This window comes from Mycoplasmatota bacterium, assembly GCA_018394295.1.
GTDB lineage: Bacteria > Bacillota_I > Bacilli_A > Haloplasmatales > Haloplasmataceae > JAENYC01.
On sequence record CP074573.1, the window covers coordinates 2,479,868 to 2,710,553 of the forward strand.

Genomic DNA, 230,686 nt, shown 5'->3' on the forward strand with positions numbered 1-230,686 from the left:
ATTAACACCTCTTCTTAAAGCAACATCTATCATCCTTTTTTCTAATATACAAAAACCATTTGGTAAAGCAAGGTAATCACAGACTTGAATCAATTTATCATAATCATCATAAGTCACCTTTTCAATATATGATTTCAAAAATCTTAATTCTTCTTCTGTACAATCAAAATTTCCATTAAAATCAGAAATATCATGATGAACAAATGAATGCGTTAGGCTTATTCTTCCTACTTCTTCATAACCTAAATCTTTTAAATACTTATACCCATAAATCGTATGATGTAAATCATATATCCCTTCTCTTCTACCTATATCATGGAGTAACCCACAAATATAGGCTTTCTCAGAATCTAGATTCGGGTGTTTCTGTGCGATTAATTCAGCAGCTAAAGCAGTATAATAAACATGCTTTACCCATGGACCAGGATTCAATTTTTCTGCCTCTAAAATCATATCCTGTGCTTCTTTTCTAGATGGTAACATAATAATCCCCACTTTCTCCTAAACTCTTAAAAATAACAATAAAACTATTATATCATATAACTTAAATTATTAATATTTTTAAACAATTGACTTTAAACAATCTGATGTTTCATTTCGAGGATTATTTACAATTGGATTCACTTTAAAACAATCCATATTGATAGATTGATAGGGAACTAATAATGACTCTAATATATCAACATCTGATATTAAAGGATTTAGCCATGTTTTTTCAGTTTCTAGTGTTAAAATAACGGGCATTCTATCATGTATGGGTTTCATAATTTCATTAGGTTCAGTCGTAATAACAGTACAAGTATAAATATTTGATCCATCTTCTTTAGTATAAGCACTCCATAGACCAGCTAAAGGCAATATCGATTGATCCGTTACTTTAAAGTGATAAGGAATTTTATTCTTATTTTCTTTTTTCCATTCATAGAAACCATCTGCCAATATGACACATCTTTTATGTTTAAAGGAATCTTTAAACATTGGCTTAGATGAAATTGTTTCTGCCTTAGCATTAATCGAATAAAATTTCTCATCTTTAGCCCAAAAAGGAATAAACCCCCAACGTAATGAACCAACACGATATTTCTTCCCATCACTTATAACTGATAAAACTTTTGTTGATGGCGCAACATTATATCTTGGTAATTCAAAATCTATGTTTTCTTCATCAATATCATATCTTTCTCTAAGTACCTGTATCATATCTTCTGTACTTAAAGCAACACTAATTCGTCCACACATAGGTATTCTCCATTCTTAAATATCTATCTTATTATCTATTTTATTCTATAATACATTCATTAAAATATCAATTGTATATATTATTCATAGTATCATAAACTATTAATGGTGATTAATATGAATAGATCTCATAAATTAGAACTAGAAAGATTAAAATCAAAAAACGAATACACGAATGCAGATTTAGAAATCGCAAAAGAACTATTAAAACAAGAAGACCCGCCTTTTCATGAAGAAGTAGCTTCTGTTGTAGAAAAAATTACAAAAATATTAAATCACGATAAAAAATAACCTTCTCGGGTTATTTTTTTTCATTATCTTATTCATCAAATAAAGATAATTGTTTTATCCTCTTAGTTTTTCTGAGTTTAGATACGATATCTGACATTTTATAAGGTAAGCCAACCTTATTACATTCTTGCTTAAATACATTCCATAAATTACTATGATTCGGTGATAGACATTCATATTGATTACCAAAAACATGTTTGTATCTTTGTTTTAGACCAGGAAAATGTAAATCTAATTTATCATAATAATAATCACGTTGGTTTTGTCTTAAAGTGACACCAAATGAAGGGATAACAAATGAAGCGCCACAATCCGAGGCTTTTTGAACAAGTTTCCTAATGTTATCTTCATTATCGTTTATAAAAGGTAATATTGGCCAAATTAATACCCCTGTAAATATCCCTTCATTTGACAATTCTTTTACTGCTTTAAATCTATCTGATGACAGAGATACATGGGGTTCTATTAATTTACATAAATTATCATCATAAGTTGTAATCGTAAAATTAACCATAGCTTCTGAATGTGTTCTTATCTTTTTTAATAGATCGACATCTCTTAAAACTAAAGTTGACTTCGTTAAAATGCCAACACCATATTGATATTTATTTATTAATTCTAATGCTCCTCTTGTTAACTGATACTCCTTTTCAAAAGGATTATATGGATCACTCATTGCTCCTGTTCCAACAATCCCTTTATTTCGTTTTGATTTTAATTCATTATCTAATATCATTAAACAATTTTCTTTTCCCCTAACTTCTTCAAAATGATCTACTTGATAACATTCACTTCTTGAATCACAATAAATACAACCATGAGAACATCCTTTATATATATTCATATTATAATTACAACCAAACCAATGATTTCCACTCGACCAAGAAGACAAGATTTGTTTCGCTTTAATTAATCGCATATCCTCAACTCCTAACCCTAAAAAATCTTTATATATACTATATTTTATTATAACAAACATTTGTTTGTTATTCAATTGAAATCTATAAGAAAAAGGTCTATTAACTGTTTTAAAACATATTTTTAGAATTTATCATTGCTTATTATTCAATAAAAAAATACTGAAAACTAAAATATACCCTATAGTGTGGACACTTTGAAAAAGAAAGTGTTCCCTCTATAGGGTATTTTTGTATGTTATAATAATTTTAGTGTGTATTAAGGAGAAGAGGATATGAGCATTAATGTATTTAATGAAACAGAAATTGAACTAATAAAAAATAATCCAAATGTTAAGCGTGTGTCAAGTAAATCTATTACTTATACCCTTGAATTCAAGATTGACTTTATGCATGAATATAGAGGCGGAAAATTACCACGTCAAATATTTATTGAACATGGTTTTGATGTTGATATTATAGGGATGAAACGAATAGAACAATGTGCAACTAGATGGAAGAGACTTTATAATGACGGAGGCGTTGTTTCACTTGATGATTCCCGTAAAGATAATCGAGGAAGATATAAGCATGAAATTCAAACCGAAGAACAAGAGATTGAGAAATTAAAGGCTAAAATTGCTTTAATAGAAATGGAAAATGATATGTTAAAAAAGCTCGACGAAAGCGAAAGGAGGAATGGGAAAGAAATAAGAAAAAGTGATAAATTTGAGATGATCAAAAAGTCATCCATAAATCTAGAAGACCAGGAATACAAGATTATTTATGTAGTGTGGCAGAAGTATCAAGAAGTGGTTACTATAACTACCATTCAGAAAAATCAAAGAAGAATAGAATGAAAAAGGAACAAAATGATAAGAAAAGATTTAAACTCATCAAGGAAGTATTTGAGGTTGGAAAGAAAAAGTATGGTGCTAAACAAATTAAGATGCATTTAAAGGAAAACATGAATTTGAAGTCCATTAGAAGAATTATGAGTAAATATGGTCTAGTATGTAAAATACGTAGACAGGATCCTTATAAGCAGATGTTAAAAGCAGATCAAAACCATAGAGTACACAAGAATCATTTAAATAGAAACTTTGATCAGCAGTCTCCATATAAGGTGTTACTGACTGATATTACGTATATAAGGTATAATAATAGATTCGCATATTTATCTACCATATTAGATGGTAGTACGAAAGAATTAGTTGCTTATAAGGTATCAAATAATCTTAAAATTGACTTTGTATTGGATACAGTTAAAGAATTAGACAATATAAACTTACCCGAAAATGCCATTATACATTCGGACCAAGGAAGTCATTATACAAGTCCTAAATTCTCAAAAGAAGTGAGGTCAAGAAACTTACTTCAATCAATGTCTCGTAGAGGTAACTGTTGGGATAATGCACCTATAGAATCGTTCTTTGGCCATATGAAAGACTATATAGACTTTTCAGAATGTAAAACATTAAAAGATGTAGAACTAAAAATAGATGATTATATGTACTATTACAATCACCAAAGATATCAGTGGAAACTAAATAAGCTGACTCCTATTGAATTCAGGAATCAGCTTAAAGCAGCATAATATAATATATTCTTTTTTTCAATATGTCCTTGACATAGGGTACAGTTTAAACAGTTCAGTATTTTTTATTACGAAATGATATATTAAAATCAAAATATTCCTTTATAACTTCTTTCTTATTCACAGTCTAAATCTATCTCATATTGTCTAATCATTTGGTTAACTGTTTTATGAACCAACGAACTTCGGCATAATGAGTATATTGTTTCTTTACCAAATTTTGTATAAATAACATAAATAAAGTCCACCATCCCAATGAGTATGGGTTTACAAGTAATTTTATTTTGACTAGTAGTCAAAATTATTTGATGATTATTACTAACTGTTATATCAGTGATATCATCCCATCTAATTTCTTTCGTACTAAATGGTGTTTTCTTTGTAAGTAAAGTATTATTATAAGAAATCTTATACTTATAATAGTTGATAATAATCATTATACTTAAAATAAAACTAACGACTCCAAGAATAAAACAAATCAATAAATTATTATATTGTATATCCTGAAAATAAATCACCAATGAGTAGATTAACAAACCTAACCCTATTAGACACAAACATAATCCACATATTATGTAATTTTTGGCGTGTTTTAATTCATACTCAAATTTTTCGTTTATTTGTGCCTTCTTTTGACTAACTTTTTCACTCATTGATGTATTGATTTTGTTTCCAATTTTACGAGTAATAATCTTAACTAATTTTTTAATAATTTCTTCTATCATTTATATATCCCTATCCCTTTCATTAAAATTAATTCTATTATATTTGAATAATTAATGAAAGTAAATATATATATAAGATTATTAATGTATTTAATAATAATTTTTGTATATGCTTACCTTAATCGTATTTCAACTTTCGCTTTAAATACAGATTTATTTTCTGTTTCATTAACTCCTTCGATATAAATCATTTGGTGGTTAACTTCAGATACATCTTTATACAATGTCACAAAATCACCTGGTAATGCTTCATGGATAAAATTCACTTCAAGTGACTTCATTTGATACATTTGATGATTTTCAAATGTAAAACAATCGGTGATAAAATCGATATATTTTGAATTATTTAAGTGACCATTAAAATCAATGTCACTATAACCTATCATTTTTTTATAGGCAATTTGTAACTCATTATATGGATTTAATTTACCTAATTTACAATCAATCGCTCTTTTTGTGATTATTTCAGGATAATTTGTATTGATTACACTACTCTTTTTAATTCTTCTCGTTTTAATATCAAATATAATCCAAGTTGAAATCGCTCTAATAATAATATTTCCTTCACTATCATAAACAAGAAAATCTCGTTCAAAATCAAGTGTCTTCGGTTCTTGCGGCCAAGTCTCAATCGTTATTTCTTCATTCCAAACTGGATGACGAATCACTTCAACACGCATACGTATCAGTATCCAAGCAACCCCATAATTCTTCTCTAAATCATTAATTCCTATTCCTAAGTTATCCACAGCATCACTAGCTACATCTTGAAAATGACTGAATAATGTACTCAACTTTAATTGTTTATTGAAATCTACGTCACTTATTTCTATATGATATTTTTTACGATATACTGCTTTTCTTTCCATTTTTCCTACTCCTTTTCTAATACAATATTAATTATCGCACATTAGTATAAATCATGCAACAAAGATTACCCTACTATAACTTTAACTTTGATACTAGTAATCATCATTAAATATTTATGTTTCTATGATTCAATAGCCACTGTTTAAATTCTTCTAAGGTAGACACCTGATCTTCTAATACTGATTGATAGATATCCACACTAAATATTTGACTACCATAGTAGCCTTCCTTAATTAGTAACCTTTTTAACATTAATATCAATTGCTTATTTTTAGGTGTTATCTTCTTTTTCAAATGCTCAATATATGTTAAATGATTTTCTATATATTCATTACTTGTAAACCAAATATCTACATTCCATAGCTTATTATTAATAATTTTAGACTCAAACCCGATGAAATATCCTTTAGGACAACCTGATTCATCTAAAAAAGTATCTTTGGTCTCAAACCAAATAGGTTTATAGGCTTTAAATATTCGACAAGATATATCGTAAATATCAGATTGTTTTATATTTTCAACCTCTAAAAATATATCTAAATCCCTCCATGTCATTAAATCCAACGCATAACTTCCTGTTATGATTACTTTTCCATAAGGATTTAATATTGACTTTAATAACGGGTTATAAAATATATTAGCTTCTTTTTTTAAGTTTTCATTATATTCTTCCATAACTAACTCCATTAACTTTTTTTAATATACCACCATTTGTCTTGACTTATAAAACCACACGTTTTATAAAATTCATCCGTTATGCCGGTTACTCTAATAATATTTGATTTATCAATGGATCTTCTAATTGTTTCATAAACCAATACTTTACCTAATCCTTTTTTTTGATGACTAGGTGATACCTGTATCCAATCTAAATAACTTTTTTTCACAGACGCTTGATAAGTACTAATAGCAAGTGCTGCTTTTTCATTTGAATTTTCCTCTTTAATCCAAAACCATAGGGATGGGTCAAAAGCAATATCATTCATCCATGATTTAATCTCATCTTCTGTATGATGATGGCCAGCATAAACCTCATTAATTAGTTTTGCAGCATCCACAAAATCAGCTCTATTGTTAAAATCAAAATCTTTTATTAAGTAATCCTCATGAAGAGTTATAGATTCTTGATTACCTTTATATATCAAAGGATTCATTTGATCAATTTTATATTGAACTAAATCATCTTTAATCAATTGATAAAAATTATCATGTAAAATTAAAATATCTAAATTTGAAATTTCATTCTTAGTCAAAATAAAATCATCTAATTGATTTGACCAATAGAAAATTAGATTATTATTACTTAATGCATATAAATAGATTTTATCTTGATCAATTACTTCATAAGTATTTGCTTCTTTTAACATCTTCTCAGTTTTCCACAACGCAATACTTGATAAATAACATGGATTTTGAATATATAATTTTTTTATTTTCTCAATAAACAAATCACTCTTTATTTTCATTTAACTTTATCTTTCTTCTATTTTTCATTATACATGTCTCAATATGATCATCAATTACACCAACTGCCTCTAAATATGAATAAATTATGGTAGACCCTAAAAACTTAAATCCACGTTTTTTTAAATCAGAAGCAATTAAATCAGATAATTTTGAGGTAGTAGGAATGTCATCTATCTGTTGATAATGATTAATTATTTGTTTATGGTTAACAAAACGCCATAAATAGGTAGAAAAACTTCCAAACTCTTTTTGTATTTCAATAAACATTTTCGCATTATTAATAGCGGCTTCAATTTTTCGCCTGTATCGTATAATTCCTGGATTATTCAATAACTCAAGTATTTTCGCCTCATCATATTGACTTACTTTTAATACATTAAAATAATCAAACGCCTTCCTAAAATTTTCTCTTTTTCTTAATATAGTAATCCAACTAAGACCTGCCTGCATTGATTCTAAAACCAAAAATTCAAACAATGTTTGATCATCATAAACAGGCCTCCCCCATTCTTCATCATGATACTTAATGTATAATTCATCTCCTAAACACCAATCACACCTCATGAACTTACCACCTCCAAAACTTACAACTTCATCATTAACTTAATAATATTCTATTTATGTCTTTATTTCAATAAATTTCCTTAATAAAGAAAAAACTGACTTAAAAGTCAGTTTTTATATATATTATTTTATTGCTTCTTCATATAGTCTTTCAATTTCATTCCAATTGAAGATATCCCAGATGGCATTAACATAATCAGGTCTTTTATTTTGGTAATTCAAGTAATAAGCATGTTCCCAAACATCTATAGCTAGAATTGGTGTTTTTCCATCACTTAATGGTGAATTTTGATTAGCTGATTTAACAACTTCTAATTCTTTATTTTTATTAACCACGACAAATGCCCAACCAGATCCAAATAATGTGTTGGCTGACTGATTTACTTTTTCCTTAAACTCATCAAATGAACCAAATGTTGATTCAATCGCTTCTAATAAAATACCGGTTGGTTTATTTTTACCATTCGGTGTTAATATAGACCAATATAGATTATGGTTATAGTATCCACCACCAGTATTTATTACTGCTTGACGAATATCTTCAGGTATTTCGTTAACCTCTGATAATAATTCCTCAATTGATTTTCCACTTCCAAATTCTGAGTGTTTTTCTAATGCTGTATTTAATTTATTCTTATATCCTCTATGATGTCTATCGTAATGAATTTCAACAGTTAACGCGTCAATGCTTGGTTCTAATGCATCATATGCATAAGGTAATTTTGGTAATTCAAACTTCATTATATTTCCTCCTTGTAATTTTAACTTACAATTTAATCATACCTTTATCAATTAAAATTTTCAAATAATATGCTTTTTTTAATGATATATATAAAAACCTATTGTTCAAAAACAATAGGTTTAGTTTATTTATGATACAAGTTTTAAAATTAACTGATACATTTTATCAATAAACTCATCTTTTTGATACTCATCTTTATGATTGATAAAATACATAATATTTGTCACAATTAAATTACTAATTGAAATTGCGATAAAAGAATCCCTAATTGGATTAAATTTCCCTTCGTTAACCCCCTTATTAATAATAGACATTAAATACTGAATATAATCTTTCTTTAACTCCATTATTTTAACCATCATCTTTTGTTTTAATTGATGATTAATTAGTCCATAGATTTCTTCTGACATTAAAATAGTATGTATATTTGTATTTTCAATAAGAATCTCAAAGGTTTTATTTATGAATAGAAGTAGCGAATCTTTAAAATTTAATGAGTCATTTGATAAATTTAATACTCTAGAATTATTTTTTTCTAACATGTAAATGATAGTTTCTGCGATTAATTCTTCTTTACTATTAAAATATTCATAGACTGTTCCTTTTCCAACATCAGCTTTTTTAGCGATTTTGGCTATCGTCAAATTCATAAGGAACCCTTCATTTTTTAGATGGTCAATCACTGCTTGAAAAATTCTATCTTTTTTACTGTTCATTAGTTATTTCCTCATTATGTTATCTTTTAGGATTTAACACACGATACATAATTGGCACGATAATTAAGGTTAGTAAAGTTGCATAAATTAGTCCACCAACAGCGGTAATTCCTAATGGTTGTAATAATTCTCCACCTTCACCAAATCCTATCGCTAAAGGTATTAGTGCTAGAGAGGTGGTTAATGCGGTCATTAAGATTGGTCGTAATCGTGTTTTTCCTGCTTCAACAATTGCCTTATCAATTGACTTTCCACTCTCTCTCAATTGATTAATATAATCAATTAAAACAATACCATTATTAACAACGATTCCAGAGAGAATAATCAACCCAACCATGGCAACCATACTAATTGGTAAATTCGTGATGACAAGTGCTAATAAGCCACCGGTAAAAGCAAGTGGTATCGTAAAGAAAACAATAAATGGATATTTGAGTGATTGGAATTTTATCGCCATTACCATATAGACTAGTAAAATCGCAACAACTCCCGCTAATATCATATCATGTTTTGTTTGATTGATATCCGTATTTTCTCCAGTAAATTCTACCGTATATCCATGTTTCCCATAACTATCCTTAAATTCAATTGAATTTAAATAAGCATTCACTTTATCTTCAACTTCTTTTGATACTTGACTAAGAACTTTACCTGTTTCAACCTGTGCTGAGACAGTCATTGTTCGTGATTTTCCATCGCGAGTAATACTACCAAATCCATCTTCTAGTTTAACATTTGTGATACTAGTATCTAGATTACCTTCATAGACACTTCCTTTAATTAAAGAAACTAAGGTTGGATTCGTATCTGTTAATATTTCATCTTGTTGTGGAATATATACTTCATTTTTTATTTCATCATAACGAACGAGTGGATTAATTAAAAGTGCTCTTAACGGTAAATCTTCATTAAATAATGGATTAACAATGGTTCTTTCTGCATCCATAAATGGGATATTGAGGTAATATAATATAAATGTTTCATCATTTTCCGCTAATTTATTTTCTATAGCTTTAGTGACAGAATAATCAAATACACTGATTTGTCTTAAGAAATCTTGATGATTAACATCTATCCCACTAAATCCATTGGTAGGCACACTAATTTTATAATCAATTCCATTCACTTTAATAATTAAACTAGTATCAATAGTTGTCGTCATACTAAATCCAAGTGATTGATAAAAATTATTAATGGCAGTTCTAATATCACTTTCTGTTAATCCTCTTTTAATCGCATTTTCTTTATTCACTTCAATACGAACAACATCATCTGTTTGTACCACACCATTATCCCAATCTTTTGTTCCTTTCACCTCTTGAATGATTGAAACCAATTGATTGGCGATATTTCGCATTTCATATATATCTTCACCTTTGATTTCTAACTGAATTCCAGTCCCACCAAATCCAGCCATAGATGTCGTACTTTGTGAGTTAACAGATATTTTATATACCTCTTTTTCATTGATATTATCTAATTGATCATAGTCTAGCTCATCTCTTATTTCTTCAATTTTCTTCGCTATTTTTTCCGTTGATAAGGTTCTATTATCCTTTAAAAGAACAGTGATTGATGCGGTATCTGTAGCTCCAGTTCCACCAAACATAGAACCAAATCCACCGCCTCCAACCTCAGCACTAACGGTTTTAATATCATCAATTGTCATGATTTCATCCACTATTTTATCCGTTAGTTCCGTCGTTTTATTGAAAGAAGTTCCTTTTATCATTTCAACATTAACGGTAATCGTCCCTTCATCTGTTTTTGGAAGTAACTCAAATCCATTAAGTGAAGCTAAAAAGATCGATAAAACTAGTAATAATGTAACTACAATTAATGAAATGGCTTTTTTACGAAGAACAACTATAATAATTTTTTCATACCACTTTTGTAATTTTTTAGATATTTTATCTTCTTTAATATTACTTTGTTTTAAACTTCGTGCACTAATACTAGGTACCATCGTAAGGGCAATAATTAAACTAGCAACTAGTGAGAAGGTTACGGTCAATGCCATCGCAGTGAATAAATCAGCGGTCATCCCCTCAATAAAGACGATTGGTAAAAATACCGCTATTGTTGTAATTGTTGATGCAGTAATTGCGCCTGCAACTTGAGAAGCCCCAGCTATTGCTGCTTCTTTCGGTGATTTCCCTTGATTTAATAAACGATAGATATTTTCTATAACGACAATCGAGTTATCAACAAGCATTCCTATACCTAAGGCTAATCCACCCATAGAAACAATATTTAAGGTAATATTAAATGCATACATTAAGGAGAAAGCACCGATGACACTAATTGGAATGGCTAATCCAACAATTAATGTTGGTCTAATATCTCTTAAAAACAAGAATAAAATGATGATCGCTAAGATACTTCCTATGATAATATTTGATGTTACTGATCCTACTGACTGCTCAATATACTCTCCTTGATTTAATAATTCAACATATCCTGCATCATATTCATCACTACCAGTAATCTCATTTAATGTTTTTTGAATGGATTGAACAACTTCTGTAATCCCTACTTCTGATTGTTTTTGAAATGAGATTGATATTCCTTGTTGTCCATTAATTTTCATATATTGATTTGTTGCTGCGTTTATAAAATCAATACTAGTAGATAAGTCATTTAAAGTAATAATTTTATTATTTGTTGAATCATAGGTAATTGGTGTTTCTTTTAACCCTTCTAACCCAACAATTTTATTACCGATATACATCATACGAATGGCGTTATTATCTGGAACAATTCCAGCTAACCCGGAAATATTTTGATCTTTTATGATTCTTAATACTTCATCTTGTGTAAGGTTATAATTTTCAAGTAAATCTTTATCTAAATCAACTTGTATTTCAGTATCAGAAGCTCCGCTCAAGTTAACTGAAGCTACCCCTGGAATACGTTCTAACTTATTTAAAACATCCTCTTTAACCCATTCGGTTGTTTTGATAAGTGATTCTTCATCGCTCACATCACCCCAATCCCTAGTAAGTGATACGACCATAACAGGCATCATATCAGGGTCAAACTTAATAATCATCGGGTTACCCGCACCCTCTTTTAAATCTAACATTTGAAAACTTTCACGTATTTCTAAAAACGCAGTGTCCATATTTGTAGATTGTTCAAACTCCGCAATAATAATTGAGAAATGTTCTCTTGAAGTTGATTGTAAAGTTTTCAGATTATTAATTGATAACAAGTTTTGTTCAACTGGAACCGTTACATCTTCTTCAACTTCATAAGGGTTTTTTCCTTCATAAGTTGTAACAACAACCGCAAAAGGTAAATTTATATCTGGGAATAGTTCTAAAGGTAATTTAGTTATAGAAACAATCCCTAATAAAATGACAATTAATATTCCCATTAATACTGAAACAGGTTTATTAACACTATATTTAGCAATGTTTTTCACACATATCCTCCTATATAATTATTAATGACTGACCGGTCGGTCAGTACACAATCATCATTATATCACTTAAAATTTAAATGTCAATTATTCTTTTTCATTCTTTTATATAATGTCTATATTTTATTGGTAAATACATGTAAAATACTGTAACATAAAATATATTTTAAGATTTTTCTTGACATATCTACTTTTTTAATATAATATATACGTAAGATATATACAACAGATACATTAGGAGGTTCATATGTCACAAAAATATGCAATTTTAGGATTGCTTAATATATCACCTATGACAGGATATATGATCAAGAAGAATTTAGAACTATCCATGCAAAAGTTTTGGCCAATTAGTTATGGTGGACTCTATCCAGCACTTCATAAGCTAGCTAAAGAAAAACTCGTTCAAGTTGAAGACCAAGATGGAAGTAGGGGTCAACTTTTATATTACATAACTGATAACGGAAAGAAAACTTTACATGAGTGGTTAATGAAAAAAAGTAGTATTCAGATTAAAGATGAGTATATACTGAAAATTTTTTTATCAAAAGACCTTACATCAAAAGAGAGAATTAAAATACTTAAAGACTACTTGCTTGAAAAACAACAACTGTTAAATGGGTTTAAACAAATTTTGGATAACAATGACAATGAAACCTTGTATATCGATCAAGGAATTAATATTGTCACTAAATTCACTTTACTAACATTAGAAAGTGAAGTTTCGATTCTTCAAAAAATAATAAAGGAGGAAGAAGTAAATGTTTAATATCTTGGAAACAAACTTATTTTTAATTATTATTTTATTACTGATGTCTATTATCATCTATTATACGGTGAGTAAATTAATCGGGAAGTTAATTAAAATCTGTAAAGTGAAACAAACAGGGGTAGAATTATTTATTTCTAAGTTTTTGCTTATTATTTTGAATCTTACTCTTATGGTTTTTGTCAAAATAAAGATTAAGGATTTACTATCAATTAAAGAACTTCGAACTGGTATTATATTCTTAATTATAGGATTTCTTTTTAGTATTTTAATAGCTTTTCTTACCTATCAAGTGGTTAAAAAGAATTCACTTGTCAATAACTATCGTAAAATGGTAAAAGAATCACCATTTTTAATCTTTCTTACCTTAATCCTTTTGGTAGGCCCTGCTGAAGATCTACTCTTTATTGGTATACTACAACATGTTTTAATGCAGAAATTTGATTGGATCGCCATCCCTATTTATCTTATCATATTTACCTTTTATCACTATATTAATGTATTATGTGGTGCTGAATCTAAACAAGAATTTTGGGGGATGCTTCCAATACGTCTGATGATTTCATTTATCCTTTCATTTAGTTTTTATAAAACAAATACTTTAATTTACGGTCTAATTATTCATAACATTTTTGATACACTCTGTTTTTTAGGTATTTCTATTGCGGTAAAAAGTACAAAGGAAAATACAACAATAACTCAATAAGTACCTAAAACATTTTTAATAAAGCATATGTTGCACAGTATTGGAAAAAAGATCTCAAAATATTGAGTTTATACTACTGAAATGCACAGCTAGTCGCTGTGCATTTTGAATTTTAATTAAACAAAAGGTATTTATAATTTGTTAATGAAGCTTTGAGTAAAACAAAACTAATTAAAAACATACTCAACTTATGTGATATAATAAATAATAAACATATTAGGGGGAGTAATTATGATAAGAAAAAATAAACTATTATATTTAATTCCAGGGTTTATCTTTTCAATTATATTATATGGGTACTTTAATTTTGTATATTCAAATGCGATGAAAGCAGATATTCTTAAAGAATTATCTTTTTATTACCAATCAATGGGTGAAAAAAATTTAAGTAACGGATTAATGACTGGGTATTACTTATTTCAATATTCATTACTTTTTGCAGCACTTTTGTTGATTCCAATGTTTAAATTAATAAATAATTCGACAATAAAAAACAACATTTTTTATTTACAATTTGGATTTATTTGGATAATTGGTGAGATTATTTTTAGTTACAAAGAATATTTGATGAATATAAATTCAAAGAATATTTTATTTCTTATTTTATGTGTAATTATTTTGTTTTTCATTATTAAAACTTCTGTCAATGAATTTAGAGGTAAAAAAACACTACATCCATATGAAGAACTAAATCAATTTGAGAAATTATATTATTTACTTATAATTGGTTTATACTTTTTTATAATAAATAAATTTCATAACTTATCCGACTTATTTTGTGTATCAATGTTAATAATATCGTTTATTGTAACATTATATCTCCCTTATTTTTTAAAAGAACGAATAAAAATTAAATCTTTTATATTTTATAAACCATTGATATTCATTATGTTAATTACAGTTACAATACTTTTTATAAATTCTTCTTTTGAATATAATAAATATACTAGTTACTATAATGAGTTACCAAATAATTTTATTTTAAATAAAAATACAACATTTGATGAATCTAAGAGTGTCTTAGGCAAAAATTGTGAATTAAGTAATGATGGTGTGAGATGTTCTATATCACATAACAATAAAATTTTTAATGATTATTATTTTGATACGGCAACGATTAGAATAAATTCTGCTGCTGTTGAACAATTAAACAACTCAGATTATAAATTGAAGTTATATTTTTTCTATTGTCGTAATAAAGATGATTATAATCAAGATGTTATAATAATTGATGATTTTATAACAACAAAATCCGAAGATGGTAATACTTTCACTATTGACCTTAAAAATTATTTAAGTCAATATAAAATTAAGGAATATGATTACATTTCACTAACCCTATACTTTATTGATGAAGATACAGATAAGTCATTATCTATAGATTTATCTGATTATCAAATTACATTGACAAAATATTAAAAATTAATAAGAAGTTAAAAAATGCTTTCTAATAATGTGAAAAGCATTTTTTATTAAAATTTAAGTTTGATGTATAGTGATTAGGATAAAACCATTTTTTTCTAATTGACTAAACGATATAAAAAAGCATATGTCTTTTCTTGGATGTCAGATTAATATATAATTATGGTGACGGTACTTGAATGAATATAGAAATTAATTGAAAGATGGTGAAACAATGCCTAGAAAAGCAAGAATTAAAGATGATTATGGGATATTTTATATCTATCAACATAGTAGTAGTCATCGTAATCTATTTGAATGTGATCATGATAGAGAACAGTTTTTAACAATCTTAGCAAGAACACAAAAAAAGTTTCAATTTAAACTGTATGCCTATTGTCTACTATCACATGATGAATATCACTTGATAATAGATGTTAATGGTGGAGACCTATCAAAAATAATGAAAAGTATTAATATCACTTATGCTATGTATGCAAAATGTAAAGGGAAATTATTTAATGATCGATATAAAAGTAAACTACTTAAATCAAATACAGAAATAGTTGATATTATTAATACCATTCATAATAAAAACCAAACACCCTCTTCATGGAATAATTATTGTGCGTTTAATGGTTTAACACCAATCAATATTGATTTATTTTACCCATCAAATAATCAATTGACTTCTATTCAATCCGGTTGTACAAATTGTATTCATTCAGTGTCTGAAGCAAAAGAGAAGCTTAATGATATTGCTTGTAAAGAAAATAAAGTACTTTCTGAATTATTAAATGATCACAAATTACGTAATCAACTCATTCGGGATTTTCGTAAGCACTCAACTCTTTCACTTAAAGATTTAGGAAAAGTTTTTGGTGATTTATCTGAGTCCTCAATATGTAAAATAATTAATTCATAATGCATGTTTGATACATGCATTCCCTTATTGCTTATAATTCAAGTTTCGTCCCTTGAAAGGAGAAAATTATATGGAACTAAATTTTCAATTTAATTTGGGTAATACTAGTAATAGTCAAAACCCACCTCTATTAACCAATCAAATTTATGATGTTATCGTTATTGGTGGTGGTCCTGCTGGGTTAAATGCTAGTCTTTATGCAAAAAGAAAAGGCCTATTAGTTGGCATCATTGCCACAAATCTTGGTGGACAAGTAATGAACACATCAATAGTCGATAACTACTTAGGACTTAATCATATGAGTGGTGAAGCGCTCATTGAACAATTTACCAATCATGTGAATGATTTAAACATTCCGATATTAGAGGCAGTGACTGTTTCACAAATAAAATCAGCTAATCATTTGCATGAGGTCCACTTATCTGATAAAGAGATATATCGGGCAAAAACGCTTATCATCGCAACAGGAAGTAAACCTAGACGTTTAAATATTCCAGGGGAAACAGAATATTTAGGTAAAGGGATTGCTTATTGTGCTATTTGTGATGCACCTCTTTTTAAAGGAAAAGATGTCGTTATAGCTGGTGGTGGAAATTCAGCAGTTGAAGCAGCGCTTGATTTATCTAAGATTGCTAAATCAATCACCCTTGTTCACAGAAGTCAATTTCGCGCTGATAAAATACTAGTTGAAAAAATACTAAGTGATTCTAATATTAAAGTTCATTTACAAACCCAAATATTAGAAGTTATTGGGGATAATACAATGACAGGAATAAGAGTTAAAGACGAAAACGGTGAACGAGTGATTTCATCTGACGGTTTATTTATTGAAATTGGAACAATACCAAATAGTACTTTCTTACCAAATAACTTAATAAAAAATGAACGTGGTGAAATAATAACTGATGAACATAATCAAACCAATATAGATGGAATCTTTGCTTGTGGCGATATCACGCAAATTCCATATAAACAAATCATTATCGCTGCTTCAGAAGGCGCTAAAGCAGCATTAAGCGTAAACGAATACTTAAATCAAAAATAAATAGGAGGAAAATTACATGAAACTATTAAACGAAGAGATTACTAAACAATTATTAGAGCTATTTAATAATTTAGTAAATGATGTAACTATCGCTTTATTCACTAAAGAAGGAGAATGCCCAACTTGTGAAGAAACAAGAGGATATATGCAAGAGATTGAAGCATTAAGCGATAAAATTCATTTAAAAGAATATGATATCAATAAAGATCAAGAATTAGCAAGATCCTATCATGTAGAAATGGTTCCAAGTATTGTCTTATTAAATGACAAGGAAGAATACTTAGGTATAAAATTTAATGGAATTCCAGCTGGACATGAAATTAATTCATTTATTCCAACCATTTTAGAAGTATCTGGAAATGTAAGTAATTTGCCAGATAAGATCCAAAAAAGAATTGATAATATCACAAAACCAACTAATATAAAAGTTTTCATCACATTAGGATGTCCTCATTGTCCTGGTGCTGTACAAAAGGCACACAAACTAGCTCTATCAAATGAAAATATTGATTCTGAAATGATTGAAGCTGGAACATTCTATGACATATCCAATAAATTTAATGTGTCAAGCGTTCCTAAAATTGTGATTAATGATGAATATGAATTGATTGGAAATCAACCAATTGAAGCTTTTCTAACAGAAATTGAAAAAGCTTAATATATATACAAATGAAGAAAATAAATATTTGGTTTGTAATTATTCATTAAACAACTATTACTAAATATACCCTATAGAGTTGATATACTAAAAGTTGCATTGAATTAAAAAGATGATTTCTGTTTACAGGAATCATCTTTTTTAATTCTAGGGTAAAATAGTTTGTGTAAAATTGTAGAGTTGCTTAAGTCGTCATGATCAACTATATATTTGTACAAACTTTTTGAAAGAATTTGTTCAGTCAACACACCCTACCTTTGTTGTGTTGTCATTGCCAAGTTGATACATCTTTTCGAGTTACATTACCATGTTGCTACTATTGTCATACCCATGTTGATACAATTTAAATGGTATTTTTAATAGTTCAACACACCCAACCATTGTTGCATCGTCATTCTCATCTTACTCATTGATTATTACTACAATTACATATCGCATGAGTTACATATTCAAGTTGCTACATTTTTTGAAAGGATTTATTTGAATCCCCTCACTATCATTGTATTACACATCCTATGTTGGATTCTGTTGCAAAAATATAAAAATTAACTTATAATTCACATTATACATTATTTAACATCGGAGGTAAATACAATGAAAGAAAATCTATTTAAGTGGAAACATTATCAACCTGAAATAATTATATTATGTGTTCGTTGGTATTTAAAATATAGTTTATCGTATAGAGATTTAAAAGAAATGATGGAGGAACGTGGTTTATTCCTTCATCATACAACCATTTACAGATGGGTAGTTCAATATTCTCCTATTTTAAATAGGAGAATACGTAAACATCTAAGAAAGACTAATGATTCATGGCGTATGGATGAAACATACTACGATTAAATGGAAAATGGATGTATTTATATAGAGCTGTTGACTCAAACGGTGATACAATTTACTTTTGGTTATCTAGAAAACGTGATAAGACAGCCGCTAAGAAGTTCTTAAGAAAATCATTACGTTCTCCTCATAATAGTAATCCTAGAGTTATAACAACAGATAAATACGCTGCTACAGAAGCAACAATTATAAATGAAATTAAATTAAAAAGGCTGGATCCAAAGACCCAGCATAGAAAATCTAAATATATGAATAATATTATCGAGCAGGATCATAGACATATCAAGAGGATAACCAATAAGATGCTTGGATTCAAGTATTTTAAATCCGCCTGTCTTGTAATCCAAGGAATTGAAACTATGCATATGATCCATAAAGGACAAGCTAATACATATTGTGTAGCTGATGAAATCAAATTGATTAATCAGCTGTTTTCTGTTAAATAAAATAATTCAATCAAAGACATCTTAATATCTATTTTTGAAATTACATTATTATGTTGTTTTTTTGCAACAAAACCGGGGTGTCGTGAATCTATAAATATTAACGTCTACACAGAAAATATTTTATTTTAATTTAATTGTTTATTTTAATAACATCAATCGGTTTTTTACTTGAAAATCTTTTAATGGGAATATATGTTGATATTAAGGCAACAGAAATACTAATGCCAAACAGTAATCCTGTTTGTCTTAATCCAAATGATGTTAAAGTAATTAAAAGATTATATTTATTACGTAAATAATAATTAAAGTACTTACTAATAGAGAATGAACCAATAAAAGCTAGTATAAAAATTGTTGTGGCAATAATTAAGCTTTCACATAAAAAAATAATAAATACATTTTTGCTTGTAGCTCCTAAAGCACGTAAGATTCCTATTTCTTTTTTTCTATTAGTAATACTTACTGAAATAAAGTTAAATAGTAGTACAGAGGCAAATAAAGCTACCACGATTCCAGCATAAAATGATAACGATGAAATATCGTCTAACCAAGAATCAATATAGTTTATAATCGTAGTAACCTCATTAACTATATTGTACTGTATGTTATTTTCGATTTTGTTATTAAAGTTAATCAACTCTATATCTTCTTTTGCATTTTGAGATAGTTTTGTTAAAACAAACTTATAGTCCCCTTGACTAGATTCTAGAAAATCAATAAATATATTATTTGAAACAATAATTGGATAGGCATTATAATTTGTTTCATAAGGTCCATAAAAGCCCACTACTGTTACGTTTTCTTCATAATTAACTATAAAATCTCTAGCTAAAAACTTTATCGATTCAAATGCTTTGAGATATACTTCATTTAATAATTTGTCCAAGGCAGTTTCTTTAAAATAGTCTCTATCAAATTCCTCATGATATTCGTTTTGAGAATGAGTAATAATATATTTTGCATAGTCATCAGCTGTATAGTTATAGTAACCATAATAATTAAACTCATCTTCAATTTCAGAGAAATGCTGGTTAGCAAATTCGGTAATTAGTTCTTCAGTAGTTGTTGGTAGTAATTCGTCTAATGGTTGAATGGATCCAATAGCTATATCCTTTGGTATCGAATGAATTGGGATTATTATTTCATTTTCAGCTAACTCATTTCTTACAATCCCATCTTTCCATAATATATTACTTGAATCATTTATTATATTTGAGACTAAACCACTCGCACCATATACACCGGCAATAGAATCATCTTCTGGTTTATAAAATTGAAGTTTACCACCCTCTTCAATAATCCCTGTATATTTTGGATTCAAGACATTATTATAATAACCTTCTTTTACATAAATCAAACTATGAAGTCCAGATCTTAAATATACTTCAATTTCTTTTTTTAATGAATCATATAAAAGTTCTGAAGGTTTATTACTAAGTAATACCTGATATCTATCTTCATTAAAATTTGTATCAATTACACCTGTAATCTTAAATTCTTTGCCATTTAAAGAAATTGACTTTCCAATCATATCATCAAGGTTAACAACTTCAACCTTTATATCATTATTATTATATTCGTACTTTTCAAAGTTCATATATGTATATTTAGTTATTAAAATTTCATTGTCTTCTTTAGGTAATCTACCAGATAGAAGTTTAAGGTTATAACGCTCCATTAAATCGTTCGTGATTTCAATGGTACCATTTATTTTTTTATTGAAGTAATAATTCTTTATTCCATCTGCATCATCATAATAAAGATAACTATTAATTGAATCGTTATATTGTTTAAAAACAGATGTAAATATATAATTAGGAAATTTATGCTCAAGTTTTAAAATATCTTCTTCAGAAAGACTAGATTCTATATGTCGTACTTCTTTGTTACCATTTAAAATATACTGTGATTTCATGAATGAAATATAGTCAGCATTTGAGTCATATAATGAATTCAATGTCATTTCCGATTTTTTATACATTGTTGAATCTGTGAACCCAAATAATATAAATGCAAATGCTGCTAATAATATTGTACTAAATAGTCTTATTCTTTTTCTTTTTAAACTTCGCAACCCCATAATTATAGAAATTTTAAAAGATAACTTAGGCTTCACTATCTCAATTTTCGCGGAGTCTATTTTATTAAATAATGTATCTGTATTATTACAATGTTGTTTTTTTATATCATCGATAATTTCTCCATCTGATAATTCAATAATTCTATCACCATACTCCTCAGCTAGATTTCTATCATGGGTTACTACTATTATAAGTTTTTCATTTGATAACATTTTTAATAATTTTATCAAATTCCTTCCTGTCTTAGAATCTAAGGCCCCTGTTGGTTCATCTGCTAAAATAACATCTGGCGATTTAATCAAAGCTCTTGCTATGGCCACTCTTTGCTTCTGGCCAGTAGACAATTCACACGGAGTTCTTTCACCATACCCTTCCAAGTCCACTTGCTTCAAAAGGTTATTAATTGAGATAGAATCAGCTCTAATACCTTTAAGTTCAAGTGCTATTGCGATATTTTTCTCAACGGTAAGTTCATCCAATAGATTATACTCTTGAAAAATAAATCCCATGTATGTATTACGATAAGAATCAAAATCATTTTGATTAAAATCTTTAGTTGATTTACCTCTTACTTTAATTTCACCACTATCATAATTGTCTAAACCACCTAATAAGTTAAGTAATGTTGATTTACCACTTCCAGATTTACCCACTATGAAAATCAATCCAGTACTTTCAAAATTCAGACTTATATCATTTAATGCAATAACTTCAGTGTTTTTTTGAAAGTTGTATATTTTTGTCAAATTCTTAACTTCTATCATTTATAATGTCTTCCTCCCAACTTTTATTATTACCATTCTTAGTTCTTTACTTGAATATACCATAAATTTTAAGATTATTAAAGTTTTATAGTCCAATAACTTGACATCATATCATAACTTATAAGAAATTGATAATATAGATACAATTATGTAAAACTGCTTTAAGCACTAGGCAAAAAGCAGTTTAGATAATAAATTTCTTATGATTTTTTGATTAATTAATACTTTGATACAATATTCATGTTTGAACTTTATAAAATTACCTATTTTTTTGAAAATGTTAGCTTAATATAAACATCATCATTTCTCCAATCGTCATCATTCTGACCATGAGCATCCCACCTAATATAGAAATTTGTGGGATCTACAAATTTGTTTATATCAATCTTCGGAGTTGTATGTATGCGCTCTTTCCAAGTTGTGTTTGCTGAACCATTACCACCATGTTCAAACTCGTCCATATATAACTGATAAGCAAGGTTTTCAGTCGATTTGCTATATAAGAAGACTTGTTGATAACCAGGATGAATCTCTCTACAATCAAACCTTATTTGAACGGTAACATACTTATAACCCAAATTTTTCATAACTGAGAAATTTACATCAAATTTATCAGCTACATTAACAGTATCAACATCATTTTCAAATCCATTAAAACCAGTATCATGTACAGTATCGGCTTTGTCTCTAATTAAAATACCCCAATTATTTTCGAATTCAATTGTATCAACTTTAGGTACAAAGACATCTGGATAAAAACTTTCATCAAATTTGAAATCAGAAGAAATACCCTTATTATAAGTTTTAGCATAATTATTAAATTCGTCTAAAATTTTTCCATGTATATTAGTATATGTTTGTGGAATTAATTTCTTAATCTCAATTAACCCATCTTCACCATATTCGATCAATCCAGCATTCTCTGATGTTATAGAATTATTCCAATTTAAATAGCTAGAGCTAAAATCTGCTTCTGATATATATCCAAATGGATGAGCACCACCTCTTGATCTAGCAGAAAATGCATCTTTATAATCTATACCTGTAAACATTTCTTCAACTTTTGTAGAAACATCTACTGATGCATTTGCATCTCCTAGTCCTAAAATACCAGCATCTACTTTAGCCCGTATACTATCCTCTAGGGATTTTGTAATCACAGTTTCATTTGTACAAAGACTATACATGATATCTAGTTCTGCACCATAAATAGCACTTGCGATAAAATGGGTTCCGTATGTATCAAAGAAATCTTTATATTCGATCTTACCTGCTTCTAATAAATCCAAAGTAGCTGTGAAATTAGGATGTAAATTTGATTGGTATTCGGATAAATTAGAGGAATAATCTGGTAAATCCAACTTATGAGTCTTCGTTCTAAAATTTTTTAAATAGTAAAATTTATTACTATAATTTGAGAATTCATAACTAAAATCAGCTGAAAATCCAGCAGACAGTCTTACAGCAAATATATCATATACAAACGGTAGTTCCAATGATGTATTATATGATGCCGAGACTTGAGTGGATATACCAGTAAAAGAACGTGAAGTGAAAGTAGTGTTAACTGGTGTATCCATAGCTAAGTCAGTACGAATAACTCTTCCTTCATCAAAAAGACTTTGCAAAAAACTTGGTTCAAGAATAGGTGATCCGGTTTTTATTTTTATTGGATCAGCATAATCTGACGTAACAGCGTTAACAGAATAACCTATAGCTCGGTTGACAGTTAGTCCAGATACTATTTCGGATGCTTTTACTTTTGTAATACTAGTTAAAAGAAAGCTAAAAACCATAATAGTAAGAACGAGCAAAAAACGCTTTTTAAATTTTGTCATAATAATTCCCCCTTTTTCTCTTACACTTTACAATAAAGAAATAATAGTATTAAACTGTACTTTCATAAATTATTAAAGTGCATATACAATTTATAACATAATTTGATTTTATTGTAAATAATAAATTTACAAAATTTGGTATTTTTTGTTTTTCTAATAAATAGGTAACCTTTCAAAAATATACTCTGCATTATCTTCATTGGTAACTCCATAAATTCATTAATTACCTCTTCCATTTTAATTTCAGTTTGAGGCAATAAAACTTGATTTCTATTGTTTAAATAAATTTTCTCGATGCCACTTTAAGAAATCTTCATTCGGAAAAAATTCTTTTTTAACCTTTATCTTTACATCTTGATATGGTAATAATAATTCATATAGATTCTGATCTTTATTTGCTGCTTCTGAAATTATAACTTGGCCATTATTTGAAATAGTAATATATCCTTTGTCAAATGCTTTATCAACTAATGTAGATAGGCATATACCATTTTTGGGATTTAATCTATTCTCTTTATCAATAGACCATGGGATTATATGTGAAGCTACTAAAAAATCTTTTGTTTTAATACCAGTTATAGCACATTGAAATCCATAGTTAGTTTTTACTTGGTTTGCGAATATTTTCTGTCCAGCACCACGAATTTTAGTGCTTCCAATTTGATCCTCAACAGCATAGTTTCCTTTTTGTTGTTTGTTATATAATTCTATTTCTAATTTACGAACTTCATCTGATTCAAGTTGGTAACCATTTTGTTGTAACTCCAAAAGGTTTATAAAATCATTTTTAGTTATTCGATTCATCCCATACTGATTAAAAAAATTAGCAAAGTTAGATTCTTTCTTCTTAAACTCCCATTTAAAATCATCTAAGTCACTTTGTAATATGTACTCCCTAAAACTATAAGGCTTTGCAATAATACCATTAACAACATATCCAGAAACAGATTTAATTTTATCTATTTTACCTGCTCCAAAGAAATAGAACTGGCCATTAATTTCAGATGATCTTAAAGGTCTCCTGTATATAAATAAATCATTTTCTTTGACCTTGTTAAACTTATTGCGTTCCCAAAAATAAACTTTAAAATCCTCAGCTACAGTAGTACCTGCACTATGGGTATCTAATATAAAATAATTCGTGTTTTCATTTCTTAATTCCTCATTATATAATTCTCTATTTCAAATGAAGAGGTGATTTTTTGCATCAGCAAAGTAAAATACGACAATGAAACATTTATTAACTCAATTGATAAATTAAAAAACTACGATTCAATATATGAATCCACTTATACAGATTCTAAAACTAAACGAAACATCAAATACAAAGTGATAGAGTTTGGAGATGAGATTAATGGAGATTAGAGAAATAATTGATATTGAGAAATTAACATCATCTAAGAAGAAAAAGAATGTCTGTGCTTATGCTAGAGTATCTACTTCAAAAGATGTGGCTCAGTTAAGTTTTAATACACAAGTTCAAACTTACACCCAGTACATCTTAGATAACCCTAATTGGAACTTTATTGGAGTTTACGCAGATGAAGGTAAGAGTGGGACAAACCTAGAAGCAAGAAGTCAATTTAAACTAATGATTGAAGTTGCGAGAAATCATATGATTGACTTAATTATCACTAAATCAATCTCCCGCTTTGCAAGAAATACAGTTGACTGCCTATCCATCTTACAAGAGTTAAAATCATGGGGAACAGAAGTATGGTTTGAAAATGAAAATATTTCTTCTTTTGATCCAAAGATTGAATTTGTCATTAGTATATTTTCTGGTATGGCTGAAGAGGAAGCTAGAAATGTTAGTGAGAATATAAAATGGAATATTAGAAAACAATTCAAGGAGGGTAAGTTCTATATTGTAACTAAACGTTTTATGGGATATGATCATGATGAAAATGGTAATTTAATAATAAACAAAGAAGAAGCTAACTCAATTAAGCAAATTTTTAATATGTACACATCAGGGTGTTCTATTCCCAAAATCATGGACTGGTTAGAATCACACAATATTAAAACAACCCTTGGAATAGATAAGTGGTATAGAGGAGCGATATTTCAAATATTGAAGAACGAAAAATATACTGGAAATGCCATTCTCCAAAAAACTATAAGACCATCCTTTAAATCAAAAAGGTATATCAAAAATAACAAAATCCTACCTAAATATATAGTTCAAAACTCACATCCAGCTATTATAACTCAAGAACAATTCGATAAAGCACAAGAAATTAGGCTTGCAAGAATCCAAAAATATCTAAAAGATGAGAATAAGTCATTAAAAGAAAAGTTTAATGTGAGGTCCATATACAGTGAACTCTTCTACTGCCCACACTGTGGTAAAAATTATCACTTCAAAGTAAACAATGTAGGAAAACCTTGGGCCAAAAGACAACTTGTTTGTAAATCAAACAAATGTAAACACACTTGTGCAGCAGAAACACTCTTTTGTGACACAGTTGATAAACAAATAGTAAATCAAGTAAATTTGATACTAACAAATAAAGAGTTTTTCCTTACAACCCTTAAAGACACTTTAGAAAACGACCATCCAGTAATTAATGCTAAGGAAGAACTTAAGCGAACACGAAGCGAATTAGAGGCCTTAGAAGCCCGATTTAAAGCAATTGAAAAACTAGATGATGAATTTTCGATAACTGTAATAAATGAACTTAAAAATAAGATTCGAGATAAACAAATTCAAAAGGTTAATCTTGAAAATGATCTTCTAACAAAATATAATGTTAAGTCATTTATACAAAAAACAAAGATTCTACTGAACCCATACAAATCAAAAATCAAAACAGTTGATGAATTTCCTTTCAAAGAACTCTTTTCAAAAGTAATTGTAAAGAGTAGATACAATATCATCTTTGTGATTGGAAAGAATCATGATTTTAAAGATATTAATCTAGATCAACCAGGAATCCTTGCTGGTGAAGTAGACTATCAAATTAGAAAAACTACATTCACTTCCAAGCATAAGATTATATTTTTTTAGTAAGTTCAACACACCCTTTAAGATACCCCCAAAATTTACGACACACCCCAAAGTAACTATAATAAAAAAAAAATAGGTAATCATGATGAGACTGCTGAAAATATAAGTGTTTTTCAAAAGTTATATTAAAATCAAAAAGTTAGGAAATGATTTTATTCATTTTCTAACTTTTTTCTACTCGAATATCAGTAAATACAAATGAAATCAAATATTTCTAGCCTATCAGGTTTATCATTCGTTTCATATTAACTACAAAAAATGTAGTTGCAGTTTGTATTTCCATGCCTAAAAGGTCATGGGAATGTGATTTGTCAAAACCATGACGGTTCTTTAATTCTGCGTTTTTTGCTTCTATCATATATCTGCTTTTCGCAAGTTCCTTGAATTCATCCGTTTCTTGGTAGCGTTGATGTTCCTCGTGAACTTGATCTTTCTTTAACGTGACTGTATAACTCTTACTTGCGGCTCCAAGTTTATAACACCCATCTTTAAATTCACATATCTTACATTTCTCAACATCAAAAAAGTGTGTCTCTCTTAATACTGTTCCATCTTTAGCATGTTTCTTCTTGCCATGTAGTGCTGTTTTTATAGCCATATGACCGGCTGTACAAACAAAACGTTGAGCGTCTTTATTATAATGAAAGATTCCTGATGTACGTTTATTACCTTCAGATACTGTTTTACTTAACTTTGAAACTAAACTAAATTTTTTCTCTTTTGCATACTCAATCATTTCTTTTTCTGAGTACGCACCATCTCCTATAAATACCTTGACATCAATTCCGTTTTCAACCGATTTTTCTACTAACTTTTTTGCTTGTTTCCCATCAGGTTGGTCACCCGTAGTAACTACTGCAGAGGTTATTATACGTTCAGGTACCATCGCAATATGGGTCTTATATCCAAAAAAGGATGTATCAGCACTTTTATGTCCTACTTTCGCATCTTTTTCAACTGTTGACTTTAGTTTTTCAATATCATCATTTATGATTTCTTCTAGTAAATGTGTTTTATGTCTTACATCTTCTTTAATATATAATTTCGCATCTTTTTTTACCAACTCCACTAACTTGTTACAGTATTTAATATGATCATATATATCGTTAGTAGTTGGCTTCTCTGGCATTTTATCTTTATATGTTCCATTTTGTTTGTATACAGTCTTTCGTAATTGTTTTGACTGCTCCGTTAATATTTCAATTGGTGATTTAGGATTGTATATACTACTTGTATGTGTGGAATCAACAATAACCTGATTAGATTTGATAACCCCATGTTCTAGGGCTATTTCAACTGTCTTTTGAATTAATTTATCTAACAACGATGAATCCTTTAGTCGTAATCTTCTAAATTTTGTTAAACTAGTTGGGTGAACGATTTTATCCTCAGGAGCAACATCTAAAAAGTATTTATATGACATATCAAATGTAGCTCGTTCAATTAAGTCACGATCTGACATAGGATACATGACTTTTAGTAACAGTAATTTAAACATCATAATAGGGCACTTAGCAGTAGCGCCAAATGCCTCAGTATACATATCTTTTAATTCATCATATATAAAATTAAAATCAACTAGATCATTAAATTTTCTTAAGAAATGATCCTTCGGTATTAATATGTCATAAAGTTCACTGTATGGACTTAGTACTAGTTCTTTTTTAGGTAGCATATATTCATCAATTTTCTACAATTTTTCTATCTCTATTATACCATTTTTATCATATTAACTGAATAATGAGTATAAAAAAAGGAAGAGTTAATCTTCCTTTTATTAAGACTACATATAGAGACTTTTTCAGCAGTCTCAATCATGATTCCCTTCAAATTCTCTTTTAAGGAAGTCTGATTACCTTTTTTTTATGAAAATATGTACATTTTAACCTAAATATATATAAATAATTGGTGTTTTTATTGCATCATGTTGGTATAATCAATATGTGTCGTCATTACCAAGTTGATACATTTTTTTGGATTACTTTACCATGTTGATACAGTATTTGTTATTTTTAATAATATGTTTCCACAAACAAGATGTGTTAAGACCTCAGTATTACTAGTATTACGCGTAAATGAGATAAATAGGGTGTAGTATAGACTAGTTACTAAATGGACTTTTCTGATAAGTTAAACTCTTTATGTCCATACTTCTATACTCAACAAGAAAAAGTTATCATTTTTTCAAAAGAATTAGTACATGAATACATACCGTAAATGTTTTAATTCATGCATTATATCAAGTAATAGATGTTTTTTCTACATAATCTTGATTGTCTTTAATAATAAATTTTATCTTATCATTAAACAGGTATAATTCATAATTAAATGAATTTAAATATGCTATCAAAATATAAATAACTAAATTTACACTATAAAATACAAAACTAGAATTTATAAAGACAATAGAGATAAATAAAACCGAACATATAATTATAACTATAATATGTTTTATTAATTTCAAATTATTAGTTTTTTTAAGTATATTATATTCATCAATAATTTGTTTTGATTTTATAATAACTCCCTCATAAATATTTTCGCTTTCAAATTTATCCTTGATTCCTAATGATATACATAAAATAGCGATAATGGCTAAATTAATATACTTATCCATTTCCTCAAATACGCTTGTTAAATGAATGTTGTAGTATATGTTACTTAATGTCAAAAGTATAAGAATGAAAATAATAAATATTGTATATATCCTTATTTTAAATGCATTATTTATAAAGTAAAACAATTTTTGGGAAAAAGACAATAAATAACAAATAATTACGTAGAATATAAAAGTATAATACAAATATTTGATATATCTAAGAGAATAAGTTTTCACTTCGACAATTGTTAATATTAGTAAACATGTTACTATTAAATTTCTTATTGCAAAAATCTTTAAATTATTATTTTTACTTATTAAGAAAGTAGCTGCAAGTATAAAACTTATAGGCAATATATAGTAATATAAAAAATTAATCATACTTAACACCTCATTTTATCGGGGGTCCCATCCTAATTTTTGAGCTTGATCATAAGAAACATCTGGAGCTATATAAATACCTGTTTTCTAATTATAAAAAACCTTTTTACCATGTGAAGTATAATATGTTTCTTTATAACCTATTTTATTAGCAGCGCTTTTCGCTTCCTTGTTAGTCATACATTTACTTGTTTCACGTAATACACGATCACCGTCTAAGAAATAATGAACTAACTATGAATAATAATAATTAATTCGATATTTTTCTATCTTTCACAAGAATGATTCGATTTCCATACTGTGCTGCTTCATTAGAATAGGTTACTTGGAAAATTGTTTTATTTTTTTAAATTTATTTCCTTAAATAATTCAAGAATCTCTGTTCCTGTTGTACTACTTAAATTACCTGTAGGCTCATCAGCAAAGATGATTTCTGGGTCATTGATTTACGCTCTTGCGATTGCTACCCTTTGTTGTTGTTCACCTCATAATTCTCTATTTGTAAATTTTTTATTTTCTGACAATCCAACAATATCTAGAATTACTTCCAATCTATTTTTATGTTTTTTACTATTTTCACCATCTAAAAGTAGATGTAACATAGTATTATCTTCAACATTAGAAATACCATTTTTTATTATGATGATCTATTAACTTTTCCTATAAGATTTATAACTCGTTTTTTTTCTTTATCATTTAAATAATTATTTTCAATATCATATTTTATTGAAAAAATTATCTTAGAATATTTTAAATATTGAATTTCTAACTCCTTGTCAGTATAATCAATCAGATCATGTAATGCTCTTGCTCTGGAATCGGACATAGCCATTTTTAATTTATATTTCACATTATCATTATCATAACAAATAATTTTATACCTGTGTATATTTTGCTTTTTATCATATAATTTTGTAACTATACTAACTTCTCCTCTAGAATTAAAAGGACTTTCAAGAGAGATATTTTTAATATTTAATTTTTTCTTAATCTGTTTATTTTTTAAATTATCTATTAATATTATAATACCCAATCTATTTGTCAATATTTCTAATAAAATAAAAACAAAAGGAACAGGATAAAATAATATATTTAAATTAAAATCAGATAATTTTGTAAATACAAATAAAACTACAACTACCAAGAATACTTGAAAAAAATCACGAACTATAACATAAATAAACTCCTTTGTATAGGGTTCAGTGTTTAATTTAATTAATTTATTAAACATTAACATTACCTCATTTAATATACTTTACCAAAGTGGCAAATTATTCATCACTCCAGCTGAAGTTGATATAAGACACTAAATATGGATAATTAAAATTAATCCCATACTTTTCCATCTTTAACATGAATGATACGATTTCCATACTGTGCTGCTTCATTAGAATGGGTTACTTGGACAATTGTTTTATTTTTTATTTGATTTATTTTCTTAAATAATTCAAGAATCTCTGTACCAGTTTTACTATCTAAATTACCTGTTGGTTCATCAGCTAGGATGATTTCTGGATCATTGATTAATGCCCTTGCAATTGCGACCCTTTGTTGTTGTCCACCTGATAATTCTCTAGGTGTAAACTTTTTACGCTCTGACAATCCAACAATATCTAGAATTTCTTCTAATTTATCTTTGTGTTTTTTAATATTTTCACCATCTAATAGTAGAGGTAACATAATATTATCTTCAACATTTAAGTTAGGGATTAAATTATAAAATTGAAAAACAAATCCTATATCTCTTCTTCTTAATATACTTTGTTCTTTATCTTTCATAATCGATAATTGTTTATTATTAATGGTTATTTGTCCTTTTGTCGGATAATCTAATCCACCCATTAAATACAATAATGTACTTTTCCCAGACCCAGAAGGTCCCATGATGGATACAAACTCACCTTTTTTTATCGTTAAATCTATACCTTTAAGCACCTCTATATTCGATTCACCCATTTTAAAACTTTTATATAAATTTTTAATCTCTAAGATATTTTCCATTTTCACACCTCTATTCATATTTGATAGCTTCTATTATATTTAATTTTGATGATTTAATTGAAGGAATTATCGCTGAGAGAATTGATACTAAGATTCCACCTAGAAAAGCAAATACAAGCAATTCTATTGAATAATCCATTTGAATTGGTAACATAAAGACTTCCATAATATAGGATGAAATATAAATATATAATATTCCAGCACATAGTCCAGTTATACCAGCAATCATTCCACTACCTAAAGATTCAATCATCAACATTTTCATAACCTGTTTCTTGCTCATACCAACTGAGCGATAGATTGCTAAACTTCTTTTTCTACTTAGTAAACTTACTATTAGGTTATTAAATACACCAAATATACCGATAATCAAAGTAATAACTGAAAATCCTGACAACAAAACAAAGGTTCTTCTATTTGAATCCTTATTTTCTTGTTCAGCATCATCTAGTAGTGATACACGAATCCGCTCTGATTCAAACTCTTTTTTAATTCGATTTTCTATATCCTTAGGATTTTTTGTTTTAATCATTATATCAGAATAATAATTCAATCCTGCATCTTGCTTTAAATAATTCTCATGTACATAGATAAAATCACCATTATTCAACAATATTTGTGCAAAACCGATAATTTCATATGAAAAAGAACCGTTTTTCAAATTTAAGGTAATCGTATCTCCAACTTGTAAGTTAAATTTTTGTTTTAAAACAAGCGATGGAATAACAAATCTATCTTCACCTAACTGATTTAGTAACTCCTCTTTGTCCTGTATAAATTCAACATCCCAAAACTTAAAATACTCATCCGGATTTATTCCCCACACATAATTAACATAATCATTTTTTTCTGTTAATTTAACATTATAAACCGAGTAGTTTTTACCAACATCATCCGATTCAATCCCTGGAATAGATTCTAAACGATTTATGATAGTTTGATCAGCTTTTGGATGAATCACATGGACTTCAAATTTAGCATCATCAAATACATTAACTATCTCATTTAAAATACTGTGACTTACGGTATTAATCATCAACAAACTAGCTATACCTACGGTAAGTAGCGTAATATTATTGATTATATTTTTGTTTCTTCTTAAGTTTTTACAAGCGATGATCCCTTCATTCTTAAATAAATAATGACTTGTTTTTCCAAATAGAAAAACAAAAAACGCTGAAATAAATGGAACAAGCATAATAATTGATATTGTTATTGAAATAAAACTTAATAAAGCAACACTTTCTGATATTTGATTTGAAACGTTTAATATAACTAAAGGGGTAACTAATAAAATGAATCCAATAATTCCTTTATAGTTTCTTCTTTTAACTACTTTACGAATATTGTTTAAAACAATATTTCTTAATGGCATATTACTCACCTTGGCTATAGGGATTAAAGAACTAACAAATGATAGCACAATTGAGAATATAAATGCGAATAATAACTGATTGAGACTATATATCATCTCTCCTTGTACGGTTACGCCAGTATATGGATTATAGGCCATCGTATTCATCATGAAATTCAATATACCAAATCCTAGTATACAACCAAACAGTCCACCGATTGTTCCATAAATAATACTTTCTCCTAACAAAATTAAATTTGTTGTTTTTTTAGTAGCACCGATGCTTCTAAAAGTACCTACCATCGGTAATCTTTCCATCGTAATAACTTTAAAGGATGTATATATAATAAAGATACTAATTAATATAACTAAAATTAACATAAATGAAAAGGCAGTAGTTAAGCTTCTAACATTTTCATCGATTTCTTCCATTGTTATCGTTGTTTTAACAATAAAATCATCTTTAAAGACTTCATTTAATTTATCAATTACTTCATTGACATTCTCGCTACTTGTTGTTTTTACATATACAGTATTTATCTTTGTAGATGCATCATAAAAAGAAGCAAGAGTATCTCTTGGTAAAATGATCGTTAATTGTTGACCATTATAATTAAATAATCCTTGAGGCTTTGTTATTCCATAGATAGTAAAGTCCTTTACTTCTTTGTTAATCATTAGCTGAATCGTATCTCCAACGTTAACTCCTAGTTCAGTTGCTTCTCCTCTACCAATAATCACTTGATCCCCAGTAAAAGAATTACTCTCTCTTTCTTCAAATGATATCTCAAACATCTTTTCTAAATCTTCTAACTCATAACCAGCAATGTAAATTTGCAATTCATCATCTAAAGGATAAACAGCAGAACCTTTTACACATCCTACCATATACTCAATCTGGTTATCTTCTACTTCTTGCATTTCAAAAAAAGGATTACTTAATGATTGCATGTCTTTTTGTATGATGATTTCTGATGAACCAGTATATTTTCTTAAATCATCAACAATAAAATTCTTTACTGTATCTGAAATAGCTAATGTAGAAAAAACTAGTGCTGTTGATAACGTAATTGAAAATAGAATAAGTAATGTTCGTAATTTTTTTCTAAAAATATTTCGCAATAAAAACTTCAATATAATTCTCATACTCTCACCCGCCTATTTTAATCTTTAACTATTATAGCAAAAAAAGTACTATATTAATAGCACTTTCACAATCTTTTCGACAATATTAGTCAATTATAGTCTCTTTGATAAGCTCATTCAGTTCAAACCCCTCATGTTGAAGAAGCCATTTTTTTGTAGAAATTCTACTACCAGCATAACCAACTAATTTTCCACTCTTACCAATTACACGATGGCAAGGAATAATTAATGGTAGTGGATTACTTTTATTTGCTTGACCAATTGCTCTTACAGCTTTAGGATTTCCAATTATCTCAGCAATTTCTTGATAAGACTTTGTCACACCATAAGGAATATTACTTAGTGCTTGCCAAACTTTCTTTCTAAAATCAGTTCCTTCTATGTCTATAGATACTGTAAATTCTTTTCTTTTTCCTTGGAAATATTCATTGATTTGTTTAATTACTTCTTGACACAAATCGCTTCTTCTATTTAAATGATTTTCATTTAAATAGTCATTCCATTTGTCTTCAAATAACTCTACTTTAGAAACTCCATTTTCAGAAATAACCACAAAAATCTTACCAATTGGTGATTCATAATAATCATATCCAATATTCATTAAATCATTTCCCTTTCTTTAAAATAGGTTAATGTATCTAGAATGATTTCTTTTAAATCATTATATTTTAAAGGTAAATCATTTTTACCTCCAAGCATTTGTAGGGGATTAATTAAATCTCGTAATTTAGCTAAATCATACCAATCTTTTGGTAATTTAACTTTAGCATAACGATTATATTCACATTCAAATAGTTTTATTTGATGATCGTTAAATAATCCTTGATAACGAAAAAACTGTCCAATATCCCCTAAAGAATGTCCAAACCCACAATATTCCCAATCAACAATATATACTCTTTGCTTATTATCAACTAACATATTAGCAGGTCTAAAATCACTATGAATAAAAGACTGATAACTATCAATCTTCTTTAATTGATTTTCAGAATGTTTAACAAGTGTTTTAACGCTATCCACTATTTTATTTCCAAGTCGTTCAATCACATAATGGTTATCAAGAAATAAATTATACCATGTAGAAAATGGTGGATATTCTGCTTCAACAAAGCCACAAAGCCTTTTTTTATCCACTTGATGGATAAGTGCAGCCGTTTTGGCAACTTGTTTTATTAGTTTATCATCCAAAGAACCTTTTTTTAATAAAGACTGCATTGAAATTGATTCTATATATTCATAAATTAGATACTCTTTTCTATTTATTGTTCCTGAATATAATAATTTAGGAACATGTATATAATCATCAAGCGCCCTAGAGATAACTTCTTCATTCTTACTAAGCCCAACACATATTCTTAAGAGAAATTTTCCTTCCGAAGTTAATACCATATAATTACTATTTCTACATCCAATCGATATTGATTTATAATCTAATACTTTACTTTTATTAAACTCATCAAATATTTTACCCAATGATTCCTTTGTCAAAGAATAAATGGGTATTGAACGCTCCCAACAATCATCCATAATTTTCCTCCATAAAATAACTTTCTAAAAATGGTTATTAATAAATTACTGTCATTAATGTTGAAACTTGTTTTAAATAAAACTAAATTTAAATTACACGAAAAACCTCGATTTTACTGGATTTTAAAGACTAGAAACGATATTGCTCATTAATACATATAACATTTAATTAAATTTCGATTACTTATTCTCCGAAATAAATTTCATTTTTTCTAATATATGCTACTAAACTAATTTCAAATGATGGCACTTCTTCTTCAATAAAGGAATAATCAAGATCATCAAAAAAATCTTCATTATATAAATTAATATAACTTTCCTTTGTTCCGTCGCTATACTTATCAATTACTGGTTTATTATCTTGATATATTTTATTGGCTTCTTCCATTAAATCACTTAATTTTTTATTTCCTATAGCATTAAAACCTTCTTGAGCAATTTGTGCAAGTTGTTTTATTTGATTAAAATATAGTAGATTTATACCCCCTTTATTTACTTCATTAACAATATTATAGCATGAATATACATATTGACATGGTTTTGGTAGTGAAGTTATAATACTATACTCATTATGCCAATTATCTATTTTATTGTACATCCAAATCATTACAGCATCAATCACTTCTAAATCAGGTAGTGAAGTCACAGTACTTCTTTCTAATAATTTGTACCTATCAATTCTTTTCTTTAATAATTCATTTATCTTTTCAGCAACTTTTACAGGTTTAGATGTATTTATCATTTTTATTACTTTTTGATCACGAGTTTTAATGTAAATACCTGTATTTTGGTTATTGGCAAATATAGAAAAATCTGATGGGATTCCATAAGCATTAACAATCTTACATAATGGTATCACCTGTTTAGTAGTAGGTAATTTTTTCGATACACCATAGATGATTAGTGATTGGGAATCTTCATCAAAAGTAATTGAATGAATAGGAATAAATAAAGTATATATAAAGGTAGAAATAGTTAATGCTTGTAATCCGTAGAATACATATACAAACGGTTTTTCATTTGAATAACCTGTATATATTAAGACTGATGATAAAATAAACATACTTGGTAAGAAATATTTAAGGGAAAATACAGTTTTGCCTACAACATATTTTTTTTTGCCTTTTTCATAATATTGTTTCTCTCTCTCTTTGTTTATTGTTCAATTTCATTTTACAATGAACCCGAAATACAAAATATCTTAAGAAAAATTAATATAATTATTAATCCGCCTAAAACGATAATTACCAGCCACAAAAAAGCTATATAAAGATAATGGACCAGCTTATTCTTATAAATACCTTGAGATAATTTTGCGGTATTAGCGCCATTTATTATTAGATAATCTGCAATTTTTTTATAACCTTTATAAACTGCGGTTTGAAGCGGTGTTGTGACATTACCGTCGGTGTAATCAATCCCTGCACCATTTTGTATTAGTATTTTAACCACCTTATAATGATTATTAAGAACTGCATTATGTAGCGGTGTTATTCCATTTGTTGATAAACTATCTATAAAAGCACCGTTTTTGATTAATAATTTAACAATCGAAGTATCACCTATATCACATGCATCATGCAACGGAGTTGCACCATTTTTATTAGCTACGGTATTAATATCAGCACCATTATCTATTAATAGTTTTATTAAATCCAAATTTTTTGTATAAATAGAGAGATAAAACGGCGTCAGATGTTGATTAGATTTGATATTCAAATTTGCATGATATTTTATTAATAACTCAATCATAGAAATATTATCCCGGTCTACAGCCATATGTAAAGGGGTGAGACCTTTATCGTTTTGTACATCAGGTAATGCCTGATGAGTTAATAAAAGTTCAGCCATCTCAATTGAATCAACCATCGCCGCAAGATGAAGGGGTGTTAATAAATCCTTGCTTTTGGCATTCACATCTAATCCATTTTCAATAAATACTTTTGCTATCTCATCATTTTTAGAATAGATTGAAATATGAAGAGGTGAAAAGTTATGATTATTAAAGATATTTGTTGGTTTAATACCTAGTTGCATAAAATAAGCAAAAGCTTTAAGAGAATTAAATGAAGCAACCCAAAAATAAACTTTTTCTTGATAATTTTTTAGATTCACGCCATTTTGTAATAAATAATCAATCATTTCCACATTATCTAACATTATCGCAATTGATAAAGGATTTTCATTCTGTTTATTTTTTAGATTAAGCTTTGATTGATGATCGATTAATATTTTAATAATTTCCATTTCTTGCTGATAACAAGCAATATGGATTGGTGTATTCCCGTAATTATCTTGATGATTAAGCTTTGCTCCTAATTCAATAAGTAATTTAGCGGCCATAAATCCCTTCGAATACAAAGCTTTATGTAATGGCGTCAGACCTTCATCACTTTCATCATTAATATCTAAACCATTTTCGATTAAAAATCGTAATATATTAACTGCATTTTCAATAGCAACCAAATGTAAAAGTGATTCATTATAGTAATTTCGCACATCAATATTAAGCTCTCCATTAGTAAAAAACGCTTTTACCATTTGTAGATTGTCATTTCTTATAGCTTCCCAAATTATAGCTTCACTTTGTGTATCTTCATTAGAGGGAAAACGTAATTCCTTAAATAAAGTGATGCCTAAATCAGTAAAATTAATAAAGACATTTTCTAAATTGACTTCATCGATACTTTTATCATCTGCCCTAAGTCGAATTGCCTTTAAGAATTCAGCTAAATAACTATTTTTCATATCGATTGGAAATAGCTTAGATAATTCTAACGCAACATTTCTGTCCAATTCAGCGGTTGTTGCTAGCAATTTATTAAAATATAGACCTTTATCATTGGTAATCTCTCTTAAAAAATCCGTTAACATAATCTCTTCATGATATTTTTCAACAGAAAATACATCTAATTTAGCAATTAGATAGAAAACTGTTATCCAGTTTTCATCCTTCAATTTTTTATTTTCACGTATTAATTCCCTTAAACTCACATTTCCCATAACAAACTCCTACTATTTTAATTATTAATTTTTTTACTTTTTAAATTATTATAATTACTGGTTAAATTATACTCGTAAGTATTTGTGTTTTCGAGGACATTTAGTTATTAAGTACTTTAATATCCCCCCTACCGTTATGTAATACGTTTGGTGGATCCCCTGGCTCCGAACCCGTATCCATTTTTGCCACTTTTAATGGTAAAAAAACATAATTTTGTATAAATTAAAACTCCTGTATTTCTATTATAAACTACAAGTGTTGTCATTTCTATACATATATTTATTTTATTATTCCTATATGGACATGGATATCATGGTGGAGATGGCGGGAATTTCTATGCGTATATTATTTATGTTCTAGTGTCCGAAAAATACTGAAATCACGTTAAATTATACCGTGGTTTCTTTTATTTTATGGGTAATACCAATTTAATCGTGCCAAAATCATGCCACAGAATTATTTTTTAGTACATATTTACTTGTTTTGATAATGTATAAAGAAACTGCAAATAATAATGATAATATTAAATTAAAATCATCAATTGATAACACATATAGTTTCCTAATATAGTAAGGTACACTCGAGCATAACATTATAGTAGTTAACACAAAAAAGACCCCATTAAATACTAATCCAATTTTGGAATTTATATTAGTTCTAATTAAATATTGATCTGAGAAAAATAATAAGCCTGTGTACCATAATAATACCGTAGAGTCATGAAATAAAGTATTTTCTACCTTTAGTAAACCTGGTGGATATAAAAATACAAAGAACAAAACAAAGATAGCAAAAATTATAACTACTAACAATATAACATTTATTATGAAATTTATTCTTTTTAGTGTTTTTTTTGTTTCATCTGAACGTGATCTTATATAATAAATTAAAAATACTATTATAATTGATAAGGATAATGTAGTATACCATTTTGTGCCATTAATTATTGCAATTATGAACACATAAACGATAGATAATAATATAATTACCAATGCCAATAATTCTGTAATTTTCTTCATTTATTTAGCCCCTCCCTCTTGTATTATCATTATATCACTAGAAATTATAAAAATAAAATAAAGTTCTTTCAAAATTCTTTTATTTTATGCCTTCTACCTTTATCTGAATCAAAACGATAAGTTTTTCCTGCACCACACCTTGCCAAGAATGAAAACGTAAAAAGAGTGAGATTATTTTTTCTCACTCTTTATGGTGACTATTAACTAATTATTATACTTTGTTGATTCGGTACCTCTTTTAAGATAGGATACTCATTACGAATTAATGGTGTAAAATCCCAATTTAACTCAACTAATCCTAATTCATTAATAAACCAATCTTTCGTCATGCTTGCAGGTGTAATTATTTTATCATTTGGTATGTCACTAATGGATGGATTTATATAAAAGATATTATCTTCAAAATGATAATTATTAGAAATTATTTTACCAGAAATAAATCCTTTATTGTTTACTTCATCGAAAGATAAAACTCCCACTATCTCTCTACCTATAATATTACCTATAACAAACGATGATGATATACTACCTGAGCTCGTACCAGCAATCCCACCTACCATTTTTTCTCCTTTAACATCTTCAATGGTGTAGCAATTCTCTACTACACCTCCTACGTCATTCGAACCTGCAATTCCGCCAACGATATCCACTCCATTTACTTTCGCTTCAGTATAACTTGTTCTAATATTTACGTGATTTATCCCTGCAATTCCACCAGTGAAATATTTACCCCTAACTATACCTTTAAAAGAGGATTGTTCAATCACTGAATTATTTATTCCAACCAATCCACCAACTTTTTCAATACCCTCTACTTCCCCAATAGCGTGTACATTTATGATAGTGCCCCAATTTTGTAACGCTACAGCTCCTGCAGCAAATCTTCTATCCTCTATCTTTATATTAACATTTCGTAAATTAAGATTTTTAACAATACCACTATTATCCCTAGTATCTTTAACTTTATAAAATAATGGATATCGTAAATTGTTGATTGTCTTATCATTACCATCTAAAGTACCTGTAAATTCTGGTATCACATACCCTTTAGTAGTCGTAAAATCGTTGAAATCTATATCATTTCCTAAATAGTAGTTCCCACCTGGGTTCCATTCTATCTTAAAGAAATCATTCATTGAATTGATTTTATAGACTCTCAAATCTAAATATATATTACTTGCTAATGGTAATAAAGATAGCAATATAAAACAAAAATAGAGTTTATTTCTATATTTTCCAAGAGAATATGATGGGATCTTTTTAGCTAGATTAACTGAAATATATATAAATAAGACACAAATAATTATTAAAGTTATTATTGTAACTATGAAGATTGGATTAAAAATTTTTAATTTATTAATGAAAGCATACAATATACTAAGAGGTATACTTGCAATTAAAACATATATATAATGGGCAATTAATTTACGCATTACTTATCTCCTTTACATAGTTTCCTATAGTAAAATATTATTTAATGATATGAATGTTGTAACTTTCCATTTTCAAATTTATATTGTAAGTAATCATGTGGAATGATACTTGCTTCAAGCAGTAATTTGAATGAAATATTATAATCAAAAGATAACACTGGATATTCAGTAACCACATTCATTTTTAAATGTGATTGTCTCTTTTTTATAAATTCACTTGGTGAAACAGAATCTTTGTTCATTTTCAAGTATTGATTATTTCCTGTAACAAATGCCATTGAATACACATTATTATCTTTCAATCTATTTACATCATTTGTTTCGAAATATTTATCTTGATACTTGAATACATGTGATTGATAAGTATATTCTCCATTTTCTATAGCAGCTTCTACTATTGTCATAGGTATTGATAATAAATAATTTTTTGCATACACAATACCAACATCATATATATTACTCTTAATACCTTCAGATGATGTCTCATCAAAAATAGAGAAATTTTGAATGTATTGTTCTGAATTAAATGTCAGTTTAATATCTGTTAATTTGCCACGAATTTCATGAGCAAACCAATTTATTGATCTTTTGAGCGGGTCGTAAACATATATTTCTGAATGAGTAAATATTACTCCAATATAAGTATTATGTTTACCACCTTCTTGATAAGTTTCTAGCTCCCATTGATAAAAAGCAGTATATATTTTCACGCCATCAATATCATAATAAGAGTATTTATAATAACCTGAACCAGTTTCAGGATCTATAACAAGGTCTTCCCCTATTGTAGTAAATGTATTTAAAACCGTTGAATCTGGATACATATGTACCCATGAATCCTTTGATATATGAAGATCAATATTATTAATATTTATAGTATAATTGCCTGTACTACTGTTGTTATGTGGGTACACTTTTATTATATAAGTTGAAGGATCTGGAATTATATTTAAATTCAATCTAAACCCGAAATCATTAATTCCCATTCCAGATAATGTAGAAATTTTCTCAGAATCTATCCCAGAACTCGGAACATAACTACCATAATGGTTAATTATGGTAAAATTAAAATTGCATAAAATTTTTAAGAAAAAGGAGAAGTTTTTAATGAAATATTTTAAGAAATTGATATTAGACCACGATGTTCTAATCTTTTATTTGTAATCGTAGTTGTTAAGATAAAGCTATGTGCGATTCGCGCATAGCTTTTTCTACTGTTTGCGTATTCCCAAGCCTTTTGACGACTTGCGCCTAGTTTCCTTAGGGATTTAAATCGTTTCCCAATCTTTTTCCATGCTTTCCAAATACACATTCTTACACGAAATCTTATTTGTTCATCTAATTTTATCAATAACCATTTCATATCGGCTACTTTATAATAATTAACCCAACCTGTTATAAGTTGTTTTATTTTGAGTAACCGATAATCTAAACTGATACTCCATCTTCTAGATGTTAATTTCTTAATCTTTTCTTTTATTCTTTTAATTGATTTTGGATGTACTTTGATTCTAACTTGTCTGTGCCTGGGATTGTAGTAAAAGCCAAAGCCTAAAAATTTGATTCCTTTATTATAGTAATCTACTTTGCTTTTACTCTGATTAACTTTGAGTTTTAACTTCTTTTCAATAAAGTTAGTTATACTCTCCATTACTCTTTGTCCTGCACGTATACTTTTTACATATATATTACAGTCATCGGCATATCGTACAAATCTTAATCCTCTTTTAGTTAACTCTTTATCTAGTTCATTAAGCATGATATTTGATAATAATGGACTTAATGGTCCTCCTTGTGGTGTTCCTTCCTCACTATCTATTACGACTCCATTTATCATGATACCACTAACTAGATATTTCCTTATCAAACTCATTAAATCACTATCTTTAATTGTTAAAGATAATATTTGCATGAGTTTATCATGGTTAACCTTATCAAAGAATTTCTCTAAATCCGTATCAACTATAACTTTGTAACCATCATTTAAATACATTAAACTTCTCTCAATTGCCATATGACAACCTCGATTTGGTCTAAATCCAAAACTAGAGTCACTAAATTGTTTCTCAAATATTGGTGATAGCACTTGATTAATGGCTTGTTGAATGATTCTATCTATAACCGTTGGTATTCCTAGTAGTCTTACCCCACCATCAGGTTTTGGTATTTCTACTCTCCTAACGGGGTTAGGTTTATACTTTCTATTTCTTATGGCTCTTTTAATTTCATCACCATGTTTCATAAAATGTAATCCTCCTTGTTCAACATTCATCCCATCAATTCCAGCAGCACCTTTATTCTTCACTACTCTAGCGATGGCTTCATTTAAATTGTAGTTACTTAAGATTAATTCTAGAAGATTTTCCATTAGTAATTGCTCCTTTCATTGTTAAGACCATACTGTTTGTCCTAAAGGCTCCTAGGTTCCTTACGATACCATCGAAGTTAGGCAGGTAATCCTGATTTTCTACTGTTCATATAGTCTTATAATTTACATTTACAATTAAACATACTGTTTCGCCCTTCGGTTTGGACCCTACTATGGCTCTGCTGACTTCTCACGATAAATCTTTTTCAACCACGCTCGTGACGTGTCCATGAGATCTCCCAGGGTAAGTCTATTCACTTTCATTTCATATACTCGCCACATTTACGTGTATTATTGCTTTGATGACTACGGACTTTGTTTTGTTAAGCAAACTCATCCATAATACCCGCCTGATGTGATTCGTGTTCCTCGAGCCAAAATTTTGCCTTCTACTTCCTTCAGACCCTACTTCGCAATAGGCGCCCTTGTACTTGGCTAACACTTTAGTCATCTTCCCGTGTAGTGGACTTTCACCACCTAGTTAATAGACATGCCTGGCACACTTAAAAAATATTGACACAATTTGTGTCAATATTAATTACTTAAATGGGTCGAGTAGACATAGACATCTCTATTTATGCCCCTCTCAGAACCGTGCATGCGCAACTAACGCACACGGCTCTTCACACTGTATTCAAGTTAGTAAAACACACTTACATATAGTTTTGGTGGCATGATTTGTGGTACTATATATTGTTTGTATTTACACCACGTATAACTTCGTTTTTGACTTCTTCGATTAGGTGTTTTATAAAAGCATTTTAAAACTTCATAATAGAATGTTGTTATGCTTTTATAACTATCAGTTACACCATAATAGCGATAGTGTCCATCTAGTCTAAGATTTATCCGTTTAATAAAATCCTTTACATCCATATGCATGTTTTCTTTAATCCACTTTTTAATTATCTTAATTTTAACAACCAGTTTCTTTATATTAGTTTTCAATTTCACCCTAAACTTGCCGTTTATACTTTTACTACAATAGAACGTAAAACCAAGAAAGTTGAATGTCTCCGGTCTTCTCATTCCTTTTGCTTTTCTATTTGTTTCAGCAAATCGACCAAACTCAATGATTTTGGTTTTATCCTCCGCAATTTCAAGGTTAAATTTCTTTAATCGTGGTATCAGGTTAGTGTAGAATCGTTCAGCATCGTCCTTATATTGAAAACAACATACAAAATCATCCGCATAACGGACGATATGCGCTTCACCTCTACTATACTTTTTAACAACTTTCTTAAACCATAGGTCTAATACAAAGTGTAAATATATGTTTCCTAATATTGGCGAAATCAGGCCACCCTGGGGTGTACCTTGTCTCATGTTTACATAATGCACTGGAGATGGGTCGAGCCACTTGTAATCCACTACTTCTGTAACAACAGTCGTTCCTTATAATACGGTTCAAAACAGAAAGACCTCCCTAGCTCACTAATTTTTTTTACTAAGCACAAGCATAGAACCACCAAAACCAATGACACACCATATAGCCAAATTAATATAATGCCCAATAGAGGCAGTGAATATCGTTTGAGCCAAAGATGCCCTCATTGTTTCTCCCATTGAGTATATAGGCAAAACCCTATGAACAGACTGTAACCACTCTGGTAGATTCTGGATAGGAAAGTTAATTGGCGAAAACATAAGTGCACCAAAAACAATAATCTGAGTAATTATCATGGTTATTTCTTCCCTACAGAAAAATGCAATTCCATAGCCTATACCAATACAAGTCAAGGCGGTAAATAACACACCTGGAACTACTGTTAATGAAAAATTGAATCCTGGGTCATACATAAAATGCGCAAATAGAATAGATAGTATAATACCTGGAATAGTAATTAATAACCATATTATTGTGTCTGCTATTAAAATAACAGGGCGTCTTACAGACCAAGTACGTTGGTAATCTATATACCCATCACCTTTTGATATTGCAACCTGCTGAGGTAGCATTACCAATCCACATACAATTAAAATATAGGCAGGCGCTCCTGTTGAAAGGTATAAAATCGCCTCTGGTGTTGCATCTCCTATCAAAAAATTAAAACCAGTAATAATTCCTAACGACATAAAAATAAATAGCAAAGAGAAGGTAGTTAGCATACCTGAACGTCTAAGAAACTGCATTTTCATAACACATTTTAATTCTGTGAATATACTCATACAGCTTCACCCCCATCCTCTCTAGTCAGCTCTACATATATATCCTCTAATGTAGCAGGCGAAATGGAATAGTCGATTATTCCTCCCTCTTGAACCTTTCTTGTCACCCAACTTATTGATTGTTGGACATGTTCAGGTTCTATTTCAATAACTAATTTAGAGTTTTGTAATCTATTTGACAGACTCCATTCTGGTAACTCAATATTTGTAAAACCTCTAACAACATTCATCTCTAGTTTAAGCAAGTTATCCACCTTTTTCTTAATTTCACCTATATTCCCATGGGTTACAAAACTACCTTTATCCATAATGGCAACCCTATCTACCACTTTTTCTGCCTCTAAGACATTATGGGTTACTAAAATGACCGAGGTTCCGTCCTTTGTAATATTTCTGATATAATCCCATAGATACCTTCGCCTAACTGGATCCACGTCGTTTGTTGGCTCATCTAAAATCACCAGTTCCCCAGGAGCAATTGCTGCCATACAGAATGCAGTTAGTCTTTTAACACCACCTGATAATGTTTCACCTGGCTTGTTAATCCATTCAGTTATACCAAGGCTCTCAAACAGCTCATCACTACGCCTTTTAACTGTGTCCTTATCTAACCCCCTCATTTCACCCATGATGGTTACCGCTGCTTTGGGAGTCATTTCATTAAGCGGAATCTGGGACTGTGGTTGAACCGAACAAAGTTGTCTCGCAAATTTTGGTGAACGAACCACAGACTTACCATTTATAAAGATGTCACCTTGTGTTGGCTTTAATAACCCCATAATCTGATTAATTATTGTTGTCTTTCCTGCTCCATTATGCCCTAGTAATCCAAAGACTTCTCCCCTATCCATTTCAAAAGATATATTATCATTAGCTATCACCCTATATCCTTTCCGCTTAAAAACCTTTGTTACCTCTTGAACCTGAATTAGCATACTATTCCTCCTTATTAATAAATAATTCTTGCTCTACCTCAGCAAGTAACTTAGCAAGCTCAATATTAGCAATTTTAAATTGTTTAATTGCAATATGTAGGGTCTTCATTCCATAGTATTCTAAAGGTTCTTGCTCACCAGAGAAATATCCTTTTAATAACTCCTCATACTGTGTATACTCAGTGGTCATTGACTGACATACTCTTGACATCATCTTTAGGCACAGTAACCTATCCTCAATGTCTAACACACCCAAAAAATACATCCTTATAAATACATCACTTTCAATCTTTCTTTCAGGTATTTCTTTGAGCATTGCGCTTCTAAAGTAAGCTTTTCCCTCATCTTTAATCGTATAAAGGTTCCTCATCCGTCCATTGTGTACCTGTTTCTCAACAGTAATTAATCCCTTATCCAGAAGTTTTTTTAGTGCCGGTTGGATACTTCCTAGGCTAGCTGAATAAAAAGGAGATACTTTCTGCTCCAAAGTCTTTTTTATATCATATTGACTTAAAGACATTACCATAAGATATCCTAATATTACAAATTGCATTTTTTCACCCCCCTTTATACCTAATAGTAACATACCTGTTAGGTATATGCAAGATAAATTCGAATTTTTTAATATTTTTTCGTATTCAATATAATAAGTAATATCGTCTACTAAGTGGCAGTTATAAAAAAATCGACGCAAAAAATCCACGACACATTGTCGTGGATTTCAATAGTGGAGATGGCGGTAATTTCTATGCTTATATTATTTATGTTCTAGTGTCCGAAAAATGCTGAAATCACGTTAAATTATACCGTGGTTTCTTTTATTTTATGGGTAATACCAATTTAATCGTGCCAAATTCGTGCCACAGACTTATATTTAAACACATATTCACTTGTTTTTATAATGTATAAAAAAACTGCAGTTTTTCCTGCACCACACGTTGCCAAGAATGAAAACTTAAAAAGAGTGAGTTTACTATTACTCACTCTTTATTTTTTTCTAAGGTATTATTTTTTTCTTTCATTATTTGTATTAGGATTTTTTCTTTTTCGAAATCTCTTTTACAATAAAATTCATATTCTTAAGAAATCGCTATTGGTTATTCAATATTATATCCATTATTGTATTTTTTTTAATAAGACATTATATAGATACAATAATAAAATAACTGGTGGACAAAATGAGATATTAAAGTATGTGATATCTCGATACTTTCCTAGTGTTATAATTTGATTTTTAAAAACTAATAATATACATAGAAATATAGAAAATATAAAAACAAAAAATATATATCGTTTATAGTTTATTTTAACATTTCTATTAAATAATACAATGATATTACAATAAACAAAAGTACAAATTAAAATTAAAATAACATTTGCAAAATTATGATAAGTGAAAACAGTTATTAATAATATTATAAGAAATTGTAAGAATAATTTAATCTTATCCATACATATCCCCCTTCTTATGGTAGCATATCTTCAAATGTATCTAATAAGGAAGGCAAATTATCATTCGTATAAAAGGTTAATTTACCTCCGAATTCTCCTTGATTTGCATAAATAGTAGTATCCTTATATAAATATAATCCATTATTAGTTGGATACCTTTATTAATTATTTATTTTTCTAACTCTTCAGTTAAAGAAATGATTTCATCAATAATATTTCCAATGTGTTCAATCGTATCAAGCAGTGGTTTTTCTGTAGTAATATCAACACCAGCCATTTTTGCAAGTTCTACTGGAGTCTTTGTTCCACCTGCTTTTAATACCTCTTTCCAATCATCAATTGCGTTTTGACCTTCTTCTAAAATTCTTTTACTTACTTGTGTAGAAATCGTAAGTCCAGCACTATAAGTATAAGGGTATAATCCCATATAATAGTGTGGTTGTCTCATCCAGGTAAGTTCAGACCCTTCATTCATTCTAACTGAATCGCCCCAGAATTTTTCTTGTACTTCTTTCATTAATTCATTTAATTTCGCTGCATGAATACTTCCACCTTGGTCTATAATTTTATACACTTCTCTTTGATATGCTGCTTCTAATAGGTGGGTAACAAAATTATGATAATAGGTTCTATTAATCATGGATGATAATACCCATCTTCTAAATCTTTTATCATCATTTGTTTTTATCAAATAATGTGACATTAACATCTCATTCATTGTAGAAGGTGCTTCGATAAAATATAAAGATGGTCTTGTATCAAATACGTTTTGATTCTTTTGTGATAAACTAAAATGACCAGCATGACCTAACTCATGTGCTAAAACAAATACTTCACGCATTTTTTCTGACCAAGAGATTAAAACATATGGATGGACCCCATATGGGCTTGAACAAAATGCACCAGTAGATTTTCCTTTATTTTGTACAAAATCAATCCAACGTTCCTTATAACTTCTTTTAATCATTTCTAAATAATCATCACCTAATACAGATAAGGCTTCTTCAATATATTTTTTCGATTCTTCAACAGTAATATCTGGTTCATAACTTGGGTCTACAACAAGATTCAAATCAGCGAAAGTCATTTCATCTAATTTATGAACCTTTTGAATTAATTTCGCATACTTTCTCATATGAGGTGCTAATTTTTCCATAATAATATCTATTTGTCTATCATACAATGGTCTATCTACTTTTTGACTAAATAATAAACCCTCAAATACAGAATCAAACCCTCGAAGTGATGTAATTATTTTTTCTTGTTGGATATGTGCTTGATAAACTGCCGCAAATGTGTTTTGATACTCTCTTAATTTTTTAGAGAATGCATCAAAAGCAGCTCTTCTAATTTGAGTATTTTCTTCATACTCCCAATCATTTTCAAATAAAACAAAACTAAGTGGATAATCTTTTCCATCTACCTGAAATTTATCAAAGTCCATATCAGCAAGCTTTGCTTGATTATAAATCGTGTAGAAAGAATCAAATGTTGGTGATAATGAAGATAATACCTTTTCTACATCTGGACTAAGTGAATGTTTTTTAGATCTCATAATTTCTTGTAAATAGTTACTATTTTCATGTGATTGCTTAATCGCTTCATTAATCACAAATTCATCTGCTTCTATTATTTCACTATTAACAAAACTCAACTTACTTTCTAAACTTGATAAAATATTCATGAGTTTCATATATCTACTATTACTCTCATTATCCGTTTGATCAGTAGCTACCCATAAACTAGCATAAGTTGAGGCTAAAATCTGTAATTGTACAAACTTTTTCATTTTGTCTAAACAAGAATTAATACTTTCTGGTGAATCCAATCTTCCCTTATAGTTGTCTTCAATTTCATGTGCGATTTTTTCCATTTCTTTTACAGCCTGATGATAATCATCCTCTGTTTTGAATATGGCCGTCAAATCCCATGTCAGTGACTGGTCTACTTCTTTTCTAGATTTTAATACTTTCTCCATTTTAAAACCCTCCTAAATTATTTAATTATATATATATCATCCTTTTTTATTAGGATTAATTATCTTTTGTCACTTCATTATAACAAATTAATTCTATTTTTACAGTACTTTTGTAACTAATCAATTTTTTCACAAATATCTAACTAAAAACTACATCAATTCATAAATTAATATGACATTAAAGTACATATTTCGACTCAACAATCATTATATTATACTAATCGGATTAAATAATCTTGAAAGGGAGTTTATTTATATGAAAAAAATCTTTATATGCATTATGTTTTTTATACTTTGCTTTTTAGTTGGTTGTGATGAAACTGATACTGAAACTAGTTCAAATGATGAAGTAATTACTTATGTAGGATTAGAAGATGCCCATGTTTATTTAGGAGAATCTTTTGATGCCCTTGATGGCGTAACATTTACTTCTTCTACTCAAGGTGATATCACTTCTACCGTACAAACAAACGAAGAAAGTGATGTATTACCATTAGGTGTTCATATCGTTACCTATCAAACACACTATGAAAACAATGAAATCTTCTCTGTTGATAGACGTGTTGTTGTAATGTATCCTGAAGATGAATCTGATAACCTATTAACAAACGGTGACTTTACTGATAATATGGTAGGTTGGAGCCATGCAACTTATGCTGATTATCCATCAGATGTTAGATTTATAATTGACCCAGATTTGAAAAGAATGCAAGTGATTATGACCTCAGCATCAACCATGTTATCTTCACCAAATATATATAAACCTAATTTGGAATTAGATAGTAATCAAACCTATGAAATTTCTTTATTAGTTAGTGGAACTGCTAATACCTTCTTTTCAATCGATATTGTAGAATTAAATCCAACTCTTCAAGTATTAGGAGTCATATTAGATACCCAAACAATAAATGTTGGTATACAAGATGGAGAAATGCAACAGATTTCTTTTACCTTTACCCCACTATTATCATCAACAAACGCTAATCTTAGACTTATGTTTGGTCAAGATAATGGCAATAGCCCTACAGGTGAAATATACATTGATAATGTTAAATTAAATATTGTTAATGACTAAATGATTAAAAAAACGGTTTTATCAATTAAAACCGTTTTTCTTTATTCATAATCCTCTATTATTTAGAAATATTATATTTTAACCCTTTATACATTGATGTAGCTATTTCAATTACATTAATTATAACAACCACCATAATAAAAACACCAATACCATTTTGTGTACTCACCGTGAAATTAACATCTAAATCCATTAGTTCTTTTACTTCTGAAACAAAATTAGCATTCCAGATATCTGGATTAGAAAAGGTAACAATAAATAAAACCATTGATACAATTGTCAATAACGAATAATAAATGGCTAATTGAAGATTCCATTTACCATAGATAAGTTTTAAAATTTCTCGTAATATACCGATAAAGAATATCCCTAAAATCAAATATTTAAAATTTTCCCAATTATCTAAATTAAATAGTGGAATCATAATGGTTTCATTGTTTTCCGGAATATAAGCGCCTATTACATCTGGAATGAAAAATAAAATAAATGTAAATATTGTTATAAAGAATATACTTGCAATTGATTCTACTGGTGAAATAACTGCCTTTTTATTTGGAATAGGAGATAAACTTTTTAGATCCCATGTCTCATCTTTCTTCTCATCAAATACAATTCCTTGATATTCTAATACCGCAAAAATAATTGTAACCCAAGTAAACCCTTGTAGTAATCCCGATATTAACATTGTAAAATATGAAGATATATCTGATACAAAATTATTATCTGTATTTAAAACTGCTTCAACGAATGAAGCGATGGTAACCGCTAATAATACAGAACCGAAAACTACTTTTAACATAAATATATAATTAGCAAAATTTTTAGGTCCAATTAAATATCGTTTTTGATCTAAATACTGCTCAGCAAGTTTTTTAGGATCACCTAATTCTAAAAGTACTTTTTCAACTTTCTTTTCTTCATCAACTTCATCAGCATATTTTTCTTTCATATCATCAATCAGTGTTTTTATTTCTTCAGCAATATCAGCCCTTTGTTTTTCTGGTAATTTACTAACTACCGCATAAACATATTGATCGATTAATTTCATAATTAAATCACTCCTTCTTAAATAAGATTATTCATTGTTTTAACCATATCAAACCAATGATCACATAATCTTTTATATACTTTTTTACCTAACTCACTCAACTCATAATATTTTCTTGGTTTTGTACCCTCTGTATCCCAATGACTGACTAATAATTTTTGCTTTTCTAATCGTCGTAACAAAGGATATAAAGTACTTGGTTCAATTGATAGTCCTTTTTCATCAAGAAGGGTGACAAGTGAATAACCATACTGTGGCTCTTCTAATTGACTTAATACACTAAGGACAATTGTTCCTCTTCTTAGTTCTTGAACTAAACTATCATAAATTTCAGTTTCTTTACTTAATTCCACTACGACACCTCCTGTTAGTATTATACTATTTATCGTACACTATTGTAAATACTATATTATAATAAATTTAATTTTATTTTTATTTTCCTATTATTTTAATCATGATTTCAGCCTATTTTTGAACATATTAACCCCTATAATTTAAAAAGGGACGCTAAAAGCGTCCTAAACCATTAATCTCTAATTATCATTTTCCTTATCAATAAATAATTAAAGTATGAAAATAATGCAAAACCAAGTAATAAACTTAATACGGCCATATATGAATTTGTTGTTTCTCCTGCCATAAAATTAAACACATTACTTGTAATCTTCATTAACTTACCATTAGTTAAATAACTTATTATTGACCATAGAATAATGATCAAAACTGGCATAAGTGATACCACTGTTTTCATTAATTTATTACACACATAATATAACATCGTAATGAAGAAGCCAACACCAAGGGTAAATAAGAACACTGAAAATGTCCATGTTAGGTCCATCACAAAATATTGGTTATGATAGATGGAATTATAAAAACCTTCAAATGTGATTAAACGATTTAGTATTTGATTCGTAACAACATCTATAAATGCCATTAATAAAGAAACACCTGCAAATGTGATGATACTAGATAAGAAAAATCTCTTTCTAGACACATTAAACGCTGACATAAACTTAAAATCTGATTTAAAACTATTCAGTCCTGCGACAAATAAGAAAATCATGGTGATTGATCCAAACCCACTAATTGTGATTGATCCATCAAAAATATATTTTACTAACAATAAACACAATGCAAAAGTATATATAATCGCATAATAGACGATGATTGCTTTTTTAAAATCTTGTAATTGATATTTTGTCACTTTTAAAATATCTTTCATTTATAAAACCTCCTTTAATTCGTTAAACTTATAAATAATTTTTGAAGTGGTGCTTTAGAAACTTCTAAATCAAGTTCATTGATTAATTTCATATCTTTATCTTTTATATCTTCTAACACGGTAGTTGATTTATATTTACCCATTGTTTCAGCACCAACATGCTTTCTGTTTTTTAAATATTCATCGACTCTACTAGCTTCACCTGATATTCTATAAGCACTCATTAATAGTTTTTCAACTGAATTCTGTACAATAATATTTCCTTCTTTTATTATAATGACTTCCTCTAATATATCTGCCACTTCATCAATTAAATGAGTTGAAATTAATATTGTTTTAGGATGTTCAATGAAATTACTGATGATCTCTTTATACAATAAGTCACGATGATTAGCATCAAGTCCTAATACGGGTTCATCAAGAAGTAGAATTTCTGCTTGAGAGGCTAACGCTAAAATATCCTTAAATATTGTTAAATAGCCTGTTGATAATGCTTTTATTTTTAATTTCGTATCTAAACCAAATTTATCACATAATTCTTTCGCGTAATCTAAATCAAATGATGGATAAAACTCTTTTGTCCATTTAAATATTTCTTTAATTTTATATCCTAGTGGGAATAAGTTTTTTTCTACCATATAAAATATTTTATTTAAAACACAATCATTTTCAATAACACTTTCATCATCAATTAAGATTTCACCTGAAGTTGGAAATAACTTATTAGTCATTAGATTTAAAAGTGTACTCTTCCCTGCACCATTTCTTCCTAATAAACCATAAATTTTATTTGGTTCTAATTTTAAATTCACATCATTTAGCGCAACAATATCACCATATTGTTTTGTTAATGAATGAACGACTATTTTACTCATCACAATTTCCCCTTTCTATCATATCAATAATATCTTCTTTCTTTATGTTTAATTTTGATGCTTCATCTAGTAATGATAATATATAGTTATCATAAAAACTTTTTTTTCTTTTAATAAACACTTTTTCTTTCGCTCCTTTTAATACAAACATACCAACACCTCTTTTTTTATACAGTATTCCTTCACTAACAAGTAAATTAACACCTTTCCCAGCGGTCGCTGGATTTATTTTTAAATGAATTGATATCTCTGTTGTGGATATTATCTGTTGCTCTTCTTCATAAATTCCATTTAAAATATCATCTTCTATTGCTTCTGCTAATTGAATGTATATCGGTTTTTCACTCTGAAAGTCAAGTTGCATATCAAATCTCCTTCCTTATTTGGTTAATTACTTATGTAATTAAGTATATTAGTATATAAGATAAATGTCAAGTCTTTTTATTGATTTATTTTAAAATAATAAAATAAGACACTTATTGGATTAACTCCAATAAATGTCTTATTTATCCTAGTTATAAAATTACTCTTTCACTACTATATAATCAATATAACCCCTGGTTATTTTCATATTGTCTCTAAATATATTTTTAATCCGATTTTCCTTTACAAAAATTCTAAAGCCCTCAAAGTAATCTTCTGCTTCATTTTCAGCAAAGTAACTATGAAGAACATCTTCATTACCGTGTTCATCTTGAAGATATTCACCTTCTCCTACTTTCTTTCCATAAGTAGCTCTATCATCATTTGAAGATGCAAAATTGATGAATGCCATTCCACCTGGTTTTAACACACGACGAATTTCTTGAATAGCTTTACGAATATCTTCTTTACTTAAATGAAATATTGAATTATAAGAATAGACACAACCAAAAGATTCATCTTCAAAAGGAATCGATAACATATTTCCTTTTTCAATATTTAATGTCATCTGATGTTTTTCTTCAAATTCTTTTGCACGTTTTATTTGATCATCACTAATATCAATTCCATAAGTTTCAAACCCATGCTCTTTAAAAATAGCGAGTGGTGGTGTTTGTCCCCCTGCACCACAATCTAATATTTTCTTTTCTAATGATTCGTAATGACAAACAAGTAAAAAAGTATATAACTGACTATGTCTAAAAACTGGTTTCATAATCATTCTCCCTCCAATTTTAAAAGTACATTGTTATTATATAACAAGGAAATTATAAAATCTATAATATTTCATAATTAATTTATCAAAAAATATAAGAAGATGACTTATCTATAAGCCATCTTCCTATATTAATAGATATCTTATTCTTAACCGATATTTTTCTCATAAAAATATAGTTTAAGATTAGTTTTCTGGTCTAACATCATTTCATTCACTTTTTGATACCCTAACTTTTCATATAAATAATGATTTCTAACACATACACTTGGTGTATCTAAAGACCATTTTTTTGCCTTTGGGTATAACTCTTCTAATTTTTGAATTATATCTTGACCGATTCCTTTATCTTGATACTGAGGCATAATAAAGATCGCAGATAATTCCATATGAAGTTCATCCTGTTTAGTTAATACTGTCGCTCCAATTATTTTTTCATCATCGCATATTTTATAGTAGATTTGTTCATTTATTCGCTTTTCTTGTTCTTTAATTGAGTCATACCCAGGAGGCCCTCCTGCATCCCTATTAAAAAACCTTCTTGAATCATCATCAAATGTTGTTATTGAAACCTCTGTTAACTCTTTAGCATCTTCAACAGATGCTTTTAATAATTTAATATTCATTTAATCCTCCTTTAATATTAATGGGCAATATAGATCAACTTGGAAATTCTGATTCCATGTTGTATCCTCTAAAATTAAATGTTCTTCAAGCCATCTTTTCCCAACTTGATAATTCTTACTTTGATCGATTAAGTCATACATCTTACGCCAAGATTTTACGATATCAACTATATTAGATGTCATTACCGCATAAAGTCCACCTGGAAAAGTTTTAATCTTGATTTCTTCACTTTCTTTAACCTGTTCATCTACTGTTATCCACACCTCATATCCATAGATACTTGATAAATTGGTTGGATTTGGGTTATTAAATCCAAAATATCTCGTGGTAAATAATTGATCTAATTGGTTCTTTTCAACCCATTTTGTTATTACCTTCCAAGCATCATCTTCAGGTTGCTTACTATGGGCTACATAATAAGCAACTCTCATCGGGTGTAATCTAATGATTCTTATATTCCATTTATTTAATAAATCACTATTATCTAATATATCTCCTGTAACATCTTCTGTTTTCTTATTATCCATTGTTAGTACTTTATTTAAAGTACTAAAATGATTTAAATTTCGATTCATCTGAATTAGCCTTATCATCTTCTCAATATCATTAATGACTGATACATTTTTAATCAGATCTTCTTTAAGCATATTTAATTTATTCATAAATATATTAAGTGTCTCATTGATATTGTTTGTGGTTAAGATACTTTGGATTTCCTTAACAGATAAGGATAATCTTCTCATTAAAAGAATTTGTTCAATACGACTAATCATCTCTTCATCATAACAACGGTAATTACCATCTCCTTTTCGAATACTAGTAATTAATCCAATTTCTTCATAATATCTCAGCGTACGACTGGTGATATTATATGTTTCACATATTGTACTTATCGCTTTAACTTCTGTCATGAAATACCTCCATAAGAAATGAATCTTAACTAATTATATCAGTTGACGTAAGGTAAAAGTAAAGGGGTTTTCCTAATAATTTCAAATAAAAATGAAAAAAACACAATAACTGTGTTTTAATTCTCATATTTTAACTTGTAAGTAATTGTGCCACCAATAAACCCTAGTTTATGATATAAATATTCAGCAGGATTTCCTGGATTAACACTTAAACGAATCGCAGGATATTTATCTTTAGCCCTATGCAAGACTTTCTTTATCATCATTTCTCCTATTCCCTGATTCTGATACATCGGATTTACAACGATATCTAAAATATAGGGAAGTTGTTCCCATTCTTGAACTAAGCAAACTGCGATGATTTCATGTGTTTTTGAATCATGGATTATACTTGAATAATCACAATCGATATCATTAATTTGTTCTTTTAAAAGAGCATCATAATATTCATATTTTTGTCTTGCAACGCTTTGAACATGACTTTTACTATAAACTGAATAATATAAGTTAATCATTTCTTTAAGTTCACTTTCTTTAACCGTATCACAATACACTTTTTCATTCCATGTAATCTCATAAGGTTTAGTAGCACAAATCATTAATTTTTCCATTTGTTCAATTTTTAAGTTCACCTGTTTTTAGTCTTTAAGAAAGGAACCGATTGATGATGAATACCGTAAGCGATTTGGTTTTTTTGGATCAGATATTTTTTAACAAGTTTTAATAGTTGTTTTAATAGTTTATATTCATCCTCAAAAGGTGAAATTACAAAATATAACCCAAACCAATTAGGTTCAATTAACGCGCCACCGATACGTATTCCATTTAAGTTCATCCAATATGGATTTTCAAACCCTGCATAGAGATTCATACAACTTTGCATATTCATAGGAAACCAAACATTACTTGTTCCTAATTTATAAATCGTATGATATTTCCCAAATTCATTTTGACTGGCTTCAATTGCCTCAAATCCATCTTCTAACACATACTTTTTCATATTAATCACCCCTTATATAAAATATTATAGACTAATATTTAGAATTATACAATAAATTAATTTATATAATGATTATTCATTTGTTTTATTCATGTAGATTCTACAAATATAATCAATAAAGATATAAAGGAAAATATAATAATAACAAAATTGGTTTTTAATAGAAAAGTAATAAATACTATCATAAATACATTTTAAAGTTGAATACAAGGAAACTAATGTAATAATAAATAAAGTGAAAGACGTTAATTGACATAATAAATTAATTTTTTGATTAATAGAATAATAATTAAACTTCTTAATAAAAGATATAAAATAATAGATTATTAATACACCTGATAATAATATAGATATAGGGGAACTTTGGTTTATTATCCAAGAATGTGTTATTATATCATATAATATAAATACAACTGCCACAATTATTCTTGAAATTCTTAATATAACATATTTTTTTCTTCGTATAATTTTTACAAAGTCATCAATTATTAATAATACAAGTAACACTAATAAAAAGAACAATTTATCATAATTGAATAAATTATGTTTCACAATTAATAATACAATAATAAAAGAAGGATATATATATTTAAAAACTTTATCTATTGCTTTTGAATTGAAAACGAACATTTTATTGATTTCATACTTATGATAATAATGGTTATCAATTCGAGTCATAATGACTAAGGATAGAAATAAGCTACCAACAATAAAATAAGGGACAACTGAAAGATAATAACCAAGTTTTAAAATACTTTCTGAATAAGCAGAATTGTCAAATATAAGATAAGGAAGTGATAAGCCAAGTGAAAGGATCACTATAGTGAACCAAATCATAATCACTTTTTTTAAATAGACACTAATAGTTAATCTTTTATTTGTCTCTTTCACATTTAATAAATAGGTATTCATATCCTGATAACTTAATACAAAGATAACACCACTACCAATTAAAAATGCTAATTGAACCATAAATCCAAGGATCTCTTTATAGGCTACCCAAGTAATCCCATAAAAGAAAACCGAACCACCAAGTACGAGTGAAAATGCGATAATGATCATTTTTTTCGCTTTATTAATAATTGATTCAGATGAAGTTGAAGGTTCATCACTTTCTTTTAATTCACCCTTTAATATCTCATCAACAGTAATATTATAAAACATAGATAGATTAATTAACATTTGCACATCTGGAATACTTTCTCCTGTTTCCCATCTTGAAATCGCTTGATGGGTAACGTTTAATATATCCGCTAAATTGGTTTGAGTTAATGACTTTTCTTTTCTTAAACTTGCTAATAAACTCCCGATTTTCTTATAATCCATAATATACCTCCCATTTTTACTAACTCTAGTATAATAGTACATCATTATTTTGACAATAAATTAACAGTTGATATATTCAATTAGCAATTGCATTAATAAAATTTGTTAACTATTGTTACAAAATATTAAAATCAACATTTAAGTTAATGTTGATTTTTCATATCTATTATCTTTTTAATAAAGTTTTTTGAATTTTTAATTAAGTTATCCTCATCAACTATTTCAAAAATTATTTTACCTTGAAAATCTTTTAGTATATCAGTAAAAATGAATTGATAATCTAAATCACCATGGCCAATTGGTAAATGTTCATGGATTTTATTAAAATGCTTATCACTAATATGAAGCATTTTGGGCATTTTAATATTAACTAATTTCTTCAGATGTTCATAGCTATCAATATGAGCAATATCTAATAAAAATTCTACTGTTGGATTTATAGAAAATAAAATTTCAACCTCTTCTGCATGATAATTAATCGGGTCTAATCGACTATTATTTTCTATATAAAGCGTAATTCCTTCTTTACTGAAGATTTCATTTGCTTTTTTAACATTTCCAGCTAGTTTATAAATAGTTTCAGAAGTAATTATTTCGATTTCACAAATCGGATGGATGATAACTTCATGATGATTAAAATAAGTTAATATTTCAAATAATTTAGGAACGTGCTCATCAAAATCAGAAATATCAAAAACAGCATGAAAAATAATTGGAAAACGGCATTTTTTAATAAATTCTTTTTTATCTACTTCTATACGATCTACTATTATGTCACCTTTAAAATACCAAACTTGCATAAAATCAAAACCATTTAATTTAGAGAATTTGACTTCATCTTTATAATGATTAAACCAGCGGATACTCCTACCATAAGATATCATAACCAATCTCTCTTATTATTGATTCTTAATTTATCTGCTTTTATAATAATTTCTTTAAGATAAATTGGAGCTTTATCATCTGATAATATTTCATCTTTTGTCTTCCAGTAAACTTTTTCTACCTCATTTGAATCAATCACTCTTGCTTCTAGAGCTTTATATTGACATAAGAAGACGACATCAACAACAGCATTCCCTTCATCAGTTACAAAGGCTTTACTTTCAAGATATTCAATATCATCCTTTATTTCAATCCCTACTTCTTCTAATATTTCTCGTTTAATTGTTTTCTCTAAAACATCAGCTTCAACAGAAGCATTTTCTACTTTTCCACCAACAAGTGACAATAACCCTTTCGCATGTGTCTCTTTCATTCCTCTTTTAATAACTAACCATTTATCACCTTGATAAATTGCTGCCTCAACATTAACAATAAACCAAATATTATCCATGTTAATAACTCCTATCATTTTACGAGTTCATTCAATAGTAATTATCATAGTTAAATGATTAATCTAACAATTTTTCTACCGCTTCAACATCACATACTTTAGCGTGAGATGTATAAAAACGTTTTGCTCCTAATTGAATTAACTTCTTTAAACTTGATTTAAGTTCATTAATATCATCTATAACGTAGAATAATTTTGCTTTTTTCTTATTCCCTGATATTAAATCACCAATAATACAATCCCCATTATCTAATAAAATTGATACTGACCCTGGTGTATGTCCTGGGGTATGAATAATTTTTCCACTTAATCCAAATTCTGATAAATCCATATCACCATCTATTTCTATATGTGGTTCAAAAGTGACGTGTTTTCCATGAAACAATTTAAATATTATTTTAGCTAGAATCTTTACAGGTTTTACAACACTACTAATTCCATTTCTCAAATCTTCCCCATCAAACCTATGAATCAACACTTTGGCATTCGTTAATTTCTGTAATTTCACTAATCCACCAACATGGTCTAAATGATTGTGAGTAATGATTATTAACGAAATATCTTCTGGATTTATTTGATGCTTTTCCATTGCTTTAAGCATCATTTTGTATGAAAAAGCAAACCCTGTATCTACTAACACCCATTTTTCTCCCTTAATTAAATAAACTTTAACATTCCCTAAAGATATTGGAATAATTTCATTTTTCATATACTTATCTCCTATCTTTAAATTATTAATTAAAGATTATCTAGCTTAATCTTCAACTTCCTCCTTAATTTTTATCAACTCAGAAACAAAGTCTTTAGGTTCTTCAAATATCGTTGAATGGCCTGATTCTTCTAACCATACTAAACCTTTCTTAGGTGCTTTAATTGTATTAAAATAGGACTCTTGTAGTTCCCATGCTGTTTGATAATCATATTTCCCTACAATCAAATAAATTGGTATCTTTAATTCTAAAATATTTTTCGCTTCAAATTTATCTATTAAATCAAAATCTAATAACTCATTTGAAAAATTAATCCCTTCAACAATTTTTTCTAATTCTTCACTAGTACAATATTCTTGATATAATTTACTTGTATTTATTTTTCGTTCGCCATATCCTAATCCTACAAACCATTTTCTTTGGACAATTAAATCATTACAATCTTTATATGGTGGTCTACCAATTCTTTCTAGGTCTTGTATTGCTTCTTCATTTTTTAACTTTTTAACTTCACTAAGTAAAAAATCATAACTTATTATTTCAGACTTATTCGTATCGACCATTTGGCCTGTTCCAATATAAGCATATAATTTTTCAGGAATTTGATTGGCTAGTTGAACCCCGATAGCCGATCCCCAAGACATCCCTAAAAGAAATATTTTGTCTTTCTGATATTTCTTTAGTAAATAATCAACTACTTCGGATGCATCACTAATAATTTGTTCAATATTCATTGTTTCTTTTAAGATGTTATCATGATATGAGTTTCCTGCTCCTCTTTGATCCCAATGAGCAACTAAAAAGTTTTCTTCATACTCTTTTGGTAAAGCTTGCATTAAAACACTAAATGGTGCGCCAGGCCCGCCATGTAACATAAGTAACAAAGGATTTTCTTCATTATTACCTGTAACTTGAATAAACTGTTCAACTCCACCAATATTGACCATTTCCTTATTAAAAACCTGCATATATTTCCTCCTTGTATGATAGTATTTGTATTCAATAAATTTCTTTATATTAATCGCTATTATTAGCGAATAAAAACTTTTCTTTCAATAGACTGATGTTACAATATTGAAATATTAAGTATAGCCTTAATTTAACTTTATAAGTTATTTGTTAAACTAATAAAGTTATTATATAGTTAAATATTACCATATATTGTAGTTTATACCAATAGTTTCTAAAAAATAATAAGTAAGAAAATAGATGAAAATTTCATATCCAAATACTTTCACATACTAATTCTAAATTGTATTCTTGGCAGTATTTCTTAATACTATCTTCCTGTGTTATTAATCCAAATCCTTTCTCAACTTGAATTGAAGTACTAACACGGACATAGCCGTAAACCTTCTCCATTTCTTTCCTCCTAATTATTGGTAATTATTTTACGAACAATATTAAATGCCATTAACAACGCTTGTAAAGCATTATTTATAACCTCTTATATTAATTACTCGGAATCGATAGTAGCTCCAATTAAAACAATGATTGCTTCCTTTTTACTATTTAAGTACTTTTTAATCAGTTTAATATATGATTAATTTATCTATACTATAGTAATAGTACTAAGTGTATAAAGTGTTATTATCATTGTTTTATGAAATTTGATCTTTTCATTATCATATATGCATTTTAAGCGCTAATTTTAAAGTAGACTTTCAAAAAATAACTAACAATATCTTCCATATAGATTTCAATTCTACTTAATTAGAATTACTACCCGTATAATTTGATTAAACTGTTTGAAAATGCAGAGAGAAGTAAGTTAATTAGGTTCTCTTGCATATAAAAAAACCATAACACGTAAATGTCATGACTTTAATGACTAATCTTCTTTCCAATTTTCTAATGTCCATCCCGATACTAATCTTTCAATTAATAAAGTATCATTCCAAATCTCATGTGGAGAAAGTTTTTTTTGTGTATCAGAAAGTTTATCTACTCTTTTCCTTACAAGTGTTTCAACATCTACAATATGCCAATGCTTTAACTTTCCATTTTTATCTACTACTGGTGTTCGCATCTCAGTTGGAATATTGTAAGAATTAGGAATATTAAAATTTCCAACTTTTCTTACTATTCCTTTTTTCAATGCGAAACGTAAAGCGAAAAATATTGAAAATTGTTCTGGTTCTTCAACTAATTTATTTACTTCAAGTGATTCTTCAATATGAAACCTTTGTAATATTCTAACAAGATTTGGTTCTTTAGGTTTTTGATCTATATTTTGAATAAATAATTTCCCTTTAGGAGTTATTAACTCAAAAACATCACCTTTAATTACTTTGCTCATTTAATGTCTCCTAACTAAAATAATCTATCATATTCAGAATTTCTGTTCCTCTTTTAATTGCAGAGTGCTGTCCATCCAACTTCAGGAATGTAAAGAATTTTTTGAACCTAATTACAAAATTTGATAAAGTTAGAATTTGTTTGCTACGTATTCCTTTACATAAATATTTTTTCATTATTCTCTCCCTTATAACTTTTGAAAGAGCAAAAAATTGTTTTTAGTATTTAAATATTGTCCCTAATAATAATACTGAATCTAAACTCTCACACCACCTTACTCAATTTATTACCATTAAAAATACCCTCTTTCTATAAATTATTATACATTGTTAATTTATTTTATTCAATTCAATACTTGTAAGAGTATATCATTTAATAACTAGTTTTTATAAAGAAATTTATAAATAATCCCAAAATTAAAGTGTACCTTCTCATTGTTAATATTTATTTATGGAAGTAGCCTATTTTTTAGATGAAAAACGTAAAAAAGAAGCAAAGGTGTTAACCCCTACTTCTAATAGGTCTTAATTATCTGTGTTCAAATAAATCAATGGTACCTAATAAAACATGTGCCAATCCAAATCCGATAACACCTGCAGCAATCACTGGCATTAAATTGTTTGTCATGTTCATATTTTTTTTCATGCTTCTAGCTTTCATTGCGATACCTGTAGCGGTAACACCAGTACCAAGTATAGTTGGAATTAAACCTTCTCTCATGAAATTCCTCCTTGTCTTTGAAGTAATTAAGATAATGACCTAATCTTAGATTTTGTTATCTCAAGAAGAATTATCCATGGTAATAATTGAAATTGATAATTAACTATTTTTCTAAGACAATACACATAGTTTCATGTTGAAGATCATATGGTTTTCCACAAACATCTGAATAAAATTCAATATTTTTAAAATTAATTGATTTGATTTCATTTGTTAGAGTTTCTTTTGTAAAATATGTATCCCATATTCTAAATACATCAATATTATCTTTTTCATCAATAACAACAAACTGATTTAAACGGATATTATTATCATAAATATAATGTGCTTCTAAACATAAATGAGGATTTGGCTTAAAAAAACCACCTTCTTCATTTAATGACCAGTTAGTACTTTCTGTCTTTCCTTTATAATAAATTGGTGTAAAGACATCAAAAATAAACTTCCCACCTTTTTTTAATGCTTTAAAGATTTTATTTAATAATATCATCCGTTCACTTGGTGATAAAACAGCATAATCACAATAAATTAAAATAATTAAATCAAATTCATTTTCATAGTCTATGTCTAAATAATTTTGATAATAATAGGTATTTTGCTTATTATGTTCTTTAGCATATTCAATAGAACGCTTAGAAAAATCAATCCCTGTTACTTGATACCCTAGTTTATTTAATTGATTAGCATATAATCCTGGACCACAACCTAAATCAAGTACCTGTGAAAATTGATCAACAGGTGCAGTTTCAGAAATCCATTTCACTGAATTTTCAATAAAATTAAAATTTCTTGAAGCAGCATCCCATTCTGGATGCAAATGCGCTTTTAGCATCTGTTCTGATATATGCTCATCATCCCAAAATTTACAACTACTTTTAGTATATACTTTTGGTTTCTTTAAATAATCAATTATTTTACTCATATTTTCTCCTAATTATTATAAAGGTCCATAGATATACTAGGGACCTTGATGATTTTTTATGCAATTTTATTATAATCCTCATTCATACGATTTAATGTTTTTTCAATTTCTTCGATAATTATACTTGAGGAATTATTAAATTTAATTCTAAAGTATAAACTTCTTAAAAAGTTCTTAACATTTTCTTCGTAATAATGCTTTTCTGGATAATCCTTTGGTGGATTTGTATTTTCAAAACTATTAACCCAACGAATTAATTCTTGTTCTTCTAATATATCTCTCGATAGAACAATAATAATGGTTGATACTAATCGCTCAGCTTCTCCATTAATATAAACATAATCACTAATACATATCTTTTCTTTTACAACCTCTACTATTTTCATTAAATCATCATGACCTATTTCATTACAAAATGCCATTGATCTAAGCGCATCTCCTGAATGCCCCATCGCATGAGCCCAGCCTTTTTTATCGACATATCCTCTTAAATCTTTTTCTAATCTTGCATATCGAATAAGCGTATCATTAAGATTTATCACTTCTTCCTTACTTAATAAGTCTTCTCCATTTGTAATATGATAATAGATAATTGCACGGATGATTAATACAGTAAATGTTCTATTAAATACTGCATCATTTTCTATTTCTCCCAATTTGTTAAATAAATGTTTGTCACTTAAACAAATTTCAAGTAAATCTCTAACTTGTTCTTTTGTCAACATTTTTTCTGTAATCATTAACCACAATACATTTAAGATTAAATCATCCCTTAATTCAGAATCTGTTGTACCAATATTTTCTAATAATTCTAAGGCAAATGGATAACGATCAATATCATTTGGTATCACCCATTCATTATCCCTAATACTTATCAAACGTTCTTTTAAACTATTCATTTTCCTAAACTCTCCTTTTATATTATTGCTCTTTATAATTTGATTTTTCTTTATACATTTGAAAATCAGAGTAATTAACAATTTCTTCTAGTGAAATATTACTTCCTGGTATGTATTCAAACAAACCATGACTAGCGGTTAATGCATATGGCTTTTCTTTAAATGAATTTAATTCTGATAATACTTTCTGCCAAAATAGTTCAGCTTCATTTTCATGTTTGTTAGGAAAAACAATGAGAAATTCATCTCCACCCATTCTAAATAGTACATCCGATTCATCTAAATTGTCTTGAATGATTGAACAAACTTTAATGATATAATAATCACCTTCTGAGTGACCATATTTATCATTGACTTGTTTTAAACAATTAATATCGATATAACAAACGACAAAAGGTAGCTGGTTTGTTTCTGCTTTTTTTATCATTTCTTGTAAATATTTAATTCCACTTCTTCTATTGAGTGTTCCTGTTAACATATCGGTTGTTGCGTATTTTAATAATTCCTTTTCTAATTTCTTCATTTCTGTTATATCAGTAGCCCCAATCAGTAGACATTTATCCCCATGGTAATCAATTAATTCATAATTGGCTACAACCCATTTATAAACTTTATCCACCTTTATCTCAACAACATGGTTATAAGCATGCCCCTGTTGTTTTAACTTTTCCATTATTTCTTGCTCTTTAGGATAAATAAAGATATCATCAATTTTTAAATCATTCATATTTTCTGGATTTATTTCAAAATAGTTAATTGCGTTTTTATTTGATTCAATTACTAATCCATCAAAATGGCGAACAATAAATAATGGATAGGGATTAATGTCAAATAACTTACGGAAATTCTGTTCACTAACTTGTAACTTAGCGTTATTATTAAACTGATTAATGTTTAATTTATACTGTGATACATTTATTAATATAGCAAATAAAACAAAACCTGATGTATATATTTTATTTGTTACACTTATATATACTGGCTGATTCATCTGTGATAATCCAAATAGAAAAATTAGTTGATAAATTATTAATACAATAATAATATAAAGCGGTTTAATCGTAAAAATAAATGCGGTAATCATCACAAAGATAATATAACTATCAATACTACCTGTTATGCGTTGACTATTTAAACCAAAAGCAGTACCCAATCCTAAAAACAAAATTGGAAATACCCATAAAACAAACGATACTAACCTTTTATTAACATGAACATCATTACGAAAATAATTATTGTATAATAATAGATAAATAATTGAAACAACAACACCGATTGCTTCAATAATAATGTTTGTCCATATAAACCCTTTATCACTAATATCTTCAAACAACTTTAAATTCCCGTACACATAGTAAAAAGAGAAAATAATATTAATTTTCGATAATAATTTAATTCTATTTAAAATAACTAAATTATTTTCATCTTCAAAATTATTTAATGTTGATTGATTAAGGTTACTATGCATATATTTTGCATAGAATCCATGAAATTTTTTAATGATTGCATTCATTTAAACAGACCCTTTATAAGTATTTATTAAATAATTATAACACTTTTATAAGTAATTGTATATACAATGATGATTAAGTTATTCTATAAGTGAGTTATTTATGAGTTGTTTGCGCTAATTTAGTATCAACTGTATAATCTACAACAACTCTTTGTTCATTTACTTGACGTATATAATCCACTACTTTAAGATGAGCAGGATGATTTTGATATATTTTTAAATCTTCTTCTTTGTTAAATACTGTGTATAACACAAGATCATAGGCTTGTTCATCATCCACTTGATTTATCCCTACTTCAATTGTTTTAACTTCATTGATTACCTCTTTTAAACCTTCTAATCTTTTTTTTATTTCTTTTGCAATTTCTAATTTAGATTGACCCTTATAATTATCTTTTAATTTCCACATGACAATATGTTTAACCATTTTAAAATCTCCTCACTTAATTTTTTTTCTGTTCTCCAATATTAATATATATAATCAATATTTTTGAATTAAATTATATAATCGTGATATAATATTTCAAACATTTACCATATATCACTATTTTCATTATATCGTATTTTATTATTTTAACAATAACATTTAACTATAACTTAATTTTTCCTATTGCTTGATTAGTAGAGATATGTATTTTAGTACTTGTTCGTGATATAATATATATCATAAATAGAATAAAAAAGGTGATATGATGAAAAACATTAAATTAACAGAATATAGTCATGGTGCTGGTTGTGGATGTAAAATTTCACCAGCTACCCTTGAAACTATATTAAAAACAACAAGAGACACAATTAATTATCCACAATTACTTGTAGGTAATAGTAGTAATGATGATGCAGCTGCCTATGATTTAGGTAATGGAACTTCAGTTTTAAGTACTACTGATTTTTTTATGCCAATTGTTGATGATCCTTTCACATTTGGTAAAATCGCTGCAACCAATGCGCTTAGTGATATTTATGCCATGGGAGGCAAACCTCTAATGGCTATCTCTATTTTAGGCTGGCCAGTAAAAACATTATCCCCAGAGGTTGCTAGATTAGTTGTTGATGGTGGCCGCTCAGTATGTGATAGTGCTGGAATCCCACTAGCTGGTGGTCATTCAATTGATTCACCAGAACCTATCTTTGGTCTTGCCGTTACAGGACTTGTAGAGAATAAACGCTTAAAACAAAATAATCAAGCAACAACAGACTGCGAGATATTTTTAACGAAACCACTTGGAATTGGGATCTTAACCACTGCACAAAAAAGAAAAAAAATAGAACCTGGACATATCGATGTTGCGATTGAGGCAATGTGCACGTTAAATAAAATAGGGGCTGAGATTTCTCAATTAGAGGGAGTTGTCGCTTTAACAGATGTTACTGGATTTGGCCTTTTAGGACACTTAGGAGAAATTTGTAGTGGTAGTGGTGTATCAGCGACCATTCAATATGATAAAGTTCCACTATTACCAAATACTGTTAAGTACCTTAATATGGACTGTGTATCAGGTGGCACTAGAAATAATATTAAAAGTTATGGACATACCATAGAGGAAATGACTGATGAACAAAAATACATCTTATGTGATGCACAAACATCAGGTGGCTTACTTGTCATCGTTAAAAAAGAAAATGTTTCAGAATTTTTAGATATAACAAAAAATTCAGGATTATCTCTAGAGTCAATTGGGTTCACTCGTAAACTAAGCGATAAATTAATTAAAGTAATATAAATGGATGTGTTTTAAATGGATACAACAGATGACTTTAAAAAAATAGTAGTTGAAGAAAACCCACTAATTGATGTACGTGCCCCAATTGAATTTAGTAAGGGAGCATTTATTAATTCCATTAATCTCCCCCTTATGACTGATGAAGAAAGACACTTAGTGGGTATTTGTTATAAGGAAAAAGGTCAAGAAGAAGCCATAAAATTAGGACATCAACTTGTTTCAAATACAATACGACAGAATAGAATTGATGCTTGGGTAACCCAAATTAATCAATACCCTAACGCCATCCTTTATTGTTTTAGAGGAGGACAACGTTCAAGAATAACTCAATCATGGATAAAAGAAACAATCGGTAAAGATATCCCTTTTATAGAAGGGGGATACAAAGCATTTAGGAATTATTTGATGAATGCCCTTAACCCTGAGGAACAAAAAAGTAAGCCTATCTTACTAGGTGGTAATACGGGTTCTGGTAAAACATCTTTATTAAAGCAATTTGATAACTTCATTGACCTTGAAGGGATTGCTAACCATAGAGGTTCATCATTTGGAAAATATATCACCCCCCAACCGACACAAATCAACTTTGAAAATAACCTAGCATATGCATTAATTCAACATAAACATAAGGGATTTCAATATATGCTTCTTGAAGATGAAGGTGGAAATGTTGGTAGATGTTTTATTCCCAAACTTTTAACTGAATATTTCAAAAAAGGTGATTTAGTTTTATTAGATGTTCCTTATGAAACCAGACTTCAAAATACTCTAAATGAATATGTCATAGAGTCACAAATGCAGTATATTAATTGCTTTGGAGAAGAAAAAGGACTTTCAGAGTGGTCTAATTATATTTTGACAAGCATTAATAAAATTAAGAAAAGACTTGGGGGAGAACGTCATAAATATGTCATGGAAGCATTTGAATCTGCTAATCAACATCAGATGAATACCGATAACCCCAATGTTCACAGTAATTGGTTAGATATTTTACTTAAAGAATATTATGATCCAATGTATGAATATCAAATCAAAACAACAACCAAAGACATTTTGTTTAAAGGAAATACAGAAGAAGTCTATGAATACCTTAAAACGAATTATAATATGTAGTTAATTAAAAACCTCTTTTCTTTGATGAAAAGAGGTTTTTACTATATTAAACAAAATTACCTATTAATATTCATATCACTTGTTTCTTATTAATTATTCAAGGAAGGTTTTTCAATAATATTATTTAAAACAAGATATAAGATATAAAATGAAAATAAATCAAAAATAGGTACCAATACCATAAAAGCAATACTAACAACCTCACCACTTAATGTCATATTTATTACCATTGCAGTCATTGCCGTTAACATTGATACCCCTTTTATGATAATAAGGGGTGCTAAGACATAGCCAAAGGGCTTTTTCTTTAATAATAAAACTCCCGCTAAAATTGATGTTGGTACAACAAAACCAAGATCCATCCCTTGAATAACTAATGTCGTATAGTGCTCTAACTCTTTTGGATAAGTTCCATCAATTAAAGGGTTAATAATCATTCCTAACCACATTAATCCAATAAAGCCCCCAATTACTAGTACGAAACTACTAACAAGTTTAATAGGGAAGGTATCCTTAAAAGAATTTTTTATTTTTGATACATCAATTGTCATAAATGTAAGGGTAAAAGTGAAAAAACAAAGTGACATTAATGTGACATTGAGTAAAAATAATTGATTATACATACTATAGAAAGTATAAGAGGTATAAGTATATAAAAAGTATCCTAACGTTCCTGTTAACAATAGTTTTCCTTTGATTAAGTTCTTTCTAAATAAATAAAGTGAAATGATTAATAAAGGCAAACCAACCACCAATGTAACAAGATCTTGAGCAACTGCTTGTAATGCAAGTGAAACAGAATCATGGTGATAGATACCTTTACCATATAGAGTGATGGTATCACCATACAATGATATAAAATTAAGATTCTCATTACTATAATTTGAAAATACACCAATTGACGATGCGATTCCTGATAATACAATAATTATTATTGAAAGTATCGATATTTCCTTTTTCATTTATCTTCTCCTCCTTAATTAAGACTATATAGTTATAAAATCTTATTAATTATTATACTTTAATTAACAACGTCAGTCAATTATCTAATTATTTCTACAAAAAGAGTAACATCATCTGATATTACTCTTTTTAAATATCTATTTTACATTTATTATAATCTTGCAGCGTGAGCGACTACTTCAAACCCTTCCCTTAAATAGAATTGTAAAGCTTTAGAATTTTCATCAACACAATATAAATATGGGATATTATTACTATCTTCTTTAATTGCATTAAGTGCATGATGTATAATCAGTTTTCCATAACCTTTAGATTGTAGTGAAGAACTAACCGCCACATACTCTATTTCACCATCATGATGAAAATACATCCCAATTAGTTTATCATTTAAGAGAAAACCAGTAAATCTTGATTTATTTAGATTAGAGAATTTATAATGATAATACTCCCGATGATTGATAAATTCATTTTTTTCAGCGATATCAACAAAAGAATCTTCTAACAATTCTAAAACATCATCTAATATCTCTTTCTTGTAAAAAATAGTTTTTAATGGTGTTATATCAATATTTGTTGGTTCCTTAAAATACATTATTTCACGACTCATATAAACATTTTTTCTATGTAAATTAAATTTACTCATCAAAGTTTTCACTAAATTATGATTTTCATTATAAACCCAGATACTTGTTTTCTTTTTTTCTTTATTCATAATATCTTTAATCATGTCATAAATTGTTTGAACGTCTGTTTCATCAAGATCTTTCTCGAATGCAACTTGAAACCGTAAATTATCATTAAAAATCATTGCGGTTAATATTCCTTCATTTGTCTTTGTTTCAAAAATATAAGTAGCAATCCATCTTGAAAGTCCTTCATAATTTTCCCCCATTGAAGCTAATCGATATTCTCCACTATCAATTAATTTTATGAGATTTAAATATTTATCTTCAATTTTATTCACTTTTTTTACTTTCATTTTCTTCTCCTATTAAGAGTTAACCAACCTCTTTATCTTTATTTTCATATTCTATCCCTCCTTTCTAGTCTTTTTTTATAGTAACATAATTTAAATATTCTATCAATAGTTTAAATATTTTATAATATCAATTCTTATTTTATATACAAACTATAAATTATAGCAAATATTATCAAGTAATTATTAATAATATTCGCTACAATAAAATCATCAATTATTAAGGAGTGAAATTTTATGGAAAAAGAAAACTATATGATTTATCCAATTGGGTATATCAGAAGAAAGGAGAATAAAATCTTTTTAGAAATCAACAAAGAATATTTACCTGCTTTAAAAGAATTAGAAAAATTTAGTCATGCACACGTGATATGGTGGTTTAATAAATTAGATGATGTTAAGTACAGAAAAATCACTCAAACAGAACCTCCTTACCAAGCACCTAAACTAGGTGTGTTTGCTTCACGTTCACCTATTAGACCAAATCCAATAGCACTCTCAATAGTAAAAATATTAACTATTGATTTTAATAATGGAATCATTGAAATTCCACAAATTGATGCCCTTGACAATACACCTATTTTAGATATAAAAGCTTATTTTCCTAGTTGTGATCGCCTTCAATCACCAAAATTACCAGATTGGGCCAAAAACTGGCCTAAATGGCTACCAGAAGATGGACTTGGATTAGAATAACTGATAAAATAATAGATATATCGTGTTTATTTAACCGTTTTATGAGGAGGGGATAACAGTGAATAATAGAGCTAATATACTTAAAGCGATTAATTTTATTGAAAATCATATAAAGGATGATATTAATGTATTGAGTATATCTTCAGAAATCGGTTATTCATTATATCACTTCAGTAGATTATTTCAAGCAGTAACTGGGCATTCTCCAAAAGAATATTTGCTTAAGAGGAGATTATCAGAAGGAGCTAAAGATATTATTAATACAAAAATTAGATTAACAGATATTGCATTTGATTATCAATTTAATGATTATGAAACTTTTAGTCGAGCATTTAAACGCGTTTTTGGATTTAATCCCAATAAACTCAGAAAAAATGATTGTCACAAGCGTATATCTTCCTTATCAAAGATAACAATTGATGATATTAATCATATGGATAAAATAAAAGATATTGAACCTGATATTGTAGAACTAGATAAAATATATTTAGTCGGTCTATCAACGTTAGTTAAAGGTTCAACAAATATTATTACTTGTTTGTGGTCAAAACTAGATGATGAATTACCTGACATTAAAGACATTAAAAAACCAGAGAAATTTTATGAATTGCATTATTGGTCAGAAAAATATGAACTAGATGGTTTTTTTGTCATGTGTGGGATTGAAACGAATCATCTTGAATCACTGACTCCTATGTTAAATGGTAAAATCATTCCAAAAGCGAAATATTTAAAGTTTACACACAAAGGTTTATCACGTAATGTAGGTCTAACATATAAATATATTTTTCAAACATGGCTTCCTAAATCTAGTTACAAATTACCATTTTCATTTGAGTTTGAATATTATGGACAAAATTACCTAGGACCGAATAATGAACAGTCAGAAAGTGAGATTTATATTCCTATTGAATTATTATAACAAGAAGGAGGGAGTTATTATGAACGAAACTATTAAGAATATGGGGTTATTAGTGGTTGATGTACAAAAAGGATTATTCTATCAGAAAACACCTGTATACAAAGAAAAAGAACTCCTTTGTTACATTAATCATCTAATTGATATTGCTAGAACCAATCAACTCCCAATTATATTTATTCAACATTCTAATAAAGGTATATTAAAAGAAGGTTGTGATGGATGGAATTTGCATCCAGAGTTAAAACCCTTAGAACATGAACCAATCATTTTAAAATCAAATGCTAGTGCTTTTAATGACACTATTTTAAATAAATTACTTGTTAAAAAGAATATCAATAAGTTATTTGTGGTAGGATTAACAACCCATGGATGTGTAAAAGTAACTTGTACTGATGCCTTGAAATTAGGTTATGATGTAACACTAGTTTCAGATGCTCATAGTAGTTTTAGCGAAAAAGCTGCTCAATTAATCGAGACATGGAATAAAAAATTATTAGATAAAGGAATTAAGTTAATATCAACAAATAAATTAATCAGTGTCTTAAACGGTAATAAATAATTTTCTAAGAAACTTCCATTAATAAAGAAGTTTCTTTTCTTTTTATATCTACTAAATATTGGATTATTCATTTGAAGTATTTTTTAAAATGATACTATATAATAATTTTAATTTATAAATAATATCAAATAAAAATAGCATATAGTTGTTAGTCATGATATAATCATTCTGATATAAATTACAGATTTGTTAAATACTATATTTATACAAGATTGAAAGGACAAAATATTTATAATGAAGAAACTTAAATTTGAAGAATTAAATTTATCAAAAGAAATCAAAAAAGCAGTCGCAAATATGGGGTTTGAAGAAGCATCTCCGATTCAATCCCAAGCCATCCCACATTTACTAAATGGAAAAGATGTTATTGGACAATCTCAAACTGGAACAGGTAAAACTGCTGCGTTTGGAATTCCAATTTTAGAGAAAATTGATATAGAGAGTAAAAAACTACAAGCACTCATTCTATGTCCCACTAGAGAACTTGCCATTCAGGTTGCAGAAGAATTAAAGAGACTATCTAAATATAAAAGAGGAATTGAGATACTTCCAATTTACGGGGGACAACATATTGATAGACAGATTCGTGCACTTAAAAAAGGTGTACAAATAATTATTGGTACTCCAGGAAGAGTTATGGATCACATGAACCGTAAGACCTTAAAAATGGACCAAGTAAAAATGTTTGTTTTAGATGAAGCAGATGAAATGCTTGATATGGGATTCAGAGAAGATATTGAATTTATTATTAATAAAGCACCTAAAGATAGACAAACGGTTCTATTTTCAGCAACCATGTCCAAAGTTATCCTAGATTTGACTCGTAAATACCTTAAGAATCCTGTAACTGTTAAAGTAGTCCACAAAGTATTAACCGTTCCAAATATTGAACAAATTTATTTTGAAATGAAACAAAAGAATAAAACAGAAACCTTATGTCGTTTAATTGATATGTATAATCCAAAATTATCACTAGTTTTCTGTAATACAAAAAGGCAAGTTGACACATTAGTAGACACCCTTCAAACAAGAGGCTATTTGGCAGATGGACTTCATGGAGATTTAAAACAAAATCAGCGTGATCGGGTTATGTCTAAGTTTAGAAAGGGTACCATTGATATTCTTGTTGCTACTGATGTTGCTGCAAGAGGGATAGACGTAGATGATATTGAAGCTGTATTTAACTATGATATTCCACAAGATGAGGAATATTATGTACATCGTATCGGAAGAACAGGACGCGCCGGAAGAACAGGGCGTGCATTTTCCTTTGTAGTTGGTAAAGATATCTATAAACTTCGTGATATTCAGCGATATACGAACACAAAAATAAAATTTCACCATGCACCTACTATTAATGATGTGAAAGAAATCAGGATGACATCATTTTTAGATAAAGTAAAAAAGACATTAGAACAAGGACATCTAACGGAATATCTTCGTTGGGCTGAGAAACTAATTGAAGAGGATTTTAGTTCTTTAGAAGTTGCAGCTGCACTCATTAAAATGGCTACAGAAGGTAATGAAAAAGAAAAAGTAAACTTACAAGATGATTATGGAGACACTGGTGCTGCTCCAGGAATGGTTAGATTGTTTATTAATATTGGACGACATAACCATGTAGGTCCTAGAGACATTGTAGGTAATATCGCTAGTAATACTGGATTAACAGGTAATTTAATCGGAACGATTGATATCTACGATAAATATACCTTTGTTGAAGTACCGAAAGATTATGCTAAAGAAGTTTTAATGATTATGAAAAATAATCTTATAAAAGGTAAAAAAATCAATATTGAACCAGCTAATAAAAGATAAATTTAATATTTATAAACAAAAATGACACTGAAAAAACAGTGTCATTTTCTTTATAATAATTAAAATCAAACTACCTAATTATTTAGTAACCAAATCAGAACTTTTTCTATATATTCATCCCAAAATTTCCAATCATGAATACCACTACTCTCTACATAAGTATGTTCAACATTCTCTTTAATTAAGAAGTCTCTATAATTACGATTATTTTCAATTAAATAGTCTTCTGTACCACAAGCAAGATAAATTCTAGGCATGATTTGATTTTTTTCTTTTATATTCTTAATAAGTGCTTCTAAATCTTTATCACTACCCTTTAACTTAGATAGATCACCAAAGATGGTTTTGTAATAACTTCTCTTTTTAAATATCCATTCATTTTCATCAGTGGATGCTACTACTTGATCCATAATAATGGCTGATGATAAACCAGCTATAGAACCAAATGTCTCTTGATATTTTAGACCATTTCTAATAGCACCATATCCTCCCATTGAAAGACCTGCAATAAATGTATCTTCTCTCTTAGTAGATAATGGAAATAATTTCCTTGTTTCTTCAACTAGTTCTCTTCCTATAAAATCACCATAATTATTAGTTGAATTCTCTTGATCAACATAAAAACTGTTATCTCCAGAAGGCATAATCACTGCCACTCCATGTTGAGCTGCTAATTGACCAACTCTTGTTCTAGTTATCCAATTTGTGTAATCACCCATGACTCCATGCAACAAATATAAAGTTTTAAAAGATTTATTTCCATTTGATTTCATTCCTTCTGTTGGAATTATTGCTTTATACGTCACTTGTCTCATAAGTGAATTAGAATAATAATTTACATCTAATACTGCCATCTTTTGTCCCTCCTTATTTAATAAATTAATTATTCTCTACTAAATGTATTATAAAATACTGAATCAATTACAACTTTTTTTTCTGTTATTCTATCATATATCTTTTTAAACTCGATTTCACTTTGAAGTAAAGTATCAATAATTATTGGGTCAAAATGAGTTCCCTTCCCTTGCTTTATTATTTCAATACTTTTTTCATGAGAATATGCTTCTTTATAAACCCTTTTTGATCTTAAAGCATCATATACATCGATTATTGCCATTACTCTTGCTGACAATGGAATATCTTCTCCAGCTAATCCATGGGTATACCCAGTTCCATCCCATTTCTCATGATGATAACAGGCAATTGAAATTGCAAATTCTAAAATCTTATTATGAGGATATGCTTTTTTAAACTCTAATAATGTATTCGCTCCAATTCTTGTATGAGTTTTTATGACCTCAAACTCCTCTGGGGTAAGTTTTCCTGGTTTAAGTAAAATTCTATCTGGCATATTAATTTTTCCAATATCATGTAAAGGACTTGCTTTATAGATATTTTCAATATACTCATCATCAATATAATCTTTGTATTTAGGTATCTTACGCAACTCACTGGTGAGATATTTACAGAGCACTGCAACTCGTTCAACATGAAGCCCTGTATATTCATCACGAGCCTCAGATAACTTAACTAAAGCAAAAATCGTAGCTCTTTGTACTTCAGCTAATTCTTTTTCTTCTTCAATATTCTTTTCGTACTCCTTTTTATAATGATCAGCTATATACCCCATAACAAACGCTATTATTATATATATAATCAATCTAATAATCCAGTTCATTGGCGCCTGCATAGTATTTGATTTAACATCTAAAGGCATTATAGGTCCTAATATAATTCCACTTATTACTGCATTGATAACAGCATATTTTTTCCCATTGCTTGTAGCAATAATCGCAATAGGTATATACATTAAATTAGTGTAAACCTTAGATGTACCTCCTAAAAAGTAAACTAGAAAGGCTATCATTAACGTTAAAAAATATGAATAAATCATAAGATTTTTTTTAATTAGTTCTCTATTTTTTCTGAAAATTTCCACAATATTATCCCACATAAATACTCCTCTAAAAGATTCTTTTTTAATATAATTTTTTGCTTTAACCAAAAAAGAAATTACTAAAATATATCGTGATTTTTACCCCCACTTATTTTTTTTATTTAATTCTATAACTTGTGTAAACCAACAATAATGAATTCTATGGTATATTATAACATGCTAAGACATTATTGGCTATTATTTCCTTTTTAAATTTTCATGTTAAACTTATTGAAATTATCTTAAAAATAGGAGTTAAATGCTCTAAACATTTAACTCCTATTTATTAATTATCTTCTAATAAATGTTTCACTAAAAATTCCTATCATTTATCCAAGTTTGAATACTTTTAATAATTTCCTTATTATATGTTTCTTTCAAAGTATCTAATTTAGTTATTATATCATCTTTTGTAAATCGAATACTTTTTAATGATTTTTGAATATCTAATATAAGTTTCGAATCCATCGCATCAGAATAAACGACAACTTCTTCTATATAACCATCTTTTAGATTAAGTTTAAGTTCAATATCTCCAAAATTAAACCTGTTATAAAATTCTATTTCAAAATTAGGTGTATCACCATATCTCCATTTCCATGAAGCATACTTGTCATAGATATTTTTTAATTCATTGATATTTTCATCTTTTATTATATAACTACTAATATCTTCATTATAAGTCTCCATGAAACTTTCTACTAAAGCATCACCTAATCTCTCTATAGTTACTTGAGGGTTTATTTCTTGGAGATTAGCTACCCTAGCTTCAACAGATTTAATTCCCTTAGATTTTATTTTTTCTTTACTAACTTTTAGATATTTAGCTAATTTCATCATATCTGCAGCTACTAAAAGTGTCCCATGATGATAACATCTATCTTCATCATAATAAAATGCATTCCCAGAAAACTTTTTACCATTTACTAAAATATCATTTCTTCCAGAAAACTTAGCTTCTATTCCTAGTTTATTCACAGCATCTATTATAATTTGTAGTTGTTTATTAATATCATATAATTTATCTTTCATGATAAAGGTGAAATTTAAGTTCCCTAAATCGTGAAAAACTGCTCCTCCTCCTGAGAGTCTTCTCGCTAATTTTCCACCATCTTTTTCTAAATCATTCAAGCGACATTCTCTCCAAGGATTTTGATTTCTTCCAATCACAACAGTATTTTCGTTTTGCCATAAATAAAGAATGATTTCATTATCTTTTATTTGATTAAACAGTTCTTCTTCAAGAGCTAAATTATACCAGGGGTTATGTGTTATTGATTTAATGACTTTTAAGATTTTTTTATTCTGCAAAATGGAGAGCTCCTCCTTCAACAGATAGAGCACCTTCATGGATTACTTCTGCAGTTGTAGGATGTGCAAATATTGTTTCTGTTAATTGTTCTGTTGTCACACCATTTCTCATTGCCACTGTAAGCGTTGAGATTAAATCAGCAGCGTTAATACCTACAATGCTAGCTCCTATTATCTTCTTAGTTTCTTTATCTTTTATTATTTTAATGAATCCTCTGTCATCACCCATTGCTAGTGCTTTTCCATTTGCTGAAAAAGGAAACTTACCTACCTCAATAGCTAATTTATTTTTAATTGCTTCTTTTTCACTTAAACCAACTGCCGCAATTTCTGGATGAGTAAATATAGCACTTGGTACTGCTAGATAATCCATCTCTTTATCTTCACCCATAATATTTTCAACCGCAATGATTCCTTGATGGGATGCTACATGGGCTAGTTGTATTTTATTCGTTACATCACCAATAGCATAAATATGTTCAATATTTGTCTGCATTCTTGAATTTACTTTAATTCCTCTTTTACGATCATTTAGTTCAATTCCAACTTTTTCTACATCCAAGTTATCAAAATATGGTTTTCTACCAACAGACATCAACACTGTATCTACTGATATATATTTTTGTTTTCCATCTGATGTAAATCTTACAATTGATTTATTATCCTCTGTATCTATTATTTCCTCTACCTTAGATGAAGTATATAGTTTGATTCCTTTTCGTTTCGCTGCAGATGTCATTTCCCGAATAACATCATCATCAAGAACTTGTAGGATATTATCCATATATTCTACTACAGATACATCAACACCAAAGGATGCATATATACAAGCAAATTCCATTCCTATTACACCACCACCAATGATTGCTAATTTCTCAGGTAGTTTTTTCATTTCCAAAATTTCTTTACTTGTTAATATGTTTTTAGAATCAGCACCAGGTATTGGAAGAAGAGCTGGTGCTGAACCAGTCGCAATAATTATATTTTTACTACTTACTTGTATTTTTTTTGTCTTTGTCTCAACTTCAACTGTATTCTTATCGATAAATTTCCCAGCACCACTGATTACTTTTACATTATTTTTTTCCATTAGATAAGCTATTCCACCAACAAGCTTACTAACTACATTATTCTTTCTCTCTAATACTTTAGGCATATCCACACTAATATCTTTAACACTAAGTCCAAAATCAGAAGCCTTTTTAATATCGTTATATACTTCAGCTGAGCGTACCAAAGCTTTAGTTGGGATACATCCCCAGTTCAAACAGGTTCCACCTAAAGATTCTTTTTCAACAAGGACAACTTTAGCACCCATTTTAGCAGCTTTTAAAGCAGCCACATAACCACCAGGTCCACCACCAATGATTGTTATATCACAATCCATTTTTTCTACTTGTTTTACATCTTCATTCTTATTTGTCTCATTTTCTTCATCAGCTACATTAATCTTAACTAGTATATCATTCATTTTTACACTAGCACCTTCTGAAACTTCTATCGATTCAATAATTCCTGAACGACTTGCCTTAATAACCGCATTTCCTTTTTTAGTTTCTATGGATAATAATTCATCACCAGTTTGTACTTCATCACTAACATTTACATTTATTTTACCTACAGTCCCTAGCTTAGTACTCTTTACTTCTACTAGCATTTTAAACCTCCATTAATCTATAATTTTTATCAATTGTTTATTAAAATTTATTTATTAAAGAAAAAACTAGTTACAATTAACTAGTTTTTTCTAATGGAAATATTATTACTTTTCAATTGTTACTTTCGCTTTATCAAATTGAACTCCATTTTCTAAACTATCTCCAACAGGACATGTTTTTTCAATGAATTCAACAAATTCTTGTACTTTTTCTTCTGATGCATCACTCTTGATATGCATATTAAATCTTATCTTTTGGAATCCTTTTCTTACTTGGTCATTTAATCCTAGGAATCCATCAGTATCTAAGTCTCCTTCAAGTTCAACCCAGAACTCTTCTAAATTAATACCAAATTGTCCTGCAAAAGCACCAGCCACAATCGTTTGACAAGCACCTAAGCTACATAATAATGCTTCAACAGGATTCATCCCTGTGTTTGTTCCACCTAAACTCTCTGGCTCATCAAGTATAATTTTAAATCCTCTTGCAGAAGTCTCTACTTGAATCCCTTCTTTTTTCTTTACAACTGCTTTAAATGTCTCCATTGGCATATAAATCACTCCTCAAATATTAATAGTTAGTATTACAATCATTAGTATAGCAAACATTTGCATGCTAATCAACTATTTTAATAATAATTATTGCTAAAAAAAAAAGCCCTTTTGAGCTTATTATCGTTATTATATTTTATCCAATTTCTCCATTTTTACATAATTTATTTAAAACTTTATTAAAAATTTCAAATTCTTCATCACTTATTCCTTGTGAAAATAAAATACTCATTTCTTGAACTACAGGAAGTAAATCTTCAACTCTTTTTTTGCCTTTATCAGTTAGTATAATATATGTAACCCTTCTATCTGTATTTCCTTTTATTCTTTGAATTATTTCATCTTTTTCCATTCTGTCTAAAAGTCTAGCAACAGTAGAAGTTTTTAAGTCCAACTTATCAGCAAGCTCTGTCTGACTTAGTTTTTGGTATTTTTCTAAATTATACATAACTAACCATTGAGCCCTAGTAGACCCAGCCATTATTAATCTTTTATTTAGTGTATCAGCTAATTTTTTAGATACTTTATTGGTGATAAAACATACACAACTGTCAAGATCAAACATTTAAATCCTCTCCTTCTCACATAATTACCACATATTTATATTTCATTGAATCACCCTAAAAACTTAATAAGTTTAATATATTACTTAACTCATTCAACGTCACCAATTAATTTTTATCCATATATACTAGTATAACACAAAAGCACTGATATTTTCAGTGCTTTTTTATATAACTATTATTTTTAGACATTGATTTATAAATTCTCAATTGAAAAATACATACCTGTGAATTGTAAAATTGATTTACTGTATACCATATTTACCAGTAATTGGATCTTTAAAAAGAGGTATCTTCGGTGGATCAAATGTGAAAATAACAAAAGCGAAAATTAAAATTACAATCGCAATCAATGAAATAATGTTCACTTGTTTACTAACATCTTTATCAGAAGTCATTATTTTATATCCAATATACTGACTAATAATAACACTTATTATAAATATTGCGATATCCATAAAAAGACAGTTTTCCCCAATTATTCCTGTATATGTATAAAACAAAGATATTATTAGAAATATACCTAGATAAAATGAAACAGCCTTCGCAGTAATATAGTTATTATAATCTTTATCTAAGAAAATGTATTCAACAATAGAAAATAGTAATGCTGGCCAAAACAATAGCTTAAGATGCTCCCAGGTACTTTCATTTACTGCACCAAAAATACCAACCAAAGGATTATTACCTGACCATTCATACACAAAATGTAGTAAACTACCAAACAAAATAATAAATATTGTCCCTACAATAAACCATTTTTTAACGTTAGTTTTCATTAATCATCACCTCTTTAATAATATGATTAATTAACTTCTAATATGATAATATCTTCAATTCTTATTTTATACAGATTCTATCTCTCAATTCCTAATTTATAATTTAATAAAACTTAGTATATAACTATTACTCACTCTCAAGTAAAACAAAATAAAAATGCACTGTATTAACAGTACCTTTTTGTCATTATTTATACAAAAACAAGTTTTATTAAATTTATTATCATGATAAGACATGGTATAATATAGTAAAATGTATGTAAGAGGTGTTAATATGTATTGCAGTCAATGTGGAAAACAAATACCAGACGATTCTATTTTCTGTCGCTATTGTGGTACAAAAGTAAATGTGATTGAAGAAAGAAAAACAGAAAATCGATATGAAGTGAATGATGATGAAATTTTATTAACTTATAATCCTGAATTTCATGGTGGGTATGTGATTAAAAAATTAATACCACTTTTTATTTTTTTTAGTATCTTTTTCTCATTTTTAATTTCATTTATAAGAGGTTTTTTATTTGTTAGTGGAATTTTTATAGAATCAAAAACAACATCTATGTATGACCAATTACCAGGGTTTACACATAATTCATCTCCAAGTTCACCATTTCAACATTTCTTTCAATTTCAAAATTTTCTAATTGGAATATTCATCTCATTTATGTTAGTTATTGTATTCGGTTATAATATAACTAAAAAACGATATCAACATTCTGTCTATCAGTTTTATAAAGACCGAATGGAATATATTGATGGTTATTTTAATTATAATAAAAAACAAGTATATTATAAAAACATACAAGAATTATCTATGAGTCAAAGTGTATTTCAACGAAAATATTGCATAGGTAGTATCAGAATTACTACAAGTGGAGTGACCTATAGTAATAATCGTGCTTATTCAAATGGAATTACTATTTATGATTTAGGTGATATTGATACCGTTTATTCTGAATTAAAAAGACTAAATAAGTAATAATAATTTATTTAGGATGCTTAGGCATCCTTTTTCATTTATTATTTACTTTTCCTTTAAATATGTCAACACAATAGATAGAATGAGTAATAATATTAATGGTAAAATAAAGACTTAATTCAATAACTTTTCTATATCCATTTCACTTAATTCAGATATGATATAGGAACATCTATTATAGATTTTAGTCCATAATTCGCTTTTAAAGCAGTTCGTAAGAATAATGAGGGTTAAATCATCCTGAAGTGATTTACCAAGTAGTGCTCTATATCCAAAGGCACTACCATCATGAAAAACAATTTTCTTATTATTTCTATGACGAATTAACCAACCCATTCCATAATTAACTGGTGTGGTTTCATTTATCATATTTTTGTGGAAAAGATTTCTTCTATTACTCCTCCAGAAGATAATTTATCGTTATTAAAGACTTGACTCCAAAGCAATAAATCTTCAATATTTGAATAAATTCCCCCATCACCTGTTGTAAGAATGAGATGATCATCACAATAGTTAACATTATCTATTTCCTTATAAGCATATGCCTTATTTGGAATAATTGGTTGAAGTGGTGAATTTACAAAGGTGCTTTTCATATTTAATGGTTTAAATATCTCATGACTCAAAAACTGTGAAAAAGATACACCACTTACCTTTTCTACTAACATAGCAAGAAGTACGTAACCTGTATTAGAATATTGAAATTTAGTCCCTATGTGAAATTCTATCATATTATTTGTTTTGATATAATGATAGACTTTCTCATTGGTAACACCATTAAGAATGTCTTTATCTAAAAATACTTTAAAATAATCTCGTAAACCAGAAGTATGATTTATTAAATTGATTATTTTAATATCCTTATAATAATCTTGTAAATCTGGAAAGTATTCTCTAATACTGTCATTTATATTTACCAAACCTTTATCCCGTAACAACATGATAGCAGAAGCAGTAAATGTCTTTGAAACAGATGCAATGTAAAAATTTGTTTTTGAATTAATTTTCACCTGATTTTCTATATTAGACATACCATATGATTTCTTATATACAACTCCACCTTTATTTATCGCAACAGCTATTCCTGGTGCTAATGCATATTCAGATTTATAATCATTAATTAATTGTTGAATTTCGATTATTATAATCCACCCTCTTTAATATAATTTTCTATTGTTATACTACTTTTCAAGTATATCAAAAAAAGTGCTGTATTAACAGCACCCTGTTTACTTATCTCTCTATTAACTCCACTATCCTAATTACACTCTTTCAAAAACCACTATTCTCTTTTTGATTTAAGCGATTTTGATATTTAATACTTATACATCCCATGGGGTAAAAAAGCCTTCTGATTTAATGTATGGATAGAGATATTTAATATCAATATCACCCTCTTGTAAAGTTCCTAAGATCTTTCTAAATGCACATTCTTTACATAAAAATTCAATCTTAACTTCATTATCTATAACTTTCCAATTCCAAGGATCATTATCAAAAATTTCAGGTGAACACCAACTATATTGCGCTCTATTACCACAAGAACAATATTGATTAGCTTTTGGTAATATTCTTTCTAGATCATTAGCAAGTTCCTCACTAGCAGGTTCTTGTAATAACTCACTAAAATTATAATATACGTAACTATTAAATTTTTTCATGGGATGAATAAGGACAGCTTTATATTTGTTTTCATTTAGAACTTTATAAATTTCATGTTCAACACAATCTTTACAAACATACCTTTTAACACCTAGTTTGTTTCTTCCATCATTTCTTGTATCAATTATTTGAATTTCTTTTTTCAAAATTATTCTATTACATCTACTACATTCTATGTCTCTTTTAAAAATCATGAAAAATTCACCTCTAGATACATTATTATCAGATTCTTTAAAACTCTTACCATTCTTTTTCTTTATCTACATATGAGAATTCACCTATGAATTTTAATTAAACTAAATTTATATTTATTTAAAAGTCCTTAGCAAAATGCTAAGGACTAATAAGTATAAAATAGTCTTATAGACTAAGTATTCATTTGTATACACATAATCAACGCTGTATACTCGTTTTTATATTGTCAAAAAACAATTTATAAGATTTCAAATTTTTTTAAATATAATAATTCTTATTATTCAACAGTAATCGTTTTAGCCCACTTAATATAAAGGTCTTTATTATCATCTAATTTTTTCTCTAAGCACGCAAAGTTCAAAGTATAGTAATGATCTTCACCTTCCATTACAACTATCATATAGCCAAAGGTTTGATCACCTACAGTTGAAGTATAGTAAGCATACTTATAATCTAAATCATCTTTATCATATGTTTCTATAGTTGCAGTCTTATTAGAATTTTTTAACACTGCTTTGATGTAAGATTCTAAAGTTTTAATTCCAAAACGACTTAACTCTGTTTTAGACTCCCTATTAGCCATAAACAAATGGTCTTTCGATTCAAGATAAAATGGTACTTGAATGACTTCCTTTTCAACAAAAGACTTGTTTAATTTGATTGTTACACCTGCGCCTGAGAATGTTTTACTATTTGGTTTACAACCAACTAAAATTAAAGCACAGAAAAAACACTAAGTAATAATAATCTTCTTTTCACTTTAACTCCTTCTAAATATAATATTGTTTTAATGTTAGAAAATATAATTAAGTGTTATAACATTTGATTTTTGATATTTACTTAATTTTTAGATTATTAAACAAGTATCGTCAATATATAATAAATCGTTATCACTTATATTACATATTTAAGTATATCAAAAAAGCACTGTTATTACAGTACTTCTTCTAAATATTTCCAAAAATTTTTTTCCACATCTTAAGTAAAAAAAATAATCATTATAATAATTACATGAAAAACTTTATAATATCTATAATATTTTGATTTTAGTAAAACTCTATTTTTAAATAGTGATGTATTAGAATGATATGAATTATTTTAAAATTAATCGATATAATAGCTCACCATCAATAATTTTTCCTGTATCTTTAAAATCAAAATTTTCATAAAGACGTTTAGCAATTTTATTTTCTGAATCAAAAGATAAATAAATTTCATTACAATCTTTAATATCTTTCATTTCTTTTATAACTTCTCTTAAAGCTTCTTTTCCATATCCTTTGCCTTGATATTTGTGGTCTATCATAATTCTGCATATCTCATAAAAGTTGTTTTCATAGCAATATCCATACATTGTAAATCCAATCATAACATTATCATTATATATTGCTTTAGCAATCCAACCTTTTTGAATTTTTGATTGAGCAATAGATAAAGCATTTGAAGCAACAAATTCTTCACAAACAAAATGTTTATCCTCTTTATTTGTAGTTAAGAAAATGCATTCTATCCAGTTTTCTTTATTAATTTCTTTTAAACATATACTCATTTTCTACAGTCCTTTTTATTAATAGAATTATCTTCGTATTATCCTACAATTATGTATCATCCACATTTCTTAAATAATACCTCTTATCTCATCAAGAGATTTTATATTTTCTTCTAGCATGAAGTTTTCTATTCCATCAATAATATCTAATCCAATCCTTGGATTTATGAAATTTGCTGTTCCTACCTGAATACAAGTAGCTCCTACCATAATAAACTCTAATGCATCTTTATAATTTGTTATGCCTCCCATACCAAATACTGGTATAGAGACATTATGGCACACCTCATGAACCATTCTTAATGCGATTGGTTTGATTGCTGGTCCAGAAAGCCCTGCGTATGTATTTTGAAATATATTGCTTCTCGATTTAATATCAATTGCCATTGCTTTAAAAGTATTGACAAGAGAAATCCCATCAGCCCCCTCTTCTTCACAAGCAACTGCCATTTTGATAATATCTTCCGCATTAGGAGAAAGTTTTACAACAAGTGGGAGTTTAGTCGCTTTTCTCGCTTCTTTAATAACTCTTCTTGCGATTCCATCATTTATCCCAAATGCCATACCACCTTCTTTAACATTTGGACAAGATATATTTAACTCAATCATATCAATTTTTTCTTTGGATAGTATTTCAATTGCCTTTATATAATCCTCTATTGTTGAGCCACCAACATTTGTGATTTTTATTAAATCAAGATTTTCAAAGAAAGAAAGCTCATTTTGAATAAAGCCTTCTACTCCAGGGTTTTCAAGTCCAACACTATTTAACATCCCTGCGGCTGTCTCATGAATCCTATTACCTTTATTCCCCTCTTTTTTATGAAGCGTTAGTCCTTTACAGGATATACCCCCTAATTTTTCTATATCATAGATTTCTTGATATTCTTTCCCAAACCCAAATGTTCCAGATGCCATTATAACTGGATTTTTAAACTTAAGAGAAGAAAATTTCACTTCTAATTTATTACTCATTATAAAACACTTCCTCTCCTAAAAAGACTGGTCCATCCTTACAAGTTTTTTTATTCCCATGTTTTGTTTGACAAGTACATACAAGACATGCCCCAACACCACAAGCCATCCTTTTTTCCATAGAGACATAAACGATTGTATTAGATTCCTTCGCCATCTCAACAATCTTTTTCATCATCTCTTTTGGACCACATGTAAATATATAATCATACTTTGACACATCTAAATCATCTGTCACATTATTTCCAATTGACACATAAACATTATCTACTTGTTTTTTATATTCTTCTACTAAGATAGCCTTATCTCTAAAGCCTAAATAAACATCCACATTTTTAATTGTCTTCGCAGCGAGATATAATGGTGCAATCCCCATTCCGCCACCTACTATAGCAATTTTTCCTTGAATTTTAGGAAACCCATTACCATAGGGACCTTCTAAATTAATCTCATCATCTACTTTTAATTTACTTAATAGGGTTGTTCCTTTACCAACGACTTTATATAAAAAGCTAATGTAGCCTTCTCCCATATCATAAATACTAATGGGTCTTGAAAGAAGAGGATAGTTATCCCAAGCTCTAAGCATATAAAACTGACCCATTTTTCCTTTATAATTTCCACACACTTTAAGAAGGTACATATCACTACCTAAACAATCATTTGAAATTACCTTAGCCATTTTAATATATCCTCCTTCATCTTAAGTACTGCTTCTCGAGGATTTTCTGATTTTATGATTCCTCTTGATGAATTAACAATTCCACATCGATTATCCTTAAATAATATTGATAGATCTTTTCCACTTCCACCTTGTGCTCCATATCCTGGAATTAGAAAAAACATATTGTTGTGATTTTTACTAATTCCAACGATTTCTTTTGGGTGTGTACAGCCAACAACCCCTCCTATTAAACTAAATCCATAGTTCCCAATATATTTTTCTCCCCACTTATCTACTTGTTGTGCTACCTTATTATATAATAGTTCTTCTCCTACTTCTAATTCTTGAAAATCTTTTGAACTATTATTGGATGTTTTCACAAGTACAAATATGCCTTTATTTCCTTTTTCTAAATAAGGAAAATAGGGACTGATTGCATCAATTCCCATGTAAGGATTTACTGTGATAAAATCCGCTTCAAAATCTCCTTCAAAATGGGCTTTCGCATACATCTCACCAGTAGATGAGATATCTCCTCGTTTTATATCTCCGATACTTATAATCCCTTTTTCTTTGATATACTTCAACGTTCTACTATATGCCTTCAATCCCTCTATTCCTAATGCCTCATAACAAGCAATTTGTAGTTTATAACAGGCAACTAAATCAAATGTTTCATCAATTATTCTCTTATTAAACTGAAATATTTTATCTTCAACTGCATCTGAAGAACTTAATAGTTTCTCCGGTATATAATCTATTCTCGTATCTAGCCCTACACATATCGGTCCTTTTTTCATTACTTCTTCATACAATTTATCGATTATCATATAGGATGTCACCCCTTTTTATTGTCAACTTGATTTCTCCTAGTCCCTTATAACCATCAAAAGGATTATTCTTACCTTTTGAACTAAAATCATTAGTATTGATTTTCTTCTCTTTATTTAAATCAACAAGAACTACATTTCCTTCATATCCCGCTTCAATTAATCCTGATTTCAACTTTAATAGTCTCCCTGGATTATAAGACATCATCTCACTTAATTTATTTAAAGAAATATTGTAATCTTTAAATACTTTATTTACCATTGGAAAGGCAACTTCAATCAAAGAAATTCCTGGTGCCCCATTAAGTTTATCTTCCAAACTATGAGGCGCATGATCAGTTCCAATAATATCTATATATCCATTTTTTAACCCTTCAATTAACGTTTCATGATCTTTCTTATTACCAAATGAAGGATTTACTCTATAATCTATTCCATATGAAAATAAGTGATGGGGTGTTATCTCACACGTAAATTTTAATCCTTTAGTTTTATATTCTTTTATTGTCTCTAATGTTTCTTTACGACTAATATGACAGATATGGAGATTACCACCGATTTTCTCAAGTAACTTTAAATCTCTTTTTACAATATCAACTTCAGGTTCACAATGTGTTAGAATATGAAAATCATATTCTTTTGATAAAAGAAGCACATCCTTCATCATCTTTTCACTCAATATCGTTTTTCCATCATCAGAAAAAAGCATGGTGTATTTTCTCATCGATTCAATATTAACTAATTCTATTCCCTCTAAATTCTTTGAAACAGATGAGATTTGAATCACATCACATAAATTTAGGTCTTTACTTTTACCCAATACATATTTAATTATCTCTTTATTATCACAAACAGGGTTTGTGTTAGCCATGGCACAAAGTGTTGTATATCCACCCTTTAATGCTGCTTTTTGTCCTGTTTCTAAATCCTCTTTATAAGTATAACCTGGGTCCCTTAAATGCGTATGCATATCAATAAAGGAAGGAAGAAGGGTGTAACCTTCCCCGTCTATAGTTATACAAACACCCTTTAAATCTTGTCCTACTTTTTCTATCTTTCCATTCTTTATTAATACATCTCCATAGGTTGTTTTCAGTGCATCAACAATATTTACATTTTTAATTAATAAATCCACTATTTATCCTCCATTATCTATAAGTTACAACGAAGTAATAGCATCACAATATTCACATTTATATTCTTTCTTATCTTTATTTACCAATGTAAATTCTATTTCTTCAATCTGTTCAACTGTACTGACACATCTTGGATTCTTACATTTTAATATTCCTTTAACACTTTGTGGTAAACTTAATTTTCTTTTTTCCTTTATCTTTTCATTTTCTATAATATTAATCGTGATATTCGGATCCATAATTCCAAGTACAGTAAAATCAATATCAATTTCATTTTCTATTTTAATGATATCTTTCTTCCCTATTCTATTTGAATTAACATTCTTAAGTAATGCTACTGTATATTCTGCCTTATGAAGACCTAATTCTTTAAATATTTTATAACCACATCCTGCTTTGATATGGTCAATCACAATTCCTTTTTTTATACTATTTACATTAAGCATTGATATCACCACCTAATAATTTCATGATTAAAGCCATTCTTACATACATCCCATATTTCGCTTGTTTGAAATAAACTGCTTTTGGATTATTGTCTACTTCTCTAGCGATTTCATTTACTCTAGGTAGGGGATGCATGATAAGCATATCTTCTTTAGACTTTTTTAATTTATCTTCAGTAAGGATATAACTATCCTTTAATCTTAAGTACTCTTCTTCATTAAAGAATCTTTCTCTCTGTACTCTTGTCATATAAAGAATATCAATAGAATCAATTACTTCTTCTAAATTTTCTGTTTCATAATAAGTATGACCTTTTATTTCATCTTTAATATAATCTGGAATTCTTAGTTCAGTTGGTGAAATGAAGATGAACTTTGTTCCCTCATATCTTGCCATGGCTTTTACTAAGGAGTGTACGGTACGACCAAATTTTAAATCTCCACATAGTGCGATTGTATGATTACTTAAATCACCCTTTAAAGATTTAATGGTAAGTAAATCTGTTAGCGTTTGGGTAGGATGCTGATGGCCCCCATCCCCTGCATTAATGACAGGAATAGTAGAGAATTTAGAAGCTAGTTTTACTGATCCTTCCTTTGGATGTCTCATTACTGCGATATCAGCATAACATCCAACCGTTCTTATAGTATCAGGAATACTTTCACCTTTAGCGGTAGAAGAAGAGTTGGGTTCTGAAAAACCTATGATACTTCCACCTAATCTTAACATGGCAGCTTCAAAACTAAATCTTGTTCTAGTAGATGGTTCATAAAATAATGTCGCTAATAATTTACCTTTACATACCTCTGCATATTTTTCTGGACTTTCAATAATTTCTTGCCCTAATGAAAGAATTGAATCCAATTCTTCTAATGTAAAATCTTTTGGTTCAATTAAGTGTCTTCCTTTTAACATGTTTTCCTCCTTTATAGCCTCTCTGGACTATTTTTAAAGATAGTTTTAAATATCAAAAAAAGCCTTCCTAGTGACTAGGAAGGCTTAAAGCTAAACCAATTCATTAAAAAATATACTTAATCCATATCTAGTATTAAATATACATTTATTCATATAACAACCTTCCTAGCCTCTCTGGACTAGAATTAAAGATCTATTTAATTCTTAATGATAATAACATTAACTATTTCAAATGTCAATAGAAATCGAAAACAGGAATATTTTGTATACTAACATTTTTAACTTTTACTAATAAGAACAACTTAAGTTTAGAATTTATACCCATTAGCATTTCTTATTTCATTAATTAATTCCATTTGTTTACTAATATCTTTATTAGAATGTTTTAAAATATGTTCAATATCATTTGTGATTTTTAGAATCATATGACCATCAATATTTAATTTAATATAAATTAAATTTAAATTCCCCCTACTAATCTTATGTCTTCGTATATATTTAATATTCTTCTTTGCCTTTTTAGATAAATCATATTTGTAATTTTTAATAAAATGATTAATCATCTTCTTTTCTTCTTTATCTAATTTATGATCATCAGCATAACTAATTGCGATTGTAGTTGCTAATAGCCCTGCAATATATGATTCATGGTAAGACGTTTCATCTAGGGAATTTATTTCTATAGTTTTATCAAGAGAATTTGTTCCTCTATTTTTATCACCTATTATTTCAGAAAATACACCCTCTAATATCCCTCCTACTAATTCAATCACTATTTCTAATAAAAAATCCAAAAAGTATCCCTCCATTAATTTAATCATATCCCAAATACTGTATAAAATCATTATAACAGAAAATATCTAAATAATTTAGCTTTATCATATTTAATTTAATAAAAAGAGTTAAATACACTTAGCATCTAACTCTTTAATAGTTTTTAAACACCTCAAATTGAACATACAAAAGAAAAAACTAGTTACATGACTAGTTTTTCTAATATATTATTACTTTTCAATTGTCACTTTTGCTTTTTCAAATTGAACTCCATTTTCTAAACTGTCTCCAACAGGACATGTTTTTTCTATAAATTCAATTAATTCATTTACTTTTTCTTCTGAAGCATCACTCTTAACATGCATATGAAATCTTAACTTTTGATATCCTTTTCTTACTTCATCATTTACTCCAAGGAATCCATCAGTATCTAAATCTCCTTCTAGTTCAACCCAGAAGTCTTCTAAATTAATTCCAAATTTCCCAGAAAATGCACTTGCAACAATTGTTTGACAAGCTCCAAGGCTACATAACAATAATTCAACAGGATTCATCCCTGTATTTGTTCCACCTAAACTCTCTGGTTCATCAATTGTAATTTTAAAATCTCTTGCTGAAACTTCAACCGCTAATCCTTCTTTTTTCTTTGCTGTTGCTTTAAATGTTTCCATTGGCATATAGAATCACTCCTTAAATTATTATAAATATTTAATTAATATTAAACATTATTACAACAACTATATTTTTTGTATATAATTTTTTTTTATTCATTACGCTTATTTAAAACGTTACCTAAGGTAAACACAATATGTATCAATCCATTCTTATTATATCAAGATATATTTTATAACATATTTTATTATATAAAAACTTTTTAGGAGGATTTAATGATAAATCTGTATAATAATAGACAACAGTTAATGGTTCATACACAAAATTGGAAAACATATTGGAATAAACGGATTATCTCATTAGATGAAATTGTTCCTGTAAAACAACGAGATTCTATTCCATCTATTGATAATCCACAATTCGTTAATATTGATACTGCAAAAACTTATCTAAGTGATCAAACACCTGTAATCTCAGTTCAGTTAGCTGATGAAGCTCGTGCCTATCCGCTTGAAATCATGATGTGGCATGAAATTGTTAATGATACAATCAACGGAATTCCAATCACTGTCACATACTGTCCATTATGTAGTTCAGAATTTGTTTATTCAAGTGTTATAAATGGTAAAAATCTTCAGTTTGGAACTTCAGGATTACTAAGGAATTCTAATTTAATCATGTATGACCGTCAAACGGATAGTCTATGGCAACAATTTACTGGTCAAGCACTTATAGGTGATTATGTTAACAGAAGTTTAAACCCTATTCCATCAAATGTCGTTAGTTTTAAAAAATTTTATTCAACTTATCCTAATGGATTAGTCCTTTCTAGAAATACAGGTTTTATTAGAGATTATGGAAATAATCCTTATGTTAATTACGACCAAATTACGAACCAACCATTATTTTTTAAAGGAATAATTGATACAAGATTACCAGCTATGCAAAGAGTACTAGGTATACAAATTGGTAATAACGCATTAGCTTATCCGCTTTATATGTTACAAACCAGTCCAATTATATATAATACTCTAAATAACGTTGAGTATGTTATATTCTACAATAGTGGAATGTCATCAGCATTAGATTCACCTATCATCAGTGAAGGAAAAGATGTTGGAATGACTGGTGTTTTTATTCCCTATTTAAATGGAGAACGATTAAATTTTACAAAAAATTCTTTAAATCAAATAATTGACACTAATACCAATAGTACATGGAGTATTCTCGGAAAGGCTTTATCTGGTCCATTAAAGGGTATCCAACTGACACCCTTGGTTCATGGGGATGTATTTTGGTTTGCATGGTCTTCTTTTTATCCAAATACATCTTTAACTTGATCTAGTTAAAAAAAAACTACTAAATGAAATTCATTTAGTAGTTTAAAGCTAGTTAATATTAGCAACCATACCCACCATGACAGCATGTGCAGCCGATAATAACAAGTAATATAAATAATACTAAAATAAAAGATGAACAATAACCATATCCACCAGACATTATATATTCTCCTTTCAAATTGAATTTATTATATCTTATTCAAGTTATTTTAAATTGCTTGTGATAAAAGCACATTAGTAAAGAAAATGTATAAATACCCAATCAAAACATAATTATTATATATATTATTTAGACTATTACATTTGCCCTTTTTTAAATAATAGGTTAATTCATTGAACTGAATAGACTGATTAATCATAAAATACATTGAAAAACCACAGAAAGAGGTTCAAAAATGGAAAAAAATAATATGTATCAATGTTCTATGCAACCAACTGGGTATTCTATGCAGTGCATGACTCCTAAACAACCTGTTCAACCTATGAACAGTATGCATTCTATGCAGTCTATGGATTATAAACAGCCTGCTCAACCTATGGATTGTATGCAGCCTATACAATGTATGGATTCTAAACAACCTGTTCAATCTATGGATTGCATGCAACCTATGCAATGCATGACTCCTAAACAACCTGTTCAACCTATGAACCCTATGCATTCTATGCAGTGCATGACTCCTAAGCAACCTGTTCAATCTATGGATTACATGCAGCCTATGCAATGCATGACTCCTAAACAACCTGTTCAATCTATGGATTGCATGCAGCCTATGCAATGCATGACTCCTAAACAACCTGTTCAATCTATGGATTGCATGCAGCCTATGCAATGCATGACTCCTAAACAACCTGTTCAATCTATGAACCCTATGCATTCTATGCAGTGCATGGATTATCAATGTCCTATGTATACTATGCCAAAAAAAACCTATTATGATGAAGAATAAATAACTATCATAATTAATTTTAATAAGTTTTAGAGCGTATTTTGTCATACGCTCTTTATTTTTATCTATTTAATTGTTATATTATATTCCTTTGATCAATAAAATTTATATTATAAATATCTTTTAATACCATATAAACCTGTTTTAGATTTTGATATGAACAGGTATTTAATTTAGGACATTTATCACATTGCCAACAATGTAATAAACCAAATTGATTAAAAATTAAATCTGGTTGATTAAATTTTTCAATTACATCATTAATCATATTTTTAGGATAAAAATAAGCTAAAGCATTAATACAATCTTGCTTACTTAAATGATTTATCTTTGTTCCCATATAATCTCTTACACATTTGTAAAAGGTATAGATTTCATGATTAAATTTATTTACAATCATATAACTTAAATAGTTATCTAATATATTATATGCTTTTTTAAAATTACCCACTTTATAATTTAACGCCACTCTAAATAAATCAATTGATTGATAATACCAAGGATAAGTATCTTCAATATTAAAACTTAGAAACTGAAGGATAGAGCCTTCACCATGAATATCATATTTATCCATTAAACCTATTAGTTCAATAATACCATCATCTGATAATTTATCAATATTTCGTATTGATTGTTTAATCTTTATATAGGCTACATATTCATCCAACGTTTTAAAATCATCTATTTTTTCCACTTCACTAAATCCAGGAACAATCATGTGATAACTTGGGAAACCTAAATAAGAAACATCACGTACAAAAACATGGTAGTTTTCTCTTCTTAATAAGTTTAATAAATGGATCATCATATCTTTGTTGGATGATTCTTTTGGCATACTGTAATCATTAAAAGGATAACTATAATTTTTTGAAAAAAATTCACTTTGATAATAACCAGATCCATTAACTAGAATACCCATCAAATTTTTATCTTCATCAACTATTGGTGGATTGTATGAATACTCTTTTATCCCCATCATTTGATTTACATCTTGACCTTGAAGTAATTCAGTTAATGTTCTTTCCATCGCTATTTCCATTTGTGGATGAGATCCAAATTTAACAAAATAATGTTGATTATCTCGATTAATAAATATTGCTCCAACGACTGGATAGTTTTTTCCCAATGAACAATCTTTCATAATAACTTTATAATTACCTTTTTGTTCAATTCGAGAAATCATATCCATAATTCTTGGGCACTGTTTCAAATATTCTCGTGGAATTGTCGGAGGACATATTTTTTCTAACACTATTTTTCTATTTACATACCGTTCAAACACTTCTGAAAGTCCTTGGACTAATGCTTCTTCAATCGTATTTCCTGCACACATGCCATTAGACATATACATTTTAGAAACCATTTTAACAGGAATATTAGAAATATTTTTAGTCATTAAATTTAAATATGGAATTGTTACTAATTCATTAGGGGTATCTTCATAAGATATCATTTTCCATCTATTAAACAATTTTTTAATATCTGTTTTATTATCTAACAATGCCATTTGAATCTGTGTCCATTCCTCGTTGAGTATTAAAAAATCTTTTATACTTGTATATCTCTCATCAGGGGCATAGAAAAAATGAAGATAGTTTAAGGCACCTGGTCCTAAATCAATCGATAATCGATAAAAGGATTGATTCTGTAACCTTTCCATTAACTCTCCATAAGCACTAGCTAATGCATATTCAATAGACGTCCCTTTTCCATTCGTTGCTAACTTTGTCCCCCTAATAGAAACACTAAGAGAATAATATCCATCTACAGAATTTTTCCAATTTGATTCAATAGGTATTAAGTTATAACTATATAATATATTTTTTATTTTATCAACAGTATTAATCGGGGAATCATCTTTATATTTAGTCTCATTAAACATCTTAACTCCTCAATTCACAAATATTTACTTATGTTAATAATATACTATCACTTATAACAATATATTCTATTTAGAACAGTTCAAGTTTTGATGATATATTTATAATTAAACTTATTTATAAATATTAAAAAATGGTCCCTATAGAAACCATTTTTTTATTCTCATTATTTTAATAATTATTATTCCACCAAAAAAGCGCTCTAAATGTAGCGCTTTTTTAGTATATCTCTATATATTTTTACTATTTGTTTGTTTTACCAACTTTATACTCCATGAAAAGCAAATTCAACACATGTGAAATAAAGGTAAATCCAACTATTTAAGTAATCATAATATTAAAAGAAATATATAAAAGAAAAGGATAATTAAAAATAATTCAGTATACATCCAACATTCACTGTGTGAAGGTCATAGAGTTAATAAAGTTTCTTAATTAATCACTATATTAATTTCCACATCATTGAAAATTATAGTTTATCTTTAAGTGAATTTTAGCCATACTTATAAAAATTATATTCAATTATCATTATCCACAAATTATAATACTCTTACGTTAACTGCTTGTGGACCACGTTGACTTTCTTCTACTTCAAATTCAACACTTTGCCCTTCTTCAAGAGACTTGTATCCCTCTACTTGTATTGCTGAGAAATGTACAAATACGTCTTCGCCATTTTCTCTTTCAATGAACCCAAATCCTTTTTCACGATTAAACCATTTTACTGTACCAACCATTGAATCCTACACCTCCTTTTACATTTAATAGATTAAGCATATAAATATTAGTAATGCTTCTAAATATATTATGTAAGTATCAAGAAACTGTTATTCATCCTTCATCATTATTATACCAAAAACTGGACTCGATTTCAGCGTTTTTTTAACAATTATCTTTATAAATTTCAATTTTATGGATTTGATGATAAATATAATCTTATATTATTACATTGTCTATTAAAAAGATGAAATGATATTTGGTATAAAAAAGATTCCCTTTAATAGTTCTATACCTTACATTTTACCCATTTTACTTAGAAAACTCATGGCCATATTCAGTGCATTCGTTAACTCTTTTTCAATTTTTTCTTTATTCTTTTCTTCAGTACCTTCTTTTACAGTTAATCTACAAATATTTTTACCTATTTCTAATTTAATAAAATCATTTTTAAGTATACCCATTGCTTTTTGTTTAATCATCTTTCTATTTTTATCTTCATGCAGGTAACTTTGAAACTGTGGATTAACTGCTACTAATATTCTTTTTACCTCATCAAATTTAACATAGCTAATAAATTGATTTGAAATTGCCATACCAGTTTCATTCCTTTCTATTATAGAAATAAATCACTTTTCCTATTTATTATACTATTTATTTGCTGTGTATTGAAGATTTTTTATTACATCTTTTTCATCTTTTTAAGTTTTTCTGACATTTATCTAAATTAAAAATCTTTATGATTATAGATAAATAGTTTTTTATGAATTATAGGTTGATATCATTTTGTTCTATACAAATTTACTCTTAAGAGCTACTAACAATTTCGTATGGTCTCATCATTTCATGATCCTCATGTTCTAATATATGGCAATGCCAAGGGTATAATCCAGAAAATGGGCCAAATCGCATAATTATTCTTGTCATTTCACCAGGATTTGCTCTTACGGTATCTTTCCATCCCTTTTCATTTAAATCAGGTAATTCTACTGGTCCAGTAGTTAATATTTTTCCTGTTTTCTTATAGTGTTCGACATCAAAAGGCTGTCTACTGATGATTTGAAAATTAACTAAATGAATGTGGATTGGATGAGTGGAATTTGCTAGATTAATTAAATTCCAAACCTCTATACTACCTAATTCTGGTTTTATAGTGATTGGATTATCCCACCTTTTTCTATCAAGAAGAAGTAATGCTCTTCCATATTGATCTGTTTCCCTAACAAGCGTAAGATTCCTTTTTAGTTTTGCGTTTTTCTCTTCCAAAGGAATTATTGTACTTAACCTATTAGGAATCCTACAATAGTCAATACCAGAAAGTGGAAGAGATACTCTAAACTGCATAATCTGACCATCGGTATTTAAATCTACAGATTTTCCGCTTGGATATGGTGAAGGAGCATCATTAACAAATACAATATTACGCCCATCAAATTTAGAAAAATCTATTATAACATCGGCTCGCTCCGCTGGTGCTAACAAAATTTGGTTGGTTATAATTGTCTCTTGAAGAAGACCTCCATCAGTTCCTATTTGATAAATTGGTTGCCCTGAAGAAAGACTTATTCGATAGAATCTTGAATTAGAACCATTGATTATACGAAATCGATATTTTCTTGGTTCAACCTCTAAATAGGGCCAAACCTTTCCGTTAACTAATATATTCTCACCAAAAAAATCAGGTACTACAGATGGAAAAACATTTGCAACAGGTGGATTTGGTTCTGTTGGGTAATAAAGAGAACCATCAGCATTAAAGGTTCTATCTTGGATAAGCAAAAGTGTTTCATAGCTTCCTTTAGGAAGATTAAGACATTTTTCTAAAGGACCCCGAATAATATAGGCTCCCGCTAATCCTGCATAAACGTTAAGACGGGTTATACCAATAGCATGGGCATGATACCAAAGCGTAGACCCACGTTGATTATTAGTATAATCATATATTTTTCTAGTAAAATAAGGTCCTACTTCTTTATATCCTTTTGTAAACCATGCTTCAGGATAACCATCACTATCCGGTCTCACAACTCCACCATGTAGATGAATTACTGTTCTAACTTTAGGTTTATTTGATTCAGCTCCGTGTACTGTCGTATCAACAGGAAGTAAATGTCTATCTTGAAGGTCGTTTATCCACTTCACCTTAATCCACTCATTACGATTCACCTCAAATGTAGGTCCTGGATAATGCCCATTGAATCCCCATACTGTTGTTTCTGGCAAATCTCTATGGAGTTTTTGCTTAAATTGTTGCATTCGCACTTCATAATAAGGTACTCCATCCATTTCACCTGTTGTCTTTAATGTTTTAATGATAGGAAGTTTGTCTACAAACTTGGATAAAATCATTAAATATCTCCTTTAATTTAATTATATAAAATAATATGTTTTGTTTGATTGCTTTATGTGTAAGGAAACTTTGCTACCATTTTTTTATTCCTTTTCACCAACCTAGTTACCCTGATTCCAAAGTCAAAAGATATTTTGGAGTCCATTCTATTAGCTTAATTTCTGATTCCCAAATAAAAATCCACCTCCTTCTTTCTTACAAAAGAAGAATTGCTATCAATATAGATATACTATATAATAAAAATAAATGAATGATGAGAGGTGTTTTTATGAGAGAATATATTTATGTATTAAAATTAATACCTAGACTATATTATGAAAAAAATTGGACAGCTGATGATCAACAAATTGTTACCGAACATTTTTTGAGATTAAAAAGATACTGTGAGGAAGGAAAAGTAATTACTGCTGGTAAAACAGATAGAGAAGATAAAAAAGGTTTTGGAATCGTAATATTTAAAGAAGAAAATGATGAAAAAGCAATTGATTTTATGAAACAAGATCCTACAGTAAAGCATGGTATAATGAATGCTGAGGTTTTTCCATATAGAACGGCCTTACTTCAGAAATAACAAATAAATCTCACAAGTATTAGTTGGTATTTTATATTTAAGTTAGAAAAAGGTGCTTAACTGATATTATACCTATATAGTAGACACGAAATAAAAAAGTGTTGGTTATGTAGGTATTTTATTTTATAATAGAGAAAGTTGAAGACGGGAGTAATAATAATGAGTAAAATAAGTATTAAAGAATATATTAAAGAACATCGTCAAGAATTGGAACAGAATCCTAATGTGCTTAAGGTAGGTAAGATACTTCAATATACCCCTAAATTTAAGATTAAGGCTGTAGAGATGAGAAAACAAGGATATCCAATGAGGGAAATATTCGAACTAAATAAACTACCATTTAATAAAGATAAAAATGATATGTATGTACTAAAGTGGATAAAGCAATATGATGAACAAGGAAAAGAATCCTTCTATAAGAAAAATAGAGGTCGTAATAAAAATGGCAAATCAGGACGACCAAAGAAAGAAATAGAATTATCTAGTGATGAAAAAGTACTGATCCAAGAGAAATTAATAGAAGTCCTAAGAAAAGAAAATGAAGAATTAAAAAAAGAATACAGGCTAGGAAAGGAAGTGAAACAAAGCGGAAATGAGTTTAAAATTAAGCCTACTCAAGATATTTTCCGTTATATACATAAATTAAAAGATCAAGTTAAAATATCCATTGAGTTATTATGTAAATATTATGAAGTATCTCGATCAGGTTATTATAAGTGGGTTAAAACAATACCTAATAGACAAAAAAGAGAAGAACAGGATTACGCTGATTTTGTAGTTATAAAAAAAACATGGTTAAAACATAATAAGAAGCATGGATACTTAAGAATAAATATGGATTTAAAAAACGATGAAGGCATTGTCATGAATCCTAAGAAGATTTATAGACTAATGAAGAAATATGGAATACGAGCTGAAATACGTAAGGTAAACCCTTATTTAGGGATTATGCAGGCAAATAAGGAACACAATTATTTTGAAAACAAATTAGATAGACAGTTTGATGTTAAAGAGCCAGATACTGTATTTGTGACCGACATAACTTATTTAATCTATGGTAACCAAAGATATTATTTATCTGTCGTTAAAGAGCTTTGTACGAGAGAAATAGTGGCTTGGAAGCTATCTAGAGGATTAAGTTTAAATTTATCACTTGAAATAATTGATCAACTTGTTAAAAAATACGGAAAGAAAAAGTTGAAAAACACCATGATTCATTCAGACCAAGGTGTTCATTATACAAATCCGTCATATGTAAATAAATTGAAAGAATTAAATATAATACAATCTATGTCTAGAAGAGGTAATTGCCTGGATAACGCTAAAATGGAAACATTCTTTGGTCATTTCAAAGATGAATGTGATTATCAACAGGCTAAAGACTTTTATGAGTTATATAAAATTGTTGATAACTATATGAGATATTATAACTGTAAGAGATATCAATGGACATTAAATAAGATGGCCCCTACTCAATATAGAAACCATCTTAAAGCAGCTTAATGAAATTTTTACTTTTTTTATTTCTGTCTACTTGACAGGTGTAAGTTCATAACAAGCACCTTTTTAATTATTTTGTAATATTAAGATCCAATTAATTGATTTAAGATACACTGTGCTCTTAGCCAGCTATCTCGTTTAAGTTTAAGATATTTTATACCTGATGGTGTAATGCTATAATACTTTCGTTTCGTATTATTTAATCCATCTTTCCAATAAGAAGAAATATATCCAGCTTTTTCTAAACGTTTAAAAGCTGTATATAACGTAGCTTCTGTCAAACTAAACTCATCGTTAGTAGCCTTTGCGATTGTACTATTAATCTCATATCCATAAGAATCAACATTATCTAGGATTGCTAGTATGATAGTATCTGTATGCCCTCTTAAATAGTCACCAACTAACTCCATACCTATTTATCTCTTTTGATTTCTATATTATTTATCTTAATGGTCCCTCTAATTAAAAGAATAATTGTTAACAAGATACATGCAAATAAGGCATAAAAGAAACTCGACTGATTATAAATTTCTAATTTGTTTGAATAAAAATAATAAGAGAGAAAATACATGAATAGTATACTAGAATACCAAGCATAATATCCAACCACTAAAATCCATTGTTTTTTAATTTTATCTGTAAGAGTTAATACAATAAAAATAATATTCATAATTAGGAAGAAAAGTGGACCTACAGCAATAATCCAATAAGGCTTATGCATAAACTCAATTAAACCACTAAGTAGTATTGTAAAAAACCAATAATTACCAGAATCTTTCCATTCAAATGGTAATGACAGGTGTAGCAAAATTAAGATAATCCCAAGTATAGGCAAAAATCTTTTTGAAAATAGGATGCTATTCTTAGATTTATTTCTACCATATAAGAATTCATAACTTTCTCTAATTTTTCCTTTTAAATTAGTGGTCCCTGTTAAAAAGTAATACTGGTGCATAAGACGTTTATATATTTCTCTAAATACTAGTAAGAATATAAGTAATGCAATAAAGAATAAGATGAAATAAATAAAAAGATATTCACTTATTGAACTAAAAATAACTTTGGTTGGATCAATTAAAACCATTTGGGTAATTAAATTCATTACAAGTGAAGCCATGATTAAAGATAAACTTATCGCCCAAAATATAAAACTTGTCTTCATGTATTTAAAGATTTTTTTCAGCAACATATTATGTTTCTCAATATCCATATATTGTTTTCTTACATACTGAGAATAAGAATAAAGATAATATGCTGACCCACTAAATAAAAGAATACTTAATGCAGTAAATATAATGCCTGCAACTGCACTAAAAAAAGTGATTAATAGACCAAAAATACTTAAAATAGCTCCACTCATTAATAAGATATCAGGAATTGAGGGTTTCACGCTGTATTCGTTAGGAATATCATTCATTTTATTTTCTGAAAAGTCTCCCATTGATTTAATCGCAGCAATATATGCATCTTCAGGATTCTTACCTGAGTGAATATTATCTTGATAACGATCAATTAAATTCGCAATGATTTCTGCTTTAAGTTCCTCAATATCTTCACGCTCATCAAATCTAAACTGGTAATCAACATATTTTTTAATTTTTTCCTCCGTAAAAACCTCCTAAAATATACCTAATCTGTTTATGTGTTAATAATAATATATAATACCTAATCTTTCAAGGTATTACAACAACTTTATTTAATGATATAAAGAAAAAGAGACCTTATTATTCATACATAATAGGCTCTCTTATCTACAATTTCATTTGATTTCTTATATTTTATAACAATCATTAATGTATCAAAATTGTATTTCAAATATACAAATGGTGTATACTATTTCTATCGATGATTTAACTTACATTTGTAGTATGAATTTGTTTTTTTTAAAATCATGTTAAATGATAATGAATAATATATTTATAATCCACACAACTTATCCATTTATTAAAAAACTAATCATCATTAACTTTAATTTACAATTTAGTTTTTAAATTAACTCCTGATTTTCTTCTTATATTAATACTTATTCAAAATATCATGATGACCAATTTCAATAAGAACAATATGTAAATCGTCTTCATAATACCATATTATCCTAATATCCTTGTTTATACTACTCTCATACAAACTCTTATTTCCTTGAAGTTTCCTAGTTCTTAATGATGGATGTAATTCGTTTTCAATAAATAAATCCATTTTTCGAGCAAACAGTTTTTGTTCATTGGTTTCAAGATTTTTAAATTGCTTTTTGAACCTTTTAGTGTAAACCAAATTGTACATACTATTTAATCCTCTTCAGAATCATCATTCAAACTTTTCATTAAATCATTAACATTATCAAATGGACCAATTGTATATTTGGCGATATCTTCTCTTAGAACTTTTATTTCTTCTTCTAACTGTATAATATATTCTTTAGGATAAACTACTACAGGTTGTAGTTTTATAACACCATTTTCAATACATACCTCAAATTTATCTCCCTCAACCAATCCTAAATTACATACAATTTCCTTTGGTAATGTTATTTGAGATTTCTTTCTTAATTCAATGATCATAACACTTTCTCCTTAGTTAGAATTTCCTACTTTCTAACCATTATTATATGCATAATAGTTAGAAAAATCAATGTAATTTATACATCTAAACAAAATAACCAATAAATTTTTTAAAGTATAACTACTATTTAACATCTTATTTTTACATAATGATTTATTCATGATGTTTTATGATAATCATTATCTTAATTTTAAACTATTTAATTTATTTTTAGACAGATTAGATACTATTTTTATTAACTTTTTCTACACTCCTAGAAAATAATATGTATCATCAGTCGATTGAATTTTCTCAAAAGGCATATCAAATATCTTCTTAAGATTCTTCTGATTGATTATTTCTATTGATTTACCATGACTAATGACTTCACCATCTTTTAATAAAATAGTGTAATCACAATACTTCTTAATTAAATTAGGATCATGTAGTGAAATGATAATTGCTTTTTTATATAATTTACTAATTTCTTTAATTTTATCAAGTACATGTCGTTGATTTTTCAAATCAAGATTAGATACTGGTTCATCCATTATAATAAACTCTGTATTTTGAATGAGTGCTCTTGCGATTAACACCATTTGTAGTTCTCCACCACTTAAAGAGGATAAGTTATTTTCTTTTAAATGGGATAACTGCATTTGATTAAGCAACTCTAAAGCTTCTAGTTCATGATTCTTACTAGGTTTTTCAAATAACTTCATAAAGGGATTAAATCCCATTAAAATGAAGTCTAAAACAGTAACATCATAACTAATAGATAAGTTTTGAGGAACATAAGCAATATATTTTGAAATTTCATCGACTTTATAATCTAATTTGTTCTTTTCATTTATTGATACCATTCCTTGGTCTTCTTTTAATAAACCTAAAATTAGTTTTAATAATGTCGTTTTCCCCGAACCATTTAATCCTAACAGTCCATATATTTTTCCTTTTTCAAAATGTAAATTAATATTTCTTAAGACCTTTTTATCCTTGTACGAAAAACATAAATCTTCTATATCTATCCCCATGATTACATCTCCTAGATGGTTTTTTTAACTATAATTAAATATCCCAAAATAGGTGCTCCTATTAGGGATGTAAGTATTCCAATTGGTATTTCTGATGGTGTTAAGCTCCTAGCGACTGTATCTATAAGTACTAGAGAAATTGCACCTATTAGACCAGTATAAATCGTTAATCCTTTATCATTTTTAAAGATGAGTCGTGAAATATGAGGTATGATAAGCGCTACCCAACCAATGACACCGGATATACTTACACAAATAGCTACCATAAATGAGGTTAATATTAAAATACTATTTCTTAATCTAGAAACATTAATCCCCATGGTTTTAGCTAAATCCTCATCCATTGATAATATACTAATTTTATAACTAAGTTTTTGAAAAATATAACCTAATAAAAGCACTAATAATAAACAAAATAAAGTGTTTGACCAATTTGCCTTATAAAGACCTCCCATCGTCCAAAATACGATTGAAGGCAACTGTTGATAAGGGTCAGCTAAATACTTAACTGCTGACAATAGTGAAGAAAAAAAAGCTGATACAATAATTCCTGATAAAACTAAATATAATATATTATCATTTTTAGATATTTTCTTAATCATATAAGCAATCAACACAGCCAATAACCCAAATATAAAACTAAATAATTGAATTGAATGTGGTATATTAAAAGCAAGTATCATTGCTAGTGCAGCTCCAAAACTAGCACCTGAAGAAACACCAAGAATATCAGGTGATGCGATTGGATTTTTAAAAATCTGTTGGAATATTAATCCCGCTATTGAAAGAGCAGCACCTATTGAGATAGCTAAAATAATTCTTGGTAGTCTAATACCAAATATGATTGTAAATGAAGGGGTAGCATATTCACCCGTTTTAAAATAATCTAATAACTGTGGAAAAAAGTAAATAAAGTCATTGATATTTAAACGAAATCTTCCTGATAAAATAGATATGATCAAACTTACTATAAATAATAGACAAAGTATGGCTTTATGATTTAATTTGAGTATTTTCCTCAAAATGTTCCACCTAACTCTTCAAATGTTTGACCATAAAATTTGGTATAAAAATCATTTGTTTCTTTCATTAAATCAATATCAGTAAATTTATCAGGATATAATGTTTTTCCCATCCATAATATTCCTAAAATACTTGATGGTTTAGGCAAATCCCATGAATCAATATTAGATGGAATTTCATATACTTGTCCTTCATTAATTGCTTTAATAGAACTTAATAATTGATTATCTAGTATACTAGTAACATTATCAGGACTATAATTTACGGTTATAATAACATCAGGATTCCAATTAACTAATTGTTCAACAGATATTTCATTCCATCCCCCAACTAAATATTCAGCAAAATCATATCCTCCTGCTAGAGTAATTATTTCATGTTGATAAAAACTACCTGAACAGGTAGATAATACCCCTCTAGCACCAGCTAAATAAATATTCTTTTTATTAATAATATCCTTAACTCTGTTTATAACATCATCTAGTTTGGTATTCATATAGGCAATTAACTCATTTGCTTCTTTCTCTTTTCCGATTGCTTTACCTACCATAAAAATATCATGTTTTAAAAGGTCCATTGTTTCTGGATTAATCTTAACAACCTTTATTCCCTTGTGTTCAAGTTGCTCCATGGTATCATCTGAGTCATTTGTTGGATATAGGATTACAACATCTGGGTTTAGACTAATAATTTGCTCAATATTGATCCCATTTTTCTTACTTCCTATCCCTATTAACTCATGTTTAGGATGTAATTTTTTAAGTAAATCACTTTTAATACTATTATCATCAACCGCAACTAAATTATCCTTACCTGATAATGATAAAACCATATCAGTAGCTGGTGAATAAGTTGTCACTATTCTAATTTCAGATTCTTGATGATTTTTTTCATTGTTAACACAGCCTGTAGTAAAAACTAAAAAAACAATTAAAAAGAAAAAAACAATAATTCTACACCTCATACTTATCCCTCCAAATATGGCGAATTTGATTTTTAATTTTATCCCTATTATCTTTTGTTACTTCAATCACAACAACATCTTTACGTATTTTTATACTTTCTAAGAAAGGATTGTTTTTCTTTTTTAATACCCCTAAAACACACAATTTAGCATCTAAAATTTCAAATACTTTTTCCTTAAATTTATCTGCTTTTAATTCAAAGAAACCTAACTCATCTAATCTGACTAAATCACTATTACTATCAATTGCGTGATTTAAAATCTCTACACCTCGTGTGTTAAAAGCCTCTGTTATGCCTTCATTTTTTCTCCCATTTGGAAAAAGTTTATTAATACCAACTAAAGTAAAATCCTCTTTAGGATATAATTGATCCTCTAAGTAATACCCTAATAAACAATTGTTTTTCATTAATTCTTTTGTTTTAAATCCCGAAATCCTCTTATATATCTCTTTATTTTCTTTTATGTACTCATCAATAATCGTACTTTTGCCCACATTAATATCACCTGTTAAAAATATATTACTTATCAATCTCCACCTCATTAATTAGATTTTTAATATTATCTTTAGTTATTATTATACTTTTTTCTATTCATATTGTAAATAATGTATTTATATTAATACTTATTGCTTTTTTCATAAAAAAAGCTTTCCACAATTTAGGAAAACTTTTTTAACATTATTTAATTCATTATTATGTAAAATGACGAGTAAAGATCTCATTATCTTCTAATAGTTCATCAATTGTATGAATATCTAAACGGTGTAGGAGTTCTATCACATATGGGTTATCAATTGGTGTTTTATATAAGGATTCATCGGCATAATTTCTAACTTTTTCTGTTGCTACTTCTTTATCGATGATTGCTCTTGGTCCACCGACACATCCTCCAACACAACCCATTCCTTCTAAGAAATTGGCCTCTATTTTACCTTCCTTAATATTATTTAATAATGCTTTACACTCTAGAATACCATTGGCTTGTATAGCTTTAACTTGAATTGGTTTTTCTGGATTAATTCTCTTAACAGCTAATCTTACTGCTTCACTAACACCACTTGTTATCGCATAAATTCTACCTGCACTAGAAGAATGTTCTCTTAAATCACTTTTTAAGTTTTCCACATTTACATTAGCAGCTTCGAAGATTGCTTTTACTTCTTGGAAGGTTAGTACAATGTCAACAGCTTCACTGATATCCGGTTCTTTAGCCTCTGCCTTTTTAGCTAGACATGGTCCTACAAAAACAATAACTGCATTGGGAATTATTTTTTTTACCACTCTACCTGTAGCAACCATTGGTGACACAGCTTTTGGTACATGGCTAAGTAAATCAGGATAAATTTTTCTAATCATATTAATCCATATAGGGCAACAACAACTTGTTAATTGAAAATCTTCTTCATCATTTATTTCTTTATCAAACTCTAAAGCTTCCTTTAATGTTAAGATATCGGCAAATAAAGACACCTCAACCATCCCAGCAAAACCTAACTGTTTAAAAGCATTACGTAGTTGTCCATCACTAATCATATCAAATTGACTTAAAAAAGCAGGGGCAATTATCGCATAAACAGGTCTAGATCCTTCATAAATGGCTTCCAACACAGCCATAATGTCCTTTGATGCGAATAATTTATCAATATTTTTTACATCAAAGCATTCCTTACATTTTTGATCCTTGAATTCAAATACATTCTGATTATTTTCATCTTGACTCAAATGTTTAAAGAAACATTCAATAAAAGGCTTTCCTTCTACACAACAGTCATTACTACACTGCCACTTTTTTATTGATAAATCAGGTTCTAAAATACACTCTAGATGATAAGGGTCATATTGTAATTTTTCTAAATCCTCATCTCTTTCTTTTGTTTCAGATGAAGCAACAACCTTTTTATATAATTCTTCAAAAGTAAGCATCTAATCATTCCTTATCTTTTAATATTCTTATTATTTTAATTTTTAATATTTTTATTTACCTGTCTTTTAAATATTTCATTACTTCTAAAACAGCTAAATCTTTTTTCTTCGCTTCTACCATTACATCAACATTCATCTTACCAGATATCTTTTTTATTATTTCACAATCTTCATGAGTTATATAATCATGATGCCTTCTATCTTTATTACAGGTTTTTCCTGAACTAATATGAATTTTAGGCGTTAAACCAGACCATGATTTTTTTATCGTATCAATTTGATTATTGGTGAGGGGTTTATCGACTAAACATCTATGATGGTGTAAATCAAGTACAATTGGGATACCTGTTCTATGATATATATCAATCACATCTGAAATGGTAAAAGACTTATCATCGTTTTCAATTCTTAAATACCTTTTTATTTTTGAATCTAACAATTGATATTGATTAATAAATCGCTCTATGGCTTCAATTTTATTACCTCCTACGCCACCTACATGTAGAATCATATCCTGCCCACTTATTTTTTCTAATATTTCACTATGATACTTCAAATAGTCGATACTAAATTTAACAACTTCAGATCTTTTACTATTTAGTACAGTATATTGGTCTGGATGCATAGAAATTCGTAATTTTTGTTTTTCAACAATTGTTTTAATCTTCTTCAATTTTTCTAATATTTCGCTGTCTTCATACCATCGCCATGTAAAATCCTTCAACAAGTCAGGGTGAGTCACAAGTGGCATTAAATCACTTGATACCCGGTACATGTATATACCATTTTCAACATTCCATTCTAAAATATCATAGGTTAAGTCTAAGTTATTAATTATTACATTTCTTAAATAATCAATACCATAGTTATAAACTGATTTAAGCCGACAACTTTTAAATGTTCTTGGTCTTAAGTTTTCATTAATACAGGCATAGCCAACTTTATTTATCATATTGTACCTTCTATCTATAGTTTAGATACCAAATCTTTTGCTTTTTGTTTTCCTCTTTCAATTGCATCATGTTGTTCTTCATCAGTAAATCCTGTTTTATCCACAAGTATCTCATAATAATTTTTAATACCTGTAAATTTAAATATATCTTTTATATACGTTCCACCATGATTTATTTTTCCTTCTAATAACCAAGGAATCGCTCCACCAGAAGATTGAATATATACCATGGTTCTTATTTTATCATTTAGAAGACCTCCTATTTCTTCAGGACCAATCTTTACTGTAATCTCATTTTGAATAATACAATCTAAATACTCTTTAAGTCTTGCAGGAAACATAAGATTCCACATTGGTGCGACTAACACATAAAAATCTGCTTCTTTGAATTCATTGGCTAGTTCAATAATTTTATCAACATCTTTTTTCTCCTTAGGAGATAAGTTATCATAAGCCTTAGCATCAACTACTGCACTTCTATCATTAAAATACTTATATTGAAGTTTTGGAATACTCATTTCATACAAATCTAATTGCTTCACTACAAAATCATCATCTTTTTCAATCAGTGTCCTTATAAACGATCTTCCAACAGTCTTACTCGCAGATAATTTTTCTGGTTTCGAATTACAAGTAATATACAATAATTTTTTCATATAAACACCTCAATTTTTATTTGTACTATTGATAGTATTTCACTATGAGGTATTAATAAACCCATTTTATTCTTATTAATAATCGTCAAATGATAATTAATATTTCTAAATAGGAAAAAATACTAAAGAGGTGAATATATGAAATTATTTATACCAGATGCTGCTTATATAGATCCTAAAGTTCTAAACATAGAAACCGGAAAGAAAACTCTAAAATACCTAGAAAAATTTAATATTCCAATTATTAAATCTAGAAAAGTTACTATTTTAGGAAAGTCACCTACAGAGAATTATGCAAAAGCGAAAAAGACTATTTATGTGACCACAAATCAACAAAAAAAATTAAGACCTTGTAAACCATCGGCTGATTACCAATTTTCATTATCTAGTTCCTGTCCAGGACATTGTGAGTACTGTTATCTACAAACCACTCAAGGTGAAAAACCTTTTATAAAGTTATTTGTAAATATTGATGAAATACTTAATGTCATCCAAGAACACATTAATAATAACTTACCGAATATAACCACCTTTGAATCAGGTAGTATTACTGACCCTGTTGCACTTGAACATTTAACCGGTAATCTAAAAAAGTGTATTGAATTTTTCGCAGAAAATGATTATGGAAGACTTAGAGTTATCACAAAATATAATAATGTTGACTCCTTTTTATCAATAAATCATAATAACCATACTAAATTTAGATTTAGTATCAACACAGACTATGTTATTAATACATTTGAACATGGTACTTCTAACTTAGAAGAAAGATTAGAAACAGCAAAAAAAATCGCAAATGCAAATTATCCCATTGGTTTTATCATTGCACCTATTATGATTTATGATAACTGGAAATCTGATTATAAAGACTTAATTAATGACCTAAAAACTAAGTTAAATAATTATAATGACAAAATAACGTTCGAACTAATCCAACATAGATTCACAAATACTGCCAAGGAATTAATACTTTCAAGATTTCCAAATACAAAACTTGACTTAAATGAAGAAAATAGAGTCCTAAAATGGGGACCGTATGGTAAATTCAAACATGTATATCCCAAAGAAAAAAGCAATGAAATGAAAACATATATCACTCAACTTATTAAGGATAATTTTGAAAATGCAGATATTGAATATTTTACATAAAAATCTAAACTATTAATATTAACAATTTAAATGAATAGGATTAAAAAATCCTATTCTTTTTTTAAAAAAAAGGTTGCAATAGTTAACAAAATAACATATAATAGATTTAGTACGAACTTCGTACTATTATAAGGAGATGAATTATGGAAAAAATTAAACACTTGAATCAGCTTTATCACCGTATCATTAATTTAAACTTTAATACTCAGCTCCCAACAGATATGCAAGTTTTCCTAAAATTGAATCAACTAGACCAAAACATAATGAATATACTATTTGAAACACCGAGTATGACAATGGATGTCTTGCGTAAAATGTTAAATAAATCTAAAAGTACTATAACAAGTGCACTTAACCGATTAGAAAAACAAGATTTAATTGAACGTAAACAATCTAAAGAAGATAAACGTGTTTTTCATATTATTCTTACAAATGATGGAATGAAGTTACAAAAAGCACATCATATGTTTGAATATGTCTTATTTGATAAAATACTATCTTCTTTAGAAAATGAGAGAGAAAAGGAAACTTTTTTAGATTTATTAGAAAAAATTATAAAGGAGTTTGAAAAATAAAAATGAAAGGGAGGAAAAAAATGAAAATACTATATATCGGTTTAATTATCTTAATCATATGTATTTATGCAATTGCTTTTTCTCATCCGCAAGATTGGTTTAAATGGGATGAATGGAAAGAACATATTAAAACGCATCATCAAAAAAACAAATAGATGAAAATAAATAAAAATTTGATATAGGGAGGTAATGAAATGAACCTTAATTTTAAAGAAATAACTAAAGAAAACTGGGAAAAATGTGTTGACTTAACCGTATCAAAAGAACAAGCTAATTTTGTTGCACCAAACTGGTATTCCATATTACAATCTAAATTTGAAAGTGATTTTTATCCATTATGTATTTATGATGGAGACGTAATGATTGGTTTTTTAATGTATGATATAGACCCAGATACAAAAAGACATGAGATGAGTAGATTGATGATTGATCATAAATTCCAAGGGAAAGGTTATGGAAAAATAGCTATCACAAAACTATTAGAATTAATCAGAAACAAATATGGTAATATTAACTTTTATACAAGCATAGAACCTAACAATATAGGTGCACAGAAATTATATGAAAGTTTAGGATTTAAAAAAACAGGAGAAATCATGTGGGATGAAGTGGTAATGGTTGTTAAGTTATAACAAGTATATAAAATAAGAGATTATCTACAAACAGATAATCTCTTATTTATTATTTTATTTTAATGTAAGGTTTTGGTTCTTCAAAAATTTCTGAAGATTGTATATAGTAATCATCAAAAGGTGCATATTCTATTTCAATCTTCTTTCCAGTTAAAGTATATCCTTCAATTTTACTACGATTTTGATCAAAATAACGTTTACCATATAAGTTATACACATCTACTTTAGTAATAGATTCTTTCTTTGTGATGAGATACCGATATATTTTTTTAGTACCATACGAATAGAGTGAACCATCACAATAGTTAACTTTGTCATTACAAGTTACTTTTAGATGTATCCTATCCGCAAAAATAGACGAAGTTAATACATGATTTTTATACTGATAGTATGTATATGGATTTTCTTTATCACTATTCCTATTTTTATATTCATATGTGTTATCATAACTTCTCCATGCATCTACCTCTTCATCGATATAACTAAATTGACCATTATAGCCATTAAGATTATAAGTAACACCTGCTTTATACACCCAGAATATGTCTGTATAATTTATCATATCTATTTTTTTCACATATTGCATAAGGGTATCTATATATTGTTCAACACTTATCCTTTCATCTAGCTTCTTATACAAATAAGAGGAAGTAAATACAGTCTGAATCAATTCATTTTTTGAATACAACAATTCTGGTTTCATTAAAGATTTCTCAATTTTAATATTATACAAGTAAACAGGTGAAACATCTTCATCACTATGAATTGCACTATAATATCCATGTTGAATTAAAATCACATATCCATTAGCTATATATTTAATTTCACGACTTTGTTTAAAAGAGGTATCTTGGTATTCATAGGTTGTAGTAATGACTTTTTCATCAATTATTAATGGAATATTATTCTCTAACATTATTTTTTCATTATAGATAGTTTCAATTGTCTTTTTGATGTTTCCACTTTCATAACTACGTTCAAAACCATGATTATTAATTTCATATTTTAAATAACTAAGTTGATTATTACCATCATATTCTTTTTCTATTAACTCAAGTTTTTTACATCCTGTTTCAAATGAATAAAGCTTATAATGATAATCATCATAATAGGTACAATAAAGCAAATCAGGTACTACAAAGGTTTTCAAATACTTGATATGCAGTATTCCAGTAACGGTTGCCACAAATATTGATAATACTAACAACATAACTTTAAAGTGCCTTTTTACTAGTTCACTGCTATTTCTATAATCCTTTAACACGACATAAACAATCCATATTAAAGTCGAAGAATAAATAATATAAATTAAATTCGTCATGATAAAAAATGATGTACTTAAGTTACGTACCGGTAATAATATTAGAAGTATTAAAAAAATAAATTCTATAATAATAATTTTTCTTAAACTTTTTAACCTATTTTTTATAAAATATCTTGTGTTTATTTTAACCGCTCCTTTCTCACATTTATTTAAAGGTAAATGTAAGAATCAACAACGCATCACACAAGAACTATTTATTATAGTTGAATTGTTTATTATTGTTTGACTGAATATACATTTCATTTTTACTATTTGTAAACAAATAGGTTTAGGATAATTTCTAAAAAATGACATACTGATAAATACATTCTCTAACTTAGTAATTATCCATAGTAAATAAATAATCAAATACGTCATTCCTAATAGATAGAAAGAAAATAGAAGAATCAGTAATCCTAAATATGAATTAGAAGAAGTGATTAAAGAGGGTTGAATCAATTGATAACTCTTTTTTATAAATAGGTAATAGACACAGGCAATTGAGAAAAAATATAAAATTAGAAACGATATATTTTTCACTTTTGAAATAAATTTTTCATTCATTACACCACTTCCCCTCTTCTTCTATATTAATTAATTAGAACTTTGTCTTGATTGGTTAATCCTTTTAATTGTGGAAAATAGCCTTCATTAACTAAAGACAAATCCCATATGTTTTCATCTAATTCTATAACATTACGATACCAATTAATATCCAATAATTGTGATTTTGTCACTATTCTTTCAGTAAATTTAAATTGATCATTAATTAATTGTTCCTCATATTGATAACTGTTTTTAATAGTAGATTCATCTTCCCTATTAACTAGTCCATACGCTTCTTCTTCCCCACCGTATACATTTCCATAGGAAAAGCAGTTTTCTGTATCTAATCTTCTACTATCACCAGAAATTCCACCCGCCACATTTTTTCCAATCGTATTACCTACTGAGTAAGAATTGTATATATTTCCCCAGCTTTGTCCAGCTATCCCCCCTGCTCCGTAGCCATTAGCCTGTACATCTGTAACTGAGTAGGAATTTAATATAGTTATTTGAGTGAACCCTGCTAGCCCTCCTACTCCTCGTTTACCTGTTACTTTTCCAATTACATAAGTCGTGTCAATAGTACCTAAACCACTATGGCCTATTAAACCACCCACCTCATCTTGACCTGTAATTGTTCCTTTAACATAAGATTTAATTACTTCTGTCGTATTATTACTAGCACCAATCAATCCACCTACTCGAATTAAACCATTTACATCTCCTATAAATGAACTATTTTGAATTGTTCCAAAATCATTGTAACCAACAAATCCACCAGTATTCTCATATCCAGTAACAGTACCTTCAATATGAACATTGTCAATTAAACCTCTATTCATATTCGCGATAACACCCGTATATTCAGCATATCGCGCTTTAATTGATACATTCTTTAATTTTTAATCTTTAATAACCGCATTATTTAATGTACAAAAAAACAGGGTTTGATTTACATTAGTTAATGTTTTATGATTACCATCAAAAACCCCATCAAAGTAGGATTCTTCACACTCCGTATAATATTCTGTTTCTTCTTTTCTTTTTGATAAATCCAAATCATTCATTAGTTTATAATGTCCATTTGGATTGATTTTTATTTTTTCAAAGTCATTTAAAGTATAGATACGTTTTGGTATATACTCGATAGATAACACTAAACAAAATAGGAGTAGAAACATTATTCGATAATACAATTTAAAACGTTTAAACCAATAATCAAAAGGATATAGATGTAAAATATACCCTATAGTGTGGACACTTTGAAAAAGAAAGTGTTCCCTCTATAGGGTATTTTTGTATGTTATAATAATTTTAGTGTGTATTAAGGAGAAGAGGATATGAGCATTAATGTATTTAATGAAACAGAAATTGAACTAATAAAAAATAATCCAAATGTTAAGCGTGTGTCAAGTAAATCTATTACTTATACCCTTGAATTCAAGATTGACTTTATGCATGAATATAGAGGCGGAAAATTACCACGTCAAATATTTATTGAACATGGTTTTGATGTTGATATTATAGGGATGAAACGAATAGAACAATGTGCAACTAGATGGAAGAGACTTTATAATGACGGAGGCGTTGTTTCACTTGATGATTCCCGTAAAGATAATCGAGGAAGATATAAGCATGAAATTCAAACCGAAGAACAAGAGATTGAGAAATTAAAGGCTAAAATTGCTTTAATAGAAATGGAAAATGATATGTTAAAAAAGCTCGACGAAAGCGAAAGGAGGAATGGGAAAGAAATAAGAAAAAGTGATAAATTTGAGATGATCAAAAAGTCATCCATAAATCTAGAAGACCAGGAATACAAGATTATTTATGTAGTGTGGCAGAAGTATCAAGAAGTGGTTACTATAACTACCATTCAGAAAAATCAAAGAAGAATAGAATGAAAAAGGAACAAAATGATAAGAAAAGATTTAAACTCATCAAGGAAGTATTTGAGGTTGGAAAGAAAAAGTATGGTGCTAAACAAATTAAGATGCATTTAAAGGAAAACATGAATTTGAAGTCCATTAGAAGAATTATGAGTAAATATGGTCTAGTATGTAAAATACGTAGACAGGATCCTTATAAGCAGATGTTAAAAGCAGATCAAAACCATAGAGTACACAAGAATCATTTAAATAGAAACTTTGATCAGCAGTCTCCATATAAGGTGTTACTGACTGATATTACGTATATAAGGTATAATAATAGATTCGCATATTTATCTACCATATTAGATGGTAGTACGAAAGAATTAGTTGCTTATAAGGTATCAAATAATCTTAAAATTGACTTTGTATTGGATACAGTTAAAGAATTAGACAATATAAACTTACCCGAAAATGCCATTATACATTCGGACCAAGGAAGTCATTATACAAGTCCTAAATTCTCAAAAGAAGTGAGGTCAAGAAACTTACTTCAATCAATGTCTCGTAGAGGTAACTGTTGGGATAATGCACCTATAGAATCGTTCTTTGGCCATATGAAAGACTATATAGACTTTTCAGAATGTAAAACATTAAAAGATGTAGAACTAAAAATAGATGATTATATGTACTATTACAATCACCAAAGATATCAGTGGAAACTAAATAAGCTGACTCCTATTGAATTCAGGAATCAGCTTAAAGCAGCATAATATAATATATTCTTTTTTTCAATATGTCCTTGACATAGGGTACAGTTTAAGATGTTGTGTTTGTTCTTTTTTTTGTACAAATAAAAGCTTCTGATTTATTTTATCTTGGTAAAGTCTTATCAAAATGAATATAAATACTACACCTATTAAAAATATTGCGATTAAACAGATATTAATGGATGTAATAAAGAACAAGTTTCTAAATATTATTTTGGCTGTAATTAATAATAAGATTGTTAGAATTAGATATCTCTTAATGAACCAAATGATACATTTTCTCATCTTTCTCCCCCTCGATTATATTTACTACTATATATCTAAATACTCTTTGAATATTAAATAGTAAGTTCTAGTGATATCAATTTTAGCATCATCAGTCATCATCAAGATAAATTTACGATTGATTATAGGCTTTATTCTTCGAATTTTTTGAATATTAACCACATATGATTTGTTAACTCGTAAAAAAGAATCAGGAAACTTAGATTCTATCTGATATAACTTTTCTTTTACTAAATATTGATGTTTATTTGTATAAGCATATACACAATCTTTAACAGCTTCAAAATAGAGGATATCATTTATCTGAATTCGATGGTAAGTTTGATTTAAAAACCCTAATATTGTCTTTTGATCTTGTATGTATAGCTCTTTTTTTATAAGAATAAATTCTGCATCATCTTCTGAAACAAAGGTTAACTCCTTAGTAAGCAATTCTTTTATCTCATCTTGCTCATCCTTGCTAGCAATTAATTTTATAGACTTGGCTGATTGGTTATCAAATGATATCAGAGTTATTTTTCAAACTGTACAAGGTCTTTTAATTCATGGCGCATGGTTAAGATTTTATAAAGTAGAAAATGAATTTTCATATACTGTTTGTGTAGAGGATCTTCTAAAGAAAACTCAAAGTATTAATAATCAATCACTTACTATTCCTCGTTCACCAGAAGATAGAATTGTAGTGTCCTGTCGTGAGTTCGCTGTGTTATTTTGTGCTATTTTAAGAGCGAAAAATATACCATCCAGGGTTAGATGTGGTTTTTCGACCTATCTAGCAAAAGAGGGTTATTATGAAGACCACTGGATTTGTGAGTACTGGAAAAATAATAGGTGGATAAAAGTTGATCCACAAATTGATCCATTCCAACAAAGCAGTTTAATTCATTGGGCGTTAAAAGACAATACTACCAGTGATAAATACAAGGACCTTATTAAAAATTTAAACCCACTAGATTTATCTAGTGATCACTTTATAACCGCAGGTAAAGCTTGGCTACAATGTAGAAAAGAAGGCTTAAATTCAAATCGTTTCGGGATATATGGAAATCCAGAAGAATATGGTTTAAAAACCCTTTATGGCTTATGGTTTATAAGAGGCAATTTATTAAGAGATTTTGCATGTTTAAACAAAGTGGAAACAGTACCATTTTTGAATCGATTAGATAATAAACTTAATTGACAAAGTTGGGAACTAGTAGCGAAAAAAAATGAAGAAATTAATGAAGATGATTTAAAACTATTAGACCGAATCGCTTTTATTACCATGAATCCTAATAAATATTATGATGAGATAAAATATATTTATAATACTTACCAAAAAACTCAAGTTCCACAAGAAATTTTAAAATAATACTTAGAAAAATTTATTTATATAAGAGAAAAAAAATTAATCTTCTCTTTTTTTATTCTTTATTTTGGTGTTACTACAAAATATCTCTCCAACTACATATACTGGCTCAAGTGGTTACAACTATTTAACACAGAAAAAGATACTGTATACATTAACATTTTTTGTACAATCCCAAACCTCATACTCTAATACAAGGAGCAATTTACATGTAATTTGTTTAAAACTTGAAATGCTAAGTTAAATTAAATATAATAAAATAGATAAAAAATGATACAACATATTTGTAAGGAGTCACAAGAAGATATAATTTATTAAGACATAATAATATAAATTGGAGGAATCAAGATGAAATTAGGAGCGATAGGTTTCTTTGTAGAAAACTTGGATTTAATGGTTAAATTCTATAGGGACGTAATGAATATGAAACAAAATATTGATATCGATGGTTTTGCTGGATTTATAACAGAAGATGGTTTTTTCTTTAATTTATGTACAAGAGGTGAAAGGGAAAACTTATCATCAATACCAATATCTTATCCCAAAGGACTAAATGGTACTATGGAGTTATCCTTTGGTGTTCCAAAATATGAAGATGTGGACATGGAGTATGAACGATTAATAAAAGCAGGTGCAAAACCTGTTAGTAAACCTGTTACCAAGCCATATGGCTTGCGAGAAGCCTATGTTGCTGACCCTGAAGGTAATCTTATTGAAATTGTTTCGTCTAACGAGTGATTTTTTGTACATAATTTAATTATTTAAGAAAAAAGGAACCTATCAAGATTCCTTTTAAAAACTATTTTATCAACATTATTTTTAAACATAGCCAAATGAAAAAAGATATTCATAATTGTTATATAAGTATATAATAATTTAAATATCTTTTTTAATTTATATATTTATACGGACTGTAAATCTACTATTTTATCAATTCCATATTAGAATCAAAATTACACAACAGGTAGCGTAAAACTGATTTTAGTTCCCTTACCTAGTGAACTTTTAACAAATATTCTTCCACCATGTCTATTTATAATTTCTTTACATATAGCCAGTCCTAATCCAACACCTTCATAGTCAGATTTTTTTGATGCTTGACCTTGATAATAATAATCAAATATATAAGGTAAATCTCTAGCATCAATACCCTCACCATTATCTTCAACAGATATTAACAATTCATGGTCTTGTCTGTATGTTTCTAATATTAAAGTTCCATTCTCTGGAGTATGCTTAATCGCGTTGTTGTAGAAATTTAAAATTACTTGTTCAATTCGAATCACATCGACATTAATCATACACTTTGGTATATTATTCTTTATAATTATTTTTCTTTTGTTCTCTTTATCTATAATTTGTTTTAGTATTTTATCAAAAACTTCATCAGCATATATTTCTTCAAAATTATACTTAAACTGATTCATATCTTCTTGAGCATATTTAAATAAATCCTCTACTTGATTCATCAAGTTTTTCATTTTATCTTGGATAATTATTTGATAATTAAGTCTTGTAGCTTCATCTTTTGCAACCCCGCTAACTAAACCTTCAATATAGGCATTTATTGTAGCTATAGGTGTTTTAAGTTCATGACTAATAGTAGTTAAGAAACTCTTTCTTTGTCCTTCATATGATTGTTTCTTCTTCATTAAATAAGATAATTCTTCTACCATACGATTATAACTAATATATATTGATTGTTCTCTAGACTCTTTAGGTAATTTTAATGGTTTGAAAATACCTTTGGATACATGATTTAATCCCTCAATAAGTTCCTCAAATTCATTAGTTGTCTGTTTCTTATGGTTTATAATGGTCGCAATGATAGATATAACGAATAGTATACTAAATAAACTGATACTAATAATCCATTCAGATGGCATCTTCATTCCATCATTTCTGTTATTTATAGCCACCTCAAATAGGACATACCCTTCAACAGATTCTTGGTTATATATTGGATAAGAAATTAAATGTTTTCCCTCATTCCTCACTTTATAACTATAATCATAATACATGTGCTCTACTAGATCAATTTGAATACCTAGTTCAAATTGACTATTATATTTATATAATACATATCCATTTAAATCAGTAACTGTACAAGCTATATTTTCCTTCTTAAGTTCCTCATCTAATTGTTTTTGTACATCATTTGAAAGCGGCCAATTATCAAGAATTAAAAGATATTCTGGGTTTACTTTAAGTCTAATCTCATTAATAGGGTTTTGATCTTCTTTAATAAGGCTATTCTTCCAACCAATAAGTAAGGTGATGACAATACCAATTGAGCATAAAATTGTAATTACATAACTTATTTTATAAAGTCTATGCCTCATCAAACTTATACCCCACTCCCCATATTGTCTTAATATATTCTGGATTAGATGGATCTACTTCAATTTTTGTTCTTAGTTTTCTTATATGAACGGTAACGGTTCCTATCTCTCCAAACTCATCAATTCCCCATACTTGATCGTATATTTCTTCTTTAGAAAAGACTTTTCCTGGATTAGTGGCTAAAAGACATAAGATTTCAAATTCTTTACTAACTAGTTCTATCTTTTTATCATTTATTCTTACTAAATGCTTTTTGATATCAATCATCATATCTTTAATAAATAATCTCTCATCTGAAGCGTTGTTATTTTTTGACATATACCTTCTTAACTGAGCTTTAACATGGGCAACAGCAACAGCTGGACTAAAGGGTTTGGTTAAATAATCATCTGCCCCTAATCCAAGAGAGAGTATTTTATCAATGTCTGTATCCTTAGCACTAAGCATAATAATAGGAATATCTGATTCATTACGTATACGTCTGCAAATCTCCATCCCATCATCATCTGGGAGCATGATATCTAAAATAACAAGAGAAGGAGAGAAACTTTTAAATTTCTCATAAGCTTCTCTTCCATTATAAGCAGTCATTGCTTTTATCCCTTCATTCTCCATAAAATCACAAAGTATATTAGCAATTTCCTTCTCATCATCTACAACAAGTACACGTTTCTCGTTCATATAAATCACCTCAATTTATTCAGCAATTAAATTCTTTGGTGAAATACTAGCAATTCGTTTTGTCGGTATAAGAGTAGCTATTAATGCGATTAAACAATATAACAATGCAATTAATAACCCTTGATTATGTGAAAATACAACAGGTAATTTGATTGTACTAAATGGTGTTAATGATAACATTCCTACCATTACCTTATCAACTGTTAGAGCACATAAGACATAACCAGAAATTATACCAATTAAAGTTAATATGACAGATTTAGAAATAAGTAAAACTCTTAACTCACTATTACTAAATCCAGTCGCCTTTAGTATTCCGTATGTTTTTACTGAATGAGTAATGTCAATTATCGTCCAGTTGAAGATAATTATTCCACATACAATTATGAATATTCCCAGTATCATATTCGTTACCGTTGGAAATGATTTGACTGTGTTAATTATTTCTTGAGCATCACTTCCAAATTCATCTACAATTGCTGTATCACCTAATACATCAGTAATACTTTCTTCTATATCTTCCATTATAACATTTTCTGTCTCCATGTATACCCAATAAATACCATTTACATGTTTTTGTTCTTCTGGAATATGCTTTTCAACCATCACATACGATAAACTTGAATGATATATGGAATTATATATACCAGATATTAAGTACTTTTTGTCCCCCTCTTCTTTTTTGATTACAATATAATCTCCTATTGTTTTGCCTGCTTTCTGTGCTACTAGTGCACTAACGACAATTTCATTATTGTTAAGAGGTTGACGCCCTTCTGATAAGATAATTAAGTTCTCAAAAGCATCACCATATATAGTTGTGACTAATAAAGGAATATTTTCTGTACCATCTTTAGAAAGAGTACTTTCTGAAAGATTTATTGTAGAAAATAATACTCTCTCTACATTTTCAATACTTTCTAGCTTGTTGATTACTTCTTTTGAAGACATATCAGATGAATAAGTCACTGATACATCTCCTGCAGTTATCCCAATTAGGGATTTTGATAAATGTCTGGCATTTGACATAGACCCGGAGATATTACTAATCGTTAAACTAACGAAAGTGATAATCATAATAGAAACTATGCTTGCTAATGTCTTTCTTTTATTCATCAGAATTTGTTTTATAGCTATAATAAAACATAATGGTACATTCTTAAAATGATCAACTCTAAACTTTGTTCCTTTTAATTTATTCTCAGGCATGCCATATTTTATCGCCTGTATTGGTCTAATTTTATTCGATTTATTTGCAGCGATAGACACAAAAATAATTAATAATCCCAATATTATTATAATAGTGATAACAAAATACCAATCTAAGGTAGTATTATCTCCTACTTGCAAATCGTTTGTTAATATCTGAACTAAGAAACGTCTAACTGGTAATCCGAGAAACACCCCAATAGATGATGCAATTACACCAATAATGATATACATATACAAAAACATTTGTCTAATTTGCTTACTACTATAACCAATCACTTTTCTTACACCTATTGTTTTATATTGTTGTAAAATTTCATTTCTAACGGTAGCACGTATTATAAACACAACAATAATAAACATAAAAATAGACGTAAGTAACAATGCAGCTGCAATAATTTTACCAATTGTATTGTAACTAGCATCAATCTCTGCATACTTTATAAAAGTTGGCTGTATCGAATTAAACATATAGTTATCAAACTCTTTTTTGAGTGCTGTTTCTTTTTCAGGGGTATAAGTTTTATACTTTATACCTAATAAGGATATATCTGAACTAATACCCTTTTTTTGAAAAAAATCTGAAGCAACAAAACATCTTGAAGGTGACATAAATCCATTACTAAATTGGGGATCAACAATAAGCTCTGAAACAACCAATTCGAAAGTATGTTCATCCGCACGAACCTTTACTACATCACCAATTTCCAATTGATTATTATGAGCAAAATAATAAGAGATATAGATTTCTCCATCTTTTGGTGAGGTGGCTTTTTTATTTTCTGTAATATATACTTTATCTTGTTCAATAAATTCCTCAAACTCTGTTAAAAATATAGTAATACTTGTTTTTTCATCATTTTTTAGAAATTCAATATTACTTTTATGAGCAATATATTCACTTACACCTTCTATAGACTCATGGTCTCCTAACCAACTTTTGATATCCTCAGTATCATGTATCTTTGTATTAAGAAACAATAAATTTTCTGATCCATTTGCACGAGTATACATTTTATCAAATGGATTTGTTAGATTCATTAAGGATAAACCAATATATATTAGTAATGCGGTTAACATAATTGTTAATCCAACAAGAATACTTTGAAACTTCTTTCTTCTTAATATAGCAACTGCTGACTTTAATCCAATTATCACACTACCACCCCTTACTCATTATAAAGTCAAAAATTTGTTTCTCTCGTTCCTCTAAACTATCCACAATGAATTGATCTAGGTTTAATTCACCATCAATTTTTCCATCTTTAATGTATAAAATTCTGTTCCCTCTACATGCAGCTTTAATATCATGGGTAACCATTAAGATTGTTTGACCAGCGTCATTAATATTTGATAATAAATCTAACGCATGCTTACTTTGTTTAGCATTTAAAGCCCCGGTTGGTTCATCCGCAAAGACGATGTCTGGGTTATTAATTAAACTTCTTGCAATCGATACACGTTGCTTCTGACCACCTGATAATTGAGAAGGATATTTAGTTCTATGTTCCGTCATATCAACATTTTTCAATAATTCATCTGTTTTAGAATGAACTTTCTTACGATTTTTTGATCCTAAATAGCCTGTGATGATGACATTTTCATAAACTGTAAAATCATCTAATAGATTTGGTTCTTGAAAAACAAAACCAATCTGTTTTCTTCGAATATCCATCATTTTACTCTCTTTTAAATGATCCACACGTTTTTCATTTAAATTAATTTCTCCAGAAGTAAGATCATCAATCCCGCTTAGTAAGTATAGCAAGGTTGATTTACCCGCTCCTGATGTTCCCATAATCACTGTGAAATCACCTTTATAGATTTCAACATCCAAATTCCTAATAACGTTAGTTGATACTTTCCCATTTGTAAATGTCTTGCAAAGACTTTTACCTTCTAATACTATAGATTTCATTATACTTTCTCCCTTTCATTAACCTACTAAGACTCTTAATCCTTAGAATCTAGTGGTAATTTATTTTTTACTTTTAACTTACATACCTATGATATTACATATTAGGTAAAAAAGTCCTTAACTATTTATTAACTATTTATTAAAGATTAGTAATATACATCTTTAAATAGACAGTTTTTTATAAAAACACCCTATAGCTAGACTTTTTTTAGTCTACTCTATAGGGTATATTCAGTAATTAGTGACTATGTCTATGATGTAAATCTGGTGTATGTGGATGTTTATGCTTGATCGTTTCGTGAGTATGAACATGACTATGTTCGCCTATGATTTCTTGTTCATGCGTATGATTATGATGCATATCTTCGTGATTATGCTTATGGTCATGTATAATCTCCTCATGCGTATGCATATGGTTATGCTTTTCTGATACTGCATAATAAGAACCAATAAGCATGATTACTAACGCAACAAAAAATGATATGGTTATTGATTCCTTTAGAAAAATCCATGAAGCTACAACACCTATAAATGGTGCGGTTGCATAGAATACACTTGTCCTTGCAGCTCCTAAATCTCTTTGCGCAATAATGTAAAAATAGATACTAAGTCCAAAAGCTACAAATCCCAATAAAAGAGCCATTAAAATATAGATGAAGTCTTGAGTATATTCCTTTATTGCCAAAGAAATTAAAAGTGACCCAATTCCAGAACCAAATCCTTTTACTACTACAATTTGTAGTGGGTCTTTTAAAGACAACATACGCGTACAATTATTTTCAAATCCCCAACAAATCGTTGCTACAATTACAAAAATTGACCCAATAGAAAGTGAAAACCTACTAAAGTCCTCAACTGATAATATGACACTTGCTATGGTGATTAATAATATCGCAATCCACATTCTCTTTCCAATTACCTCTTTAAAAATGAATAAAGCAATTAATGATGTGGCAACAATTTCAAAATTATTCAATAAAGATACATTTCCTGATGTTGTTAGGCTAAGTCCCATCATCATAAAAATGGGTGCTGCTATATCAAGCAATATCATTCCTACAATATAAGGAAGTTCCCTTTTTGTCATCTTAGCTTCTAAACGCTCATTTTTACCCCATACTTTTATTAAGTTAACCATAAACATCCCAAATCCTGCACCTAAATATAATAAAGCAGCCATTAAAGTTGGTGGAATCTTTAAAAGTAATAATTTAGATACTGGTGAACTGATACCATAAAGAGCAGCAGCAAGAATTGCCATAAAGATTGCTTTGTTGGTCTTACTTTGTATGTCTAATCTTTTCATATTATCCTCCGTCAATTATAAAAATTTTCCTAATGCTGATTTTAATTTTTTTAATGTTTCCTCTTCCTTACCTTCTTTAATATCTTCGATAACACAACCTGAAATATGATCCTCAAGTATAATTAATCCAACTTTATGCATCGCTGATTCAATTGAGGCTATCTGCACTAAAATTTCTTCACATGGTCTTTGATCCTCAACCATCTTTTTAATTCCTCTTACATGACCTTCAATTCTTGATAATCGATTGGATATAGCTTTTACATCTTGACAATGACTCATTATATTCATTCCTTCCAAATAACCCTCATGGGGGGATGGGGCATATAAATATAATACGTTTTATTTTCTTGTTTGTCAATAGAAATTATTACTAGTATTTAACAATTCATATACACACCTACCTGTTTAGATTTTGAAGTTGTGATCTGTACATTAGTGACTTTATAGGTAACTGTATAAAGTTAGTTATACTCTCCATTACTCTTTGTCCTGCACGTATACTTTTTACATATATATTACAGTCATCGGCATATCGTACAAATCTTAATCCTCTTTTAGTTAACTCTTTATCTAGTTCATTAAGCATGATATTTGATAATAATGGACTTAATGGTCCTCCTTGTGGTGTTCCTTCCTCACTATCTATTACGACTCCATTTATCATGATACCACTAACTAGATATTTCCTTATCAAACTCATTAAATCACTATCTTTAATTGTTAAAGATAATATTTGCATGAGTTTATCATGGTTAACCTTATCAAAGAATTTCTCTAAATCCGTATCAACTATAACTTTGTAACCATCATTTAAATACATTAAACTTCTCTCAATTGCCATATGACAACCTCGATTTGGTCTAAATCCAAAACTAGAGTCACTAAATTGTTTCTCAAATATTGGTGATAGCACTTGATTAATGGCTTGTTGAATGATTCTATCTATAACCGTTGGTATTCCTAGTAGTCTTACCCCACCATCAGGTTTTGGTATTTCTACTCTCCTAACGGGGTTAGGTTTATACTTTCTATTTCTTATGGCTCTTTTAATTTCATCACCATGTTTCATAAAATGTAATCCTCCTTGTTCAACATTCATCCCATCAATTCCAGCAGCACCTTTATTCTTCACTACTCTAGCGATGGCTTCATTTAAATTGCAGTTACTTAAGATTAATTCTAGAAGATTTTCCATTAGTAATTGCTCCTTTCATTGTTAAGACCATACTGTTTGTCCTAAAGGCTCCTAGGTTCCTTACGATACCATCGAAGTTAGGCAGGTAATCCTGATTTTCTACTGTTCATATAGTCTTATAATTTACATTTACAATTAAACATACTGTTTCGCCCTTCGGTTTGGACCCTACTATGGCTCTGCTGACTTCTCGTGACAAACCTTTTTCGACTACTGATTAGTATTCACGAGATCTCCCAGGGTAAGTCTATTCACTTTCATTTCATATACTCGCCACATTTACGTGTATTATTGCTTTGATGACTACGCACTTTGTTTTGTCTAGCAAACTCATCCACAATACCCACCTGATTTGATTCGTGTTCCTCGAGTCGAAACTTTGCCTCCTGCTTCCTTCAGATTCCACCTCGCGATGGACACCCTTGCACTTGGCTAACACTTTAGTCATCTTCCCATGTAGTGAACTTTCACCACCAAGTTAATAGACATGCCCGGCACACTAAAAAGAGCAATAGTATTTAAACTATCACTCTTTCAGATTAACATCACTCTCTTGGTTATTATCACTGGATTTTCTTGTTGAATAATCAATATTTTTGATTGAGGTACTATTTTGTCCTATAATATTCCCTTCATCATCAGTAATAAAAGTACCTTTTGTAGCATCTAATATTACATATTGATTACCCCAAGGGTCTTTTATAACAGCACATTTTCCTATTTTTATATCAAAAGGTCCATATATAATTTCTCCACCTGCTCTTTTTATTTCTGGAATTGTATCTATTACTGATTTTACTTTAATGTCAATCTCTTGTGCCTTTCGCTCATTTTGAATAACAATTTCCGTTACTCCTTCGCTCATTCCAAGTCCTATTGCTGAATCGGATTTCCATATAATTCTCAACCCAAGGTTATTGCAATAATATTCTAATCCTTCCTGTAAATTAGGAATATAAAATTGCACACAGTCTATATTTTTAAAGATTGGTTGTTTTGATATCTCCATTTGTATCCCCCTTTTAAATATATTTAACATAATATTAAATAAATTTAGTGTTCATAAAATACCTCGTATATTTGGAGCAAAGTCATTACATTCTAAAAGCAATATTACTCACTCTTTCCATTATTAATAAGTAATTGAATATGTTCTTTTATTTCTTCTACATCGTCTTCTTTTTTCTGGAATCTATTAAGAACACTATTGTATAAGTTATTTTAATTGCAAAAGTAATTAATGCAAATAATGATAAATACAATGCTGGTTGTAAAAATATGGGTTTTTTATTATCGAACACAAACAGTTATTATAGTAATTATAGCACATTAATAATCACAATATAACGTTATTTTTCCATTGTTTCTAATTTGTTCTGTTAGTTGTTCTACTTTATTTTGAATTATCAATGGTAATGTTCTTCATCATCTTTAACTCCTAGCTCAAATGACTCGAAATCTTCAGGTACTTTAGTTTTGTCGAATTCAAAAACAAATGTATCGTTTGCACCTGTAAGATTGCTACTAGAACTCTTGGTAAGCTCTACCTCACTGATATAATTTTCTTCTGTTAATACATCAAGAGAATTAATTTTTTGATTAAAGAAAAAGATATATGGAACAATTTTTTCTCTATCTTTGCAACCTATTGTATTTTGATTATATGCTGTAAAATATTAAGTTATAATTGTTTCTTCTGTGTCACTTACTACAGTTACTTGGTATGTGAACTTAAATATTTCTCTTGCTTCTTTTTTGATTACGATGTGATTTAACTTAACTCCATTAGGATTATCATAATTAAGGCTATATACTATTTCAGAAGTAACATTTGGCATATTTTTGAAAACTTCATTATTACTATTGTCGATCCAAAATGTTGATAACGCTATATCTACTGATTCAAGTTCACCAAAATCCTCAGTATATGTTACTCCTTTTTGAAAGTGTTTTGTTCCAGTATCAACAAGTTGATGTCCAAATATTGTATTATCATTTACATAAATATTAATTAATAAAAATATTATCTATGCAGGTTATCATCGGAAAACATAATAAAGGATATATATAATCTTTTACTCTAAAAAATGAATTAGAAGTATCTTTATGTGTTCGATTTCATTATAATTTTTATACGTGATAATTGATTGCTTTAATCCTATTGCACATATATAGTGAATAAATTAGTTAAAACAAAATACACCATTAACACTTTGAGGTTGCCTATAATATAAATTCTAATGCTTGCTCTACTTTATCACTTAAATCTTCAGGATACCAATGTCCTATCCCTTTATTTATGTAATATTCATAAGGAAAACCAACCTCATTGAAAACACTAACCATTTCTTCTTCGACAGGAACTATGCTCTGTTCACCTTCCATAAATACACCTTTAATCCCTCTTTTACAAGCATTCATAACATTCTCTTTCGTAAACGAATGTGGTTTTTCATCAGGGCATAAAGAAATAAAGCCTCTTACCGGTATCTCATTTGCCATGGTTATATCTATCGCAGCTATGGCTCCACCTGAAAAACCTCCGATAATAACACATTCTTTATCAATCGAATATTGCTGTGATATTATTTTAAAGAAATTTATAATTTCACTTCTAGATTTAATAGGATCTTTACACCATCCATAACCATTATGATAGATCATCTGTGATGATTGAATATACACAACAATGAAGTCTTTTTTTAGAAAATTATCAGGTTTCCAATACATACTATGCTCTTTAATGCTTTCTCCATCTCCATGGAGATTTAAAAATAATGGATACTGTTTATTTTCAGTATAACCTTCTGGAAGATGGACAACATATTCTGGTTTTGATTTTTTTTCTGTGTTATGAAATATTAAATCATTCATTTTTTTAAGTTTTGCAAATCTAATATCTTCCTTTAAAGGTTCAAAACGTTTCCAATCTAATGGACAAGCATACCCTTGTTCAACAAGATTTATTAATATCTCAATACATTCATCATACATCTTACAGTTGGTAGAAAAACGAGCTTTATTAAAGTGAATATCAAAATAGTGTTCTTCATATTCCTTACAAGAAAGAAGCTCTGATGCTCTTCCTAGTAAATTGACTGCTTCTCTATAATTTTCCTGTTCTAAAAGTTCCACAAAATCTTTTTCTAATTGACTATAGCTAATATTTTCCATCGCTATACCTCCTTATTATTTTTTAATCTAAGTTAGTCTTTATCGTCAAAAATACTTATCCACAAGTAACCTATTCTATGCAAGAATATAATCAACTGCTTTTTCTACCTGATTTTCAAGGTCATCAGGATACCAGTGTCCTATTTCCTGATTGATATGATACCTATATTTTAAATTATAGCGTTTAAAAGTTTCTATCATTTCTTCAACTTCAATAACAGGTGTATCTTCTTCACCCTCTAAAAATACTGCTTTCACACCTCTTTGAGCAGCAGATTTTACAGTATCATCAGTCAATATTGTGGGTTTCTGAGCGCATAATGATATAAAACCTTTTATTGGTATTCTATTGGCTAGAGTAAATTCTATAGATGCAGTTGCTCCTCCCGAGAAACCACCGATGATTATCTTCTTTTGATCAATAGAATACCTTTTAATTAATTCTCTATAACAAACTTCTAGATCATTATTAGCCGATTCATAACAAGTTTTAACTAAATAACTGCTTTTTGATAATGGATATATTTTTTCTGAATCTGGCCAATCTTTCTGATTAGTGCTATAAAAAACTCTTTTTAACCATGCATAACCATTATGTCTGGTTAATTGTCTTGATTGAAGGTAAACAACAATGAAATTTTTATTTAATAACTTGTCAGCTTTCCAAAACTCTTTATGATCCTCTATACAATCTCCATCCCCATGTAAATTAATAAATAATGGATACTTTTTTTCTTCAGTATAGTTTTCAGGTAATAGAATTTCCCATTTAAAACTTGTATTTTCTTGCTCTCGCCTTCTATTAAAATCATTTTTCTCTATTAATTTTATATAACTCTTGTTTTTGAAAAATGGATTAGCGAATATTCTCCAATGTAATGGACATACATAACCTCGTTTAACTAAATAAGTTAAATAATTTAGGCAATCATCGTATAAATTTAATAAACTATTAAATTTAGCTTTATCTAATATAAGAATATATTCATTTTTCTCCAACTCCTTTTTTTCAAGTAATGCTTCTCCTTGATGAAGTATACGTAAAGCTTCCTTAATATCTCCATTCTCATAAGGTATAGAATATGTTTCTTTTAATTCATTGAAACCCATCTTTTTCATAATTATTTCTCCTTACCTATATTACAGACAAATCTTCCTAGTCTTATAATCCATTCAATAATTATCACTTTTTTATTATATAAAAAGAACTCTGACATAAACTTGTCAGAGTTTTTAATATTTTTCTAATATATTACTACATAATTGTTTTATTTTATCGATACATTCTACTGGCTCAATGATGGTTGCTTTATCGCAGTTCTTGATAGCGAATGAAACAAAAAAATCTATATTATTTGTATAAATGTCTAATTCAATTTTATCTTTCATATTCTTCGTTTGGGCTCTAAAAAAATAATCATCGTTCTTAACCGTTTCATATAGTTTCTTATCCATTACTATTTTTATTTTAAAATCTTTTTTATCACTTTTTAAATTAATCATATATTCATCTACAATATATTGGTCATAATCCTCATTAGATACCTCTATTTCTTTAATTCTATCCAATCTAAAACACCGTTTTGTTTCCCGAATATGACAATACCCATTTAAATACCACCCACCACTATCATAGGCTAATATATAGGGAGTAACCCTTCTCTTTATATACTCATCATTCTTTGGTGTATAATAGGTAATTATTAAATCCTTATAATCAATAAAACTTTCAATTATTTTATGAAAAAGGTTGTCACAATAACTATCAGGAATAATTCTATTCATTTCTAAAATAATCCGTGATAGTGTTGTACTAAATTTTCTCTTAATATCATCATCTAATATATTAAGAAGTTTGTATTTTAAAGATTCAAAGGAACCTTGCATATTGGGTACTCTTAATACTTCTCCCGATCTTAAACAGATTAGTAAGTAAAGAATCTCATTTTGTTCAAGAGGTAAACTAGGTAAGAAGTAATTCTCATCAATTTTATAGCCCCCTTCAAATCCTTCAAAAGCAACAATTGGTACCTTTAATTGAGATAAAGCATCTATATCTCTATAAATAGTCCTTTCACTCACTTCAAAGGTAGCTGCTAGTTCCTTAGCCGTCATCTTCTTATTTTCTTTTAGTGCATAGATAATACCAGATAAGCGTTCAATTTTCTTCATGACTTACCTTCACCTCAATTTATCGACTTGACTTATATATTCATTAATTAGTGTTTCATATACCTAAATGACTATTGTCTAACTAATCTCTATTCAACAATTTCTCTATTCCTCTTATAATTGGCCAAGCACCATTACCTGTGTTTGATATAACCGTATAAACGATATCTTTTTCTCTAATAATTGCTGACTTAAAAGATACTCCAGCATCACAACCAACAATATACTCTTCTACTGACTTCTCATTATATATCCAAATCCCATATCCATAGTATAAATTTTCTCCTTCAGATTCAGCTTTGATATAAGGTTTAATATATGATTCAACCAAATCTTTTGATAATATTTTATAATTTAAGAAAGCATCCCACAATAAGTATAAATCACTCACTGTTGTGAATGCACCACCATCTCCGCCTCCAACTATAGGCAAGTTATATACATTAGTACGCCAACCATTTTCTTCTTCAACGTATCCTAAAGAAGTATTTTCAGGTAGTTTATTTAAGGCATAGAAACCTGAATGATTCATACCAATTGGTTTAAATATCATTTTTTCTACATAGTCTTTATATTTCATTCCAGATACTTCTTCTATAATAGCTGCTAATAGTATAAATCCACTATTACAATATGAAAACCTTTCTTCTGGTGTAAACTTCATCTCTTCCTGTGGAAAAATCGGAAAATACTCTTTTGGTTCTTTTAATTCATACCATGGGATAGCTACTTTAAAATTATCAAAATCATCTATCTTCTCTTCATCAAAATAATCTGGAATCCCAGATGTATGGGTTAATAATTGTTTAATCGTAATTTCTTTTGAATAGTAGGGAAAAGGATACTTAATAATATCAAAAACCTTTGTGGTAAATGATAACCTTTCTTCTTCAATTAATTTCCCTATAGCTAACGCTGTAAAGAATTTAGTACCTGATGCAATTCCAAACTTTGTTTCCATATTATTTTTAAGTTTATTACTTCTATCTGCATATCCTGCAGCATTTTCATATATTATCTTCCCTTGTTTCCTAATTGAAATAACCCCTGAGAAATTATTCTCTTCTATAGACGACTTAATTTTATTTTCTATTCTTAAATTCTCCATTGTATTTTTTCACCTTCTTTTAATATATACATCAAAAATAACTTACTATAATCCCAACACAAGTATTCTGGGTTAATTATACAAAATCATTTAAACATTAAGCAGTACTCAACATGTGTTGAATAAACAATGTAATATGTGACTATTAATCTATAACTATATAGACACCCATTGTAACTCATCAGTGAATTCAACTTTATAAAGGCGGCTTTTTGATATAAATCCTGCACTTTCCAAAGTATTCTTTGAATTTTCATTATACCAGTTACATCCAGTTAAAGGGTAATATCCCTGTTCATAACATAAATCTTTCAGATACATCATTATACTCCTACCAACCCCCTTTTTACGGTGTTCCTCTATTGTGTAAATACCAAGAGATTTAGTTTTATTCATTATCTCCCCATCTTCAAGCAAACCAAAGCCAAGAATTGTACGATTCTTTTCTAAAATGAATAATTGAAACTTACCTTTTTTCTCTGGTGCCAATAGAAAGTCAAAATAATTTTTAGATAAACGCTGAATCAGTGGAAAATCTTCTTCTTTAGCAGGAACTATATAATTTTTTGGGAATTCTGGGTTACGGACAGCAACTTGACCATCAATGAACATATATGCTTGCATGGTTACTGATTTATGAAAATCCATAGATAATGATAAAAAAACTTCATCAGCTGATGATACAAAAGAACTTATAATTTTATATTCCTCAAGGATTTTCTTAAATATTAATTGAGAATGCATTAATGCTTTCTGATCTAAAACAAATTGGGTTAATACAGTAAAATCTTTAATTTCAAAAACATTTTCACAAAACGCAAAATAACCTTGATATATTCCCCTCACATATATAGAAAAAACCCTTGATTTTAAAATGTGTTCTTCTTGAAAACTGTCAATACCAACCCCTAACATCTCTACATACTGTTTAAAATAATCTTGATTTTGCCTCAATGTACTTTCCTTAAACTCATACAATCGTTATCAACCTCATTTCTTGTAATTATCTTTTATTAGTTGACAAACAAAATAAAAAAAGTCTCCGATAAATCAGAGACCTTTATAGCACAAACAGTAAATCAATAAAAACTGTTGGCAGACAAAGCACAATCTGAACTTATCAGTTTTTTTCTTTTATTGATTGCCATTTTATCCACCCTCACTTTCATTTCAAATTTAAATTAATTATATATTACTAGGTAATTTTTGTCAACACAATTTAATTTTCTAAATTCCCTATATTTATTAAATTAATCTCTGTTGTTCTGTTAATGTTGTTTCAAATAGTAGTTCCTTTATTCAACTTGACATTTTTCACAATAATAAATACTTCCACCCATATAGGATTTCTTTTGTATTGGGCTTCCACAAATTTCGCATGGTTGAGTGACTGTATTTTTACTTAATTTAGTAACATATCCACCTAAGTCACCAAACAAGTCTTTTTCAGTATTTCTTCCACTTTTTAGAACCATTTCATATAGAGTTGATTTAATTGATTCATACAATAATTCAATTGAATCTTCAGATAATGTGTTCATCTTTCTTTTTGGATGAATTTTGGCACGATACAATATATCCTGTAATACACCATTCCCTAATCCTGGTATCCTTTGTTCTGTAGCAAGAACAGGCTTTACTGCTTTATTCTGAAGTTTGTCATTCAATACAATATCCTTAAAATACTTCAAATCAAAATCTTTAGATAATGGAGAAGGCCTCTTTTTAGCGTTAAGGTAATAAGGATTATCAAATTCATTTTCTACACACCACAATCCTCCATACATTTGAACAGTTGCCACTAAAACAGAGTTATCTTCAAATTTAATTAATAGCTGACGCTTTTTAGGTAATTTCTCATCTTCTAACAGATATCTCATTCGTATCCCATCACAAAATATTAGCTTCGCAGAGCTAAACCTGATTTCCACAAATCCCGCTACAGCATTTGAACCAATAACAGTATTACCTATTAACCGATCATTATAATCACTAGGATCGCCATAGAACCATGCGAATTTATGTGGTGATTGATTGGCGATTACATCTTTTACTATTTTTCCCTTAAGTGTTTCATTAATTTGTTCTGATAATACAATTGCTTCTGGTATTTCAATCATTTTATATCTCCCTTCAAACTATCTAAATTTAGTAATAACCTTTATTTAACAATCTCCCAATATATCAATTCGTCATCTCTACTTATTTCTTTCATACCTATTTTCTCTAATATTCTAATTGATCCGAAGTTTTTAACTAAACAATCTGCTTTAACTTTTTTTACATCCTCCTGGGTTAATGCCCACTTAATTAAAGCATTTGTAGCTTCAAATCCAAATCCCTTATTTCTCTCATCAGAAACAATACCATATCCTATTTCAATCTCTCCTCTTTCATTTGGCTCACCCTTAAATCCTATATCTCCTATAATTACCTTATTATCACTTCTTACAATCATCCAAACATCATATCCTGATGGTTCATAAGATTTTTTCATTGTTCTCTCAAGTATCTCTAATATATCGATTGTATCTTTTCTAGGCCATTTACCATTTAACTTAAAACCTAATTTTTCAATTGCTTTACATTCTCCATTCAAAAGTGAAACGACCATATCATATGTTAATGGAACTAATATCAATCTATTTGTATAAATTCTATTATTCAAAATTGATCCCCCTATAAATCCTACTATTTACTGTATTATATCATTTTTTCATAATAATTACTAAATATTTCCATATAAGAATTAAGTTACATGTATTCATATGGATCTATAATAAAAAATAAAGAACTGTTATTACACATTAACAGTTCTTTATTTTTAATTTATATCATTTAGTAGTATCCCGTTCAATTAATTCAACAGGAATTAATTTATGTTTATTTGTAAGTTCTTCCTTTTCGATTAAACAATTTAAAGATTTAATCGCTTCCCTACCAATTTCAAACATTTTTTGAGAAATGGTGGTTAATTTTGGAGTCATTGATTTAGCTAATAGGGTATTATCAAATCCTATGACTTGAATATCATCAGGTACTTTTTTATTTAATCTAACTAATTCAGCGATTACATTAGCAGCTATTATATCACTATCACAAAATATACCATCTATATTGGGATGGCTTTCTAGATATTGTCTAATTAAAATCATTTCAGGATCGATAAAAGCTAAATCTACTGTATCACAAGATAATGTATTTTCTTTTAAACACTTTTGAAAACCTTTACTACGCTCTTGGACCATTAAAAGAATACTTGGACCACGAAAATGAACAAGATGTTTGCATCCGTTACTTATTAACTTCTGGGCAGCCTGATAACCTCCATTAACGTTATCACTTGTAACAGAAGGAACTGAATCATCAATGATTCGATCAATAGTAACAAGTGGAATTTCAAGTTCTTTATACCTTGAAAGTAAATCACTGTTAGAGGCAACAATTATTCCATCAATATTATATTTTACAAACTGTTTTATATACTCATTTTCCCTTTCAGCGTCCTCATGAGTATTACATATCATCACTTTGTACCCATTTTCAAATGCGATTTCTTCTATTCCTTCTAACACATTATAATAAAATGAATTACTTAAATGAGGAAAAATAACACCAATTGTTTTTGACACTTTCTTAAATAATGAACGAGCAAATTCATTTGGTATATAATTCAATTCCTTAATAGCGTCTTCAACTAATTTTCTTGTTTCCTCATTAACATATCCTTTATTATTAATGACCCTAGATACTGTTGCTACTGATACGTTGGCTTTCTTAGCTACATTTTTAATATTTGCCATAAATACCGTTACATATATATATTATTTTGTAACGGGATTCACCTCCTATTAATTATTTCATTAATAAAATAGGTTGTTTTATAAATATATATTTTTACTATGATAACTAATTCATATTAAGCAACAATATATAATTTTTATTATATAAAATATCACTTAAAATTATTATCATATATATTATATATGAATACTTAGGGGTTGTAAAGAAAAGCAAATCTTGATTCAAATTCTTTGTAAAATTGTCTATTATGCATTTAACTAGTTAAATATTCCCACAAAGAATAAAAGGTATATTTTATTCAAATATACCTTTCTAAAAATCCATAATAAGTAAATTACCCTTTATTAGCACCAGCCGTAATACCTTCAATTAAGTAACGTTGTAAAGAAACATATAAAGTACCAATTGGGACTGCGATTAATAATGAACCGGCCGCAAACATTGTGTAGTTTTGAGCATCTTTACTATTTACAAAGTTATAAAGTCCAACAGCTAAAGTGTAATTTTCATCATTAATTAATAAATAACTCGCTAAAATATAATCCATCCATGGAGCCATAAATTGTGTAACAGCTACAAAAGTTAATATAGGAACGGCAAGAGGGAATAAAATTTTGAAGAATATTTGAAAACCATTAGCCCCATCTATTCGAGCTGATTCATCGAGTGATTTAGAAATACCTGAGAAATAACCTTTTATTAACCAAGTATTAAATGGAATCTGTCCTGCTGCATAAATTAATACTAACGCAAGTGGATGGTCGATTAATCCAAATTGCTTATAAAGTGTAAATAATGCGATTAATCCCATAAATGATGGGAACATTTGTAATACAAGTAAAGTAATTAGACCCCACTTTTTACCTTTAAACTTATATCTTGAGAAAATGTATGCTGTTAATGTTGATACAAATACTGATGTTATCATTGTTAAAAAGGCAATTTTAAATGTTGTCCAATACCATTTTATATAGTTTGTATCTTCAAATAATGTTTTAAAATTATCAAATGATATTTTACTAGGGAAAAGGTTTGCTGAAATCCCGTATTTAGGATTAAGTGCTGAACCGACAATATAGATAACTGGTACAAGTACGATGGTTACCATACAAACAATTTCTCCATACAGAAGAAATTTGATAAATATCTCTTTCGGTTTATAGATACTTTTGTAAATCATTTGAGTACTTTTATTTGAATTATTTTTTATACGATTAGATATAATCACGTTATAAATTAATAGTCCTATTAAACCAATAATAAGTAGAGTATAGAATGTATTACTATCAAACGTCTTAACTATCAAAAATAATAAAATAAGTATAACACCTACACCAATCATCGGTAAAAATAAATACTGTAACTTTTTAAGTTTACCAACCATCTTTTCATCAAAAATCTCAAGAGCTGATGATAATGAAACAATAAAAGCGGTTATGATTAGTAGTACTAGAATAATAAATCCAAGATGCGTTATAAACATATTGAATCTTTCATTAAAAGATAATAGCGTTAGGTAGTTGAGAGGAAAGTTCGTCATCATCTTATATCATATCCTCCTCTTTAAATGCTTTGGTTCGTGTAAAGTTCCAAGTTGAAACCGTTCCAATAATTAAGAATATGATTATTGAAAACACAGATGCCATATTATACATACGAATATTAGGATCTACTGTTAATTTATATATCCATGTTATTAATAAATCAGTACTTCCTGCATATGCAGCTCCTGGTGATCCACCAGGACCTCCACCTGTTAAGAAATAGATAACGCCAAAATTATTAAAATTAGTTGCGACTGTCATTATTAATAGAGGAGCAGTCATATATAAAACTAATGGAAATGTAATATGGAAGAATTTCTGTTTACTATTTGCGCCATCAATATCTGCTGCTTCATATAGTTCTTTATTTATACTTGTCATAACCCCAGTTAATAATGCCATAAAGTATGGATACCCCAACCATATATTAATCAGAATTACCGTTCCTCTAGCTAAATTAGGACGCATGATATCTTCTAACCATCTTAAACGTTCAACAATAATTCCTGATTCAAGTAAAAAGTTATTCATAAATCCATATTCATGGAACATCATTTTAAATATTAATAAACTTACCATCCCTGGAATTGCCCATGGAATAATTAATAATGTTCTCCAAAAGACAGTAAATCTTACTCTTTTATTGTTAATGATTAAAGCTTGAATAAATCCACCAAAGAAACAAGTGGCTGAAGATATAATCGTCCAAACAATTGTCCAAGTGAATACCTTTTTAAAGGCTACACTAAAGTTAATTGTTCCACTACCAAATCCAAATATATTGATAAAATTCTTCAACCCAACCCATTGAACAAGTGAATCTGGTGGGAGATTTTGTTTATTATAATTCGTAAAGGCTACAATAAAACCAAATAAAATCGGCATTATTGATATCAGTAAAACTAATATCAAAGATGGTGTTAAAATGATATAAGGGAATCCATTTCTCCATACTTTTTTAAAGTAATCTTTACTTGATAATCTCACACCTGTTTTTTTATAATTATATGAGCTAACAAAAGCATCTTTTACTGACCATATTAAGATAATTAGGAAAAGTAATAACACGATTGTAGAAATTAATCCTTCTAACATTAAAGTGTCTGATACATCACCCTTAACTTCAAGAAAAAAGGGTGGTACAGAAATCTCTTCTAGTCCAGTCACACGTTCTCCTAATGTAGTTAATCCCCACAAGCCGCGCAAGAAGAATCCTGAATCTCTTAAATGTGTCACGCCACCTTTAAAGTATTTACCGGTTAATAACTCTATCATCACTGCGATAAATTGAAATGAAAAGAAAAATAAAGCTTTTCCAAATTCTTTATTTAATAATTGTCCAGAACCCCACACAATTGCTGAAGCTAGACCTTTTAAAGAATCTGTTATATTAGTGAAAATTAATCTAAAAAAATTAACGATTGATTTAATAAACTTCATATTGCTCACCTCTGTCAAAATGGATAAAATCATGGTCATGTATTCGCATGACCATGAAGTAGTTTATTCAGAAAGATTTAATAAATCGTTATATCCTTTTAGTGTTAATTCTGCAACTTTTCTTGCTAATTCATCAGCTGATTTATTTGTATAATCTAAGACTTTACCATCTTCTTCTGTAGTTCCATTCCAAGCATCACTATACATAGGTCCTGCAACTGTCCAGAAGAATCCCATTTGTGTAATAATAGGCATTGGTTCAGAAAATTCTAATTGATCTACGACACCTGTTAAATAAGGATCGTCATCTAATGATACAATTTGCTCTTTTCCGTCTTTTAATACTGGATCTCCATTTTCATCTTTAATCACATATTTAATGTTTTCAGTGTTTTTCAATGTTGGAAGTTTACCAGTTTCTTCATACATAATAGACATTCCTTCATCAGAAATCATAAATTCAGCAAATTTTAAAGCCGCTTTTTGTCTTTCAGCAGGTGCCCCACGATAAACAGCAGCTACTTGTACACCAGAGAATGTATAAGGTTGTTCATCTTTACCATTTACATTAAGTGTAGGGAATTTCATAACACCAAAATTAATGTCACTATCTTTATATCGACTAATACTCCATGGACCATCAATCGTATAAGCTAATTTCCCTGCTTCAAATAATCCTTTAACCCAATCACCATTAAGTGTACCTGAGTCTTTATTAAGATAATTTGTTCTAATTTCTCTTGCTTTTGTTAAAGCAGCAATCATCTCAGGTGAATTAAAGTTTGGTTGAGTTGGATCTAAATGATTATCACCAAATAACTTAAATCCATGTGCTGTAGATAACCAGTGCATATCATAAGCATTACCAACATCAGCACCAAACCATAATTTAGGATTTCCATCTTCATCTACTGTATCGTAGTCATTGTAAGTTGCAGCTTTTTCAAATATCTCTTCAAATGTTGCTGCTGGTACTTCAGAACCAGTATGCTCAAGCAATAAATCTTTATTATAGAATACTGCTAGTGATTCTCCAGAGATAGGGAAAGCAAATGTATATTTATTTGATTCTTCTGCATTACATGCTTCTTGTTCTAATCCTGCTATATCATAACATACAGATACTGTATTAACAGCAGACTCAATTATTCTATTTTGAATATTTTCTTTATATTTACCACCAACTGGTAATAATAATCCTTTTTCTAATGCAGCACCGATATGATCATGAGGCATTACAAATACATCTGCACCTAATCCTGCAGGTCCTGCTAATTCCATTTTTTGTCTTACATCTACTGAACCAACTTTATTAAACTTTACAATAATATCTGGGTTTTGCTCTTCAAAAGCATCAATTAAAGCGTCTGCCCACTCCTCATCATCAGCCCAAAATGTTATCACTGTTTTGTTTTCTAAGGAAAAATCGATTTCAGTACCTAGTAAAGTACATCCATTAAGTGCAATTGCTAAAAACATTAGACAAAATAAACTTGTTATTTTTTTCATATTTTTCCCTCCTCTTCTATTTCTTTTTAACGAAGTAAACACCAGCACCAGCTAATAATGCAACTACAATTAGTGCAAATGGCCAGTAAACTAGAACATTACTTTCAACAACTACTGTAATTGTCGCAGTTGATACATTACCAAAGTCATCTTCTGCATAGTAAGTAACAGTATATTCACCAGGTTTTGCTGTATTAACAATACCTTCTGCTTTTATTGTTTGGATGATTACACCATTATCTAATGCTTTAACTTCAGGTTTATCAATCGTTTTAGCACCTTGTTTTACATGAATCTCTTTATCATTTTCATCTATTTGAATGATAGGCGCTTCAGTATCAGGAATAACAATTCCTTTTGAAACAGTTTCATCTCCTAATTTCCCTTGATGTATATATGAAATGGTATATGTTTTTGTAATATCAATATTCTCTACTAAAAATTTAAATTCAGCAGCACTTGTTGATTTTGAATCATAACCAATTTGATTTATTTTTAATTCATTTCCATCTTCATCTTTAATAGAATATTTTGTTACATCTGGACCTGTTGTTGGGTCATAACTTACATCTTGATTAAACTTAACTGTTAATGAGTTAATTTTTTCAAACGCTGCTTCTTCTATTTCAAATTTGAATGCATTTGCTACAAACAATTCATAATCAGTTAAGAATTCAGCTTCACCTTGTGATATAAATAAGACTTTATGTCCTGAACCTTTGATATCAGAAACATTAATTAATCTATCTCCATTTGTTTTATAGGTATTTCCATTTTCATCTACGTACTCTTCATTAACATCGCTTATCCAAGCATCATCTTTAGCAGACCAATCTGGTTTTCTAATGATAAATCCAATTTCATCAGCTGAAGCAGCATCAATATTAAATACAGCTATCTTGAAGATATTTGGATCTATTCCACCATCTAAACCAAGATTATATGAAAAGGCAACATCATCTTTATCAATATTACTTCCCCATGACCAAATGTCCCATTCAGCATAATCGCCTGCTGGTCTATAGTATACAACAAATAATTTTCCTGAATCATCTACATTTACGTTTTCTTCTTGATAAACTTCATTTGAACCTTGGAAAACATAAACTGTTAAATCAGTTAAAGTTCCATCTTTTATTTTAGTAACATCAATAAATTTATTATCTATTCCATCTGTATTATCAGAATCAATTCCATCTTTATAGTCCCAACCTGCAGCAGGATGTGGAATTAAACCAATTTGATCATCGGCATCACATGGATTCACTTTTATTGTTGCCGTTCCACCAAATGGACCTTCTGTTACTGGAACTCCATCAGTACTTCCATTTGTTCCAGTACCCCAAGTGTGTAATAACATGTCTGTATATTCGTATTCATCATCCCATCTAAGATAATGAACTGTTACATCGACTAGTGTAGCAGAACTAGCATCACATGTTGTGGCTGAATCTTCTGCCTGAACTGTCACATTAATCATTAATAAATATGCAAAAACAAATGACATAATTAAATATGATAGTTTTTTAATTTTCATTTTTGTTCCTCCTCTATTCCTATGATGACTTCATTATATCAATCGAAGAATGCGTTTTCAATCAAATAGACATGTGTAACCAGTTTCAACTTTTTAAAATATTTTTCCGGTACATAACATACATAATTAATGGTGTTAAAAAATTCATTAATAGTGGCGTAAAAGCATAAGATTTGCTTATAAGAGTAAAGAATAACGCTAACATGCTAGGATAAGTTACTGCATACATATACATCGTAATTACTTCTTTGAAATTAGGGAATCGATGTGATCTAAATTTAAATGACATACTAATAAGCGCTAATAAGAATAGATAAATGAAATTCATTAATATAAATACAACATAAAGTCCCAATATCCCAAAAAAGAATAGATTATCTTTTACACTAACAAAAATTGAATCCGCTATTTTTTTCGCTGCATCTGTAGGATTATTCATCTCATTGAGATCTTTGAAACTAAAATCATCAAATCCACTATATGTAAAGGTTAATTTAGTATTATTCACCACAACAAAATGATCCTTAAGAAAAAGGATATATTTATCACTTGTGGGTGTTTCATTTAAAAACAAGATTTCATAACCAGCATATGATAAAGCATCTGTTGGTTCATCACAAAAAAACACTTGGTTTTCAAAATAACATTCAGGTAAATCGTTACTCAACCATTCAGGGGGGGCTGTAACAAAAGTAATTCCATAATTATCGTAATCTAGGGTATCTTTATTTAACCAATTCCAACTTAGTGGGAAATAGATAAGGATAGTAAAGAGACTTAAATGTAGAAAGGCTTTTAATAACCCAGCCTTTCTATTTTTATAGATACCTGATAATGTAAAACTATTTATAAATCCTTTGATTAATCCCATGCGTTAACACCTACTCTTTCACATAATCTTTGATTAGTTTTTTAGGAATTTGATAAATAATTGTTGAACGTGGACTAATTTTTCCTGTATTCTTGTAATCATTTCCGATTTATTGATATAATATCCCTAATTTTTCACTATTTTTAAATGTCAAATCTAATTCTTCATTATTAACATTGTGGACAACTAACACGGCATCTTTTCTTTTTGGATTATCAAACAAGCGCACAAATGATTGAAAATTCCGTTTACCCACACTATAAAAATGCATAGAACCATCATGTAATGCTAGTGAAGAACTTCTTAAATTAATTAATGTTTTATAGTGATTTAATAAAGAATGTGGATCTTGTAATTGCTCATCAACAGGTTTTACTGTTTGATTAAAATTGTTATTTGTATACCATGTAGCATTTAGATTCCCCTCATCTTTTGACCATAACATCGGGGTTCTTAGTGGTTTATCATAATCTGGAGCACCATAACGCTCACCTTCCATCCCAATTTCTTCTCCATAATAAATAAATGGATTTCCTGGTAATGTTAACAGCATTTCTGCAGCTAGTCTCATTCTACTTTCATTACCATCTAAAAGTGAAGCAATTCTTGCTTTAGGTTCTTTATTATTACCATCATGATTGGATAAGAATGGTGCATCTATAAAATCTTTATTATACTCACTAAAACTTTCATGTTGTCTGATGATGGTTTTAGCATAATTTGAATTGTAAGAATATAAGCTATTAATAATTAAATCACTGATATCAAAATTAAAGTTTGAATCTAATCCATAATAGAAAGGGGACATTAGTACATAATCTGTCCAAGCTTCACCTACTAAATAGGCATCAGGATAATTTTCAGTTAAAGAATCTTTAAATTCTTTCCACCACATCATATTTTTAGCAAGTGGTTTAATATTACTTGGATATTCATTAATCCCATATTGATGTAAAACAGCATCTAAACGGAATCCATCAACACCAATACTCAACCAATAATTAGCAATTGATTTTATTTCTTCACGAACTTTAGGATTTTCCATATTTAAATCTGGCATTTCATTTGAAAAATACCCAGCATAATATAAATTATTTGTTAAATTAGCATGCCAAATATTTTGATTCCATGCTCCCAATTTTCCATATCTTTCATCATTTTCATCGATCCATGTATAGTAATTATGGTATTTACTATCAACTTCAATTGATTTTTGAAACCATTCATGATCCTTACTGGTATGATTAAATGGAATATCGAGAATAATTTTAATGTCTCTTTCTTTTGCTTCATCTAATAAATTGAGAAAGTCTAGCAACGTACCATATTCTTCATTAATCTTTAAATAGTTTTTTACATCATAGCCATGATAACTATCTGATTCAAATATTGGCATTAACCAAATTCCCTCAATCCCTAGTTCTTTTAGATAATCTAATTTACTGATAACACCGTTTAAATCACCTATTTTATCCCCATCACTATCAGCAAAAGATCTTACAAACAATTCATAATAAACGCCTGTTTTTGTACCTTGTAAATCTATATCTGATACCCTGTCCTTTTTACAAGAGGTCATCATAAGAACTGATATCATTATCAACATAAAACTAAAAATCTTTTTCATATATACACCTCAATTATTATTTTTTTCATACCTATCATAACATAAACAATTTCATAAATTAATATGTAAGCAATTTCATATTTGAATCCAATAAATATACCGAAAGAATCATAAAATAAAATATGTATCCTTTTACATACCTATTTTTAATTGACAGTAACTTAATCTTAATCTATAATTCGTCTTGAAAGGAGCAAATGATATGACAATTAATCTAGCAGCAATTTATCATGAAGGTAAAAGTAAGTTTGCCTATGCCTATGACAAAGAAACCGTTCATATTCGTTTAAGAACAGCAAAAAATGACCTTGATAATGTTAAAATTATTTATGGAGACCCATTTAATTGGGGACCTAAAAAGGATAAAAATAATAGTGATGACACAAATGCTTATGAATGGAAAAATGAGAATAATAAAGAATTATTAATGAAAAAAGAATATTCTACTCACTTGCATGATTTTTGGTTTATTCCTATTAAGCCTAAATATAGACGTACTAAATACTGCTTTATTCTAGAAAAAGATAATGAAAAATTATTATATGGTGCTAAGTCAATTGAAGATCTAACAATCTATCCAGAAAAAGAAAAGGATCTTTTTAATTACTTTAATTTCCCTTTTATTAATCCTATAGATATATTTAAAGCACCTGCTTGGGCTAAAGAAACCATATGGTATCAAATCTTCCCTGAACGTTTTAATAATGGAAATAAAGATAATGACCCGGCAAATACTTTAGAGTGGGGAAGCATTGAAAAAGTACGTAATGAAATGTTTTTTGGCGGAGATTTAGAGGGTGTAATAGATAAATTAGACTATATTCAAGAATTAGGTGCAACAGGAATCTATTTCACTCCAATATTCAAATCGCCTTCTACGCATAAATATGACACAGAAGATTATTTTCAAATTGATCCTCAATTTGGAAATCTTGATACAATGAAACGATTAGTTAAAGAAGCACACAAACGAGGAATAAAGGTCATGTTAGATGCTGTATTCAATCATTGTGGTTGGAATCATCCTTTTTTCCAAGATGTATTAGAAAATGGTGAGAATTCTCCATATAAAGATTATTTCCACATAAAAAAATTCCCTTTATTCGAAGGAAATCCTAGAGATTTTAAATTTGATGAAGAAAAAAATCCATTAAACTATGATACCTTTGCCTTTACTCCATTAATGCCAAAATGGAATACTGAAAATGAAGCATTAAAAGACTATTTATTACAGGCTGCAACCTACTGGATTAAAGAATGTGATATTGATGCCTGGAGATTAGATGTCTCAAATGAGGTTGATCACTCATTTTGGCGTGACTTTAGAAAAGCATGTGACAATGAAAAGAAAGACTTTTTCATCGTTGGGGAAAATTGGGATGAATCAAATCCTTGGATTCAACCAGATCAAATGCAATCTGTGATGAATTATGATTTTTTATTTTCTGTATGGAACTTCTTTGGTGCGAATAATGGAAGCAGTGAAAATTTCAAAAATGATATCAATCGATTATTAACTACTTATCCTAAACATGTTGGAGCCTACTTATTTAATTTACTAGATAGTCATGATTCAACAAGAATCTTAACTATTTGCCAAGGAAATAAAGAAAAAGTTAAATTAGCTTATGTTTTCCAACAAACATTTGGTGGAACTCCAAGTATTTATTATGGTGGTGAAATTAGTTTAGCTGGTGGACATGACCCAGATAATCGTCGTTGTATGATATGGGGTGAAAACAAACAAGATTTAGATATGTTTAAACACCTCCAAAAATTAATTCAACTCCGAAAAACACATCCTGCCTTACGAGAAGTTGATTTAACCTGGTTAGATGTTAACAGTGATAATAATCAAATCGTTTATAAAAAAGAATCTACAGAAGAAACAATATATGTCATCATTAATAATGAGGACTCAACAACCACGCTAGCAATTGATGAACTTATTGGTAAAAAATGTGTTGACCTATATTCAGATACCACAAAAACGATAAACAATCCGATTAAAGTAGACAATTATGGTTTCTTAATTCTAAAAATTTTAAATCAATAATTTACGATATTAAAAACTCCTCAAATCTTTGAGGAGTTTTTTGACTTCTTATATATTAACACTTAACTTTTCTTTTTAAAATAGATATAGGATACACCTGCACCTGCTAGTAAAATCACACCAATTGATACACCAATCATAATTTTTGATATATCCGTCTTTTCGTCTGTTATGTCAGGTGTTGTTGCATCATCTGTCATATACATAACAATCGATTCGTTAGCGCGAAGTTCAATTCCACTACCAGATATTGTTCTTATCGTTTCTGTTCCCGCTCTTGCTAGGTCAACGACAATATTATAAGTACCCTCTTCAGGTAAATTGACATAACGTTTTCCAGAAGTATTTCCATTGAATAATATAACAATCTTATCCCACACTTCTCCTTTTGCCCCATTAATAGTATATCCAATGACTTGGTCTACACCTGTATCAAAAAATCTTAATTTCTCGTTTATTTCTTCAGCATTACCCATTTTAAAAGCAGGATGATTCTTTCTTAAATTGATTAACCCTTTATAATAGTCATATACTTGATAATTTTCATCTTTATAATCCCATCTAAGTTGGTTTACTTTATCAGGAGCATTATAACTATTATGTTCAAAGGTACCGCCAGATACTTTAGATCTTAAGAAATCTTGACCAGCATGTAAGAATGGAATCCCTTGACTTGTCAAAACAATTGCTGCTGCTTGTTTATCCATATTTATTCGAGCATTTTCAGAGACATCAGGGGCTGATAAAGCCAATTTATTCCATAGAGTGAGATTATCATGTGCTTCAACATAGTTAACAATTTGATTAGGACTTAAAGCCCAATATTTATTCGTATCAGGATGCTCAATACCACCCACTATACCAAACATGACATCCTGAACATGACCGGAACCTTGAATAAATCCCTTATCAGTATCTGACCATACTGACCCCTTAGTTCCATCACGAGTAATATCATTAAATACAGCGATTCCTGGCATTTTTGATACATTTGTTCTTAATGCCTGCTCACTCTCAGGAAGTGGTGTACTACCGCCTGTCCACCCTTCTCCATAAATTAAAATCGTTGGGTCAATTTCATTTAATGCTTCACGAATTAAATTCATCGTTTCGATATCATGTACTGCCATTAAATCAAATCTAAAGCCATCTATATTATATTCTGTAGCCCAATATTTCAAAGAATCAATCATAAATTTACGGAACATCTCACGATCTGATGCTGTTTCATTGCCAACTCCTGAACCATTCGTATAACCACCGTTATTATCATAACGGAAATAATAACCTGGAACAATCTTTTCAAAACTAGATGAAGCGGCATCACCTAAATGGTTATAAACAACATCCATAACCACTCGAATATCATTATCATGTAATCCTTGAACCATTTGTTTAAATTCATTGACTCTTACTTCACCTAATGTTGGGTCAGATGAATAAGAACCTTCTGGTACATTAAAGTTTAATGGATCATATCCCCAGTTAAACTGTGGTGTGTCTAAATTAGTTTCATCAATAGATCGATGATCAAAGCTTGGTAAAAGATGTAAATGGGTTATCCCTAAGTCTTTTAAGTGATCAAGACCTGTTTTAGTAGATTTATACTTGGTACCTGATTCAATGAGTCCTAAGTATTTTCCTTTATTCTGAATATTACTACTACTATGAATAGATAAGTCTCTTATATGTAATTCATAAATAATTGCATCATTATAATTTATAAATTCTGGTTTATCTTCTAACCATCGTTCTGGGTTAGTCCCTTCAAGGTCAACAACCATTCCCCTATGCCCATTGACACCAACTGCTTTGGCATATGGGTCGACGGCTTCTACTGATCTTGTCCCAAAAGTGACTTTATAAGTATAATACACACCATTTAAATCTTCATTAACCTTAAGAGACCAAGTTCCTTTTTCAGAACGATTCATCTCTAAAACATCTTTTAAATCAGTAGGTTCAAATGTATCTGTAATGAGTCCATTACGATAATCACCTGTATCATATAAAACGACTTCTACTTTTGATGCTGTCGGTGCCCATACCTTAAACTTTGTGGCATTTTGTGTATATATTGCACCTAAATCATCACCATCATAAACATATCTATTAGAAAAATCATCACTATCAAATAATTTTGATTTAACAATCAACAAATCTTTAGAAAAATTACATGAACCAATTAGATAATCATTTTCAAAAGAAATCGTATCTTTTAATGTTAAACTTCCACTTTTATTATCTGCGTTTATCTTTACATTGGTAATATCCATTTCTAAACCATTTTCTAATACATAAATTGATTCTTGAAATTGAAGTGAATTTATAACTGCTTCTGTTGTGGTAAAGTTAATGGTAGTAAATGAAGAAAATGAAGCAGAAGAAAATTGTGGAGAAACATCAGCTGAAGCCCGATCTGTATAAACTGTTTCATCATTTGTGATGATGTACACATGAACTTCGTTATTTTCATCAGGATTGGATAAATCGATAAAACGATCTCCACCTGGTTCTCGTCCTGCATCCCATGAGCCTTCACGGATTATAAATCCAACTTTCGTTGATGGATTGAGTGCATCATAGTCTGCTATCTCAGATATACTAATTTCTGCAACCTTTCCAAATTCATCTTCACTTGTGAATTCAAATTCTTTACCATCTTTTGGTGTTGGTTGATTTTGCCATATCCATAAGTCCCAATTTTGATAATTATTATCAAAACGATGGTAGTGAACGATTATTTTCAAGTCATCGGCTGCATTTACTATGATTTTATTTCCAAAAAGTACAGTAAATGTTAGAGTGATCATTAATATAAATAAAGTAACTATTTTTTTCATGCTTACCTCCTTAACGCTATTCTATCAAAAAATAGATTATTTTATATTGGTTTTACTCAAAATTACAATTGTAACCGATATCATTTTACCTTTGAAAAATTGTACGAGCTTATACTCGTACAATTTATGAGAAGAGAGAGCTATTTAAAAATTCATTTTATCTAAGTTCCAAATTTCATCTGCATATTGTGTAATCGTGCGATCACTTGAGAAAAATGATGAGTTTGCGATATTTTTAAGTACCATCTCAAGCCAATCATCTTGATTCTTATAGGTAGTATTCGCTTTTTGTTGTGCTTTGACATAAGCTTTAAAATCTTTTAAAACAAAGAAGTGATCACCTTGGTCTAATAAGTTATCATAAATATCTTTAAATTCATCTATATTTACATCCTTAAAGAAACCATTAACTAATTGATCTAATAGTCGTTTAATCTCTGGATCGTTTTCATAAATATCTCTTGAACGATAGTTCTTATTTTGATAATAACTATTAACTTCTTCAGCAGTTAATCCAAAAATAAATGCATTTTCTATTCCCGCTAAGTCAACAATTTCTATATTAGCACCATCTAAAGTTCCAAGTGTTAGGGCACCATTCATCATGAATTTCATGTTACCTGTTCCTGATGCTTCCTTAGAAGCTGTTGATATTTGTTCAGAAATATTCGCTGCAGGGAATAAGAGTTCAGCATAAGATACATTATAGTTTTCCACAAATACAACTTTTAACTTTTCATTGACGTCTAAATCATTATTTACCATATCTGCGATTGTATTAATTAACTTAATCACTTTTTTCGCTATATGATAACTACCAGCAGCTTTTGCCCCAAATATAAAGGTTTGCGGATAGAATGATTGATAGAATTCTTTATCTTCTTTTAACTTATTGTATAAATACATGATATGTAGGGCATTCATCAGTTGACGTTTATACTCATGTAGTCTCTTCACTTGAATATCAAAAATAGAATTGATGTCTAATTTAATTCCTTCATTTTGTTGAATATAATCAGCTAAAATCTTTTTACGGGCTTGTTTTACTTCAAAGAAAGCTTTTTTAACTTCCACATCATTAACTAATTCATTTAATTGTTTTAAGCGATTTATATCATTAATCCATTCTTTTCCAACATATTTATTTAAAAATTCTGTTAGTTGTGGATTACAATGATACGCCCAACGTCTATGCGTTATCCCATTTGTTTTATTATTAAATTTATTTGGATATACTTCATTAAAGTCTTTCATTTCTACTTCTTTTAGTAATTTAGTATGAAGTGCTGCAACCCCATTCACGCTAAAAGAACCTACGATACAAAGATGAGCCATATAGATTAGTTTATTATTTATAATCGCCAATGAATTTACTTTAGGATGGTCAACACCATATTTATTGATTAAATCTTGATTAAAATTATTATTAATAACAGTAATAATTTCATAAATTCGTGGTAATAAAGGTTGGAATAAACGAATTGGCCATTTTTCTGATGCCTCAGCCATAATCGTATGATTGGTGTAAGCACAAGTATTATTAGTAATCTGCCAAGCTTTTTCCCATGTCATATTTTCTTCATCCATTAATACTCGCATTAACTCAGGGATAAGTAATGTTGGATGCGTATCATTAATATGTAAGGTTACTTTTTCATGGAAATTATCTAATGTATGATACATTTCTTTATGTTTATTGATAATACGGCGTAGTCCTGCACAGACAAAGAAATATTGTTGTTTTAATCTTAAAACTTTTCCTTCATCTGTTGAATCATCAGGGTATAAACACTCTGATATTTTACGAACACTATGCTCATATTCATAAACATCTACACCTTCAGGATACTCATTACCTGGTTCAGCTGACCAAATCGTTAATGAATTTACTGTTTTGGTATTATGACCAACGATTGGCACATCATAAGGAACTGCTTTTACATAAGTTGCTTCATCATGGCTTATTTCATCAGTTTCTGTTCTATTTATAACACCATAGAAAGGAACCATTACCGATTCATTCTCTTTACGAACTTCCCACACAAAATCATCTTCTAACCAATGATCAGGTAATTCTACTTGGTTACCATTTATAAATTTTTGTTGAAAGAAACCAGATTTATATCGTATACAATTACCATGGCCTGGATAGGACAAGGATGCGATTGAATCTAGAAAACAGGCTGCTAATCTTCCTAAACCACCATTTCCTAATCCAATATCACTTTCCTTACTTTCTATATCATTTATGTCTAATCCTAAACTTTTTAACGATTCATCAACAATGGAATACAATCCAAGATTCATTAAATTATTGGTTAATAATCTTCCCATTAAAAATTCCATTGAGAAATAATATACTTGTTTTAGTTGTTGTTTTTTGATGACTTCATTTGTTTCAATCCAATTTTGACTAATATAATCTTTTACCATCATTGCTAACACAACATACTTTTGTTGATCTGTGGTCTCATTAAATCTTTTTCCATATACATACTCTACACGTTTTGTATAGGCTTCAGTAAATGTTTTTTTGTCACTAAAGATATTAACTATCATAATTCACCTCGATAACTATTTTTCGTCCCTAATTATAACATCAAAAATTTTTAATAATAGATTGTTATCGTTTACATGTTTCAGAAACCTTATTAAAAATGTTAAATTTATCCTTTATAACTTAAGTATGATAACTTCACCAGGTTTTAAGATCAAGTTTAGATGATCGTTTTTAAACCCTATAGATTCTTCACTTAGTTCAAATTGTGAAAACAGAACTTCTGGTGTTAAAGCCCTATTACTTAATTTGTCTAATACTACTGTAGCCTCTGTTTCATTCGTTGGATTTGTATTAGCTATTATCATTAAAACATTCTCTTTAACTTGTTTATCAACATAGGAAAAACCAATACAATCGATTGCTTTATCTTCAAAAATGGTTGGTTCATATTGATTGATATCTGTGATTGTAGATAGATATTGTTTTCTAATTTTTGAAATACGTTCTAATTGTTTAGGTATAACCCATCTATTATTATTTAAATAATGAAAAGCGTATTTATCAAATAAGGCTAGTTTTCCATAGTAAGGGTCATTAATTTCCAGTTGATACTGTTCGTTTTCCCGAGCATCTATTCCGGTATTCATTGGTTGTACTTCAAATATTTCTTGTCCAGAATTGATAAAAGGAACAGCATTCGGTACAAACATATTTAAAAGCGTTAACATATTTGATAAGTTTTGTCCGCCTGGTCGCGCTGATAAACGGGGGGTATCGTGGGTTTCACCACAAGCGAAAATTGGGCAAGCAAGTTTATGGGTTTGTTCCATAAATCGATGTAAATGTCGTTCTTTAAAACGAGGTTCATGCCAAAAACCAGAACCAATAATCATGTTATAACCTAATTCTCTCGCTTTACTAGCATTTCCATGATTTAATTCTTCAGCGATAAAACAAAAATGCGGATCAATTTCTCGTGCTTTAGAGATAATTAAATTCAATAAATCACTTGAAAGTGCATGTCCCATATCGATTCTAGCACCATCAATCCCAAAATGATTTTGGTAAAAAGGAATAATCCCTGATAACATCTCCCACAATGCTTTATTTGGTTTATTTCCTTGATAAAGATTATTTTTAATTGTATCAAATAAGATGTAAGGTGGAATTTCTTCCTTATCTTTTAGATATTTATTTAATTCTTTTTGAGATAAAGTTGGGTGGTCTTCATACATTCTAAAAAAGGTAATATCCGACCATGGTGGTTGAGAATCATTAATATGATCTGAAAAAGCTGGGGCAATTTGTATTTCATACTCACGTTTAATTAAGTCTGAAAAACAAATATTAGGATTCTCTTTATATTCATCCAATAACCTTTGATATTTATCAGGGTTAATAGTTTTAGGATCATATGAAAATTTTCTTATATGATTCCAAACCCTTTCTGATTGATAAATCTCACTAATTAATTTTGGCTCAGGAGAGGCAGTATTCTCTATTGAATCAATCTTTGGTGAAGAATAATTATTATATTCACTACTTTTAATCCAATAAAACCATTCAGGATGGTCAATCATTAACTCATTTTCAATAGCGTTTGTTCTTGGGATAATATCAATCATGACTTTCATATCTAATATATGACATGCCTCTACAAAGGCTTGAAATTCATCTATTATTGAGAAGTTGGAACCAGTCATTGGATCTTTTAGATTAGGATCTAATTCATAATAATTAGATACACCATAAGGTGAACCTAACTCGCCTTTTTTATTTTTAGTTGAAGATTTAAAGATGGGTAACATATAAACAACATCAACACCCATTTTTTTTAGTAATGGAAGAAGCGCTAAAGTTTTCACAAAAGTTCCAGTATCCTTTAACCCAAATTTATTTTCACTTTCTAAATCACCACTTCTATCATGATCCCATGCTGTTGAGGTACGAATCATCATTGAATAAACAACACTTTTCTTTATCCAATCTCCTCCTAAATAATCCGTTTTATTTGATAATACCTTATTTTTCATTTGATGAAATGGTTTTGAATAATCATAACTTTCAACCTTTTTTGGTATAATATAAGAATTTATTACTTCATAGTAAAAATTATAAGGATTGACGGTTAATTCACCACTATCAGACCTAACCATTTCTTTACCAGAATAGTTCCATACGTTCCATAAATCAGGAATCGTATAGTCTAATATAGGGGAAGTTCTTTTCTCTTTTAATCGATTCATTAGTTCAATTAATTTATTTGTTGATTGTCCATTTTTTAAATACGTCATCATCTATCTCCTTCGTTAACTCGTATGATATACAATTGCTTCATATGGATTTAAAGTCATATTTCTTCTTAAAGGTTTTTCAATATCATTACTAATCACTATTTTTACTTTTTCGAAACTAATTTCATCCGGAATAACAACCTCAATGGTTTTGTCAAAGAAGTTAGCTAAAATAATGTATTTATCTTCCTTGTAAGAACGGGTGTATAAAAATATATTTTCATCCTCTTCAAGATAGAGTTTAAAGTCACCATATATGAGTGCTTTAGAACTCTGTCTTATTTTAAGTATCTTTTGATAATAATAAAATATTGAATCTTTATCAGATAGGTTATCTAATACATTTATATCTACATAGTTTGGATTAACCTTCATCCATGGTTCATTTTTACTAAATCCAGCATGTTCACTATTATCCCATTGCATAGGGGTTCTTGCATTGTCACGTGAACGCTTATGAATTCTATTTAATATATCTTCTTTTGTAGAGATATGATTTAATAGGGTTTCTTTATATAAAGTGAATATCTCAACATCTCGATAATCATTAATATCTGTGTAATCAACATTTGTCATTCCAATTTCTTCACCTTGATAAATAAAGGGCGTTCCCCCCATAAAATACAATACGGTAGCTAACATTTTCGCAGACTTTTTATGAAATTCTTTTGAATCATTTCCATAATGTGAGAGTACTCGTGGTTGGTCATGATTGCTCCAAAAAATTGTATTCCATGCCTTACCATATAGATTCATTTGATACTTCGCTAATGATTTCTTTAAATCAGGTAAATAAAGTGATTTATAAGTCCATTTACTAGGAAGATAAGTGGCAGAACTTGGATCTACATCAACCCAACAATGATCAAATGAGATGATCATATTAAATTCATTTCTATCATAAGCACAATACTTTAACGTATCATCTGTACTAGCGCCACCAGCTTCTCCAACTGTCATCACATCATAATCTGACAAGACCTCTTCAACCATTTCTTGGATATGTTTATGTACTTTAGGTCGATTGGAAAATTCTTCATAACAAGGGGAATAAAGACGTCCCTCAGGAACGGAATGATTAGGAAATTGGTCATTTTTATCTAAATGAGCAACTGCATCAACTCTGAATCCATCCACACCTTGATCTAACCACCAACGCATCATTTTATACATATCTTTACGCATATCAGGATGATTCCAATTTAAATCAGGCATTTTTTTACTAAAGATATGCATATAATATTCACTTGTCGTTTCATCATATTCCCAGACAGACCCACTAAAGAATGATTCCCAATTGGTCGGTGGACATCCTTTTTTTCCTTTTTGCCAGATATAATAATCACGATAAGGATTATCTTTTGTTTTTCTTGATTCAATAAACCAAGGATGTTCATCAGATGTATGATTTAAAACTAAATCAATAATTAGTTTCATATCTCTTTTGTGTAGTTGTTTAATTAATTTTTCTATGTCCTCTAATGTTCCATAATCTTTGGATATTTTATAAAAATCACTGACATCATAGCCTTGGTCATCCATAGGTGATTCATAAAATGGACAGACCCAGATCGCTGTTACCCCTAATTCTTTTAAATAATCGAGCTTTTCAATTATTCCTTTTATATCGCCTATTCCATCGTTGTTACTATCTTTAAAACTTCTAGGATATATTTGATAAATTATAGCTTCTTGCCACCATTTTCCATACATTTTATCACTTCCAAAATTACAATTTATTACATTTTTCATCTTATTATAATGAAATCGTAAAGTCAAAGAGTTATGATATGTAATCGATTACTGATTTTTATTTAAGTAAAAAAAAAGTCTACACGTAATTAAATGTGTAGACTAATTTAGATTATTTATTATAGTAATCTTTCATAACGCTTTCAGGTACCATGCTCCCACCGGTGGCCCATGATAGGTGAGTACTTTGTTTCATTTTATCTTTTAAATCATTTTTCATTAAATAGTTCTTATATTCTTCTGTATTAAATATTAGTGGAATACCAGCTAGTGCTGAAGGTTCTAATTTAATATCCTCTAAATCCACCATCAGTTTTAATAGATGATATAAAGATTCATCAGAAACAGTATAAACGCCACTAATTAGATTCTCAAGGGTTTTTCCAACAAAACCTGATGGTTTCCCAACCGCTAATCCATCAGCATCGGTTTTATTATCAATTCCGAAATCACCAACAGATATTAAATCATGCATTCCTGTCATTAATCCAAGTAACATACAAGGTGAATGCGTAGGTTCAGCAAAAAAACAATGAACATTGTCTTTAAATATTAATTTCAAACCAAACGTCACACCCCCTGGTCCTCCTCCTACTCCACATGGAAGATAGACAAAAAGTGGATGGTCCTTATCAACTTTAATATTCGACTTATCTAATTGCTTCTTTAATCTTAAAGCAGCGACAGAATATCCTAAAAATAAATCTTTAGAATTCTCATCATCAATAAAATGCATATACGGATTATTTTCTGATAGTTTTCTTCCTGCTTTTACTGCTTCACTATAATCAGCCTCATATTCAATAACTTTAACCCCTAGATTTCTTAATAATTCTTTTTTCCACTCTTTAGCGTCCTTTGACATGTGGACAATTACTTTAAAGCCTAATTGCGAACCAATAATACCAATACTTAATCCTAGATTCCCGGTTGAACCCACCGCAATTGAATATTGACTGAAAAATGATTTAAATTTTGAACTATTCATTATTGAGTAATCATCATGAATTGTTAATAAGTTATTATCAATCGCTAATTGTTCTGCATGTTTTAGTACTTCATAAATTCCACCTCTTGCTTTAATGGACCCTGAGATAGGAAGGTTATGATCACATTTAAGAAATAAGCTTCCTTGAATTTCCTGATGATAATTATCCTTTAAAGTATTTTTCATATTAGGAATGGTTTTAATTTCAGATTCAATTAATCCATTATTATTTTTTGTTTCAGGATAAACACTCATTATATAGGATGAAAATCGGTTAAGTCTTGATTCTGCGTCCAATACATCAAAATAAGTGAGTTCAATCCGTTTGTTTGCTTCATCATATGGTTGATAGTTAGGATTTATCCACAGTATTTCTTTTAAATCACTAATAGATTTTAATAATGGATATTTTTTAGAATAATTCATATCAACCTCCGTTAATCCTAATTGATTTAGGTTTATTACCTAGGTATCCTTCTTAATTTAATATACAAATACAACTTTATTTAATAAATTATTCTTAAATATTATATCATAATTATAATTACTCTTATAATTTTCTTAATTATTATTGAGGAAATTAGTCATAATTTTAATATTGATTTCTAGAAATCTACTTAAATTTATTATAAAAAACAATTTCTTCTATATTTTTTTTAATTAAAGGTTCTTTCTTTTTGATAGGATATCCAAAAACAATTATTTCAGAAGCAATAATAGATTTAGGCAAATTTAATAATGACGAGACTTTATTAACATCAAAATAGGAAACCCATGTTGAAGTTATTCCATGTTCTAATGCAGCAAGGACCATATGTGTCCCGGGAATTTTAGTCTGATGCTCCTCTAAATTTAAACATGAATATATCTCATTATTCATGCTGTCAATTGTTTTAGAAAGCTCTGGAAAACGTGATTTTTGAATATCTCTTCCTCCACACTCAGCTTCAATAATACATGTACAAAGAACTATTAAAAAGCTGGCAGATTCAATCCATTTCTGATGATAAGCTATCTCTGAAATTTTCTTTATTAAATTTTTATCTGTTATCACACCAAATTTCCATGGTTGTTCATTACCACCAGAAGGAGATAATCTTCCTGCTTCAAGAATATAATCAATAATCTCATCTTTTATATCCCCACCTGTAAAGTTTCTTATACTTGTTCTTTTTCTTAATAAATCTAATAACATAATTTACACCCTTTCTCTTTTAATTAATGTAATAACATGATTATAATACAAAATAAAAAAGCCGAAGACTTACTCTACGACTTATACCATAAAAAGGTTAGAAAATTCGCCATGAGAGTAAATATAAAACCATATCCTAATAAATAGCATGCCAAATAAACTGATATTACTTATCAGTCACACTAAATTATTTAAATAATGATTTTAGCTTACATCTCCATACGACTTATACTATGCGATAATATAGTACTAAGTTGTCGGACGACATTCCACCTTTCATAATCATATTATTACACATAGAAATTTTAACAATATTTTTAATAATTGTCAATTATATAATTAAAAATAGGTAATTACTTAAAATAATTCTTTCATATCAATTAATAAAAGGTATAAAAATCATAATAGATTTTTATACCTTTTTAATAAGAAATGTTTTATTTATACTCAAAACTAATATTATTATTTTCATTTACAGCGTCTTCAAATAACTCAATAATAGAATTACCATAGTCACCTAAATTTTTTATTAATTGCTTTTTATTGTATATAATTATATGTAATTTTTCACTATAACTACATAATATGTCCCACAAAGCATCTAAATTATTACCATAATAATCAGGTAATGAGATATTATGTTTTAAATAATCATGAAACTTGTTTTTAGTGGTTAATTCATTTCCATCTAATTCAATAATCATTATTAATCATTCCCATAAAGTAAAGTGAAAGAGTCATAGTGGTCAGCAGTAAAGAAGATTAATCCATCGTTAGAGAACACTATTCTCCTAGCTCCTCTATAGCCACCATTATAATCAATATCACACTCAAAATAATATCTACCACTAGCCTTTGGAAGTAATCCTTCTCTATTATAAAAGCGATCGCCACCAATACTTTTATGATCAGTTACATCCCATAGATTTCCTTTACTAGATACCCAACCTAAATCTTTTGCTTCATCTTTAGTAATAAAATTATTAGGAAGTACTCCATATGTGTATAGGTATAGAGCGACGTCATCTTTAGAAGTAAAGTATCCATCCTCATCAATGACTGGATCATTAGTTGTCGTGGTTGTTTCTATTTCTTCTGTAGTAGTTGTAGTTGTTTCCGTAATTTGTGAATTTTCTGTTGTTGTCTCGTTAATTTGTTCCGTTGTTGTTGTCTTAATTGTTTGAGTCGTACTAGGACAAACATTTTTTGTACACCCAAATAATGTTATTGATAGCAACACAGTTAACAAGTACATTAATTTCTTCATCATTCTTCCGCATCCTTTTTTGTGATAATTTGTGTGCTATTTATTATAGCATATTTTATCAAATTAAATCGCAAATAATCCTTATTTTCTTAAGAAAGTTCATATAATGTCTAATCATATTTTAAAGGGGGCTATATAATGATAGCACCCTAATGATTGATATCTTTACTTATATCATTTTATTATACTAATCCATTAGCAGATAAATTCTTTTGATAAGCTTTCAAATCGATATTCAAATCTTCTATAATAGGATTTCGCTTAGTTTTAATCATCTTATATACTTGATATCCAAACATAGAAACATTCGCAATAAGCGCTAAAACACTTAAAACTAATAAGGCATTAGTGTTATGGGTTGATGTTACACCAAATAATAATTTATCATCAGCATAACTATAAGATAAAGAGAACATCGCCCATAAGGCAAGTGTCATTGCTCTATGTTGTAACCAAGCACCTCTTTTGAATATTTCAGCAACAGTACAAGCAACAAGAATAACAACACCAGCATACATTGCTCTATTTGAGATACAATTATAACAATAAGCAATATTCCATAAATCATAAGCAATAATCCAAAACCATAATTGATCTGCCCAAATCATATCTTTTGATTTTGTTTTGGCAATTCTAATGCCAGCCCAACCTGTTAGTGATAATACAAGGAAAATACCAGCAATTGCATTAATAATATTCCAAGGACCACCTTGTAGAAATATCCCGTTTTGAATCTCACCATGGATTGAAAATACTTCAATATCACGGAAAATAGCTTCAATAATATTTATCGTAAGAATGGCAAAGGGAAAATACAATGCGTATTTATTATTCCCAACTCGTTTTATGTATCTAATTGCCATAAAACCGATAACACCAGCTAACGCTGAGTATGTTTTTACCCATGCGAACCAATATCCGCCTGATGTACCAGCTCCTGCTGATTTAGGCCATAAAAATATAGTTAGTACTATTGGTGCTATAATATAGCAACAAATAGCTGCCCACTTACTTCTTCTTGTTATTTCATTTACAAGTAGAAGTAATAAAATTAATCCAATGATTGTTAAAACTGCTTCCAAAGTATAGTTTTCAAAGAAAAACATATTTACCTCCTAAATGTTATTAAAATTATTATTCCCAATCACTTATTGAATAAGCTTACATAAATGGGTATATCTTATACCACTCATGGCATAATCACGTACTACTAATAAGTTTAATACGGCACTAATTGCATCTAACAGTTCTACATTAAACCTTAATTATTTATTCAATATAATCAATCATTTTATACTTATACTTAACCACTTAACTCTATTGGTCAGCCTTGTTTGTTTTGAGTATCTTGTCTTGAGCAAAAGTCACAACAAATAAACACTTGGTTTGACCAGGTAACTTCGTGAAAATTTTAACATATTATTAAAAGAAATGCAATAAACCAGTATACAAATATTTAATTACTATTAACTTGATTTTTCCTAATTTATTATTATCCATATATATTTAAACTTTTAATAGAATTAACAATGTTATATCTTAAATTATCTGAATATAAAAAAAGTATCTTTTATTTATATATTCACTTGAAATCCAGAATGAAACACTATATAATATTATTGGTATTTGGTTTAACCAAAAACGAAAAGAGGGATATTATGAAATTCAATGAAATTGTTGCACCATCTATGAAAGAGTTATTTATTAAAGCGATAGAAAATACAATATTATCTGGAGAACTAAAAATAGGAGAGAAGCTTCCTACAGAAAGAGAATTGGCAAATCAAATGAAAATTAGTAGAACGATTGTCAATCTTGGTCTTAATGAATTAGAAAAAAAAGGCTTTATTGTTATCGTACCTCGACAAGGTGTATATGTAGCTGATTATATTAGAAATGGAAGATTAGAAATCCTCATGTCTATTATTAATTATAATGGAGGAAAATTTGATAAAAAAACTTTCTATTCCTTGATGGAATTTAGAATGATTAATGAAGGAGAAGGCGCCTATCTAGCTGCATTAAACCGAACAGAACAAGATATCGAATTAATGGAAGCTCTATATGAAAAAATGCTTAATGGAGGATCATATGAAGAAATTTCACAATTAATATTTGATTTTCACCATGCTGTTCTTTGTGCAACAGGTAACTATATCTATCCATTAGTACATAATGCCTTTGAAAATATTAGTGTTGTTTTAACAGCTACAATCTTTAAATATTTTAAAGTTGAAGAAACTACTGACCAAATTAAAGTTATCATTAACATGATTAAAGCAAAAGACCGGGTTAAAGCTAAAGAAGCCATGTATAATTTGATAAGTACTGGAATTAAAAGATTAGAAAAAAATTATTTTGAATAATTCATTGAGTAATAAATATAACAACAAAAATCCCTAAATTTTAGCCACAAAAATTTTAGGGATTTTCTAATTTATTTATTCAATTTACATATGATTTTAAGATTTAATTAGATATTATTCATCTCTACTTGCTAGAATAAATAATATACCAGATAAGAGAAAGGGAAAACTAATTAATACAGAAGCTAAAATCTTATTAGATCCAGCAGTTATATATATAAATACCGCATAAAAAACGGAACAAATCGTTAAAATATACCCACCAATTCTTTCTTTATACCAGGTACATATAATACTAAGTAATAATATAACTGCAAAACTACACACTATTATTCCAACAGGTTCAATAGGCTCAATAGATTCTATACTACATATCATTTCCCCAATAATCATAAATTAATAAAATGTGATTGATATTGAAGTTATTATACGGGCAGTCCATCTTAAAATACCTTTTTTCACGTTAAATCACCTCAATCATAAACTAAGAACTATATGATATTTTATATTTACTACTTATTTAAAAATTGACTTTGAAATCATACGTATTTGATTTAGTTCAAGTTTATCTAATTGTAGTAAAATATTCTTCGATACATCAATTTGTGAAAATTCATGGGAATTATTTTGAATATAATTTACCATTCGCTTAAATATTAGTGTATTTGCTTTTCCGTGAGGTGAAGGACTATTTATGTCTTGTGACATTAAGGCATGTAAAGAATAAAAAGGAACTTTTCCATAATGTAATTCAGTTAATTTTGCTTTATATTCAAGAGCAGATGAAATTCCACCTACATGTTTAACCCAAGCATAGATACCTATTTTTATCATAGATAATATATTCTTCAGATCTATTGTGTGCTGTCCTTCATGAGAAACGATAGATACTTGATAGATACTTTTATAAAATCTACTATAGAAATATTTTATCTGATCTGATTCACAGTCAAATTTGTTTATGGCCTCATCATAAATTTTATTAATAAACTTCAATTTAAAGCGATAATTTAACCCTTCGGAATAAAACACCTTATCAACAGGATACAAATCATATGATAAATCTTTATTTGCAGCTTCCTTCCATATTTTAGATATACCTTTATCAGTAATTGCTTTCCAATTTCTATTAATTGATTTGTATCGATCAGACACATAATATATTGTGTTTTTCATATTTGGACTTACCCAGCCACCAGTTCCACTTTTAAAATATTCCCATGCCCAAGTGGTATAAGTTTGATCTATATCTATACCCAATTCAATACACTGAAGTTTTCCTTTTTTATTCCAATAATTTACACATAAATTTTGTGTATTAACTACAAAAGCTGTATAGGTTCCATATAAATGATTTTTTGCGAAAAAATTATTTATGTGTAAATTAAATTCTTTTAAATAGAATTTGCAAATCTTTTTCCATGATTTTTTATTTAGTTTATCAGGTAATTTATTCAGTTCTTTAAAATGTTGACTTAGTTTAAGTAATATACTATAAAGCATTTGTTGGTGATTTTTTATATTTCTTTTCTCTCCATGTATAATAGAATTGTATATTTTTGTAATAGTAACCTTAAACTCTTCTATAATCTTTAAAAAATCTTGAATAATTATAATTCTATTTTGAACATCAGATTGAGTAGACTCCATTTCTACTATTTTCTGATACACAATAAGCGCATCTTCATATAAAGATGCTTTATAATAACTATCTCCGAGTTGTATTAGTTTTACACAATCTAAATCATTAGCAATAATATCTTTAGTTACTGTTCTTATATTCTTATAATTTTGTTCAATCGTTCCTACAACTTTTTCTTCATCGTCAATTAAATTATCCATTTTCCATAACTCAAAAGCTTTCATGTAATCTCCATTTTTAACACAAATAACTCTTAGTTTTCTAATGGCCTGTATACATAAAGGATCCACTTCAATTGCTTTCTCGTAATAGTTCCTACATTCCTTATTATCATCTAAGTTTAAATAACAATCGCCAATTTTTGCGAGCAATTCTGAATCTAATGAAGTTAGTTGTTCTAAAGCTTTTTTATAACATTCTATAGCTTCATTAAACTTTTTCTCATCATAATAAATATCTCCCTTTATCCCATAACTTTGATACTCATTATTTGAAGTTTCAATTGCTTTATCAATAATCTCATGAGCTCTCGAGTAGTCTTTCTCAAAATAAAATAATAAATGAGATAGATAACGATATGCCTCTGTTAACCCCTTGTCATTATTTATTGCCTCTTCAGTTAACCGAATTGATTCACTTAAATTTAACTGATATAAACTTGATTTGGCTTCTTTTAAATATTTTTCAGCTTTATCATTTTTATTTAACATCATACTATTTCTCCCTCTTTAAAAATGTTAATTTCCTCAATACTAATCAATGATTTTCTTTACTAAATAGTACTATCCCCTTCGAATTATTCCATATTTAACCATATATTTAGATATTATCATGTTTATTATTTCAGGTCAAATACTTACTTGGTTACTCTTTTAAAAACCTGAATATAGAATTTAAATAATAACACATCTAACAATCTAAAATTTAATTTGTTTTTTAAGCTTATCTTTCAGAAGATATCATATATTCTACTTAAGGACCTTCATTTATCTTAAATACCATATAACAAATTGCATTTATTTAATGTTTTTAGTATAATCTTTATACATATCATGCATATTTGTGAATAAATATATTATACTTATTTATAGTTAATATTTTTTTAAGAAAGGGAAATTTTATTTTATAAATTTTTAATGTTAAAGAGGAGGAATTAGATGACAACTTTAGAAATAATTTTAATAATTGTATTAGTAATAGTAGTGCTTTTTGAAATTATCTGCGAATATCTTCTTTCTCAAGTTATAACTAGAAAGTTATACAACGAAAAAAAACTATTAGATTATGAGATTAATAGTGGGTTACTAAATGAAGACTTCTATAATAAATTTGAAAAAGAAGAAATATGGTTTAAAACAGAAGATGGTTTAAATCAAAGAGGAATTTATATCAAAAATGATAGTAATTCCAATAAAACAATAATTATTGTTCACGGGATAACAGTAAGTATAACTACTTCCATTAAATATATGAGAATGTTTTATGATCGGGGATTTAATGTTCTTATGTATGATCAAAGAAGACATGGTATGAGTGAAGGAAAGTATTCAACTTTTGGATTTTATGAGAAACAAGATTTAGATTTATGGGTGAATTGGGTAGTTGATAAAAATGGTGCTGATAGTATTATAGGCCTTCATGGAGAGTCTATGGGAGCTGCTACTGTATTACAATATGCAGGAATAAATAAACATGTTGATTTTATTATCGCTGATTGTGGTTTTTCAAATATGATTGAACTTATGAAGTATCAAATTAAAAAAGCAACTAAACTACCATCTTTCCCAATTCTTAACAGAGTGACATTAAAAGCTAAAGTAAGAGCTAAGTTTAGATTTAAAGATATAAGTCCTATAGATGTAATTAAAGATTCAGATCTTCCAATATTATTTATTCATGGTGATAAAGATACTTTTGTTCCTACTTTTATGAGTGAAGATATGTATAATGCAAAAAAGGGTAAAAAGAAACTATATATTGCTAAAGGTGCTGCACACGCACTTTCACTAGAAACTGATAAAGTACAATATGAAAAAATCGTTAATGAGTTTCTAGATGATGTTTTACAATAAAAACAATTAAATAATTTAATGTATTAAAAATGCATTACCTAAACTTTTTTATTAGGTAATGCATTTATTATACATTGATAATTTGATAAATATTTTATTTTATAACTCTAATTTCAGTTGTGAGGTTGGAACACCACTTAGAAATCCTAATTTATGATTAAAATATTCTACACTATTTCCTGATACTACCGACAAGCAAATCGCAGGATATTGATTTTTACTTGCAATATCCAATACTAGTTAAGTACTCTGTTTTTAAATATTCTATTTAGCTATTTAAAAATATTACGAAATTCTTAGGGTTTTTTTGCGAAGTTATATTTTTACAAAAACATTCTAATAAAAGTTATAAAGTTTTTTATGGAACATCTACATAGACACCAACTAGAAAAACATCGAAATAACTGATATAATTAATACATAGTTAATCAACATAATATTTAAATTATGTTTTAAGGAAGTGTAACGATGATTTATAATCGTAGATTAAGGTCTCATTAACAATTTTAATATAAATAGAAAAGCGAGGTGATTCAGTTGACAGATGAAATTATCATCCGTGCAATGGAAGAATCTGATTTAGAAGAAGCCCTTAAATTATGGATGATATCTTTTAATTCAGGGTTTTCATCAAATTTTGATACTAAAGAAATTCTAATAAAATATCTAAACAGAAATCCTAATTTGAGTTCTGTAGCATGTACACAGGATGGAAAAATAGTTGGTGCATTAATGTGTGGACATGATGGTAGAAGAGGTTCTATTTATCATACAGCAGTTTATAAGGAATACCGAAATAAAGGTATAGGAAGAAGGATGGAGCAGCGTTCTTTAGAAAAATTAAAAAGTATTGGTATAACCACAGGATTCTTGTTTATTAATATTAATAATCCTGGTTCAAAAGAGTTTTGGAATTCCATCGGATGGTCGGTTATCCAAGACATAAAATACTTATACAAGGAGTTTTAGTAAAACTAAAAACGAACCAATAGAGATTAATATTAGACTTTATAAACCAAAACATCTCTAAACTTTTTAAATGAATGAGCAGAAACGGTTGGACAAAACTTAAGAATAAAAATGAAATCCTCGATATATAATACTTGAGAATTTTATTTTTTAGGGTATATATTTGTCATCTTAAGATTGATAAAACTAATGACTATTTCTTGACATCAACTTTTAGTGATTTTAAGTTTCTTTGCTTACTCAATTTAATCTAGTTTAAATGTTGGAGAACACTGAAAAGCAATCTCTTCTATTTTGTTTATTATACTAGTTAAGTTAATGAAGTCATAGTTACTTAATAAGATTACCGAAACACCTTTATCTGGGTAAACTAAATATACTGATTTAAATCCAGGTAGACCTCCATCTTGATAAAAATACTCAATCTTATTATTTTTCTTTAACATAATTTTCCCATAACCATAATAGAAATCTTCATAAACTTGACCATATTCTTTTAACAATTTTTCATTGTAAATTTCAGTTAAAATTTGACCTTTCATCAACGCTCTCAACCATATAGTCAGATCCTCTACAGTAGAATATATGTTACCCGCCCCATTGAATACAGAAAAATCTTTCATTGTACAATTGATCATATTTCCATTTACCATTGAGTAGCCATTAGCCTTATTTTTTAGAATCTTTTCATTTTTAAAACATCCTGTACTCATCATAGAAAGCTTTTTAAAAATAGCTTCTTTAATAAAATCTTCATAAGTCTTATTAGAAACCTTCTCAATTATATAACTTAATAAACTATATCCCATATTAGAGTATTCAAACTTTTCTCCGGGCTCATTAACTAGAGGTTTATATTTAAATTTATTTATATAATCATTTAAGGAATGTTTATCTTTAGTGTAAATAAAATATTCAGGATCTTTATATAATGGTGCTAAACCTGCTGTATGAGTTAATAACTGATGTATTGTAATCTTATTACTATTAGGATAATCTACAACATACTTGTTTATTGTATCATTCAGATCTAGTTTATTATCTTGGGCTAATAGCATGATTGCCATTGCAGTGATTGATTTAGTTATAGAAGCTATACAAAATTTAGTATCTAATTTGTTTGGTATATCAAAATCATGGTTTGCCATCCCATAACTTTCTTTTAAGATAACATGGTCACCTTGACCAACTAGAACTGTTCCACTGAACTCTTTTTTTTCTTCAAGTTCCTTAAAATATTCATTTATTTCTTTATGTTTATCCATTAAATATCTCTCCCTACTTTTTTATTATATAATAGATTATATAAAATAAAGACTGACAACTGTATGTCAGTCTTTACTATTGTTTTTTTAGTATAATCAACCAATTATAATATATATTCTTATACCCTAGTAATTACTCTTTATTACATAGTGGTAGATAGTCTCAGATTTTGGACCCTCTTATGCAGTACCACTTATCTATTTAATAATGTATTTAAAAGGTATAATATCATTACTGATTAGACCTTTATACTACATACAAATAAATCTATCCTAAGAACATTTTTAAATCTTCATCAACCGTACCTATACCTGCTATTCCAAAATTATCGACTAATACTTTGGCTACATTTGGTGATAAGAATGCAGGTAATGTAGGTCCTAGGTGAATATTTTTTACTCCTAAGTAAAGTAACGCTAGAAGTACAATTACTGCTTTTTGCTCATACCACGCAATATTATATACAATAGGAAGTTCATTTACATCATTCAATTCAAATATTTCTTTCAATTTTAACGCGATTACAGCTAGAGAATAAGAGTCATTACATTGTCCTGCATCTAGAACTCTAGGAATTCCACCTATATCACCTAAATCAAGTTTATTATAACGATATTTAGCACATCCTGCCGTTAATATTACCGTATCTTTTGGTAATTTTTCAGCGAACTCTGTATAATAACTTCTTGATTTCATTCTTCCATCGCAGCCTGCCATCACAAAGAATTTTTTAATCGCACCTGATTTAACTGCTTCAACTACTTTATCCGCTAAGGCAAATACTTGTGCATGAGCAAAACCACCAACAATTTTACCATTTTCAATTTCTTTAGGAGAAGGTAACTGCTTAGCATGTTTTATAATATCACTAAAGTCTTTTTGTTTTCCATCTACTCTATCTTTAATATACTTAAATCCTGGATAACCTGTAGCTCCTGTAGTATAAACTCTATTCTTATAGCTTTCTCTTGGTGGTACAATACAGTTTGTTGTAAATAATATTGGTCCATTAAAGGTTTCAAATTCTTCATTTTGTTTCCACCAAGCATTACCATAATTACCAACAAAATTAGAATATTGCTTAAAGAATGGATAATAATGAGCAGGTAACATTTCACCATGTGTATAAACATCTACACCTGTACCCTTTGTCTGTTCTAATAACTCTTCTAAGTCTTTCAAATCATGTCCTGATATTAATATTGCTGGATTATTTCTAACCCCAATATTTACTTCAGTTATTTCAGGGTTTCCATATGTTTTTGTATTAGCTTCATCTAGCAACGCCATCGTATCTACACCATATTTACCTGTTTCTAAAGTAAGTGCCACTAGATCTTCTCCACTTAAAGTATCATCTAATGTAGCAACTAAGGCTTTTACGATAAAATTATAGATTGCTTCACTTTCTTTTCCTAGAGCAACTGCATGTTCAGCATAAGCTGCCATTCCTTTAATTCCATAAGTAATTAATTCTCTTAATGAACGTACATCTTCATTTTCAGTAGCTAATATGCCTACTTCAATAGAATCTGACTTGGCATAAATTTCTGATTCAGTTTCCGCTACAAAGATGGCTGCATCATGTAATTCTCCTAAAGATATTCCTTTCTCTTTTAATTCTTCTTTTATTTCTTCCCTAAGTGATAATACTTCTTTAATTTTTTCGATAATAGCTATTTCATCAAAGTTAGCATTCGTTATCGTCATGAATAATCCATTCAACATAACATGATTCGCTTTAGGAAATCTAATACCATTCTCTAATCCTATTTTTTGAAGAATAGCCATTCCTTTTAATACATAAATCATTAAATCTTGTAAGTTTGAAACGTCTTCTGTTTTTCCACAGACCCCTTTAATAGTACACCCGGTCCCTTTTGCCGTTTCTTGGCATTGATAACATAACATACTCATTTAAATTCCTCCTATATATTTATTTACATTAAGACATATGCTTATATTTAGCAAGCAATTCTTAATTTTTATAAAAATATTTAAATTATAATTTTCAATTAGATAATATATCTTTCTAAATCAAATTTCAGTATCCTATGGTACAAGAAATGATATTTAATAATTATTTCCAGCTGCTTTGACATTATCTGGGTCAAAAGCATGACAAGGTGTTACCCCATAAACCATATTACACTGTGGACACTTATCCTCAAATGTACTCATTTCAAAAGTATTTCCACAGTCTACACATGTAATTGAGAAAGCCATCGGCAGATATTGATTTGAAAACCCCATTGCTCTAACTTTATCTACTATTTGTTTTCCATTCTGAAATTTTCCACTACATCCTTCATGCATATTCATTCACCTCTATTCTTTTATTCACTTTTTAATATTTCGCCTTTTCTTAGTTTTGTTCTCATCGAGTTATACACTTGATCCATTTTCTCTAATTCTAACAATATGCTTTTTTCTTCATCATCGGTTTCTATCACTTTATAGATTCCACCATTTTTTATGACAATCCTTTTATCTGCCATAAGTGCTAAACTCGGATCATGTGTTGCCATTAAGACAATTTTCTCTTCATTTACAAGAAGATTTAATGCTCTTTTTCTATCAATTCCAGCATTTTCAATTTCATCTATTAAAACAATTGGTGATTTACTTAATATGGCCGTATCTGCAATCATTAAAGCTCTTGATTGACCACCACTTAAACCAGTAATAGGTGTATCTAAATTAAACTTTTCACCTGCTAATTCATTGGCTGCTTCGATTATTTTTCTAATCACTTCTTCTTCATTATCAATCATTCTACTTTTAGCATGTAATTCTAGAAATTCCTTCACGGTTAAATCCATCACAAAATTCATGTTTTGCGACAATTGCGCGACCAATTTATTACTTGTTGAAAAGCGAATGCTTTTATCAGGCAAATCTCCGTTAATTAAGATTGTTCTTTCAGTGGGTGTATCTTTATTTGCTGCCCATTCTATATCTGCGAGTAATCTACTTTTTCCAGAACCTGTAGGACCGACTATGGATATAATCTCACTTTTGTTAATGGTTAATTGATCAATATTCTCTTTATTCCCATATTTATCTTTACCAGAAACAATCGTTATTGATTCTACTTTATCTTTATCTAATCCTAAAAACTCAAGCATTTGATTAATATACTCAACTAAATCAGATTTAATCTTTTCTATGTCTATTGCCCACTCTTCCCTATCTTCTTCTGTAAATTTATTTAAGTAATCTAAGAACGTATATTCTTCATAACCATTTACATCTAATTGATTATTTTCAAAAAATGATAATATAAATGGGTATTTCTTCTCTAAATAACTGATTTTTTTTGTTTCTAATTCTTTTATATTAATCATTGTCATCACCGATTTTCATTTTTCTTACATTCCCCATCTGATATTCTTCACCAATTCTTGTCTCTCCTAAACAGTATGAGCATAAAGCTGATGGCATTGGGAATTTTAATTCCCTTCCTTTTACGGTTTCAATACTCGCCTCGATGTCATAAACAAGTGTACTTAGTTCAAAGGCTCCTTGCCCTGTCAGTCCATTTACAAAAATAATTATAGCTTTAGGATTGACTGAATTTACACGAGATGCAAAAACCTCTCTCTCAGCTTGCGATACAATATCCCCTTTTGTGATTACGATTATATCAGCTGTTTTTAACATGGGTCCTATTTTTTTAGGTGTATTTATACCACTTAAGTTATCAATTACACAGATTGCTTTAATCCCTTTCATATAAGGAGAGCATCGATTACATAATCCTGCACTTTCAGTGATCAGTAAATCTAATTTTTCCTTTTTTCCCCATCTTACAACTTCTTCAATATTACTTGCAAAATAGTGGTCTGGACATAATGAACCTGATAATCCTTTTTTTACAGGTACTTTTGCTTTTTCATATAGAATATCATCATCTGTATATAAACAATCAAATTTAACTACCCCTACTGATAATCCTCTCTTTTTAATCGCTTCTATCGTTTTTAATATGACAGAAGTCTTCCCAGATGAAGGAGGACCTGATATCGTTACTAAATTCATCCTAAACATCTCCTTTTACAGCACGATTAAATATAGCTTCACATTCTTTGATTAAACTTGAAGTATCATGTTCTTTTATATAATCCCAACCAATCCACATATATTTATTTTCTTTCGTGATCATATTATTGACTTTAGGATTTACACTTGGAAATTTACCATTATGAGATAATATTTCTCCTATTTCTTTTGAAGCAAAAAACTCAACAATTGGTTTCAATTTATCTTTTTTATCTTTTTTAGTTAACATAAATATCGGACTTATAATAGCCCCATCCTTTGGCCAAACAGCAATCATTGGACCACCTTTTTTAACCATTTTGGTAAAGAAATAAGGCATTATTGTAACGACTGGTTTATCAGTTTTTTTGATATGTGATTTCACCATTTCAGATGGATGCATACTCCTTTGTAAACTTTTTCCTAATCTTTTTACCCCATCTTCTCCATAGGTTTTGTAAATATTCAACAATATTGCATTAAACAAATCAAAATCTCCAATAGGTAAACTAACACTATTTTCAAATTCTTCTTTCAAAATATCTTCCCAACTAGATGGTATTTTTCTCCCCTTTAATTCTTCTTGATTCACTAAGAAAACAGCTGGGACAACACCAATAATAGAATATTGTTTATTTGGGTCCTCTAATTTAATATAATCATTATGAAAATCTTCATTATACTGATTAAAACCAGTTAAATCTTCAAACATATCTTCTGATTTATATTTACCAAACAGTTTTTTATCAAAGAATAAATCAAAACCTGCTGATATAAAGATATCTGGTAAATCATCTTTTGATTGACTTTTTAGAGTATCTTCTAACCAGTCAATCCCCATCGAAGCAGCTTTTAATTCATAATCAATATGAAAATCATAATTTTTATCAGTAAGCCAATCTTCAAAAGCTTCTGTTAAAGGTACTCTAACTGGACACGGCAATATTCCCGCTATTTTCACAGAGTCTTTTTTATTAGATGATTTATTTAACCTAACTTCATTATTTTCTATCCGTTCAACAAGTTGAGCTACAAATGTATCAACATTTATTTTTTTTAACTTTAAAGCATCTTCTAATGTTATTGATTTACCAATAGCTCTTCTCATATTTTCATCTTTTATCTTATCAAACCCAACTGATATTAACAGTTCTAAAGCTTCATCATATTTTTCTGTAATATCATATATTTTATCTTTTATATCAAAATATTTATTTTTCATGTTACTTACATCTCCTTTTATCCTATTGATGTATTATTAGTCTACCACTAAATACATATGATATCGGTATCCTTTGTTACCATTTTTATCGTATTAAATAATAAAAAAACGCATATAAATGCATTAAATACACTATATACGTTATTAATTTATTCTATATCATAAACATGCTTTTAATCTTTTTAAATCTAATATTTTAAAATAATTTCTATAAAAATCTATAATTCCTTCTTCCTGCATCTTGATTAATTCTCTAGAAAGAGAAGGTCTAGACACCAATAAATACTCAGCTAATTCATTTCTTTTTAAAGGGATATCAAAATGAACTTTATTATTCATTCGATATTGTCGAAGTAAATATGTACTAATCTTTTTTCTAATACTTTTTAATGAAAGAATCTCTACTTTTTTATTTAAAATCAAGGCTTTTTTTGCCACAATTTGAAGCATATTTTCAATCATTATTCTATGCCCATGACAAACCTTAGTACATATTCCAACAATTTTCTGAGGTGGCAAAAACAAAATAGTACAATCTGTATTAGCAACTACTGTTGCTAACCATACATCACTTGTAAAAGCAGCTACTTCTCCAAATAAATCTCCACTCTTTAACCTACTCATTATCACTCTATCACCAGCTAATGAGTCTTTCCCAACAATAACCTCTCCTTCTAAAACGATACCTATTCCATTTAATTCCTCTTTTTCAATCGTTATTACATCCTTTTTATTGTAGATTTTTATACTTGGTGTTAAACAATTTAATATACGTCTTAGTTCATCCTTCTCTATACCTTTAAATAACTCAATCTTCATCAATTGATTGATCCATTTTTCATACATCCCCATCAACCTCACTTTATATAAGTTAATTTTAATCATACATATTAAATCTGAATATCTATTATATTATTATATAATAATTAATAATATATTTCTGTAACATATGTTACCGATTTTAAAATATAATTTTTATTATACTTTATTGTTTTTGATTCGTTCTTTGCCTTTTTCAGTAGCAGCAGTTTTTCTTGTCAATTTTTTAATTTTATCAACATGTCTAAACCGCATTGCAGACCAGTCATTATTAATTGATACTTGTGATACTGGCTCAAATTCAAATGGTGCAAAAACATCCCACGCTTTATTTCTTTTTATATCCGATTTATATTTCTTAGAAGTTCCCTTTGGATAACAGAACCATAAGTATCCATCATCTCCTAATGCTTTTATCACTGATTCTGCAATTTGGTAAGCATCTACCAAATTCATAACAAAGATTTGAATGAAATCATACTTCCCATTTATTTCTGTATGAATTTCAGATTCTATATCTTCTATGACTTCATTATATTCTTCTGGCATATTTACTATAAGAATTGGATTTTGTTCTTTTAAACCTAGTTTTTTCAAAATTGGATTCATATTAATCTCCTTGATTCATATAATATGACCTATCTATTTTTATTTTTAATTACATTTTATAAATTATTTTCAGTAATTATTATATTTTTTAATACATTGATTAATTCTATTTCCATTAAAGCTAAACCCTTATAAGGAAATTCATCTATAACTGATAAAGCATCTTGACAATACTGTAATGGTAATTCAACTTTTCTATTTATATAATACTCATAATATGCTTTAATACGTAGTCCATTAATATCATTGTCTTTTTGTAGCTTTTCTTCTATTTGTGTATAATATTTCTTAACTTTTTCAAAGTTATTAGTTATACAACCGATATAGCATATTTCATAGATAATAGTTCGTTGAAGTGGGACAGGTATAATCTTTATATTTTTTTCTAAAAAATCTATATAATACATCATTTTTTCAATATTATTTTCATCTAAAGCTTTATAATATAATAAGATAACATATCTAATATTCGCTCCAAATAAATACTCTATGTTATATGAATGTGAGATTTGAATATCTCTTGGACGAATACCAGATGATAGTTGAGTTATAAAGACACTTATATCACCCTTTATCCTCTGTATTGGTTTATTCAAAATTATATTTATTATACATCTTCCATCATTAGGATTATTCTTAATATATAACGGAATTAGATTAAATAAAGCAAAGAATATTGATAAAAAACCTAACATAAGGATAAACACTTCGATAAATTTAGGTATATCATCAAAAATCATTAATAATAATAAAACTATAATTCCTGTAATAAAATTAATAATAATTCCACCAGCAGTAAATAAAATATCTTTACCTCTTGATGTATGTCCCTTTGGCGGAATCATAACACAATAACAACCATAGCCTTTTGGTTTAACAATTGTAAATCTTATTTTTGAATCTACCATTTTCCATAAAAAGATACTGAATCTATATGTGATAAGTTCAAATCCAAGCATCCTACCAAATAAATAATGACCAAACTCATGTATATTAAGAGTAATAAAATATGAAATAAAAAAGTAAATTAAATATAACATAGGATGCTCTTCATAAAAATTACTAACACTATAAACTTTTAACACATACAACCATCCAATAAATCCAATAATACATAGTGTCCATTGTAACATCCAATTATTTTTGTTTTTCTTCTTTTTACTATGTTCCATATACCCTCCACTTTTCCCTAATAAATCCATATTTATACGTTATATATATTATATTATATCAAAAAGATACTGCGTTTACAGTAACTTTTATTATTTATATTTTATATAAGAAGAGCCTGTCGTCTTTTTAATTTTTTTACAACTCCCCTTCAAAAAGTCAAAAACCACTACTTATGATTTATCATAAATTAGTGGCTATTCTCAGTTTTTAAGTATCAATCTGAAATAATTTTCTTACACCGTTCATGAGTAAAAAGAATAAAAACAATATATATAATCATAAAAATTATAGAAGAAATGACGGTTGAATAAATAAAAGAATGAGCATCTACTGTCATCAAACTGTAGGAAGACATAGCGATTGTTCCAACTATACTATGAGAAATTGCGACGATTAACGGAAGTGAAAAATACATAAATATCTGTTTGAAAATAGAACTGTGAACATCAGCTTTCTTCACACCAAGCTTATTCATAATTTCATAACACCTTTTATTATCCATTGTTTCTGTCATTTGCTGTAAGGACAATATAGAGGCTCCAACAATTAATAGAATACTTCCAATGAACAAACCTGTGAAAACATAAGAAGAGGCTTGCTTTAGGTTGTAATCCCTTTGATCACTTCTCAAAATAACCTGATGACCACCACTATAGCTTGCTATATAATTATATAGACCTTTATCACTGTTGCTTTCAAAGTCACTTTTCAACATATCGGTTCTTAATTCCTTGGTGTTAATAATCAAAGAAATATCATAGTTACCAATCTTTGAATTGATAAAATCTTCGTCTGATACTACTATTGTTACCCCACCACCTATAACACCTCTAGAATCGTTAAGGGGCTCCAAATAGATAAGCTGATTCGGATTGAAAAGTTTTTTACTGCTTATCTTAACCTCTCTACAATTACCAATAGATTGCATAACAGCCTTGTCTGCATGAAGCAAATATTCTCCTTGATTAATCAATACACTTTTATAACCTGAGATTTCTCGTACCTTATTATAATCAGATAGCATAATTAAACGTGTTGATATATCCTCAAAAAACGCATATTCATCACCCAGTTTGTAGGTTTTATGAGGATCTAAGAAGTAACTTAGGGTATAGTCTGTTCGATATAAAGGGAAACTATATTCTTTTTCGATAGTATAACCTTGTTCTTTAATATAATTTGTCACTTTGTCTATTGAAACATCGGGTTGTATTCCGCTAACTGATATGGAATATGGTGCAGTATATTTTAAATTTTCATCAATCCAAATATGTGCTGAAAAACCTAGATTAAGCATAACAAGTGTTAGGCTCATTACAAATGAGATGATACTTAGTAAAATTCCATTTTGTCCTACTTTACTTGTAAGTTGTTTATTTGAAAAGAGATTTATTCCACTATACATTTTCTTTCTATTATGACTAATTAAGAATGACATTACTGATGAGCCAAATAAAAAGATTCCAATGTGACCTAATAGTCCAATTCCAAACGCAATTTCTGTTGAGGTATCGGTGAAATCAATGTTTGGTTTTAACATTAAGATGTAAAAATATATGATTGCCACTATGCTTAAAACAAAACAAATAACAGAATAGTTGATAATTCCCTTTCTTTTTCTCTTTTTCAATATTGCTCTTTTTGATTTAACAATATTTATCAAATTTGCACGAGATATAATAAAATAGTTAAATATCGAAATGAGTACAAAGATAATAAAAAATGTAAACAGTGTATTAATAAATGCAGTTCTTTCAAAAAGAATAGTACTATGTTGTATTTTAAGACCAAGCAATTTTATAATTAGTAAATCAAAGATTCGTGTTCCAAATATCCCTAAAACACAACCAGAAACAAAGGAAATAACACTTATTATAAGAGTTTCTAAGATCATCATAAGGTGAACCTGAGAATATTTTAATCCAAGCATTAAATAAATACCAATCTCACGACTGCGTTTTTTTAAGATAAAATTGTTTGAATAAAGAGCAAGTCCTGTAACAATTAGCGTAATCGAAAGTGAAAGTTGCGTTAATATTCTTGTCAAATCCTCTACTGAATTTTCAGAAAACTCCTTCATAAAGGGTTGAAACTTAAGTAAATTGAATATATAGCTAAAAGAGACAGTAAGGGTTAAGGTAATGAAATAAATAGTATAATCATGGAAATTCTTTTTAACATTTTGGTACGATAGTTTAAATATCATCATTATTACCGCCCTCTAGTACGGATATTGTATCAAGAATTTGTTCAAAAAATTCTCTTCTTGACCTATTCCCTTTTTCTGCACGAGTAAATACCCTTCCATCCCGAATAAAAATAACACTATTGGCATAACTTGCAGCAACTGAGTCATGTGTTACCATTAAAACTGTAGTGTTAAGTTCGGAATTGATATATGATATTGTTTCAAGCAAAGTTTTAGAGGTTTTGGAATCAAGTGCTCCTGTAGGTTCATCTGCCAAAACAAGAGAAGGTTTGTTTATGATTGCTCTAGCTGCTGTTGCTCTTTGCTTTTGACCACCTGAAATCTCATAAGGGAATTTGTTTAATATATCCATTATGTCAAGCTTTTGTGCGATAGAATTCACCTGACTTTTTATTATTTTCTCATTGGCATGATTGATTGCAAGCGAAAATGCAATATTATCATAGATTGTTAAAGTATCAAGAAGATTAAAGTCCTGAAATATAAACCCCAATTCCTCACGTCTAAAATCAGAAGCCTTATTTTTATTTATCTTTGACACATCAATATCATTTATCAAAAGTTTTCCACTTGTAGGCTTATCAAGCGTGGAGAACATATTTAAAAGAGTTGTTTTACCACTTCCAGAAGCACCCATAATAGCGATAAACTCCCCCTCATAAACCCTAAGATCAATGCCATTTACAGCTTTAGTGATAGAGGTTCCTTTACCATAATATTTTTTTATGTTTTCTGCTTTTATTATTTGATTCATACTATTTTCACACCTACTTAAATACGTTTTTATTGATTTAATCTATTATATTTTAGCATTATCAAATTATATTAGAAATCGATTTTCCTTACAAAAAAAGAGGAACCTTTCATTTTTGAAAGATAACTCTCATAACTACGTTAACTGAAGTACAGAAAATATAATTGATACAGTAGTTTTCTGTCTTTCAGAAGTAACAACAACCTTGTGTCCTAATCCATCACAGATTTTTTTAACAAGATAAAGTCCCATACCAGTACTATAACCGATGGCTCTACCATTTTGTCCTGTAAAACCTTTCTCAAATACTCTTTTAATATCTTGTGAAGGTATACCTTTTCCATTATTTGTGATCGATAGAATAATCGAATGATCCCTTTTTTCTATTACGATAAAAACTTCTGGTTCGGTTTCATCACTGTATTTAACCGCATTGTCAAGAATTTGGCTGATAACAAATTCAATCCACTTTGAATCAGTTAGTACTAATTCACTGTTTTGACAAATACTTAAATGTACATTTTTAGCAATAACCTGGCTTCTATGCTTATTAATCGCTTTCTTTACAACTGGAAGTAAAACAATTTCATTGACAAAATAATCTTTTTCAATGTTGTAGCTTCTAGCATAAAACAGTGCTTGCTCTACATATTTTTCGATTATCTCATTTTCTTCTTTAATACTACGACTATCAGGGGTATCCGTTTTATCAGATATTAACTTAATAACAGATATAGGTAGCTTTATCTCATGCACCCATCTTTCGATATACTCACGATATTCATCACGCATTTTTTCTATTTCAGCAATTTTATTATTATAGGAAATACAACTTCCTTCAATAATGTCATGATAAATCTTGGTTTCCTCACTAAGTGATTCATCAATAAACTCACTTACTAAAGTTTTCTCATCAAGGGAATCAAAGCGATATAATAGATCATTATAGTAATTTCGCTTTCTGATAAACCGAATAATGTGATATAGAATATTTAAAGATATCATAAATAGATTGATAATTAATATATCTTGTAAGGACAGATTAATCAACATGAAAAATATAATAAGAAATATAAATGTACTTATTTGTAGAACAACTAACCATTTTTCATCTTTTAAATATGTTCTTAGTTTCATTTTATTATATATCCTTGTCCACGTATAGTAGATATGATGTCATTTAGACCAATATCAGTAAGCTTTGAACGAAGTCTTGTAATATTAACTGACAAGGTATTTTCATCTACAAAATCATCATTATCCCATAGTGTTTCTATCAGTCTACCACGGCTTACAATACTCCCCTTACTTTTTAAGAGAACAGCTAAAAGTCGTTGTTCATTTTTTGTAAGTTCAACTTTTTTATCTTTATATTCAAGAATGTTTGAAGCTGTATAAAGTTTTATACCATCAGTGGAAATCGTTTCACTCATTTGGGTTATTCCATAACTACGCTTAAGTACTGCAGAAATTCTTGAAAGCAATACTTGATTGTCATAGGGTTTGGTGATGTAATCATCGCCACCCATAGTCATCGCCATCACCTCATCAGCAGTATTGTTTCGACTTGTCAGGAATATAATAGGCACATTTGAGATTTCTCTGATTTTTCTACAAAAATGGTATCCGTCAAAAGAAGGGAGGTTAATATCCAGTAATATAATATCTGGACGTTTTAATTTGTATTCTTCAAAAACATAATCAAAATCATCTATTCTATAAACTTCATAACCATACTTTTTAAGCAAGTAGCATAATTCGTTACATAGCTTGAGATTATCTTCAATAACAAGAATTTTATACATTTTATACCTCCTTCGTCTATTGTTTTATTTAATTACAGCATTCTGAAAGATTATTTCTACATATTATACCACAATATTTTTCCCATATAAACAAGTTAATATTCTGCATTCTTCCCCCTAAAACTAACGTACCTAATAGTACAACACAAACAAAGACAAAATCATTTTCAATAAATAAATTATTGTTTCTAAATATATACATAACAATTCCGTGAGATAAGTAAATTTCATAGGATATACTACCTAAGTATTCCCACAGTTTATTATTAGGTGACTTTCGATTAAATACTAGGAGTATCATCACACAACTAAAAATAGTAATCAATTGTAAACAAAGGATAGACAAAGGCTTACCTAATATTTTATCCCCTAATGTTGGTGTTGCTTTTAATTCCGATATAGAGTATCCACTAAAAAAGTAACTAACAACTAATCCTAACAAGCATAAAGTAATACCACTAATTAAATAAAATATAAATCTTTTAGAGTTATTTGAAAAAAATTTTTGAAATTTGTTTTTATATACCGCCCAAAACATACCTATAACAAAAGTAAAACATGAACTATACCACCAATATCCATATCCCAAAATAATACAAATAATCGCATAAACAACCATTCCTAAAAACATACTAACAATAATCATATTGTAGCTTCTTTGAAACAATAACGCTATGATGTAAAATATAATATAGAAAACCAAGGTCGCCAACACATACCAAGAAAAGGCAACAATTGGTTCACCATTAAACAGTGATAATATCACATCAAAAGTAGTGATAACTTCTCCAGTAATATTATAAAAAAATATATAAATTACGATGGTAATAATATATGGAAAAAGCAATTTAGGTATTCTCTTCTTAATAAATGATTCTAAATAATCTTCTTTATTAATGTATTGAGTCATCAAACCATATCCAGAGATAAAGAAAAATACACCTACTGATTCAATTCCCAAAATTGAAAAACAAGAAAATACAAGTCCCATATCTGTAAATAATGACAAATGGTGTAGCACAATTATAACCGAAAAAAAGCCTTTTATTTTTATTGAATTGTTTTGTGATAAGACATCATTAACCTCAGTATATGATTTATTTAGTCTGACTTTTTTAACAAGAAATAAAATAGTTAAAATAAATATAATATCATAAATCATTTTCTCCCTACTTTCAAACAAGTAATACCATACCTGTAATCCAATAATTTTATAATTTATTTTAACAATGCTACTGTATAAGTAAAATCGATTTATCTTACAAAATAAAGGGTTACCTTTCAAAAACGAAAGATAACCCTTTGTTCTAGTTATTATATTTAGATCAACTCTACTAATAAATTATGTATGTTACACCATGCTCTTACTTTTTAGTCTTATTAATATTTATAACATTAGACACAATTGTAATGCCACCAACAATTAAACACCCTATTCCAAATAAATTTCGTTCTAACACTACTCCAATTGAACCGACAACAATAAGCCCAACACCTATACTATTTCCAATAACTGATCCAATGAAAGATACTTTCTTTGAAGGATGAATTAATTTTTCTACCGTGTCCATGGATTTACTCAAAGTATTTTGTGAAATATTTTTTGTTGCTTCAATTAGATTTTTATTGTATTTATTCATATTATCACCTCCATATAGTAGTTGGTAGTGTAAAAGTTTTTCTTAAAACCAATACAAAACCTTATATATATATTATTTTTTATTATATAATGAGTTCCCCCCCTGTGTTTGGGAGGTTGCTCGTTATATTTTTTTAACCCTTTATATACAAAAAGATAGATACACCTGATATAATTTAATCACCACAAAAAAACTATAAGGAGTATCTATCATGGTTAAAATTATATCAGTTCTTTCAGTATTTTTAAAGTATTTAAACAAACTACTTTATAAATTTATTCTTTTTCTAGATTCACACATTATTTCTACACCTAGTTCTAAGTCATCTGGCACTTATTATGAACCTTTTAGGAAGTTCACTGTTGATGGTGAACCTATTATTCAGAAGGTTGAAAAGCTAGATTATCAAGAATTGCTTAATGTGTATTTTTTAAAGTACAATAAGCATCTCAAACCAGTTACTAGACGAATATAAATGTCAAGATAATAATGTACATTTTTGATCATTTAATAATGTACATTTTTAATTTTCTTCGATAAAGTAATTTTTAAGTCGATAAGATTTACCTGTAATGTTAACTACATGAGCATGATGAAGAACTCGATCAAGGATAGCGTTAGCTATTACAGGGTCTTTAAAAATATCATCCCAATTAGAAAAGTTAATGTTGGTTGTAATTATCGTACTTCGTTTTTCATATCGTCTATCTATTAGCTGAAAGAACAATTTAGAATCTTCTTTGTCGATAGGTAAATAGCCTAGTTCATCAATAATCAATAATTTGTACTTGGTAAAATGCTTGAGTCTATCGTTTAAGCGATTTTCTAACTTAGCTTTCTTTAACTGGGCTATCAAATCATGACATTTTATAAAGTAAGTTGATATACGCTTCTTCGCAGCGGATATACCTATTGATGTAGATAAGTGGGTTTTACCAACACCACTCGTTCCCATAAAAACGATGTTCTCGCATTGATGGATGAATCGATGACTCTCAAAATCTAATATTTGTTCTTTGTTTATATTTTCTTGGAAAGAGAAGTCAAAATCCTTCAATTCTTTGTAATGGGGGAATGCCCCTACTTTAACCATAGCTTTGATCATACTAGCCTCTTTATAATCAATTTCATATGTTGTTAATTTAATAAGCCCATCAACGAAAGATAGATTATTTTTATTAATAAAGTTAATAGTATCGTCTAAATGATTTTTCATTTCTTTTAATTTTAAATATTCTAAATTTGCGATTAATTGCTCGTGTGCTGTTGTCATTATTTATAACGTTCTCCTATCTTATTAAGATTTTCTTTTGCGAATTTTTGAATATCTTCATCATCAAAAGATAGAGTCATTCTGGCAATCTGTATATAGTGCTCCTCTAAATAATTCAACTTTTTACTACTTAACGAGTGTATTGTCACCAAATTTGTGTTAGAATATATGTGAATTTGATTATCATATACCTGCAGTTGAAGTGTACGGTTCATATATTTAGGTGGTACTGAATATTGATTACCCTTATAACTAATCATTGATGATGAGTTTACTTTCGCTGTTATGGTTTTAATCAAGTATAGATTTCTTATCGTGTCTCGTGGAGGGGACTGTAAGAAATCTTTTTCATTTTGTAGGCCAAATAGTGGAATCATATCATAAGCTCTATGTAACCTACTGTTTTCTCTGTTGTTTATTTCTTGTACCTTTTTCACTAATTGTTCATAATTTAAATCACCACTATATGCTTTTAATTCATCTAAAATTTTCATAGGGGATTCAACCTTTGCTTTTGTATTTGGTCTGCCTGCGATACAGGGTTTAACTTCAAATCCATAATCATTAGCGAATTGTTGAAATTTATTATTTACTTTTCCTTTTGAATATTCAGTTCTTGGTACATCCATTACTGTTTTCATATTATCAGTTAGTATTTCATGAGGTACACCACCAAATGCTTGAAATGCTTCGTCTATGAAGTTAAACAGTATGTCTTGAGATTTAGTTAATGATAATCTATAAACTCTAAACCTTGAGTAACTCAGTAATAAAACGAATATATTGATTGTGATGACTTCTCCTGTATCAAGCACGAAATTCATTGATTCTTTCCAATCTAGCTGTGCTTGTTGACCTTTATCTGTTTCATAACGTATAACTGAAGGTGCTTTGATAGCACTTTTTTCTTTTGATCAAAGTACTCTTGAAATTCTGGTGTTTTACTTATATATCGCCTAAATGATGATTCAGCACATTTTAGTCCATAATTATCACTAAGATACTGCCAAAGCACTTTTTTATATTCAAAAACTTTTATTTTATCATTGAGTAAATCTTTAATTAAGTAGTAATAATCATCTACTATACTTGATCGTTTTCTATTTTTAGACTTCTCATAACCATTAATGTACTTACTTATCGTTCTTCTATCAACATTTAACTCTCTTGCTAATCGACTTTTATTTACCTTTAAGTTTGTTGTTTCCATTAAATTCTTTAATACCTTCAAATCATTTAATTTCTGTATTTCTATATTAGTATCTATTTCATAGTTTAGTATCATAAGTTGTCCTCCCATTGATTAACTATGAAATTATACTATATTAACTGTACATTTTAAAGTGATCACTTCTGTACATATCTATCTTATCATTTATAGACGAAGGCCATCAAAACTTGATTTCAAAGGAAATTGCCCTATTTGTGGTGCTCCTCATGATTACATCTATGAAAATAATATTAAATCAAAACAGTTACTTTGTAAGGTATGTAGTCATACATTTACCTTGAATAATGATTTTCTTGAAAAGATTATTTTAAAATGTCCTCATTGTTCAAAGAACCTTGAAAGAATTAAAGACCGTAATAGTTATATTATTTATAAATGTAGACATAAGAAATGTTCCTTTTATTTAGATAAATTAAAGAAATTAACACCAGATCAATTAAAACAATTCAAAAAGAAACCAGGTAAATTTAAACTTCATTATATCTATCGTGCTTTCGATATTAACTTTGATTCCCTAGAACGTGACTCTATGTCTAATTTAAATATGAAGGTTGATTTAGCCAATATCAGACATTCTAAGCATACTCTAGGCTTAATCTTAACGTATTACGTTAACTACGGTTTGTCGAGTAGGAAAACTGCAGCTATCATGTATGATATTCACCAAGTTAAGATTTCCCATCAAACCGTGATGAATTATGCAAATAGTGTTTCTACAATGATTCGTCCCTTACTTGAAAATTACCCATATGATTTATCATCTGACCTTTGTGGGGATGAAACATATGTTAGGGTTAAGGGGAAGAAGCATTATATCTTCTTCTTCTCAGATAAAATTAAAAAGATTATTACTTCTTATCAAGTTTTTAGTAAACGTGATACTTTTTCAGCAGTCGTTTCACTATATCAAACATTCAAAAAATACACTGAACTACCTAAGAATTTGAAAGTAGTTGTGGATGGTAATCCTATTTACAACGTTGCATGGTCATACTTTAAAAGCATGAACATAAATTTCGATTTATTTCAAGTTATAGGACTCACTAATAACACGAAAACAGACAAGGATTACCGTCCATTTAAACAAGTAACTGAGCGTTTAAATAGAACTTTCAAAGACGATTATATCCAAATGAACGGATTTGGTAATATCAAGAGCGCTAATGCTTATATGGTCTTGTTTACAACGTTTTTTAACTTTCTAAGACCACATAAATCGTTAGGTTATAACCCACCTGTTAAATTAGAAGAGTTTGAGGATTTACCTCATATGCCAAGCAAATGGCTTTCTCTAATAGATATGAGTTACTCTTATATAAACTAATTTTTAACTAAGGAGTATCTCTATATAAGCGTATTTAAATATGCCTTTTTTATTTGCATATAATGATATAGTAAGATAAAACTGAGTATTGTAATCTAACATACTACAATTCCAGTTTTTTTTATTTTGGGTCATAGAGTTATCATGAGTTTTCATAATTTATTTGACACTACCTAGTAGTTAAATATTAAAATAATTTTTAACCTTCTACCTCAGCTCTATCTTTTCTAACCATTACTAGTATTGTTGAATAAATCACTGACTATTTCATCTTACATACAAACCGTTAGTATGTAAAAATGCAAAAATAAACTTCCTCTTTAGGAAGGTTATTGTATATAATAAATCAATCTATATAGATGTTACATTATGGAAGTCATTAAGTACCTCTATAATATCATCATCAATAACTGGCAATCCTATGCCATCGAGTATTTTTTTTAGAAAATTGACTTTATCAACAAATTGTTTTTTACTTACAACAAATACAGCAGGATTTAACCAAATATTTAATAAAAGCATTAAAACTTCAGACAGTTCTTTTGGATTAGTAATATTGATAGAACCATCTGTCATACCCTCTTCAATTAATTGTTGTAACAAAGGTGCATAATTAGATACTGATTGATTTAGCTGCCTTGATAAAAATTCTGGGTTTTTCATCAGTGTTGGTGATGATTTGTAAAGTTGTTGTTGCTTTTTACTGGATATAGATTCAATAAAAATTTTTTTTATCTTTTGTAATCCATTCAATGGACTATCCTCTTTTATTTTGTTAAATGGATTATGTTCTTGGTACATTCTTACAGTTACAGCATCAATTATTTCTTCTTTTGACTTGAAATGATGATATATAGCTCCTTTACTAAGGTCTCCTAAATTATCTACTATATCTTGAATCGTCGTCTTCTCATAACCTTTTTTTAAAAATAATTCAAGAGAAATATCTAAGATGCGATTTACTGTTACTTCTGGATATTTATTTCTAGACATTTAACCCCTCTTTTCATACATTCGTTCGGTATGTATAATATTAACATTTTATTAAAAACTTGTCAAGAACTCTTTCGGGTATCTATCTATACTGTTTTGAGGGGCATCTTAAACCAACCAGTTATCACAGTTTAATCCCCTACCACACCAGAACATTCATATTTATTATATCTTATTAGAAACCTTCTCAATTATATAACTTAATATACAATATCCCCTATTAGAGTATTCATTTTCTCCTGGATCATTAGCAAGAGGCTTATATTTAAACATATCTATATATTAACCTAATGAATGTTTCTCTTTGATGTAGATTTGATATTCAGGATCATTATATAAAGGAGCTAAAACTGATGTATCGTAATCTTATTACCCTATGGATAATCATCACTTATCTAATGTATCATTCATATCTTGTTTATTTTCTTGGGCTATAGTATGATTGCCAGCACAGTAATTGACTTTGTTATAAACGCTTAATGTCAAGGTAGTTGTCGCATATTTTTAATTTTTTTAAGAAGATTTTGTTTCTTCTTTTTCCAAAATTGATGATTTTTCTGGGTTTAACCAAACAATGTTTTCCACACTCCAATTTCTTATGTTTCTCGACCATCTTTCTGGGTGTTTAAGTTGTGCTTGTTCATAGACTTTAATTCGCTTTTTTAATATTTTATTAGATAAACCGGAATGCCTTTGGTGTGGAGTTAAATATTTTATCCCACTATGAAGATGTTCATAGTTATACCAGTTTATAAACTGTAATGTCCAAGTTCTTGCTTGTTTAATAGTCTCAAAGCCCTTATCTGGGTAACCTGGACAATATTTGAATGTTTTAAATATAGACTCCGCATAAGGGTTATCATTACTTACTCTAGGTCTACTATTTGATGGAGTAATACCTAGTTGATAAAGGGTCTCTAAAAGAGTGGCTCCTTTCATCGGACTTCCATTGTCAGAATGAAGCACTAAAGGTTTTTTATGTAAAAGTATATTTTCTGCTAATACTGCTCTTTTAACTAATTCACTAGCGTGTTGAGCAGATTGTTCAGACCATATTTCCCATCCTACTACTTTTCTACTAAATAAATCTAGGATCAAATATAAATAATAATATATCCCTTTTATTGGTCCTTTTAGATAAGTAATATCCCACATCCATACTTGATTAGGACCTGTGGCATAATGTGTTGATATAGGTCTATTTTGGGGTTTTTTAGTATTTCCTCTATGTTTTAGTTGTTTTTCTTCTCTTAAGATTCTATATATTGTTGATTCAGATGCTAAATATATTCCTTTATCAGCTAGGAGCGGCACAATTTCATTAGGAGATAAGTTTTTATATTCAGGCTGATTTACCACTTTTAAAATTTCTTCTCGTTCTTTTTTAGTTAATCTATTTTTGGGTACTTTTTTTTTACTAATAGGTCTTTGATCTTCATTTGGTGATGAATCACTTCTCCATCGTTGAAGTGTTCGTAAACTAATTCCTATTTCTTCACATGCTTTTTCTTGTCTTGCTCCATTATCTACAGCTTCTCTTATCAGTGATATTGCTTTTTTGCGATCTGTGGCACTGATTAATCTTCCTCGTCTTCCCCCCAAATCGCACTTGCCTTTTTTCTAAGTACAAGAAGGGCTGCTGCTTCTGCAAGTGCTGATTCTTTTCTTTGGAGTTCTTTATTTAATTTCTTAAGTTCTTGATTTTTTTCTCTTAACTGCTTTTGTAGTTCTGTTGCTTGTTTAGCTACACCACCATTAGCCTGCATACATGCATCTCGCCATTCTTTAACTTGATTAACATATAGTCCTTTATTTCTACAATACTTAGATAATTCTACTTCACTTAATGTTGCAGTTTCTAAGACAATATGAAACTTATCTTGTGTACTCCCATTCTTCTGATTTTAAAGGTTGTTCGTTAACAGGGATTCCATTTTCTTTCGCTTTCTTTTTCCAAGTAAAAAGTGTTATTTCTGGTATTCCTGATTCTCTTGATAATTCTTTGACTGATTCATTATGTGGTGGCATCATTCTTTGTATTAATGATAACTTATAATCCTTTGAGTATCTTGCCATAAAGTTGTTCTCCTTACTAAGTTATTAAATTTTATTTCAAGACAACTAGTTGTCTTGAAATAACTTACTATGTCTACTATACTATTTTTAGAGCTCCATGACAACTATTCTAACACAGAGGGTAAACGCTATACTAAATTTTGTATCCAATGTTTCACTATCTATATCACTTACTATATTCTAAAGATCAAATGTTATTATAGTATTTTCATAAGTCATTAAGTGTGTATGATGTGCAATTGGTGCATCATTACTAACAACAGATAATTATAATATATAATGGATTTTATATATTTTACAAATTCAGTTTATTACACCATGCTTTTACTTCTTTATGTCCATTTAAAATAATAACTTGTTTACCTAACTTTTCTGCTTCATTAAATAGTAATTGACGCTCGATTTTCTTCTTTGGATATCCAGATAATACATATTTCACAACTTCCATATTATATTCTTCGTAACATCCCTCGGAAAGTTCCGGACGTGCATCATATTTATGTTTAAAATATCTTCTCAGTCCTCTAAATAAGTATATAAATCGATTTATATTTATATATATTATAGTGTCACAATTTTCGAATCTACCGTCTTTCTTTGATGCACTGAATTTGTTTCCATCAAATATCCATTTATCTTTTTCTGATAACTCCTTAATTATATCAATCTGTTCTTTCTCTGATCGCTCTTGCCAGTTTTCCTTCCAGGTAATACTGTCTCTATGATATACAGAAATATTAAATTTGTTTTCAAGCTTATTTGCTAAGGTAGTTTTCCCAGAACCAGACGAACCAGTTATCCATATCCTTTGCATTACGACCTCCTACAAATATTGACTGTGATTATAATATCAATTATAATTGACATTACTATTTACTTAATTATATCAAAAAGATACTGAGTTAACAGTACCTTTTGTTTATTATAATTATATTTAAACAATAAAATAATTTATTATTAGAGGTTTCTGTTTAATTATGGAATCCTATCTAAAAGTTTATATTTATTCATCTTGCCATAACATATTTGAAATCTTCCAACCACTTCCATCATTTAATAAATGGATTAAGTTTACACCTCTTTTTATAATTTCTTCATGTTCTTTAGACTTTTTCGCTTCATACTTACTATAAACATTAGCTATATTCTTATAAGTTTTAATCTCATAGTTTAATCCATATTCATAAAAATTATGCTCTCTAAGGAAATTTCTAACCTTTAAAATATATTGATTAACATCCATTTGTAATAGTTTACCTATATGGATCCATCGAATTCTGCAAAATAATTAATTCTGTTCCTAAAGAATCTGCTATTTTCTTATTTATCTTTACAAACCATTTACCAAATTCACTTCCAACCATTACCACAGCATATTATATTTTTTATCAGCTGATTTTTTCATATTTTTTCAAGCACTAATATGAGAAAATAAGATCACTTAAATAACTATCATTTGATAGCACTTTAATTTTTTTTATTATCATCTATATATCTAACTTAAAATGTAATTGTCTATATGCTTTTTTTATCATGATATTTAATAATTATTATACTCCAGTCTTCGCAAAAGATAAAATTAATCTATTCCTTTGGCTACTTGGTAATAACAAAAAACTAACTCTGTTTTTATTACTTTCGCTCTTTCTAATATTTTTATAGATAATAGTTTTTGTTCCATTCTTTCAGTTAATAGTCCTATAAACCCAATTGAATAAATTAATAGTTTTACTCCAAGCATCTTCATAAACATTCCCAACAGGTGTAACAATCGTAAATATAATTTTATTCATCCCTTGCTTATATGCAAATTTAACATAATCTTCGTTTAACATATTCTGAGTAAGAAATTATTGCCTATCTTCTAGTTTCAATTAATAATAATTGAAATTATATATTTTTGTATTAACTTTGTTTTGATTTCTTATTTAAAAAATTACTTGATTAAAAAATAGTGTAAATTCGAGATTTTTAATTATATATAATGTATAATTAAACTAATTATAAAAAAGGAGATATTTTATGAAACTAAAAGAATTCAAGTTAGAAGTATTCTTTGGAAAGCATGAGTTTACAGCTCCATATTTACTGACGCAATCTGATTGTGAGGCAATGACAATTAAAGAGCTGCTTACATATGAATCAGATTCGGAAGTAAACTTTCTTAATGAACCACTTGGATATACCGAGGTACAAGGAAATCCTAAACTTCGAAATGCCATATCGAATCTTTATAAAACAATTAACCCTGAAGAAATCCTAGTCCATGTTGGAGCACAAGAACCAATATTTAATTTTATGAATGTTCTTCTACAAAAAGATGATCATGTTATTTGTCAATTTCCTATCTATCAATCATTATTTGAGGTTGCAAATGCAATAGGATGTGAAATATCTAAATGGTCTATTGAACAAGGTGATCATGGTTGGTTATTTGATATTGAAAAATTAGAAGGACTTATAAAACCAAACACAAGACTCTTATGCTTAAATAGTCCCAATAATCCAACTGGATATACGTTGAAAAAAGAAGAAATGTACAAGATTGTAGAAATTGCAAGAAAATATGACATCTTTATTTTTTGTGATGAAGTATATAAAGGGATTGAATTGGATGGAATCAATAGACCATGGTTTGCTGATTGTTATGAAAAAGGGATTTCATTAGGAGGGATGTCAAAAGCTTATGGTTTAGCAGGTCTACGCGTAGGTTGGATTGCTACAAAGGATCATAATTTAATAAAAGAAATGAAAAAGTTCAAACATTATACAAGTATTTGTACTAGTGGACCTTCTGAGTACCTAGCTACAATAGCACTAAAGCATAGTGATAAGATACTTAAAAAAAATAAAAAGATAATTGAAGATAACCTTAAAACTTCAGATATTTTTTTCGAAAAATATTCACACTTATTTGAATACAATCGACCTATGGCTGGACCTGTCGCTTTCCATAAAATCAATATTGATATGCCAATACATGATTTTTGTGAAAGATTAGTTTCTGATCAAGGTGTCCTTTTATTACCCTCTGATATTTACTTATACGATGGTCAATATTTTAGAATGGGATATGGTAGAACTAATTTTAGAGATAGCCTATTAAAGTTTGAAGAATATTTAATTGCTAATAAATATGTTTAAGTTATTTCATCTTGTTTATTAGGTACTACCATACATCTAATTTGCCTTTAAACACATATCCTACTTTTTTGAGTTTGTTACTATTATGTTTACTTATCATTCTACCTCTACTCCTTTTTCCCTTACTAAATATTATTTATAAAAAATACCTATATAGCCAACACTTTTTTGTGTCTACCATATAGGTATAATATCATCTTTCAATCTTTTTTCTATTTTTTATTATATTTCTACATATTCTCTTAGTCAGAATATCATAATTAGTAGACTTATTTGAATAATGTACGTTGAAGATGTTTATAAAATTCGTCTTTTGTTAATGGAGGGCTATAGTAGAAACCCTGAATTAAATTACATCCTATAGATTTAAGATAATTAATTTGTTCTTTACTTTCTGCTCCTTCCATGATTACCTTCAAATTTAACTTATTAGCTATATTTGAAATTACGTGAGCAATCTCTCCATTATCCTTTTCAGGGTAATCCTTTATAAAGCTTCTGTCAATCTTTAGTTTATCTATATGTAGGTTCTTTAAATAACTCAATGATGAAAAACCAGTTCCAAAATCATCTATAGCTACTGTCATACCCAATTCTTTAAATTGGTTTAATTTTTCATTAACAATCCAATGTCATTCATGAAAATACTTTCTGTTATCTCACTTTCAAAGTTTCTAAAATTAATATTATATTTTCTAGCAATTTCATTAAACTTAGGTAATAGCTCCTTATCCTTAAATTGTAAAGGTGAAATATTTATAGATATTCTAAAACCAGAGTTTATTTTCTCTTTTATAGACAAGTAATCTTGAAATATTCTTTCTATTAGCCAATATCCCAATTCAATAATTTGACCTGTTTTTCTGCAAGTGGAATAAATTCACCTGGTGATATAATACCTAACTGTTTATTCCACCTTAATAGTGCCTCAGCACCTACCGTTTTTTCTTTTTCTATCTCTACCTGCGGTTGATAATAAACACTAAGTTCATTATTAGAAATGGCATTTCTTAAAAAGAGATTCATTCTTATGTCTTTTTCAATATTATCTTTTAAAACCGGTTCATAATACTTATATTTTATTTCTTTTACATTTATAACATTTTCTAATGCTATGTATGCATTAATAATAAATTCATATGAGGTAGTTCCATTTTCAGGATACATAGAAATACCTGCTTTTATATCAAAAAATAATTCATTACCTTCTAAATTAATTGGTTTTTTGTTTTGACTAAAAAATTCTTTAAGAAAATGCTCTATTTCTTCTCTATTGGCGTAAGATGCTACTCCTATAACAATATTATTTTTTGTTATTTGAGCTATAAAATCTTCTCCATTAAGCGTAGCTTTTATACGGTCTATAAAATCATCAAGAAAATTCTGATTACTATCTTTCATCTTTATCATAATATTATTATAATTCATAATAGAAAAATAAATAATACTAAATTTTGGGGGATTACTACTAATACTTTTATCTATCAATCCCTTAAGGAGATTTTCATTAGGTAAATTAGTTTCTATATTATAATTCTTTAACTTAGTTGCATTTTTTGTTCTTCTTTAATTTTTGTCAAATCGGTAAATATACCTAAATATTTATCAACTTTACTGTTAGATTTATTTTTCATCACGTATATGAACAGTTTTTTGGGATACAACATACCATCTTTTTTTCTGTCCCACAACTCTCCCTTCCAAATGTAATGCATAAAGTAAACAACTGTTGTTTCTGAACTTAATCCAAATTTTTTTTCATCTAATTGGCTTCCTATAAGCATTTTCAGTAGTGCCTATTCAACAAGTTGTCTTTCTTCAAATTTCATAGCGCAACTCCCTTTAATAGGTTTATTTTATACTCTATAAGATTTCTTTAATAATCAATAAGTATCTTTGTAAAAGTATACTTAATATTGGCTCTTATAATATTTATAAATTCAGTTTATTACACCATGCTCTTACTTCTTTACGTCCATTCAATATAATTACTTCTTTCCCTAACTTTCTAGCTTCATTAAATAGTAATTGTCGCTCATATTTCTTTTTTGGATAGCCAAATAATACATATTTTATTGCTTCCATATTATATTCTTCATAACATCCTTCTGAAAATTCAGGTCTTGTATGATGTCTATGTTTTAAATATCTTCTTACTCCTCTATATAAACATAAAAATCGATTTATATTTATATGTATTATCATGTCACAATTATCAAATCTACCATCATTCTTTGAAGCACTGAATTTATTACCATCAAATATCCATTTATCTTTTTCTGATATCTCTTTTATTATTTCAATCTGTTCTTTCTCTGAACGCTCTTGCCAATTTTCCTTCCAGGTAATTCTGTCTCTATGATATACAGGAATATTTAATTTGTTTCCAAGTTTATTCGCGATAGTAGTTTTCCCTGAACCAGACGAACCTGTTATCCATATCCTATACATTTACGATCTCCTACATATATTATTTTTTTGACTGTGATTTGATACTAATAATAAATGAATTTACTATTTACTTAATTATATCTAAAAAGATACTGAATTAACAGTACCTTTTGTTATTAATATTTCTTTTTAAACAATATAATAATTAGTAATAAAAAGATTAATAATTTCAGTTTAATGGAAACCTCGCTATCTTTACAATATCTAAATAAATTTTTATTCATCTTGCCATAACATATTTGAAATCTTCCAACCACTTCCGTCATTAAATAAATGGATTAAGTTTACACCTCTTTTTATAATTTCTTCATGTTCTTTAGACTTTTTCGCTTCATACATACTATAAACATTAGCTATATTCTTATAAGTTTTAATCTCATAGTTTAATCCATATTCATAAAAATCATGCTCTTTAAGGAAATTGTTAACCTTTAAAATATATTGATTTACATCAATTTGTAATGACAAAACTTCATTTTCTTCATTTATTATTATTGGTTTTATTATTGCGTCTTTTGTAAATAGATTTTTAAAATAAACCCAATCCCGTTTTTCATTAGATTTTCCTGAAATTATCCTGTAAAACTCATTTATAACTTTTGTTATCCTCTGTTTTTCTGACAATTAAATCCCTCCATTTTATAAATTTCACCCTCTGTGTAACCATTTCTGATAATCGTATACTTCAGGTTTCTTATTGTTTTCCCATAAAATTTCTTCTAATATTTATTCATCGAGAAATTCAAGTACATTTTTATTAAATTCATCTGGATTTACTAAATTAGATGGATCCATCGAATTCTGTAAAATAATTAAATCTGTTCCTAAAGAATCTGCTATTTTCTTATTTATCTTTACAAACCATTTACCAAATTCACTTCCAACCATTACCATAGCATTAAATTTATGGTTGTTTAATTCATCTAAAATAGCTATCTGATTAATCGCCTTTCTTGACAAAACCATTTGTTTCAGATCAACCTCTAGGCAGATTTCCTTAAAATATTTTTTAGCTCTATAAGCAAAATCAGCTTTGTAAGTAGACTCCATTCCTTTTGCTAATGCTTTGTTCCCTAAAATTTTAAATAATTTATATCCTATTACCGATGAAAAACCAAGTATTCTTTCAGGGATTGTTTTTAACTCTCCAAAACTATCAGAAATTATTATTTTATCTACTAAATCAGGATAGTTTACAATAAATGATAAAGCTATTACTCCTCCCATACTCACACCGATTATAGATACTTTATGTATATTTAAATGTATTAGTAATTCCTCTATTTGTTTTGTCCAATCAGAGAGTGTTAATTTATTAACCCTTGAAGATTTTCCATGTGCAATCATATCAGGAACAATAATATGATATCCTTTTGAAGCATACAATTCTGTTTGAGGTCTCCACATTTGATTGTCTGCACCTATTCCATGAATTAAAAGTATAGTAGGATCGCATTTTTCCCCATACTCCTCATAATATGTTCTTAAACCCTTTTGATTTTCAAATATCATCTTATTACCTCCAACTTTAGTCTTGCTTTTATCATTAAATTAAGCTTTCGTATGACTTTATTCCTAAAATAAGATTCCATAAATGTAGGGATAATTGATAATATATTATTATCAATTATTATTCACTATTCTATTGCTCAATTCTGATTTCGCCCTTAAAATGAACATTTACTGGGTAGTAATCCTATTTAATAATCATTGGAATATCTACATAAACTAAATCAAGTATTCTGATATTATTTCCCTTTCAATACCCTTTGAGAAACCTTTTTAATTCTAGGCAATGTACCTCCTATAATCTCAGAAAAGTTAAAAAACTACATACTGAATACCAACTTAACTACTTCGCTATAAAATTTAATGTCTGTTACGGACCACACAGTCTAGACCAAGTGGTCTATATAATCTATATTACTACTTCCTTTATTCTTTGTCAACACTTATCTACTTTATGTTTTTGTATATTGTATTTTTTATCAGCTGATTTTGAATAACATCAGCCGCTTTTTTAAAATTTCATATTTTCAAGCAATAATATGAGAAAATAAGCTTACTAAAATAACTATTACCATAATAATAGGTTCATCACCAATAACTTTGTTTATCTCTTTCATATAATTCTGATATAATTTTTCTAAACTTAAATCTTGATTTGAAATTCTTGATAATCTTTCAACTGTATTTATCTTTTTAATTTTTTCATCTAATGCATCAGAGATATTAGATAGTATTGTTGAATGACTCTTAGTGATTCCATAAACCATTTCTATTATAAACTTGGATTCAACCTGCCCTAGACCTACTGAATCTGGTGGTTTTTTATTTCTCTAATTTTTTAACGATATATAAATCATCTATAATATTGATATATATATAAAATTATAACATAATTAAATCGTAATTAAAATTTCTATATGATTAACTCTGAATGTTAATGTGGTGCAGTTAAATGCTTTTTATCTGTATACCGGAATTTTAATTTACCAAATTGGGGGTTCGATTCCCCACAACATCAGGAATGTTGCTATGGTTTAGATCTGACTTTTAATCAGAAATAAAAAAAAAGAATAGAAATTTTAAGTTAATATTTCCATTAATATTTTTATATTAATAAAAAAGTAAATTACCTTGTATAAATTAGGATACCGTAGACATTTTATATTTACCAACACTTATTTATCCTAACGTTTATGTCTATTAATACCAATGGCTAAACCACTTGTGTCCGTAAATATATAATGCTACTTAATAATTTATCCGTTATTTACTTTTGAAATATTCGCTTATTATTTCTATAGGCATTTACCCTCAGGGGATTATCTTATAAAAAGGTAGTGTCAAATAAATTATGAAAACTCATAATAACTCTATGACCCAAAATAAAAAAAACTGGAATTGTAGTATGTTAGATTACAATACTCAGTTTTATCTTACTATATCATTATATGCAAATAAAAAAGGCATATTTAAATACGCTTATATAGAGATACTCCTTAGTTAAAAATTAGTTTATATAAGAGTAACTCATATCTATTAGAGAAAGCCATTTGCTTGGCATATGGGGTAAATCCTCAAACTCTTCTAATTTAACAGGTGGGTTATAACCTAACGATTTATGTGGTCTTAGGAAGTTAAAAAACGTTGTAAATAAGACCATATAAGTGTTAGCACTCTTGATGTTACCAAAGCCGTTCATTTGGATATAATCGTCTTTGAAAGTTCTATTTAACCGCTCAGTTACTTGTTTAAATGGACGATAATCCTTGTCTGTTTCCGTGTTATTAGTGAGTCCTATAACTTGAAATAAATCGAAATTTATGTTCATGCTTTTAAAGTATGATCATGCAGCGTTGTAAATAGGGTTACCATCCACAACTATTTTCAAATTCTTAGGTAGTTCAGTGTATTTTTTGAATGTTTGATATAGTGAAACAACTGCAGAAAAAGTATCACGTTTACTAAAAACTTGATAAGAAGTAATAATCTTTTTAATTTTATCTGAGAAGAAGAAGATATAATGCTTCTTCCCCTTAACCCTAACATATGTTTCATCCCCACAAAGGTCAGATGATAAATCATATGGGTAATTTTCAAGTAAGGGACGAATCATTGTAGAAACACTATTTGCATAATTCATCACGGTTTGATGGGAAATCTTAACTTGGTGAATATCATACATGATAGCTGCAGTTTTCCTACTCGACAAACCGTAGTTAACGTAATACGTTAAGATTAAGCCTAGAGTATGCTTAGAGTGTCTGATATTGGCTAAATCAACCTTCATATTTAAATTAGACATAGAGTCACGTTCTAGTGAATCAAAGTTAATATCGAAAGCACGATAGATATAATGAAGTTTAAATTTACCTGGTTTTTTTTTATATTGTTTTAATTGATCAAATGATAATTTCTTTAATTTATCTAAATAAAAGGAACATTTCTTATGTCTGCATTTATAAATAATATAACTATTACGGTCTTTAATTCTTTCAAGGTTCTTTGAACAATGAGGACATTTTAAAATAATCTTTTCAAGAAAATCATTATTCAAGGTAAATGTATGACTACATACCTTACAAAGTAATTGTTTTGATTTAATATTATTTTCATAGATATATTTATGAGGAGCACCACAAATAGGGCAATTTCCTTTAAAATCAAGTTTTGATGGATTTCTTCTAGAAACAGGTTTTAATTGCTTATTGTGCTTTAAAAAATACTCATTAAGCAATTCTTGATAATCTAGCTTTTCAATCTTTTGAATAATAGGTTCACCATCAACAGTGAACTTCCTAAAAGGTTCATAATAAGTGCCAGATGACTTAGAACTAGGTGTAGAAATAATGTAGGAATCTAGAAAAAGAATAAATTTATAAAGTAGTTTGTTTAAAGACTTTAAAAATACTGAAAGAACTGATATAATTTTAACCATGATAGATACCCCCTGTATGGTTGGTTGTGGTGACTTAATTATATCAGGGGTATCTATCTTTTTGTATATAAAGGGTTAAAAAAATATAACGAGAAACCTCCCAAACACAGGGGGGGAACTCATTATATAATAAAAAATAATATATATATAAGGTTTTGTATAGGGTTTAAGAAAAACTTTTACACTGCCTATAAAAATAAGGGAGTGGGATAATGAAATATATTATCAAAAGTAATGAAGTTGGTTTACTATTTAAGAAACAAGTATTTAAAAAAGTATTAACAGTAGGTGAATATACTTATGTTTTAAAATCCAGAAAAGTTATAATAGTAAATAAGAAAATAGCACTTGAAAATAATGGAATTGAGGTTAAAACATTAGCTAATAATAAAGTGTTACTTAACAAGATTACATCCATTCAAGTTAAAGAAAATGAAGTTGCATTTCACTTCATTGATGGACTTTTCTTTGAATTATTAACGGCAGGTACTTATTCTTTTTTCAACGATACATACGCACACACTTTCACAATTGTTGATACAAAAGATATTTATATTCCGGACTCGATTGATATAAGTGTATTAGAATCACTAATATATCATGATAATTATCGTAAAATAATATGTTCATATGTAGTTGAAGAAGGATTTATTGGAATATTAAAAGTAAACGGTAAGTTTGGAAAATTATTAGGTCCTGGAAAATATTATTTCTTTACGAATATCAATGTTATTAATGTTAAATATATTGATACTAGAAATCAAGTATTACAAATCAGTGGTCAAGAATTACTAACAAAAGATAAAGTAACATTAAGAATGAATTTTGTATTATCATATAAAATTACAGATAGCCTAAAAGCCGCAACCACATTAGATCATTATGAAGAACAACTCTATCTATTTATGCAACTGGCTCTAAGAGAATATGTATCCACAAAGACACTTGATGAATTATTAGCTGAAAAACATGAAATAGGCAAAATTATTTTAGATACAGTTAAACCAAAAGAAAATGACTTTGGAGCTATATTTATGGAAGCTGGTCTTAAAGATATTATTTTACCTGGAGAAATAAAAGATATCCTTAATACAATACTACTCGCTGAAAAGAAAGCTCAAGCCAATGTGATTACTAGACGTGAAGAAACAGCATCAACACGAAGCCTATTAAATACCGCAAAAATTATGGACGAAAATGAAACACTATATAAACTAAAAGAATTAGAATATCTAGAAAGAATATGTGATAAAGTCGGGAATATCTCATTTTCTTCAAGTGGTGGAATTATAGAACAATTAAATGAACTGATTAAAGTTTCTAAAAAATAAAATATTTACTTATGATTAACTAATATTATCAAAAAGGTACTGTATTAACAGTACCTTTTGATATTCATATCTAATTTTCCTAATACATAACATAAATTGAAAAGATGATTAATATCTTGATATCTTTTTTTCTAGATCATTATATATTAGAGTATTCAAACTTTTCTACTGGTTCATTAGTAAGAGGCTTATATTTAAACTTATCTATATATTCACCTAACAAAACATTATTTATTAAATATATTAGAATTAAATGGAAATATTTCAGAAATTTCTTCTTTTGAAAGGTAAATATTAATCATTTCAATATCAAATTTCATATAATTACAACCTATAGTTGTTTTAGAAGCAAGAATATTATCTATAGGTTGTCCGAACATTATCCAGAAATCAGAAATACTTTTGAAAAAATCCTCTGCTTTTTTTTGATTAAATTCTTCACTTAATTCTATTGTGACTTCAATTAAAAAACTGTTATCAAATTTATAATATTTTTCTATCTTTTCATATTTTAATAATTTTATGTAATATTGAATATCAACTATCATATTTTTAAATATGTTTTTTGCTTCATATTCATTCTTTGAATAAGTGAACATCCTAATATACATTATTTCCTCCATTTACCTATGTGTAATATATCCATCTAAAGATACATTTATATGGGATCCATCTCATGATGCTCATCCAAGTTGATTCAAACCAGTTTTAGATAATTGTACATTCCACTCAAGAGGTTGTCCAGGAATTCTGAAAGGTCCTTTTTACCATGCATTACCAAACCTATCAACATAACCGATACCTTGCTTAGTCAATGGTTCATTTTTGTTCTTTCTCTCTTGGGAGGAACATATCTAAATTTTCCTTTAATTGATAAAAATTTTATACATTTGAGAAATATAAAATCTTATAAACTTTATAAACATTTATTCATTAGACAATAAAATCTTATCATTAACTTTTCTATAATAAATAAAGTCCCAAGTCTTAAATGATACAGACTCTACATTACTATCATAGTTAATAAGTGCTAAAAAACCAATTTCAATTTTTCCACTACTGTCTTCAAAAAGTTCTTTCGGTAGATTTATTTTAATAGAGTATTTATAGTTGATTTTATAACTGGAATTATTAATTATCAATTTATCAAATTTGAAAGTGTCATTTTGAAAATCATCTATTTCAGTTAATATTACTTTTTCATTTAAATTTTTATTTTGGGCATATATTTGTATTTTTTCAATTCTAAAAATACTTGTCGAAATTGCAATCTCACTTATTCCAATAAAAAAATTAAGTTCAACTTCATCAATTTGAAATTCATTAACACTACTACTATAACCACAAAAGTTGCTTTGACTTGGTTTATCAGATACATTTTTATAAATAAATCCTGACTCCAATGGTTCATTATTATTTTTATCACAACCTGATAAAATTGATATAATAATAATAATAATTAATATTATTAATGAATTTTTCATCCTTAATAACTCCTCCTATTAACGTAGAAATCTCGCTTTTACCAAAATTTTTCACTTCTTGTATCATTCTTTCAATGATATTTTCAAAGTACACATCCCCCTGTTTTCCACATATTTGTTGTAACATTAGTATCATTACCATTTCTATTAAATAACACAAACACCTTTATAAAGACTCAGCTTTAGTATATATTCTCTTAATTTCTTCTTTAGAAATCATCTTAGAAAGAATATAAGCAATAATAATTATTCCTAGTATATCCACCAATAACCTAGTTACAGCAAATTTTGCTCCTAAAGAGGATAATTCAAATAAAAACATAGGAATCTTTGTTGTCGACCATGCACCTATAAATATAAGTACATTACTAAATTTCACACCTTTTTTCATAAACACTGCGGCTACAGGAAATGCTCCATATAATGGACCAGCAGCAGCTGAACCTATAAGAAATGCTAAAACAATACCTTTAACTCCTGATTCTTCACCCATGTATTTAATCATTGTCTCCCTAGGAATCCATATATCTAAAAGCCCTAGTAAGACAAATACTGGCGGAATTACCAAAGCCATCTCTTTAAATGAGTATCCTGTAACATTTATTGCCTTTAAACCAATCTCTCTATTTATAAAAAATACTAAACCTAAAGCTACTAAAGTTACTATAAAGAATCTATATCTTTTCACTATATTCATAAACATGTCGCCACCATTCCTATAATATATGCTACTATAAACGAAAATAGAAAAGCTAATATATTTCTTGCTATGGTAAGTCGCTTACCGAAATATTTAACTTCAACAGGTGCTGTTACAACTCCTACCATCATCAATGTTGATACAAAAGCACCAATTTGCATGTAACCTGCTCCATTTTCAAGTAACAGTGCTGCTGTAGGAAAAGCCACAAATCCTGGAATAAGTGTTATAGCGCCAACAACTGCAGAAATTAATACACCATACCATCCTGACTCAGAACCTATAATTTTTGAAATAAATTCTGCATCAAATATGGCAAGTAAAATTCCAACAAGCACAATAACTCCTAAAAACTGTGGTAATATATTTTCAAATGCTTTCCAAGCTTTTTTCAAAGCTTTTTTTGTCTTTCTCTTATCTTTATAATAAGACAATCCCAAAAGAAATAGTGTGATAATATAAAAAGTTATATTCAATTCCATCACTTCCTCTAATATGTAGTATTCTAACTCAAAAATAGTGTAAACAAATATCTGACAAAAGCACATATTTCTTAGATCTATCTATAATTAATCTTCTATTACATATACATATCCTATTTTCAAAAAACCTTCTTTTTCACCTACATCAACTACATCGCCAATAGTAAGGCTATTATAATATTCCTCTGAGATATCTAACTCAATTGTCTTACCATTTGAGACAATCACTTTTATTAAATATTTATCTGGTGACTTTGAACTTTCAGAAACTCGCTTATCAATAATTTCAGTTTGTATTATTTTTGATTCAGATGAATCAAAAATATAATTTGTTTGAACTACAACTGAAGGAGAAAAGAACAAAGCAGCAAATATAATTACAAAAATAGCTGATTTTTTATTTTTATATTCATTTGTAAAAATAAAAAAGACTAGTAAAATAATTGAAAAAATCAAAATACTAAAAACTAAAAACGTTTTATAAGACATTAAATCAAAATCAAGAAGTGAACGTAACCCTAAACTAATACAAGGAAACATTAAAACAAAAATAATATTTATCTTATCCTTAGTAAAAGTTTTATGATTACTATCATCCTCTATAGATATAATATCATTGTACATTACATAAAGTACAAAACTTGATATAAATACTAACATGCACAGTATTGATAATATTTTATAACTAAATGGTAAAAATAGAAAAATAGCTGAAACAAGAATAGAAATAAATGTTAAAATTATAAATATTAGCTTTAAATTGCTTATTGATTTTTGATTATGTTTACCCTTTTTAATAACAGGAGTATTAACCTGTTCCTTTGATTTGATATCAATATTAATTCCTTGAAAAAATGCTTTTACACTTTTTTTCGATATGATTTCTAATAATTTAAATTTCTTTTTTTTCTTATAATCATGATATATAATAATTGAACCACTATTGTCATAAGATAAGTTTTTTACTTTATCTACCTTATATTTTATTGAACTAATATCATTCTTTTTTATTATGTAATCTTTTTTATTACTTATATATTTTTTTTCATCTGAGAAATCTGTTTTTAATAAATCAAAATCTATACCTATTAATTCACTACCGACATGGATAAAGTAAAATTCATTATATCCTTTAATACACTGATAGAATTTACCACTTGAACTTTGTAAAAGTAATGATTGATTACTATAATCAATGGAAGATAGAAACTCTTCATTTATATCTTGTAATACTTCATCTAACTCTTCTTGTTCTTTTATAGCCTTAGCAATTTTTTTATTCTTAGGAAATTTTGAGTTCTTTTCTCGGTCATATAAATACTCTTTTACTACTGGAATTCCCATGAAAACTATTGCACATAAAACAATTAAAACTCCACTCCAAAAACGTGGTAATTCCTTCACTAGAACCATAAAAGTTACCATGCCAAAACCTAGCTTAACACCAATAAAAAACGATGGTTTACCACCAAATATATATAATAAACTCCCCAAAAATAATGCCATAGATAATGCTATTATTATATTGTTAATCCATCCAGGTTTTATATCAAACATATTTACATAGAAAACAATGAAACCAATAACTACTAAAATTCCTGTAATACCTATTATAACTTGTTGTGCGAATGATTTTTTCATATCTATTCCTCCCATATCTAATTCATATACATTTCATTATACCAAAAAAGCGCCTTTCTTTCAGCGCTTTATCCACTTTTTACCATTTATTTCGACACTCTATTTTTTTGATTTCTATTACAACTTACTTATAATCACCCTTCCTTTAATTACATAAACATGCTTGTATTAAACAATATATTAGTGAGTATAATCAATAATCTTAATTGATTCTCCTATTTTTTTTTCGATTGCAGCTTTCATTTGATCTGCATGTGGACAGGCAAAGCCAATAGGATTGCCTTTAGTAATACAGGAAGCCAGAACAATAGTATCTGCTCCTCGTTTAACCATCTCAGCAGCTCTCATCACCGCTTTTTTGCTTGGGCAGCCACCACAGGTATTCACTCCAATTACTTCGATATCTTCATCGATACCTTCAAAGGCTAACTTTTTTTTGTTCATCACTTTAAAACAAGAAGTTGTCGGACACATATCCTCTGTCTGCATACATCTGATTAATCCTACCTTCATAAACATTACCTCTCTCTATCATTTATTATTTTATTGATTTTATCATGTCAATTTGCTTTTCTATCTGTTCCACCATAGCCTCTCTCATGATGATGCAGGCTTGAAGAGTTTTAGGATTAGCAAGCGTGTAATACATCTTTCTGCCCTCACGTCTTACCTCGACAACGCCTTTTTCTCGCATCACAGCTAAATGTTGGGAAATATTAGGAATCTTAATCTGCATTTCTGAAGCAATCTCATCTACACACATTTCTTTTTCTCCTAATAGAAAAAGAATTTCTATCCTCTTTGGATTAGCCATGAATTTACAATAATCTGCGTGGAGTTTATAAAGTTCTTTCTGATTTATCATTTTTAAATTTCTCCTTTAATTATTTTCGAAAATATGCAAATAAAGACTATAGAAATAATATCACTCTTCAAATAAACTGTCAAACTTTAATCGTTGTTATTTTTTTCCAAATTATATAAAAATATTATCAATTAGAATCATAAAAAAATAGGTTCTCTTGTCTTGAAATCTGTGACTTTTACTTTGACGAATTTAGAGTTACTATGGATTAGATGGTAAATATTTATTTAATAATATTAACAAAATACTAAAATTCCGCTTCAAATCTCTTAAAGCGGAATTTTTTATCTCCATAATAATTAAATTTTTATATCAGCATTTTTATATTTTATATGTAAACACTATATCATCGTTATTCTTTGCTATTCCTTCCATTGTTTCATATAATGCTACAGCAGGTAAATTAGATTTCTCTGTTATAAGGAATATCCTAAATACATTTCTATTTTTACATATTTCTTTTAAAGAATCCATTAACTTTTTTCCAATTCCTTTTTTTCTGTAATCAGGTAATACTTCAATTTCATGCATGTACATCATATTATTTTTTCCATCAAATCTTTGTAATTCATATCCAAGAACAAAGCCAGCAATTTTATCTTCAACATAGTAGATTATCAAATGATTTTTATCATTTGATAAAAATTGAATAATCTTTTTTTCATCTGACTCAAGGCAATGAAAAATTTTTGATACATCATTAGCAATCTGTATATCATCTTTGTTTAACTTATAAATACCCATTTGTTATCTCCTCCCTAATTATGAACTTAAATCTATATTTTAATAAAAAACTTATCTATATCTTAGCAGATATTATACCCTTATGCAATAATCATAAATATATTTACAAAAATAGTTGATTTTTCATTTTTATATTCATTTGTGAAAAAATCAATACACTATAAACTATTAAAATTTTAATAAAACAAGAAGAGAGCGTAAAATAACTGTAAGACCTATTATTACTTGATTTACGAATGACCTTTTCCTCCCATAACTAATCATATATTTTACAATATACCAAAAAGCGCCTTTCTACCAGCACTTTTTTCATTTTTTACTATTAACTACAATTACATGATTTTTTCACAGCTAGACAATAATTCACATTTTCAAAAGCAAATATTTGCTTATGTTTATTTATGTTATTGTATGTTTCAAAGTAACGTTTATTTATATCTTCTGGAGTCAAATGGTCATATATTAGAAATCCACAATCAGATAAAATATTTTCCATTTCATTATAGCTATAAGCTGCTAACATTTTCTCTCCACTGAAATTAGCCATTGCAACCTGTTTTTGGACTCGTAAACTTGCCTTTTCAGTAAAAGTATTTTCATCTGGATAGTCAAAAACTATGCTACTCCCATCTGGAAATAGGTTGTATAATTTTTTTATAAGTTTTTTAAAATTATCTACAGTTAGGTAATACACCAGACCTAATAAAGTACAGTAAGTAATTTCTGAACCATTGAAGTTGCCACAGTTTGTAAGTGCCTTTTCCCAACTTTCATTGGTTAAGTCTGTTGATATTAAACTAAGATTCTTAGGTAATTCCCAATTTAGGTCTGTAATTCTTTTCATCTTAAAATTTTGTGTATTAGGAAGATCAAGTTCAAATATAGTCAAGTGTTTTACGTAATTAGGTTGCCTGAAAGCAAAAGTGTCCATTCCAGCTCCTAATATAACATATTGACTTGCTCCTATTCTTATCGCATTTTCTAACATCTCTTCTGCAAAGGCTGCTCTTCCTAAAGGGGTAGGAGATAGTTGATTGTTAACAATCCACTCCAAAGCTTCACTATCATTTCCATTAAAGGATGGATTAAAAAAGTTAATGCCTTTTCTCATATTTTCACTAATACTCTCATATTCCTCAGCTTTTAAAAATTCTGTAGCTAAACTATCACTGAAAACTCTATAATCATTATTCTTTGTATGATAGGCCCTACTAAAAGAACTCACCAATGCTGTCATACTATGTTTATTTTCTTTCATTATATCCTCTCCTCTAAAATTGAATTAATTATTTGAATGTATCCATAATTTAAAAATTCTTCTTTTGTGGTATTAGTATCTTTTTCTATAAACTGCCCTTTATTATTTATTAAACTAAGTAATGACGCAATATTTGACCACATAATATATACTGTTTCTTTTGTTTTAATATCAACTCTAAAAACCCCTTGTTTCTTACCAGTTTCTATATATGCTTCAAGTAAATCATTAATTTCCTTGCCAACAGCAAAAATTTTTTTGACAGTTGTTGATACTGTATCAATATCAATGTTTTTGTTTTGCATCTGATCCACCATCTTAAAAGAAAACGGTGAATTTAAATAGTAACTTTCCATAGCCTTACATATTAATTTATACTGTCCAAGATAATTATTACTAGATTCTAGGGCTACGGTAACATTTCTTAACAATTCTTCAAGTCCCTGCAAAACAATATAGTTCAAAATCTCCTCCTTACTATTAAAATATGAGTAAATCGTCCTCCTACTATATTCTGATAGTCTAGAAATATCATTAATTGTTGTATTGATGAAACCTTGTTCTTTAAATAATTCTTCTGCACTACATAATATGTTTTTTCTATGTAATTCCGCAATAATTTTATTCTTATTTTCTCTACCCATAACGACCCTCCTTTTAGTATATCATTAGTATACTAAATATACTATCAGTATACTTATTAGTTGTCAATATATATTTATTAAAAATGATAATGTTTTAATTAAAACAAAAAACCAATTGAAGTAATTAAAACAAATAAATTACTTCAATTGGCTCTCATATTTTTGTATCCTATTCAACCTCCACTTTATTGTCTTAGTTATAGGAAACTTTAATTTAAAATCCTTACTTAACAAATATAAATTGAACTTATTTATCAATTTAAATATTATAATTGTACGACAAAGCCTTTCGTATACCCATCTATATCAGAATCAATAAAGATTTTTCCGCCATGTTTCTCTACTATTTTTTTTGTTATGGCTAATCCCAATCCACTTCCGCCTTTGCTATTTCTTGATTCATCACCACATATAAAGGGATTAAAAATGTCTTCCTTCATCTCATCGCTAATATTTTCTCCATTATCTGCCACTATTATTTTAATCTCGTTATCTTCTTCTAAACGAACTTTCACTTTACTTCCAGATTTATTATGTCGATATGCATTTATAAGTAGATTTGAAATAGCTCTAGAAAACTGCACATGATCAAGATTTCTTTTGATAGTTCTTTCGGGTATTTCTATATTTATCTCGATATTCTTTTCTTCAAATTCATTATAATGAAGGGCTATTACTTCTTTAATAAGCCTTCCAACATCCTGGTCTTTTAGCTTCATTTCATAATCTAGTCCATCAAGTTTAGTATATTGAAACATTAAATCTAATAATTCATTTACCTTTATAGACTTTCCATAAATTGAATTTAATAGTTCCTTTTTTTCTGTTTCATCGGTTACTTCATCATCGTATAATGCCTTCGAAAATCCCATTATAGTTGTAATAGGGGTCTTTAAATCATGAGTAATATTAGCAAACAACATACTTCTTTCTTGGTTATATTTTGTATTTTCTTTTTCGATTTTCTTACTAACTAGGCGAACAAATATAACTACACCAAAAACAAAAATTAAGATACTTGCAATTAAATATAAAATTAAAGCTAGTTCCATTATTCGTTCATCTGTAATATCTACTGTGACAGTATCGAATACACTATCTATTATAGAGTTCAAAAATGCCATAGTAACCGTAATTATAATAAATATTCTAATTAAGTATTTTTTTAATGTCTTCATACTATTTCTCCAATCTATACCCTAAACCTCGAATTGTTTTAATTTCTTCTTCACCAACTTTATTTCTCAACTTACTGATACATACTCGTATGGTATTATCATCAACTACATATTCTTCTCCCCATCCAGAATCAAATATTTGCTCTTTAGTAAATACTCTTCCTGGTGACTCCATAAACAACTTTAACACTTTGTATTCAACAGAAGTCAAGTCTATTTTTTTATCATCTTTATATAATACGCATTGACTTGTATCAAGAATTAAATCCCTAACTTTAATTTCTGTGATATTATCTGTTTTCAACTGATTTAGGTTATAGAAACGTCTTAAATTTGCCTTTACTCTTGCAGCCACTTCCATTGGATCAAAGGGTTTTGTTATATAGTCATCTGCACCGAGCTCTAAACCAAATATTTTATCAGCTGTTTCAACTTTTGCTGAAATAATCATAATAGGAATATTATTTGATACTCTTATTTTTTTTATTAATTCAAATCCATTTAATTTAGGCATCATAATATCTACAATAGCTAAATCAATCTCATTTTCTTCTAGTACACCTATAGCTGCTTCCCCATCATTAGCCTCATATATTTTGATATCATCTTTTTCAAGATATAACCGCAAAAGTTTTATTATATCACTTTCATCATCTGCGATTAGAATTTTGTACATTATGTAACCTCCTTAAAATACTATTACTATTTATAAATCCCACAGGCTACGATTATCACTACATACAATACAGCAATTATATTTGCAAGAATATAACCTATCTTTCTTTTATCTTCCGTTTTTCTTTTTATCGCTGAAATTAAATTCCTGCATAGAGTAAACATTATCAATACTACTGCTATAATATTAACTATAAAATGAATTTTTAAATCATTATAACTAGGATACATTGATGATCTATAGAACAAAATGCCTGTATTCACAATTGAAACAAATCCAACTATATTCAATATTATCATTCTTTTAGCCTTAATGGAAAGATTATTTTTCCTTTTCAATCCATAAATTACTGAAATAATAAATGCAAAGATAAAATATATTAAACTGAAAACAAGAAAAGCCATTACTCCTAAACGACTTATAACTACTAAGTTACTTATAGGCTCATATTCTCCATATTCCTGATACATACTTTTTACTTGTCCGTTTATAACATCCAAATAAATTAACTCACTAGCTCCACCTTTATCTGTATATTGATAGACATACGGTCTTATTTGATAATAAACATCCCCATCAATATCTATTGTGTTTTCATCAACTACTGTAACTTCATTTATAATTAAATTCATCCATTGTGAAAACCCACTGTGAGTTCTTCTCATACTCCAATAGTTTCCTTTTACAATACTTGAATCTGGAAGTTCACCATCAAAATTATCTGTTTTATATGAACCGAATATCTTGTCTTTAAGCCCAAAACATATAGCTCTTTCATGTGCTTGATTGCTCATTATAAGAACTGCCACTCCTTCTTCTGGTGCAAAGGTGATTTGAGCTGAAAATGAATCAGTATTACCACCATGTTCCAATGTACGAACAGAGTAATAATGCTCCCAAAAGCCATGAGAGATACCTGGAAAATCATCGGTTGGTACATAACTTTTTGAAAACAAGAAATCAAGCGTATCTTCCTTTTTGAACAATGGTGATGTTTCCCCATCTTTTGGGATTAATGCACTGACAAATTTACACATATCAGATAATGTTCCAATCGCACCACCAGCAGGGTAAAGTCCTAAATAATAAATTGGTCTTTCTTTAAAACCGTTTGAATAACCCTTGGTTAACTGACGATTTTTTTGAATAAACAAGTTATCCTCTTGTAATGGATGGATGGATGTTTTCTTCATATCAAGAACATCAAAAATATATTGATTTACATATTCATAAAAATCCATACCTGTAATACATTCAACAATATAAGCGGCTAAACCTGCACCATAATTAGAATAAGATACTACCTCACCTGGTTTATAAACCTGTTTTGGCTCAAAGATTTCTAATGTTTCTTTTAACGATTTCACATTTTGTGGATTACTATTAAATAAATCAGTCAGATGTTCTTCCCAACCACCATTATGATTCATAAGATTTAACATAGTAATTGGCTGTTTAAACTGTGATTTTTTAAAAAAGTTTTCTGGTAAATATACTTTGATATCTTCGTTTAAATCTAATTTATCTTCCTCTACTAACTGCATAACGCTAACCCAAACAAATAATTTGGTTACTGATCCCCACTCAAATACTGTATTATCTGTAATAGGAATTTTGTTTTTAATATCGCTGTATCCATAGTTTGATTTAAATATGGTTTCATCATTTTGTAAAACTGCTACAGATGCTCCAGCAGTCGTATTACCTATATATTCATTTACATAGTTATCGATAACATCCTTTAACTCTGAGTAAGCAATACCTGAAGGTGTATAATTTGTTTCCTCTGCAGAAACTTTTAATGAAAGTGATGACATTAACAAAACAAATAACAATAAAGTAAACATGGTTCTAGATATAATTTTATGCATATAAATCTCTCCTTTATTTTTATACACATAGTATAAATGGGTAATATTTCTATAAAGTGAGAGAAACATTAATATAACATTAAATTATAACTAAAGAACAGATACTTTATTTTCTTACATTTTACGATTAATCTAAAATTTATACAGATATGGAAATTTATGATATAATCAAATGAGATTTTGTACATCTTTTCTTTGAATTGTATCTTATATATAGAATTTACGAAGTAATGTCGTTAACTTTTATTGTATTTAGATTATGAAAAAATAAGGGTGCATAGTAATACTTTGTATAAAAGGAGAAGAAAAACAATGAGTTATAAATTTGTTCCTATGAATAAAAAATATGCAAATGAGATTGCATACAATTGGAAATATAATGGGATTTTTTCATTCTATGATATGACAGCTGATGAAGAAGATCTAGATGATTTTCTTAATGAAGAAAATTGGGATGGAATTTATTTTGGAGTGCTAAATGAAGAATGTGAGTTAATTGGATTTTATTCATTTAATTTTGAAGACGACATTATGTGGTTGGGATTTGGTCTTAAACCAGAATTAACAGGAAGAAGTCTTGGATATGAGTTTGTAATTTCAGGTATCAATTTTGCAATAAAAAAGTTTAATTATAGAAAAAATTATGTTATGCTGGCAGTCGCCTTATTTAACAAAAGAGCAATCAGATTATATGAGAAAATTGGATTTCAACCTATAGAGAAATATATGCAAAAAACAAATGGGGGAGAATTTGAATTTATCAAAATGAAGAAATATTTATAAATAATATTATTGGGATACTATTTATCGTAGTTAAAGTATCAAAGTAAATAGATCAAATTTTTAAGAAGGTCATTTACTTTTTTTTAATTTTAACTTATCTTTTATAATTTCCATTTTATTAAAATAATTTGAGCACACAATATAATTTAAGCCATTTATAATATATTTTTTCTATTAATCCTTTTTTTTGAAAGTATAATATGGTACCTGCAAATAACATTAATGGATAACATTCTAACTTAATTTATACTGTTAAATTATATTATCATTCAATTAAGCTTTCAGCAAAAAAGATTCTTGAATCATTGTTTCATTTTTTCTTATCCATTTAAACATTTCAGCTGCATTTTGAGCAAGTTTGTAGTCTTTATTTTTTGTAAAATATGCTAAAAATAATATTTCAATACACTCCATTACGCAACTAGCAGACTTTTTCTCATTGTCTGTTAAAGATATATTTCTCTCATATCCTATAATAAAGTTCTTTAATACTATAAACCATTTATTTATTTTTTCTTTATCATTAATACAATCAATAAGTAAACCAAGTACAAAGTAACATATGTCAAAGATACGTATGTTTTTTTGAGATAGATCAAAGTCTATATAACCTGAGACCTTTCCTTGTTCAAACAATAGATTTCCAAAATGTAAATCTCTATGAATAAGCTGTTTAGGTAATTCTGAATAGACCTCATCAAGTCTTCTAACAGTTACTAAAAACTCTTCTTTACTAACAAGTGAATAACCCTCAGAATCAAAAACATCTTTAATCCAACCGTTCATTTCTGTTAAGAGACTATTTTCCCAACATTCTATTTTGTTTTGACATTCTAAAAAAGCAAGATGGAGCTTAGCTATAATATCCCCAGATTCTTGTGCAATATCAATGTAATTCATATCATATATATTTTTTGTATGTCTTCCACAAATTCGTTTGCTTAGGATAAAATATTTGTCTTCAACAATTACTAAATTATCTCCATGTATTGTTGGAACTATTTCTGCCACTGGTATTCCGATCTCATTAAGACATTTTATGATTGTCAGATTTCTCTTTGCACTCTCTAAATTTTTTCCTGATTTTATTATATAATCAGGACCTATTGACCAAGCACTTGTATATATTTGGTTCACAGAATCACTCTTTATATCCCAATTATGCAAAACATCAACTACCTTTATCATAATTTTCTCCTTTAAATATTAAAGTTTTTAACTAACCTCTTCCTATCTTCTGAACTATGTGTTTCCTATTAACATAATATTCTTGCTCATAAACCCTATTACCATTAAATGTTTTCTTGGTCCCTTGAATTCATTTGAATACCCAATAAATTCAATTCCATAACTAAAACCAACAATATGTTTTCTTTATTTTCGATATTAATGTTGACCACAATTACAAAAAATAAACTCTTTTACCAATGAGCTTTTCTTTTCACTATAGCCACAAATAAAATATACATGTAAAAATCCCTTAATATTTTTGGCTTAATGAAGAATTGATACCACTAAAAGTAAATCTTAATACAGCTTCCCTCTATGTTTTAATAAGTTTCCCTAAAATCACTCAAAAAAAAGGCAACTGAAATTCTTAATGAAGAACAAAAAAAGGATATTTTAAGCTGTGGAAGAAGTTGGACTAGACTTCTTTATTTTAATGTATTAACATCAAATATAACTTATTTTATAAGTTGTAATGATTTAATACTACAACTTAAAATAGCTCATTTGGATAAAAGGCTAAAAAAAATACTTAAATTCTTCGCAAATTATAAAGTTTTAATCATTGATGAAGTTGGATTTTTACCTTTAGACATAGAATCATCAAATTTATTTTTCAGTTAGTAGCAAAACGTTATAATATGACATCAACCATCATTACAACAAATAAACCACTTTCTAAATGGGGATAAATATTTAGTGATAACGTCCTAGTTAATGCGATATTAGATAGACTTCCCCATCATTGCAATATCATCAATATAGAATGTCGATCATACAGAACTAAAGATAAAATAGATAATATAGCACCTAATAATAAATGATTATGATTTATATTTTGTATATCAAGGAATGCCGCATTTTATGCCTACATTTTATTCCTGTTATATATTTATCTTCTTATTTTAATAATTACTCTGATAAGAACCTTTCAACCATAACATTATTACGATTATAAACATATTCATCGTTTCCACAACCTTGTAAAACAATTTGATCATCAGTAAATCTATTAATGGTCCAATAAGTACCTTGGTTGGTTTGAATACATTTACCATTTTCACAAACATTTTTATTAAATTCAACATCTTTTACTTTTTCACCTAAATCACAAATCCACCAACAATAAGCTTCTTTATTATCTTTATAATTTCTAATTCTAAAATATTGTCCTCCTCCAAACAATCCATTATCATAAGGTATATTTATAGATATTCCACAGTAAATATTATCTTTCTCTTTTGATATTGAAAATACATATTGAAGTTTATTTGTTTGCATATAAAAATATAATGATTCACTATTTAAATTAAAACTAATACCTAAAGTCCATATTTTTAAACATCTTGCGATACCTACCTCACTTACCGAAGGAACTTTAGAATGACTATCAATTAAATTAATAGAATCTTTTAATAATAAATCTACGTCTTTTTCATATGTAGACCAATCAAATTCTTCATTTAATATATTTACATATTTGTCAGTATTAGAAATAATTTCATTTTTATTATTTAAAAATGAGTATGATGAAATAACACTATCTTCTAATTTTCTTTCTACAATCGCTAATAATTTCCCTTCCCTATATAATTTGGTCCCATAATAATCTTTTTTTCTATAGTGCAATAATATAAATTGTTCAGTTATTGTTAATTCTAAATCCCTTTTTGCATATACTCCAGTTTTCATAAATTTTTCCTTTCTGATAATTCTTTAAATCAATCGCTTATTATTTATTAAAATACTTTACATTTCCATCCCATATATTATAACAAAAACCATTAGGTCTGTTAACAATCATATCTACAAATGATAATAATCCAATAATAGCAGGGTTATTTCGCAATGAATAAGTATTTCGTATTTCATCATCTAGTTCTATTTCAGTAGTATCTAATAAATTTAAACTTCTTAAGTCTTCAATTATTTCTTTACTTCTTTCTAGTGATAACCCGAATTCTTTCATTAACAGACTTGAAGTAAAGTTTTTATTATCTCTTGTATTTAAAAAAATTAAAACATTATAAAAATCTTCTTTACTTAATAATTCAAAAGCCTTTAGTTGTTTTTGTTTTGTATTAAGTAAGAAATTAAAAGCTGTTTCAGGCTTAGGTGCAATAAAGAAAAAAGAACCATCCTCAGCTAATCTCATCATAGTGACTCCCTCTTTTTGAACTATTTGAGAATGATTTAAATCTTTTCTAGCTATAGTTTCATCTAAAGTACATTTATTGACATCATGGTTACCAAAAAATGATTTTTCCATGTTCCAACACATATTCAATACCTCTTGATATTTATCCTTTTTACTAGGGATAGCAGCAATATATTTTGCTATTAGTTGTTCACAATTATCAAATTCATGTGAAGGCAATCCGAATAAAAAATCTGTTGATACATTAAAATAATTTGCTATAGACGGTAAAAGTTCAATATCAGGTAATCCTCCATTTTCCCATTTACTCACTGCTTGTGTAGAAACACCAACAGCTTTGGCTAATTCCTCTTGAGTTATTCTTTTTTTAGTTCTTAACTCTTTAATCTTCAATCCAATATTCATAATTCATTTCCTCCTAATCAAAATAATTCATATGACAATTATAACACAATTAATACTTGATAAAAATGGAGGTGTATTTGAGGAAATTAAACCATTAGTTGATAAAAATACAATCAAAATTATATATTGTATATCATTAAGTTAAATTATCACCAATTTAATATAGATATTCTAAAATTTAATCAAAAGAATATCAACTACACTTAGAAGTTAAATATATAAACTAGTGAATTCGATATTACATATATTTTTACTCTACACACTAGACAACATTGGCTACAAAAACATTCTTTATTAACTTCTACACGTTTCCCAAAACCATCAAATATTAAATAGAGTTTTCAACTGTGTAAATTCATTTATTTTTTCTTCTTTCTAAAGCATGTTTAGAGAATTCTTGATTTAACAATTTTTCATCATCATATCTTAACATTTTTTTAAATATATTACTTAAAAATATTGAAGCAATTATTTGTAAAATAGCCATTACTATAAATATAATTACATTAGTTAATTCGGTTTTCCCCAAAAAATAAAGTAATGAGAAAGTTCCTATTAGAATAATTGATAACATTAAAGCCAACACTGGAAAAAGTATGGTATTTCTTTTCAATAATTTTCTAATATATAAACAAGAGTCATCTTTTATTTGATTATTATTAACATATTCAATACCATCTAATAGATGTTTATTATTGATAGATTCTTCTAATAAATAATGTCCTTTATCTTCAATAGAGCAACCTATGTTCTTTAAACCCTCACCCCAGTTTTTTCTACGTTCTTTAAATTTGATTTGTGATGTCATAGACTCAAGTAAGATATATGAACAAATTTTTGAACAATTACTATCTAAAAAGGTTAATTTAAATCCTCTATTCCTTGCCGTTGTATAATTAACTTGTATTGTCATTAATTTAGTATTTAATTTATAAATTTTTTCCTTTCTAAAAATTGAATAAATGGAAATATGATCTGAAAATATTTGTAACTCACGATTTTTAAAAGATAAAAGTAGAAAAAACATACTAATAGCAAATACAAAAGGCATTATGGAACTAATAATTTCAACATTATCCTTTTTAATTAATCCTTCTATAATCATTAATATACCTGTAATAATAAGTCCAATAAAAACAAATATAAATACCCAATACCCAACTTTTATAGTTTTATCAGTTTTATATGGATAGTATTCAAAAAGCACATTATCATCCATGTTTTTATCTCCTCCTCTAGTTAGTTTTATTATATCAAAAAAGGCACTGTAAAACAGTACCTTTTATCATTTATATCTTTATTTCCCTTCATAAACCACAGACACTACAACCTCTACATGCCTTGTTTTGGGTGTAGGTACACGCTAGTTGTTACTCGTTTGTTGATCTTTCAATATACTCTAATTCTAAATCTAAATAATAGGCAAAATACACGAACAACTGAGTTGCATTTTGTTTATGCTATCCTAATTCTGAGCTATCTTCAATAATTTTTAAATACTGGTTATTCATTATAACCGTTCTCCTTCTGGTACATTTATAATTGATTAACTACATTAAGAAGCATAAATCGAACACCTTTACTTTTATATGAAAAATCATTAAAGCATCCAATGATATATGTATCTTTTTCCTGGTGATAAAACATAAACGCACCTGTTGCCCCTGCAGCCCCCCAGGAATTGAATTTTTTAGGCATCAACAAAGGCACGGTTGTAAACTTCCAAATTCCGTATCCATAATCAATTCCTAGTCCAAATCTAGCACAATTATTCTTCATTTCTTCAAGGGTATTTTTTGTCACTATTTGATAGTTCACCAAAGCTTTCATGAATTTGAGTAAGTCTTCATAAGTAGCCACTACTCCTCCACCGGTATAGTCAAGACCGGCATACCCTTTAATATCATTTAATCTGGTTTCACGTATAAAAAAATCGGCAGTAGGAAACTGGGATTTTTCCATTGGCTCTGAATAGTGATTCATATATGAGTGCCTCATATCAAGAGGTTCAAAAATATAATTTTTTAATGTAGCATGAAATGGTTCACCGGTGATACTTTCGATTATCAAACCTAGTAATTGATAATTTGTATCTGTATATTTGAATCCTTTACCCGGAGGAAAATGAGGTCTTGTATTATTTTTTACCCAGACAACTGCTTCTCTGGGCGTTATATTTAGATTCTGATCCTTAATAAGTTCATCTAAGAGAGTCCAAAAATTATCAGCTAAACCCGATGTTTGATTTAGCAGATGTTTGATCCTGATTTCATCAGTATAGTCCTTCCCCTTGTATAAATGTAGGTTATTCAATAACTCATGATCTAAGTATTTAGTGATTTTATCATCAAAAGACAACTTTTTCTTTTCTACTAATATGCCGATAATTGCTGAAGTAAACAATTTACCCACACTAGCCATATAGATTGGCTGCTGCGGGTTGGCAGGCATATTACCCGTTGACCCTTCTGCAATATTTATGTGAATGCCTTCTTTTTCCGAATGAACTAATAAATAAGCGTTCTTTATTTTACTATCTTTTTGCACTTGTTTTCTAAACGTGTTTTCTATTGATTTTTGTAAATTGTTTGTTTTCATTCTTTTATCTCCTCTCTACATAGAAAATTCTTGTTTTACTACTAGACATAACTTTATAAGATGCATTATGTCAAAATCTGCTTAACTGAGATTCTAAACCACATTTTTTGCTCTAGGAAAAACCATTCCAAAGCAGGGGGTCACAACTGATCCTAGAGCAACCATAAGAAGTACCAAGGCAAGGAGCCAACCTAACACGGGTACCATGGTCAATACTCCCACAAGTAGCACTCCCAACGCTAAAGCTTTGAAGCCAGGGGGTAGGTGTCCTGGTCGCTGAATCTCTTCTGAAATTCCGGGTAGAGGTACTACCCCTTAAGCAGTTTTTCATACAACACATTAGCATCACATGTTGCAATAAAGTAATCGGCTTCAAAAGATTTACTGTTACTCAAGGTTACTCTCCTCACTGAATCTCCTTCGATTTCCAGCTCCACTGCCTCACAGGAAATCTCAATATTTCCGCCCAGGGCAAGATACTTTTCTTTCATCCGCCTGGCCAGAGCCCTTGAGCCCCCTAAGGGAATAGAAGATTGGCGTCCGGTAAAAGTTCCGAGCGAACAAATTATCGATACAGCACTGTAATCACTTTCAGTCAAGGGCTCCTACAGCATTCCACAATTCCCGGATGGGGGTTCCTTCTTTTGTCCCTACCAGCCAGTGAATGCAACCATCAATATGATATCCCTGACGATCCCAGCCAGTACATTCTCCACCTAAAGAATGGTGCTTCTCCAAAATAATGCTTTCAAAACCATTTTTTTTGACAAACATACCTGCGCTTAATCCAGCGATTCCTCCACCGATAATATCAATTTATCATTACAAATTCTCCTTTCGTTTCATTTGTTGTGCTAGCATTACGTCATCTCCCACTTCCATAAGCAACTGGTCGAACTCTTGATTATCGAGCCACGAAGGCATATGGCCGTTGGCCACCATGACTGAGAGTCCCATCTGAAAGACCCGCAATTTCAGAAACAATCGTTTACGTTCCTTAAGAGTCCAGCCTCGCATAGCTTCATCCTCAGCCATTGCCTCAAACATGGCATTCTCTATTGTTTCATAAGAAGTCATATATGGATTAGGCTGTATTGACAATTCCCGAAACAACACCGGGTACTCCTTAGCAAAAGCCAAGCTGGCTTTCCCAATCTTTTCAAACATACTTTGCCCTTTTTGCTTTGCAAACAATTCCTCCGATATAGCAAATACCTGCTGTACTACAGCCTCTACTAAGTCATCAACAGTAGCAAAATTAACATAGATTGGAGCGACCGAACAGTTAAGCCTATTCGCTACACTTCGAGCAGTGATTCCAGAAAAGCCCTTTTCTTTAGCGACCTCCAAAGCGGCATCCAAAATAGTGTTTTTATCAAATTTTGTTTTTGGTGGCATATTAACATCTCCTTACACCGTGTTATATTACTTAAGTTATATAATATGGTGTAAGGAGATGTTAGTCAAGTGTAATTTGGAATTTAACTTGATATTTTTAAAGGAATATCAGAAGTGGTAAGCATAAATATTATCTAAAACTATAAAGAAATGCTTCCAAACTTCCGATTAGTTATTATTTATATGTAACCAGCAGACGTCTATTAATAATAATTGTTAGACGAAGTCTTACCATACCTCAAATCAAAAAAGATATTATGAAGTAAAATTCATAATATCCCTTGTATTTTACGTTATATCAAAACCGCCTTACTTATGGTACGGTTCACCGTATCATAAATAAATGAGGTTTTTATCAATTTAATTTTTATTACTATCTACTTAGATTCCTATTCTGAATCCGAAAAATATGATTCACTTTTACTATCAAAATAATTCTTTATCAAATTTTAGTCCTTTATGATTTAACACATAGTTAGTTAACAGAAATTGTTACAACAGCTTAATACTCGGGTTGCTAAAGTTTGCCCATGCTATATTATTGTCAATAGATCTAACCATTCTGTAAGCTATTGGCTTAAATCCACACTTAGGCCAAAAGGTTGAAGCAGAAAGGTTGCTTATTTTCCAATCTGCTATTATGCTATTATATCCCTTTTCCTTCATAATCCTGTAGCCTTCATTCATTAACTTTTTACCAACACCTCTTCCACTTTGGGAATAGTAAGTGCCCGCAATATTTAGCTCTACTCCATCATCAGGTGCCATCAAATCTGGAGTAATAGGATCATATATATGAAATCCTAATTCCTTCTTATCCTTTTCCGCAATAAGAATCGTTGAATCATTATCCTCTACTGAACTTTTATACCCAACGTTTATTTTCATTACAAGTTCAGGTATTACAGGTAAAAAAGTAGGTGCTGAATTTAGAGATGAGAAGATTATGCTGGACATATTACCCATTCTTTCACTATCATTTTTGTTAGCAAATCTAATCTCTGCATCAGATAAATTTTCAAAAGGCTTGTAATCCTCCATATTCATTATCCCATATACATGATCAATAGAAAAGCTTAATCGTAGGAAGGCTTCATAGTACACCTGATTTCCAAGAGGTATAAATGTATGATGGCTGAAGCAGCCTTGTTCAAGCCATACAACAGAAACCTTTGCATAAAGCTCCCTTATAAGCTCAGAGGATTGATCCATTCTGATTGCTATTCCCTCATAGGGCACCCATACATGTCTACCTCTACCCCTTAAATTGTCAATTTTTATATCACCAATTATATAACCTACTAGTTCATCATTAGCAAAAGCTCCTATTCCAATCACTTTGCTATTAACAATCAAATTTTCAAGTAAATTAGTGATATATTTTGCATTAAGACAACTGTTCTTCAGGGATGGAAACCCCTTACTTTCAAGGTTTTGCCTGCATATTAACAACTCAGACATTGCAGGTATATCCTCAATAGTAATTGTTCTGAATTCACATTTGTTCATTCCTGTACCTCCTCGATAAATTTATATTACATGTTCTATCATAGAAAATATTATTAAATATTCAAAATAATTTTGCTAGTTGTTATGGTGTAAGATATTCATCAGCACTAAATGTAGTAAGTTTAAGCAATATTCCATCATGCTTTTCCTCCCTCTTTTATTAACCGCTTATATCTTAATCATTTTTTCTTGAAATAACAAAGTTTTATATCTCTAACATCAATTTACCCATTATGCTCCAATCATATATGCCCGTTACTTGAACTGCTTTCTTTCCATTATGAGTTTTAAAAGATAGCTTAATAGGAAATGACATCAATAGAAATTCATGATTACCTAATGGTATTAGTTTTATATTTTTAAAGAAAAAAACCTCACAGTATATATTCTCTTTGGATTCATCTAATTTAATTTTTAGCTCATGCTGCCTATCATCAATTGTAACAGAATATCTTCCACAATATTGTTGCAGAAATTCAGGTACTATCACCTTTTCATAATTATACTCTAACCCCAAATATTCCATTAAATCCTTCATATATTTTTCCCATAATTCATTTGAGGTGTTTATCTTAATTTTATTACCTTGGTAACGCCTGAACATAGTATCGGCAATTTCTTGGTAATTTTCCCACATATTATAAACACTATCATCGCCTTTATATTCATGCTCATTAAAATAGCCTTCTCCTTCTGCATTGAGAATAATATTTTTCCATCTTTCTCCACGAACTTCAAATGCCGTTCTAAAGGAATCTCTTAATTCTGAACGATATAAAAATACTATAGTTGGATTAAGTTTTGAGATTATTTCCATAACTGTATCATAAAACTTAGTTATTTTTTCTATTGAATAATTACAGTTAAAGAAATAACGTATTATATTCTGATATAGACATCCTTCCATTATAAATACATCATCAGATTTCTCTATGTCGTCAGCTAATTTTCCCCATAAACTGTACATATATGAAACATTTTTATCCATATCTTCTTCAGAATCTATACTTGCAATACTAAACTCTTTGTCTCGTATAGGATGAGCTTTAATTTCTTCATGTAACCATCGATGTTTAATCCCATTTTGTTCATATTGATATGCTAACTTCTGTGAAGTAGTAGATTTACCAGCTCCACTTATCCCTGTGACAATAATTAATTTAGAATCTTTCATATCTTCTCCCCCATTAGATTTTTGGTAGTGTAAAAGTTTTTCTTAAAACCAATACAAAACCTTATATATATTTTGTTTTTATTCTATAATGAGAATCCCCCCCTGTATTTTGGAGGAGCTCGTTATATTTTTTTATCATATAAATACAAAAAGATAGATACCCCTGATATAATTAAGTCACCACAACCAACCATACAGGGGGTATCTATCATGGTTAAAATTATATCAGTTCTTTCAGTATTTTTAAAGTATTTAAACAAACTACTTTATAAATTTATTCTTTTTCTAGATTCGCACATTATTTCTACACATAGTTCTAAGTCATCTGGCACTTATTATGAACCTTTTAGGAAGTTCACTGTTGATGGTGAACCTATTATTCAGAAGGTTGAAAAGCTAGATTATCAAGAATTGTTTAATGTGTATTTTTTAAAGTACAATAAGCAATTAAAACCTGTTTCTAGAAGAAATCCATCAAAACTTGATTTCAAAGGAAATTGCCCTATTTGTGGTGCTCCTCATGATTACATATATGAAAATAATATTAAATCAAAACAGTTACTTTGTAAGGTATGTAGTCATACATTTACCTTGAATAATGATTTTCTTGAAAAGATTATTTTAAAATGTCCTCATTGTTCAAAGAACCTTGAAAGAATTAAAGACCGTAATAGTTATATTATTTATAAATGTAGACATAAGAATTGTTCCTTCTATTTAGATAAATTAAAGAAATTAACACCAGATCAATTAAAACAATTCAAAAAGAAACCAGGTAAATTTAAACTTCATTATATTTATCGTGCTTTCGATATTTACTTTGATTCCCTAGAACGTGACTCTATATCAAATTTAAATATGAAGGTTGATTTAGCCAATATCAGACATTCTAAGCATACTCTAGGCTTAATCTTAACGTATTACGTTAACTACGGTTTGTCGAGTAGGAAAACTGCAGCTATCATGTATGATATTCACCAAGTTAAGATTTCCCATCAAACCGTGATGAATTATGCAAAGAGTGTTTCTACAATGATTCGTCCCTTACTTGAAAATTACCCATATGATTTATCATCTGACCTTTGTGGGGATGAAACATATGTTAGGGTTAAGGGGAAGAAGCATTATATCTTCTTCTCAGATAAAATTAAAAAGATTATTACTTCTTATCAAGTTTTTAGTAAACGTGATACTTTTTCTGCAGTTGTTTCACTATATCAAACATTCAAAAAATACACTGAACTACCTAAGAATTTGAAAGTAGTTGTGGATGGTAATCCTATTTACAACGCTGCATGGTCATACTTATTCTCTCAAACTCCTCCTTCTTGTCCAAATATGCTTCATATATAGCCCTCTGTGCTTTTTCTCTAGCCATACAATCTGCACTTTTCTTCATGGTACATAATTCATTTGAAGATATTTCTCTTCCCTCAAGTGAATATTGTAAGGTTTGTACAAGCATCTGATATTCATTTTGTAGCATTTGATCTTGCATCAGAAGCTCCTGTCCTTTATTAGTTCTCAAACTATCTTGAAACTGTCTTTTAATTATAATCCCATATTCTTCTGTCAACTGACTTATAAATTTCGAATTTAAAAATCCACTGCATAAATTTGCTGGTAATATGATAGAATCTGCCACAGCAGTAAACTCCACATACTCTTTTTGATAAAACTCATCAGTTATATCACATAAAAACCTTAATTATACTAATACTGCCTGTGTGCGTACCTTACTTACAATTTCCTCATAAGTTTCATATAAAGCCTTAACTTCCAGATAAGACTTGGCATTTTTTACTTTATCCGAAATCCCTTCTAATCTCTTAGACACCATCTCTATATCAGGCCTCTTATACTGTAATTCCCTATATGTACATTTTTCCTGCATCTATTTATCTTCCTTCCACCATTAAATAAGTTTATACTTAAGTTCCATGTGTATTTTTTATTATCGTCAAACCAGCACTTTCTCCTCTAATAATATTATATACTGCAACTTCAAAATATTCAATATTATACCATTACTTCGCTTATATGTTAGCAAAACAAGTTTTGTTCACATTTTGTTAACATTCTTCTGTGAGTGTTGTGTCCAATATTTCGATAATGATGCCAATCTTTGTCCTTGCTCTAATTCTAATACCAAACGAGCTAAGTTAATAATTGAAAAATATAAAGAAGTTACTCCTAGGAATGGTATATACTCAAAAGAAAAGTTCTATGAAGAGTTTATGAATATGACGTAAAAAACCACGACAAATTGTCGTGGTTTTTATTGGTGGAGGCGAATCGAACTAAGCGAAATCCACCATATTTTTTTTATGATATGGTTCTCTATTTAGCTCAATTGCTGTTTTTTATTATTTTTCATAATTTTTTTTCTTTGATACAGGTGTCATTATATTGAAATCCAAATCTATTTTGTCTTGCACCCATAGAAACAACTGCCACTTGCAAATATCTCCTTCTACTATTATTGCTGAACTATCTGGTCTGTTATTAGTTGTTGCTAGCTCATACAATGTATCTTTTGACATTGTAACTGTTACAGCTGCATCATCAGCAAGTTTATTGTTTAAATATCTAAATATTCCTCGTCTAATTTCAGTCGAGGCTACTTCTTTTTTATCAGGAATAACAAAATTAATTTTATAATCAAAATCTCCAGCTTTCAATCCATCTATTCTTATACTAAACAAATACAATACATTCTCAAGTGGTAGCGTATTTAAAACCTCCTCAGTTATAAGAGAACGGTTAATTAAGATAATTCCTTGGCGTAATTCTTGTGCTCCCATTAAATATTCATTTCTCCATGGACCTGATTCTGCTATATATCCTAATTGCTCTAAAGCATCTGCACAAAGCAGTTTTGCATCTTTATTATTGGGATTAGCGTATATAACTTGTTTAGTAACCTCTGCTACCCATTGATATTCACCCTTTTCAAAGGATTTCTTAGCCTTTTCTAAAACAGAATTCTCTCCACCCATGTATTCTATATATTTTTTTGCCGATTCCTCTGGGAGTAATTTGTTTAAATCTACAGGGTTTCCATTGTACCATCCAATATATTTTTGATAAACAGCTTTTGAGTTATGACTTACAGTTCCATAGAATGAACTATCATACCACTCATCGCTTAAACTTTCAGGAAGTTTAACCATTCTGCCAACTTCATCTATTGTATATCCTTTATTTATCAATCTTAAAGTTTGATCGTTTATATATTGATATAAATCCCTTTGTTTCTCCATGTAATCTATGCAGTATTCATTGCCAAATCTTGGCCAGTTGTGAACTTCAAATATTGATGTTAAATCATTCCCCCATAAGTCTATAGCTTTTTGTATATCCTTAGCCCATGCAACTGGATCTCTAACTTCTGCCCCTCTTAAAGTATATATATTATGAAGTGTTGCAGTACAGTTTTCTGCTATACACAAAGATTTTTCACTTGGAATATATATATCCATTTCTGCAGGAGCCTCAGTATCTTCTGTTAATAG

Annotated in this window: 225 protein-coding genes and 5 pseudogenes (2 of these 230 cut by a window edge); 42 read left to right on the forward strand and 188 right to left on the reverse strand. The window is 28.6% G+C overall.

Going from position 1 to position 230,686, the window contains the following annotated elements:
* Positions 1-483: the 5' portion of an HD domain-containing protein gene (locus tag KHQ81_11530; GenBank protein ID QVK17475.1), read on the reverse strand. 117 nt of this gene lie to the left of the window's left edge; 483 of the gene's 600 nt are visible here — the first part of the coding sequence; the start codon lies at positions 481-483; the stop codon falls past the left edge of the window.
* Between the two features lie 78 nt (positions 484-561).
* Positions 562-1,239, reverse strand: a complete 678-nt coding sequence (locus KHQ81_11535) for an SOS response-associated peptidase (GenBank protein QVK17476.1) — start codon at positions 1,237-1,239, stop codon at positions 562-564.
* 117 nt (positions 1,240-1,356) lie between these two features.
* Here KHQ81_11535 and KHQ81_11540 point away from each other — a divergent pair, with 117 nt between their 5' ends.
* Complete coding sequence (locus KHQ81_11540) at positions 1,357-1,530, forward strand: hypothetical protein (GenBank protein ID QVK17477.1); 174 nt, start codon at positions 1,357-1,359, stop codon at positions 1,528-1,530.
* A gap of 28 nt (positions 1,531-1,558) precedes the next feature.
* Here KHQ81_11540 and KHQ81_11545 read toward each other — a convergent pair whose 3' ends face one another.
* Positions 1,559-2,449 (reverse strand): radical SAM protein, encoded by an 891-nt coding sequence (locus KHQ81_11545; GenBank protein QVK17478.1) that lies wholly within the window; start codon positions 2,447-2,449, stop codon positions 1,559-1,561.
* Positions 2,450-2,722: 273 nt separating this feature from the next.
* Here KHQ81_11545 and KHQ81_11550 point away from each other — a divergent pair, with 273 nt between their 5' ends.
* Together KHQ81_11550 and KHQ81_11555 are read left to right on the forward strand one after the other, a co-directional pair.
* Complete coding sequence (locus KHQ81_11550) at positions 2,723-3,286, forward strand: hypothetical protein (protein QVK17479.1); 564 nt, start codon at positions 2,723-2,725, stop codon at positions 3,284-3,286.
* Positions 3,220-4,023: an IS3 family transposase gene (locus tag KHQ81_11555; protein QVK17480.1), complete on the forward strand. Its 804-nt coding sequence runs from the start codon at positions 3,220-3,222 to the stop codon at positions 4,021-4,023. The genes KHQ81_11550 and KHQ81_11555 overlap by 67 nt, the downstream gene beginning before the upstream one ends.
* A 116-nt stretch (positions 4,024-4,139) precedes the next feature.
* Here the strand turns inward: KHQ81_11555 and KHQ81_11560 are convergent, their stop codons facing one another.
* The 8 genes from KHQ81_11560 to KHQ81_11595 form a co-directional block, all read right to left on the reverse strand.
* Positions 4,140-4,748, reverse strand: coding sequence for a hypothetical protein (locus KHQ81_11560; protein QVK17481.1), 609 nt, complete (start codon positions 4,746-4,748; stop codon positions 4,140-4,142).
* A gap of 113 nt (positions 4,749-4,861) precedes the next feature.
* Entirely contained in the window at positions 4,862-5,617 is a 756-nt protein-coding gene (locus KHQ81_11565; GenBank protein QVK17482.1) for an acyl-ACP thioesterase, read from the reverse strand.
* A gap of 106 nt (positions 5,618-5,723) precedes the next feature.
* Positions 5,724-6,293 carry a hypothetical protein gene (locus KHQ81_11570; protein QVK17483.1) on the reverse strand — a complete coding sequence of 190 codons (570 nt, stop codon included), beginning with the start codon at positions 6,291-6,293 and terminating at the stop codon, positions 5,724-5,726.
* An 11-nt stretch (positions 6,294-6,304) separates the two neighbouring features.
* Positions 6,305-7,084, reverse strand: a complete 780-nt coding sequence (locus KHQ81_11575; protein QVK17484.1) for a GNAT family N-acetyltransferase — start codon at positions 7,082-7,084, stop codon at positions 6,305-6,307.
* Complete coding sequence (locus KHQ81_11580) at positions 7,068-7,649, reverse strand: DNA-3-methyladenine glycosylase I (protein QVK17485.1); 582 nt, start codon at positions 7,647-7,649, stop codon at positions 7,068-7,070. Before KHQ81_11580 ends, KHQ81_11575 begins: the two co-directional genes overlap by 17 nt.
* Before the next feature lie 123 nt (positions 7,650-7,772).
* Positions 7,773-8,390 (reverse strand): superoxide dismutase, encoded by a 618-nt coding sequence (locus tag KHQ81_11585; protein ID QVK17486.1) that lies wholly within the window; start codon positions 8,388-8,390, stop codon positions 7,773-7,775.
* A 129-nt stretch (positions 8,391-8,519) separates the two neighbouring features.
* Positions 8,520-9,107, reverse strand: a complete 588-nt coding sequence (locus tag KHQ81_11590) for a TetR/AcrR family transcriptional regulator (GenBank protein ID QVK17487.1) — start codon at positions 9,105-9,107, stop codon at positions 8,520-8,522.
* Between the two features lie 19 nt (positions 9,108-9,126).
* A complete protein-coding gene (locus tag KHQ81_11595; protein QVK17488.1) occupies positions 9,127-12,534 on the reverse strand; it encodes an efflux RND transporter permease subunit in 3,408 nt (1,135 codons plus the stop codon).
* 244 nt (positions 12,535-12,778) lie between these two features.
* Here KHQ81_11595 and KHQ81_11600 point away from each other — a divergent pair, with 244 nt between their 5' ends.
* The 7 genes and pseudogenes from KHQ81_11600 (at position 12,779) to KHQ81_11630 (ending at position 19,324) form a co-directional block, all read left to right on the forward strand.
* Positions 12,779-13,300: a PadR family transcriptional regulator gene (locus KHQ81_11600; GenBank protein ID QVK17489.1), complete on the forward strand. Its 522-nt coding sequence runs from the start codon at positions 12,779-12,781 to the stop codon at positions 13,298-13,300.
* Complete coding sequence (locus KHQ81_11605) at positions 13,293-14,006, forward strand: CPBP family intramembrane metalloprotease (protein ID QVK17490.1); 714 nt, start codon at positions 13,293-13,295, stop codon at positions 14,004-14,006. Before KHQ81_11600 ends, KHQ81_11605 begins: the two co-directional genes overlap by 8 nt.
* Before the next feature lie 231 nt (positions 14,007-14,237).
* Complete coding sequence (locus KHQ81_11610) at positions 14,238-15,425, forward strand: hypothetical protein (protein QVK17491.1); 1,188 nt, start codon at positions 14,238-14,240, stop codon at positions 15,423-15,425.
* Positions 15,426-15,642: 217 nt separating this feature from the next.
* On the forward strand, positions 15,643-16,332 hold the full coding sequence (locus KHQ81_11615; protein QVK17492.1) for a transposase: 690 nt from the start codon (positions 15,643-15,645) through the stop codon (positions 16,330-16,332).
* A 70-nt stretch (positions 16,333-16,402) separates the two neighbouring features.
* Positions 16,403-17,377, forward strand: coding sequence for an FAD-dependent oxidoreductase (locus KHQ81_11620; GenBank protein QVK17493.1), 975 nt, complete (start codon positions 16,403-16,405; stop codon positions 17,375-17,377).
* 16 nt (positions 17,378-17,393) lie between these two features.
* Complete coding sequence (locus KHQ81_11625) at positions 17,394-18,035, forward strand: thioredoxin family protein (GenBank protein ID QVK17494.1); 642 nt, start codon at positions 17,394-17,396, stop codon at positions 18,033-18,035.
* A gap of 594 nt (positions 18,036-18,629) precedes the next feature.
* A pseudogene (locus KHQ81_11630) lies at positions 18,630-19,324 on the forward strand (IS6 family transposase).
* Positions 19,325-19,454: 130 nt separating this feature from the next.
* Here KHQ81_11630 and KHQ81_11635 read toward each other — a convergent pair.
* The 3 genes from KHQ81_11635 to KHQ81_11645 all read right to left on the reverse strand — a co-directional run bounded on the left by KHQ81_11635 (position 19,455) and on the right by KHQ81_11645 (position 25,138).
* On the reverse strand, positions 19,455-22,169 hold the full coding sequence (locus tag KHQ81_11635; GenBank protein QVK17495.1) for an ABC transporter ATP-binding protein/permease: 2,715 nt from the start codon (positions 22,167-22,169) through the stop codon (positions 19,455-19,457).
* Between the two features lie 263 nt (positions 22,170-22,432).
* Positions 22,433-23,965, reverse strand: coding sequence for a hypothetical protein (locus KHQ81_11640; protein QVK17496.1), 1,533 nt, complete (start codon positions 23,963-23,965; stop codon positions 22,433-22,435).
* Positions 23,966-24,277: 312 nt separating this feature from the next.
* A complete protein-coding gene (locus KHQ81_11645) occupies positions 24,278-25,138 on the reverse strand; it encodes an HNH endonuclease (GenBank protein QVK19627.1) in 861 nt (286 codons plus the stop codon).
* A gap of 223 nt (positions 25,139-25,361) precedes the next feature.
* Here KHQ81_11645 and KHQ81_11650 point away from each other — a divergent pair, with 223 nt between their 5' ends.
* Positions 25,362-27,017 carry a recombinase family protein gene (locus KHQ81_11650; GenBank protein QVK17497.1) on the forward strand — a complete coding sequence of 552 codons (1,656 nt, stop codon included), beginning with the start codon at positions 25,362-25,364 and terminating at the stop codon, positions 27,015-27,017.
* Between the two features lie 214 nt (positions 27,018-27,231).
* Here the strand turns inward: KHQ81_11650 and KHQ81_11655 are convergent, their stop codons facing one another.
* The 19 genes and pseudogenes from KHQ81_11655 to pepF all read right to left on the reverse strand — a co-directional run bounded on the left by KHQ81_11655 (position 27,232) and on the right by pepF (position 50,383).
* A complete protein-coding gene (locus KHQ81_11655; protein ID QVK17498.1) occupies positions 27,232-28,692 on the reverse strand; it encodes an IS1182 family transposase in 1,461 nt (486 codons plus the stop codon).
* A 564-nt stretch (positions 28,693-29,256) separates the two neighbouring features.
* Entirely contained in the window at positions 29,257-29,634 is a 378-nt protein-coding gene (locus tag KHQ81_11660; GenBank protein QVK17499.1) for a hypothetical protein, read from the reverse strand.
* Between the two features lie 1,000 nt (positions 29,635-30,634).
* Positions 30,635-31,228 carry a hypothetical protein gene (locus KHQ81_11665; GenBank protein ID QVK17500.1) on the reverse strand — a complete coding sequence of 198 codons (594 nt, stop codon included), beginning with the start codon at positions 31,226-31,228 and terminating at the stop codon, positions 30,635-30,637.
* 95 nt (positions 31,229-31,323) lie between these two features.
* Positions 31,324-31,998 carry an ABC transporter ATP-binding protein gene (locus KHQ81_11670; protein ID QVK17501.1) on the reverse strand — a complete coding sequence of 225 codons (675 nt, stop codon included), beginning with the start codon at positions 31,996-31,998 and terminating at the stop codon, positions 31,324-31,326.
* 10 nt (positions 31,999-32,008) lie between these two features.
* Positions 32,009-34,498, reverse strand: coding sequence for an ABC transporter permease (locus KHQ81_11675; GenBank protein ID QVK17502.1), 2,490 nt, complete (start codon positions 34,496-34,498; stop codon positions 32,009-32,011).
* Between the two features lie 85 nt (positions 34,499-34,583).
* Positions 34,584-35,099 carry a methylated-DNA--[protein]-cysteine S-methyltransferase gene (locus KHQ81_11680; GenBank protein QVK17503.1) on the reverse strand — a complete coding sequence of 172 codons (516 nt, stop codon included), beginning with the start codon at positions 35,097-35,099 and terminating at the stop codon, positions 34,584-34,586.
* Complete coding sequence (locus KHQ81_11685; GenBank protein ID QVK17504.1) at positions 35,099-36,025, reverse strand: phosphotransferase; 927 nt, start codon at positions 36,023-36,025, stop codon at positions 35,099-35,101. The genes KHQ81_11680 and KHQ81_11685 overlap by 1 nt, the downstream gene beginning before the upstream one ends.
* 184 nt (positions 36,026-36,209) lie before the next feature.
* Positions 36,210-37,088 (reverse strand): DUF4375 domain-containing protein, encoded by an 879-nt coding sequence (locus tag KHQ81_11690; protein QVK17505.1) that lies wholly within the window; start codon positions 37,086-37,088, stop codon positions 36,210-36,212.
* 110 nt (positions 37,089-37,198) lie between these two features.
* Positions 37,199-39,028 (reverse strand): ankyrin repeat domain-containing protein, encoded by a 1,830-nt coding sequence (locus tag KHQ81_11695; GenBank protein QVK17506.1) that lies wholly within the window; start codon positions 39,026-39,028, stop codon positions 37,199-37,201.
* Between the two features lie 444 nt (positions 39,029-39,472).
* Positions 39,473-40,048 (reverse strand): hypothetical protein, encoded by a 576-nt coding sequence (locus KHQ81_11700; protein ID QVK17507.1) that lies wholly within the window; start codon positions 40,046-40,048, stop codon positions 39,473-39,475.
* A gap of 200 nt (positions 40,049-40,248) precedes the next feature.
* A complete protein-coding gene (locus tag KHQ81_11705) occupies positions 40,249-41,481 on the reverse strand; it encodes a hypothetical protein (GenBank protein ID QVK17508.1) in 1,233 nt (410 codons plus the stop codon).
* Positions 41,482-41,522: 41 nt separating this feature from the next.
* Positions 41,523-42,440, reverse strand: coding sequence for a hypothetical protein (locus KHQ81_11710; protein ID QVK17509.1), 918 nt, complete (start codon positions 42,438-42,440; stop codon positions 41,523-41,525).
* Positions 42,441-42,598: 158 nt separating this feature from the next.
* Positions 42,599-43,849 carry a group II intron reverse transcriptase/maturase gene (gene ltrA / locus KHQ81_11715; protein ID QVK17510.1) on the reverse strand — a complete coding sequence of 417 codons (1,251 nt, stop codon included), beginning with the start codon at positions 43,847-43,849 and terminating at the stop codon, positions 42,599-42,601.
* Positions 43,850-44,488: 639 nt separating this feature from the next.
* Positions 44,489-45,160 (reverse strand): annotated as a pseudogene (locus tag KHQ81_11720) (group II intron reverse transcriptase/maturase).
* Between the two features lie 123 nt (positions 45,161-45,283).
* Positions 45,284-46,018: an ABC transporter permease gene (locus KHQ81_11725; GenBank protein QVK17511.1), complete on the reverse strand. Its 735-nt coding sequence runs from the start codon at positions 46,016-46,018 to the stop codon at positions 45,284-45,286.
* Positions 46,015-46,953, reverse strand: a complete 939-nt coding sequence (locus KHQ81_11730; protein ID QVK17512.1) for an ABC transporter ATP-binding protein — start codon at positions 46,951-46,953, stop codon at positions 46,015-46,017. The genes KHQ81_11725 and KHQ81_11730 overlap by 4 nt, the downstream gene beginning before the upstream one ends.
* 1 nt (position 46,954) lies before the next feature.
* Positions 46,955-47,506, reverse strand: a complete 552-nt coding sequence (locus KHQ81_11735) for a PadR family transcriptional regulator (protein ID QVK17513.1) — start codon at positions 47,504-47,506, stop codon at positions 46,955-46,957.
* Between the two features lie 563 nt (positions 47,507-48,069).
* Complete coding sequence (locus KHQ81_11740; protein ID QVK17514.1) at positions 48,070-48,405, reverse strand: hypothetical protein; 336 nt, start codon at positions 48,403-48,405, stop codon at positions 48,070-48,072.
* 169 nt (positions 48,406-48,574) lie between these two features.
* Entirely contained in the window at positions 48,575-50,383 is a 1,809-nt protein-coding gene (pepF, locus tag KHQ81_11745) for an oligoendopeptidase F (protein QVK17515.1), read from the reverse strand.
* A gap of 256 nt (positions 50,384-50,639) precedes the next feature.
* Here pepF and KHQ81_11750 point away from each other — a divergent pair, with 256 nt between their 5' ends.
* Positions 50,640-51,458 carry a hypothetical protein gene (locus KHQ81_11750; protein QVK17516.1) on the forward strand — a complete coding sequence of 273 codons (819 nt, stop codon included), beginning with the start codon at positions 50,640-50,642 and terminating at the stop codon, positions 51,456-51,458.
* Positions 51,459-51,516: 58 nt separating this feature from the next.
* Here the strand turns inward: KHQ81_11750 and KHQ81_11755 are convergent, their stop codons facing one another.
* The 22 genes from KHQ81_11755 to KHQ81_11860 all read right to left on the reverse strand — a co-directional run bounded on the left by KHQ81_11755 (position 51,517) and on the right by KHQ81_11860 (position 68,433).
* Complete coding sequence (locus KHQ81_11755) at positions 51,517-52,506, reverse strand: hypothetical protein (protein QVK17517.1); 990 nt, start codon at positions 52,504-52,506, stop codon at positions 51,517-51,519.
* 17 nt (positions 52,507-52,523) lie between these two features.
* Positions 52,524-52,859 carry a helix-turn-helix transcriptional regulator gene (locus KHQ81_11760; GenBank protein QVK17518.1) on the reverse strand — a complete coding sequence of 112 codons (336 nt, stop codon included), beginning with the start codon at positions 52,857-52,859 and terminating at the stop codon, positions 52,524-52,526.
* A 173-nt stretch (positions 52,860-53,032) separates the two neighbouring features.
* Positions 53,033-53,731 (reverse strand): hypothetical protein, encoded by a 699-nt coding sequence (locus KHQ81_11765; protein QVK17519.1) that lies wholly within the window; start codon positions 53,729-53,731, stop codon positions 53,033-53,035.
* 14 nt (positions 53,732-53,745) lie between these two features.
* Positions 53,746-54,606 (reverse strand): ABC transporter ATP-binding protein, encoded by an 861-nt coding sequence (locus tag KHQ81_11770; protein QVK17520.1) that lies wholly within the window; start codon positions 54,604-54,606, stop codon positions 53,746-53,748.
* Positions 54,599-54,970 carry a GntR family transcriptional regulator gene (locus KHQ81_11775; GenBank protein QVK17521.1) on the reverse strand — a complete coding sequence of 124 codons (372 nt, stop codon included), beginning with the start codon at positions 54,968-54,970 and terminating at the stop codon, positions 54,599-54,601. The genes KHQ81_11770 and KHQ81_11775 overlap by 8 nt, the downstream gene beginning before the upstream one ends.
* 159 nt (positions 54,971-55,129) lie before the next feature.
* Positions 55,130-55,744 carry a class I SAM-dependent methyltransferase gene (locus KHQ81_11780; GenBank protein ID QVK17522.1) on the reverse strand — a complete coding sequence of 205 codons (615 nt, stop codon included), beginning with the start codon at positions 55,742-55,744 and terminating at the stop codon, positions 55,130-55,132.
* A 149-nt stretch (positions 55,745-55,893) separates the two neighbouring features.
* Positions 55,894-56,370: a GNAT family N-acetyltransferase gene (locus KHQ81_11785; GenBank protein QVK17523.1), complete on the reverse strand. Its 477-nt coding sequence runs from the start codon at positions 56,368-56,370 to the stop codon at positions 55,894-55,896.
* On the reverse strand, positions 56,371-57,282 hold the full coding sequence (locus KHQ81_11790; protein QVK17524.1) for an effector binding domain-containing protein: 912 nt from the start codon (positions 57,280-57,282) through the stop codon (positions 56,371-56,373). It lies immediately after the preceding gene.
* A gap of 116 nt (positions 57,283-57,398) precedes the next feature.
* Positions 57,399-57,914, reverse strand: a complete 516-nt coding sequence (locus KHQ81_11795; GenBank protein ID QVK17525.1) for a GNAT family N-acetyltransferase — start codon at positions 57,912-57,914, stop codon at positions 57,399-57,401.
* The gene (locus KHQ81_11800) at positions 57,911-58,282 is read right to left on the reverse strand and encodes a hypothetical protein (protein QVK17526.1); all 372 of its coding nucleotides are present in this window, start codon (positions 58,280-58,282) and stop codon (positions 57,911-57,913) included. Before KHQ81_11800 ends, KHQ81_11795 begins: the two co-directional genes overlap by 4 nt.
* Positions 58,283-58,354: 72 nt before the next feature.
* Positions 58,355-59,608: a helix-turn-helix transcriptional regulator gene (locus tag KHQ81_11805; protein ID QVK17527.1), complete on the reverse strand. Its 1,254-nt coding sequence runs from the start codon at positions 59,606-59,608 to the stop codon at positions 58,355-58,357.
* A gap of 143 nt (positions 59,609-59,751) precedes the next feature.
* Positions 59,752-60,492, reverse strand: coding sequence for a sugar phosphate isomerase/epimerase (locus KHQ81_11810; protein QVK17528.1), 741 nt, complete (start codon positions 60,490-60,492; stop codon positions 59,752-59,754).
* Complete coding sequence (locus tag KHQ81_11815) at positions 60,489-60,944, reverse strand: NUDIX domain-containing protein (GenBank protein QVK17529.1); 456 nt, start codon at positions 60,942-60,944, stop codon at positions 60,489-60,491. The genes KHQ81_11810 and KHQ81_11815 overlap by 4 nt, the downstream gene beginning before the upstream one ends.
* A gap of 58 nt (positions 60,945-61,002) precedes the next feature.
* Entirely contained in the window at positions 61,003-61,653 is a 651-nt protein-coding gene (locus KHQ81_11820; protein ID QVK17530.1) for an MBL fold metallo-hydrolase, read from the reverse strand.
* Positions 61,654-61,698: 45 nt separating this feature from the next.
* Complete coding sequence (locus KHQ81_11825; GenBank protein QVK17531.1) at positions 61,699-62,622, reverse strand: alpha/beta hydrolase; 924 nt, start codon at positions 62,620-62,622, stop codon at positions 61,699-61,701.
* Between the two features lie 250 nt (positions 62,623-62,872).
* Entirely contained in the window at positions 62,873-63,016 is a 144-nt protein-coding gene (locus tag KHQ81_11830) for a recombinase family protein (protein ID QVK17532.1), read from the reverse strand.
* Positions 63,017-63,485: 469 nt separating this feature from the next.
* Positions 63,486-63,953, reverse strand: a complete 468-nt coding sequence (locus KHQ81_11835; protein QVK17533.1) for a hypothetical protein — start codon at positions 63,951-63,953, stop codon at positions 63,486-63,488.
* Between the two features lie 527 nt (positions 63,954-64,480).
* Entirely contained in the window at positions 64,481-64,672 is a 192-nt protein-coding gene (locus KHQ81_11840) for an asparagine synthase (protein QVK17534.1), read from the reverse strand.
* 103 nt (positions 64,673-64,775) lie between these two features.
* The gene (locus tag KHQ81_11845; protein QVK17535.1) at positions 64,776-65,594 is read right to left on the reverse strand and encodes a methyltransferase domain-containing protein; all 819 of its coding nucleotides are present in this window, start codon (positions 65,592-65,594) and stop codon (positions 64,776-64,778) included.
* Positions 65,595-65,650: 56 nt separating this feature from the next.
* Positions 65,651-66,493, reverse strand: a complete 843-nt coding sequence (locus KHQ81_11850) for a DUF2785 domain-containing protein (protein ID QVK17536.1) — start codon at positions 66,491-66,493, stop codon at positions 65,651-65,653.
* A 22-nt stretch (positions 66,494-66,515) separates the two neighbouring features.
* Positions 66,516-68,006, reverse strand: a complete 1,491-nt coding sequence (locus KHQ81_11855; protein ID QVK17537.1) for a diguanylate cyclase — start codon at positions 68,004-68,006, stop codon at positions 66,516-66,518.
* A 94-nt stretch (positions 68,007-68,100) separates the two neighbouring features.
* Positions 68,101-68,433 (reverse strand): Dabb family protein, encoded by a 333-nt coding sequence (locus KHQ81_11860; GenBank protein ID QVK17538.1) that lies wholly within the window; start codon positions 68,431-68,433, stop codon positions 68,101-68,103.
* Between the two features lie 265 nt (positions 68,434-68,698).
* On the opposite strand from KHQ81_11860, the gene selD reads away from it, so the two are divergent.
* A complete protein-coding gene (gene selD, locus KHQ81_11865; GenBank protein QVK17539.1) occupies positions 68,699-69,730 on the forward strand; it encodes a selenide, water dikinase SelD in 1,032 nt (343 codons plus the stop codon).
* 15 nt (positions 69,731-69,745) lie between these two features.
* Positions 69,746-70,843, forward strand: coding sequence for a tRNA 2-selenouridine(34) synthase MnmH (mnmH, locus tag KHQ81_11870; GenBank protein QVK17540.1), 1,098 nt, complete (start codon positions 69,746-69,748; stop codon positions 70,841-70,843).
* A gap of 89 nt (positions 70,844-70,932) precedes the next feature.
* On the opposite strand, the gene KHQ81_11875 is transcribed toward mnmH, so the two are convergent.
* Complete coding sequence (locus tag KHQ81_11875; GenBank protein ID QVK17541.1) at positions 70,933-71,805, reverse strand: hypothetical protein; 873 nt, start codon at positions 71,803-71,805, stop codon at positions 70,933-70,935.
* A 152-nt stretch (positions 71,806-71,957) separates the two neighbouring features.
* Positions 71,958-72,785 carry a GNAT family N-acetyltransferase gene (locus KHQ81_11880; GenBank protein QVK17542.1) on the reverse strand — a complete coding sequence of 276 codons (828 nt, stop codon included), beginning with the start codon at positions 72,783-72,785 and terminating at the stop codon, positions 71,958-71,960.
* Between the two features lie 234 nt (positions 72,786-73,019).
* On the opposite strand from KHQ81_11880, the gene tsaA reads away from it, so the two are divergent.
* From tsaA to KHQ81_11900, 4 genes are all read left to right on the forward strand, one after another.
* A complete protein-coding gene (tsaA, locus tag KHQ81_11885; protein ID QVK17543.1) occupies positions 73,020-73,478 on the forward strand; it encodes a tRNA (N6-threonylcarbamoyladenosine(37)-N6)-methyltransferase TrmO in 459 nt (152 codons plus the stop codon).
* A gap of 58 nt (positions 73,479-73,536) precedes the next feature.
* Positions 73,537-74,400: an AraC family transcriptional regulator gene (locus KHQ81_11890; GenBank protein QVK17544.1), complete on the forward strand. Its 864-nt coding sequence runs from the start codon at positions 73,537-73,539 to the stop codon at positions 74,398-74,400.
* 19 nt (positions 74,401-74,419) lie between these two features.
* A complete protein-coding gene (locus tag KHQ81_11895; protein ID QVK17545.1) occupies positions 74,420-74,959 on the forward strand; it encodes an isochorismatase family protein in 540 nt (179 codons plus the stop codon).
* Positions 74,960-75,193: 234 nt separating this feature from the next.
* Entirely contained in the window at positions 75,194-76,777 is a 1,584-nt protein-coding gene (locus KHQ81_11900) for a DEAD/DEAH box helicase (GenBank protein QVK17546.1), read from the forward strand.
* Between the two features lie 74 nt (positions 76,778-76,851).
* On the opposite strand, the gene KHQ81_11905 is transcribed toward KHQ81_11900, so the two are convergent.
* The 7 genes from KHQ81_11905 to KHQ81_11935 form a co-directional block, all read right to left on the reverse strand.
* Positions 76,852-77,631, reverse strand: a complete 780-nt coding sequence (locus KHQ81_11905) for an acetylesterase (protein ID QVK17547.1) — start codon at positions 77,629-77,631, stop codon at positions 76,852-76,854.
* 29 nt (positions 77,632-77,660) lie between these two features.
* Complete coding sequence (locus KHQ81_11910) at positions 77,661-78,731, reverse strand: HD domain-containing protein (GenBank protein ID QVK17548.1); 1,071 nt, start codon at positions 78,729-78,731, stop codon at positions 77,661-77,663.
* Between the two features lie 294 nt (positions 78,732-79,025).
* Positions 79,026-80,063 carry a lipoate--protein ligase gene (locus tag KHQ81_11915; GenBank protein ID QVK17549.1) on the reverse strand — a complete coding sequence of 346 codons (1,038 nt, stop codon included), beginning with the start codon at positions 80,061-80,063 and terminating at the stop codon, positions 79,026-79,028.
* Positions 80,014-81,681, reverse strand: coding sequence for a dihydrolipoyl dehydrogenase (gene lpdA, locus KHQ81_11920; protein ID QVK17550.1), 1,668 nt, complete (start codon positions 81,679-81,681; stop codon positions 80,014-80,016). The genes KHQ81_11915 and lpdA overlap by 50 nt, the downstream gene beginning before the upstream one ends.
* 105 nt (positions 81,682-81,786) lie before the next feature.
* Positions 81,787-82,233 (reverse strand): OsmC family protein, encoded by a 447-nt coding sequence (locus tag KHQ81_11925; GenBank protein ID QVK17551.1) that lies wholly within the window; start codon positions 82,231-82,233, stop codon positions 81,787-81,789.
* Positions 82,234-82,369: 136 nt separating this feature from the next.
* Positions 82,370-82,798 (reverse strand): MarR family transcriptional regulator, encoded by a 429-nt coding sequence (locus KHQ81_11930; protein ID QVK17552.1) that lies wholly within the window; start codon positions 82,796-82,798, stop codon positions 82,370-82,372.
* A 243-nt stretch (positions 82,799-83,041) separates the two neighbouring features.
* Positions 83,042-83,575, reverse strand: coding sequence for a hypothetical protein (locus KHQ81_11935; GenBank protein ID QVK17553.1), 534 nt, complete (start codon positions 83,573-83,575; stop codon positions 83,042-83,044).
* A gap of 274 nt (positions 83,576-83,849) precedes the next feature.
* On the opposite strand from KHQ81_11935, the gene KHQ81_11940 reads away from it, so the two are divergent.
* Positions 83,850-84,554 carry a zinc-ribbon domain-containing protein gene (locus KHQ81_11940; protein QVK17554.1) on the forward strand — a complete coding sequence of 235 codons (705 nt, stop codon included), beginning with the start codon at positions 83,850-83,852 and terminating at the stop codon, positions 84,552-84,554.
* 114 nt (positions 84,555-84,668) lie between these two features.
* Here the strand turns inward: KHQ81_11940 and KHQ81_11945 are convergent, their stop codons facing one another.
* From KHQ81_11945 to KHQ81_12005, 13 genes are all read right to left on the reverse strand, one after another.
* Complete coding sequence (locus tag KHQ81_11945; protein QVK17555.1) at positions 84,669-84,923, reverse strand: hypothetical protein; 255 nt, start codon at positions 84,921-84,923, stop codon at positions 84,669-84,671.
* Positions 84,920-85,702, reverse strand: a complete 783-nt coding sequence (locus tag KHQ81_11950; protein ID QVK19628.1) for a beta-lactamase family protein — start codon at positions 85,700-85,702, stop codon at positions 84,920-84,922. The genes KHQ81_11945 and KHQ81_11950 overlap by 4 nt, the downstream gene beginning before the upstream one ends.
* A gap of 174 nt (positions 85,703-85,876) precedes the next feature.
* The gene (locus tag KHQ81_11955; GenBank protein QVK17556.1) at positions 85,877-86,410 is read right to left on the reverse strand and encodes a hypothetical protein; all 534 of its coding nucleotides are present in this window, start codon (positions 86,408-86,410) and stop codon (positions 85,877-85,879) included.
* A 278-nt stretch (positions 86,411-86,688) separates the two neighbouring features.
* Positions 86,689-86,994, reverse strand: coding sequence for a hypothetical protein (locus KHQ81_11960; GenBank protein QVK17557.1), 306 nt, complete (start codon positions 86,992-86,994; stop codon positions 86,689-86,691).
* Positions 86,995-87,504: 510 nt separating this feature from the next.
* The gene (locus KHQ81_11965; GenBank protein QVK17558.1) at positions 87,505-87,960 is read right to left on the reverse strand and encodes a GNAT family N-acetyltransferase; all 456 of its coding nucleotides are present in this window, start codon (positions 87,958-87,960) and stop codon (positions 87,505-87,507) included.
* 69 nt (positions 87,961-88,029) lie between these two features.
* Positions 88,030-88,935, reverse strand: a complete 906-nt coding sequence (locus KHQ81_11970; GenBank protein ID QVK17559.1) for a dihydroorotate dehydrogenase — start codon at positions 88,933-88,935, stop codon at positions 88,030-88,032.
* The gene (locus tag KHQ81_11975) at positions 88,928-89,617 is read right to left on the reverse strand and encodes a dihydroorotate dehydrogenase electron transfer subunit (GenBank protein ID QVK17560.1); all 690 of its coding nucleotides are present in this window, start codon (positions 89,615-89,617) and stop codon (positions 88,928-88,930) included. Before KHQ81_11975 ends, KHQ81_11970 begins: the two co-directional genes overlap by 8 nt.
* Complete coding sequence (gene pyrF, locus KHQ81_11980; protein QVK17561.1) at positions 89,605-90,429, reverse strand: orotidine-5'-phosphate decarboxylase; 825 nt, start codon at positions 90,427-90,429, stop codon at positions 89,605-89,607. Before pyrF ends, KHQ81_11975 begins: the two co-directional genes overlap by 13 nt.
* Entirely contained in the window at positions 90,416-91,564 is a 1,149-nt protein-coding gene (locus KHQ81_11985) for a dihydroorotase (GenBank protein QVK17562.1), read from the reverse strand. Before KHQ81_11985 ends, pyrF begins: the two co-directional genes overlap by 14 nt.
* Before the next feature lie 24 nt (positions 91,565-91,588).
* Positions 91,589-92,011 (reverse strand): aspartate carbamoyltransferase regulatory subunit, encoded by a 423-nt coding sequence (locus KHQ81_11990; GenBank protein QVK17563.1) that lies wholly within the window; start codon positions 92,009-92,011, stop codon positions 91,589-91,591.
* Complete coding sequence (gene pyrB / locus KHQ81_11995; GenBank protein QVK17564.1) at positions 92,004-92,927, reverse strand: aspartate carbamoyltransferase; 924 nt, start codon at positions 92,925-92,927, stop codon at positions 92,004-92,006. The genes KHQ81_11990 and pyrB overlap by 8 nt, the downstream gene beginning before the upstream one ends.
* Before the next feature lie 308 nt (positions 92,928-93,235).
* Positions 93,236-93,721, reverse strand: a complete 486-nt coding sequence (locus KHQ81_12000) for a hypothetical protein (protein ID QVK17565.1) — start codon at positions 93,719-93,721, stop codon at positions 93,236-93,238.
* Between the two features lie 210 nt (positions 93,722-93,931).
* Entirely contained in the window at positions 93,932-94,378 is a 447-nt protein-coding gene (locus KHQ81_12005; GenBank protein ID QVK17566.1) for an OsmC family protein, read from the reverse strand.
* Positions 94,379-94,588: 210 nt separating this feature from the next.
* Between KHQ81_12005 and KHQ81_12010 the strand changes: the two genes are divergently transcribed.
* A complete protein-coding gene (locus KHQ81_12010; protein ID QVK17567.1) occupies positions 94,589-95,653 on the forward strand; it encodes a DUF3179 domain-containing protein in 1,065 nt (354 codons plus the stop codon).
* 58 nt (positions 95,654-95,711) lie between these two features.
* Here KHQ81_12010 and KHQ81_12015 read toward each other — a convergent pair whose 3' ends face one another.
* The gene (locus tag KHQ81_12015; protein ID QVK17568.1) at positions 95,712-95,813 is read right to left on the reverse strand and encodes a YjcZ family sporulation protein; all 102 of its coding nucleotides are present in this window, start codon (positions 95,811-95,813) and stop codon (positions 95,712-95,714) included.
* Between the two features lie 235 nt (positions 95,814-96,048).
* Between KHQ81_12015 and KHQ81_12020 the strand changes: the two genes are divergently transcribed.
* Entirely contained in the window at positions 96,049-96,600 is a 552-nt protein-coding gene (locus tag KHQ81_12020) for a hypothetical protein (protein QVK17569.1), read from the forward strand.
* Positions 96,601-96,676: 76 nt separating this feature from the next.
* On the opposite strand, the gene KHQ81_12025 is transcribed toward KHQ81_12020, so the two are convergent.
* The 4 genes from KHQ81_12025 to KHQ81_12040 form a co-directional block, all read right to left on the reverse strand.
* Complete coding sequence (locus KHQ81_12025; protein ID QVK17570.1) at positions 96,677-98,482, reverse strand: YcaO-like family protein; 1,806 nt, start codon at positions 98,480-98,482, stop codon at positions 96,677-96,679.
* Positions 98,483-99,019: 537 nt separating this feature from the next.
* Positions 99,020-99,217: a cold-shock protein gene (locus tag KHQ81_12030; GenBank protein ID QVK17571.1), complete on the reverse strand. Its 198-nt coding sequence runs from the start codon at positions 99,215-99,217 to the stop codon at positions 99,020-99,022.
* Between the two features lie 276 nt (positions 99,218-99,493).
* Positions 99,494-99,793, reverse strand: coding sequence for a hypothetical protein (locus KHQ81_12035; protein QVK17572.1), 300 nt, complete (start codon positions 99,791-99,793; stop codon positions 99,494-99,496).
* A 211-nt stretch (positions 99,794-100,004) separates the two neighbouring features.
* Positions 100,005-101,546, reverse strand: coding sequence for a multicopper oxidase domain-containing protein (locus tag KHQ81_12040; protein ID QVK17573.1), 1,542 nt, complete (start codon positions 101,544-101,546; stop codon positions 100,005-100,007).
* A gap of 269 nt (positions 101,547-101,815) precedes the next feature.
* On the opposite strand from KHQ81_12040, the gene KHQ81_12045 reads away from it, so the two are divergent.
* Positions 101,816-102,118 (forward strand): hypothetical protein, encoded by a 303-nt coding sequence (locus tag KHQ81_12045; protein QVK17574.1) that lies wholly within the window; start codon positions 101,816-101,818, stop codon positions 102,116-102,118.
* A 159-nt stretch (positions 102,119-102,277) separates the two neighbouring features.
* On the forward strand, positions 102,278-103,621 hold the full coding sequence (locus KHQ81_12050) for an IS3 family transposase (protein QVK17575.1): 1,344 nt from the start codon (positions 102,278-102,280) through the stop codon (positions 103,619-103,621).
* Between the two features lie 80 nt (positions 103,622-103,701).
* Here the strand turns inward: KHQ81_12050 and KHQ81_12055 are convergent, their stop codons facing one another.
* From KHQ81_12055 to KHQ81_12105, 11 genes are all read right to left on the reverse strand, one after another.
* Entirely contained in the window at positions 103,702-104,028 is a 327-nt protein-coding gene (locus KHQ81_12055; protein ID QVK17576.1) for a PadR family transcriptional regulator, read from the reverse strand.
* 2 nt (positions 104,029-104,030) lie between these two features.
* Complete coding sequence (locus KHQ81_12060) at positions 104,031-105,059, reverse strand: hypothetical protein (GenBank protein ID QVK17577.1); 1,029 nt, start codon at positions 105,057-105,059, stop codon at positions 104,031-104,033.
* A gap of 575 nt (positions 105,060-105,634) precedes the next feature.
* The gene (locus KHQ81_12065; GenBank protein QVK17578.1) at positions 105,635-105,898 is read right to left on the reverse strand and encodes a type II toxin-antitoxin system mRNA interferase toxin, RelE/StbE family; all 264 of its coding nucleotides are present in this window, start codon (positions 105,896-105,898) and stop codon (positions 105,635-105,637) included.
* Between the two features lie 5 nt (positions 105,899-105,903).
* Positions 105,904-106,176, reverse strand: a complete 273-nt coding sequence (locus tag KHQ81_12070; protein ID QVK17579.1) for an AbrB/MazE/SpoVT family DNA-binding domain-containing protein — start codon at positions 106,174-106,176, stop codon at positions 105,904-105,906.
* Between the two features lie 246 nt (positions 106,177-106,422).
* On the reverse strand, positions 106,423-107,190 hold the full coding sequence (locus KHQ81_12075) for an ABC transporter ATP-binding protein (protein ID QVK17580.1): 768 nt from the start codon (positions 107,188-107,190) through the stop codon (positions 106,423-106,425).
* Between the two features lie 11 nt (positions 107,191-107,201).
* Positions 107,202-108,152, reverse strand: coding sequence for an iron ABC transporter permease (locus tag KHQ81_12080; GenBank protein ID QVK19629.1), 951 nt, complete (start codon positions 108,150-108,152; stop codon positions 107,202-107,204).
* A 56-nt stretch (positions 108,153-108,208) separates the two neighbouring features.
* Complete coding sequence (locus KHQ81_12085) at positions 108,209-109,177, reverse strand: ABC transporter substrate-binding protein (GenBank protein QVK17581.1); 969 nt, start codon at positions 109,175-109,177, stop codon at positions 108,209-108,211.
* Positions 109,167-109,709 (reverse strand): hypothetical protein, encoded by a 543-nt coding sequence (locus tag KHQ81_12090; GenBank protein ID QVK17582.1) that lies wholly within the window; start codon positions 109,707-109,709, stop codon positions 109,167-109,169. Before KHQ81_12090 ends, KHQ81_12085 begins: the two co-directional genes overlap by 11 nt.
* A gap of 163 nt (positions 109,710-109,872) precedes the next feature.
* Positions 109,873-111,102, reverse strand: coding sequence for an iron hydrogenase (locus KHQ81_12095; GenBank protein QVK17583.1), 1,230 nt, complete (start codon positions 111,100-111,102; stop codon positions 109,873-109,875).
* Between the two features lie 55 nt (positions 111,103-111,157).
* Positions 111,158-112,054 (reverse strand): UV DNA damage repair endonuclease UvsE, encoded by an 897-nt coding sequence (gene uvsE / locus KHQ81_12100; protein QVK17584.1) that lies wholly within the window; start codon positions 112,052-112,054, stop codon positions 111,158-111,160.
* A 14-nt stretch (positions 112,055-112,068) separates the two neighbouring features.
* Positions 112,069-112,710: an NAD(P)H-dependent oxidoreductase gene (locus KHQ81_12105; protein QVK17585.1), complete on the reverse strand. Its 642-nt coding sequence runs from the start codon at positions 112,708-112,710 to the stop codon at positions 112,069-112,071.
* 138 nt (positions 112,711-112,848) lie between these two features.
* On the opposite strand from KHQ81_12105, the gene splB reads away from it, so the two are divergent.
* The 3 genes from splB to KHQ81_12120 all read left to right on the forward strand — a co-directional run bounded on the left by splB (position 112,849) and on the right by KHQ81_12120 (position 115,066).
* Complete coding sequence (gene splB, locus KHQ81_12110; GenBank protein QVK17586.1) at positions 112,849-113,859, forward strand: spore photoproduct lyase; 1,011 nt, start codon at positions 112,849-112,851, stop codon at positions 113,857-113,859.
* 143 nt (positions 113,860-114,002) lie between these two features.
* A complete protein-coding gene (locus tag KHQ81_12115) occupies positions 114,003-114,434 on the forward strand; it encodes a MarR family transcriptional regulator (GenBank protein ID QVK17587.1) in 432 nt (143 codons plus the stop codon).
* 194 nt (positions 114,435-114,628) lie between these two features.
* Positions 114,629-115,066 carry a GNAT family N-acetyltransferase gene (locus KHQ81_12120; GenBank protein QVK17588.1) on the forward strand — a complete coding sequence of 146 codons (438 nt, stop codon included), beginning with the start codon at positions 114,629-114,631 and terminating at the stop codon, positions 115,064-115,066.
* Between the two features lie 49 nt (positions 115,067-115,115).
* On the opposite strand, the gene KHQ81_12125 is transcribed toward KHQ81_12120, so the two are convergent.
* From KHQ81_12125 to KHQ81_12135, 3 genes are all read right to left on the reverse strand, one after another.
* On the reverse strand, positions 115,116-116,330 hold the full coding sequence (locus KHQ81_12125) for a hypothetical protein (GenBank protein ID QVK17589.1): 1,215 nt from the start codon (positions 116,328-116,330) through the stop codon (positions 115,116-115,118).
* Between the two features lie 629 nt (positions 116,331-116,959).
* Positions 116,960-117,757, reverse strand: coding sequence for a hypothetical protein (locus tag KHQ81_12130; GenBank protein QVK17590.1), 798 nt, complete (start codon positions 117,755-117,757; stop codon positions 116,960-116,962).
* A gap of 60 nt (positions 117,758-117,817) precedes the next feature.
* The gene (locus tag KHQ81_12135) at positions 117,818-118,111 is read right to left on the reverse strand and encodes a hypothetical protein (GenBank protein ID QVK17591.1); all 294 of its coding nucleotides are present in this window, start codon (positions 118,109-118,111) and stop codon (positions 117,818-117,820) included.
* Positions 118,112-118,255: 144 nt separating this feature from the next.
* Between KHQ81_12135 and KHQ81_12140 the strand changes: the two genes are divergently transcribed.
* Together KHQ81_12140 and KHQ81_12145 are read left to right on the forward strand one after the other, a co-directional pair.
* Positions 118,256-118,819 carry a hypothetical protein gene (locus KHQ81_12140; protein ID QVK17592.1) on the forward strand — a complete coding sequence of 188 codons (564 nt, stop codon included), beginning with the start codon at positions 118,256-118,258 and terminating at the stop codon, positions 118,817-118,819.
* Positions 118,753-119,556: an IS3 family transposase gene (locus KHQ81_12145; GenBank protein QVK17593.1), complete on the forward strand. Its 804-nt coding sequence runs from the start codon at positions 118,753-118,755 to the stop codon at positions 119,554-119,556. Before KHQ81_12140 ends, KHQ81_12145 begins: the two co-directional genes overlap by 67 nt.
* Positions 119,557-119,865: 309 nt before the next feature.
* On the opposite strand, the gene KHQ81_12150 is transcribed toward KHQ81_12145, so the two are convergent.
* Positions 119,866-120,270, reverse strand: a complete 405-nt coding sequence (locus KHQ81_12150) for a LytTR family transcriptional regulator (protein QVK17594.1) — start codon at positions 120,268-120,270, stop codon at positions 119,866-119,868.
* A gap of 25 nt (positions 120,271-120,295) precedes the next feature.
* On the opposite strand from KHQ81_12150, the gene KHQ81_12155 reads away from it, so the two are divergent.
* Positions 120,296-121,018, forward strand: coding sequence for a transglutaminase domain-containing protein (locus tag KHQ81_12155; protein ID QVK17595.1), 723 nt, complete (start codon positions 120,296-120,298; stop codon positions 121,016-121,018).
* Between the two features lie 516 nt (positions 121,019-121,534).
* The gene (locus tag KHQ81_12160; protein QVK17596.1) at positions 121,535-121,924 is read left to right on the forward strand and encodes a VOC family protein; all 390 of its coding nucleotides are present in this window, start codon (positions 121,535-121,537) and stop codon (positions 121,922-121,924) included.
* A gap of 215 nt (positions 121,925-122,139) precedes the next feature.
* On the opposite strand, the gene KHQ81_12165 is transcribed toward KHQ81_12160, so the two are convergent.
* The 23 genes from KHQ81_12165 to KHQ81_12275 all read right to left on the reverse strand — a co-directional run bounded on the left by KHQ81_12165 (position 122,140) and on the right by KHQ81_12275 (position 148,627).
* Positions 122,140-123,528 (reverse strand): HAMP domain-containing histidine kinase, encoded by a 1,389-nt coding sequence (locus KHQ81_12165; protein ID QVK17597.1) that lies wholly within the window; start codon positions 123,526-123,528, stop codon positions 122,140-122,142.
* Positions 123,518-124,210, reverse strand: coding sequence for a response regulator transcription factor (locus KHQ81_12170; GenBank protein ID QVK17598.1), 693 nt, complete (start codon positions 124,208-124,210; stop codon positions 123,518-123,520). The genes KHQ81_12165 and KHQ81_12170 overlap by 11 nt, the downstream gene beginning before the upstream one ends.
* 15 nt (positions 124,211-124,225) lie before the next feature.
* Complete coding sequence (locus KHQ81_12175) at positions 124,226-126,577, reverse strand: FtsX-like permease family protein (protein QVK17599.1); 2,352 nt, start codon at positions 126,575-126,577, stop codon at positions 124,226-124,228.
* Position 126,578: 1 nt separating this feature from the next.
* On the reverse strand, positions 126,579-127,337 hold the full coding sequence (locus KHQ81_12180) for an ABC transporter ATP-binding protein (protein QVK17600.1): 759 nt from the start codon (positions 127,335-127,337) through the stop codon (positions 126,579-126,581).
* A 238-nt stretch (positions 127,338-127,575) separates the two neighbouring features.
* The gene (locus KHQ81_12185) at positions 127,576-128,643 is read right to left on the reverse strand and encodes an EamA family transporter (GenBank protein ID QVK17601.1); all 1,068 of its coding nucleotides are present in this window, start codon (positions 128,641-128,643) and stop codon (positions 127,576-127,578) included.
* 15 nt (positions 128,644-128,658) lie between these two features.
* The gene (locus KHQ81_12190; protein QVK19630.1) at positions 128,659-128,934 is read right to left on the reverse strand and encodes a metal-sensitive transcriptional regulator; all 276 of its coding nucleotides are present in this window, start codon (positions 128,932-128,934) and stop codon (positions 128,659-128,661) included.
* A gap of 109 nt (positions 128,935-129,043) precedes the next feature.
* On the reverse strand, positions 129,044-129,841 hold the full coding sequence (gene ltrA / locus KHQ81_12195; GenBank protein ID QVK17602.1) for a group II intron reverse transcriptase/maturase: 798 nt from the start codon (positions 129,839-129,841) through the stop codon (positions 129,044-129,046).
* 526 nt (positions 129,842-130,367) lie between these two features.
* Positions 130,368-130,850 (reverse strand): VOC family protein, encoded by a 483-nt coding sequence (locus KHQ81_12200; GenBank protein QVK17603.1) that lies wholly within the window; start codon positions 130,848-130,850, stop codon positions 130,368-130,370.
* Positions 130,851-131,517: 667 nt separating this feature from the next.
* Complete coding sequence (locus KHQ81_12205; protein QVK17604.1) at positions 131,518-131,679, reverse strand: hypothetical protein; 162 nt, start codon at positions 131,677-131,679, stop codon at positions 131,518-131,520.
* 385 nt (positions 131,680-132,064) lie between these two features.
* Positions 132,065-133,015, reverse strand: a complete 951-nt coding sequence (locus KHQ81_12210) for a hypothetical protein (protein ID QVK17605.1) — start codon at positions 133,013-133,015, stop codon at positions 132,065-132,067.
* A gap of 75 nt (positions 133,016-133,090) precedes the next feature.
* Positions 133,091-134,134, reverse strand: coding sequence for a hypothetical protein (locus KHQ81_12215; protein ID QVK17606.1), 1,044 nt, complete (start codon positions 134,132-134,134; stop codon positions 133,091-133,093).
* Between the two features lie 114 nt (positions 134,135-134,248).
* A complete protein-coding gene (locus KHQ81_12220) occupies positions 134,249-135,187 on the reverse strand; it encodes a YafY family transcriptional regulator (protein QVK17607.1) in 939 nt (312 codons plus the stop codon).
* Between the two features lie 82 nt (positions 135,188-135,269).
* Positions 135,270-136,295 (reverse strand): serine hydrolase, encoded by a 1,026-nt coding sequence (locus tag KHQ81_12225; GenBank protein QVK17608.1) that lies wholly within the window; start codon positions 136,293-136,295, stop codon positions 135,270-135,272.
* Positions 136,296-136,451: 156 nt separating this feature from the next.
* Complete coding sequence (locus tag KHQ81_12230) at positions 136,452-137,273, reverse strand: GNAT family N-acetyltransferase (GenBank protein QVK17609.1); 822 nt, start codon at positions 137,271-137,273, stop codon at positions 136,452-136,454.
* 317 nt (positions 137,274-137,590) lie between these two features.
* Entirely contained in the window at positions 137,591-138,415 is an 825-nt protein-coding gene (locus KHQ81_12235) for an endonuclease VIII (GenBank protein QVK17610.1), read from the reverse strand.
* Between the two features lie 41 nt (positions 138,416-138,456).
* Positions 138,457-138,966, reverse strand: a complete 510-nt coding sequence (locus KHQ81_12240; GenBank protein QVK19631.1) for a GNAT family N-acetyltransferase — start codon at positions 138,964-138,966, stop codon at positions 138,457-138,459.
* A gap of 163 nt (positions 138,967-139,129) precedes the next feature.
* A complete protein-coding gene (locus KHQ81_12245; GenBank protein QVK17611.1) occupies positions 139,130-140,098 on the reverse strand; it encodes a LacI family DNA-binding transcriptional regulator in 969 nt (322 codons plus the stop codon).
* Positions 140,099-140,433: 335 nt separating this feature from the next.
* On the reverse strand, positions 140,434-141,207 hold the full coding sequence (locus KHQ81_12250; protein QVK19632.1) for a sugar ABC transporter permease: 774 nt from the start codon (positions 141,205-141,207) through the stop codon (positions 140,434-140,436).
* A 436-nt stretch (positions 141,208-141,643) separates the two neighbouring features.
* Complete coding sequence (locus KHQ81_12255) at positions 141,644-143,083, reverse strand: sugar ABC transporter permease (protein QVK17612.1); 1,440 nt, start codon at positions 143,081-143,083, stop codon at positions 141,644-141,646.
* Between the two features lie 63 nt (positions 143,084-143,146).
* Positions 143,147-144,592 (reverse strand): extracellular solute-binding protein, encoded by a 1,446-nt coding sequence (locus KHQ81_12260; protein ID QVK17613.1) that lies wholly within the window; start codon positions 144,590-144,592, stop codon positions 143,147-143,149.
* Positions 144,593-144,608: 16 nt separating this feature from the next.
* Positions 144,609-146,129 carry a DUF5011 domain-containing protein gene (locus tag KHQ81_12265; GenBank protein QVK17614.1) on the reverse strand — a complete coding sequence of 507 codons (1,521 nt, stop codon included), beginning with the start codon at positions 146,127-146,129 and terminating at the stop codon, positions 144,609-144,611.
* 85 nt (positions 146,130-146,214) lie between these two features.
* Complete coding sequence (locus tag KHQ81_12270) at positions 146,215-147,000, reverse strand: DUF1189 family protein (GenBank protein ID QVK17615.1); 786 nt, start codon at positions 146,998-147,000, stop codon at positions 146,215-146,217.
* Between the two features lie 109 nt (positions 147,001-147,109).
* Positions 147,110-148,627, reverse strand: coding sequence for an alpha-amylase (locus KHQ81_12275; protein ID QVK17616.1), 1,518 nt, complete (start codon positions 148,625-148,627; stop codon positions 147,110-147,112).
* A gap of 202 nt (positions 148,628-148,829) precedes the next feature.
* Here KHQ81_12275 and KHQ81_12280 point away from each other — a divergent pair, with 202 nt between their 5' ends.
* Complete coding sequence (locus KHQ81_12280) at positions 148,830-150,683, forward strand: glycoside hydrolase family 13 protein (protein ID QVK17617.1); 1,854 nt, start codon at positions 148,830-148,832, stop codon at positions 150,681-150,683.
* 62 nt (positions 150,684-150,745) lie between these two features.
* On the opposite strand, the gene pulA is transcribed toward KHQ81_12280, so the two are convergent.
* The 9 genes from pulA to KHQ81_12325 all read right to left on the reverse strand — a co-directional run bounded on the left by pulA (position 150,746) and on the right by KHQ81_12325 (position 164,628).
* Positions 150,746-153,526 carry a type I pullulanase gene (gene pulA / locus KHQ81_12285; GenBank protein QVK17618.1) on the reverse strand — a complete coding sequence of 927 codons (2,781 nt, stop codon included), beginning with the start codon at positions 153,524-153,526 and terminating at the stop codon, positions 150,746-150,748.
* Positions 153,527-153,670: 144 nt separating this feature from the next.
* Positions 153,671-156,073, reverse strand: a complete 2,403-nt coding sequence (locus KHQ81_12290; GenBank protein ID QVK19633.1) for a glycogen/starch/alpha-glucan phosphorylase — start codon at positions 156,071-156,073, stop codon at positions 153,671-153,673.
* Between the two features lie 126 nt (positions 156,074-156,199).
* Positions 156,200-158,323, reverse strand: coding sequence for an alpha-amylase (locus tag KHQ81_12295; GenBank protein ID QVK17619.1), 2,124 nt, complete (start codon positions 158,321-158,323; stop codon positions 156,200-156,202).
* A gap of 12 nt (positions 158,324-158,335) precedes the next feature.
* Positions 158,336-160,033, reverse strand: coding sequence for an alpha-glucosidase (locus KHQ81_12300; protein ID QVK17620.1), 1,698 nt, complete (start codon positions 160,031-160,033; stop codon positions 158,336-158,338).
* A 151-nt stretch (positions 160,034-160,184) separates the two neighbouring features.
* Positions 160,185-161,486: a D-serine ammonia-lyase gene (locus KHQ81_12305; GenBank protein QVK17621.1), complete on the reverse strand. Its 1,302-nt coding sequence runs from the start codon at positions 161,484-161,486 to the stop codon at positions 160,185-160,187.
* A gap of 187 nt (positions 161,487-161,673) precedes the next feature.
* A complete protein-coding gene (locus tag KHQ81_12310) occupies positions 161,674-162,255 on the reverse strand; it encodes a nitroreductase family protein (GenBank protein QVK17622.1) in 582 nt (193 codons plus the stop codon).
* Between the two features lie 437 nt (positions 162,256-162,692).
* Complete coding sequence (locus KHQ81_12315; GenBank protein QVK17623.1) at positions 162,693-162,959, reverse strand: barstar family protein; 267 nt, start codon at positions 162,957-162,959, stop codon at positions 162,693-162,695.
* 2 nt (positions 162,960-162,961) lie between these two features.
* Positions 162,962-163,510, reverse strand: a complete 549-nt coding sequence (locus KHQ81_12320) for a ribonuclease (GenBank protein ID QVK19634.1) — start codon at positions 163,508-163,510, stop codon at positions 162,962-162,964.
* Positions 163,511-163,704: 194 nt separating this feature from the next.
* Positions 163,705-164,628 carry a hypothetical protein gene (locus KHQ81_12325; GenBank protein QVK17624.1) on the reverse strand — a complete coding sequence of 308 codons (924 nt, stop codon included), beginning with the start codon at positions 164,626-164,628 and terminating at the stop codon, positions 163,705-163,707.
* Positions 164,629-165,180: 552 nt separating this feature from the next.
* Here KHQ81_12325 and KHQ81_12330 point away from each other — a divergent pair.
* A complete protein-coding gene (locus tag KHQ81_12330; GenBank protein ID QVK17625.1) occupies positions 165,181-165,888 on the forward strand; it encodes a FadR family transcriptional regulator in 708 nt (235 codons plus the stop codon).
* Between the two features lie 114 nt (positions 165,889-166,002).
* Here KHQ81_12330 and KHQ81_12335 read toward each other — a convergent pair whose 3' ends face one another.
* Entirely contained in the window at positions 166,003-166,266 is a 264-nt protein-coding gene (locus KHQ81_12335; protein ID QVK17626.1) for a hypothetical protein, read from the reverse strand.
* 138 nt (positions 166,267-166,404) lie between these two features.
* The gene (locus KHQ81_12340) at positions 166,405-168,243 is read right to left on the reverse strand and encodes a hypothetical protein (protein ID QVK17627.1); all 1,839 of its coding nucleotides are present in this window, start codon (positions 168,241-168,243) and stop codon (positions 166,405-166,407) included.
* 444 nt (positions 168,244-168,687) lie between these two features.
* Here KHQ81_12340 and KHQ81_12345 point away from each other — a divergent pair, with 444 nt between their 5' ends.
* Together KHQ81_12345 and KHQ81_12350 are read left to right on the forward strand one after the other, a co-directional pair.
* On the forward strand, positions 168,688-169,602 hold the full coding sequence (locus KHQ81_12345) for an alpha/beta hydrolase (protein QVK17628.1): 915 nt from the start codon (positions 168,688-168,690) through the stop codon (positions 169,600-169,602).
* A gap of 537 nt (positions 169,603-170,139) precedes the next feature.
* A complete protein-coding gene (locus tag KHQ81_12350) occupies positions 170,140-170,571 on the forward strand; it encodes a GNAT family N-acetyltransferase (protein QVK17629.1) in 432 nt (143 codons plus the stop codon).
* A gap of 245 nt (positions 170,572-170,816) precedes the next feature.
* On the opposite strand, the gene KHQ81_12355 is transcribed toward KHQ81_12350, so the two are convergent.
* The 15 genes from KHQ81_12355 to KHQ81_12425 all read right to left on the reverse strand — a co-directional run bounded on the left by KHQ81_12355 (position 170,817) and on the right by KHQ81_12425 (position 186,109).
* Positions 170,817-171,836 carry a beta-lactamase family protein gene (locus tag KHQ81_12355; GenBank protein QVK17630.1) on the reverse strand — a complete coding sequence of 340 codons (1,020 nt, stop codon included), beginning with the start codon at positions 171,834-171,836 and terminating at the stop codon, positions 170,817-170,819.
* A gap of 268 nt (positions 171,837-172,104) precedes the next feature.
* On the reverse strand, positions 172,105-173,754 hold the full coding sequence (gene hcp, locus KHQ81_12360; protein QVK17631.1) for a hydroxylamine reductase: 1,650 nt from the start codon (positions 173,752-173,754) through the stop codon (positions 172,105-172,107).
* Positions 173,755-173,910: 156 nt separating this feature from the next.
* On the reverse strand, positions 173,911-174,153 hold the full coding sequence (locus KHQ81_12365; protein ID QVK17632.1) for a hypothetical protein: 243 nt from the start codon (positions 174,151-174,153) through the stop codon (positions 173,911-173,913).
* Between the two features lie 20 nt (positions 174,154-174,173).
* Positions 174,174-175,184, reverse strand: coding sequence for an ABC transporter ATP-binding protein (locus KHQ81_12370; protein ID QVK17633.1), 1,011 nt, complete (start codon positions 175,182-175,184; stop codon positions 174,174-174,176).
* Entirely contained in the window at positions 175,177-175,878 is a 702-nt protein-coding gene (locus KHQ81_12375) for a hypothetical protein (protein ID QVK17634.1), read from the reverse strand. Before KHQ81_12375 ends, KHQ81_12370 begins: the two co-directional genes overlap by 8 nt.
* A 1-nt stretch (position 175,879) precedes the next feature.
* Complete coding sequence (locus KHQ81_12380) at positions 175,880-177,100, reverse strand: ABC transporter substrate-binding protein (GenBank protein QVK17635.1); 1,221 nt, start codon at positions 177,098-177,100, stop codon at positions 175,880-175,882.
* Positions 177,101-177,259: 159 nt separating this feature from the next.
* Positions 177,260-177,946: a Crp/Fnr family transcriptional regulator gene (locus KHQ81_12385; protein QVK17636.1), complete on the reverse strand. Its 687-nt coding sequence runs from the start codon at positions 177,944-177,946 to the stop codon at positions 177,260-177,262.
* Positions 177,947-178,078: 132 nt separating this feature from the next.
* Positions 178,079-178,528 (reverse strand): DUF3052 domain-containing protein, encoded by a 450-nt coding sequence (locus tag KHQ81_12390; GenBank protein QVK17637.1) that lies wholly within the window; start codon positions 178,526-178,528, stop codon positions 178,079-178,081.
* Positions 178,529-178,584: 56 nt separating this feature from the next.
* Positions 178,585-179,700, reverse strand: a complete 1,116-nt coding sequence (locus tag KHQ81_12395; GenBank protein QVK17638.1) for a M50 family metallopeptidase — start codon at positions 179,698-179,700, stop codon at positions 178,585-178,587.
* 215 nt (positions 179,701-179,915) lie between these two features.
* Positions 179,916-181,910: an ABC transporter permease gene (locus KHQ81_12400; GenBank protein ID QVK17639.1), complete on the reverse strand. Its 1,995-nt coding sequence runs from the start codon at positions 181,908-181,910 to the stop codon at positions 179,916-179,918.
* A complete protein-coding gene (locus KHQ81_12405; protein ID QVK17640.1) occupies positions 181,897-182,664 on the reverse strand; it encodes an ABC transporter ATP-binding protein in 768 nt (255 codons plus the stop codon). The genes KHQ81_12400 and KHQ81_12405 overlap by 14 nt, the downstream gene beginning before the upstream one ends.
* Before the next feature lie 135 nt (positions 182,665-182,799).
* Positions 182,800-183,801: a sensor histidine kinase gene (locus KHQ81_12410; protein ID QVK17641.1), complete on the reverse strand. Its 1,002-nt coding sequence runs from the start codon at positions 183,799-183,801 to the stop codon at positions 182,800-182,802.
* Positions 183,798-184,469: a response regulator transcription factor gene (locus KHQ81_12415; protein QVK17642.1), complete on the reverse strand. Its 672-nt coding sequence runs from the start codon at positions 184,467-184,469 to the stop codon at positions 183,798-183,800. Before KHQ81_12415 ends, KHQ81_12410 begins: the two co-directional genes overlap by 4 nt.
* A 28-nt stretch (positions 184,470-184,497) precedes the next feature.
* Positions 184,498-185,631, reverse strand: coding sequence for an acyltransferase (locus KHQ81_12420; protein ID QVK17643.1), 1,134 nt, complete (start codon positions 185,629-185,631; stop codon positions 184,498-184,500).
* 202 nt (positions 185,632-185,833) lie between these two features.
* On the reverse strand, positions 185,834-186,109 hold the full coding sequence (locus KHQ81_12425; GenBank protein ID QVK17644.1) for a hypothetical protein: 276 nt from the start codon (positions 186,107-186,109) through the stop codon (positions 185,834-185,836).
* A gap of 211 nt (positions 186,110-186,320) precedes the next feature.
* Between KHQ81_12425 and KHQ81_12430 the strand changes: the two genes are divergently transcribed.
* Positions 186,321-186,584 carry a hypothetical protein gene (locus KHQ81_12430; protein ID QVK17645.1) on the forward strand — a complete coding sequence of 88 codons (264 nt, stop codon included), beginning with the start codon at positions 186,321-186,323 and terminating at the stop codon, positions 186,582-186,584.
* A gap of 48 nt (positions 186,585-186,632) precedes the next feature.
* Here KHQ81_12430 and istB read toward each other — a convergent pair whose 3' ends face one another.
* Both istB and istA read right to left on the reverse strand, forming a co-directional pair.
* The gene (istB, locus tag KHQ81_12435; protein QVK17646.1) at positions 186,633-187,382 is read right to left on the reverse strand and encodes an IS21-like element helper ATPase IstB; all 750 of its coding nucleotides are present in this window, start codon (positions 187,380-187,382) and stop codon (positions 186,633-186,635) included.
* Positions 187,382-188,667 (reverse strand): annotated as a pseudogene (istA, locus tag KHQ81_12440) (IS21 family transposase). Before istA ends, istB begins: the two are co-directional and overlap by 1 nt.
* Before the next feature lie 58 nt (positions 188,668-188,725).
* On the opposite strand from istA, the gene KHQ81_12445 reads away from it, so the two are divergent.
* A complete protein-coding gene (locus KHQ81_12445; GenBank protein ID QVK17647.1) occupies positions 188,726-189,937 on the forward strand; it encodes a DDE-type integrase/transposase/recombinase in 1,212 nt (403 codons plus the stop codon).
* Between the two features lie 351 nt (positions 189,938-190,288).
* Here the strand turns inward: KHQ81_12445 and KHQ81_12450 are convergent, their stop codons facing one another.
* The 7 genes from KHQ81_12450 to KHQ81_12480 form a co-directional block, all read right to left on the reverse strand.
* Positions 190,289-190,930: a TetR/AcrR family transcriptional regulator gene (locus KHQ81_12450; protein QVK17648.1), complete on the reverse strand. Its 642-nt coding sequence runs from the start codon at positions 190,928-190,930 to the stop codon at positions 190,289-190,291.
* Between the two features lie 513 nt (positions 190,931-191,443).
* Entirely contained in the window at positions 191,444-192,532 is a 1,089-nt protein-coding gene (locus KHQ81_12455) for an IS3 family transposase (protein ID QVK17649.1), read from the reverse strand.
* Positions 192,508-192,798, reverse strand: coding sequence for a transposase (locus KHQ81_12460; protein ID QVK19635.1), 291 nt, complete (start codon positions 192,796-192,798; stop codon positions 192,508-192,510). Before KHQ81_12460 ends, KHQ81_12455 begins: the two co-directional genes overlap by 25 nt.
* Before the next feature lie 7 nt (positions 192,799-192,805).
* On the reverse strand, positions 192,806-193,006 hold the full coding sequence (locus KHQ81_12465) for a transposase (GenBank protein ID QVK17650.1): 201 nt from the start codon (positions 193,004-193,006) through the stop codon (positions 192,806-192,808).
* Between the two features lie 295 nt (positions 193,007-193,301).
* Entirely contained in the window at positions 193,302-193,820 is a 519-nt protein-coding gene (locus KHQ81_12470; protein ID QVK17651.1) for an AAA family ATPase, read from the reverse strand.
* A gap of 189 nt (positions 193,821-194,009) precedes the next feature.
* Positions 194,010-194,249 (reverse strand): hypothetical protein, encoded by a 240-nt coding sequence (locus tag KHQ81_12475; GenBank protein ID QVK17652.1) that lies wholly within the window; start codon positions 194,247-194,249, stop codon positions 194,010-194,012.
* A 336-nt stretch (positions 194,250-194,585) separates the two neighbouring features.
* Positions 194,586-194,753, reverse strand: coding sequence for a hypothetical protein (locus tag KHQ81_12480; GenBank protein ID QVK17653.1), 168 nt, complete (start codon positions 194,751-194,753; stop codon positions 194,586-194,588).
* 275 nt (positions 194,754-195,028) lie between these two features.
* Between KHQ81_12480 and KHQ81_12485 the strand changes: the two genes are divergently transcribed.
* Positions 195,029-196,150, forward strand: coding sequence for an aminotransferase class I/II-fold pyridoxal phosphate-dependent enzyme (locus KHQ81_12485; GenBank protein QVK17654.1), 1,122 nt, complete (start codon positions 195,029-195,031; stop codon positions 196,148-196,150).
* A 269-nt stretch (positions 196,151-196,419) separates the two neighbouring features.
* Here the strand turns inward: KHQ81_12485 and KHQ81_12490 are convergent, their stop codons facing one another.
* The 9 genes and pseudogenes from KHQ81_12490 to KHQ81_12530 form a co-directional block, all read right to left on the reverse strand.
* Positions 196,420-196,737, reverse strand: coding sequence for an EAL domain-containing protein (locus KHQ81_12490; GenBank protein ID QVK17655.1), 318 nt, complete (start codon positions 196,735-196,737; stop codon positions 196,420-196,422).
* Positions 196,738-196,757: 20 nt separating this feature from the next.
* On the reverse strand, positions 196,758-196,991 hold the full coding sequence (locus KHQ81_12495) for an EAL domain-containing protein (protein ID QVK17656.1): 234 nt from the start codon (positions 196,989-196,991) through the stop codon (positions 196,758-196,760).
* Positions 196,976-197,638 (reverse strand): EAL domain-containing protein, encoded by a 663-nt coding sequence (locus tag KHQ81_12500; protein QVK17657.1) that lies wholly within the window; start codon positions 197,636-197,638, stop codon positions 196,976-196,978. Before KHQ81_12500 ends, KHQ81_12495 begins: the two co-directional genes overlap by 16 nt.
* Positions 197,639-197,688: 50 nt before the next feature.
* The gene (locus KHQ81_12505) at positions 197,689-197,934 is read right to left on the reverse strand and encodes a hypothetical protein (GenBank protein QVK17658.1); all 246 of its coding nucleotides are present in this window, start codon (positions 197,932-197,934) and stop codon (positions 197,689-197,691) included.
* A 148-nt stretch (positions 197,935-198,082) separates the two neighbouring features.
* Positions 198,083-198,601 carry an AAA family ATPase gene (locus tag KHQ81_12510; GenBank protein ID QVK17659.1) on the reverse strand — a complete coding sequence of 173 codons (519 nt, stop codon included), beginning with the start codon at positions 198,599-198,601 and terminating at the stop codon, positions 198,083-198,085.
* Between the two features lie 216 nt (positions 198,602-198,817).
* The gene (locus KHQ81_12515) at positions 198,818-199,225 is read right to left on the reverse strand and encodes a hypothetical protein (GenBank protein QVK17660.1); all 408 of its coding nucleotides are present in this window, start codon (positions 199,223-199,225) and stop codon (positions 198,818-198,820) included.
* 102 nt (positions 199,226-199,327) lie between these two features.
* On the reverse strand, positions 199,328-200,113 hold the full coding sequence (locus KHQ81_12520; protein ID QVK17661.1) for an alpha/beta hydrolase: 786 nt from the start codon (positions 200,111-200,113) through the stop codon (positions 199,328-199,330).
* 524 nt (positions 200,114-200,637) lie between these two features.
* Entirely contained in the window at positions 200,638-200,877 is a 240-nt protein-coding gene (locus KHQ81_12525; protein ID QVK17662.1) for a hypothetical protein, read from the reverse strand.
* A gap of 740 nt (positions 200,878-201,617) precedes the next feature.
* Positions 201,618-202,292: pseudogene (locus KHQ81_12530) on the reverse strand (DDE-type integrase/transposase/recombinase).
* Between the two features lie 965 nt (positions 202,293-203,257).
* Here KHQ81_12530 and KHQ81_12535 point away from each other — a divergent pair.
* Positions 203,258-204,376, forward strand: a complete 1,119-nt coding sequence (locus tag KHQ81_12535; protein QVK17663.1) for a slipin family protein — start codon at positions 203,258-203,260, stop codon at positions 204,374-204,376.
* Between the two features lie 227 nt (positions 204,377-204,603).
* Here KHQ81_12535 and KHQ81_12540 read toward each other — a convergent pair whose 3' ends face one another.
* From KHQ81_12540 to KHQ81_12600, 13 genes are all read right to left on the reverse strand, one after another.
* A complete protein-coding gene (locus tag KHQ81_12540; protein ID QVK17664.1) occupies positions 204,604-204,987 on the reverse strand; it encodes a hypothetical protein in 384 nt (127 codons plus the stop codon).
* Positions 204,988-205,302: 315 nt separating this feature from the next.
* Complete coding sequence (locus KHQ81_12545; GenBank protein ID QVK17665.1) at positions 205,303-205,860, reverse strand: hypothetical protein; 558 nt, start codon at positions 205,858-205,860, stop codon at positions 205,303-205,305.
* A 166-nt stretch (positions 205,861-206,026) separates the two neighbouring features.
* On the reverse strand, positions 206,027-206,557 hold the full coding sequence (locus tag KHQ81_12550; GenBank protein ID QVK17666.1) for a permease: 531 nt from the start codon (positions 206,555-206,557) through the stop codon (positions 206,027-206,029).
* Positions 206,554-207,042, reverse strand: a complete 489-nt coding sequence (locus KHQ81_12555) for a permease (protein QVK17667.1) — start codon at positions 207,040-207,042, stop codon at positions 206,554-206,556. The genes KHQ81_12550 and KHQ81_12555 overlap by 4 nt, the downstream gene beginning before the upstream one ends.
* A gap of 87 nt (positions 207,043-207,129) precedes the next feature.
* The gene (locus KHQ81_12560) at positions 207,130-208,683 is read right to left on the reverse strand and encodes a hypothetical protein (protein ID QVK17668.1); all 1,554 of its coding nucleotides are present in this window, start codon (positions 208,681-208,683) and stop codon (positions 207,130-207,132) included.
* Between the two features lie 180 nt (positions 208,684-208,863).
* Positions 208,864-209,196 carry a CGGC domain-containing protein gene (locus KHQ81_12565; protein ID QVK17669.1) on the reverse strand — a complete coding sequence of 111 codons (333 nt, stop codon included), beginning with the start codon at positions 209,194-209,196 and terminating at the stop codon, positions 208,864-208,866.
* Positions 209,197-209,221: 25 nt separating this feature from the next.
* Positions 209,222-209,545, reverse strand: coding sequence for a winged helix-turn-helix transcriptional regulator (locus KHQ81_12570; GenBank protein QVK19636.1), 324 nt, complete (start codon positions 209,543-209,545; stop codon positions 209,222-209,224).
* A 324-nt stretch (positions 209,546-209,869) separates the two neighbouring features.
* Entirely contained in the window at positions 209,870-210,292 is a 423-nt protein-coding gene (locus KHQ81_12575) for a GNAT family N-acetyltransferase (protein QVK17670.1), read from the reverse strand.
* Positions 210,293-210,614: 322 nt separating this feature from the next.
* Positions 210,615-211,550 (reverse strand): class I SAM-dependent methyltransferase, encoded by a 936-nt coding sequence (locus KHQ81_12580; GenBank protein ID QVK17671.1) that lies wholly within the window; start codon positions 211,548-211,550, stop codon positions 210,615-210,617.
* Complete coding sequence (locus tag KHQ81_12585; protein ID QVK17672.1) at positions 211,550-212,194, reverse strand: TetR/AcrR family transcriptional regulator; 645 nt, start codon at positions 212,192-212,194, stop codon at positions 211,550-211,552. The genes KHQ81_12580 and KHQ81_12585 overlap by 1 nt, the downstream gene beginning before the upstream one ends.
* 266 nt (positions 212,195-212,460) lie before the next feature.
* The gene (locus KHQ81_12590) at positions 212,461-213,372 is read right to left on the reverse strand and encodes a HAMP domain-containing histidine kinase (GenBank protein QVK17673.1); all 912 of its coding nucleotides are present in this window, start codon (positions 213,370-213,372) and stop codon (positions 212,461-212,463) included.
* Position 213,373: 1 nt separating this feature from the next.
* Positions 213,374-214,051, reverse strand: a complete 678-nt coding sequence (locus KHQ81_12595) for a response regulator transcription factor (GenBank protein QVK19637.1) — start codon at positions 214,049-214,051, stop codon at positions 213,374-213,376.
* Between the two features lie 23 nt (positions 214,052-214,074).
* Entirely contained in the window at positions 214,075-215,919 is a 1,845-nt protein-coding gene (locus KHQ81_12600; GenBank protein QVK17674.1) for a serine hydrolase, read from the reverse strand.
* Positions 215,920-216,231: 312 nt separating this feature from the next.
* Here KHQ81_12600 and KHQ81_12605 point away from each other — a divergent pair, with 312 nt between their 5' ends.
* Positions 216,232-216,702 carry a GNAT family N-acetyltransferase gene (locus KHQ81_12605; GenBank protein ID QVK17675.1) on the forward strand — a complete coding sequence of 157 codons (471 nt, stop codon included), beginning with the start codon at positions 216,232-216,234 and terminating at the stop codon, positions 216,700-216,702.
* 273 nt (positions 216,703-216,975) lie between these two features.
* Here KHQ81_12605 and KHQ81_12610 read toward each other — a convergent pair whose 3' ends face one another.
* Positions 216,976-217,890 (reverse strand): phosphotransferase, encoded by a 915-nt coding sequence (locus KHQ81_12610; GenBank protein QVK17676.1) that lies wholly within the window; start codon positions 217,888-217,890, stop codon positions 216,976-216,978.
* Between the two features lie 405 nt (positions 217,891-218,295).
* Between KHQ81_12610 and KHQ81_12615 the strand changes: the two genes are divergently transcribed.
* The gene (locus KHQ81_12615) at positions 218,296-218,553 is read left to right on the forward strand and encodes an ATP-binding protein (GenBank protein ID QVK19638.1); all 258 of its coding nucleotides are present in this window, start codon (positions 218,296-218,298) and stop codon (positions 218,551-218,553) included.
* Positions 218,508-218,621 (forward strand): ATP-binding protein, encoded by a 114-nt coding sequence (locus KHQ81_12620; GenBank protein ID QVK19639.1) that lies wholly within the window; start codon positions 218,508-218,510, stop codon positions 218,619-218,621. Before KHQ81_12615 ends, KHQ81_12620 begins: the two co-directional genes overlap by 46 nt.
* Positions 218,622-218,841: 220 nt before the next feature.
* Here the strand turns inward: KHQ81_12620 and KHQ81_12625 are convergent, their stop codons facing one another.
* The 8 genes and pseudogenes from KHQ81_12625 to KHQ81_12660 form a co-directional block, all read right to left on the reverse strand.
* Complete coding sequence (locus KHQ81_12625; GenBank protein ID QVK17677.1) at positions 218,842-219,621, reverse strand: hypothetical protein; 780 nt, start codon at positions 219,619-219,621, stop codon at positions 218,842-218,844.
* Between the two features lie 40 nt (positions 219,622-219,661).
* Complete coding sequence (locus KHQ81_12630) at positions 219,662-220,492, reverse strand: helix-turn-helix domain-containing protein (protein QVK17678.1); 831 nt, start codon at positions 220,490-220,492, stop codon at positions 219,662-219,664.
* 355 nt (positions 220,493-220,847) lie between these two features.
* On the reverse strand, positions 220,848-221,711 hold the full coding sequence (locus KHQ81_12635; protein QVK17679.1) for a hypothetical protein: 864 nt from the start codon (positions 221,709-221,711) through the stop codon (positions 220,848-220,850).
* Between the two features lie 317 nt (positions 221,712-222,028).
* Positions 222,029-223,090: a beta-lactamase family protein gene (locus KHQ81_12640; GenBank protein ID QVK17680.1), complete on the reverse strand. Its 1,062-nt coding sequence runs from the start codon at positions 223,088-223,090 to the stop codon at positions 222,029-222,031.
* Positions 223,091-223,329: 239 nt separating this feature from the next.
* Positions 223,330-223,864 (reverse strand): annotated as a pseudogene (locus KHQ81_12645) (FAD-dependent oxidoreductase).
* A gap of 48 nt (positions 223,865-223,912) precedes the next feature.
* Entirely contained in the window at positions 223,913-224,488 is a 576-nt protein-coding gene (locus KHQ81_12650; protein QVK17681.1) for a TetR/AcrR family transcriptional regulator, read from the reverse strand.
* Positions 224,489-224,980: 492 nt separating this feature from the next.
* Positions 224,981-225,997, reverse strand: coding sequence for a GNAT family N-acetyltransferase (locus KHQ81_12655; protein ID QVK17682.1), 1,017 nt, complete (start codon positions 225,995-225,997; stop codon positions 224,981-224,983).
* A gap of 205 nt (positions 225,998-226,202) precedes the next feature.
* Positions 226,203-227,171, reverse strand: a complete 969-nt coding sequence (locus KHQ81_12660) for a hypothetical protein (GenBank protein QVK17683.1) — start codon at positions 227,169-227,171, stop codon at positions 226,203-226,205.
* Positions 227,172-227,381: 210 nt separating this feature from the next.
* Between KHQ81_12660 and KHQ81_12665 the strand changes: the two genes are divergently transcribed.
* Positions 227,382-228,524, forward strand: coding sequence for a DDE-type integrase/transposase/recombinase (locus tag KHQ81_12665; protein ID QVK17684.1), 1,143 nt, complete (start codon positions 227,382-227,384; stop codon positions 228,522-228,524).
* Here the strand turns inward: KHQ81_12665 and KHQ81_12670 are convergent.
* A complete protein-coding gene (locus KHQ81_12670) occupies positions 228,451-228,816 on the reverse strand; it encodes a hypothetical protein (protein QVK17685.1) in 366 nt (121 codons plus the stop codon). The two genes, KHQ81_12665 and KHQ81_12670, sit on opposite strands and share 74 nt — an antisense overlap.
* A gap of 721 nt (positions 228,817-229,537) precedes the next feature.
* Positions 229,538-230,686: the 3' portion of an MBL fold metallo-hydrolase gene (locus tag KHQ81_12675; GenBank protein ID QVK17686.1), read on the reverse strand. It continues 813 nt past the right edge of the window; only the last 1,149 of its 1,962 coding nucleotides appear in the window; the start codon falls outside the window, past its right edge — the gene reads right to left on this strand; its stop codon occupies positions 229,538-229,540.

Excerpts from the sequence above, each read along its gene's own strand:
- KHQ81_11835 (QVK17533.1), bottom strand. The coding sequence starts at position 63,953 with ATGAGCAAAGTAATTAAAGGTGATGTTTTTGAGTTAATAACTCCTAAA.
- KHQ81_11905 (QVK17547.1), bottom strand. The coding sequence starts at position 77,631 with ATGGCAGTATTAGATGTAAATTATTATTCTAATTCACTTATGAGACAA.
- KHQ81_11580 (QVK17485.1), bottom strand. The coding sequence starts at position 7,649 with ATGAGGTGTGATTGGTGTTTAGGAGATGAATTATACATTAAGTATCAT.
- KHQ81_11875 (QVK17541.1), bottom strand. The coding sequence starts at position 71,805 with ATGAAAAAGGAAATATCGATACTTTCAATAATAATTATTGTATTATCA.
- KHQ81_12295 (QVK17619.1), bottom strand. The coding sequence starts at position 158,323 with ATGATGACGTATTTAAAAAATGGACAATCAACAAATAAATTAATTGAA.
- KHQ81_12385 (QVK17636.1), bottom strand. The coding sequence starts at position 177,946 with ATGTATGAAAAATGGATCAATCAATTGATGAAGATTGAGTTATTTAAA.
- KHQ81_12025 (QVK17570.1), bottom strand. The coding sequence starts at position 98,482 with ATGTTTAATGAGACTAAATATAAAGATGATTCCCCGATTAATACTGTT.
- KHQ81_12600 (QVK17674.1), bottom strand. The coding sequence starts at position 215,919 with ATGCATAAAATTATATCTAGAACCATGTTTACTTTATTGTTATTTGTT.
- KHQ81_12130 (QVK17590.1), bottom strand. The coding sequence starts at position 117,757 with ATGAATAGAGGTTTAATTGACAATGTTCATATTGAAGGTACTGTTACT.
- KHQ81_11670 (QVK17501.1), bottom strand. The coding sequence starts at position 31,998 with ATGGAAAATATCTTAGAGATTAAAAATTTATATAAAAGTTTTAAAATG.
- KHQ81_12625 (QVK17677.1), bottom strand. The coding sequence starts at position 219,621 with ATGAAAACTGGAGTATATGCAAAAAGGGATTTAGAATTAACAATAACT.
- KHQ81_12630 (QVK17678.1), bottom strand. The coding sequence starts at position 220,492 with ATGAATATTGGATTGAAGATTAAAGAGTTAAGAACTAAAAAAAGAATA.
- KHQ81_12060 (QVK17577.1), bottom strand. The coding sequence starts at position 105,059 with ATGGGAGACTTTTCAGAAAATAAAATGAATGATATTCCTAACGAATAC.
- KHQ81_12560 (QVK17668.1), bottom strand. The coding sequence starts at position 208,683 with ATGAAAAAATCATTCGCACAACAAGTTATAATAGGTATTACAGGAATT.
- KHQ81_11805 (QVK17527.1), bottom strand. The coding sequence starts at position 59,608 with ATGGATTATAAGAAAATCGGGAGTTTATTAGCAAGTTTAAGAAAAGAA.
- KHQ81_12415 (QVK17642.1), bottom strand. The coding sequence starts at position 184,469 with ATGTATAAAATTCTTGTTATTGAAGATAATCTCAAGCTATGTAACGAA.
- KHQ81_12610 (QVK17676.1), bottom strand. The coding sequence starts at position 217,890 with ATGATAAAGGTAGTTGATGTTTTGCATAATTGGGATATAAAGAGTGAT.
- KHQ81_12470 (QVK17651.1), bottom strand. The coding sequence starts at position 193,820 with ATGCAAAGGATATGGATAACTGGTTCGTCTGGTTCTGGGAAAACTACC.
- KHQ81_12380 (QVK17635.1), bottom strand. The coding sequence starts at position 177,100 with ATGAAAAATAAATATTTTGATATAAAAGATAAAATATATGATATTACA.
- KHQ81_12410 (QVK17641.1), bottom strand. The coding sequence starts at position 183,801 with ATGAAACTAAGAACATATTTAAAAGATGAAAAATGGTTAGTTGTTCTA.
- KHQ81_12210 (QVK17605.1), bottom strand. The coding sequence starts at position 133,015 with ATGGAAAATATTAGCTATAGTCAATTAGAAAAAGATTTTGTGGAACTT.
- KHQ81_12035 (QVK17572.1), bottom strand. The coding sequence starts at position 99,793 with ATGGCAATTTCAAATCAATTTATTAGCTATGTTAAATTTGATGAGGTA.
- KHQ81_11650 (QVK17497.1), top strand. The coding sequence starts at position 25,362 with ATGGAGATTAGAGAAATAATTGATATTGAGAAATTAACATCATCTAAG.
- KHQ81_11810 (QVK17528.1), bottom strand. The coding sequence starts at position 60,492 with ATGATATCTTATGGTAGGAGTATCCGCTGGTTTAATCATTATAAAGAT.
- KHQ81_12405 (QVK17640.1), bottom strand. The coding sequence starts at position 182,664 with ATGAATCAAATAATAAAAGCAGAAAACATAAAAAAATATTATGGTAAA.
- KHQ81_11730 (QVK17512.1), bottom strand. The coding sequence starts at position 46,953 with ATGCTAATTCAGGTTCAAGAGGTAACAAAGGTTTTTAAGCGGAAAGGA.
- pepF (QVK17515.1), bottom strand. The coding sequence starts at position 50,383 with ATGGAGAAAGTATTAAAATCTAGAAAAGAAGTAGACCAGTCACTGACA.
- KHQ81_12660 (QVK17683.1), bottom strand. The coding sequence starts at position 227,171 with ATGAAAGATTCTAAATTAATTATTGTCACAGGGATAAGTGGAGCTGGT.
- KHQ81_11615 (QVK17492.1), top strand. The coding sequence starts at position 15,643 with ATGCCTAGAAAAGCAAGAATTAAAGATGATTATGGGATATTTTATATC.
- KHQ81_11620 (QVK17493.1), top strand. The coding sequence starts at position 16,403 with ATGGAACTAAATTTTCAATTTAATTTGGGTAATACTAGTAATAGTCAA.
- KHQ81_12315 (QVK17623.1), bottom strand. The coding sequence starts at position 162,959 with ATGATTATTGAATTAGATGGAAATGAATTAACCACTAAAAACAAGTTT.
- KHQ81_12565 (QVK17669.1), bottom strand. The coding sequence starts at position 209,196 with ATGAAGGTAGGATTAATCAGATGTATGCAGACAGAGGATATGTGTCCG.
- KHQ81_11940 (QVK17554.1), top strand. The coding sequence starts at position 83,850 with ATGTATTGCAGTCAATGTGGAAAACAAATACCAGACGATTCTATTTTC.
- KHQ81_12450 (QVK17648.1), bottom strand. The coding sequence starts at position 190,930 with ATGTCTAGAAATAAATATCCAGAAGTAACAGTAAATCGCATCTTAGAT.
- KHQ81_11755 (QVK17517.1), bottom strand. The coding sequence starts at position 52,506 with ATGAAATTAATCGATCAATATGTTTATGCGGTAGTTAGTAAATTACCA.
- KHQ81_12650 (QVK17681.1), bottom strand. The coding sequence starts at position 224,488 with ATGCCACCAAAAACAAAATTTGATAAAAACACTATTTTGGATGCCGCT.
- KHQ81_12345 (QVK17628.1), top strand. The coding sequence starts at position 168,688 with ATGACAACTTTAGAAATAATTTTAATAATTGTATTAGTAATAGTAGTG.
- KHQ81_12575 (QVK17670.1), bottom strand. The coding sequence starts at position 210,292 with ATGGGTATTTATAAGTTAAACAAAGATGATATACAGATTGCTAATGAT.
- KHQ81_12395 (QVK17638.1), bottom strand. The coding sequence starts at position 179,700 with ATGGAACATAGTAAAAAGAAGAAAAACAAAAATAATTGGATGTTACAA.
- tsaA (QVK17543.1), top strand. The coding sequence starts at position 73,020 with ATGGAAAAAGAAAACTATATGATTTATCCAATTGGGTATATCAGAAGA.
- KHQ81_11880 (QVK17542.1), bottom strand. The coding sequence starts at position 72,785 with ATGAAAGTAAAAAAAGTGAATAAAATTGAAGATAAATATTTAAATCTC.
- KHQ81_12030 (QVK17571.1), bottom strand. The coding sequence starts at position 99,217 with ATGGTTGGTACAGTAAAATGGTTTAATCGTGAAAAAGGATTTGGGTTC.
- KHQ81_11550 (QVK17479.1), top strand. The coding sequence starts at position 2,723 with ATGAGCATTAATGTATTTAATGAAACAGAAATTGAACTAATAAAAAAT.
- KHQ81_11815 (QVK17529.1), bottom strand. The coding sequence starts at position 60,944 with ATGGATAATATTTGGTTTATTGTTAATGTTGAGGCAGCAATTTATCAA.
- KHQ81_11700 (QVK17507.1), bottom strand. The coding sequence starts at position 40,048 with ATGAAGAAAATTACAGAATTATTGGCATTGGTAATTATATTATTATCT.
- KHQ81_12070 (QVK17579.1), bottom strand. The coding sequence starts at position 106,176 with ATGATCATTGAATTAAGAAAGAAATCTCAAATAACATTACCAAAGGAA.
- ltrA (QVK17510.1), bottom strand. The coding sequence starts at position 43,849 with ATGGAAAATCTTCTAGAATTAATCTTAAGTAACTACAATTTAAATGAA.
- KHQ81_11775 (QVK17521.1), bottom strand. The coding sequence starts at position 54,970 with ATGCAACTTGACTTTCAGAGTGAAAAACCGATATACATTCAATTAGCA.
- KHQ81_11790 (QVK17524.1), bottom strand. The coding sequence starts at position 57,282 with ATGACAGAAGTTAAAGCGATAAGTACAATATGTGAAACATATAATATC.
- KHQ81_12555 (QVK17667.1), bottom strand. The coding sequence starts at position 207,042 with ATGGAATTGAATATAACTTTTTATATTATCACACTATTTCTTTTGGGA.
- pulA (QVK17618.1), bottom strand. The coding sequence starts at position 153,526 with ATGAAAAAAATAGTTACTTTATTTATATTAATGATCACTCTAACATTT.
- KHQ81_11955 (QVK17556.1), bottom strand. The coding sequence starts at position 86,410 with ATGATTTTTAAAAGAGACATAGAATGTAGTAGATGTAATAGAATAATT.
- splB (QVK17586.1), top strand. The coding sequence starts at position 112,849 with ATGAAATTATTTATACCAGATGCTGCTTATATAGATCCTAAAGTTCTA.
- uvsE (QVK17584.1), bottom strand. The coding sequence starts at position 112,054 with ATGATAAATAAAGTTGGCTATGCCTGTATTAATGAAAACTTAAGACCA.
- hcp (QVK17631.1), bottom strand. The coding sequence starts at position 173,754 with ATGAGTATGTTATGTTATCAATGCCAAGAAACGGCAAAAGGGACCGGG.
- KHQ81_12310 (QVK17622.1), bottom strand. The coding sequence starts at position 162,255 with ATGTTATTAGATTTATTAAGAAAAAGAACAAGTATAAGAAACTTTACA.
- KHQ81_12265 (QVK17614.1), bottom strand. The coding sequence starts at position 146,129 with ATGAAAATTAAAAAACTATCATATTTAATTATGTCATTTGTTTTTGCA.
- KHQ81_12040 (QVK17573.1), bottom strand. The coding sequence starts at position 101,546 with ATGATTTTATCCAAGTTTGTAGACAAACTTCCTATCATTAAAACATTA.
- KHQ81_11570 (QVK17483.1), bottom strand. The coding sequence starts at position 6,293 with ATGGAAGAATATAATGAAAACTTAAAAAAAGAAGCTAATATATTTTAT.
- KHQ81_12635 (QVK17679.1), bottom strand. The coding sequence starts at position 221,711 with ATGGATGATAATGTGCTTTTTGAATACTATCCATATAAAACTGATAAA.
- KHQ81_12065 (QVK17578.1), bottom strand. The coding sequence starts at position 105,898 with ATGTACAATTTGGTTTACACTAAAAGGTTCAAAAAGCAATTTAAAAAT.
- KHQ81_12540 (QVK17664.1), bottom strand. The coding sequence starts at position 204,987 with ATGTATATTAGGATGTTCACTTATTCAAAGAATGAATATGAAGCAAAA.
- KHQ81_11765 (QVK17519.1), bottom strand. The coding sequence starts at position 53,731 with ATGAAAGATATTTTAAAAGTGACAAAATATCAATTACAAGATTTTAAA.
- KHQ81_12640 (QVK17680.1), bottom strand. The coding sequence starts at position 223,090 with ATGAAAACAAACAATTTACAAAAATCAATAGAAAACACGTTTAGAAAA.
- KHQ81_11935 (QVK17553.1), bottom strand. The coding sequence starts at position 83,575 with ATGAAAACTAACGTTAAAAAATGGTTTATTGTAGGGACAATATTTATT.
- KHQ81_12180 (QVK17600.1), bottom strand. The coding sequence starts at position 127,337 with ATGAAATCTATAGTATTAGAAGGTAAAAGTCTTTGCAAGACATTTACA.
- KHQ81_11770 (QVK17520.1), bottom strand. The coding sequence starts at position 54,606 with ATGAGTAAAATAGTCGTTCATTCATTAACAAAACAATATGGTGATATT.
- KHQ81_11735 (QVK17513.1), bottom strand. The coding sequence starts at position 47,506 with ATGCAATTTGTAATATTAGGATATCTTATGGTAATGTCTTTAAGTCAA.
- KHQ81_11685 (QVK17504.1), bottom strand. The coding sequence starts at position 36,025 with ATGGATGATTGTTGGGAGCGTTCAATACCCATTTATTCTTTGACAAAG.
- KHQ81_11855 (QVK17537.1), bottom strand. The coding sequence starts at position 68,006 with ATGAATGCAATCATTAAAAAATTTCATGGATTCTATGCAAAATATATG.
- KHQ81_11910 (QVK17548.1), bottom strand. The coding sequence starts at position 78,731 with ATGTGGGATAATATTGTGGAAATTTTCAGAAAAAATAGAGAACTAATT.
- KHQ81_11665 (QVK17500.1), bottom strand. The coding sequence starts at position 31,228 with ATGTTTAATAAATTAATTAAATTAAACACTGAACCCTATACAAAGGAG.
- KHQ81_12270 (QVK17615.1), bottom strand. The coding sequence starts at position 147,000 with ATGGGATTAATCAAAGGATTTATAAATAGTTTTACATTATCAGGTATC.
- KHQ81_11565 (QVK17482.1), bottom strand. The coding sequence starts at position 5,617 with ATGGAAAGAAAAGCAGTATATCGTAAAAAATATCATATAGAAATAAGT.
- KHQ81_12190 (QVK19630.1), bottom strand. The coding sequence starts at position 128,934 with ATGAATATAATGAGTCATTGTCAAGATGTAAAAGCTATATCCAATCGA.
- KHQ81_12020 (QVK17569.1), top strand. The coding sequence starts at position 96,049 with ATGGAAAAAAATAATATGTATCAATGTTCTATGCAACCAACTGGGTAT.
- KHQ81_11825 (QVK17531.1), bottom strand. The coding sequence starts at position 62,622 with ATGCAGGTTTTTAATAAGGAAATGGTCAATATTGGTGGAGTTGAACAG.
- KHQ81_11945 (QVK17555.1), bottom strand. The coding sequence starts at position 84,923 with ATGATAAATGAAACCACACCAGTTAATTATGGAATGGGTTGGTTAATT.
- KHQ81_12095 (QVK17583.1), bottom strand. The coding sequence starts at position 111,102 with ATGCTTACTTTTGAAGAATTATATAAAAAGGTTGTTGCTTCATCTGAA.
- KHQ81_12510 (QVK17659.1), bottom strand. The coding sequence starts at position 198,601 with ATGTATAGGATATGGATAACAGGTTCGTCTGGTTCAGGGAAAACTACT.
- KHQ81_11895 (QVK17545.1), top strand. The coding sequence starts at position 74,420 with ATGAACGAAACTATTAAGAATATGGGGTTATTAGTGGTTGATGTACAA.
- KHQ81_12330 (QVK17625.1), top strand. The coding sequence starts at position 165,181 with ATGAAATTCAATGAAATTGTTGCACCATCTATGAAAGAGTTATTTATT.
- KHQ81_12235 (QVK17610.1), bottom strand. The coding sequence starts at position 138,415 with ATGATTGAAATACCAGAAGCAATTGTATTATCAGAACAAATTAATGAA.
- KHQ81_11605 (QVK17490.1), top strand. The coding sequence starts at position 13,293 with ATGTTTAATATCTTGGAAACAAACTTATTTTTAATTATTATTTTATTA.
- KHQ81_12045 (QVK17574.1), top strand. The coding sequence starts at position 101,816 with ATGAGAGAATATATTTATGTATTAAAATTAATACCTAGACTATATTAT.
- KHQ81_11830 (QVK17532.1), bottom strand. The coding sequence starts at position 63,016 with ATGGAGAAGGTTTACGGCTATGTCCGTGTTAGTACTTCAATTCAAGTT.
- KHQ81_12325 (QVK17624.1), bottom strand. The coding sequence starts at position 164,628 with ATGTTTTTCTTTGAAAACTATACTTTGGAAGCAGTTTTAACAATCATT.
- KHQ81_12340 (QVK17627.1), bottom strand. The coding sequence starts at position 168,243 with ATGATGTTAAATAAAAATGATAAAGCTGAAAAATATTTAAAAGAAGCC.
- KHQ81_12115 (QVK17587.1), top strand. The coding sequence starts at position 114,003 with ATGGAAAAAATTAAACACTTGAATCAGCTTTATCACCGTATCATTAAT.
- KHQ81_12085 (QVK17581.1), bottom strand. The coding sequence starts at position 109,177 with ATGAGGTGTAGAATTATTGTTTTTTTCTTTTTAATTGTTTTTTTAGTT.
- KHQ81_11975 (QVK17560.1), bottom strand. The coding sequence starts at position 89,617 with ATGGCTAAGGTAATTTCAAATGATTGTTTAGGTAGTGATATGTACCTT.
- KHQ81_12275 (QVK17616.1), bottom strand. The coding sequence starts at position 148,627 with ATGAAAAAGATTTTTAGTTTTATGTTGATAATGATATCAGTTCTTATG.
- KHQ81_11635 (QVK17495.1), bottom strand. The coding sequence starts at position 22,169 with ATGATAGAAGTTAAGAATTTGACAAAAATATACAACTTTCAAAAAAAC.
- KHQ81_12425 (QVK17644.1), bottom strand. The coding sequence starts at position 186,109 with ATGAATAAATACAATAAAAATCTAATTGAAGCAACAAAAAATATTTCA.
- KHQ81_11675 (QVK17502.1), bottom strand. The coding sequence starts at position 34,498 with ATGAGAATTATATTGAAGTTTTTATTGCGAAATATTTTTAGAAAAAAA.
- KHQ81_11560 (QVK17481.1), bottom strand. The coding sequence starts at position 4,748 with ATGATAGAAGAAATTATTAAAAAATTAGTTAAGATTATTACTCGTAAA.
- KHQ81_11850 (QVK17536.1), bottom strand. The coding sequence starts at position 66,493 with ATGAATAGTTTAAAAGAACGTTTGATAAGTATTAGGGATAATGAATGG.
- KHQ81_11545 (QVK17478.1), bottom strand. The coding sequence starts at position 2,449 with ATGCGATTAATTAAAGCGAAACAAATCTTGTCTTCTTGGTCGAGTGGA.
- KHQ81_12605 (QVK17675.1), top strand. The coding sequence starts at position 216,232 with ATGAGTTATAAATTTGTTCCTATGAATAAAAAATATGCAAATGAGATT.
- KHQ81_12160 (QVK17596.1), top strand. The coding sequence starts at position 121,535 with ATGAAATTAGGAGCGATAGGTTTCTTTGTAGAAAACTTGGATTTAATG.
- KHQ81_12260 (QVK17613.1), bottom strand. The coding sequence starts at position 144,592 with ATGAAAAAAATAACAAGTTTATTTTGTCTAATGTTTTTAGCAATTGCA.
- KHQ81_12485 (QVK17654.1), top strand. The coding sequence starts at position 195,029 with ATGAAACTAAAAGAATTCAAGTTAGAAGTATTCTTTGGAAAGCATGAG.
- pyrB (QVK17564.1), bottom strand. The coding sequence starts at position 92,927 with ATGTTAAAAGGAAGACACTTAATTGAACCAAAAGATTTTACATTAGAA.
- KHQ81_12535 (QVK17663.1), top strand. The coding sequence starts at position 203,258 with ATGAAATATATTATCAAAAGTAATGAAGTTGGTTTACTATTTAAGAAA.
- KHQ81_11840 (QVK17534.1), bottom strand. The coding sequence starts at position 64,672 with ATGAGAGAAGGTTTAATTCCAACTATACTTGGTACTGGTGTTACCGCT.
- KHQ81_11680 (QVK17503.1), bottom strand. The coding sequence starts at position 35,099 with ATGAATATTGGATATGATTATTATGAATCACCAATTGGTAAGATTTTT.
- KHQ81_12165 (QVK17597.1), bottom strand. The coding sequence starts at position 123,528 with ATGAGGCATAGACTTTATAAAATAAGTTATGTAATTACAATTTTATGC.
- KHQ81_12215 (QVK17606.1), bottom strand. The coding sequence starts at position 134,134 with ATGAAAAAGATGGGTTTCAATGAATTAAAAGAAACATATTCTATACCT.
- KHQ81_11705 (QVK17508.1), bottom strand. The coding sequence starts at position 41,481 with ATGCGTAAATTAATTGCCCATTATATATATGTTTTAATTGCAAGTATA.
- KHQ81_11915 (QVK17549.1), bottom strand. The coding sequence starts at position 80,063 with ATGAAGGTGCTCTATCTGTTGAAGGAGGAGCTCTCCATTTTGCAGAAT.
- KHQ81_12585 (QVK17672.1), bottom strand. The coding sequence starts at position 212,194 with ATGGGTAGAGAAAATAAGAATAAAATTATTGCGGAATTACATAGAAAA.
- KHQ81_12185 (QVK17601.1), bottom strand. The coding sequence starts at position 128,643 with ATGAAAAGATTAGACATACAAAGTAAGACCAACAAAGCAATCTTTATG.
- KHQ81_11655 (QVK17498.1), bottom strand. The coding sequence starts at position 28,692 with ATGCTACCTAAAAAAGAACTAGTACTAAGTCCATACAGTGAACTTTAT.
- KHQ81_11960 (QVK17557.1), bottom strand. The coding sequence starts at position 86,994 with ATGGCTAATAGGGAGTCTAAAACAGAGTTAAGTCGTTTTGGAATTAAA.
- KHQ81_12370 (QVK17633.1), bottom strand. The coding sequence starts at position 175,184 with ATGATTAATATAAAAGAATTAGAAACAAAAAAAATCAGTTATTTAGAG.
- KHQ81_12245 (QVK17611.1), bottom strand. The coding sequence starts at position 140,098 with ATGGCAAATATTAAAAATGTAGCTAAGAAAGCCAACGTATCAGTAGCA.
- KHQ81_12390 (QVK17637.1), bottom strand. The coding sequence starts at position 178,528 with ATGAATCCAATTTTGAAAAAACTAGGTTTAAAAGAACAAAATCCAATT.
- KHQ81_12665 (QVK17684.1), top strand. The coding sequence starts at position 227,382 with ATGGTTAAAATTATATCAGTTCTTTCAGTATTTTTAAAGTATTTAAAC.
- KHQ81_12420 (QVK17643.1), bottom strand. The coding sequence starts at position 185,631 with ATGATTTATGATATTATATTTATTTTAACTATTTTATTTCTTGTTAAA.
- KHQ81_11820 (QVK17530.1), bottom strand. The coding sequence starts at position 61,653 with ATGAAAAATGAAATTATTCCAATATCTTTAGGGAATGTTAAAGTTTAT.
- ltrA (QVK17602.1), bottom strand. The coding sequence starts at position 129,841 with ATGGAAAATCTTCTAGAATTAATCTTAAGTAACTGCAATTTAAATGAA.
- KHQ81_12490 (QVK17655.1), bottom strand. The coding sequence starts at position 196,737 with ATGACAGTAGCTATAGATGATTTTGGAACTGGTTTTTCATCATTGAGT.
- KHQ81_12055 (QVK17576.1), bottom strand. The coding sequence starts at position 104,028 with ATGGAGTTAGTTGGTGACTATTTAAGAGGGCATACAGATACTATCATA.
- KHQ81_12300 (QVK17620.1), bottom strand. The coding sequence starts at position 160,033 with ATGTATGGAAAATGGTGGCAAGAAGCTATAATTTATCAAATATATCCT.
- KHQ81_12505 (QVK17658.1), bottom strand. The coding sequence starts at position 197,934 with ATGCTTATAGGAAGCCAATTAGATGAAAAAAAATTTGGATTAAGTTCA.
- KHQ81_12120 (QVK17588.1), top strand. The coding sequence starts at position 114,629 with ATGAACCTTAATTTTAAAGAAATAACTAAAGAAAACTGGGAAAAATGT.
- KHQ81_12475 (QVK17652.1), bottom strand. The coding sequence starts at position 194,249 with ATGGATGTTAATCAATATATTTTAAAGGTTAGAAATTTCCTTAGAGAG.
- KHQ81_11695 (QVK17506.1), bottom strand. The coding sequence starts at position 39,028 with ATGGGAAATGTGAGTTTAAGGGAATTAATACGTGAAAATAAAAAATTG.
- KHQ81_11725 (QVK17511.1), bottom strand. The coding sequence starts at position 46,018 with ATGAGTATATTCACAGAATTAAAATGTGTTATGAAAATGCAGTTTCTT.
- KHQ81_12480 (QVK17653.1), bottom strand. The coding sequence starts at position 194,753 with ATGAAGATGCTTGGAGTAAAACTATTAATTTATTCAATTGGGTTTATA.
- KHQ81_11590 (QVK17487.1), bottom strand. The coding sequence starts at position 9,107 with ATGAACAGTAAAAAAGATAGAATTTTTCAAGCAGTGATTGACCATCTA.
- KHQ81_12255 (QVK17612.1), bottom strand. The coding sequence starts at position 143,083 with ATGAAGTTTATTAAATCAATCGTTAATTTTTTTAGATTAATTTTCACT.
- istB (QVK17646.1), bottom strand. The coding sequence starts at position 187,382 with ATGACAACAGCACACGAGCAATTAATCGCAAATTTAGAATATTTAAAA.
- KHQ81_12525 (QVK17662.1), bottom strand. The coding sequence starts at position 200,877 with ATGGTTTATGGAATCACTAAGAGTCATTCAACAATACTATCTAATATC.
- KHQ81_11930 (QVK17552.1), bottom strand. The coding sequence starts at position 82,798 with ATGTTTGATCTTGACAGTTGTGTATGTTTTATCACCAATAAAGTATCT.
- KHQ81_12365 (QVK17632.1), bottom strand. The coding sequence starts at position 174,153 with ATGCATGAAGGATGTAGTGGAAAATTTCAGAATGGAAAACAAATAGTA.
- KHQ81_11780 (QVK17522.1), bottom strand. The coding sequence starts at position 55,744 with ATGAAACCAGTTTTTAGACATAGTCAGTTATATACTTTTTTACTTGTT.
- KHQ81_11690 (QVK17505.1), bottom strand. The coding sequence starts at position 37,088 with ATGTTTATTTTATCATCAGTCTTAATATATACAGGTTATTCAAATGAA.
- KHQ81_11640 (QVK17496.1), bottom strand. The coding sequence starts at position 23,965 with ATGGTTTTTAGCTTTCTTTTAACTAGTATTACAAAAGTAAAAGCATCC.
- KHQ81_12140 (QVK17592.1), top strand. The coding sequence starts at position 118,256 with ATGAGCATTAATGTATTTAATGAAACAGAAATTGAACTAATAAAAAAT.
- KHQ81_12280 (QVK17617.1), top strand. The coding sequence starts at position 148,830 with ATGACAATTAATCTAGCAGCAATTTATCATGAAGGTAAAAGTAAGTTT.
- KHQ81_11625 (QVK17494.1), top strand. The coding sequence starts at position 17,394 with ATGAAACTATTAAACGAAGAGATTACTAAACAATTATTAGAGCTATTT.
- KHQ81_11540 (QVK17477.1), top strand. The coding sequence starts at position 1,357 with ATGAATAGATCTCATAAATTAGAACTAGAAAGATTAAAATCAAAAAAC.
- KHQ81_12105 (QVK17585.1), bottom strand. The coding sequence starts at position 112,710 with ATGAAAAAATTATTGTATATTACTTGTAATTCGAAACCAGAAAAATTA.
- KHQ81_12355 (QVK17630.1), bottom strand. The coding sequence starts at position 171,836 with ATGGATAAACATAAAGAAATAAATGAATATTTTAAGGAACTTGAAGAA.
- KHQ81_12550 (QVK17666.1), bottom strand. The coding sequence starts at position 206,557 with ATGAATATAGTGAAAAGATATAGATTCTTTATAGTAACTTTAGTAGCT.
- KHQ81_12205 (QVK17604.1), bottom strand. The coding sequence starts at position 131,679 with ATGCCAAATGTTACTTCTGAAATAGTATATAGCCTTAATTATGATAAT.
- KHQ81_12590 (QVK17673.1), bottom strand. The coding sequence starts at position 213,372 with ATGAAGACATTAAAAAAATACTTAATTAGAATATTTATTATAATTACG.
- KHQ81_12400 (QVK17639.1), bottom strand. The coding sequence starts at position 181,910 with ATGATGATATTTAAACTATCGTACCAAAATGTTAAAAAGAATTTCCAT.
- KHQ81_12170 (QVK17598.1), bottom strand. The coding sequence starts at position 124,210 with ATGAACGAGAAACGTGTACTTGTTGTAGATGATGAGAAGGAAATTGCT.
- KHQ81_11660 (QVK17499.1), bottom strand. The coding sequence starts at position 29,634 with ATGGATAAGTATATTAATTTAGCCATTATCGCTATTTTATGTATATCA.
- KHQ81_12075 (QVK17580.1), bottom strand. The coding sequence starts at position 107,190 with ATGGGGATAGATATAGAAGATTTATGTTTTTCGTACAAGGATAAAAAG.
- KHQ81_11860 (QVK17538.1), bottom strand. The coding sequence starts at position 68,433 with ATGGTTAAACATATTGTCATGTGGAAATTAAAAGATAATTATAAGGGT.
- KHQ81_12305 (QVK17621.1), bottom strand. The coding sequence starts at position 161,486 with ATGAATTATTCTAAAAAATATCCATTATTAAAATCTATTAGTGATTTA.
- KHQ81_12320 (QVK19634.1), bottom strand. The coding sequence starts at position 163,510 with ATGTACTTGTTAACTGTGTTGCTATCAATAACATTATTTGGGTGTACA.
- KHQ81_12520 (QVK17661.1), bottom strand. The coding sequence starts at position 200,113 with ATGATATTTGAAAATCAAAAGGGTTTAAGAACATATTATGAGGAGTAT.
- KHQ81_11965 (QVK17558.1), bottom strand. The coding sequence starts at position 87,960 with ATGAGTATATGTTTAAAAGAAATTAATAAAGAAAACTGGATAGAATGC.
- KHQ81_12465 (QVK17650.1), bottom strand. The coding sequence starts at position 193,006 with ATGGCAAGATACTCAAAGGATTATAAGTTATCATTAATACAAAGAATG.
- selD (QVK17539.1), top strand. The coding sequence starts at position 68,699 with ATGAAAAACATTAAATTAACAGAATATAGTCATGGTGCTGGTTGTGGA.
- KHQ81_11970 (QVK17559.1), bottom strand. The coding sequence starts at position 88,935 with ATGAGTAATAAATTAGAAGTGAAATTTTCTTCTCTTAAGTTTAAAAAT.
- mnmH (QVK17540.1), top strand. The coding sequence starts at position 69,746 with ATGGATACAACAGATGACTTTAAAAAAATAGTAGTTGAAGAAAACCCA.
- KHQ81_12220 (QVK17607.1), bottom strand. The coding sequence starts at position 135,187 with ATGAAGAAAATTGAACGCTTATCTGGTATTATCTATGCACTAAAAGAA.
- KHQ81_12010 (QVK17567.1), top strand. The coding sequence starts at position 94,589 with ATGATAAATCTGTATAATAATAGACAACAGTTAATGGTTCATACACAA.
- KHQ81_11990 (QVK17563.1), bottom strand. The coding sequence starts at position 92,011 with ATGCTTAATGTAAATAGTATAAAAAAAGGAATTGTGATTGACCATATC.
- KHQ81_11600 (QVK17489.1), top strand. The coding sequence starts at position 12,779 with ATGTCACAAAAATATGCAATTTTAGGATTGCTTAATATATCACCTATG.
- KHQ81_12250 (QVK19632.1), bottom strand. The coding sequence starts at position 141,207 with ATGGTAACCATCGTACTTGTACCAGTTATCTATATTGTCGGTTCAGCA.
- lpdA (QVK17550.1), bottom strand. The coding sequence starts at position 81,681 with ATGCTAGTAGAAGTAAAGAGTACTAAGCTAGGGACTGTAGGTAAAATA.
- KHQ81_11750 (QVK17516.1), top strand. The coding sequence starts at position 50,640 with ATGAAAAAAATCTTTATATGCATTATGTTTTTTATACTTTGCTTTTTA.
- KHQ81_12430 (QVK17645.1), top strand. The coding sequence starts at position 186,321 with ATGGTTAAAATTATATCAGTTCTTTCAGTATTTTTAAAGTATTTAAAC.
- KHQ81_12335 (QVK17626.1), bottom strand. The coding sequence starts at position 166,266 with ATGATATGTAGTATAGAATCTATTGAGCCTATTGAACCTGTTGGAATA.
- KHQ81_12225 (QVK17608.1), bottom strand. The coding sequence starts at position 136,295 with ATGGAGAATTTAAGAATAGAAAATAAAATTAAGTCGTCTATAGAAGAG.
- KHQ81_11585 (QVK17486.1), bottom strand. The coding sequence starts at position 8,390 with ATGAAGTTTGAATTACCAAAATTACCTTATGCATATGATGCATTAGAA.
- pyrF (QVK17561.1), bottom strand. The coding sequence starts at position 90,429 with ATGATAATCGATAAATTGTATGAAGAAGTAATGAAAAAAGGACCGATA.
- KHQ81_11900 (QVK17546.1), top strand. The coding sequence starts at position 75,194 with ATGAAGAAACTTAAATTTGAAGAATTAAATTTATCAAAAGAAATCAAA.
- KHQ81_11740 (QVK17514.1), bottom strand. The coding sequence starts at position 48,405 with ATGGATAAGATTAAATTATTCTTACAATTTCTTATAATATTATTAATA.
- KHQ81_11845 (QVK17535.1), bottom strand. The coding sequence starts at position 65,594 with ATGAGTAAAATAATTGATTATTTAAAGAAACCAAAAGTATATACTAAA.
- KHQ81_12050 (QVK17575.1), top strand. The coding sequence starts at position 102,278 with ATGAGTAAAATAAGTATTAAAGAATATATTAAAGAACATCGTCAAGAA.
- KHQ81_11575 (QVK17484.1), bottom strand. The coding sequence starts at position 7,084 with ATGAAAATAAAGAGTGATTTGTTTATTGAGAAAATAAAAAAATTATAT.
- KHQ81_11610 (QVK17491.1), top strand. The coding sequence starts at position 14,238 with ATGATAAGAAAAAATAAACTATTATATTTAATTCCAGGGTTTATCTTT.
- KHQ81_11785 (QVK17523.1), bottom strand. The coding sequence starts at position 56,370 with ATGAATATTAAATTATTAAAAGCATCTGTTGAAGATGCTAAAGAGTTA.
- KHQ81_12005 (QVK17566.1), bottom strand. The coding sequence starts at position 94,378 with ATGCCAATGGAAACATTTAAAGCAACAGCAAAGAAAAAAGAAGGATTA.
- KHQ81_12200 (QVK17603.1), bottom strand. The coding sequence starts at position 130,850 with ATGGAGATATCAAAACAACCAATCTTTAAAAATATAGACTGTGTGCAA.
- KHQ81_11535 (QVK17476.1), bottom strand. The coding sequence starts at position 1,239 with ATGTGTGGACGAATTAGTGTTGCTTTAAGTACAGAAGATATGATACAG.
- KHQ81_11925 (QVK17551.1), bottom strand. The coding sequence starts at position 82,233 with ATGCCAATGGAGACATTTAAAGCAGTTGTAAAGAAAAAAGAAGGGATT.
- KHQ81_12580 (QVK17671.1), bottom strand. The coding sequence starts at position 211,550 with ATGAAAGAAAATAAACATAGTATGACAGCATTGGTGAGTTCTTTTAGT.
- KHQ81_11800 (QVK17526.1), bottom strand. The coding sequence starts at position 58,282 with ATGAAAAAGTATGTGTTAGAAGATGGATTTGAGGCAATTGAAGCCAGT.
- KHQ81_12015 (QVK17568.1), bottom strand. The coding sequence starts at position 95,813 with ATGTCTGGTGGATATGGTTATTGTTCATCTTTTATTTTAGTATTATTT.
- KHQ81_12375 (QVK17634.1), bottom strand. The coding sequence starts at position 175,878 with ATGAATTTAGTAACGATATCAGGTCCTCCTTCATCTGGGAAGACTTCT.
- KHQ81_12545 (QVK17665.1), bottom strand. The coding sequence starts at position 205,860 with ATGAAAAATTCATTAATAATATTAATTATTATTATTATTATATCAATT.
- KHQ81_12655 (QVK17682.1), bottom strand. The coding sequence starts at position 225,997 with ATGAACAAATGTGAATTCAGAACAATTACTATTGAGGATATACCTGCA.